Raw genomic sequence first — 182,123 nt, 5'->3', positions numbered from 1 at the left:
ATGTCAACAAACCCTAATAAATTTTAAAGAGAGGAGGTTTCTTCCGAGGTGTCTCCTGCATGAATCATACGTAATAATTCATTTTTTTGTTGTTCATTTAGATTTTGGATTTGTTGGTACAAACTATCGATTTGAGCTGTTGCCGGCTCGGTATCAAGCGGTAGGGGATCTATATGCGGCGTTAACGCTTCATCTCGCTGTAATAACGTATAAAGATGTTCGAGTTGCTGCTGAGTGGTATTTAAATCAAGTGGACTGATTTTTCCATGCTCTAATTTAAAACATTGATATGCGGCTGCATGTTCAAGCAATTCTTCACGGCTTCCGGTCACAATAATTTGTAAGCGTGGAAATGCGCGATGAAGTCGATTTAAAATTTCTGAGCAATGTGCTGCATCTAGTTGTGAATCGATCTGGTCAATTAACAAAACGCCTTCACCTTCAAGACAAGGGTCTAAGCTCAACGGATTGAGCAAACAAAGCCTGCGAACCACATCGCCTACGAGTGCAATCCATGTTTTAGTGGTGTTGGAAAGTTGTTGAAAGGCCAAGACTTCACCCTTGTAATGTGCCATATGTTGAAGTTTTGGGTGATATTGCAAATAAAAGTCTTCAAGCTCAGGAAAAATAGTCTTTAACGCCGATTTTAATGCGTACAAATTAGGTGAAGGAAGCTGTTTAGGATGTCCTGCCAATTCAAGTTGTAGTTGACGTAAAATTTCTTCCTGATCTTGTGAATTGGATTGTTTTGAAATAATTCGCTGCACAACATGAGCCGCTTGTGCATTTTCAATATCACTAATTTCACGTAACCACTCAAAAAAGCGGGCGAAGGTGGTAAACGGAATGAAGCTAATGTCATAAGCAGAAATAGACTGGGTAATACCCGGTAAATTTTTATTCAGTAAATTTATATCGTTAACAAATCGCTCTGACGGATAATAAGCGAGTAAGGGAAGACCTTGAAGTGGGTCTTTTCTTGTGACTTGATGATAAAGGGTAATGGTTTGATCGAGCTGCTGAGTTTCAACTTGACTAATCCCTACACCACTTGAATTTAAGGTCTTGAACAGTTTCCAGCTACAAAGAGATGTGTCGGTTTGCTGGGTTGATGTGGTTTCAGGGAGCTGTCCAAATTCCGGTGGAATCTGGATGCTGACTTCTATTTTAGATTGCAAACGAGAATGGCTAATGTCCTGATCTGGCATGACAATGCCTGGTGTACGTGCATCTTTAAGGCGCGCAGGAAACCATGTTAAAGCATGATAAATATGCTTGAGTAGCATACTTTTGCCAGTCGCCTGCTCGCCTAAAATTAAAGTAATCGGTTGTTTGTCATATTGAAACTGTATTTTTAGGTCATGAAACAGAGCAATATGTTTAAATTGGATAGATTCAAGTTTCATAGGCTCACCTAATTATGAGCGCTTCAACCAACCGACTGACGAAGACTTAAAGGCGCCCTTAGTTTTAATTGTTGTATCAGATCATAAAGATGATGGATATTTAGACTTACTTTAGCACGAGTACAGGCAACGTACAGTAATCTTAACTCTTCATCTGTAATCTTATGCTCTAATCCATTAATTTTAAATTGATAGTCGTCTTCAATATGGACACGGTTCCATTCCAGCCCTTTCGCTTTATGGGCAGTCGAGATGACATAGTCAGCTTGCTCAAGGGGAGTAATCTTTGCAAGTGCTTTTTTTAATGGGTCAGTGCCGTGATCATCTACCAGCTTAACCAATGGTTTTATATCGCTTCCTTCATTGGTTTCGCAGTACTCATGAACATCATGCCATGAGTTAAACCATGCCAACTCAGGAACGTCAGTAACTCGTTTCCCTTGCTTTAAGAGGCTTGCAGCATCTACAAAACGGTTTAGTTTTTGATGGTCAGCTTGCAAACTCACTTTATCGCCGTGAACTAAGCCTGCCAATAACAGCTCCATTGCGCGAGCATTGGTACGACACAAAATCGCATCACGCATTTTTGTATGCGGTTTATTGACTACACTTGATTTCTGGTTCGGATTACCAAGCAAAGGAATTGTCTCATTTAAGCCACCTAATAACGCATTGGCGACATCGGCAATTGCCTCCCCAAAACGAAAAGAGGTCGTTAGGCGAGACTCTGGCAAAGGCAGCTGTTGCATGGCATTTACTGCACCGCGCCACGCGTAGATTTGCTGATGTGCATCGCCTACATAAATAACCTGAGTACTTTTTTGACGAAGTAATATACCCAGCATTAAAGGGTCAGCATCTTGTGCTTCATCAAATAAGACATAATCGGCCGGAATATTAGGCTCAGACAATGCCCAAAGTTTGAGGTAAATATCGTGACCAATTCCCGCTTGATGACTTGGGTCGATGGACTCTAGCCAGCGGCGTTCTACAGCAGGGTAAAGGTGAGTTTGAAGTGCAGTAATATCGTCTGGATGTAACCAGTTTGGCGCCTGAATATGTCGAGGCGCTGGATATTGAGAACTGGTCGAACAGAAATAGCTCACCGCATTGGCGACAAGACTCGCTAGGCGACTTGGCATTAAGACGTATTTTTCATAACGTCCACCCATCATTCGACGTAAGGTAATCGGTTCTAGTCGATATTCTTTTGCAATAAAGCTTGGGCTTAAGCGAGGTAAACGTAATTTATCAGTTACGCCACGCGGCACACTGCGAAAGGCGAGTGAGTGAAAAGTACGGCAGTCTACATTGCGATGAAATTTGTTTTGTGCTTCACCAGCAATGGCTTTGTTAAAAGCCAAATACATACCACGCCGTTCAGGCATGGCATCACTAATCATTTGCAACGTAGTAGTTTTACCTGTGCCCGCATAGGCAATCACTTTAAATGATTGCCCAAGACGTGCGTTATCTATGGCAATTGCTTGCTCATAGGTGGCTTTAGGTTTTTCGATATTCGACACTGAGTGATTTTAAACCTTATTGCGGTTAGCTTTTTCAACTAAACCAGATAAACCCTGACGACGACCTAACTCGTCAATAATAAGTTGTGGATTAAGATCGAAATAACCCAACATGACAATACTATGGAACCACAAATCGGCAGTTTCATAAATCAAGTCATTTAAATTGCTTTCTGTATTTTGAGCAGCGTAGTCTTTCGCAGCAATAATGGTTTCTACGCCTTCTTCGCCGACTTTTTCTAAAATTTTATTGATGCCTTTTTTGTAGAGGCTTGCAACATATGAAGTGTCTGCTTCTGCTTGCTTACGCTCTTGCATCAATTGCCCTAAGTGAGCAAGTACATCCACTTGTTCAGTAGTATGAGCATGATCGTGACTTTCAGCTTTGGCTTTGTCGCCATAAATTGCAGTAGGGTCTTTTAACTGTGCATCGACAATTTCCCAGCCCTGTGGGGTGAGTTTACGGTAGAAACAAGACTCACGACCTGTATGACATGCGATACCGCCATGTTGCTCAACCTGTAATACAATCACGTCGCCATCGCAGTCTAAACGAATTTCATATACCGTTTGGAAATGACCTGATTCTTCACCCTTGTGCCAAAGTTTTTGGCGAGAACGGGAGAAATACACAGCCTGATTTTTTTCTGCTGTGAGTGCGAGTGATTCACGGTTCATCCACGCCACCATCAAAATACGTCCGGTTTGATGATGTTGAGCAATGGCAGGGATAAGACCATTGGAATCAAATTTAACTTCATCTAACCAGTTTGACATGAGCGGAAATCCATTCAGTGGAAATGAGCTAGTGTAGCGCTTGTGCTTAGGGTTGGCTATGCTTGTCGTATAAAAAATCGGTTATATGATTTGTCTATAAGATGGACACTAGTAAATTGTAGTTTAAGAGTTGTTTAAATTAATTTTGATTTGTGAAGCCATAGCTATTGTAAAATTAGCTAAGCATATTGTTATAACTTAGGAAAATAAGTCTTGGACAAAATAGAAAATTTTGCTTGTCGAGTATGTGGTCTTATACAAGATGAAGAGCCGTGGGGGGAAAGTGGCGAAGACCCAAACTTTAATATTTGTGATTGTTGTGGTGTTGAATTTGGATATGAGGATTATACTAAAGAATCTGTAAAAGCGTACCGCAATAAATGGTTAGAGGTAGGTACTAATTGGTGGAAATTAAAAGAGAAACCCAAAGATTGGGATATTAAAAAACAATTACAAAATATCCCTGTAAATTTTAAATAACTTATAACCTTATGTTGTTTGAAATCTCAATCAAATTTTGATCTGGATCGCGAATATAAACTGAAAGAATAGGATGCATTGCACCAGTACGCTCAATCGGACCTTCTTCAATTTGAATATTTAATTGATTAAGGTGTGCAACCACTTCTGAAATGGGAGTGTCTGAAATAAAACACAAGTCAGCAGATCCGGGAGTCGGCTGTAATGCCTTCGGTTCAAACCCGTTGCCTTGCTGGTGTAAATTTATCTTTTGATTTCCAAACTTTAGAGCCTTTCTATCACCTTTAAACGTGATGACTTCAAACCCCAATACGGTTTGATAGAAATGACAGGTAGATTCAATATTTGAGACAGTTAAAACAAGATGATCAAGATGGCTGATTTTCATGTGTTAATCACTATTATTTGGTGGGGTTAATAGTCAGACAAAGATTGGCTTTCTAAATGAAATGCACTGTTTTCTTTAGGCAATTGAGCTACCTGATCATAATCAAGTTGCTTGAATGGCCCTGTTTTTAAGCCTGAAATTGTAATTGCCATTTCTTTTCGAAAATAAGGGATTTGATACATCCACGGAAAAACTAAATCTCTTAAACCTCCAGCCCACCAATGATCAGATTGATAAAGTGGTGTTAGTAAGCGACTAAGAAATTGATAAAACTGGGTAGATGAACGGCGAAGCTGGTGATAATGCTGCCAGAGTAGGGACCAATCAATATTCTGGTTTTTTTGAGCTTGTCGCAATGATTGAGAAAAAGCCCAAGCATCCAATAATGCCATATTAGCTCCTTGTCCTAACTGTGGGCTCATCGCATGAGCTGCATCTCCAATTACTCCAATTCGACCTTGACCAAATTGGGTCATGACGACATCACGATAGTTTGCAGATAGCCATTTGGGCTGATTTTGACTGTTATACAAAATTTCTTTGAGCCACTCTGCAACTTTGGGCCAACGTTCTGAGACTTGCTTTAACCAAGCTTGTTTAGCCTGCTCATCTTGCAAAAAACTTTGTAATTGTGGCGTAGGTAAGCTCCAAAAAACACTTGAAAGGCGCTGTTGAGGTTCGGTTGGAATCGCTCCCGTAGGAAGAATTCCCATCATAATTCTCGAGCGATCATAAAATTGATGCAGAATTTCAGAATCGAGGACTTGGCACTCGGGCACGATACTCCACGCAGCCCCCCAAGGATAAGCTTTGTCAACTTTTACCCATGCTTTAGGGCGTAATTGACTACGAGCACCATTGGCAATGAGTAGGCCATCAAAGCAAGCATCAAACTTTTGATTTTGATGACTGCCGAATATCCGAACTTCATCGTTATGTTCTACAAAACTTTCAACGGAATGATTCATGCACCAAGTAATCTGGCTTGAATATTCGCTAAGTTTTTGAGTGAGAACGTGACATAAAGTGGCTCGGTGTATACCTAGACCATAAAGATTTGTTGATGCTTCGCGATAGTGACTGTTAACTAAAAGACGCTTGTCTGGAAGTTGTCCTTCTAAGCCTGTGACTTTCGCACCTAAGGTTAAGGCTTTGTCGAGCACACCTAAGTGCTCAAATACGGCTAAGCCCGCAGGTTGTAGCAGTAAACCTGCACCTACTGGAGATAACTCATCAACTTGTTCAAAAATAGTAACGTGGTTGCCTTCACGGGCGAGCAAAATCGCAGTGGCTAAACCTGCCGTGCCTGCACCAATAATGGCAAAATGAGGTGTTTTCATTGTTTGTTCTTTTCAAGCATTCATAAAGCTAAATTTAGCAATGAACGGATAATCGATCTATATTTTTTTAAATTATAAGTTTTACCCATAAAAAATCCCTTGCATGGGCAAGGGACTTGGAAGTTATTTCAATACACGCCAAAGCGCCAATAAGCTGCTCAACACAATCAAAATAATAGATACAAACCAAGGGCTAATAATCGCAATGGTTAGCAAAATCAGCATAGTACTGCCAAACATCCAGCTACGACGTTGTTGGTGTTCCATTTGCAAACGAAGTTGCTGAATTTCGCGTAACTGTCGATCTTGCCAAGCGGACTGATTTTTTAAACCATTTAAGCTATCAATAATTAAACTTGGGAAATCTTGAGCACCTAAAAGCAGGTCTGGTAATTGCTGACCAAGCTCTTTTACATTTTTGACTGGGTTCATATTAGATTTGACCCATTCTGTCAAAATTGGTTTTGCCAATTTCCAGATGTCGAGCTGCGGATAAAGGTCCGTACCTAGGCCTTCTACATGCACTAAAGTTTTGAGTAGTAGCATGAGCTGTGGCGGGATTTCTAAATGGAAGCGACGGGCAATATCCATCACTTGAATTAAGATACCTGCAAAATCAAGTTGATCCATTGGTTTAGACACCATTGGCCCAACAGTGCGGCGCATTTCACGTGCTAACGCGTCTTGATCTGTACCCGGTGGAATCCAGCCAGCTTGATGCACAATTTGAATAAGCTGCATAAAGTTGCTGTTCATGACAGCAAGCAACATACGGGCAACTGTCATTTGGTCGTGCTTAGAAAGCTCACCCATAATCGCACAGTCCAGTGCAATAAAGCGTGGATTGCTTGGGTTGATGGTTTCTACAAAGACATTGCCGGGGTGCATGTCGGCATGGAAAAAGTTATCGCGGAAGACTTGCGTAAAGAAAATGGTTAATCCTTTTTCTGCAAGTTGTGCGCGGTCCATGCCTAAACGGTCAAAGGTTGCCGTATCTGAAATAGGGACACCAGTAATACGCTCAGCCACCATCACATCTTTGGTGTCCATGTAGACTTCTGGCACATACATCATGGTTGAACCAGTGAAGTAATGGCGCATACGACGGGTGTTATCTGCCTCAATACTCAAGTCCAGCTCATTTAAAATGATTTGGCGGTAGTCTTGAATAATTTCAGATAAATGTAATGCACGGGCAGCTTCAAGACGACTTTCTAAGGTGTTACCTAGCCAAGCCAGAATTTCAAAGTCTTGTAAAATCTGGCTACGAATGTCTGGACGAGTAACTTTAACAACAACTTCACGTCCATCATGTAGCGCCGCTGTATGGACTTGTGCAATTGAGGCTGCTGCAAGTGGTTGATCATCAAAGCGGGCAAACAGTGTGTTTACGTCTGCCTTTAAAGAATCTTGAATACGTTGTTTGGCAACTTCTCCATCAAAAGGTTTGACCTGATCTTGAAGTAAAACCAGTTGGGCGAGTATTTCAGGTGGAATCAAATCACGGCGAGTTGACAGGAGTTGTCCAAGCTTAATTGCAAGCGGCCCCATATCTTCTAAAGCTTCTTTAAGCTTTAAAGGATTTTTGCGTTCACGACTAGACCATGCTGCCGGATGCATTTTTATAATGTTCAATGCATGCTTAGCTTTAACAGGTAATTCATCCGCAGGGAACAACGTATCGAGTCTATAGTGCGCTGCAATACGCCAAAGTTCGAGTAAACGTGAAACGTGCGGAATCATATAAAGTCTTACCTAGTCTTGAGTGGGTTGTAGTTGTGCATTGAGCTGCTGCAATTTAGCTTCTAGACGATCAATGTCTTGATTAAGCTTACGCGTAGCCTGATTTAAATCGTCCATTTCCCAACGTGGGGCAAATAAACCGCTGTCTTCTTTTAAGGCATCTTCAGCAAAAAATAGATGACTTTGAAGAGAGCGTTTTAAATGTTTTGGTGCAAGTTGAATCTTACCGATTTCGTGAGCGAGTTGAGGACCAACCCATTTTGACAAGTGCGCAGCTAAATCAGGTTCAGCTTGCTGCATAATTTTTTGAATATCCTGTAAGAGGTGATAATCACCTTGAAGCGGGATATTACCAATCTGGTCTGGATCGCTTAATAATAATTTGATCAGTTCAACGACATCTTTGACATGCAAAGTTGCAGTGGCTTCAGAAATTTTAAATTGTGGATCAAAATGGCGCTGCTCAAAAATTGATGGTTTTTCACTGTGCCCTGTAACGGTAGGTTCAAGACGTACTTTTTCTTGGTCAAAGAATACATCAACAGAAAGTTGCGGGCTATCGATGATAACACGCAACATTTTGCCCTGTAGCTGATTGAGCTGAATGCGGGTTAATGCATCCAGATCGATCAGATGATGAATGATACGTTCGACTGCACCGAGTGCCAGAATCGACCACATATCGTTATCCCTTACAGTTTAAAACCGCGGTGAACAGCAACAATACCGCCAGTCAGGTTGTGATAATCACAGTTCTGGAAGCCAGCATTTTCCATCATGCCTTTTAAGGTACGTTGGTCTGGGTGCATACGAATTGATTCAGCCAAGTACTTATAACTTTCTGAGTCATTGGCAACCAATTTACCCATAATCGGTAAAGCAGTGAATGAGTAGAGGTCATAAAGTTTTGAGAATGGCTCAAATACTGGTTTAGAAAACTCAAGAACAAGTAAGCGGCCACCTGGTTTTAACACACGGAACATAGAAGCAAGCGCTGCGTCTTTATCTGTCACGTTACGTAAACCAAAGCTAATGGTGACAAGGTCAAAGCTGTTGTCTGCAAAAGGTTCTAAAGTTTCTGCATTGGCAAGTACAAAATCGACATTGGTACAGCCTGCATCAATTAGACGATCACGGCCAACATTGAGCATAGATTCGTTAATGTCTGAAAGTACCACATGACCCTGCGGGCCAACTTCACGGCTAAATACTTTTGCTAAGTCGCCTGTACCACCAGCAATGTCTAACACATGTTGACCACGGCGAACACCAGACATGTTAATTGCAAAGCGTTTCCATAAACGGTGAATACCAAATGACATCAAGTCATTCATAAGGTCATATTTGCTTGCAACCGAGTGGAAAACTTCAGCAACTTTTTGTGCTTTATCTTCAGTTCGAACTGTTGAATAACCAAAGTGTGTTGTTTCACCAACGTTGCCAGTGTTGCCTGCACCACGTGGTAAATTGTATTTCGGCACAGAACCGCTAACAGGTGTATCTGTTAAGGTTTGCTGTAAAGATTGTTGTTGCCCTTGAGGGGTACCTTGCGGTAACGGTGAGCTTAGGAATGGGCTAACTTTGTCTGAACTTTGTGCCTGCTCAGTTGGAGATGTTGGCTTTTGGTTTTCGTTAGACATATTGTCTCTCCTAGACTCAAACTCAAGTGAAACGGAATAAGTTCTGCATGATGACAGATTTTGTCTATTTTTACAGGCATCATCATGCAAATATAATGAATAAAATCTCAACTTCGTGAGGTTGAGTTTTTTCTATGTGCCGACCTTATCACACTCTAAACGGATTCGGATGTCCTGAATGTACTTTTTCAACAATCTGGCGTTCTTTTTCCGTAAAAGTTTTAATAAAGGCCTCAGCCGATTTTAAAGGTTTCATTGCGCTAAAACCATCTTGAATAAAATCATACATCAATTCGAAGTGATATTTTTGTGCAATACCTTTACACATTTTAAAAGCAGTAAACATCATAAATGAACGCATGTATTTATCGAGTGCTGCTCCTAAATCGTCAAGAAGGGCAAGCTGCTGGTAACGGGCTTCGGCCTGATCAAGCTTGATTAAGGTTAAGCGCATGATCTCGTCGGTAAGTACGGTATCTGCCGGATAGTCTTCAAGAAGCTGCATTGCTACTTGTTCATCAAGTTGAGTGGCAAGTACAGCCAAACTTACCGACTTTGTACCTGTCTTAATTGCGTTTTCAGGTAAAACCTTTTCTGCTTTATGTGCATATTTCAATAAACGTTCAATTTGTGCTGCAAGTGCATCGAACTCTGGTCCACCATATAAACGGTTTAAAAAGTACTGAGCCATCAGTTTGTGTTCTGGCAAATTAAAAAAGTCGTGATGCGTTTCTTTCATCCGTTCTTTTAGCCATGTTTGTACATCTTGCAAACGTTGGGCAAGCACTGGATTGTCGTGATAATTAAATGTTTTATATTGTTGTAAAAGTTCATCAAAAGCAGCGAGTTTAGACATGTAAGGCTCTAATATTGGGCTATTTACAAAAAATCATAAGAGGCATTGTAACCTTCTACTATGGCGAGTAGATGTAAAAAAAATGATTTATGCGTCAATTTTCAGGTTAAATCGTGTTGCAATGACATAATTTGTATAGCAATTCATCACCCAAGCGCATAAGTTAAATAATGGTGAAATTAAATAAAAAGATTAGAGCAGTGGACCATGAGTGAACAACAACCAAAATTTGAAATACGAGACGAAGAACAGCTTTCAGTTGATTTAATTGAAGCACAATATGCTTTAAAAGAAAGCCGAGGGAAACCCAATGCCAAAAGCACACTCATTTTAATGAGTGGTATCGAGTTAGCTGGAAAAGGGGAAGCGGTTAAACAGCTTCGTGAGTGGCTAGATCCAAGATATCTGCGGGTAAAAGCAGATGCACCACGTGTGCTGACAGACTCTGAAGCATTCTGGCAGTCTTATTCAGCATTTATTCCGACTGAAGGCCAAATTGTGGTGATGTTTGGCAACTGGTATAGCGATTTGTTGGTTACGGCAACTCATGTGTCAGAACCTTTGGATGATGCGCGTTTTGATGCCTATGTTGAGAATATGCGAGCGTTTGAACAGGACCTAAAAAATAACTATGTCGATGTCATTAAGGTTTGGTTTGATCTTTCGTGGAAATCACTCCAAAAACGGTTAGATAAAATAGACCCATCTGAACAGCATTGGCATAAGCTTCACGGCCTAGACTGGCGTAATAAAAAACAATATGACACTTTGCAAAAGCTACGCCGTCGCTTTACCGACGATTGGTACATTATTGATGGGGAAGATGAAAAACAGCGCGATCAATTTTTTGCTCAGTATCTTTTACAACACATGCGTCAGCTGCCTGAACATGAAACTGAAGTCAAAGGTAAATGGCAACAGGCAAAAATTCCCGAGAGTTTATTAAAACCTGCTCAGGAAAAAATGGATAAAGCCGAATATAAAAAAGAGCTCGATAAACTCAGTAAAAAAATTGCCGATACCATGCGCTTTGATAAACGCAATGTGGTGATTGCATTTGAAGGGATGGATGCTGCTGGTAAAGGCGGGGCCATCAAGCGAATTGTTAAAAACTTAGACCCGCGTGAATATGATATTCACTGTATTGGGGCGCCTGAACGTTTCGAAGCAAGACACCCGTATTTGTGGCGTTTTTGGAATCGTATTAATGAAGCTGAAAAAATTACCATTTTTGACCGTACCTGGTATGGCCGTGTGCTGGTCGAGCGTGTTGAAGGATTTGCTTCGCCTATCGAATGGCAAAGAGCATATGATGAAATCAATCGCTTTGAAAAAGACTTATTTGATAGTCAAACGATTGTGGTAAAAATTTGGCTGGCAATTAGTAAAGATGAGCAAGAGCAGCGTTTTAAAGCCAGAGAAGAGACACCGCACAAACGCTTTAAAATTACTGCCGAAGATTGGCGTAACCGTGATAAGTGGGATGATTATTTAAAGGCGGCTGCAGATATGTTTGAGCGAACCAGTACCGAATATGCGCCTTGGTATATTGTCGCAACAGACGATAAATACACTGCACGCTTAGAAGTGTTAAGAGCTATTTTAAAACAGCTGAGAGCAGATTAAACTCTCAGCCGTAAGTTGGATTTTAGTTTACAACCGTGCCACGACTTTTTTGTTGAATACGTTTAGCAAGATTGTAGCTGTCATTTAGATGAGTTTGGGCTATTTTTTTCATCATAAAATAGCCTAAACTTGCTGCGACAAGTTGCCCACCTAGTGGAACGAATTTTGTCACTTGTTTGGTAACAATCTTTCCAAAGAAACCGTTAAAGGTTTTTTTAACAGTAGTGCGAGCGACCACAAAGCCTGAAAATTGAAAGCCGCGTTTTCGTAATTCATCCCAGTGAATTGTTTTTGTTTTTGGATCATAAACGCTGACATGTTCAGGTGCTAAACCAAAGCGGGAATTAATATCGGGAATAAGCTGTGACAAAATTCCCAAATCTACTACCACGTCAAAAAAAGGAATGGGTACAATTGCTGCACCAGCAGAGACGTAAGCTCTTTTCTGAATGAGTTCTTGGCACTCATCGCGAATTTGTTCCAGATTTAGGCTAGGATCAATATAGTCAGGAATGTTATCAATTTTCATAATGTTTTACCTGTAATGTGTTCCTTGAAGGTGCCTTACCAACACAAGGTAAGTGACACCTAAAATGAGATTATGCTGTGTTTAAACCAACGTGACATAGTCAGATTCAGTTGTATAGTAATGAATGTTTATGATTTTGTGCATAAATTATGCGAGTAGGATATGAAATAAATGGGTATCCATGTTATTCAAAGTCAACGTATTGATGTGTTGTTGCAGGGTGTACTGGCATCTACGTCCCAGCCGTCAACGCATCCATTACAGGTTTTGAAAGCCCAGCATTTCATTGTGCCAAGTCCTGCCATCGAGCAGTGGCTGATACAAAAACTTGCAGAACAGCAAGGAATGAGTGCCAATTACCAGTTTCACCAACGTGTGCGCGGGTTTCAGTGGTATGCCTATCAACAGGTCCTCACGGCACATAAGGAGCAGGTTCGTAAAGCCAATATTCCACGCTTGATTTTTAAATGGCGTGTACATCAAGCCTTACAGGAATTTATTCAGCCTGATGTCATGAGCATAGATAGCTCTCATCCACTGCATTCTATTGTTCAACGTATTTATGACAGCGCAGATCGGCTTGAACAAGGTATTGAGAAGCAGCTAAAAAAGCAAAAAATGTTGTATTGGGTTGCCGAGCAGGTTGCCGATTTATTTAGTAACTACATGGTCTATCGAGGACAGTGCCAGCGTGGTTGTGAAAATATGTGTACTTGTCCAAATAACTGGTTAGCAGCATGGGGACAAGGACGATCACTCGATATCGAAAAGTATATTGCCCATAAAGATAAAGAAGTTTCGGCATTTACTTTGCAGCAAACCCAAGAGTTAGAACGTTGGCAGCGCTGGTTATGGCAGCAGCATTTTCATGATGATTTTATGCAAATGCAGCAAATTGACGAATTATTCTGGCAGGAATTAGAACATCCTGAGCGCCAGAAGAAAGCACTGTCTCGTTTGCCACAGCAAATTGTCATTTTTACTTTACTGGATTTACCGCCCAGCCAGCTTCAGTTTTTACGTCGTTTAGGGCAATACATTGATGTTTTGATTTTGCACTATAACCCTTCGCAAGAATATTGGGCCGATAGTGTCGACCCACTCTGGAAACAGCGCTATGACTTAGGGGTAAAAGAGCGTTTTATAGCAAAGAACCCCCAAGCGACCGATGCGGAAATTGCCGAATTCTTTAATAAATTTACGCTTAATTTTAATGCTGAGGCGCGTGAGTCAAGACATCCACTTTTAACCAGATTGGGCAAACAAGCCCGTGATCACTTCTCATTACTCTCAAACTTGTCTACAGGTGAAGAGGGTAAGTGGGTGGATGCTTTTGTCGATGATTTTCCTGAAAGTTTACTTGGCAAAGTTCAGTCAGATATTTTGCACTTGGTGGAACCCCAAGCCAAGCAATATGAACTTGCCCCTAACGATGACTCAATTCAGATTCATGTCTGCCACTCGACATTACGGCAACTTGAAGTATTGAAAGAACAATTGATTGGCTGGTTGGCAAAACCGCACGAACAGCCGCGTCGTCCAAATGATATTTTGGTTTTAGTTCCTAATTTGGCAGAAGTAGAGCCTTTAATACGAAGTGTTTTTCCTGCTACAGCGACTGAGCAAGGCGTGCATTTGCCTGTCAAAATAGCAGGAATTGCCTCACTCGATGCACTTAATGCATGGCGTGCCGTGATTGGGCGTATTCACCTTATGCAAGGACGATTTAGCTTTGATGAGTTTGCTGACTGGCTTGGCTTACACGCGACTCAACAGCGTTATGCACTTGAATATGCTCAAGTAGAGCGAATTTTAACTTTACTTGCTGATGCAGGGTTTAAACGTGGACTTGATGCAGAGCATCTGAAACGTAGTTTATGTGACGGCGATGATGATTATCGATATAGCTTTAAGTTTGCTTTAGAGCGGTTAGCGCTCGGCATAGCAATTCCTGAACATGCTACATTTAATCAGGTGCTGAGTTACGCTAAGGTTCAACCAGGCGATTTTGAGCTTATTGGTACGCTCATTCAGATTTATCAAGATTTAAATGAACGCCGTGACTGGCTCATTATGCATGAGCAGAAAAAGAGTCATACGGTGGAATATTGGTTGCAAACACTCTCGCAAGATATTATCGAGTTTGAGCAGGCCGGTGTGGCTGCTTTAAAAACTGCGCGGGAAATTGTAAAAAAACAAGAGCGTATGTTAACGCTCGCAAGCTACTATGCCGAGACAGAAACAGGCACCTTACGTAAAATCACCTTGCCTTTGCCTTATATTCTGGATGAGATTCAGCGAACTTTAGAAAATCAAACGGCTCAAGCTGAACCGACTGGACAGATTACCTTTGCCCAGATTGGACAAATTCGTCCTTTGCCTTATCGTTTAATTGTGATGTTGAACCTTGATGCAGGGCAGTTTCCAAATCGAGACACCCATGTGCCATTTGATTTGATGGATGCCTTACGTCAACAATTAGGTGACCGTTCCCGTCTTGAGGATGACCAAGGCGCTTTCTTAGACGCCTTACTTTTAGCTCAAGAAAACTTATGGCTGTTTTATAACGGCTTTGATGTCAATGACGGTGAGGTGAGAGATCCTTCTAGTATTCTTCAAGAGTTCCGTGAGCATCTTGCACTTATTGTAAAGCCAGAACCAAATGCACCCGATCGAGAAGTGATTGAAGGTATTGAAATCCCGACTCAATTAAAACAGCTCTATCACTTACATTATTTACAGCCGTTTGACCCGAAAGGTTTTATGGCTGAGAACCGCTATATTCGTTATCAAGATCACTGGTTTAACGTGGCGATGCAAATTCAGCAAGCTTCCGGTGTTCTTAAGCCTTGGGCAAATATATCTTATCCTTTAGAAATACCTGACATGTTGGTTTTAGACAGCCATCAGTGGATACAGGATGTGACTTTCCCCGCACGTTTATATTTAAAAACTTTAGGCGTAGAAAACTTAGGAAATGTAAGCGTATTAGATCAGAATGAACCTTTGCTTTTAGATGGTTTGGGCCGTTATACCATTCGACATTTTTTACAGCAAAACGAACAGCAGGCACAGCCTGAAGTTCTACTTGATCAGTTGCCTGTAGGCAAAGTTCAATACAGTGCATGGCAACAGGGCATTTTTGAACAGGAATGTTTGCTTGAGCGCCTTCATCATTACGCGCCAGCCGTGACACAAACGACTCAGCGTGTGTGGCGAATTGCCAAACAGCTACATATGAATATTACTGTGCCAAAATCTGAAACTCAGGATTGGGTCAGTATGGAAGCATCAAGTGCTCGGGCAAAAAGACGTGCAAAAGTCTGGTTAGAGTACCTGCTTTGGTTGGCCTATTTAAATGAAGGAAGTGCAGGAACTGAAAGACGCCGCATTGTGGTTTTTAGTGACCAAACTGTCATCTGTAAAGGTATTAGTTCGGAGCAAGCTCGGCAGTATTTACAACCGTGGTTTAAAATCTGGCGTTATGCTCAACAGCAGCCACTCGTGTTACCAGCAGCTTTATTATTAAAGCCACTTGAAAAAGCTAAGGCATATCAGTGGGAAACAACAAATCCGACAGAAAAAATAAAACTGGATGAGAAGAGCTATGCAGAGCTGTTAAAATACTGGAATGAAACTGGGACATTTACCTCTATCGATATGACACAAAATGAAGCGTGCAAGTTACATCAAGACTGGCGTTTCATTTTGCAAGAACAAGATGCACAAGCATTACTTCAACATGCTTGTGATGAGTTTGCTTATGACCTGTATCATCCGGTTTTTCAATTTCAACATTCGGAGTAAGGCATGAACTCAAGAGTACAGGTGTCTTATCAACCTATTATTGATATTGAATTTAGTGGACTGCATTTAATTGAGGCTTCGGCGGGTACCGGGAAAACCTATACACTGTCGAGTTTAATGGTTCGTATTTTTCTTGAGAAATATTTACCGGGCCAAGTCATTGCGACCACCTTTACCCGTGCGGCTGCGGCTGAGTTAAAAAGCCGAATTCGTGCACGTTTGGTCGAAACCTACCGTTACTTAGATGCCAAGCGGAGCTTGACTGAAAAAGAGATCCTTTTGCAGGCCGAGCAAGAATCTGACTTATTACTGCAACATATTCTCAAGCATTTTGCGACACGTATTGCCTATGCCTGTGAGCGTTTAAAGCTCGTGATCGATCAGCTAGATGAGCTATTTGTCGGAACACTCGATAGCTTTAGCCAAAAGCTATTACGTGAGTTTGCTTTTGAGAGCGGAAAAATTGAACGTGCCCAAATTACCGATGATGCCAAAACCTATAGCCGACAACTGATTCATGATGTTTTACGTGAATGGATACAGTCTCAGCCTCAAACCGTGATTGATGCATTGTATCTGGCAGGTGAGTTAAAAAGTGTCGACAGTTTTGTCAAACTGGTCGAAGACTCACTGAATTTTAGTTCGGCTCACTTTAAGCTTCCCGAAAAGCCTACCATTCAGTTTGAACAGCTTGCTCAGCTCAAACAGTTGGCAGCAGAAATTGATATCAGTCTTCTAGAACCGTATTACTCGCTTGATGGCGACCACTATAAACATGTAAGCGGCACAATATTTCGTAATGGGGCATTTAATAAGTTATTTAGTGAATGTTTGCCACAGTTATTACAAGTTTTAAAGCAGAGCGACAGTATTTTAGTTTTTGATGGGTCTTTGGCAGTACATCGGGAACTCGTTTTTAAGTTTTTAGGTCAGCTTGCCGATCAGAAAGTTTTCAAGAAATGTCCTGCCGAAATTTCGGATGGATTTTATCAGCATCCTTGTATTCAGCAGATTCAGCAGTTGTTTGGTGTGCTGAAAAACTATGCTGAACAGTTCGATCAGCTTCATATTTATTTAAAAGCGTATTTATGTGTAGAGGTTAAAAAACGTTTACCACAGGTTTTACAAAACAAGGGCGAGACGACTTTTTCTCAGCAAATTCGCACTTTGTCAGAAGCTTTAAAGGGTGAGCAGGGGCAACGTTTCGCCGTATTTGTGCAGGCTCGATACCCCTTAATTTTGGTTGATGAGTTTCAAGACACCAACCAAGACCAAGATGACATGCTCGCCAGCATTTGGCGTCATCCAGAACGTTACCAGAAAGGTTGCATGATTATGGTGGGTGACCGTAAGCAGGCAATTTACGGTTTCCGTGGTGGGGATATGCTCACCTTCTTGAATGCCTACAAAGATATTCAGGCAAAGCATGGTCGCGAATATAAGTTAATTCATAACCACCGTTCAGTCGCTGACTTGGTTGAAGTGGTTGATGCCTTATTTCAAAGGCAAATCGACTTTGGTGAACAGGTTCAATATGACCCGATTCGGGCAGGGACTCGACCTCATCCGGTTTTAATTGATCAAAACCAGCCTAATCCGTACCCTTTACGTTGGCTCATGCTAAAAGACAAGGAAACGGAAGCACAGCAAGTCGCGTGGAAAATACGTGATTTACTTAATCAGTCACATGTAGGACAACTTTATTTTCAAAAAGATGCTCAGACTCAAACCTTAAATGAAGACGATATTGCGGTCTTGTCGCGTAATCATGATGGTCTTGATAAAGTTCAATTTGAATTAGAACGTTTAGGAATACGAGTTAATCGGCCATCAAAACGAAGTGTTTTTGATTGCACAATTGCTCAGGATGTTGGGGCCTTACTCACTGCGATTCTTCATCCTTACGATGAGGCCAAAGTGAAACGAGCTTTGATTAGCCGTTTATTTGCTATGGACCTTAAACAGCTGTTGCAACTCGAACAAACGGCCGAAGGTTTAAGCCAGTTTATGACGGGTTTTGATACTATTCGGGAATTGTGGTCAGCTCAGGGCTTTTTAGTGGCATGGCAGCAATGTTTAAACCAATTTGGCATTTGGAAAAATCTGGTTGCTGTCCAGAGTAAAGATAATGAGCGGGTTGTGGTGAACTTGCGTCATTTGACCGAAATTTTGAGCCAACATAGCGAGAAATATCAGGGCGCGCAAAATCTTTATCACTGGTATCTCAAGCAATTACAATCACCGCTTGATCGTGAATGGGAGTTAGAGCGTAGGTTGTCGAGTGAAGCTGGCGTACAGCTCATGACCATTCACCAGTCAAAAGGTCTTGAGTTTAAAATTGTCTTTTTGCTCGGGGCCGACAAGCCATTTCGGGAAAATAACAAAACACTTAACTTCTCGACCCAAGATATAACGGTTCCGGAGTCGGCTCAAACCCTAACACAACGTGTTGTTGCGATAGCCGATAAAACATATTTAAACGAAACCGAGCTGAAGCAGCATGAAGAACGGGCTTTGGCGGAACAAAACCGTCTATGGTACGTTGCTTTAACCCGGGCAAGTCATCGTGTTTATGCGCTTTTACAAGATACGGATGGCAAGTCTGTTTCAGGTTTGGCATTTTGGAAAAACAGAGCTGAACCATTCCAGCATCGTTGTTGTACCGATGAAATAATTTTGGAGCAGCCACCTGCTGCAAGACATTTAAATCAACACATCAATATTATTGAGATACAGGCGCAGCATTTTCCTGATCAGCGCTTTTATTCAAGAGGCAAAACCAGTTTTAGTTATCTAGCACAGCATTTAAGACATAAAGTAGGTACAGATTTACTCGCGAGTCAGAGCCATGAAGCTGTTTTAGCCGAAGATGAACTCGATCAGGTTATTTCTGTTGAGACGGCCACAGCACAGCCAATTAGCTGGATCAAAAGCAATTTTCCGAGAGGGACGCTCGCAGGTAATTTCTTACATGAAATTTTTGAGCATATTGATTTTCAATGTTCAGATGAGTGGGTAAGTGAAATACGTCGTCGTTTTAAAAATGACTACAGTAGTTTGTGGCAAGATTTATTAATCAAATACCAAGAAAGCTTTCCCGAAGAACAAGAAGCGGAATATTCGATTTATCACGCTTTAGCCGAATGGTTGCAAGAGATTTTAAGCACGCCGTTATATCAAGGCTTTCGCCTAAATCAGTTACAGCCAGAACACTATTTATCAGAGTGTCCTTTTTATTTGGCACTGTCAGATCGTGTACTAGCCATGAAACGTATTCAGCAGCTGTTTGCTGAATATGGTATGGAAATGCCAGAGTTATTAGAGGCTCGTTCTGCACGCTATTTAAATGGTTCGATAGACTTGGTTTATTTTGATGGACAGCGTTATCACATTGCTGACTATAAGAGTAACTACTTGGGTGAAAACCTTGCTGATTACAGTGTAGAAAGTATTGCACAAAGTATGTCTTTAGCCAGCTATTGGCTACAAGCGGGCCTGTATTTGGTTGCGTTACATCGTTATTTAAAAGTCAAAATGCAGAATTATGATATTGAACAACACTTAGGTGGGGCGACTTATCTTTACTTGCGCGGTATGAATGGCGAAGCTGAGCAGGGTTATTATTATTGGCAGCCAAGTACAGAATTTGTTCTACGACTCGATGCTATTTTAGGGTACTTTGCTGAGGATAAAATTGCATAAAAAATGCTGATAAAAGATCTAATTTTAGAATTAACAAACACTTGGGGTGTGGATAAGCCTGTCTATAACCATGTGGACAAGCGTGTGGAAAACTAGGTGGATAAGTGTGTGGACAATCTAAATAGCCCTGAACAAAGCGATTTAAGCTGGTTAACGACTTGGAGTACCTTTCTAAATCAAGCCCCGTTTACTGCACAGACACAAGCTCCAGAGGCAGCTTATTTTTTGCAGCAGCTAATTGAAGCGAGCTTGCAGGGTGACAGTTGTATTGAGATTAGCCCAGAGCAAATAGAAACACTTGGCCAACTGGTGATATCTGCTGAACAAGCAAAGTCTCAAGTTGCCCCTTGTGTCCACGACGGGCAGGGGTTGGCATTATACCGATATTGGAACCTAGAGCAACGTCTAGCTGAGCAAATTCGCCGATTAAAGCAACAACCAATTCAACATGTTTCATGTGAAGAGCATTTAGACTTATTAACTGATCCTCATCAGCAAGCTGCTTTGCAAATGGTGACTCGGCAGAGCTTAAGTATTATTACAGGAGGGCCGGGTACAGGTAAGACCTATACGCTCGCTCGTATTATTGCTGTGCTTAGTCAGGCAATTCCGCATATCCGTGTGGCGATGGCTGCTCCGACGGGTAAAGCTGCACAGCGTATGCAAGAAGCCTTACAAAACTCATTTAATGACCCAAAACTGCTTGAGTCGGGATTAATAAGTGATGAGCTAAGAAACCAAAGTACCCAAACTATCCATCGATTATTAGGTATGGGGCATAGCCAAACACCACGGTTTAATCAAAAACAGCCTTTGCCTTATGACGTTATTGTGGTGGATGAAGCCTCTATGCTGGATTTAAATCTGGCAACATTATTATTTGAAGCGGTCCCTGAGTCTTGTCGAATTATTTTATTAGGCGATGCCAACCAGCTTGCTTCTGTAGACGTCGGAGCGGTACTTGCAGATTTACAGCAAATCGAGGCTTTGTCTGAAAACCGTGTTCACCTTCAAACCAGCCGTCGTTTTGCGGAAGGGGCGTTGATTGGTCAGGTTGCCCGATTTATTCAAATGCAAACCAGTCAAATTGACCATGAGCAAGTTTTACAACAATTTGAAATCGATATTGTTCAAGTTTCAGAGTTACGTTCAATACCTTTAGAAGCTGATATGCCCGATGTGGTTCAGCTTGAATATTTACCCGAAGAGTCCCCTATAGCGCTAGAAACTTACTACCAAAAATTGATGGTGGGTTTTCAAGGCTATGTGCAAAGCTTAAAAGCTTATATACAAGATGATCATTCACTTGAACATATTGAAAATATCGTTAAGTCATTCGATGACTACCGTATTTTAACTGCCGTACGTCATGGGCCATTTGGTTTACAGCAACTTAATCAATATGCCGAACGCTGGTTACAACAACAGCTAGGTATTGTGACTTTAGGAGGATGGTATGTTGGCCGTCCGGTTATGATGACTTATAACGATTACCAACTCGGCATTTCAAATGGTGACATTGGTTTATGTTTTGAACATAGAACCCAGCCGCAACAGTTTGAAGTGTATTTCCCAAGTTTAAATAAGTGGGTTGCTGCAAATCGGCTACCTAAAAGTATTCAAAGTGCATTTGCCTTAACAATTCACAAATCACAAGGTTCTGAATTTACCCATACAGCTGTTGTTCTTGATCAGGCTGCCAAGAATTTGTTAAGCCAAGAGTTGATCTACACTGCGATTACACGAGCCAAAAAAGTAGTGAGTTTATTGGTCGATCCAGAGGCGTTACTTCAATCCTTTACAGTTCGCACGACAAGAAAAAGCGGTTTAGTTGAAAAAGTTAATCGGTTAGTTCGTTAAGCCAAACTTAATATTTTTACCCTTGTAAGAAAAAGCTTACATGGATTCGAGATATTTGCTGCTAGAGAACCCACCCTGTTTTTGAGATTATAAACGCACAACGAGCTTGGCAAGGAATGTCGGGCAAAATCGCACAATAATAATAACTTAAGTCGAGAGACTGCGAACTTACAATGATGTAGGTGAATAAAGAGGAAACTTACAGCCGCTAAGCCTTGTAGTTTTGGGAGAGACTACAGGGCTTTTTTATATTTAAGTCTTAACCCCACCAAAATATCTGAATAAATCTTTAGATGGCTTACCCTATTTCTTGCTTATATTATCAATTATTTAACTCAATAATTTTTAATATATTTATTTATAATATGATTCTTAAATAAGCATTTTTCGCGTGAATTGTTAAGTTAAATGTTATACAGAACCGTATGTTATTTAGCATTTACAGATAAACGATAAATATTAGACAGACCTGTACGTTTTTGCTTACATGATGATAAGAAAAATACTACTTTTCTTCATAATTGGATATGACAAAATACATCCCATAAGGAAATAGAACTAAAACAACGGAAGTGAGTAAAACGAGAAGAAGGATGTGGAAAGCATCTCACACATAACAATAAGAACAGCGATAAACACGATAAACAACAACTACAGCGCCAAAAACCCAAGCAGAAATGCTTGGGTTTTTTATTTTGTCGCTAGGTTGATTTTAGCTATACCAGATCGGTTTCATGCGAATCACTACCAAATAGTGAACGGCGTTGATCTCTAGGAATTCGTGGACATTGAGTCGAAATTTGATAAAGCAGATTGGCTAGGGCAGGAAGGTGGGTACCGACCACAGATTTGCCAGTGGTTAACAAAGAAACGCTGATATCACGCTCTGGGTCGGCCCAACACAAAATATTGGAAAAACCGAGGTGACCAAAAGCTTGTCCAGTCATTGGACCAAATAAGCCTACCGGATTACTGCCTAGCATTGGTCCTAAGGCATAGCGCATCGGTATTAATAAAGTTCGGTCAATGTTAACTCCTGTGGTAGGGAGTGTTGCTCTAAAAATTGTTTTCTCGCTTAAAATTTGTTTGCCTTGGTAGCTTCCCCCACTTAAAAGCATTTCAAAGAAGCGTCCAGCTTGCTCTGCACTGGTATAAATATTACCGGCGGGACAGATGGTATCCATAAAGCGGCTATCATTAGTGACATCTACAGCGAGTTGTAAGCCTCCACCTAGTACATGATTGAGATAATGATCTGTTCCTAAGCGAGGATGTAAACCTGTTGCACAATTAAGAGCAACTTCAGCACGATATTCTGGTTTTAAGCCATAGTTAAAATAGGGCATGTCCATCGGTTTCTCGATGGTCTCATGCACGAATTTGCGAAGGTCTTGCCCTGTAACCCGTTCAATAATTTCTCCTAAGATATAACCCGCTGTTACTGCATGATAGGCGAGGTGATTTCCCGCTGGAGAAACAGGTCTTGCTGCGTATAAGCGCCTTAAAATTTCATCTTTATCAAAAAGCAGTTCAGGTGTGACATCTCCATCAACATAAGGAATACCTCCACGATGAGATAACAAATGAAAGATTGTCGCGCGGCGCTTTCCGTTCACCCCATACTCGGGAATATAATAGCTCACGGGGTCAAGTAAGTTGATTTCGCCTTTTTCATCTAAAAGATGAATTAACATGGCAGTAATCATTTTGGATGCTGAAAATAGACAAACGGGAGTGTCTGGCGTTGCGATGAGGGCATCCTTTTGCAGACCAGCCGGCGAGTTTCCTTGAGCATAGCCAATGCTTCGATTTAATAAAATTTTCCCCTGTCGACGTAAGCAAAAAGTAATGAGCGGATAGTTTCCGGTTTTATAGAGTGACTCAATACTTTTCCAGATTTTTTGAACTTGCTGTTCACTCATTCCACCTAGTTCGGCAGGTACTTCATCTTTGTGATGAATGACCGATTCAAGGTCATTCGGTACCGGACAGGTATTGGTCGAAAATATTTTCACACGTCCCTCGCGTTTCTTTCTTTTTATTCAAGGCCAAGTGTGCAGGGTTAAGGGGCTGATGTCAGTGTCTAAAATGACAGGTAACAGAAAACTATTTTGCAATCCATATATAGATACCTTAAAATAGGCAACTTGCTGTAGTGATGCACGGCAGTCAGTTGCGCTCAACTGATTCATATCATTTTATTTTTTAAGCATCTCGGAGAAATCGAATGGCTTTAACTAATGCAGACCGCGCAGAGATCATTGCTAAATTTGCTCGCGCTGAAAACGACACTGGTTCACCAGAAGTACAAGTAGCTTTATTGACTGCTCAAATCAATGATTTACAAGGTCACTTCAAAGCTCACAAACACGACCACCACAGCCGTCGCGGTTTGATCCGTATGGTTAACCAACGTCGTAAATTGCTTGACTACTTAAATGGTAAAGACCACGAGCGTTACACTGCTTTGATCGGTGCTTTAGGTCTACGTCGTTAATTCGATTTTGCTTTGTTTTCGGTTTATCGCATGTTGCTATGCTTTGTTTCTGAAAAGAAAGTTTCGTCTAATAAACTGTTAGGCGATTTATAGAAGGGGCGCTTGTGCGCTCCTTCTTTGCGTTTAATATTATTTAAAATTTTTGGTCTAGTGTGATGGCTTCTAAGCTTTGTCATTTACCTACCGATAGTTGTAGCCTGAATGCCAAACCTTAGGGGTCTCACTAGAATAAAATTAGGAAAATACAATACATGTCAATGTTTAACATCGTTCGTAAAGAATTCCAATTCGGTCAACATCAAGTCGTTTTAGAAACGGGTCGCGTTGCACGTCAAGCAAATACAGTTTTAATCACAATGGGTGGTGTAACTGTATTGGTAGCAGTAGTTGCTGCTCCAACAGCAAAAGCTGGTCAGGATTTCTTCCCTTTAACAGTTAACTATCAAGAAAAACAATATGCAGCAGGTCGTATCCCTGGTGGATATGGTAAACGTGAAGGTCGTGCTTCAGAAGCTGAAACTTTAATTTCACGTCTTATTGACCGTCCAATTCGTCCATTGTTCCCAGAAGGTTACTACAACGAAATTCAGGTAACTGCAACTGTGGTTTCTTCTGACAAAACGATGGAAGCTGATATTGCAGCAATGTTAGGTACTTCTGCTGCGTTGGCAATTGCAGGTACTCCATTCCGTGGTCCAATCGGTGCAGCACGTGTTGGTTTAATCAACGGCGAATATGTTTTAAACCCGAATTTTGAGCAAATGGCTCAGTCTGACCTTGACCTTGTGGTTGCTGGTACAGAGTCTGCTGTATTAATGGTTGAATCTGAAGCGAAAGAACTTTCAGAAGACCAAATGTTAGGTGCGGTTCTTTTTGGTCACGACGAAATGCAAATTGCAATTCAAGCGATCAATGAATTTGCAGCTGCTGCTGGTGCGAAACCATCTGACTGGGTTGCTCCTGCACACAACGAAGAATTACGTGCAAAATTAAAAGAAGCATTTGAAGCAAAAATTTCAGAAGCTTATACCATTGCAGTGAAACAAGATCGTTATGCAGCATTAGATGCACTTCATGCTGAAGCTGTTGCTCAATTCGTTCCTGAAGAAGATGTAGACGGTATTGCTGACGAAGTAGACTACTTATTTGAAGATCTTAAATACCGTACAGTACGTGACAACATTTTATCTGGTAAACCACGTATTGATGGCCGTGACACCAAAACTGTTCGTGCGTTAGACGTACAAGTGGGCGTACTTGAGCGTGCACACGGTTCTGCATTATTTACACGTGGTGAAACTCAGGCGTTGGTAACAACGACTTTGGGTAATACTCGTGATGCATTAATGGTTGATACCCTTGCTGGTACTAAAACTGACAACTTCATGTTGCACTACAACTTCCCTGCTTACTCAGTAGGTGAAACAGGCCGTGAATCTGGTCCTAAGCGTCGTGAAATTGGTCATGGTCGTTTAGCGCGTCGTGGTGTTCAAGCAGTTCTTCCTGCAGCTGACCGCTTCCCGTACGTTATTCGTATTGTATCTGACATTACTGAATCTAACGGTTCATCTTCAATGGCTTCTGTATGTGGTGCGTCATTATCACTTATGGATGCAGGTGTTCCGCTTAAAGCACCAGTTGCTGGTATCGCAATGGGCTTAGTGAAGGAAGGCGAGCGTTTCGCAGTACTTTCTGACATTTTAGGTGACGAAGACCACCTTGGTGACATGGACTTTAAAGTAGCAGGTTCTGCAAACGGTATTACTGCACTTCAAATGGACATCAAGATTGAAGGTATTACTGAAGAAATTATGGAAGTTGCATTAAACCAAGCATTTGCTGGTCGTATGCATATCCTTAATGAAATGAACAAAGTAATTTCACGTGCTCGTCCTGAAATTTCAATGCATGCTCCAACATTCGAAGTGATTACAATTAATCCGGATAAAATCCGTGATGTTATTGGTAAAGGTGGCGCAACAATCCGTCAAATCACTGAAGAAACTAAAGCTGCTATTGATATTGAAGATAACGGTACAGTTCGCGTATTTGGTGAAACTAAAGCTGCTGCTAAAGCTGCAATTGCGAAAATTCAAGCAATTACTGCTGAAGTTGAACCAGGTAAGATCTACGACGGTAAAGTAATTCGTATTGTAGAATTCGGTGCGTTTGTAAACATCATGCCGGGTACTGATGGTCTTCTTCATATTTCGCAAATCTCTAATGAGCGTATTGCGAACGTAACTGATGTTCTTAAAGAAGGTCAGGAAGTAAAAGTACAGGTTCAAGACGTTGATAACCGTGGTCGTATCAAGTTGACTATGAAAGATATTGAGCAAGCATAATTGCTTAACTCACTAAAAAAGTCCGCTTGATGCGGGCTTTTTTTATGGCATGATGCAAGTAATACACCAATAGATCGACATGGTATGCAGGTTTATTATTTTTATCGTCATCAAAGCGACGGCTATGTTTTTTTAAGCCGTGAAAAGCACACTGAACATATTCTGGAGTTTTTCTGGATTGATAGTGTGAGATCGGATGTTGTGAGCCAGAATGAAGAATGGCAACAAAAAATTCAGCAACTTGCAGATGTATCCATTAATGAGTTTCATATGCGAGATATTGCGAATATCGAACATCCTTGTGCATTTGATACGCTTGAAGAATACGACCTGCTTATTTTTAGGAAGCTCGTAACGCCGGATGATGAAATTAAAAATGGCGAATCACATGAGAGTGTATTTGGTTTAGCCACCACACCAATCAGTTTTATTTTTACGCCTAAAGTACTTATTAGCGTACGTGAGCAGGGCAACAAGTCGATTGAAAACTATATTCAGCGTCTTGAAAATATTTTATGTAAAACTCTCGAAGAGCAAAATAAAACCCGTAAGCTGCCTAATTCACCTGTAGATCTGTGTTTACGTCTGCTTAATAGTATGGTGGATGGTTATCTTGATATTCGTTCACCTTTGACCAGAAGGGTCGAGCATTGGCAACAACAGCTATTACAAGGGAATCGGCGGTTTAAACAGTGGCATCAACTGTTTCATGAAAATATGGCCTTTCAGCAAGTCGAAAATCTATGCGAAGAACAAATTGAAACCTTACAAGAGTTTCGTGATGAAATTGTAGAAAACTATCATCATGTTATTGGAGAGAAGACGCATAGTTCTCAAGACCTTTTATTAGTGCGTTTAAACGATTTAATGAGTCATGTCGAACGTATTCAAAAACATACTTTACGTTTACGTAGTGCGATTCAATCGGCAATAGATTTGCATTTCTCGGCAATTGCTAACCAGACCAATGAGAACATGCGTATTCTTGCCATTATTACTGCTGTGTTTGCGCCGCTTACGCTTTTAACGGGGATTTATGGAATGAACTTTGAGTTTATTCCGGGGCTTAAATCACCAGTAGGTTTCTGGATTATGCTCGGGGTTATGCTGCTAAGTACCATTTTATTGCTCTACTATTTTTATAGACAGCATTTGGTAGGGCGTGGGGAAAAAAGTGTGATTGATTTACTGGCGCAGCAGCATCGCCAAGATCGTATGAACTTGTTTTGGTTTTTGGAATATGAACCGATTAAGCAGACTTTGAAGGAAGTGGAAAAAATTACTCGGTTAAAGTAATAAAGACTTCCAAAAATGACAAAATTGTTTGGTTAGTATTGCCTCGACTATAGGGTTTAATTAGATATTTTTTATATAGGCATTTTTACTTTTGACTGGGCAAAAGTAACAAAACCCCTTTATTGGACTGACGGTACATCCATGTTACCGCAGTCCAACAGGCGGCATCCATGCCGCCCATCACTTTAGCTCCTGACTATTAGAAAGGCTATTTAGAAAAAATCTTAATGAAAATGCTTCAACTGTTTTCTAAGTTGTTGCACTTCATCAATCAAATCTAACATCACCGCAACAGCTGCAAGGCTTGCATCAAAGTCACGTTGCAAACGATACGCTTTACGAGCGCGAATAACATCTTCACCCATGAATTGATGTTTTTCAGGTGGTGTATCAATCGCTAAAATATCGTATTCAATGAGCTGGAGAATCCAGTCCGGGCTTTGACCACAGGCTTGAGCAAACTGTTGCAAGTCAAATGTACATTGTTCATCAACGACTTCAGCACTAAAGGTGTGGCCGTCACATACAATTTCTCGATAATGGATGGTTGTCATGATCTTGCTCCCTAATGAGATGAACGTGGTTCGAATGAAGCAAAGGCTTCTGCCAATTGCTGATAGGCTTCTTTTTCTTTTTCAGAATGCGCCGGTGGGAATACAATATTTAAAATTAAATAAAGATGGCCTGGCGTTTTATTTGGTATCCCTTTGTCTTTTAAACGTAGCTGTTGTCCTTGTTTTGCATTTTTAGGTAAATTGACGTGTAAAGGTCCTGCAGGTGTTTTTACTTCAATGCCTTGCCCTAATGCGGCTTCCCATGGCGCTACATCTACAGTCAAATATACATCACTGCCTTCGACATGCACACGATCTGTATCTTTATATTGAATCTCGATATAAAGATCGCCGTTGGCACCACCATTAATACCACTTTGTCCTTGTCCACTTAGGCGAATTTGCTGTCCTTCTTTCATGCCTTTAGGTATTTTTACCTGTAAGGTTTTTCGTTGTACCTCTGGTTCACCATAAGCATTGATGGTTGGAATTTGCAGGGTGATGTGTTGTGTTGATCCATGGTAAGCAATATCAAGATCGACCTCTATGCTGGCATGCTGGTCTTCACCTCGATAACTACGTTGTTGTCTTTGATATTGCTGTTGTCCACCGCCAAAGCCTGCACCAAAGCGTCCAAATAAGTCTTCAAAGCCACTAAAGTCTGCTTGCTCACCGCCTGTAAAACCTTGACGATAAAATTTGGCACCATCGAAACCACCTTGAGCTGCCCCTTGACCAAAACCATTAAAACCTTGTGGGTGGTCTAACATTTGGTCATATTCAGCTTTTTTCTCTGGGTTGCTTAGGGTGTCGTAGGCAACATTAATTGCCTGCATCTTTTCTTCTGCATCTTTTTCTTTGCTGATGTCGGGATGATATTTACGAGCTAATTTCCGATACGCTTTTTTAATTTCATCAGCTGAGGCTTCTCGTTTAACCCCTAATTCTTCATAATAATTTTTAGCCATAATGTTTTATCACGATGGTGTTGTTTATTTCATTATGAAACGATTTTTAAAGCTTTCAATGAGCTAGATTGTATAAGAGTTGTTCTCGTGCGAAATAGGGCGAGCAAAATAAAAGAGACATCGAACGGTGAGAGCTATCCTCTCATTGTTTAAATGAATGTCTGATATAAACCGTAAACGGCAATAACTAACAGTAATAGACCACATAAACCGAGTATTTTCGGGTATAAATGGCTGTTCGAGAGGCGGCGGAAAAATATATAGACTAAAGATAGCGTTAAAAAGTCTAAAACTATCCATGTCAGCGTAAGAATAGTTAAACTTAAATCTAGATGAGGTGAAATAGAAACAAATTGCGGAAAGAAAGCTGAAAAGAAAATAATATCTTTAGGGTTTGAAATACCCACTAAAAAGCCTTTTTTAAAACCGCCATTTTGAGCAGAAACGGTTTGAATTGCTTCAGGATGAGGGGCTTGAATAACTTCTTTGAGAATACTAAAACCCAAATAACCAATATATAGGCAGCCTAAAATACGAATAATATTTAAATAGTTTTCATTAATACCCAATACGCCTTTAAGTACGAGTACTGAAATAAAAATTAAAACGAGAGAGGCAAGGTTTGTACCAAAAATGGTTTCCAGTGCTTTTTTATAACCACCTTTAAGTCCGGCACTTGCCACTAAAATCATGACAGGACCAGGGGTCGCAATCATAATAATGACACTAAAAATAAAGAGAAAATAATCAAAATAATTCATGAGATATAAGCATCTTATTTATTGGGTTATCAAGTAAGCTCATATTAACTGATTTAAAATAACATGCTGAAAATTATCATCAAAAAATTATAGATAAATAAAAAGGCGGATTGCCCGCCTTTTTATGAAGTAGGTGATTAACTCAAATGTTCACCAAACAGACCCAGTGCCTCTTCAGCAGTGAACTCATAACGGGTGTTACAGAACTGGCAATCCATTTGAATCGGGTTTTGTGCTTCCAATGTTTCATGAACAGCATCAACACCAATTTGAATGAGGGCTTTGGCACAGCGTTCTTTAGAACAAGTACAACCAAATTTTAAGTGTTCAACTTCTGGTAAACGTACTTCTTCTTCGTTATAAAGACGATACAAGATCTCATTTGCTGAAAGCTCTGTTAGTTCTTCTGACTTAAGCGTTTCAGTTAGCATGGTTAAACGTGGCCATAAATCTTCATCAACCAGTTTTTGCTCTTCCTCATCATGACGAGGTAATAACTGAATGAGCAAACCACCTGAGCGCTGTGCGGTGCTTGCCAGTACAATTCGAGTTGGAATTTGTGCAGACAAGTCATAGTACTGCATTAAACAGCCAGCTAAATTTGCTTGATCAAGAGGTACAATCCCTTGATAACGCTCACCATGCTCAGGTTCGATGTTAATAAATAAAACAGGGTTAACCAAAGCCGCTAAAACAGTGCTGCTATCTGTTGCTTCACCAAAACGTGGATCTGTTTCGTAGTCTGCTAAAGCACGAACTTCGCCTAAATGGTTACATTCTGCCATAGCCCATTTGAAAGAGCCGTTAGCCTGGATTTGCAAGCTGATACGACCTTTGATTTTTAAAGTACTCGCAAGTAATGCTGTAGCGCTCAACATCTCGCCTAATAGAATTTGAACCGCAGGCATGTAGTCGCGTTGAGCTAAAATAGTTTTTAATGCTTCTTCTAGATGAACCACTTCACCGCGAACAGGAAAGTCCTCTATATAAAAGCGTTGGCGTAAATCAGACATAATATTCTCCAGGGCCCTAAGCAGATTATAACAATTTCGGTTTAATCAGGCTTAGGGAATGCAGCGAAGCTGCAAGCAGGACAACGGCAACTCTTGTACCGATTGTCGCAATCATTTAGGCAATGTGAATAAGTCCTTAATATAGCCATTTTGCGAAATCTCAAGTTATTCTTCGTGATCTCGTGTAATGTCGATACGATTTGGTTGTAAATGACGCTTTAAGTTAACGTCGTGCTTCGATGTGGCTTGTTGTGCATCGCTTTCAAATAGGTGTTCAAGCTCTGCCAGAGCATTACGATGGGTTTCAAAAACCTTTTGTTCATCGGTATAAATGCTTTGCTGCTGTATGAGTAATTTCTCATCATAATCCCGAAAGATTTCGATATTGTTATAAGCTTGTTCATCGGAAATACCGAGTTCGCGTAAAGCACGATAAGCCATACCTAATGATGATAAATAGGTTTCACGCCAAATATGTTCAACACCTAAGTCTCTTAATAGGTGCACATGGTGGCGGTCACGGGCACGAGCCAGTAATTTTAGGTTTGGATAGTTCAATCTAAGATGACGTGCGACATTCATAGAATCTTCGACATCATCAATTGCTAAAATAAATACTTTCGCTTTTTCAATGCCTGCTGAGCGGAGTAAGTCAGGCTGAGTGACATCACCATAATAGAGCTTACCGCCGTAACGTCGAACAAAGTCCACTTGATGAAGATTGTTATCGATGGCAGTAAAGCCTAAATGCTGTAAGCGGGCAATACGCGCAATAATTTGTCCAAAGCGCCCAAAACCGGCAATGATAATTGGATTATCTTGCTGAGGAATCTCATCATATTCAGGTGGCAATTCTTTATGAAAAAGGGGAATGATCTTACAGGCCATGATCCAGTAAATCACTGGGGTAAGGACCATTGATAAGGTCACAATCAACGTGACAGGCTCTAATAAGGCATCCGTTAAAATCTTTTCACTTTTTGCTAGGCTCAAAATTACAAAAGCGAATTCACCGCCTTGAGCCAAGCAAGTTCCGAGTAACAAGCTATTGTTCCAACTGTACTTTTTATAGCGGGCAATGGCAGTTAAAACGAGGGTTTTGATGACGAGTAGGCCGATTGCTCCACCAATAATGAGCCAAGGCATTTCAATCAGTAACGACAATTGTGTCGTCATGCCTACGGTCATAAAGAATAAGCCAAGTAATAGCCCTTTAAACGGCGCAATACTCGCTTCAAGCTCATGACGGAATTCTGAGTCGGCTAAAAGGACCCCGGTAAGGAAAGCACCTAATGTTGTACTAATGCCTAAAGTGTCCATCAGTAACACAACGGCAAGAATAATAAATAACCCTACAGCCGTAATCAGTTCAGTCGCACCACTCTTGGCGACAAAACGGAAAAATGGGCGCATGACATAACGGCTAAATAGGAACAAACCAGTAAACGTCGCGATGATGGCTGCAAAATAAGCAATACCATGATGGGTAGATTCGGTTCCTGCCAGAAGAGGAATCACCGCAAGTAATGGAATTGCTGCAATGTCTTGGAAAAGCAAGATTGAAAAAGATTGCTGACCATAGGTGGTATTGAGCTGTTGTTTCTCAGTCAGAAGCTGTAATACAAAGGCCGTAGAAGACAGCGCAAGCGCAAAACCAATAACAAAGCTGGCAGCAAGGTGTTGTTGAAATAGCAGCAATACGGTGAGCATAAGAATTATGCCCGTAATCACGACCTGTAAACTTCCCATCACAAATATAGAGTCACGCATTTCCCACAAACGTTGTGGGCGGAGCTCTAGACCAATCAGGAACATAAGTAAAATGACCCCAAATTCAGCCAACTCCATAATGGCCTCAGGGTCATGGGCAATATTTAACACACTCGGGCCAAGAAGTATGCCCGTAAATAAATAACCTAAAACTGTTGCAATCCCTAGGCGTTTGCCCAAAGGGACTAAAATCAGAGATGCTCCAAGAAAAATAGTTGCTTGCAGTAGGAATGACATTCATTGCCCCGAATGTATTGATCTTTTTTAAGTGTAAAGGGAAAAAGTGTTCTTCACACCATGATATTCAAATCATCTAACTAAATTCTTGCGGGTCAACATCAATTGAGAGTCTAAGTTGATGCTGTCTTGGCGCATGGACCAACTGAGCCCACCATTGTCTTAAGTAAAAATGCAGACGAGCGCGGTCAGCAGACAAAATCACCATATGTGCGCGGTAACGTCCCGCTTTACGTTCCATTGGCGCTGGAATTGGCCCCCAGATATCAACAATGTCACCTGCAATTTGGCGAAGTTGCTCGGCAGCTTCATTTAAAAAATGCAAGGTATAGTCACGATCTTTCGATTCAGCGCGTATAAGTACGGCATAGCGATAAGGCGGCAGTAATGCAACTTTACGCTCAGCCAATGTTTGTTTCGCGACTGCCCGATAATCTTTTTCGATGAGTGTGGTGAGTAAAGAATGATCTGGCCTTAAAGTCTGTAAATAAACATGACCCTTATGTTCTCCGCGGCCTGCACGACCAGCCACTTGTACAATCAATTGAGCAGTACGCTCTGGCGCTCGAATATCGACACTCAATAAACCTGCATCGATGTCTAAAATAGCAACCAAGGTCACATGTGGAAAATGGTGACCTTTTGCCAACATTTGCGTACCAAGCAAAATCGAAGGTTTATTTTGCTGAATGCGATCATAAATTTTTTGCCAGCTACCGACTCGGCTGGTACTGTCACGATCGACCCGAATCACATCATGATCTGGGAATAATTCTTGTAAATGCTCTTCAACCTTGGCTGTGCCAGCACCTAAAGTTTTGAGGCTCTTTTGCTGACACTCAGGGCAGTGGTCTGGTAGGCGATGAACGGTGCCACAGTGGTGACAATGTAAGTAAGAGTAGGGCTGAGTGTGCAACGTAAAATGTGCATCACAATGAGGACAATTCGCTTGCCAACCACAACTTTCACAGACCAGAACAGGTGCATAACCACGTCGGTTTAAGAAAATTAAAACCTGTTCTTTTCTTGCTAGGGTATTTTTAATCTGTTCGATTAAAGGCTGACTAATACCATGCTGTTTTTTGACAATTTTAAGATCAATCAAATGCATTTTTGGTAAAAGCGCATGGCCTGCACGCTGGTTCAGCTGAAGTGCAGTTAACTTGCCAGTTTCGACTAAGTGATAACTGTCAATGCTTGGAGTTGCCGAACCTAAAAGAACAGGACAGCCTTGTAAATGTCCTCGATAAAGCGCGACATCACGCGCATGGTAACGGAAACCTTCTTGTTGTTTATAAGACAGGTCGTGTTCTTCATCTAAAATGATCATACCCAAACGTGGCAGCGGGGTATAAATAGCTGAACGTGTTCCTAAAATAATAGAGGCCTTTCCAGTCTGTGCTTGTTGCCAGGCTTGTAGGCGTTTAGAGTCATTTAACCCCGAATGTAATAAAGCAATGTCGCAGTTAAAACGAGACTTAAAGCGCGAAATAGTTTGAGGGGTTAAACCAATTTCAGGAACTAATACCAGTACTTGCTTACCTTGCTTTAGCACTTCATGCATGATGTGCAAATAAACTTCAGTTTTACCACTTCCGGTTAAACCATCCAACAAAAACGCTTGATATTGATGCTGTGCATTAAGGACGTGCTGAGTGGCCTTCTTTTGGTCTTCATTGAGCGTGAGTGGCATTTGCGCCAATTGCACAGGGGATGGACTAAAGTCATGAGGCTCAAGCGTACAGTCTACGAGACCTTTCTTTTGTAGTGCTTTAAGTGTTGCAGTTTCTACACCACTTAAATTGAGAATATTTTCAGTGGTTCCGGCAGGATGTAATTTTAAAATTTGATAAGCATCTTGCTGTTTGATTGAGCGTTTTAATAAAGCTTCGGCATTGTCACATGGAATGATTTTCCATAGATGAAATAAAACATCCATGGGTTTGCCCTGACGCAATAACGCAGGTAAAGCAGTCTGCATCACCTCGCCAATCGGAAATTGGTAATATTGTGCTGACCATGTCAATAAATTTAAAACTTGTTCATCTAAAATAGGCTCATCATCTAAAAGTTCAGAAATGGCCTTAAGCTGAAAGTTACCTGTAAATGTTTCTTGTGGGTCAACTTTTTCAGTAATGATACCAATCAGGTTTTGCCGTCCAAATGAAATTGCGACGCGTGAACCTACTTGAGCCCGTTCATATTGTGCTTTGGTGAGTGTATAGTCAAAAGTGTCGTACAGATGCACAGGTACGGCAACACGCACACGATAAACAACTGAATCAGGCTTTGGCGTTATGGTCATAGAGGCTCATTTCGTCAATTTTAAAAAACGGCATAGCGTCGTGAAGAGGACTTGGGTATTCTACACAGGCTATAGAATGAATATGAATGATTGCGTAGCATAGATGCAACAGCAGCGACTATTATTTTTGGAAAATTAGAACATTACCATGCCTGCATATCAATTTACTGCTATTGATGCTTCAGGGAAGCAGCAAAAGGGGGTGCTTGAAGGAGACTCGGCACGTCAGATTCGCCAACAATTACGCGATAAAGCATGGACTCCGATTAGCGTTGACCCGGTTGAACAAAAAGATAAGCATCAAAGCCACGGATTATTCCAAAAAAAGTTTAGTGCTTACGATTTGGCGCTCATGACCAGACAGCTTTCGGTTTTGGTTGCTGCTGCAATTCCTTTAGAAGAAGCTCTCCGCGCCGTGAGCAGACAAAGTGAAAAAGCACATGTGCAAAATCTTTTACTCTCAGTTCGTTCAAAAGTATTGGAAGGACATTCACTTGCACAAGGGATGCAACAGTCCGGGCGTTTTCCTGATCTTTATATTGCAACGGTTGCCGCAGGTGAGCGTTCAGGACACTTAGATCTCATTTTAGATCAGCTATCAGACTACACCGAGAACCGTTTTGCCATGCAAAAGAAAGTTCAAGGTGCCATGATTTACCCAATCATTTTAATGCTGATGTCTTTCGGTATTGTGATGGGATTAATGACTTATGTGGTCCCAGAGATTGTAAAAACCTTCGATCAAAGCAAAGATGCCTTACCATGGATTACAGTTGCTTTAATGAAAGCGAGTGATTTTATCCGTCATGCATGGGTATTTATTATTCTTTTTGCAATTGTAGGGGTGGTAGCTTTTGTCCGTTTTTTAAAAACTACTGCGGGACATTATGCTTTTGATCGATTAACACTCAAATTGCCATTATTCGGTAAACTATCCCGTGGTATTAATGCTGCGCGCTTTGCCAGTACTTTATCTATTTTAACTCGTTCAGGCGTGCCATTGGTAGATGCCTTAAAGATTGGTGCTGCTGTGACCAATAACTGGGTCATCCGTGATTCAATTTCCCAAGCGGCTGAACGTGTTACCGAAGGCGGTAACCTCGGTACGCAACTGGAGCGCAGTGGTTATTTCCCACCAATGATGGTACAAATGATTCGAAGTGGTGAGGCATCAGGTGAGCTTGACCGTATGCTTGAACGTGCGTCGACCATGCAAGACCGCGAGGTGACGACATTTATTTCAACCTTATTGGCATTACTTGAACCGCTTATGCTGGTGTTAATGGCAAGCATCGTACTGGTTATTGTAATTGCGGTTATGCTGCCAATCGTAAATATGAACAATATGATTTAATAACTTTGATATTAGAGATAATGATGAAAGTAAAAAATATTCAAAGCGAAACAGCGATGAAACAACATAGTGAATCTGTGGTTTCAAATCAGTTTGAACCAACGTGCCATTCCGAGCATAGCTCTGTATCAGATGTTTGCTCTTCAAGTGCCTTCGGACTTGCGACACGTTCGAGCCGTGCTCGAATGAAACGTGTCTCAGGCTTTACCCTTATTGAAGTTATGGTCGTGATTGTAATCTTAGGCGTGTTGGCTGCTTTAATCGTACCGAACGTCATGGGCCGTAGTGAAAAAGCTAAAATTGATACGACTCAAATTACCTTGAAAGGGGTTGCGGGTGCCTTAGATCAATACAAGCTCGATAATGGGCATTTCCCAACCATGCAAGAAGGTGGTTTAGATGCGCTTATTAATCAACCTGCTACAGCAAAAAACTGGATGCCGGGTGGTTATGTGAAAGGTGGTTATCCTAAAGACAGCTGGAAAAATGATATCCAATATGTCGTACCTGGAAAAGACGGCCATCCTTTTGATCTATATTCATTTGGCGCAGATGGTAAAGAAGGTGGTGAAGGTAACGATGCCGATATTTATTATCAGCCTTAATTAAAATGTAAGAGAGATTATCGATTCGGTTAATAAGATAAAACAATAATCCGAATTGATAATCTTTCTTAATCATAAAAATATAATAATGTATTGAAAATAAAGTAAAAAAGTTAATATCTAGATTTGAGATTTAAAATAAGAATTATTCCCATATTTAATAGTTACAAGAAAGTTAAAATATAAGAGAAAATAAGCTATATATTTAAATAAAAGCTTTGCATAATAAATAAAAAGCACTTTATTCAATGAATGGGAGAGATTAAATGAAAGCATTTCTCGTACTTGATGAGCTGAATCAGTTTCATTGGGCGATGCTTAAATCTGTCCTATTGATTTTAGCATTATTACCCATTGCTGAAGTTTCATTAAAGCTATGGTTGAGTACTGAGGGAAGTAGCCAAATCATGATTGGTTTCTTTGCCTTAAGTATTGTAAGCGCTTGGTTAATGGTGAGCTTCTTTACCGCACTAAAAACGAGTGTATGGCAAACTAAACAGATGGCTTCTAAATACGAACAATTGCTTTTTAAAGCTTATCGTTATGTGCCGATGGTTTTTTTATCGAGTTTAGTTGCTTATTTATCTTTGCAATTATCGATTGCTTTTTAATCTTATTTTAAAACCGAATTTTTAAATAAAACGTAGACTCAACGTCTACGTTTTATTTTTTAACTGGACTTAAAACAGGGTGTTTCTTCATTTGTACATATTATATGCTTCAAATCAGCAATTTAAGAAGATGAGAAATATGAAATGGAACAAATCGAGTGGAATGACTTTTTAAAAGTAGAACTGCGCGTTGGTAAAATTATTCAAGCTGAGGTTTTTGAAAAGGCGCGAAAACCTGCCTATATTTTGCATGTAGATTTTGGTGAAGAATTGGGTGTACGTAAATCGAGTGCACAGATTACAAAACTTTATCAACCGCAGGATTTGATTGGTAAATTAGTTGTTGCGGTAGTGAATTTCCCTAAGAAACAAATTGGTCCTATCCAATCGGAATGTTTGGTAACAGGGTTTCATAATGCAGATGGGGATGTAGCACTTTGTATCCCAGAGTTTGAAGTACCTCTGGGTACAAAGTTATTATAATTTAGCGACGTGATTTGTAAGACACGTCTACTTTACGTGGACGATAGATCCAACCTAAAACCAGCAGTAATACTGCAAATCCTAAAATTGGATAATCACCTAGACGGTTATAGAGAGTTTGACCTTGCATGGCTGGTAAATCGCCTCTCAGGACAAACTCTTTATCAATCGGTGCTTGTTCGGTGATATGACCATTTTGATCAATAAACGCTGTTACACCTGTGTTAGTTGCACGAATAAACCAGCGACCATTTTCTTTCGCACGCATCTGCACCATTTGTAAATGTTGCCATGGGCCAGCTGTTCCGGTAAACCAAGCATCGTTAGATACAGTCACCAAAAAGTCACTGTCTTCTGCATTACGGCGTGTCAGGTTCGGATATGCCACTTCATAACAAATTGCAGCCGCAAGTGCATGCCCTTTAATTAAAAGTGGTTTCTGATCACTCTCACCACGTGTAAAACCGCTCATGCTAATATCATTTTGCATGGCTGGTAACACCCAAGAAAGCAAACCTGACAGCGGAATATATTCACCAAAAGGAACAAGGCGCTGCTTTTTATACAGACCGCTTGAATCGCTGCCAGAGGCCATAATACTGTTGTAATACAGAGGACTGCCGACTTGATGCGATTTCGCTACATCCCAGTAAGGAATGCCGGTTACCCAAGCGGTATGGTTCTTTTTAGCTTGTGCATCCATTGCATCCAAAAACGGTTCAATGTCGGTTTGGAAGAGTGGAATTGAAGACTCAGGCCATACAATGAGGTCACGGCCCCATTCAGATTGAGTCAAACCAGCATAAATTTCTAATGTTCTAACTTGATATTCGGTTAGCCATTTTAAATCTTGTGGAATGTTACCTTGAATGAGCGAAACGCTAAGCGGTTTAGCCGCTTTAGGTTGTACAAACTGAATATATGATGCTCCCCATGCACCTAAAACTAACAGGGCAGCAGGGATAACCCAGAAAATACGCTTACGTAGAACTTCAACTAAAGCACATGCTAATACAATGACTACAAAGGAAATTGCATAAATACCAAATAGCGGCGCATAACCATCGAGTAAACGTTCAGTAAAAGCATAACCTACAAACAGCCAAGGGAAACCGGTAAATACCCAAGTTTTAGCCCACTCAAAAATAATCCAGAGAGGGGCGAAAGTCAGCGGTGTTTCAGGGAAGAAGCGTCGATAAACCCATGTCTGAAATGCTGTAAATAAGCCCATTACAAGGGCCATAACAGCAATCATACATACACTTAGAAAAGCATTGGTATCGCCATATACATGGATCGACGTATAGAGCCAGAAAGCCCCTACAAACCATAAACCAAAACCATAACTCCAGCCAATTGCAAATGCTTGTTTGGCTGAGCGGTTATGCAATGTCGCATAGAGTAGGGCAGGAGACAAAATTGCCAACCACCACCAATAATAAGGTGCCAGTGCAAAACTGAACACGGCACCTGAAAATAAAGCAATGAGCAATGGAAAAATTAAAGGAAGCTGTTTTTGTTGTTGCGAAGAATCTAACAGCTTTTCAAAGTATGCTCTCATTGACGTACAGCTCGAATCAGATGAATAGTGCGGGCATCTGCTTCAACAATCGTAAATAACCAATTTCCAAGCTCAACAGTCTGACCTTGTAAATCACTAACTAGACCAATTTCTTGAAGCAATAAACCGCCGACAGTTTCTACTTCATCGTCAGAAAAATCAGCATCTAAAACAGTGTTGAAGTGTTCAATTGGTGTAAGTGCCTGCACCATCCATGCATTCGCTATTGTATGGTCGTTATCTGGAACAATGTATTGTGCATCTTCATCTGCAGTATCATGTTCGTCTTCAATTTCACCAACGATCTCTTCAAGAATATCTTCAAGCGTAACCAGTCCCGCTGTTGATCCATATTCATCAATCACAATCGCGATATGGGTCTGGGTGTGCTTAAGCATACGAAGAACTTGATCTGAACGTGCACTTTCAGGCACAAATAATGGCTGACGCATAAGCGAGCCAATATCTAATTTAGTATTTGGTTCAGTCAAAAATGGTAGTAAATCTTTTGCCAGTAAAATACCAACAACATTATCAGGTTGGTCAGCTGAGAAAACTGGAAAACGTGAGTGAGCAGACTCAACCAATACGTGAAGAATATCAAGTAACTGATCATCTTCTTGCATACTGATCATTGCTGTTCGTGGCGTCATGACTTCACGAATTTTTGTAGCAGGAAGGTCAAGAACACCTTCAAGCATGGCAACAGTATCAGGTTCTAAAAAACGACGTGAATTTTGGACTAGTTTTAATAATTCATCTCGGGTTTCTGGCGCTGTACCTAACCACTTTCGTAAGCCTCGCATACCCCACGACGGACTCGGTTCCTCTTGCATGATCTTTCCTAAATACTCAATGTATCAAATGAATACACTGATCATACCGAAGAAAAAGCCCTTATGCATCTATAAAACAAAGTAAAAGACAAAACACATATTGTTATGTAAACACCAGTTACAGTTCATTAGACAGTGATGGGTTTATGCTAAAATGTGAAAATTCTATTTGTTCGAGTTTGTTATGTCAGAACAACCTATTTCACCTACTGTACAACTTAATACGCGTGGTTTACGTTGTCCGGAACCTGTCATGATGTTGCATCAGGCGATTCGCAAAGCAAAATCAGGAGATGTTGTTGAAGTGTTGGCGACTGACCCTTCGACTTCTTGGGATATCCCTAAGTTTTGTATGCATTTGGGACACGAACTCCTATTAAAAGAAGAAGTTCTAGATGAGCAGAACCATAAAGAATACCGTTATCTGGTACAGAAAGGGTAAGGTTGTTCGATATGTAAATGAATAAAAAGCCCCGAATAATCGGGGCTTTTTTTTATATCTTAGGATATGAGCCGCGGCTAAAGCGGTGCAAGGAATTACATGTTAGGGTAATTCGGACCACCGCCGCCCTCAGGCGTTACCCAAGTAATATTTTGAGATGGGTCTTTAATATCACAGGTCTTACAGTGAACACAGTTCGCTGCGTTAATCTGGAAGCGTTTAGAGCCGTCATCATTTTCCATGATTTCGTAAACACCAGCAGGGCAATAGCGCTGAGCAGGCTCATCCCATTTTGGTAAGTTCACATTCACTGGAATTGAAGGATCAGTAAGCTTCAAGTGAGCTGGCTGGTTTTCTTCGTGTACAGTATTTGAGATAAATACAGAAGATAAACGGTCAAATGTCAGTTTGCCATCTGGTTTTGGATAAGTTGGCTTGAAGCTCGTTGCATCAACAGTTTTCAATACAGCGAAGTCTTGTTTCAAGTCATGTAAAGTGAATGGCACTTTAAAGACGTTTTGGTCAATAAAGTTAAATGCACCACCAATCCATTGCCCAAATTTATGCATTGCAGGGCCAAAGTTACGAGCGTTATAAAGCTCTTCTTTTAACCAGCTGTTGTTAAATTTGTCTGTGTAAGAAGTTAATTCTTTAACGAATAAATCTTCGCCTTCGGTTACACGAGCAACCGCAAGATCACCACCTTTTTCAACTCCGGCAGCAATTGCTTCAAATACAGCTTCACCACATAACATGCCTGATTTCATGGCAGTGTGTGAGCCTTTGATTTTCGCAAAGTTTAAGAAACCTGCATCATCACCAATTAAGCAACCACCCGGGAAAGTCAATTTAGGTAAAGAGTTGAAACCGCCTTTCACTACAGCACGTGCGCCGTAAGAAATACGTTTACCACCTTCTAAATACTGTTTGATGAGTGGGTGAGTTTTCCAGCGCTGCATTTCCATGAATGGATACATGTGTGGATTTTCATAGGACAAGTCCACAATCATACCCAAAGTCACTTGGTTGTTTTCAGCGTGGTATAACCACCAACCACCAGAAGAACCAGTTTCAGACAATGGCCAACCAGCACCGTGCATCACTAGACCCGGTTTATGTTTTGCTGGGTCGATTTCCCAAAGTTCTTTAATCCCGATCCCGTAATGTTGTGGATCTGCATCTTTATCAAGATTATATTTTGCAATTAGGCGTTTACCTAAGTGGCCACGGCAGCCTTCAGCAAAGAGAGTGTATTTAGCGTGAAGTTCATAACCCGGAGTAAAGTTATGTGTAGGCTCGCCATCTTTACCAATACCCATGTCACCAGTTTGAATACCTTTTACAGTACCGTCTTCATGGTAAAGCACTTCAGATGCAGCAAAGCCAGGGAAGATAGAAACTTCTAATTCTTCAGCTTTTTGACCTAACCAGCGAACAACGTTACCTAGCGAGATAACATAGTTCCCGTCATTGTGCATGGTTTTAGGAACCATCCAGTGAGGTGCTTCTTTAGAAGTAGTTTCTGAAAGCAAGAAGAATGTTTTGTCTTCAGTTACAGGTACATTAAGAGGCGCGCCTTCTTCTTTCCAGTTCGGGAAAAGTTCATTAATAGCACGCGGTTCAAGTACAGCACCAGATAAGATATGCGCACCTACTTCAGAGCCTTTTTCAACTACACAAACTGAAAGATCGGGTAAGTTATTTTCAATCGCTAATTGACGGATCTTAATCGCAGCAGATAGACCTGCAGGTCCTGCACCTACGATGACAACGTCAAACTCCATCGATTCACGTTCGATGTGTTCCATGTAGGACTCCTCAATACTTAAAGGTGGCAACCGTAATGTCAGATCATCCGGTGCTGCCGTGAGTGTTTTAATCCATAGGCGCAAATATGCTATTGTGCCTTTTATCGTTTGGGCTAGTATAGTTTTAAACCATGATCTAGCCAATTGGCTGAGTCGTCATATTTTTTCGTCAGCAAGGCATAAACTATGGTAAATCAAAATAATTCCCCATCGGATATGGGAAAAATACCGTTATCTGATGATAAAAACTTAATGAACATTGCACAATACTTAAAAGGTGTACAGCAAAGTCACAAAAGGTCAATCCCACCTTTAGAGCAATGGCATCCAAAGCATTGCGGTAAAATGGATTTAACGGTGAAAGCCAATGGAGAATGGTGGCACGAAGGTCAATTAATCAAGCGCCAAGCCCTATTGGATTTGTTTACCAAAGTCCTATGGAAAGAAGAGGGTAAATTCTACCTGAAAACCCCTGTAGAACAAATTGAAATCGAAGTTGAAGATGAACCTTTATTAGTCAATCAGGTAGATCAGATTGAAATTTCAGGTGATGAGTTTCTACAACTGACGACGACCAATCAGGATGTGATTTTAGTTGATGCAGAACACCCGATTTTTATGCGGGAATATGCAGGGGAGTTGCGTCCTTATGTCCATGTTCGATTTGGTATTAATGCGCTGATTCAACGTCAGGCTTTCTATCATCTCGTGAACTATGGAACACTGGTCGAAAATGATAAAGGCGAAACCATTTTGCAGTTAAAAAGTGGTAATTTGCACTTGCAATTAGGCACTTGAGGTTTAAGCTTTATAGAGTGAAATTTTCCGACACTCTCTAGTACTGCCATGACAGCCATACAGCCTTTATTTACTGAATTAGAACCTATGCCTAAAGCATTAGCGGATGCCCCAATTGGTATTTTTGATTCAGGTATTGGAGGTATGTCGGTTGCAGCAGAAATTGCCAAATATTTGCCAAACGAACGTATTGTATATTATGCAGATACAGCCTATGTTCCGTATGGTCCTCGCTCTGATGAAGAAATCAGGGAGCTAACGGCTCGTGCCGTCGACTGGTTATATCGTCAGGGCTGTAAAATTGCAGTCGTAGCTTGTAATACGGCTTCCGCATTTAGCCTTGATCATTTACGAGAACATTATGGCGAACACTTCCCGATTGTTGGCTTGGTACCGGCACTAAAACCTGCAGTATTACAAACTCGTTCTAAAGTGGTTGCAGTATTGGCGACACCAGCTACTTTTCGTGGACAACTCATTAAGGATGTTGTCGAAAAGTTTGCTGTTCCGGCAGGTGTTAAAGTGATGACTCTAACGAGTTTAGAGCTTGTCCCATGTGTAGAAACAGGGCAGCAAATGAGCCCTGTTTGTTTAAATGCATTAAGAGAAGTTTTACAACCTGCAGTTGAGCAAGGCGCGGACTATTTGGTACTTGGTTGTACACACTATCCGTTCTTAAATGAAGCTATTCATCATCTTTTTGATAACCAATTCACACTGGTTGATTCGGGTTTGGCAGTTGCCCGACAAACAGCCCGTATTTTAATAAAAAATGAGTTATTATGTGACCAAATACGTCAGAATGTTGCACGTATTGAATGTTATGTAAGTGGTAATAATGCAGATGCATTACAACCTGTTTTACAAAATATGATTCCACAAGAATTGACATGGACGCTGCACAATCTGAGTTGAGCTCTGTTGTAGGCATTCAGAAAAAAGCGTTTTTTTATATTTATTTTTCTTATTTGGGGCGGTTCATAATCTTGGCTGATTCAGGCCATATCAAGATTATGGGGCGATAAGGGTATTGCTATGCTCGATACACGCTATCAGATTTTTATTTCAACCTCAGGTCGCGAGATGCAACCTGAGTTTATGGTTCTTTCCCAAACTTTAGTCAATATGGGGTTTTTTGCTTGGGGGTTAGAATATAGAAATCCTCTAACAACGACGCTTGCCCGTCGGCAAATTGATGAATCGGATTATGTTGTTTTGCTGCTGGGTAGTCAGTATGGGGAGCAATCAATTTCAGGGGCGAGTTATTTTTCTTTAGAGTACGAATATGCCTTAAGTCGCGCGAAGCCCATTGTCGTCTTTATGCATGAACAACCTGAAAGTCGTGATATGCATTTACAAGAGACTCATCCGCAGCTTAAAGAGAAATTTCTGGCATTTCGAAAAAAGTTATTACATGAAGCGAATCATATTTTTTATTTTAAAAGCCCACGTGATTTAGAACTTGCTGTTCGTTTAAATATGCCTTTAATGGTTGAACAATATATGGGACAAGGTTGGGTGCCTGCACGCCAAGCGCATCATTTGGAAGATGAAATTAATCGATTAAAAAGTAAAGTTTTACAACTAGAACAACAGCTAGCAGAATCATCAATTCAAGCAAATGAAGTGGCACCGCAAGATGTTTTTGCTTTTGAATATCAAATTCAGGCTTTTCAAGATGGCAACTTTAAAGAGCTTAAGCGCCAGAGACAAATGACTTGGTCTCAACTGTTAAGTATTTTGGCTAAACATTTTGAGACAGCCATGCCAGAAGAGAACTTTGGGACTTGCCTCAATGAGTATTTAAATCAGGACGGGTTAGAAGACGCTCGCCAAGAGTTGCCTAGAGCACATGCAGTGGCAGGTGCACAAATTAATCATAAGGCCCTGTTTCGTATTAAAAAGCAAATGCAATCACAAGGATGGATTGTTCCAACCAAGATTGATCAACAACATAGTTTATGGAAAGTAACGACCAAAGCCCAAAAGCTCTTGCTCAGTTATAAATGGAATCATCGGAGTACTCGATTAAAAGCTTAGAGCGATTCAATTTAGATATGACCATGAAAGCTGTTACATTAGTGTCATAAGATGAATTGAAAGGCATTTACACATGTCGTTTGAACAAAAACCGAAAGTTACTGTCATTTTAGCGAATTTAGGCACACCGGATGAGGCAACCGTCCCAGCGGTGCGCCGTTTTTTAAAGCAGTTTTTATCTGATCCACGTGTAATTGAAATTCCAAAATTCATTTGGTGGATTATTTTAAATCTGTTTGTTTTGCCTTTTCGCCCAAAAAGAGTAGCGCATGCCTATGCTTCGGTATGGTCTACCGACTCACCAATGCGTGAAATTGTATTTGAGCAAACTCAACGTGTGCAGGCTTATTTAGAGCGTGAAAATAAACAGTTTGATTTAACTGTGTTGCCCGCTATGACTTATGGTAATCCGGGTATTGATGCAGTTTTAGAAAAATTGTCGGCTCATCCACAAGAGCATGTCATTTTACTGCCTTTATTTCCCCAATATTCTGCGACATCGACTGCTCCATTATATGATGCTTTTGCTAAGTGGATTCCTACTCAGCGAAATTTGCCGGGTCTGACCATTATTAAAGATTATTATCAACATCCAATGTTTATTCAGGCGTTGGCAGAAAGTGTTCTAGCTTACCAAGAGCAACATGGCAAACCTGAAAAGCTGTTGATGTCATTTCATGGTATTCCACAGCCTTATGCAGATAAAGGCGACCCTTATGCGGACCGTTGTCGTATTACCGCAAAGTTAGTCGCTGAAGCTTTACATTTAAAAGATGATGAATGGGCAATTAGTTTCCAATCACGTTTTGGCAAACAAGAATGGGTGAAACCTTATACTGATCAACTTTTACAAGATTGGGCGAAGCAGGGCGTTAAGTCTGTTCAGGTCTTAAGCCCAGCTTTTTCTGCTGACTGCTTGGAAACGCTTGAAGAGCTCGCTATTCAAAATGCTGAGTTATTTCAGCAAGCTGGTGGCGGAAGCTATGCTTACATTCCTGCTTTAAACAGTGATCAAGCGCATATTGATTTGCTTGCAGGTTTAGTTCAGGCTAATCTTGATGCCCTTACCCATACCTTAGCCCACCGTTAATTGCGTTTTAGCCAGAGGTTCTTATGCTGCAAGTCAAAATTGTTCCAGTTACTGCTTTTGCTCAAAATTGTTCTTTAGTTTGGGACAGTGAAACAAAAGAAGCAGTTTTGATTGATGCAGGTGGTGATGCTGCTGTTTTGAAGAAAGAAGTAGAAGCCTTAGGTTTAAAAGTAAAAGCGTTATGGCTTACTCATGGGCATTTAGATCACGCTGGGGCTGTAGGTGAACTCGCAAAAGAGTGGAGTGTTCCTGTTGTTGGTCCGCATAAAGAAGATCAGTTCTGGCTAGATATGATTCAGGAAGTTTCGGCACGTTATGGTTTTCCAATCCCACAGCCTGTAAAAGTCGATCAATGGCTTGAAGGCGGTGAAGTGCTAAAACTGGGTGAAGATGAGTTTGAAGTGCGTTTTGCACCAGGACATACACCAGGTCACGTCATGTTCTATAACAAGAATCATGGTTTACTCTGGACTGGCGATGTCCTGTTTAAAGGCTCAATTGGAAGAACAGATTTTCCACGTGGTAATCATGATCAACTGATTGAATCAATTCAGCGTGAGTGTTTTAGCTTACCAGATGAAACCCAGTTTATTTCAGGGCATGGACCAATGAGTACCATTGGCTATGAAAAACAATTTAACCCGTTTGTCGCAGGTAAAGCGGGTTAATCCTCATAATCATCTTCATGCTGACTACCCTTGTCTTGCTGAGGAGCATCTTGGGTAGGCAGTCTATATTCATCGTTTGCCCAAGCGCCTAAATCAATAAGTTTGCAACGTTCAGAACAAAACGGGCGAAATTCATTACCTTCCCAAACACTTGGTTCACCACAGCGTGGGCAGGGAAATGTACGTGGCATAAAGCAGTAACCTCAAAGTGAAGAGAAATAGATTAGGCAAAAGTCAGGTGACTTGTTAGACTTGTGCCGATTTTTATTTAGTTTGATGTGATTATGCAGATTCGTCAATTTCAAGCACAACGTATGCAAGCGCCTCGCGATTTTACCCCAATTGAAAATACTCCGATTTGTGTGGAAATTGGGGCAGGCAAAGGTAAACATGCTTTGCTATTTAGTGGGCAAAATCCTCAGCACACGTTATATGCAATTGAACGAACTAGAGAAAAATTCTTGGCCATGCAAAAGCAGCATGGTTTGGAACCACGAGACAACTTGGTGCCTGTACATGCAGATGCTTTACCTTGGGTTGTACATGCTCTATATCCTGCTCAAGTAGAACATTTCTTTATTCTCTATCCGAATCCAGAACCACATAATCCGGCACAACGCTGGTTAAACATGCCATTTTTTGAGTTCCTGCTATCACGTCTGAAAACAGGTGGAACCATTACTTTGGCAAGTAATATCCCTGAATATATTGAAGAAGCTGAACAACAGTTATTAAATGTGTGGAAGCTGCCTTACCAAAAAGAAAAAATTGCTCAAACCTCTGCACGTACCCATTTTGAAATTAAATATTTAGAGCGTGGTGAGCTTTGTCAGCAGCTCATTATGACTAAGCCTGAAGGTTATAAAACTCGATTTGATGAGTTTGCACCGCTGCAAGGGCAAATATATGTCGAATAAGCGGATTGCCATTATTGGTGCGGGGCCGGCTGGTTTAATGGCCGCGGAGGTGCTGAGCCAGTATGCTTATGAAATTGATGTGTTTGAGCAAAAACCTTCGGCTGCGCGTAAGTTTCTGATGGCTGGTAAAACAGGGCTAAATATCTCGCATGCTGAACCATTACCCCAGTTCATTGAACGTTATGACCATGCAGAATGGCTCAAACCGTGGGTTGAAAAATGGGATGCAGCCTGGATTCAGAACTGGATGAAAGGATTGGGAATAGACTCGTATGTGGGTAGTTCCGGTCGTATTTTCCCTGTCGAAATGAAAGCTGCTCCTTTACTGCGTGCTTGGTTAAAACGTTTAGCAGAACAGCAGGTTAAATTCTTTTATCGTCATCGTTGTATTAATTTGCAAGGTACAACAGTGACTTTAGAAAACCAAAATAAACAGAACACTGCAACCTTTACCCAGCAATACGATGCAGTCGTGTTGGCTTGTGGAGCTGTCTCTTGGTCTCAATTGGGCAGTGATGGTGCTTGGCAACAATGGATGGATCAATCTAGTATTGAACCTTTTCAAGCAAGTAATGCAGGAGTATTGCATACTTGGTCAGCTTTTATGGAAAGCTGTTTTGGTGAGCCTTTAAAGCGTATAAATGCGTGGGTTGAACCCAGCCAAGTTACTCATGGTGATATTGTGATTACTCACTACGGTTTAGAAAGTGGGGTCATTTATAAACTCGGACGCGCCTTACGAGAACAACAAAAACAAGGAAATAGCTTAAATCTATTTTTAGATTTATTGCCTGATGTAGAGCTTACACAGTTAGTTAAAAAGTTACAGGCTAGCAAAAAACAATCTCTCACTAATATCTGGCGTAAAGCAGGCTTAGATACAGCTAAAATTAACTTAATTAGAGAAGTGGTTGATAAAGCACTATGGAGTCAACCAGAGACGATGGCGCAAAAAATGAAAGCACTTCAAATTAAGTTAGATGGCTTTAGGCCTATTGAAGAAGCGATTAGCTGTGCTGGTGGTGTTAAGCAAGATGCATTAACTGAAAGTTTAGAGTTGAAACAAACTTCAGGTGTTTTTTGCTGTGGCGAAATGCTGGATTGGGATGCTCCTACAGGGGGATATTTGCTGACAGCATGTTTTGCTACGGGACGAGCAGCTGGTGAAGGTGTGCATTCATTCTTAGAGAAATAACAACGAATTCGGTGCTATGTTTGATATGTGAAAAGTGTTATTTTTGAGCGATCAATAATAATAGGAGCCGGAATCGTATGTCTCAAGCATCGCCAGTCTATCAGGGAAGTTGTTTATGTGAGGGTATTCGCTATGAAATTAAAGGCGATATCGGAGATATTATCCAATGCCATTGTCAACGCTGCCGAAAATCCAATGGAACAGCATTTGCAACGAATGCTCCTATCAACAGTGCAGATTTTAAAATTACGCAAGGTGAAGACCTTGTCAAAAAATTTGCTGTGAATGGTGTGTACCGTTGGTTTTGTAGCGAATGTGGTTCACCGCTTATTAGCTCGCGTGATGCTCAGCCTGAACTGTATCGTTTAAGAATTGGGACACTAGATACACCATTAGACCAAAAGCCGACAATGCATATTTTTGCTGCTTCAAAAGCAGAGTGGGAAAGCATTTGTGACGATTTACCGCAATATGATGAACGTCCATGATTTAAAAAGTATGTTTTAATCAAATTGTAGATGATTTAATATACTTAAAACAGGGAGATGGCATTCCTCCCTTGAAAAACCGCCGTATTGGCTAATGATGCCTACGTTACCCTCATGTATTTATAACGCTGGGTACGTAGGTTATTGCGTACTCTGCTTATTTTTGGAGTGCGCCATGTCACATTTCCCATCATTTTTGTTTGCTCTTTTAGCATCTCACTAAAGGGGTGGTTCTATGTATTATCCTTTACTTTCAATTGCCTTAGGTTCAGTTCTTGGGGCGTGGTTGCGTTGGTTTTTAGGTTTAAAACTGAACCCGATTTATCCGCAAATTCCGTTGGGTACGGTTACTGTTAATTTGGTCGGTGGCTTTATTATTGGTTTTGCGATGGCTTATTTTGCTCATAGTGATTTGAGTCTGAACTATAAGCTTTTTGTGATTACCGGTTTTTGTGGTGCTTTAACTACATTCTCAACTTTCTCAATTGAGATCGTCACCTTATTGCAAAGTGGTAAGTGGGGAATGGCAATGTTGGCCATTTCTATTCATTTAATTGGGTCGTTAATTTTTACGTGTTTGGGGTTGGCGACTTATTATTGGGTAGCGGGGCATTGAGTTTTTATATTTAAGAATTGACCATGATTTCAAGTTGTGAGAGCTCATCGAAGTTGAGTGTTGGGTAGGATTTTCACGACGGAGTCTTATCGTTGAGTTATCTAATGGAAGCAGCTAATTAAGTTACTTTGGTTTTGCCCAAAGTAACCAAAGGCATCTGTCATTCGCAGAACCTGTTCACTGAATCCATTTATCTTATGCTTTGCAAAAACAATCTTTTATTGACACTACGCAGGCTGCGAATGACGTTATCGCGTATCAAATGTAAGAGGCTAATAAAATAATTAAGAAAAATAAGGCATTTACTATCGTGACAGACGGCATGGATGCCGTCGTTTCGCTGTGCTACATGGATGTAGCATCAGCGCAACAAAGGATTTTTGTTACTTTTCATCCTTGAAAAGTAAGCTTAGCCTATACAATCCATCATTTGGATATCACTTCCATTTAAGGCAGTGCTCATAATAAAAATTAAGTCGTTTCTATTATTTATTTAAATCTATTATTTTTCAGTTAAAGCCTGACCTTCAAACTTCACACCATCCCAACCATTTTGCATAAACTGACGTATATTTTGGTGGTCAGTTCCCTCTGGGGTAGCTAATACAGATGCGTAGTGCTCTGCAAATAAACTTAAAGTTTGTGCTTGGTCTAAACCTTGTAACTTGGCAAAAGAGAAAACTTTCGCACTGCCTTGATTTTCAGTTGCAGCGTTATGCTGTGCGCCATTTTGAAAAGCTGTTGGAGTATGTTGGTAGCGTGCTTCAATATAAGCTAAAACATCTGAAAATTTTGCTGTGCCTGCTTGTAATTGGGCAAGTAACTCTTGTGCCATAATCTTAAACTTCCTATCAAATGGGGCTTAAGCATAGCATTGAATACATGTTTTGAAAGCTTGAGAGCTATAAAAAATGATGAGTTGTTGAGAAAAATCAGAAGCGTTCTTGTGAAAATTGTGGATAAGTTTAACTTTATACACACCTTAGAAAATCATTGAAAAATGTACATAAAAAAAGAAGCCTAAGTGGAGGAGATGAGTCTTAGGCTTCCAATGGTTTAAGTGTATTGGTTAAAACTTAACGTAAGATTAACTCTTACGATTAAAGCGAGCGAAGCGTTTATTAAAGCTTGCAACACGCCCTTCATTACTTGCTTGACGTACTTCACCTGTATAGAAAGGATGTGAAGCACTTGAAATATCAAGAGTCACATAAGGATAGACTTGTCCTTGATATTCTTTGGTTTGTTTCGTCTGAATAGTACTACCAATTAAGAAGTATACGTCTGCATTGGTGTCATGAAATAACACTTGTTGGTAAGCAGGATGAATATCTTTACGCATGAGAGATTGTCCTAAATTATTTTTGATTAAAGAAATGTTATAACATAACACTAAATAAGTCAATGTAACCCTAAAAAGGCTACATTGATAAGTAAATTAAGTTAGTTAGAAAGTGGTACAAGCTCTTCAAATAGATCGTTAAGATTGTCATGCACTTTTAAGTGAATGAGGTTCCAGTAGTGTCCTGAAATGGTTCTATTGACCATTAATGTATCTGGTGAAGGCTTAAAGACATCCCAATATTTTAAAGATTTCTTCACGAGTAGCATGCCATCATGATGTGATGAGTTCTCTGCAAAATCATAGGTTGTGGTAAGCGGGCGCAATAACACTTCAATCCAGAGTTTATAAAGATCGCTCGGGAATTTACCTTTTTCTGCTAGTGAATGTAGTTCGAGTAATTCTGTTTCAATTAAATCGATATCTTCATGGCGAGCTGCATTCACCAGTCGTTTGAAACTATACACAATTTCATTGGAAAGTGTTTTAACACTGCCATAGTCATAAATAATCACACTGCCATCTTGGCGGAAGGCAAAGTTACCTGGGTGAGGGTCACAGTGGAAACGTTTTAAAAAGAACATTTCTTGACCTAAAGCGCGGATTAGACGACGGCCAATTGTGTTTCGAATTTCGATAGGCCAAGAACTAGCAGTTTCAATGCTGTCACCTTGTTCAAGGCTTAAGGTTAAAATACGTCTTGAAGAGTAATCTTTATAAACAGTCGGGATAATAATTTTGTCGTCTAATTTACTATGAAAAGTTTTAAAGACTTCAAGATTTTGAGCTTCGATTTCATAGTTAAGCTCTGCTGATAGACTATCTTGAATCTCTGCAAAAAGCTGATCTTGTAGCTTTTTATCAATTTTAAGAACACCCATTAAACGAAGTGCTAAACGTACTTGTTTTAAGTCACTTTCGCAGGCTTCATCAACACCAGGGTATTGAACCTTAACCACAACTTGTTCGCCACTTGGCAGAACAGCTTTGTGAACTTGCCCAATCGATGCAGCAGCAAAAGGTTCTTGTTCAAAAGATTTAAAGGCAACATTCAACGGCTTGCCAAGCTCACGTTCAACTTGTTGCTGAATCGCTGCAAAAGGCATAGCTGGAGCTTGGCGTTGTAGTTTTGATATCGCTTTGGCGACTTCGGGCGGGAAGATATCTTTATATTGCGATGCAATTTGCCCGACCTTCATGACCGCACCTTTCATTTCTCCCAAGGTGTCTGCAATTTGAAGCCCGATATCTTGAAATAATTTTGTTTTTGCAGCCAGTTTCTGTTCTTCATCCGCAGTCAGGTTTCGAATCGAGTTAGAAACGGTTTTTGTTGCAATGCTCGCGGTCATTCCTGCAAGTTTCATAAATCGTTTGCCAGGTGAACTTGCATTCTTTGCCATATCTTCGATACCTCATTGACTACAACATAATATTGCCTAGGTTTGATCATAGGTGACAAAACTTAAAAAGCCTATAAGAAATTGTTTATCTCCTGTAAGAAAATTTTCGAAAAACAAAATGTTATTTTTATAGTAAAAAATATGAAAAGCTATTGAAAATTCATTTCATAAACAAAGCTTTAATATCTATAAAGTCGCTGTTTTTTTAGTGCTAAGGTGAAGGGCATGTTAAATAAGAAATAGAGACAATAAAAGTTATGACCAGTCTAAATTCGTCCTATGGGCGCTCTCAAGCGGTTCCTTTATCTGTATTCGAGCAGTCGAAAGACGCACATATTATTCGTTCTGATGAAGAGGCAATAGTGGTTGCCAAGCAACTTGCTCAAGAGTTTGCCACAGAAGCATCAGATCGAGATAGAGAGCGCCGTTTACCCTTAAATGAAATTCAACAGTTCTCACAAAGTGGCTTGTGGGCCATTACAGTACCTAAGCAATTTGGTGGGGCGCAAGTCAAGTATCGAACTTTAGCGGAAGTGATCAAAACAATTGCGAGTGTTGACCCTTCTCTTGCTCAGTTGCCTCAAAACCACTTGGCTTTTATTGAACATTTAAGACTAGATGCGAAACCTGAACAGCAACAGTTCTTCTTTAACTTGGTGTTAAGAGGAATTCGTTTTGGCAATGCATTTTCCGAAAAACACAGTAAGACAGTCGCGGACCTCACTACCACATTACGAAAGACCGAGCACGGTTATGAAATTAACGGCAAGAAATTCTTTGCAACGGGTGCCTTGCTTGCACATTGGATTCCAATTGTTGCTATAAATGAACAAGGACAACCTTATGCTGCACTTGTGCCACGTGAAACATCTGGGGTCAATATTATTAATGATTGGTCTGGTTTTGGACAACGTACCACGGCTAGCGGCACGGTAGAGCTGAATCAGGTTCCAGTACGTGAAGAATATTTAGTCCCGATTTACCAAGCATTTGAGCGCCCAACACCAGCAGGTGCTATTTCTCAGTTTATTCAGGCTGCCGTCGATGCCGGTATTGCACGTGGTGCAATTGAAGAAACGATTCAATATGTCAAAAATCATAGCCGTGCATGGATTGATTCAGGTCTGGAAAAAGCCAGTGATGACCCTTACACCATTGCAAATATTGGTGACCTAAAAATCAAACTGCGTGCAGCAGAAGCGGTATTGGATTTGGCTGGAGATGCAATTGATCAGGCCATTGCCAACACCACCGAAGAACATGTAAACCAAGCCACTCTATTGGTTGCCGAGGCAAAAGTACTCACCACAGAAATTGCTATTTTGGCAGCCAATAAACTTTTTGAGTTATCGGGTACGCGTTCTACTTTATCTGAACTCAACCTTGACCGTCACTGGCGCAATGCCCGTACCCACACTTTGCATGACCCTGTGCGTTGGAAATATCACATTGTTGGTAACTATTATCTCAATGGGGTTCAGCCACCTCGTCATGCATGGAGCTAAATTGAAAGAAAAAACAAAATTAGGAGAATAACGATGACAACAGCTCAAATTGAATTAGAAGAACTGTCGGTCGGTGCTGATTACGAAAAGGTTGCAAACAGATTCCTTCCCATTTTCGAAAAAATTGCACAAGGTGCAATTCAACGGGAAAAAGAGCGAATCTTGCCTTTTGAGCCGATTCAGTGGTTAAAAGAAGCCAAATTGGGCGCTGTACGAATACCCCGTAAATATGGTGGAGATGGGGTTTCATTACCTCAACTGTTCCAGCTTTTGGCAGAGTTAGCAGAAGCTGACTCCAATATTGTGCAAGCTCTACGAGGTCATTTTGCATTTGTTGAAGATCGCTTGGTTGCTCATAAAGAACATTCTCAGGAAGTCTGGTTTCAGCGCTTTGTACAAGGTGATTTAGTCGGGAATGCATGGACAGAAGTTGGAAACGTACAGATCGGCGATGTCGTTACTCGTGTCACCAAAGACGCTTCGGGTAACTTGGTGGTAAATGGTGAAAAGTACTATTCAACCGGTAGTATCTTTGCAGACTGGATTGATTTATTTGCTTACGATGAAGTAAATGACCGTCATGTGATTGCTGCTATTTACCGCCATGAAACAGGGGTGAGCGTGATTGATGACTGGGATGGTTTTGGTCAAAAGACAACGGGCAGTGGTACTTTAAAAGTACATCAGGTTCATTTGCCAGCTTCACACCTTATTCCATTTGACCAACGTTTTAAATATCAGACCGCTTTTTATCAGGTGGTGCATCTTGCAACTTTAACGGGTATTGCGCGTGCCGCGGTTGAGACGTTTAGTCAGGAAATTCGTGAACGTAAACGTATTTTTAGTCATGGTAATGGTGACTTGGTTCGTCACGACCCACAAGTTTTACAAGTGGTCGGCAAAGCCTCAGCTCAAGCGTATGCAAGTGAAGCAATTACGTTAAAAACCGCTGAGGCACTGCAAAAAGCCTATGAAAGCCATTTTGCCGAATCCGAAGTGAAAGAGCATCAATTCAATGTAGATGCCGAGCTTGAGTCGGCACAAGGGCAGGTGGTGATTTCTAATCTAGTACTCGATTTAACAAGCCAGTTATTTAATGCTTTAGGGGCATCGGCGAGCAGCCAAGTGAAACAACTTGACCGTTTTTGGCGTAATGCTCGGACAGTGTCTTCACATAATCCGCTTATTTACAAAGAAAAAGTAATTGGAGATTGGGAAGTAAACCGTACGGATTTACCATTTGTCTGGCAAATTGGAGCAAGCCCACGGGCAAAGACTGCATAAAATAAAAAAAGCCGATGTTTCATCGGCTTTTTTATTAGGTTTGACTTAAACGTTTGGTATTCAAATAGAGTCGTGAGAGCAATAAAACACAGGCAATACTTAAACCAATAATTAAACCTAACCACACACCAGCTACGCCCCAATCGGTATAACGCGCTAAATAAAGACCAATTGGAAAAGCAATTACCCAATACGCCATTAAGGTGATCCACATCGGTGCCTGAGTATCTTGCATACCTCTTAAACAGCCGGCAGCGCTAACTTGTAGGGCATCCATTAATTGATATGCCATTGCAAACCAGAGCAAATACATGGCAACCGGCACAACATTTATATCTTGAGTATAAACCGAGACAATTTGTTCACGGCCTAGAGCAATAAAAGACATGGTCAATAGAGCAAAAAATACTGCTGTGCTTAGACCAATTTTTTGTACTTGGTACATGGAAGCCCAGTTCTTTTCGCCATAATACATCCCCACGCGAATGGTTAAAGCAATGGCAAGAGAAAGTGGAATCATAAACAGTACCGAAGTGACTGAAATTGCTACTTGGTGTGCGGCAATAAAGACTTCTCCTAGAGGGCTAAGGACCAATGCCCCTGTACTAAAAATACTCACTTCAAAAAACACAGCTAAACCAATTGGCAGACCAAGCTGTAAAATTCTTTTAACCCAAGTCAGGTTAATTTTATCGAATCTGCTAAAAATAGATGTGTTTCGATAAGCCGAAGCCTTATAAATATAGCCTGCTAACGTAATGAGCATCAGCCACTGTAAAATGGATGTTGCAAAACCACAGCCTGCGCTACCCAAAGCAGGTATTGGTCCTAAGCCATACATAAAAATCATGTTAAGCGGGATTAAAACCACTAAGGCCAACAAGCTAATGACCGTGACAGGGCGGGGATGGCCTAATGCTTCGGAATAGCCTCGTAACGCTGCATACATGGTTACAGCGGGCATACCCAAACCAATTGCATGTAAGAATAAACTGGCTTTAGGCTGTAAACTTTCTGGTACGCCAAACACATGTAAGAAAAATGGCATAAGCTGCAAAATGAGCATTGCCAATACTCCTAGAATTACTGCAACCCATAATGATTGGCGGACAATCACTGGAATTTGCTCTGTATTTCTAGCGCCTTTTGCTTCGGCAACTAATGGTGTGGTTGCAATCATGATGCCACTGAACAAGAGCATGACTGGAATCCATAAGCCTACACCTACCGCAATCGCGGCTAAGTCTGCGGCAGATAAATGCCCAGCCATAATGGTATCAATTAACCCGAACCCTGCTTGAGCAAACTGCGTAATTAAAATAGGTAACATTAAATGGAAGAGTTGTTTTAATTCAGACCGAAACGACGTGACATTCGACACAAAAGGTACTCTTTATAAATATAAAAAATGAAACTAGCGTTGCAAGGTAAGTAATACACCAACAAAGATGACCACTCCACCTAGAAACCGTTGCCATGTAACAGGTGTCTTTTCGGTACCTAACCAGCCAAAATGGTCAAGTAACATAGAAATGACCAATTGCCCAAAAACGACTAACCCTGTAAAGGTTAAAAAACCAAGCTTAGGTGCAGTATAAATGCTCATGCTAATTGCATAAACCCCAAGGAATCCTCCGGTCCAGAGAAGCCATGGAATATTGGATATTTCACTTAAACTCGGTTTCTCGGCACTTTGGAAGAACACCATAATGGCTAAGACGATAGTACCTATGAAAAATGATAACAATGCTGCTTGCAATGGTGAGTGTAATTGCTCACGAAGCTGAGCATTAATTGCAGTCTGAAAAGCCATGGCAACACCGATTCCCATAGCTAATGGTAAGATCAGGAAAAGTTGACTAGAGAATTTCATCATTTTTATCAATATTTAAGTATATTTAAAAACAGTCTAAAGCAATTAAGGTATGTTTTCATAAGCCCATTGATGCAGTCATGTTAAAATAGAAATATTGTGTAAATTGGACCCTGTTCCTTGGCCGTATTAAATCCTGCTTCTGTTCCTTTATCTTTATATATCCACATGCCTTGGTGCGTGCGTAAATGTCCCTATTGCGACTTTAACTCACATGCGGCGCCTGATGGTGCGCTTTCGGCAGAACTCGAGCAAACTTATTTAAAAGCATTGGTGGCCGACTTTGAAACTCAAGTCGAGATGGCACAAGGACGTTCAATTCACAGTGTATTTATTGGTGGTGGAACACCTTCACTCATTTCTGCTAAAGGTTATGCATGGCTATTTGAACAGCTTAAATCGCTGCTTAACTTTGAAGATGACTGTGAAATTACTTTAGAAGCTAATCCGGGAACACTAGAACATGACCCGTTTGCAGGCTATTTAGAAGCAGGAATTAATCGTTTATCGATTGGTGTACAGACTTTTAATACCGATCACTTGCAAAAGCTTGGGCGTATTCATTCAGCAAACAATGCTATGGATGCAATTGAGCAAGCAAGACAAGCAGGCTTTAAGCGAGTTAATGTCGATTTGATGCATGGCTTGCCAGAACAAACACTAGAGCAAGCACTTTATGATTTAAAGACGGCTGTAGAGCAGGGTGCGACACATATCAGTTGGTATCAACTGACCATTGAGCCAAATACTGTGTTTTTCCGAACACAGCCTGTTTTACCTCAAGATGAAGTGTTAGAAGATATTCAAGAGCAAGGTGAAGCCTATCTAAAAGCAAATGGCTTTATCAATTATGAAGTGTCAGCTTGGCGTAAAGAGCAGCCTTCAGCTCATAATTTAAATTATTGGCAGTTTGGTGATTACCTTGCAATTGGCGCAGGTGCACATGGCAAAGTAACCCGACCAGATGGAGTATATCGTTTCCAAAAGACTCGTTTACCGAAAGACTATTTGGCTAAGGTTCCAGCCGAACATTTGCAAATGAAAAAGATTGAAGCAGATGAACTACCTTTTGAGTTTATGATGAACGCTTTACGTTTAAATGATGGAGTAAAAGCTAAGCTATATGAGCAGCGTACAGGCTTAAGCTTAGATCATTTAAATAAGATACTCACTTCATTACGAGCTAGAAAGTTACTAGTAGAGGATAGCGGTCGTTTGGCTTGTACAGAGCAGGGGCATATTTTCTTAAACTCGGTACTCGAAGAGTTATTATAATCAAAGCATTATAAAGAAAAAGCCGCACGATGAGATGCGGCTTTTTTAATTTTAGCGGGTAGTATAACCACCATTTGCGAAAATCGTCTGACCTGTAATCCACCAACCGTCGGTGACTAAGAAACGGACTAATGGCTCAATATCTTCAATTTTAGTAAGTCCACCTAAAGCTGAAGCTGATTTATGGTAAGCGACTGCTTCGGCAGACTCTTGACCATAAAAGAATGGTGTGTCCATTGGTCCCGGTGCAACAGCAGTCACAGAAATTTGGCGATCTCCAAATTCTTTCGATGCAGCGCGGGTGTAATGCTCAACAGGTGCTTTTAAACCTTCATAGGTTGAATAGAACCCTGTGTAAGCAGCAAGAAGAGAAGTTACGATTGAACAGATTTTTCCGCCGTTATTTAAATGTCGACCTGCCGATTGAATAAAGAAATAGGCAATTTTTGAGTTGATATCACTCATGTTATCAAACTCTTGTTCGGTGGTTTCTAAAAACGGTTTTTTAAGGACTTTTCCGACGGTATTAATCGCAATATCGATACCACCAAAATGTTGTTTCGTATCTATAAACAGTTTTTCAATATTTTCAATATGAGTTAGATCTGCCTGAATTAGAATTGCATCTGCACCCAATGCTTTAACATCTGCTAAGGTCTGCTCTGCATCTGCCTGAGTTTCCGAACTATTATAATGAATTGCGAGTTTTGCACCCTGTTCTGCAAATTTACGACTAATAAGTCCGCCTAGGTTTTTAGCACCGCCAGTAATCAATACAACTTTATCTTTGAGGCTATGAGTTGTCATGATGATTGTTCCTATGATGAATTGTTTTAGCGTTTTTAAGTCTAGATTGGCAGTAATTTGTGATCAATTATGCTAGTTTGGTTTAACTATTCAGAAAATACGAACAATTAAAATGGATCGGTTGCAGCAATTTTATATTTTTACAGAAGTCGCTAAACGACAAAGCTTTAGTGAAGTAGCAAATCAGGTTGATCTACCTCGCTCGACAGTGACGAGTGCCATTCAACAGTTAGAAACTCACTATGGAGTACGCTTATTTCATCGTACTACCCGTAAAGTCAGTCTTACTCAAGATGGCCAACGAATATTGCCAGAATGCCAAAACCTGTTGTTTGATTATGAACAATTAGAACAGTTGATCCAGACACAAAAACAGCATTACCGTGGCACATTAAAAATTTCGATGCCTAGCCGGATTGTGCATCAAGTGATTATTCCTGAGCTGCCTGATTTTTATCATCGTTATCCGGATATTCATTTACAGCTCAATAGTTCTGATGACCTGACTGACTTAATTGAAAAGGGAATTGACTGTGTTGTTCGGGTAGGAGAGCTAGATAACAGTAGTTTAATTGCAAGATTTATTGGTCATTTGGTGATGGTGAATTGTGCCAGCACGCAATATTTACAAGATTATGGTGTTCCTGAGCAGTTAAATGATCTTGAACAGCATAAATTAATTAATTACGCAGGAGCTGTAGGAGAAAAGCAGGGAGAATTTATATATCAAGGTGGAACTGTGATGATGGATAGTGCTTTAAGTGTGAACAATACCGAGGCCTATATCGCCGCCGCTTGTGCAGGTTTGGGAATTATTCAACTTCCTTATTATGATGTTCAGGATAAAATTGAACAGGGGATTTTAGTTGAGGTACTGAGTGCTTACAGTGCACCATCGCTTCCACTTAATATTTTGTATCCCAACAGGAGTTATATTCCAAAGCGACTAGAAGTTTTTATGAATTGGGTGGGGGAAGTTTTAAATCGCAAATGTATCGTCATCTTTTAGTCATAAAAAGAAAATAGGATAACAATAAAAAAAGCCTCCCGAACTGAGAGGCTTTTTAGAATTTGGTGGGTCGTCCGCGACTCGAACGCGGGACCAACGGATTAAAAGTCCGCTGCTCTACCAACTGAGCTAACGACCCAAATAGGTTCAAAACTAATAAGTGGTGGGTCGTCCGCGACTCGAACGCGGGACCAACGGATTAAAAGTCCGCTGCTCTACCAACTGAGCTAACGACCCTGAGCGAGAATTAAGTAAAACCTTGTTTTACTTGGATGCAGGAGAAAATCTATAATTTTCTTTAGCATTCAAACTCGAACTGACTCAGAGAGAAGTAACACTTCTAAACACTGTATCGTTTTGATGTCGCGTATTTTAGCAAGTTATTCAACTAACACAAGAGGAAATTTAAAAACATTTGCATGATTGCTTATAAAAAGCACGATTTCCTCTTGTTTAGCTAAAAAATAAACTAAAAACGGTATTTATACGCCTGAATATTGTCAAAAATTTCAGTTGTGATATCACAATAACTGCTTGCACCAGGTAATAAAGCGAGTAAACGTTCAGAAGTTTTGCTTGGATTAAACGCTTCTTCCTTCAGTTTATTCTTCTGATATTTAAATGTACCTGTTGTTTCGACCTTTTTTTGTACACGTAAAAATACAGGTACTGCATAGGTAGGTAAACATTTCTTAAATACGGTCACCATTTCGGTTAAATCAGCATCATTTAGCTCTTCACCATCTGCGAGAGTGATCGCTGCCATACCGGCACGGCCATTAGTATTTGGAATTTCTACCCCATAAACGACAGCTTCGGCAATTTTGTCGTATTCGCATACCATGTTTTCAACTTCAGTCGTTGATACGTTTTCACCTTTCCATCGGAAAGTATCACCTAGACGGTCAACGAACTGTGCATGACGGAAGCCGATGTCACGGACCAAATCACCTGTGTTGAAATAAGAATCGCCTTTCTTGAAGACATCTTTCCAGATCACAGACTTGTTCTTTTCAGGGTCGGTGTAGCCATCAAATGGCGAGCGGCTGGTAATTTTCCCGATAAGTAGGCCAACTTCACCTGCTTTTACTTTCTGGCACCAGCCATTTTTATCGCGTATTGGTTCGTTTTTCTCTTTATCGAACTGGATAATGGCATATGGAGTAGGAGAGAAGCCTACCGTATTGTCAAAGTTGAAAATATTACTAAATCCAACATTGCCTTCACTCGATGCATAAAGCTCAAGTACTTCTTTAACACCAAAGCGTTGTTTGAACTTGTCCCAGATATTTGGGCGCATACCATTACCAATCATTTTGGTTACACGATGGTTGCGGTCAAGCTCGGTGACAGGAGCATCCATCAAGTAGCGGCAAAGTTCACCAACATACCCAATGGCAGATGCATTAAATTTTTGAACATCTTTCCAGAATGCGCTAGTTGAATATTTACGTCGAATCGCAAGTGTTGCACTGCCCGCGATAACACCACACCAGCAAACCACCACGCCTGTTGCATGGTAAAGCGGTAAGGTTACGTACATAACGTCATCTGGGCCTAAGTTTAAGATATGGCCATAAGTACCATACGCTAATGTCCAGCGACTGTGTTTGAAAATAACCGCCTTTGGTAAACCTGTTGTACCTGATGTGTAGATATAGAACAGACCATCGTTACCAGTGACAGAACGGGTAGTAGACGGATTGAATTTTGGAAATTGATCAATTTGGTCCGCAAGATTGACATAGCCTTCAGGCGCTGTACCCGAGTTTTGACGTGTTGCCTGATCTGCGAACCAGTGGAAGCGGTCTTTAGGTACATTTAAGTCTTGACGAATTTCATCAATAGCAACTCGGACTTCTTCACCAGCAATAACGGCAATAGGTTTTACAAGATTGATGCTATGAGCGAGAACCTTACCGACTTGAGATGTATTTACAAGTGCAATTGTCACACCAATTTTGGCTAAACCAACAATTGTTGCAATCAGCTCAGAGCGGTTTTCAATCATTACAGCAATGACGTCCCCTTTACGCGCTCCGAGAGAAAGGTAGTAATGGGAAATCTGGTTTGCCCATTCATTTAAAGCTTCATAAGAATAACTTTGATCTTCAAATAATAATGCCGTGCCTTTCGGATTTCTTTTAACAGCTTTTTCAAAAGCAATACCCAAACCTGTTGGAGTATTTGATGTTCTTAAATAAGCCTGTTTAAGACCATTTAGGATATGGGGTACTTTGGGAATGAAGCTAGGAAGTCTTGTGGCAACATCACCAAGCGTAATGATATCGGTCTGTGTTGTCTGGCTCATATCAATCCTATTTATTTTTCGATCAATCCAAAAAGGTTGTGTGGGCAAAAAGTCCAATAGTTTTCATGGTTCACCATGCTTTTAAAACTTTTCTTCTAGTGCAATCAACCTAATTGGCTAAAAATAACAAAAAAAACCTAGTCATCGAAATGACTAGGTTTGTTTAAATTAGCTGCAATTGAGCAAATGGCTTACTCAGCTACAGGATTAGCTTTTTTTGGCGGACGGCCACGAGGGCGACGAGGGCGGCTCGGTTTGTCCTTATCTGCCTTAACGTCTTCTGATTCGGCATCAGTTGTTGCTTCAGTCGGAGCTACTGTTTCTTCAGCCGCTGCTTTCGCTTTGCTTGCTGCTTTTGATGGCGCAGGTTCCTTTGCCGCAGGAGCTTCAGCTACTGTTTCTTCTGTAGCTTTTTCCTCTGCAGGAGCAGCTTCAGGTTGTACGACTTCAGTTGACTGATTAAGTTCAAGCGGTTGCTGTGCTGGTTCAACTGTTGCTTGTGTTTCAGCAGTTGGAGCAGCAACGGTTTCTTCTGCTAAAGGAGCAGGAGTAGCAACTTCTTCTTGAGCAGAATGTTGTTGTTTCACTTGCTCAAATGCTTGTTCCGCAGCAAGTTTTGCTAAACGACGGCGCTCACGCGGGTCATTTGCAACACGTGGAGCTGGTGCTTGCGGCGGAGTAAGCGGAAGTACTGGTGCAGGTTCTGCTTCTTCAGCCGGTTTGTGGCTTGGAAGTTCTGCATCACGAGTTACCGGCTTTTTCTCTTCTGTTTCAGCAGAAACTTCAACCACTAACGTACTTGCGTACTGTTCTGCAAATTTCTGCAAAGCACGATTAAACGTTGGGACTAGACCAAATTGTTCAATCAATACGGTGCAATCTTCACCATACACATGACGGATTAAACTACCGATTGTGTGTTGTGCCAAAGTTGGAATTTGCGATGGCGCAATAGATGGCGCAGCTGCCTTAGCGTGTTTAGCCTCACGTTGCTGACGACGACGCATACGAGGGTCATTGCTAGCACGTTTGATTTGTGGCTGAGCAGCTTCTTGGCTTGGCTGAGCTTCTTCTTTGGTTTCAACTACAACAGCTTTCTCGGCTACAACAGGAGCTGGAGTTGGCTCTTGAGCAACTTCAGTAGAAGTCGTTTCAACTCGCTCAACGTGACGACGCTCAGGTGTAAGTGCAACAATCTCACTTTGACCTTGATCAACATTGATGATTAAAGCAGTGTTCATGACATCATGCTTAGGTGCATCAATCACATCAACCTTAATTTGTTTTTCATCAACAACAACCGGTGTATTTTGATTTTCATTTAATACACTTGGATCGCGGTGGCGATTTGGACGGTTTGGACGTTGTTGATTATTACGGTCACGACGTGGCACAGCATTTTCAGTGTGTTGTACATCATTATTTTGATGTTGCTGATCTTGCTGCTGTTGACGTTTTTGCTGACGTTTTAACTCACGTTGTTCTTGGCGTGACAATTGAACCACTTCTTCATGAACTTGATGTTGCTGTTCATGTGATTGGTGATGTTGTTCACGTTGCTCTTTATGTTTACGCTTTTTGTTGTTCTGACGTTGTTGCTGAGATTTATCATCTTTTTCAACATGTTCACGAACGTCTTGTTTCACAGGTGACTGTGAAATATAAGCGTTATTTGATTGAACTGGCGCAACTTCTGCAACAGCAGGTACGGCTACTTGACCGAACTGTCCGCGGCTTACTGCGCCTGTATTCACCATTTGCTCAATCGCAGCAGCAGCATTTTGTGCTGAACGAGATTGATCAACTGTTTGCGCTTGTTTTTGAACAAACAGGTTTTCTAACCATGCACATGGGCTTGCTGCTTTTTGAGCAGAAGGTTGTGCTACAGGTTGAGTTGCATGATTTGCTTTTTTCTGAGCCGCAGCATGAGTTGAAGCTGTAGCAGTTACATGAGCATGGCCATGATCTGCTTCTTCTAAATGCCATTCAGAAGACTCATAACCTAACTCTTTCTCGCTAGAACGGGTTGCTTCTGTACGTTCATAGCTAGATGGAGCAAAGCCATCTGGGTTATATGCAATTTCGTAATGTGGAGTTTCTAAGTGCGGGTGTGGTAATACAGTTACACGTACACCAGAAGTTTGCTCTAAATACACCAGACTATGGCGTTTTTCATTAAGCAAGAAGGCTGCAATTTCAACTGGAACTTCAACCTGAACTTCACCATGACGTTCACGAAGTGCAATCTCTTCAACTTTACGCATAATTGAAAGGGAAAGCGAACGTAAGTCACGAACCATGCCTGTACCATGACAGCGAGGGCATACATAACCTGTTGCTTCTTCAAGCGATGGACGTAAGCGTTGGCGGCTCATTTCCATTAAGCCAAAACGAGACAATTGACCGAACTGGATACGGGCACGATCGCTTTGTGTTGCTTCACGAAGTTTTGCTTCAACCATACGTTGATTGCGTTCTTTAGTCATATCGATGAAGTCGATAACAACTAAACCGCCAATGTCACGTAAACGAAGCTGACGAGCAATTTCTTCTGCTGCTTCAAGGTTAGTATTCAGTGCAGTTTCTTCAACATCATGTCCACGAGTCGATTTCGCAGAGTTAATATCGATTGAAACTAAAGCTTCAGTCTGGTCAATCACAATTGAACCGCCAGAAGGAAGTTTTACTTCACGCTCGTAAGCAGTTTGAATTTGGCTTTCAATACCAAAATGAGCAAACAATGGCTCGTTTAAAGTATAAGTTTTTAATTTGTCTAATTGGCGAGGCATCACTGCTTTAACAAAGTTATATGCTTCGTTATAAGCCTGTTCGCTATCAATTAAGATTTCAGCAACGTCATCACGTAAGTAATCACGAATTGCACGTGTTACTACACCCGCTTCTTGATGAACAAGCATCGGAGAAGGGCCTGAGCTCGCTGTACCTTGAATTTGTGCCCATAGGTCAAGCAAGTGTTGTAAATCGAGCTGTAATTCTTCTTGAGTACGCCCAATACCAGCAGTACGAACAATAACGCTCATACCACGAGGTACATTTAAAGAAGCTAAAATTTCTTTTAATTCTTCACGTACTGAACCTGAAATTTGACGGCTAATACCACCACCTTTCGGGTTATTTGGCATAAGAACTAAATAACGGCCTGCAAGGGAAATAAACGTAGAAAGTGCTGCACCTTTATTACCACGTTCTTCTTTTTCAACCTGAACTAAAAGCTCTGTGCCTTCAGTAATAAGTTCACGAATGTTTGAAGTTTGACGTGGGTCTGCCTGAAAATAGCTGTTAGCAATTTCACGCATAGACAAGAAGCCTTGACGACCTGCGCCATATTCAACAAAAACAGCTTCTAAAGATGGTTCTACGCGGGTGACATGGCCTTTATAGATATTGGATTTTTTCTGTTCTCGGGTACGATTCTCTAAATCAAAATCGTAAAGACGATTACCAGTGATAAGTGCAACGCGAACTTCTTCGGCATGAGTTGCATTAATCAACATACGTTTCATGGGTGTGACACCTAATAGTGACTCACACAAACAAACCAAACAAACTTAAAGGTTCTGAACGAACATCGAACATGACGGATCATTTCCCAGATCTCAAAATACTTGTGGTCTGAGTCATCTGTTACCGGCTACATTTAGCCTTAGCTTCGATTCTCGTCTGTGATGTAGGCAATACTGCTTCAACCTTTAAATCGGAATTCCTTTTTGCTTCACTGGCGGGTGAGCGGTGCATTGGTTAATGACTTTCACTGTCATTGGGCGCGAAGTGACTTCTTTATTGGAAGTTTGATACGGAATGCTCATCGTATCGGTGCTTTCGGCAGTTCCAATGCATCAACGCTTTAGCCTGAAGGCAACATTAAGGAGCGATTTGTCTGATGTGTATCAGTTTACGTTCCATAACCAACTAGAGTTGGTAACATATTTTTTTGAACAAACTGAATTAAACGCAACAGTTTGTCATTTTGCCGATATAATAAGCCTTCGGCGTCGGCATAATTCTTTAGGACCTGTCCGAGCTGGTGATGAAAGCATCATTTTGATTGAGGTTTCAATCAGGGAAATTTCCCTTTAGATGTTCACTTACGGTGGTATCCGTGCGCTGACTATATCAAACCTTGCAGCATCTGCCTATGGGCTAAGCTTAGATTTCTTGTGAAAAAACTAAGCTAATCGGTCATTTATTAATCAAATTTCGTAAAATTTCAGGTTTAAATATTAGTATGAATTCTACACAGCAATGGCAAAGTGTCACTTGGTTTGAGGTGGATGAGCATCAAGCAGGACAACGAATCGATAATTTCCTGTTTTCACGTTTAAAGGGTGTGCCAAAGAGTCGAATTTATCGTTTGATTCGTGAAGGTCAGGTTCGCGTGAATAAAAAACGTATTAAAGCCGAGACCAAACTTGCAATTGGAGACCAGATTCGTGTTGCGCCTATTCGCTATGAACAAAAAGATGAAACTGCTGTTCCTGTAAGCGACAGTGTGGCTCAAGGTTTATTAAGCCGTGTGGTCTATGAAGATGAAGGACTATTAGTTGTAAATAAACCATCAGGTATTGCTGTACATGGCGGTAGTGGCGTAGCTTATGGTTTGATTGAGGCACTACGCGCGGCAACAGGTAAAAAGTATTTAGAACTGATTCACCGTATTGACCGCGATACTTCTGGCCTAGTTATGATTAGTAAGAAGCGTAGCACTTTAAAAATGCTACAAGATATGTTGCGTGAACACAAAATTCGTAAGACCTATGCAGCGATTGTAAAAGGTCAAGTGAGTCTTGATAAACAGCTCATTGATGCTCCTTTATTTCGTTATGAGTTAGCCAATGGCGAACGTCGTGTACGTGTATCTAAAGAAGGTAAGCCAAGTAAAACCGAATGGGTAGTTGCAGAGCGCTTTAAAAATGCCACTTTAGTTCATGCATCTCCTTTATCAGGGCGTACCCATCAAATTCGTGTACATGGTTTAAGTATTGGACATCCGTTGGTGGGCGATGATAAATATGGGCACAACACTGCATATACGGGGCCTGAAGCACGCCGTTTGTGTTTACATGCCATGCGTTTGGATATTCCGGGTTACCCAACGATTGAAGCACCGTTGCCAGAAGACATGACCCAGTTATTAGAGGCTTTGAGAGTAGCAAAATGAGTCTGAAAACCGAATTAGTGATTTTTGACTGGGATGGTACTTTATATAATTCTGTTGGTCAGATTGTGGCAAGTTTACAGCATGCGGCAGAAGAGCATAAGTTAACTCTGAGTGATGAAGCCGCAAAGAGTATTATCGGTTTAGGTTTGCCGGAAGTGATGCAGACCTTATTTCCAGAAGTACCTGATTTGCATGATTCGATTTTAAAAGCATATGGCGATCACTATATTGCCAACTCGACAAATGATGCATGGTTTGAAGGTATTTCTGAACTACTTCATGACTTAAAAGCTCAAGGTTTAAAACTTGCAGTTGCGACGGGTAAAAACCGTCGTGGATTAGACCGTGTGATTGCAAAAACACAGAGTACTCATCTGTTTGATGTTACTCGAGCAGCCAATGAAACCCGTTCAAAACCAGATCCGCTCATGTTACAAGAAATCTTGACTGTAACTGGAGTAAGTGTCGAACAGGCAGTTATGATTGGTGATAGTAGTTATGACCTTGAAATGGCTCAGCGTTTAGGTATGCCTCGTATTGGGGTGGGCTATGGAGTGCACTCGGTCGAAGTTCTACAACAGTTCCAACCTTTAACCATTGCTAAAGATGTACCTGAGCTGCACAACTTTTTAAGAGAGTATGCAAAGTTATCTACTGTAGACGTAGCATAATTTAAAATGATGTAAGAAGGAGGAATTTATTCCTCCTTATTTTTAAAACTAAAGAACAATAAGAAGAGAAAAAATGAGCCGCTCTATTCGTCTATTAAATCTTTTACAGCAACTCCGTGAATCTCGTTATCCCGTTACTGCTCAAGTCTTGGCTGAACGCTTGGGAATTAGTATTCGCAGCATTTACCGTGATATTGATAGTTTACGTGCTCAAGGTGTCAGAATAGATGCATCGGCAGGTTTGGGGTTTCAGCTTAAAGAAGACATTTTATTACCACCGGTTACTTTTAATGAGAATGAAGCCGAGGCTCTATTTTTAGCTTTAGAGTGGTTGAAAGACGTTCCAGATCAGGCAATGAAATCGGCAGCTGTTTCAATCTATTCTAAACTTTATGCGGTTTTACCAGAGCACCGGAAATATTTGATCGATGACATGACGCTAGGTGTTACACATTACTGGCACCCGGTTGATGAAGCTTTAGTAGAACAAGTACGTTTAGCGATTCGTAAACAAGTAAAGATCAAAGTCGATTATTGCGATGAACACAAGCGTATAAGTCAACGTTCTCTTTGGCCTTTTGCTTTAGGGTATTTACATGACAAAGTTGTACTTGCTGCTTGGTGTGAATTACGGCAGGCCTTTCGCCATTTTCGGATAGATCGTATTCATAACTTGCAAATAAGTGAGGAAATATATCCTGAATTTAAAAAACATCTGTTTCAAAGATGGTGGAAACAAGAAATGCAAAGGACTACTGACAAAAACTGACAAAAGGTATTTGTAGACTAGGAATCACGATAAACAAGGAGCAATAAGAATGAGTCTTAAACTTTATACTAACAATGAATCGCGTGGTGTCGTTATAGACTGGCTTTTGGATGAGCTTGGCGTGGAATGTGAACGTATTGAAGTAGCATATCGAACCGAGATGAAATCACCCGAATATTTAAAGCTTAATCCGTTTGGGAAAGTGCCTGTATTGGTAGATGGCGATGTCGTTATTTATGAATTAGGTGCAATTTGTGCATATCTGGCAGACAAATTTAGTGACAAAGGTTTGGCACCTGCTTTAGATGATCCGAAACGTGGTTTGTACTATCGTTGGCTTTTTATGATGGCGGGTCCTTGGGAAGCTGCTGGTGTCGATAAAGCTTTAGGAATAGAAATCGCACCTGAGCAAAAAATGTTTGTGGGTTATGGTGATTATAACGATGCTTATCAAGCTTTAGTTCAAGGAATGAGTGAAGCAAATCCGTATGTATGTGGTGAACAATTTACCGCCGCAGATGTAAGTGTTGGAGCCATGCTATTATGGCAATTAAAAATGAAAACGATTGAATCGCACCCAGCCATTACACGTTATGTTGAAACGATCAAACAGCGCGAAGGCTTAAAACAAAGCAGTATGGGCCAACTGTTGTAAGTATAATTATTCTTAAAAGCCCCCAAAATGGGGCTTTTTTGTTTTTAAATAAAGGTCTTAATTGGTAAGAAAGCCAGCAGCAACGTTAATACAAATCGCTAAAATGGTCGTGTTGAAGCCAAAAGATAATACAGCATGAAATAAGTTTAAAAGACGCATATGTTTGTTGGTAATTGAAACATCGGCGGTTTGTGCTGAGGTGCCAATGATATAGCTAAAATATAAGAAGTCAGGGTAGGTCGGATGTTCGGTACCCGGGAAGTCTAACCCACCGTTCTCTTCATTTCTGGATAGAGCCATATAAAAGTCATGGGCATAATGCAAAGCGAAAACAGTATGCATGAAAAGCCATGCTGAAATAATGGTGAGTAAAGCTAACGCTACATGTCCTAACTTTTCATAATGCCCAGAAGGGAGCTGGGAAAGTTGTACCAAAATCGCAACTAGACTCATTGTGATGGCCAATAAAACAATGAGCATAATGACCCATTTACTTTCGTCCTGTTTTTTGGCTTGCTGTTGCATTTGTGAATGGTCGGCACTTCTCATCAGTTTCCAGACATGGAGTAAATATAAACTGATTGAGCCATTCCAGCTTGCTAATAAAATGGTAGACCATTTCCATGAAGTGAGCCATGCCAATAAACTTGCAACAACCACTCCAAAAATTAAAGCAATAAAGAAGTGAGGGCGGTTTTGTACACTACGTCCTAAATGCTGAAATAGTCCAACCATCTTGTTAACTCTCCTTGCTGTTATCTTAAATATATTTTTTACTGTTTGGTTAATTTAACATTAAGTTTTATATAACCTTTATACTTTAGATCGTCATTTTTGTTTTTATTAAGTGTGACAATCTAAAATATAATAAAAATTATCTCAAATTAATTAATCGATAAAAGATATTAAATAAATTTTAATTTCATTTTTTTATACATGCATTTAAATTTTCTAACTCATTTATTATTTAATAATAAGCGTAAATATACCTAAAGTGCTTAATCTAGATTTTTATCAAGATGAAATACTTTGTTGAGTTGATCAATAAATCTTTTTACACCGACTGACTCTGTATTTTTACGATAACTAACAAATAAATCTAAAGAAGGTAATTCGACATCTAGAGGGCGAACTACAGTGTTAGAAACCCCTAAAGGCGCGACATAGGCAGGTAAAATAGTACAACCTAAGCCTGAACCAATAGAGTTTATATTAAGTAAAATGCTATCGGCCTTTTGTACAATATTGAGGTCAATACCATGAGTTTTAGTAAACTCTAAAATTGTATTGTGTAGTGTATTAGATTGTTCAGCTGCCGGAATAATAAAATCAATACCATGCAAAGCTTTGACCGGAATACGGTCATATTTCGCAAGTGGATGGTTTCTTGGTAATAAAAAAATTAAAGGTTCTGTTAAGACAAATTGGCTTTGGATTTCATCATTTTCAGTATTATCACGGGTAAACGTGATGTCGAGTTCACCTCTTTTTAAGGCTTTGAGTTGCTCAGCGTTATTTAAACTTGATAATTCAATGGTGAGGTCAGGGTGTTGTAAGCGCAGATTTGGAAGTACGTATGGAAAAATTTTCATTTCTGCGATGGGGACGAAACCGATACGTAATAATTGTTGTTTAGCCTTTGAGACTTGGCGGGCCATCGCTACTGCTTTATCAGCTTGAGCAAGCGTTAAACGGGCATGCTCTAAAAATACTTCACCTTCTTCTGTTAACTCAACTTTACGTTTTGTTCGGTTTAAAAGTCGTACCCCGACATCTTCTTCTAAATCTTTAATTTGTTGGCTAAGGGAGGGTTGAGCAGTATAGAGTTTGAGAGCGGCCTTACTAAAATTTAATTCTTCAGCAACTGTAATGAAATATCGAAGATGGCGTAATTCCATAAGACTAATCCAAAAAATGTCTTACTATGATTTAAGCAAAGTATAAAGCATAAAACTATATAGCGTGAAGGTGCTTTAGGTATTTATAAAATAAATGAAAATTTATAAATCATTATGAAATTAATATGAAATTTTATTTAATTATTAATTTGTAAAATATATTAATTCATATTCATAACCAAAGTGATTTTAAATTTAGAAAAGAAATTTAAATTACTTTTCAGGAATTCACTTAAAGTTTTCTCATATTATGAAAAAAAGTATTGTTAATTTAAGAATTGAGAATCTTAATTTCTAACAAAAAATGTGTAAGGAGTATTTTGTTAATAAATGTTTCGGTTCATCTTGCTATATTTTTTTAGTTTTTTCAATGCATGTGCTGCTTGGTTTAATAGTTTATATATGAAGCAAAATTGATAAAATTGAGCAGTTTTAAAAATAAGAGATTAACCACAAAGAAATTAGCTCACCTCTGTTGTAAGTCTTTGCTTATTATATTCTATTGTTATGTTATACAGTAGCTTTTAATAAGAATAGTAATTAACGAATCACAAACTCAACACATCTAAACATTTTTTTGTGGCACTTTAGATTGATCTATGTCGGCTGTGACAAAAATAAAAGGGATATTTATATGATAAATAAGTGTAAGTGTCATAGCTTAATTTATTTAAATCGCTAAGATAGAAAACTGAATGATTCATCCTCCTGATGCTACAACCATAGAATAAGCCCATGAAAGACAAGCCGACATTAACTTATCAATTGCCGACTCAGTCCTGTTGGACGCATACATGGATAAAACCGCCTTTTTGTCATCCTGAACTGGGCCATGAAAATGACACCCGTTTTTATAATCAGCAGCCTAGATCGCCTGCACGAGGATCGAAAGAGTTATTGCGTTGGTTAGTCACTCGTGAGTCTTATACTTGGAATGTTGATATTCAGAATGAATATGATGTTCGTATTAATACACCAATTGCTTTACCACAAAACCGTCCACATGCGGATTTAGATGATTGGCAAGTTTGGTTTGTAGGGCATGCTACGGTACTCATTCAAATTGGACCTTATAACTTTATTACCGATCCGGTATGGTGTGACTACGCAAGTCCTTTACATGGTCGTGGTCCACGTCGTGTATGCCCAGCGGGTTTTGCTTTAGAGCAGTTACCTACCATTCACGGGGTATTGTTGAGCCATAACCATTATGACCACATGGATTTAGCAACGCTTGAGTGGCTTCATAAGAAGTTTGCTATGCCGATTTATACAGGGCTTGGCAACGGATTTTACTTACCTAAAGAATTCCATGTAATTGAAATGGATTGGTGGCAGGAAATTCCTTATCACGAATTAAGAATTGTTTATACACCTGCTCAGCATGGCTCGGGGCGGGGTTTACGTGACCAAAATAAGGCACTTTGGGGCGGTTTTTCGGTTTTGGCGAAAACAGGACATTGTTTTTTTGCGGGTGATACCGGTTATGCGGGCCACTTCAAACAAATTCATACGCGCTATGGCGCGCCGCGTGTGGCCTTACTTCCAATCGGAGCTTATGAACCCCGTAAATTAATGAGCTATGTTCATATGAATCCGCAAGATGCAGTTCATGCACATTTAGATTTACAAGCACATCGGTCTGTGGCAATTCACTATCGAACTTTTCAGTTAACGGATGAAGGGCGTGAAGATCCTGAACATGCATTAGCTCAAGCCATTAAAGCTTCATCAAAGCTTGCTAATCCTTTTTATTGCATTCGAGAAGGGCATAAATTGACTGTCTAAAATTCATTGTTTTGTATTAAAAAAGCCAGTTCAATTTGAACTGGCTTTTTATTATTTTGGCTTAAATTAAGCTAAGTCAAAACGGTCAAGATTCATGACTTTAGTCCATGCAGCAACAAAGTCTTGAACAAATTTTTCTTTACCATCCGCCTGAGCATAAACTTCGGCTAATGCACGTAAGATAGAATTCGAACCAAAGACTAAATCATTACGTGTTGCGGTAAATTTCACTGTGCCTGATTTACGGTCTTTACCTTCAAATACTTCACTTGTTGAATCAACAGGTGCCCATACATTCGACATGTCGAGTAAGTTTGTGAAGAAGTCTGTGCTGAGTACACCAACTTGCTGAGTGAAGACACCATGTTGAGAACCATCCCAGTTAGTGCCTAGTACACGTAAACCACCAATCAATGCAGTTAACTCTGGTGCAGTCAAAGTCAGTTGTTGTGCTTTATCAATTAATAAGACTTCAGCTGGTGTGTTGACTCCCTGTTTTTTCCAATTTCTAAAACCGTCAGCAAGACCGAGCAGTAACTGGAATGATTCAACATCGGTTTGACTTTGTAATGCGTCAACACGACCAGGGGCAAACGGAACGGTAATATTGAAACCTGCTGCTTGAGCAGCTTGCTCTACACCAACATTACCAGCTAACACGATTAAATCCGCCAATGACAATTGGGTTGATGCCTTGAGCTCTTCAATTTTAGTTAAAGTCTCAACAGCTTTTTTGTTTACTTCCCACTCACGTTGTGGTGATAAAGCAATACGTGCACCGTTTGCACCACCACGTTTATCTCCACCACGGAATGTTGATGCAGATGCCCATGCAAGGGAAACCAACTCACCAGCAGGTAATCCTAGAGCAACGATTTTTGCTTTTGCATCAGCAATGCTTGCAGAAGATGGTGTAGCGCTAGCAGCAGGTAATGGATCTTGCCAAATTAAATCTTCAGTAGGAACTTCTGGTCCTAAATAACGTGCTTTTGGTCCCATATCACGGTGAGTTAATTTAAACCAAGCACGAGCAAAAGCATTGGCAAAGGCTTGTGGATCGTTAAGGAAACGACGAGAGATCTTTTCAAACTCAGGGTCAAAACGTAAGGTCAAATCTGTAGTAAGCATCGTTGGCTTACGTTTAATTGATGGGTCGAAAGGATCTGGAATAATGGCTTCAGCATCTGCTGCTACCCATTGAATTGCGCCAGCAGGTGAACGTTCTTGTACCCATTCGTATTTGAAGAGGTTTTCAAAGAAGTAATTGCTCCATTGTGTTGGCGTTTGTGACCAAATAACTTCTAAACCTGAAGTGATCGCATCTTTACCGACACCTGTACCATAGCTGTTTGCCCAACCAAAGCCCATTTGTTCAATTGGTGCACCTTCTGGGTCTGCTTGTACATGGTCAGCAGGGGCAGCGCCGTGAGTTTTACCTAAAGTATGACCGCCTGCAATCAAGGCAACAATTTCTTCATCATCCATTGCCATGTTGCCGAAAGTGGCACGAATAAACGGTGCTGCTGATCGTGGGTCACCACTCGCTTGTGGTCCTTCAGGGTTCACATAAATTAGGCCCATTTCGGTTGCAGCAAGATTACTGCCCGCCAATGCTTCAGAGTTACGATGAGCTAACCATTCTTTTTCATCGCCCCAGTTTACATCGTTGTCTGGTTCCCAAACATCTTCACGACCGGCACCAAAACCAAAGGTACGGAAACCAGAAGACTCAAGTGCGATGTTCCCGGCAAGAATAAATAAATCGGCCCAAGATATTTTTTGACCGTATTTTTGTTTAACTGGCCATAGTAAACGGCGTGCTTTATCTAAACTTGCATTGTCGGGCCAACTATTTAATGGAGCAAAACGTTGTTGACCACGACCGGCACCACCACGGCCATCGCCCATACGATATGTCCCGGCAGCATGCCACGCTAAACGGATAAATAAGCCCGTATAATTTCCCCAGTCGGCTGGCCACCAGTCTTGGGAATCGGTTAATACATTTTTGATATCGGCTTTAAGTGCGTAGTAGTCGAGTTTTTTAAATTCTTGACGGTAATTAAAATCTTTACCGAGCGGATTAGAGCGTTCTGAATGTTGATTAAGTAAGTCAACACGTAATTGATTTGGCCACCAGTGTAAATTAGCCGTGCCACCACCGACTGTTACTTGCGGTTTTGAGTTATGACCTGAAAAAGGACATTTTGATTCGTTTGACATGATTATATTCTCTCTGGGTAATATTTATTGAGCTCTTAATAAAACTGAAGGCTCATTTTCCTGGACTTCTGGGTTAAAAAAATGATGCGTATCGAATAAAGAAATGAGAGAACAAATGGTGAGAGAAACCGTTTTAAAAATTTTTCACTGTTATGTCAGCTCATCAGTTTTATTCAACAATACATGAGTTTCCTTTGTTTATTATTCCTTCAATTTACTGCATGAAGGCTAAAAAACAAGAGGGAAAATGGTTCAAATTTTGCAAATAATGACGCATGGCATGAGCTCCTTAATCATTGAAACATCGCAATATCTTTCAATTTCTTTCTTTAAATATACTAGAATCTGATTGTTTATTTTTCAAATGGATTAAATTGTCCATATTAATTGGTAAAACCGATTTTTAGAAAAAATAAAGATTAGGAGTGTGCTAAGTGGGAACTTAAAAATGAAGAGAAAATTTAAAAATAGATGAATTGAAAAAGGAGAGCTTTTTGACTCTCCTTTTTTAAGTATTTATACGCTTACAAGGCGGTTAGATTTAACCATATCGGCTAGACCGTGAGTTTTAAAGTAGTACTCAAGCCAGCTTTTTACAATAAGCGGATTATTCATTTTCATGACATCATCAAGCAGCTTTTGGGCATCTGACATTGGGACATGGCAAATTGCTTTTCGGACACGCAAGATGTTACTTGAACTCATCGAAAGGGTATTGAAGCCCATGGCCATCAGTAAGATTGCCGATAACGGATCACCCGCCATCTCACCACAAATACTTACCGGTTTTTGGTATTTATGACATTCCTTCACGAGTCGAGTTAAAGCCCGCAAAATAGACGGATGGAAGTGTGAATAGACGTTTGCGACATGCGGATTATTACGGTCCACAGCAAGTAAGTATTGAGTTAAGTCATTTGAACCAACCGAGAAGAAATCGACAAGTTCGGCGAACTCATCAATTTGTAGTAGTACACTCGGTACCTCAACCATAATCCCGATTTTTGGTTTAGTAATTTTAACTTGTTCTTCTTCTTGCACTGCAATCCAGTCACGCTCAAGTAAATAAAGTACTTCTTCGACTTCACTTACTGTCGTTACCATTGGCAATAGGATATGCAAATTATTTAAACCAATACTGGCTTTAAGCATTGCCCGGATTTGTGCTGAGAAAATTTCCGGATGGTCGAGCGTGAAACGAATACCGCGCCACCCTAATGCCGAGTTCTCTTCTTCAATACTGAAGTAAGGTAAGTCTTTATCGGCACCAATATCTAGGGTACGCATGACTACCGGCTTATTGGCAAAGTGACTCAACTGTTGGCGATAGATGGCACGTTGTTCTTCTTCACCTGGGAAACGTTCCCGTAACATGAATGGAATTTCACTACGGTACAAACCCACACCTTGAGCGCCACGTTGTACACCGCGGACTACATCGATCATGAGGCCCGTGTTCACAAACAGTTGAACAGAGACACCATCTGGTGTAATCGCTTCTTTGGTCTCATATTGTTTGAGATCTTTTGCGATTTGCTCGTCTTCTTTTTGAATTTCTTTATAACGTTGACGTAAACGACGTGGAGGGTTTACAAAAACACGGCCCTGATAGGCATCCACAATCATTTCTGCATCATCAAGCGTATTTACAGGCAGTTCGGTTACGCCGACCACCGTTGGAATCCCTAATGCACGGGCAACAATCACCATATGCGAATTGGCTGCGCCTTCTGACGTCACAATCGCTGCGATATTATCTACTGGTAATTCTACTAGCGCAGCGGTACTAATTTCTTCACCAATTAAAATACTGTCTGGGCTAAGTTCACGATGGCTTGAATCTTCTTCTTGTAAGCACGCTAGAATACGTCGCCCTAAGTCTTTAAGGTCAGAAACGCGTTCACGAAGATAATCGTCCTCCATTTGTGCAAATAGGGCAGTGTGTTTTTCAATTACACGGCGCACTGCACCTTGTGCCCAATGCCCATCACGGATCAGTTCTTTAATTTCTGCAGGTAAGGCATTTTCATCTAGCATTCTTAAGAATACGCTAAACAAAGCACGTTCTTCTGCCATGAGCGAGTCATGCATTTTTTCATCTAAAGAACGAATCTCTGAACGTACCGATGAAATAGCTTGATCTAAAATGCGGAGTTCATCGCTGATATCTTCTGCTTCGCGGTCAGGTACTGAACCTAAGTCGGCAGGCGGATATAAAATAATAGCGCGACCTAAAGCCACCCCACCTGCACCGGAAACGCCTTGAAAGGTCTTATAGGCAGGTCCATTGCTTGGCTTGCGAAATACATCAATATTTCCAACCGCATGCGCATGTGCAATAACACCTGAGAGCTGTGCACATAAGGTGACTAAAAATGATTCGGCTGCTTCACTAAAATCTTGAGGAAGTCGATTTTGGACAACTAAAACACCCATAACCTTACGGCGATACATGACGGGTACGCCAAGGAATGAGTTATAAATTTCTTCGCCCGTTTCAGGTAAATACAAAAAGCGTTCGTGCTTTGGCGCATTGTCAAGGTTAACAATTTCTTCACGTTGCCCAACCAGACCCACCAAGCCTTCACCTAACTGCAATGAAACATGCCCAACAGATTCTGGATTTAAGCCTTTTGAGGCCATCAATACATAACGTTGATTGCGTTCATCGAGTAAATAAATAGAGCAAACATCCACTTTCATGGCCTCAGCAACCTGATTGACCATAATGTCTAACGATTCATGCAAACTCACGGACGCATTAATCTCTTGGACAATGCGTCTTAGAGTGTCGAGTTGCATGTTTGACATGGATGTATACTCCAGTATTTTTTTAGACTATGAATGTATTTATAACAGCACTTTTAATAAAAATCATTTGCTAGATAAATGATTTTTAGGGTAATTGTTGCACTGGCAACTGTGTACACAACTCCACCATGGCTTTACGGTAAACATCACGTTTGAAGTTCACCACTTGACCAAGAGGATACCAATAGCTAACCCACTGCCATTCATCGAATTCAGGCGGGTCGGCGAGGTTTAACTGAATGTTTTTTGCAGGCGCAGTTAACTTCAGTAAAAACCATTTCTGTTTCTGTCCGATACATACGGGGTCAGAGTCTGACCGAATATACCGATGTGGCAAACGATAACGCAGCCATCCTTTGGTTTGCGCAATAATCTGGACATGCTCGGGCAATAAGCCGATTTCTTCTCTCAGTTCTCGAAAAAGTGCCTGTTCAGGGGTTTCTCCAAACTGGATGCCTCCTTGTGGAAATTGCCAAGCATTGTGACCAATGCGCTTTGCCCATAAAACCTGTCCATCATCGTTTGCCAAAATGATCCCGACATTGGGTCGGAAACCTTCTGAGTCGATCATTTGGCTACCTAAATATTGTCTATATCGTTGACTTCGATCACGGGGACAAACACTTTTTTATGTCCAGCTCGAAAAGATCAAAGTAAAATGTTTAAATTGTTACGATCTTAACGAATTTCTATCGACTAGCGGAGATAGATTTACATTTTTTTTCTTAAATTTCAGTTTAAACGAGAATTTTCATGAAACTGGCGTTGTTTGATTTAGACCATACCTTGTTAAATACCGATTCAGACCACTCGTGGGGTGAATTTTTAGTCAATGAAGGTTTGGTTGATCCGGTTCATCATCGTCAGATGAATGATAAATTTTATGAAGACTACAAAGCAGGGCAACTAGATCCATATGCTTATAATGAGTTTGTTTTCGGCTTTCTAACAAAGCATGACAATAACTACTTAACTGAGCTTCATCAGTTGTTTATGGAAAAAGTGATTCGTCCTCAAATGCGACCAAAAGGTTTTGATGCAATCAAAAAACATCAAGATTTAGGCCATACCATTGTAGGTATTACAGCAACAAGTGATTTTATTACTGCGCCGATTTTCCGTGAATTTGGAATTACTGAAATCTTAGCAACTAACGCCGAGGTTGCTGATGGTAAATATACAGGTAAAGTGGCGGGTTTAGCGTGTTATCAAAAGGGCAAACTTGCACGTCTTGAGGCATGGCTGGACGGTCGTAGCGTTTCTGAGTCTTGGGCTTATTCAGATTCAATTAATGACCGTTTTTTACTTGAATATGCAACGCATGCGATTGCAGTTAACCCTGATGATCGTCTTGAGAAACTGGCTCAAGAACACAACTGGGAAATTCAGGACTGGTCGATTTAATTTAAAGCAAGAGCTTCCTAGAAAAATGTAATATTCCGGAAGCTCTCTAATAAATTATTTAACTTTCTCTGTGGCATGCCAAATATTTGAATCAGGATTTTGTTGATGCCAAAGCTTGAATTGAGCTCGCCATTGTTGAAAAGGAACCGATAAAGTAGGTCGTGGGTCATCACTTAAGCTATAAGCCATGCCTTCTAGCAGCCATTTAGGTTTAGTTAGCATTGCTATATTTCCCCATTCTTCTGCTTGTCGATGATGAATAAGCTCATGAGTGATATAGAAATCTTTCCAGTCTCGCGGTGCAACCAATAACCCCAAATTACCAACCGCTTTAGCGGCTGCTTTTTCCATACCAAAGGTATTTGCACATTGTGGAGTTGAGCAAAAAACCATAATGGGTTGTTGATGAAAAGCACCTACTTTATTTTGGGTCTCTTTTAATGCCTGATTATAAAGTGTCTTTGCAAGAGGCTGTGTCTTTGGATCATCTACACAGACTTGACCATCACAATGTAACAATGAAAGGTGATGGGCGAAAATAACACGTATCGGTTTAAACCAAATAAATGTAACTAGAACTAAGATAGCTAAAGTTATAAATATATATAAACCGATTTTAATTATCTTTGAATATTGATTCTTCACGCTCATGAATCTTAAGTGAAAAGTATAATGATAGTAGAGTAAAGGGTATATATTTGTAGTATTATTTCTAATCAATATATAACTTTATTAATTAAAATAGCATGACTAAAAATAAGCGCACTAAAAGTAAAGGTAGCAATGGTTTCTTTCAAGAATTTATAGATCAGCTCATTACCGCTATTTTTGGTGAGTTACTTATTTATATCATTGCTTTACTGTTTATGAGTGCACTTGGCGGAATTATTTTCGCTGCTATATGTTTCAGTTGGGGCGTTCTATTTTTACTACTACCTTTCGCGGCTTTGATTTATATCCTTGTTAAAAAATATAGCCATTAATACCGTTATTCTTGCATCATTTTAATCAATTCCTGCATGGCTCTAGATTGAGTACGTGCAGGATGCCATACCATGCCTAACTGCCGGTTCATCTCGACATTTAAATCAAGCTGCTGCATATCTTGATTCAGCAGAGTTTTTGGTAAAACTGACCAACCTAAACCAATAGAGACCAACATACGAATTGACTCTAGTGGGTTATTGCTCATGGTAATTTTCGGTTTAAGGCCTTGTTTTTCAAACTCAGCCAAGGTGATTTGGGCTGTATAAGTCTGTGCGGCAGGCAGCAAACTTGGATATTCAATTAAATCTTGTAAGGTCAAATTCTTTTTTTGAGCCAATGGATGAAATGGAGCAGCTACAAAAACTAAAGGATCATTCCAGATCGTAATATAGTTAAGACGCTCATCACCTGAGGGTGGGAGTGTTAAAAAAGCTAACTCTAAATCGCCAGCAAGTACCTGTTCGTGTGCTTGTTCGGAATCAACAAAATGTACGTCTAGCGTGACTTGAGGAAACTGCTGAACAAAGTGTTTAAGCGGAGCAGGCAAGTGATGCAAACCGATGTGATGACTCGTCCCGATTTTTAAACGACCTTGTATTTGGGTTTGCTCATGACTTAGCGTGTGGTGAATATCTCGAAGTTCATTTAACCAGCTTTTAACTTTTGGTAATAATGAATGCGCAGCATGAGTTGCTTGAACCCCACGGCCTGCCGATTCAAATAACTTTACGCCAAAGTACTCTTCTAGGCTATGAATACGTTTGGTGACAGCAGGTTGGGTAATAAATAGTTGATCCGCAGCCACAGAGATCGAACCTGTTTCCATAACTTTTACAAAAGCTTCAAAGGCTGCAAGATTCATAATACAACTCTACTTGGAATAGAAAAATCGAGAGAGGCTAAAGTTGCCAAGCCAAAATCGTATCATGCTTGCAGCTCAACGTTCTATAAAGTTGTGATTTAGCGTATTAATCTTAATCTAAGCAGTCGTCTCGTTTTCGCTTAAAGCTGATATACGGCGGTCTTTTGCTGCCCATACTTTTTCATGAAAGAAAAATGCAAAAGCTTGTACTGTTGGTTCTAACATACTTAATGTTAAAGCCATCCAAATATTACCCGTTACAAAGTAGGCAACTAACATGGCTACCGTAATATGCATTATGTAGTAACTTAAGGTTTTCTTTAATGTACGTTGATTATTAACAACGAATTTTTGAATATTAGCCATAACCATTCTCTCTACCTGTATTTGATATTTTTAGTATAGAGATGAGAGTATAAGATTAAAAATGGATTATGCAAATGATAATCATTAACAAATCCGATTTATATATTTTGACCGATATTAAAACATTCAGGAATGATTCCTAAAAGTTTTCTAATTTATAAAAATGATAAATTAGATTTATGTAAAACTCTGGCTATAATCGAAGAAAGATTAGAATTACCCAGTCCAATGGAGCAAGACGACATGGCAGGCAAAACTTTATATGACAAATTGTGGGATGACCACGTAGTTACTCAGCGTGATGATGGTTCGTGCTTACTTTATATCGACCGTCATTTATTGCATGAAGTAACAAGTCCACAAGCATTTGAAGGTTTGCAACTTGCTGGTCGTCAACCATGGCGTTTAAGTGCAAACGTAGCTACCCCAGACCACAACGTTCCAACCTCTAAAAAAGAACGTGATCAGGGCATCGCTGGTATTGAAGATGATACATCTCGTATTCAGGTTCAGACCTTAGATGATAACTGTAAGGCATTTAATATCGTTGAATTCGGTATTAATGATATTCGCCAAGGAATTGTGCATGTTGTTGGACCTGAACAGGGCTTAACTTTGCCGGGTATGACGGTGGTGTGTGGTGACTCACATACAGCGACTCACGGTGCTTTTGGTTGCTTGGCACATGGTATTGGGACATCTGAGGTTGAACATGTGTTAGCGACACAATGTTTGGTTCAGAAAAAGTCTAAGAATATGTTGGTTCGCGTCGATGGCGTATTGGGTAAAGGTGTAACACCAAAAGATGTAGTGTTAGCCATTATCGGTAAAATTGGTACCGCTGGCGGTACGGGCTATGCAATCGAATTTGGTGGTCAGGTATTCCGTGATATGTCGATTGAAGGACGTATGACGGTATGTAACATGGCGATTGAAGCGGGTGCTCGTGTGGGTATGGTTGCTGTTGATGATAAAACCATTGAATACGTAAAAGGTCGTAGCTATGCACCAAAAGGTGAGCAATGGGATCAAGCAGTTGCTTACTGGAACACATTGCATTCAGACGATGATGCTGTGTTTGATGCAGTTGTTGAATTAAATGGTGCGGAGATTGAACCACAAGTGTCTTGGGGTACTTCACCTGAGATGGTTATTCCTGTCTCGAAAGCTGTACCAACTTTAGAACAAGCGAAAGATGACGTACAACGCAATGACTGGACACGTGCTTATCAGTATATGGGCTTAAATGCAGGTCAGGCATTAGCTGATATTCAACTTGATCGTGTCTTTATCGGTTCTTGTACGAATTCACGTATTGAAGATATTCGTGCTGCTGCTGAAGTAGTTAAAGGCCGTAAAGTGGCACCTAGCATTAAGCAAGCCATGATTGTTCCGGGTTCTGGTTTAGTCAAACAACAAGCTGAAAAAGAAGGTTTGGATAAAATCTTCTTGGAAGCTGGCTTTGAATGGCGTGAACCGGGTTGCTCAATGTGCTTGGCAATGAATGCAGACAAGTTACAACCGGGTGAGCATTGTGCATCAACCTCGAACCGTAACTTTGAAGGTCGTCAGGGTAATGGTGGTCGTACTCACTTGGTCAGTCCGGCAATGGCAGCAGCGGCTGCGATTGCAGGTCATTTTGTTGACGTTCGTTCATTTTAATTCGGTCTGGAGCAAACCATGAAAGCTTACACAGTTGAACAAGGTATCGTTGCACCATTAGATCGTGCCAATGTTGATACAGATTTAATTATTCCAAAACAGTTTTTAAAGTCGATTAAACGTACAGGTTTTGGCGACAACTTATTTGACGAACTTCGTTATTTAGATGAAGGCTATCCAGGGCAAGATAACTCGGTACGTCCAAAAAATCCGGATTTCGTTTTAAATCAGCCTCGCTATCAAGGAGCAACCGTGTTAATTGCACGTACCAACTTTGGTTGTGGTTCAAGCCGTGAGCATGCACCTTGGGCATTAAATGAATATGGTTTCCGTACCGTTATTGCGCCAAGCTTTGCTGATATTTTCTTTAATAACTGTTTTAAAAACGGTATGTTGCCAGTCATTTTGCCTGAAGACATTGTTGATCAGTTATTTAAGGAATGTGCTGCGCAAGAAGGATATCAATTAACAATTGATTTGGCTGCGCAAGAAGTTCGTACACCAACTGGCGAAGCATTTAAATTCGAAGTAGATCCATTTCGTAAGCATTGCTTGTTAAATGGTTTGGATGATATTGGCTTGACACTTCAAAATGCGGACGCAATCCGCGCTTATGAAGAAAAAACCAAACAGGTTCGTCCTTGGGTATTCCAAGAGATAAATTAACCTTTCGGTACATTTTAAACATAGTCATGGCGTCGTGTTCAAACTCTTGCTAACATGCTAAAGCATAACAACAGCTTAAAATTATGCACTAGATGAGGATTGGGCTTGAACAATGAAGAGGAACGTTACTCATAGCTTTTTGTTGAGCCTGTGCGCGATAACACTAAGTGCTTGTCAGAGCACTTACAATGTAGTGGATACTGTTCGTATTAAGCAGGCTGAACAAGAAAATTTGGGGCAGAATGCAGCAATATATTGTTCGGGCGCAAAAAGTTGCGAATTTGAACGGCTAAATGATATTACTGTTGTTGATGCACAGACACGTCGTATTAGTAATCAGGCAATTCATCAAGGAATTGTGAGATTAAATGGTTCGGTGTTAAGTCAAAGCAATAGTTTGTATCTATCTGTGCCTGCCAAACAATATGAAGTGGTGATTCGTTACTATCCGATTTCTCCAGATCGGGCTGAAACGATTCATGTTATTCACCAATTCAAAGCTAACCATCGCTATATGTTTAAAATGTACCGAGACAAATCTAACCGTTCGGGTAGTTTGCTAAATGTTTCTGTACCAGATCCATTATGTGTTGACTTAGAGCAGGATGGGCGGGTAATTCGCCGTTTTTGTCGACCATTTGATGTCACCACAGGACTAGGTGAATTTCTCGAACAGAAAAAACTAACACCACGGCAGTCGTAACGCTGTCTTGTCTTTGAAAATGGAAAACTTCATGTCTAAACAGATTTTAATTTTGGCTGGCGATGGGATTGGTCCTGAAATTGTTGGGGCAGCAGAAAAAGTATTAAATAAAGTAAATGAAAAATTTAATTTGTCGTTGACTTGGGAACATGGCTTGTTAGGTGGTGCAGCGATTGATGCTCATGGAGAGCCGTATCCAGCCGTAACTAGCGAGCAAGCAAAGAAGGCTGATGCCATTTTATTAGGTGCTGTTGGCGGACCAAAGTGGGACACTATTGAACGTTCTATCCGTCCTGAACGCGGTCTTTTAAAAATTCGTAGTGAACTTAACTTATTTGCTAATTTGCGCCCAGCAATCTTATATCCACAATTAGCCGATGCTTCTAGCTTAAAACCTGAGATAGTTGCTGGTTTAGATATTTTGATTGTTCGTGAATTGACTGGTGGTATCTATTTTGGTCAACCACGTGGTATTCGTGAACTCGAAAATGGTGAGAAACAGGGCTATAACACTGACGTTTATGCTGAAAGCGAAATTAAGCGTATTGCAAAAGTTGCTTTTGAACTTGCAGGATTACGTGGCGGTAAAGTGTGTTCTGTAGATAAAGCCAATGTTTTAGAAGTAACAGAGCTTTGGAAGCAAACGGTCACAGATTTACAGCAAGCCAATTATCCAAATATTCAGCTTTCACATATGTATGTGGACAATGCTGCCATGCAGCTTGTACGTGCGCCTAAACAGTTTGATGTAATCGTGACAGGTAACTTGTTTGGCGATATCTTGTCTGATGAAGCAGCAATGCTTACCGGCTCAATTGGTATGTTGCCATCGGCTTCTTTAGATGAAAATGGCAAAGGCATGTATGAACCTTGTCATGGTTCAGCGCCTGATATTGCAGGGCAAAACGTTGCAAACCCGTTGGCAACCATTCTTTCAGTTGCGATGATGCTTCGTTATACCTTCCGTGAAGAAGCTGCTGCTAAAGCAATTGAAGATGCAGTAGGGCAAGTACTTGATCAAGGTTTACGTACAGCCGATATTATGTCTGAAGGCATGACTAAAGTAGGTACAGCCGAGATGGGTGAAGCAGTCGTTGCTGCTCTTGCCTAATCGCTATTTTGCTAAAAAACGCAGCTTAAAGCTGCGTTTTTTTATGGTTGTGTTTAGCAAGCTTTACCTTCGTATTGAATAGACTCGGCAATGTCATTTTTGAGCTTAAAAATAACCTTGCAATTAAAGTTAATATCATAAGAGTTGCCGCTCAAATTACCTGATTGTATGGGAACAGAACCACCTCTCATATCTACATTACTCACCATTGGAATTGGGATGCTTAAGGGTCTTAAAATCGTATAAATAAGTTGATCAGAAGTTTTTTGTGGTGTGCGGGCGACTTGAAAGCCAAGACTCCGTAAGTTGAGATCTTGCTGAATCGTTGTAGATGATTTGCCTATAAAATTTTTTAAATATTCTTGCAAATCTACAGATTGGCGTGGATGACTAGCACAGCCGTTAATATTAAGCAGCATGAATGAAAGCAAACTCATTTGACATAAGGTAGATATATTCATTTTTTCTCTATATAGAATTATATTTATCATTAAAGAACAATAGGTTGGATTTGCTAACTTGTAAAGTAAAAAAGCAGGATTATGATAAATAGAAGGTAAGTTTGCCTTTAGACTTATTCTTATATTTACAGACTAATAATAATTGCCCAAAACTTAAGGAAGAAGAGTATGAAAAAAATAGTTTTTGCCTTTTTGTGTTTCGGAATAACCACGGCTTATGCTGATAACTGTGATAGTGCTCGTAATACTTATGATGATATTTACTGTACCAATAAAATCTATGCGAGTGCTGATGCAGACCTGAATAAGAATTATCAGGCATTAAGAGCGAAATTAAATACAGTACAAAGAAATACGCTTAAGAAGTCGCAGCTTGCTTGGATACGCCAACGTGATGCTGAATGTACAGATTCTAATAGAAATAGCGTAGACGTGCAGTGTCGTTTACAGACAACGCAAGAAAGAAACCATTGGCTGCAAGAAAGATTGCGTGAATGCCAAACGGTGGGATGTAAAACCAGTCGATTAAGTGAATAAAAAACGCAATAAAAAAGCCACATGATGAAGTGGCTTTTTTGCATTCACTAATTAGCGAGCACGGTACGTAATACGACCTTTGGTTAAGTCATATGGAGTCATTTCGACTTTCACACTGTCGCCAGTAAGAATACGAATATAGTGTTTACGCATTTTACCAGAAATGTGTGCAATAACTTCGTGACCGTTTTCAAGACGTACACGGAACATCGTATTAGGAAGCGTTTCGGTGACAACGCCTTCGAACTCAATGAGTTCCTCTTTATTGGCCATAGCCTACCTGATGATCAAATTGGAAAGGCGCAAATTATAGTCAATTTATTTAAAAAAAACAAGATAGACATCTTCTTGTGAAAGCATCTGGTTAAAGTATGACTAATAAAAAAAGATGTAATTTTTTTCACAAAAGAACTCTAATTCTGTTGTCAGTTTGGTCAATCAACGCTAATCTAAAATCATAGTTATTAGGGACTGTTCATGCATAAAGAGTCAACAGCTCCTAAGTATCAATGAAGTATCTACATGGAAGGGCACTGCGTGGGTCAGCTAACAGATGCATCAGTTGTATTACGTTTTGGCTATCAAGCAATTCGTCGTGCAGGATTGCCAACAGAAGAAATATTAACTAAAGCGGGAGTCGCTTTAAATCAGGTCGATACAAACGCACGTACTCCTTTAAGTGCGCAGTATGCCTTTTGGACTGCTGCTCAGGAAGTCAGTAAAGATCCAGACATCGGTTTGCATTTAGGTGAGCATTTACCTTTGTACCGTGGTCAGGTGATTGAACATTTATTTATTAGTAGTGAAACTTTTGGTGAAGGGCTTAAGCGAGCTTTGGCTTACCAGCGACTCATTAGTGATGCATTTGATGCAAAACTGGTGGTTGAAGATGGACGGTGCTATTTGACCAATGGTGAGCAGGTAGGGGCAGACAACCTTGTTAATCGTCATTTTTCAGAATGTGCGATTTCAGGTGTGCTCAGATTCTTCAAATTTATTACCGAAGGCCAGTTTCATCCAATCTTCATTGATTTTAATTTCAGTGAAGGTGCCTCTGAAGATGAATACTTCCGCGTCTATGGCTGTCCGGTAAGCTTAGGGCAGAAAGAAACACGGCTATATTTTGACCCTGCCATTTTAGATTTTCAGCTTTGGCAGGCAGAGCCTGAATTACTTCAATTGCATGAACAATTGGCAATTGAAAAGTTACAAGAACTTGCCCGTTATGATTTAGTGGGTGAGGTCCGTCGTGCGATTGGTTCGACACTTGAAAGTGGAGAAACGACGCTAGAAACCGTAGCGGCACAATTAAATATTACGCCGCGTCGTTTACGGACGCAGTTAAGTGAAGCAAATACCAGCTTCCAGCAAATACTTTCTGACTACCGTTGTCGTTTAGCTAAAAAACTTTTAGCAAATACTAATGAAAGTGTTGAGCGTATTGTGTATTTAACTGGTTTTTCTGAACCGAGTACATTCTACCGCGCGTTTAAGCGCTGGACCAATGAAACACCGGTTGAGTACCGTAAGCGTAAGCAACACCGTTAGAACTAAAAATTGGTTAAGCCTACTCAGGTAGGTTTAACCAATGTGGCCCGAGTGGTGGTTGTGGTAAGTCAAACTGCTCGGGATAATAACATTGAATAAAATAGAGACCATCAGGTGGGGCGGTAATTCCTGCTGCCTTTCGATCTTCGGCTGCGAACATTGCATCAATATGATCGATTTCATACATGCCTTGCCCAATTTCAAGTAAGCAACCCATAATATTTCGAACCATATGATGTAAAAAGCCATCAGCTTGAATATCTAAAACCAAATAACGTCCATGTTCAAACAAACGGCAATGCTTTACATGTCGTACAGGTTGATTTGACTGGCAGGCTGCTGCACGGAAGGTTTCAAAGTTATGCGTACCTTCAAATTTGCTGGCAGCTTTAATCATTTTTTGCACGTCTAATTTTTGATAAATATGCGTGACTTGTTTATGTAAAAGTGCAGGGCGATGTGGAGCGTTATATACAACATAGCGGTAGCGACGAGCAGTGGCTTTAAAACGTGCATGGAACTCTTCATCCATCTGTTTAATCCACTGAATTGAAATATCCTTAGGAAGTTGGCTATTTGCTCCCATGATCCATCCACGCTCTGGACGAATTGCATTGGTGTCAAAATGGGCCACCATATTTGTTGCGTGTACTCCTGCATCTGTTCGACCTGCACCGTGAAGTGTGATCGGTTCATCCGCGATTTTGCTGAGTACACGCTCTATAGTTTCCTGAACGCTGGCAACGCCTGGCTGTTGTGTTTGCCAACCTCGATATTGAATACCACTAAATTCAATACCGACCGCATAACGTTGCATGGCTTCACCTCTATTTAATACAGATTTTCATTCCAATGGTTCAACCATTGTTCTGGGGTTGGGTATTTTAAATAGATTTGAAGTGCTTTTGCATAGAGATCTGCATGGCTATGGGTATCATTAATGACAATTTTTGCAGTTTTGGCCCAAGCACTAATTGCATAACGTTGGTCAATACCCCCAAAAGTGACTTGTGTCGCTAAAATTGGTACACATCCACGAGTATAGAGTTCGTCTAATGTTGCCAAAAATTCATCGTTTACGGCGATATTACCTGTACCGAAACCTTGTAATACTAAAAAGTGTGGTGGGGCTGGAAGTAAGTGACGTAATTGCTGTACTAAGTGCTGTGTTGCAATGGGTTGCATCATCCAGTTTAAAATCTGGAAGGAAGCAGCTCGTTCAATTTGGGCGTCTTGTACGATCAATTCATTTTGCTGAGGCGTAAACTCAGCTTCACTACTTAACCCTGAAAATGCATCGAGTTCAGTCGTATGCGTTTTTAATGCAGTCTGCGCGTGGAATACTTGATGGTGGAATGCAAGATAAGCACCCACAGGTAAAGCAATCACTTGTTCTAGTGCAAGATATAAGTTCTCAATTGCATCAGTAAATTCACGGGTGTTATCGCCTTGAATATTGAGTAGCGGATATTGGCTACCGGTAATCACAATATGACAGCTTTGGCCTAAAAAGCGGGCTAGGGTTGCAGCCGCGTAACTAAGCGTGTCTGTACCATGAATAACAACGAAATGCTGATAACCTTCAAGTTGTAGTTGTTGTATGCGTTGAATCAGGCTTAACCAGTCAGGTGCCGTACATGCACTGCTATCAACAATATTGGGTGCGGCAAAGCAGTCAACTGTTAAGTGTGGGGGAATCACTTTTTCAAGTTGAGGCAAGAATTGCTCATAAGGCATAGGAGCTAGAGGTTCACCAATGCAACCAAAAGTACCACCCATATAAAATAAGGCTATTTTTTTCATATTTTTTGCAGGCATAAAAAAGCAGTCATCTCTGACTGCTTATGGTAAATCGAACAGTTCTAAGAAGCTATGCGATTAAGTAAGTTTTTCGCGCGTTGTCGTTGTTCTGTGTTGAATTTTTGCTCATTGCTTGCCAATAAGGCTTGAGCTGCTGGGTAAGCTCCTAACTTGATGTATTGCTCAGCTAGTTTTAGATCAAGTTCATTTTCATCTAACTGTTTTAATTCTGGAAAAGCTTCTACAAGGGGATCTTTAGTTTGATCTGGGGTAGTTTCTTCGCCTACTAGCTCTACAAGGTTTTGAGTTTCAATCTCTGGTGCTGTAACTAATGCAGGCTCGTCTAGCAGAAAATCAAGAGGTGCGATTGAATTCGAGTCTAATGGCGCTTGTTCTACGAGTTGAAGCTCATCTAATGATGAGATCTGTTCCTTAGATTTTACTTCTGGATTTTCATGGGTTAATTCAAGATTAAAATCTAAAGCATTGCTGTTCTCTTGAGCTTCTGGTACTGCTACCGTCTGGTTTTTTTCCTCAGATTCATGCAGAGGCGCTAAATCAAAAGAAAACTCTAAATCAGCTAGCTCATTTGTTTCTTGAGATGGCGATAACTCTGATTTCTGCGTTGGTTGGCTGGTACTTTCGGTAGTCGTGGTTTGCTCAAATGAAAAGTTAAACTCTAAAGGTTCAACTTCAACAGCAGGTTCTTGCTTTACAGGGGTATAGTCTTGCTGCAATTCATCAAAAGAAGTTTCAGAAGAACTTGTTGTTAATTGGTCAAACTGAGCTGTTGCATCAGATGTATTTTTTGGCTCTTGGTATGTTTGAGCTTGAGGAAAATCGATCGCATCTGGTTGTCTGGATGATTCATATTCTTTTTGTCGAGTTTCTGCTTGAGCTGCTATTTCATTTAAACCCAAGCTACGAATATGGCTAATCAACTGTTGAATTGCAAGTTCATCTTTCTGAGCAATATGAATTTCAAGAAGTAATAAATACAGTTCATGTTGAGTATTATCTTTTTTTAGCGCCTGATTGACTTGAGCTTCAGCTGCTGAAAACTGTTTTTCTTGAATGAGCTGTTGGATATTGTGCCGTAAAGCTTCCGGTACAGGATTACTTTGAGGGATAGCAGGAGTATTTTCCTCAATGACCTTGGTTTTGGTTTTTTCACGCGAACTTTTGCTTGATTTAGCACTCGTTTTTTTGCCGGATTTTCTATTTATATTTTTTGGGGAAGTGGCCTCTTGTTTTTGACTATTCTCGCGTTTTTTTAAAATAACGGCGACCACGAGTAATATGATAAACGGAATCACATATAACATTACTTTCCCCTTAAAAAATAAATATTTGCAATATAAAGCGTGCTAACTCTGGTTTTAACTTAATGTTTTTGCTTGTGAGTTTGTTGCTGTGCCTGTAATTGCTGTTGTAACTCTGCCAAACGCGCATTCAAGAGTTGAATACGTTGGTCTTTTAAACTTAAAGTTTGATTTAGTTTAGTTACATTCCTTTGTAATGTAACGGTTTTTTTGCGAGTTGTCATAACTTTTACTGCTAACTCAGTATTGTTTTGACTTTGTTGTGTGCTCTTTTTTGCACTTCCATGAGCAGAATTTGGGCTGTTCTCTGCCACAATGCTCATTTCAGCTTGTTGTAAACGATATTTAGCTCTGCCAGAAGAGGGTTTTGCCAAGTGAGCTTCACTCGATTTAGGTTTTAAATGGGAAGCTTTAGTTGTATTTGTTGTTAAGTTTAGCGAACTTCCCTGACGTAAACGGTTTACATCGCCTTGAATAAAAGCATGTCGATTTTGAGCTTGGATATCTCGCATGACTTTAGCTACAGGTTGTTTAGTTTGTGCTGCAATACGATTGGCAATACTCCATAAAGACTCGTTACGTTGTACGACATATTTACCTGTAGGTGCCGGGCCTTTATAAGCGCTAATTTTTTGCTTTTTCGGCGTATTTTTACTTAATACATTTTTTTGTTGGGCAGTTTTAGATTGCGCTGCTTTTTTGACGGTAGTTGTTTGATTGCCATCACTTGATTTGAGTGAAGTCGAAGGTTGTTTCTCTACAGCCGATGATTCGGTATTCATTGTAGCTATAGTTGGCTGAAGTCTTTGAGTCGAAGGTTTTTCGGTAAAAGGAGCCACAGGAGCAGGGCTAGAACTATTCAAAGCTGGAGCAGTACCAGTGCTAATATTTAGATTATGTTCATTACCTGTGGTTTCTGCCACGGTTGATGTAGTTTCAGTAGGTGTGTACTGAGTACTTTCAGGTAAATTTAATGCGATATCTTTTTCATTTACGATAAATTGCGGTGAAAGTGGACTTTCGTTAATGGCGGCTTTTTTTATAGGCGATGGCTTTAAAACGGTTTTAATATGTTGAAGACGGGTTGCGTTACCTTCACTGACTTTTACGACAATATTCAGTTCAGGATCGATAATAGGACGCGATGAGGTAATCACAATAACGCCAGAACCCTGACCATTTTGGCGTGTATAAAAGTTTAGGTTACCCAGAGGTTGATGAGTTACTCCCAAACCATTGAGATCATCTTGAGTGGCCAAACTGACTTGCAATGGGGTATTAGGATCTGCTTGCTGAAAATTCATTTCTGCATAAAGTAATTCCCCAGGTGCAGATTGAATTTGAATAGGATCTAATGTAATCGCATAAAGAGAAGGCGAAGACATAATGGTGAAAATGGCAATTTTTAATTTGTTATATGCAGTCATCTCAATCCATGACCTGATCAGTCGTAAAGTCGTTCAAAATTATACAATAATGGAATGTAAATAAATTGTTAATTTTTTACAAACCAGTTACGAAAAAGCCGATCAAATGTGATCGGCTTTTTATTTTGACTGAATAATTCAGATCAAATTATGAGCTTTTGTATTCTACTAAAATACGTAACATACGACGTAGAGGCTCAGCAGCACCCCAAAGTAACTGATCGCCTACTGTGAATGCGCCGAGGTACTCTTTACCCATATTGAGTTTACGTAAACGACCTACAGGTACAGTTAGGGTACCAGTTACAGCAACAGGTGTAAGATCAGTCATTGATGCTTCACGTGTATTTGGTACAACTTTAGCCCACTGGTTTGAGTTACGAATCATATCTTCGATCTCATCAAGCGGAACATCTTTTTTCAATTTGATGGTTAATGCTTGAGAGTGGCAACGCATTGCACCGATACGAACACAGTGACCATCGATAGGAACGATTTGAGAGTTACCTAAGATCTTGTTGGTCTCAACTTGTCCTTTCCACTCTTCTTTTGATTGACCGCTTTCAAGCTGTTTATCAATGTAAGGAATTAATGAACCAGCAAGTGGTACACCAAAGTTCGCAGAAGGGAAACCCTCACCGCGTTGTAACTCGGCAACTTGACGGTCAATATCAAGAATTGCAGATTTAGGATCATCTAACAAAGTCTTGGTATTGTTATATAAATAACCCATACCTGTTAACAACTCACGCATGTTTTGTGCGCCAGCGCCTGATGCCGCTTGATAAGTCATCGCAGTCATCCACTCAACCAAATTATTTTGGAAAAGTGCGCCAACACCCATCAACATGAGTGATACTGTACAGTTACCACCAACGAAAGTTTTAGTACCTTTCGCTAAGCCGTCTTTAATTACATTAAGGTTAACTGGATCAAGAACGATGATTGCATCATCAGTCATACGTAAAGTAGATGCCGCATCAATCCAGTAGCCATCCCAACCAGTTGCTTTTAACTTTGGGAAAACTTCAGACGTGTAGTCACCACCTTGACAGGTAATAATGACATCCATTTGCTTCAGACTGGTAATGTCTGTAGCTTCCATAAGTGCTGGGGCAGTCTTACCACCAAATGAAGGAGCTTCACCACCTGCATTACTGGTAGAGAAGTAGAATGGCTCAATATGAGCAAAATCATTCTCTTCAACCATACGTTGCATAAGGACGGAACCGACCATCCCGCGCCAACCGACCAGACCTACTTTCATGTCATTTTGCCTCGGTGCGTTAAAATTGTTAAAGGGGGAGTTGAGTGTATCAAAAGTGCTCACAACTGCAAGCGTTACAGAATCAAAACAGCAATTTTATTGAGTAGAATATCTTGTTTATGTTACATACAAAATTGATAAAGATGACAAAAACATTAAAAAACAAATCATCTTAAAAGAGTAATTTCAATGATTTATATCGAAGTACTGGCAGTAGTGGTGATTTGGTTAAGCTTCTGGTCACTTATTCCTCGTGATGAGTGGTGGTTTCGAGGTGCAGATTTTCCAAGATTACAAATTCTGTTTATTGGCTTAATTGCTTTAATTGGTATGTTGTTTTGGCCGACCGAATGGGACGTATGGCGTGAGCTTTTGCTTGCGGTACTCATCGCAGCGATTGCCTACCAACTTAAAATGGTTTTACCATATACGCTGTTTTGGAAAAAACAGGTTAAAAAGGTCAAACAGCATCAGCTAGATCCTAAAAAACAGATTTCACTGATAGTTTCTAATGTGCTCACCCCGAATGATAAATATCATTTATTACTTGAGCATGTACGGACGTTAAAACCTGATTTATTGCTTACTTTAGAGAGCGATACAACTTGGGAAAATGCTTTAAAAGAGATCGAGAAAGATTATCCATACCGTGTGCCCGTACCTTTAGATAATTTATACGGGATGCATTTATATAGCCGGTTACCGCTTAAAAATACTGAGGTTAAATTCATTTTAAGTAATGAAATACCTTCTATTCATACCACGGTAATTTTGCGATCTGGTATGCCTGTTCAGCTCTACTGTTTACATCCTAAGCCACCTAGCCCAACTGAAGCAAAAGATTCAACACTGCGTGACGCTGAGCTTTTAATTGTCGGAGATCAAATTAAAGATCTTGATGAAAGTTGTATTGTGATGGGGGATTTAAACGACGTAGCGTGGTCACGAACAACCCGTTTATTTCAACGTATTAGTGGGCTACTCGATCCACGAGTGGGGCGGCATTTTATTAATACTTTTCATGCGGACTATCCTTTATTGCGCTGGTCACTTGACCATATCTTTCATAGTACAGACTTCGGTTTAGTAAAAATGCAGCGTTTATCTCATATTGGATCAGACCATTTTCCTGTCTATGTCGTTTTACAAACAGGTCGAATATTTGAAGAAATTCACGAGGAACTAGAACAAACTCAAGCCGATGAAGAAGAAGCTCAAGCCGCGATACAAGAAGGTATTGCTAAAGCTGAAAAAGAAGAAAAAATCGTGACTGATGAAATTGCACAGCCTTATAAAGAGAAAAATATATAAAGTGAGTTGTAAGCAATAACGTACAAAGATTTGAGTCTAGGTCCAATAGGCAGGCAGAGTTAAAACCCGTATTCTACATTCATCGGCACACGGAAGCGGGAATGGATAATCCCAAGTAAGGATGCACTAAGCTGATATGGAACGACATCACGGATAAGATGTTAGAACGGAAGCGATAAAAAGAATTATATACCCTGAAAGCACAACCTCATTTACCCGAGTTTTGCAGGACGCAGAACTCGGGTTGATATTTTATAGATATATCATTTAATTCGTTGTAAATAAAACCAATATTTTTAAGGTATTCTTAATTTTAAAATCTACTTAATTATAAGTCATCGTCCATAAATTTTTTTATATATCTGAGCAATTTTTAATGAAAATGGATACAAAAAACTTTTTTGTTAAGTTTTTGTTTTTATAGATTATTGACGGATAAATCTAGGCTTTGACCTATTTAGATATAAATTGGACTTGTTTAATTGGCAAATCTCAATAGAATGTGCCGATCGTTGACATGTTGGATCGTCAACAGGCATTGTTGTTTACTTCGCCGGATCGGCGGGTTGTGATTTGCTTGTGCATTTAAATTTCTGTTTGGAAATTCGTGTACATATTGAGGTTTCACTCTAAAGTAGTGGTCTTCTCCCTCTCATATTTGATACTTTGCGGTGCATAAGGATTGTCTTATGAAGAATTTTAAATTTAGCCTTGCATGGCAAATTTTAATTGCTTTAATCCTAGGGATAGTTGTCGGGGCTGTTTTACATAACCAGCCTGAAATCAAAGATAGTATTGTAAATAATGTTCTTACTCCATTAGGTAAGATCTTTATTAGCCTGATTAAAATGATTGTAATCCCAATCGTTTTCTCTACATTGATTTTAGGTATTGCTGGTGTTGGCAGTACAAAAAGTCTAGGGCGTCTTGGTTTTAAAACCATTCTCTATTTCGAAATTATTACTACTATTGCTATTTTGGTTGGCTTGTTTGCAGCGAATATCTTCCATCCAGGTTCAGGCATTGATATGTCTCAACTGGTACAAACTGATATTTCTCAATATAAGCATACAACTGAAGAAGTACAGTCACAGTCTCATGGTATTATCCAGACGATATTATCGCTTATCCCAACGAACATTATTAGTTCAATGGCGCATGGCGAAATGTTGCCAGTGATTTTCTTTGCTGTGCTATTTGGTATTGGTTTATCTTCATTACCAGCAACAACAAAAGACCCATTATTAAATGTATTTCATGCTGTATCGGAAACAATGTTCCGTGTAACACACATCATCATGAAATATGCGCCAGTGGGTGTATTTGGCTTAATCGCTGTAACTGTTGCAAACTTCGGTTTTGCTTCGCTTATTCCATTGGGTAAATTGGTTGTATTGGTTTATGGTGCAATCTTATTCTTTGCTTTAGTGGTTTTAGGTATTACTGCAAAAATGTTCAGCATCAATATCTTTACTTTGTTTAAGATTTTGAAAGATGAATTAATTTTGGCGTATTCGACTGCAAGTTCGGAAACAGTTTTACCGCGTATTATGCAAAAAATGGAAGCTTATGGTGCGCCAAAAGCGATTTCTAGTTTTGTAATTCCAACTGGTTATTCATTTAACCTTGACGGTTCTACGCTTTACCAAAGTATCGCAGCAATCTTTATTGCACAGCTTTACGGCATTGAAATGTCAATCAGCCAACAAGTGATTTTAGTTGTAACGTTAATGATTACTTCTAAAGGTATTGCAGGTGTTCCTGGGGTATCATTTGTTGTGTTATTGGCGACATTAGGTAGTGTTGGTATTCCTGTAGAAGGCTTAGCATTTATTGCTGGTGTTGATCGTATCATGGATATGGCTCGTACTGCGTTGAACGTTGTAGGTAACGCGCTTGCTGTACTTGTAATCAGTAAATGGGAAAAACAATACGACTATGAAAAAGCTGCTGCTTATGAAGCATCTCTTAAGTAATAGAGAAGTTTTTTAGTCGAAAAAAAACCCGCGAACATCGTGGGTTTTTTATTGGGTTATTTCAATACACTTTGATATAGCTCAAGGGTTTGGTCACACATATCTTTTAAACTAAACATTGTCACAGGAGCGACTGTTTGCGGTTGTTCAATATGATGCTTTACTCTTTCTACTAAAGCTTTTTCATTTTCTGCTTCAACAAGACCTTGCGGGTACACATGAGATAAAATCTCGGCAACACCTCCACGGTTCCAGCCAATGACCGGCGTGCCTACCGAAAGGGCTTCTAATGCTGTTCTACCGAATGTTTCTGCTTGATTGGATAGAGAGAGCACTATATCGCTAAAAGCGAGCCATTCGCGTATATCTGAGCGATGTCCTACAAAGGTAATTTTATCTGCAAGTCCTTTGCTTTGAATGGTGTTTTGCAACTCACTTAAATAGGCTTGTTTTTTTACATCAGCCCCACCCACAACAACAGCATGCAGTTGAGGATATTGTTCACCTAGTTTTTGCATCAGTTCAATTAAACTTTCATGTCCTTTTAAACGAGTAATACGGCCAGGTAGGCAAAGTAAAAATTTATTTTCGAGTTCGGGAAAGTCGTTAAAGACTTGGTTAAACCACTGTGCTGAGGGTTGATAGTTATGCGGAAAAGCAGCAGGGTCAATTCCTCGATAAATCCGGACAATATCTTGTGGTGGACAGTTTTTATAATGGTCTGTGATGTATTTAACTACGCTGTCAGAAACAGCGATCACTTTTTCTGCCTGAGTCATGATCGCACTATAACGATTAACTGAATAGAAACCATGTACCGTGCTAATGAGGTGAGGGCGTTTATTCGCTGGTATTTTTCTTAAAGCGAAGTGGGTTAGCCACGCAGGTACGCGAGAGCGCACATGTACAATGTCTGGTTGGTGCTCTTCAATAAGCTGACGTAATGGACGGATTTGCCACAAGCTCGACAATGATTTTTTATGGATAGGTAACGTTAAGTGTGTGGAACCTTCAGCTTCAAGTTGTAAGACCAAACGCCCGCCATTAGACACAACTAGAGACTGATGACCTTGTGCAACCAGTGCACGTGCAATTTCCAGTGTGCCGCGTTCTACGCCACCGCTATTAAGTTCTGGGAGAAGTTGCATCACTTTCATTATTTTTTGCCTTATACGTTCATAAAAGATGGATCATCCATAGATATATCATCTCAAACTAAATCATTATCCAGAGTTTACTATCGTGATAGCGACATGGATGTCGCTGTTGCGTTGTGTTACAAGGATGTAACATCAGCGGAACAAAGGATTTTTGCTTACTTTTTATCCCTAAAAAGTAAGGTCTGCCTATCCGAAAGTATTTGAATATCACTTTAAATCGAGGCTGGGCCTATTACTAATCTAAAATTATTACAGCCTTATCTTAATAAATCTCTTCATATCCCTCTGGACGTGTTTTAAAGCGACGGTGAAACCACATATATTGAGTTGGTGCGATACGAAGCTGGTTCTCAATAATCTTATTCACACGCGTTGCATCATCGACTTCATCTTCACTTGGTAAATTGTCGACCGCAGGTTCAATCAAAATATGATATTTAGGGTTCTGTACATCGCCATGACGATAAAAATATAAAGGCACAGCAACCGCTTTCGAGATTTTTAATAAACGACGGTGAGCGGTTACAGTGGCAGCTGGCACTCCAAAAAATGGTGCCATAACACCTTGTTTAAGCCCAAAGTCTTGATCGGGACTATACCAAATTGCATCGCCCTCTTTAAGATGACGAATCAAACCACGCATGTCATCATGATCAATTTGTGCTTTATAAATTGTGCCGCGGCAACGATAAATTAGCATATCGAGGAGTGGGTTGTTTTGAGGGCGATACACAACATCCGGCTCGAAATATTGGGCGCATACATAACCACCTGCATCGAGTAAAGTACTATGTGTACCAAGCAATAAAACACCTTTGCCTTGAGCTTGAGCATTGGTAATGTGTTCTAAGCCTTCAATAGTGACACGGTTTTTAAACCAGTAAGGCTTATACCATGCGTTTAAAGTTTCAAATACCCCAAGCATCATATCCACAAAAACTTGTTTTGCTTGTTGCTGTACTTTTTCAGGTGTCCATTCTGGAAAGCAAACTTCTAAATTACGAATTGTGGTTTTACGACGAGATTTTAAATATTTCCAAGCGATATTTGCCAACCCGTGAGCCAAACGCCATTGAATTGCCCACGGTAAAATAGCCAAAAGCATCAGGAAAGTAATCGCAATCCACACACCCCAATATTTAGGCAACAAAAAGGACCATTGAAACTCACCGGGCGTATAAGGCTGCTTTTGGCTCATAATGATATAAAGAATTTAAAAAGTTAAAACTGCCAAAAGTGTATCACGAACTGAATTTATCGTCGTAATACACAGGAGTAAATTGAAGGTTTAGAGGGGATAAAAAATAAAGTGGGTTATCGGCGGTGTTCTAGGAGAATATGAACAGCAAGTCCGGCTAAGACTGTACCCATGACCCAGCGTTGAATGCTTGCCCAAAGTGGTTTTTTCTGTAGAAAAAGAGCAATGCTGCCGGCAGAAAATACAATCAGCGCATTTACTGAAACGCTTACAAAAATTTGTATAGTTCCGAGTTGGATAGACTGCGCTAAAATACTGCCTTGTTGTGGGTGAATAAACTGAGGTAATAAAGATAAATACATAATCGCAATTTTAGGATTAAGTAAATTTGTCAAAAAGCCCATTAAAAATAACTTTAATGGTGAGTCAACCGCCAAATGTTTAATATTAAAAATAGGTGCGGCATTGGGACGTAAAGCTTTCCATGCTAACCAAAGTAAGTACATTGCACCGGCAATACGAATAGTATCATATGCATATGGTACTGCAACAACAAGTGCCGTAATCCCGAAAGATGCGCAGAGCATGTAAAATACAAAACCAACGGCAACGCCACCGAGAGAAATAAATCCTGCGATTTTACCCTGACTAATGGAACGAGAAATAAGATAAATCATGTTAGGACCAGGGGTGAGTACCATCGCCACACAAATGAATCCAAATGCCAAAATTTGAGAGAGATCTAGCACGGAAATATCCTTAAATATTATTATACTGATAGGTATAACATAATTGTTTTGTATACAGCGAATCTTTATTCATTGTCTTTTTGAATCAAAAAATAAGAATAATTCAGTATGATATGAATATCTTGAATTTATAGAAATTTATGAGAAATCTCCATATTGATGCCACAAAAGGTGTCTTAATTTTTCTGGTTGTATTGGGTCATTACCTTGAAAGGTTAATTGGCTGGAACGAACCTCTAAATCAAGCGATTTTAGGGAGTATTTACTTTGTTCATATGCCCGCTTTTATTTTTATATCGGGAATATTTTTTAAAGAAGAGAAAATCCTAGAAAAGTTAATTTACTTTTTATCGTTATATTTGCCGTTTCAGCTTTTATTTCAATTGCTTGATGCTTTTTATAATGGAAGTCTTTGGAATGGTACATTTCAATTCTTATGGTTTGCTAAACCTTATTGGGTGCTTTGGTATTTATTTAGCATGGGAATTTGGACGCTTTTAGCTTTTTTTCCTAAAAAAGACAGCACATCCGGTTCTATTTTCTATTATTTTAGCTTTACTTATTGGATTTTCACCTATCAATAATTATAGTTATTCAATAGGTAGAATTTTCGTATTTTTACCTTTTTTTATGACTGGGGCGATCTATGGTAAAACTATTTTTCAGTATATTCCGCAGTTACCTTATGAAAAGTTATTTGCTGTTATCACATTATTAATAATTACTATTGTAGCCGCTATAAGCCATTATAGTTATTATTGGTTATTTGGGAGTCTATCTTATATTCAGTTACATGTAGATTTATGGCAAGGAGTGCTGATCCGCAGTGTAATTATGTTGCTATCGGCTATGGGTGTTTTGAGTTTATTTGTATTCACTCAAAATTTTAAACAACCTTGGATTGGTTTAGGTCAAAAAACACTGCCAGTTTATATATTGCATGCTTTTGTAATTATTGTTTTGACCCATCAGTTAAGCATTAAATATTCGGTAGAGATTAATATTTTCATTAGTCTTGTTTTGGCTGTCCTAACTTGCATGGTTTTACAGTTACAGATATTTGAACGTTTAATTCGCTTCATCTCTTTATTTGTATATAAGCCTTTTATGAAATTACTAGAAATTCTAAAACCAAAAAAAGGGCTTTAATTAAAGCCCTTTTTATTGATTAACTGCCTTTACTCATTTGCTCAAGTTCATCCCAGCGCTCTAACTTTTCAAGGAGTAATTCTTCAATTTCTGCTAGACGCTGGCTTGCTTTGGTTGCCGCATCGGCATCCGTTACGAACCATGACCCGTCAGCAAGTTTGTCAGAAAGTTCAGCTTGCTCATTTTCTAACTTTTCAATTTCTGCCGGTAATTGCTCAAGTTCACGTTGATCTTTGTAGCTTAATTTGACCTTTTTTACGTTCGTTTGAGCTGCATTTTTTTCAGCTTCTGCTTTAGCCTGAGCTTTTTTTACATCGCCTTTTTGGTCAACGACTCTCTCGTTTGGACGCTGAATCAAATAGTCCTGATAACCACCGATATATTCTGCAATACCGCCTTTGCCATCAAATACCCAAGTTGATGTCACAACGTTGTCCATAAAAGCACGGTCATGGCTAATTAGGAGCAAAGTACCTTTATATTCAGACAACATCTCCTCAAGTAGCTCAAGTGTGACCATATCTAAGTCATTCGTTGGCTCATCCATTACAATCAGGTTCGATGGCTTGAGCAATAGTTTTGCTAACAGGACACGATTACGCTCACCACCAGAAAGTGCTTTTACCGGTGTACGAGCTCGTTCCGGAGAGAATAGGAAGTCTTGTAAGTAACTGAGAATATGGCGACGTTGACCATTTACATCAACGAAATCTGAACCTTCAGAAACGTTTTCAGAAACCGACTTTTCAAGATCAAGCTGATTACGTAATTGGTCGAAGTAAGCAATTTCAAGCTGAGTTCCTGTTTTGACAACACCTTCGTGCTGAACTTCGCCTAAGATCGCTTTAATTAAAGTAGTCTTTCCTACGCCGTTATCACCGACCAAACCAATGCGGTCACCGCGCATAACAATGGCAGAGAAATCTCTAATGAGGGTTTGTCCATCGTAGCTTACGCTTAAATGTTCAATATCAAATACAAGTTTGCCTGAGCGCTGTGCTTCTTGAACGCCCATATTGACTTTGCCTTGTTGGAAACGGCGAGCTTTTGACTCTTCTCGTAATGCTTTAAGGGCACGGACACGACCTTCATTACGTGTACGACGTGCTTTAATACCTTGACGAATCCATGCTTCTTCTTCGGCAAGTTTCTTTTCAAACAAGGCATTTTGTTTTTCTTCAGCTTCAAGTTGCTGAGCTTTTAGGTCAAGGTAACGAGAATAGTTTCCTTCATAGCTGCGTAATATGCCGCGGTCCAATTCCACAATACGAGTTGCAAGGCGGTCTACAAAAGAACGGTCATGCGAAATAAAGAGTAAGGTTAAATTATTTTGATCAAGCAGGAATTTCTCAAGCCACTCAATACTTTCAACATCTAAGTGGTTAGTTGGCTCATCGAGTAATAACACATCTGGTTGGGTAAGTAGGGCGCGCGCAAGTAAAACACGACGTTTACGACCACCCGATAGGTCGGCTAGATCTGCATTCGGATCTAACTCCATTTTACCTAAAATCGTGTTGACCTTATTTTCTAATGCCCATCCATCAAGTTGGTCAAGTTTATGCTGTAAAGATCCCATACGATCGCAAGCTTCCATGTCACCCAGTACACAGGCATCACTTGCTTCATGATAGGCTTTAAGTACGGCAGCGGCTTCGCCTGCACCTTCTGCTACAATATCTGCAACTTTGCCCGATGACATCGGAACATCTTGGGCTAACATAGAAACAGTTAAACCATTTTGGACAGAAACTTCACCAGAATCTGGTAGTAGGCTTCCCTCAATGAGTTTAAGTAAAGTAGACTTACCTTCACCATTACGACCAATTAAACAGACTCGTTCGCCACGTTCTAGGTTGAAGTTTGCGCCATCGAGCAGGGCAGGTCCGCCAAAAGCAAGTTGGACATCCCTTAAAGTAATATAGGCCATAATGTTTTCCAAAATCTCAAATGAGGACTTAAATGACTAAACCACCATATCATGATGATCAAGCGTCATTTTCCGCACCCATTGAAGATTTGCAAGTGCGAATTGCATTTTTAGATGATTTAGTTGAGGAATTAAATCAGCAACTCGCGATTCAAACTTTAGAAATAGCTGATTTAAAAAAACAAATGCAATTACTTTATCAACGTGTGGAATCTGCAGATTTATCAGAAGGTGTTGCACCTTTTGATCCATTAACGAATAAACCACCGCATTACTAATTAAAATGGCAAGCGTTACGCTTGCCATTTATTTTCAAAAGTGCAACTTAAAATCCGTGTAAAACGATTTTTCCTTTGGTTGAACCACTTTCAATTTGCTCATGAACCCGTGTTAAGTTTTCAGCATTAATTGGGCTTAAAACCTGAGTCACAGTTGTTTTGATTTTACCTTCATCCACCAGTTTACTGACTTCATTTAGTAGCGCACTTTGTTTTTCCATATCTTCCGTTTGGAACATTGAGCGCGTAAACATAAACTCCCAGTGGACTGAGACAGACTTAGATTTAAACGGTTTAATATCTAACTGATCAGGGTCATCAATAAGTCCAAAATGACCTTGTGGAGCAATTAACTCTACAATATCTGATAAATGTTGATCTGTTTCAGTGGTTGAGAATACATATAAAGGTGCACTTAAACCTAATTGTTTAATTTGTGCAGCTAAAGACTGACGGTGGTCTAATACATAATCAGCACCTAGTTGTTCTACCCATTCTTTTGTTTCGGGGCGTGAAGCTGTAGCAATAATCGTGAGGTTAGTTAATTGCTTAAGAAGCTGAATGGTAATTGAACCTACCCCACCAGCTCCACCAATCACTAAAATAGTCGTATTAGCAGGCGCAGTCTTTGGAACTTGTAGACGATCAAATAACATTTCCCAAGCTGTGATTGCTGTTAAAGGAAGAGCCGCAGCTTCAGTCGCTTCTAAAGTTTTTGGTTTATAACCGACAATACGTTCATCAACTAATTGCAATTCACTATTACTGCCTTGGCGATTTAAAGCACCTGCATACCAAACCACATCACCAATTTTAAATTGAGTAACTTTATCGCCAATCGCTTCTACCGTGCCTACAGCATCCCATCCAAGAACTTTCCAGCCAGATTGTTCAGCACTTACATTTTTACGTATTTTGGTATCGACTGGATTTACTGATACAGCTTGAATACGAACAAGTAAATCATGTCCTTTAGCTACTGGAGTGTTGAGTTCAATATCTACGAGCGCCTCTGGCAATGTAATAGGCCCCGCTTTTTGATATGCCACAGCTTTCATAATCATCATTCCTCTTGTTGAGAGTTTGATCATAACGTAAGCTTAAAAATAGTGACTACAGACAAATAACGCTCATAGTGTCAAAAAGGATACTGTAAAATGGCAAAAGCTAGACATTCAAGTTTTGACTGCTCACCAGGTTGTTCAGTTGAGGCCGCAATCAGTTTGATTGATGGCAAATGGAAATGTGTCATTCTTTGGCATTTATTAAATGAAGGAACTTTACGATTTAATGAAATTCGTAAACGAGTTCCAAGTATCACACAAAGAATGCTGACCAATCAGCTTCGGGAATTAGAACAAGATGGCATTATTCACCGTGAGGTTTATCCTCAAGTGCCTCCTAAAGTGGAATATTGTCTAACTGATTTAGGACGCGGGCTTGAGCAGATACTTCTTGCTTTAAAAACGTGGGGAGATGCGCATCTGGATCAGTTTGGTAAGTTAACTACTCTTGAAACTGAAAAGAGCGCCTAAATATTCTGCCTAGATTGTTAAAAATATCTATGAGGAAATGTTGTAGTTTTTAGCCTTGTCGGTTAATTGGACATTATTTTTATGATGTAACTTGCGTTTTCTGGTCAGCTTATGCAACTCTAATAAAAGAGATTAATAGGTTTTGCTATGGACAATATCGGAATTTGGGTTACCGTTATCATTGTTCTTTTCGTGCTAGGCTCCATTTTTGGTTTAAGAGTGAGTCCACGTGAAAAGGCGCTGGGAATTATGCGAGACAAAGCCCGCAAAATGGGGCTACATCCACGTGTAATTGCTGCACCTGAATGGACACATGTCCCGATGGCAACTGAAAAGCGTGCCAGCATGGTTGCTTACTATAGTGTATTGATCCCCGATGCTCGTTTACCGCTCATGCGTGCTCGCGTTATAGACGGAAAATTAAAAGTTGTGCAAGGCGATGAGAAATTTAATGATTCTCCCATTGCATTAAAAGGGATTTATGCTATTGATATGCAGGCAAACTGTGTAGGCCTTTATTGGGATGAGGAATCGGACCTGAAAGCTACGCAATTAGATGAGATGAAGGCTTATCTGTTGGCCTTGGCTGAAGCCTGATTTTTAAATTTATTGGTATAGGAATAACATTTTATATGGCGAATACCTCGCGCTCTGCATCTCAAAGCACAGCATCTTCTGCCTCTGCTGCACATAAACGTGCCTTAGTGATTGTGGAGTCGCCTGCCAAAGCGAAAACCATCAACAAATATTTAGGTTCGCAGTACATTGTTAAGTCTTCTGTAGGTCACGTACGTGACTTGCCAACAGGCGGCAGTAAAGCAACAGAGAAAAAGCCGGCTGCCCGGACCAAACTCACTGAGGCTGAAAAAGAACAAAAAGCGAATCAGGCTTTAATCAATCGTATGGGCGTCGATCCGGAACATGGATGGCAAGCGCATTACGAAGTTCTGCCTGGCAAAGAAAATGTTGTTGCTGAACTCAAGAAACTTGCTAAAGATGCAGATGCAATCTATCTCGCAACGGACTTGGATAGAGAAGGGGAAGCAATCGCTTGGCACTTACGCGAAGTGATTGGTGGTGACGATAGCCGTTATCATCGTGTGGTATTTAACGAAATTACTAAAAATGCCATTCAAGAAGCATTTAAACAGCCAACACGTCTCGACTTAAACCGTGTTAATGCACAACAAGCACGTCGTTTCTTGGACCGTGTAGTAGGCTTCATGGTTTCGCCATTACTGTGGGAAAAGATTGCCCGTGGTTTATCGGCAGGTCGTGTACAGTCTGTAGCGGTAAAGCTTGTTGTTGAACGTGAACGTGAAATTCGTGCTTTTATTCCAGAAGAATATTGGCAAGTCTTTGCAGACACTAAAGCTAAAAAAGATGACATTCGTCTTGAGGCTGTAAAACAGGCGGGTAAAACGCTTAAATTAAAAAATAAAGCTGAAACAGATGCCCTGTTAGATGTATTAAAAGGCGCTGAATATAAAGTTGCCCAGCGTGAAGATAAACCAACTAAGGTGAATCCAAGCGCCCCATACATCACTTCGACTTTGCAACAGGCTGCAAGTACACGTTTAGGTTTCTCTGTAAAGAAAACCATGATGTTGGCGCAGCGCTTGTATGAAGCTGGTTTCATTACTTATATGCGTACTGACTCAACGTTTTTGAGTGATGATGCTGTAAGTATGGTACGTGCGCATATTGAAAGCCAATATGGCGAAAAATATTTACCAGCTAAGCCAAATCGCTATGGTAATAAAGCAGGTGCTCAAGAAGCCCACGAAGCTATTCGTCCATCAAATGTTGCGCTAACTGGTGATCAACTTGCTGGTGTAGAGCGTGATGCTCAGCGTTTGTATGATTTAATTTGGCGTCAGTTCGTAGCTTGCCAAATGACTCCGGCAGAATATTTATCTTCAACTTTAACAGTTGAAGCTGGCAATGTTGAGTTAAAGGCAAAAGGCCGTACGCTTGTATTTGATGGCTTTACTAAAGTTCGTGGTGCCAACAAATCTGATGACGATATCATTTTACCTGCAATTAAAGTGGGTGAAGTTTTAAAGCTAGAAAAGCTAGATCCAAGTCAGCATTTTACCAAACCACCAGCTCGTTTTACTGAAGCATCTTTAGTAAAAGAACTTGAAAAACGTGGTATTGGTCGTCCGTCGACTTATGCTGCCATTATTTCTACGATTCAAGAACGTGGTTACGTTAAGTTAGAAAATCGCCGTCTCTTTGCCGAGAAAATGGGTGAGATCGTAACGGATCGTCTTGATGAAAGTTTTAATAACCTAATGAACTATGCATTTACAGCAGACCTTGAAGGTCAGCTCGATAAAGTTGCAACAGGTGAGCGTAACTGGAAAGAATTGCTAGACACATTCTATGGTGATTTTAAAAAGCGTCTGACCAATGCTCAAGGTGAGCAGGGAATGCGTCGTAACCAGCCAGTTGAAGTACCAGCAGTACATTGCCCTGAATGTTCACGTCCAATGCAGATTCGTACGGGAACAACAGGTGTATTCTTAGGGTGTTCTGGTTATAACTTGCCGCCTAAAGAACGCTGTAAAGGGACCTTGAACTTAACGCCAGTTGAGTCTTTAGCAGCGTTATCTGATGACGATAGTGCTGAAACAGCAGACTTGATGTCAAAACATCGTTGTCCGAAATGTAGTACAGCAATGGACAGCTACGTCATTGATGGTGGCCGTAAGTTACATGTTTGTGGTAACAACCCGGATTGCGATGGCTATGAGCTTGAAGAAGGTGAGTTCAAGATCAAAGGTTATGATGGCCCAACCATTCCATGTGATAAATGTGATGGTGAAATGCAGCTTAAAACTGGCCGTTTTGGTCCGTATTTCGCTTGTACAAGCTGTGACAATACTCGTAAAGTCTTGAAAAATGGTCAACCTGCACCACCACGTGTAGAACCAATCAAGATGGAACATTTGCGTTCAACCAAGCATGATGATTATTTTGTGTTACGTGATGGCGCGGCTGGTCTGTTCTTGGCTGCAAGTAAGTTCCCGAAAATTCGTGAAACACGTGCACCAAAAGTTGCTGAGCTTCGTAGCGTAGCTGATCAACTTGATCCAAAATACCAGTTTATTTTACAAGCTCCAGATGTAGACCCTGAAGGTAACCCAACCATTGTGAAGTTTAGTCGTAAGAACCAATCACAATATGTGGGTTCTGAAACACCAGAAGGTAAACAAACCAAATGGAGCCTAATTTATCAAGACGGTAAATGGATTGAAGGCTAAATAAGACAGATAAAAAATGCTAGCTCAGCTAGCATTTTTTACATCTACAACAATAAAAGAAAATTTTAATTTTTATGGGGAAAAAGAATGTGGAAAAACATTCGGATTTTATGTCTATTAATTGTTTTATTAATCGTTGCAGTTCAAGCGTGGCGTGACCAAAACCAAGACTGGAATCAGCCTATTGTGGTGATATTACACCCAATAAATGCAGATGGCTTACAAACCACACAAACTTATATTCATCAGTTACAAAACACTGATTTCCAGGCGCTTAAAAGCTATTTAAGTGAATGGTCGCAACATTATCGGGGCCAATCAGCAAACTTTGAAATACGCTTGGGGCAACAGTTACAACAGCGTCCGCCTGAGGTGCCACAAAATGCCGGTATTTTTCATGTGGTTTGGTGGAGTTTAAAGTTTCGTTTTTATGCATGGCGACAACAACAGCCTGAAGATAATGGAGCATCGCTCAAACTTTATTTAAATTATTACGATCCCAATTATCAAAAAGTTTTGGTGCATTCGACTGCTTTAGAAAAGGGCCGTATTGGTAGTGTTAATTTGTTTGCTACACGTGGGCAAGCATCACAAAATCAGGTTGTAATCGTTCATGAGCTATTGCATGGCTTTGGGGCAAAAGATAAATATGATTTAAAAACAGGTCAGCCCATATATCCATTAGGATATGCACAACCTGAAAAAGTACCTCTTTATCCACAAAAGCGAGCAGAAATCATGGGTGGTCGAACACCATTATCTGAGCAGATCAGCAAAATGCCAAGTGATTTACAAGAAACCGTCATAGGTTTACCAACAGCTCAAGAAGTGGGGTGGCTGAAATAAAATTGTGGATAAATACTATTTTATCCACATCAATTGTTAATAAACGATGCACATCTTATACAGACAATAAATGTGAAGTGCATCACTATAATGACATTATATAAACTTCCTAATACCTGATAATAAGAGTCGCCGTCATGAAAACTGTAGGTAATGATTTGGTTCGTAATCAGCTACATGCTGATCGTAAATGGTATCTAATATTAGGCTTTGTGCTCATTATTTTCGGTTTGGTGTTATTTAGCTCACTGCCATTTGCTACATTTTCGGTTGTGTTTCTGTTTGGTATTTTAATGATGGTGGGCGGTGTATTGCATTTAATTGCTGCCTTAAGTGTATTTAAAGGCAGTAGCCGATGGCTGTGGGCACTTTTTGGAGTGCTGTATTTAATGGCAGGCTATTATGCATTTTCTACGCCTGTTACTACGGCTGTGGTTTTAACAAGCTTATTATCAATTGCTCTGATTATTGCGGGTGTAATCCGCACTATAAATGCATTTTTACTAAGACCAATTGCAGGGTGGGGCTGGACCTTATTTTCAGGATTATTAACCCTCGCTACAGGTATTTTAATTTTAGTTTCTAAAGATTCTCCGTTTTGGGTGTTGGGAATGTTTTTAGCAGTAGATATTTTATTTCAGGGCATTAACTTTTTAGGGCTCGCTTCTGCGATTAAGCATTTACCTTCTAGTTCAAAAACGGTTTCTTAATATAAATAACGAACAAAAGAGCACTTAGGGTGCTCTTTTTTGTTTTTAGTGAGCGAAGGTCCATCTCATGGCATGGGTCTGTTAAACTAAGCCTTGGTGTTTTAGCGATATGTGTTATGAGTCTTGCAAAGTTAATTAATGAATTAAATGCTCAGCAAAAAAAAGCAGCGACGACTACGGCTCAAAACTGTCTGGTTTTGGCTGGAGCGGGTTGCGGCAAGACAAAAACTATTGTTGCTCGCGCAGCTTATTTAATTGATCAAGGTTTGCCTGCAAATCAAATTCAGATTTTAACGTTCACCCGCCGAGCTGCGAGTGAAATTGTTGCAAGGGTTGAACAGCATGTTGGGGCACAAGCCAAAGGTCTTCGTGCATCCACTTTTCACACCTTTTGCATGTATTTATTGCGTCGTAATCCGCAAGCGTTTGGTTTAACCCAATTTAGTATTATTGATCGTGATGATCAGTTACTCATGTTTCGCTTATTGAGAGGCAAAGACAAAGATAATGTTTTGCCTAAAGCGGCAGAGCTGTGTGATTTATATTCTTATACCCGAAATACGCAATCTAAGCTTTCTGAAGCGTTACTCAAGCAATTACCTGAAGCATATGAATATAAATCACAAATTGCTGAGTTAATGAAAACCTATGAACAGCGTAAAAGAGAGCGTAATTTTTTAGACTATGATGACATTTTGTCGATCGTCGCTGTTCATTTACAAAACTCAGAAGTATTGACGAACTGGGTTGCTGGTTTCTGCCAAGCTTTGTTGGTTGATGAGATGCAAGATACCAACCCTTTACAGTGGGCACTTTTGCAGCCACTGATTGGTAAGGTGAAATTATTTTGTGTGGGAGATGACGCCCAATCGATTTACGGTTTCCGTGGGGCCGATTTTGAAAACATTCATTCTTTTAAAGAACGTATTCCAGATGCAGTGATTCATACCTTGGATCTGAATTATCGCTCGACTCAAGAAATATTAGATTTATCAAATTGGTTACTCGCTCACAGTCCAATCGATTACCAAAAACAGTTACAGGCACATCGTGGCAAAGGACAAAAGCCACAACTCCATTTGTTTGGTAATGAATTTGAAGAAGCCAACTGGATTGCACAAGACTTAATAGAGCGACACCAACAGGGTGCAAATTGGTACGACCATATGGTGTTAGTTCGCTCAGGCTATAGCGCACGCTATTTGGAAGGAGCATTTATTGCCGCTGAAATTCCGTATCGTTTTATTGGTGGCGTAAAGTTACTTGAATCAGCGCATGTAAAGGATGTGCTCAGTTTATTGCGTATTGTGAGTAACCCACAGGATGACTTGGCTTGGATGCGCTTTTTAACCTTATGGGATGGTATTGGAGATGTGGGTGCCAGCAAGTTAGCGCAAGAGTTAATGAGCATTAGTGAGGTCGAAGAGCGTTGTCATCGTTTGGAGCGTCATGGAAAAGTTCCTTTACAGGCTATTTTGATTTTGAAACAGCTTGATGTGTTACAGCAGCATGTTGAGGCAAGCATTGGTCTAGCACTTGATGCATTAAGTGAACAGTTAGAGCAAAACTATAAAACTAAAGACTGGTCACGTCGTGCTAGGGATTTTGATTTAGTCAAACAACTTGCGCGTAAACATGCATCTCTTGGTGAGTTTCTTGAAGAATATGTGCTTGAACCAATTTCAATTTCTGAAATTGAAAAAGCGGGTGATGATGATTTAGTGACCTTAATTACAATTCACTCCGCTAAAGGTGCAGAACAGAAAGTGTGTTATGTGCCACATGTCTCACCAAACCAATATCCCTATGCGCGTGCACAGGGCGATTTTGATGAAGTCGAAGAAGAGCGCAGAGTATTGTATGTTGCATTAACACGTGCGGAAAATGAATTGATTTTGACGAAGCAAAATCTCAATACATGGTCACAAGACACGTATGACGAACAAGGCCGCAAAATCGAAAGCTATTTTCTAAATGATTTACCTGCCCATTTGGTTCAGGCCAAAATTCATCGTCAGGTGCCACAGCCATTTGCCAAAAAGCAATGGAATACTTCACGAACAGTAAACTTAGGTTTTGGTATCGATCTTGACTAAATTACTGTATAAGACACTGTGAATACTCAAATGTATATTGGCCTTTCTTTTGATGGTCAATGAAGGTTGGAAAATGAAAATATTAGTTCGTAATTTAGATCGTTCAGTGACTGAAGCTGAAGTTTTAGAGCTGTTTAAAGCTTATGGTAAAGTTGAGTCTTGTGTCGTTGTAACCGATAAAGATACGGGTAAATCAAAGGGCTTTGGTTTTGTCGAAATGCCGAATCCGCGTGAAGCCATTAAAGCAATCAAAGGTCTAAATACACTTAAAGTAAAAGGTTACGGTATTCGGGTTAAGGCAGCTGAAGAGTAAGGCTTTTATGCAACAATTTTTAGCTCTTTCTGTGGTTGCTCCAAGTGGAACCCGTATAGCTCAGGGAATAAAAACACTTGAAGTTCGTTCCTGGGTCCCTGCACAGCTGCCTCTTAAAGATCTATTCATTGTTGAGAACCAAAATTTTTTAAAGAATGATGGTGATGAAGAAGGGGGAGTTGCCGTCGCTTTGGTCGATGTTGATTCTATTCACGTTTGGCAAAACGATGAGATTGAACCTGCCTGTGCCACCGGTTGGAGTGAAGGATATTTTGCTTGGGTTCTAAGTAATGTGCGTCCTATGAGGCGGCAGTTGAAAGTTCCGGCTAAACGTAAAATTTATCAAGTCTCTCTGGATTTACCATAAATAACGTTGATTTTATCAATGGAGTCGTTAAGCTAAGAATAGCCATATAGATGGCAATTTTAGAACAGGAAAGTTTAGTTATGTCACGTGTTGCTCGTTATCATGCCGATCGTACCAATCAAAAACTCTATTTTGCACGCCTAGCGTGTCAACAAGCAGAGCAAACTGATCATGTACAGCAGGTACAAGCGTATCGTGAAGCAGCTGTATTTCATTTACATGGTGCGATGTTGGCATTTTTGCAAGAATTGGTACGTTATTACCGTTTAAATGACTTGCAACCGACATTAAAATCTATTGAAGAGCATATGGCGGCAAAAGGACAAGTTTCTCCGGAAGTTTCTGTTTTGCAGCAATTGGCAAAAGATGGCTTCGTTGCAGAATTAAAACGTGCTTACCGTATGTGCCAATATGCACCGGAACCAACTGAACCGACACCGGAAGAAGAAACTTCTTCTAATTTGATCATTAAAGTGACTCAGGGACCACAATCATGGTTACCTGATGTGAAAATTTTGCGTGAATGGCATAGAGAGTTAAGTCATTTAATTGATGGTTTTCGTAACGAAATGGTCGAGTTCTAAAATTAAACTATCTGAGCGCTTGAAATTTAATCCCAGTGCGCCTATATAAATAAGACGAGAGATGCAAAGTGCAAGGGTGCTTTGCCACCATGTTGAAACATGGAGGAAGTATATGTCTATACAGCAATTGAAAGAGTTATTTGGAAATCAAGAAGCAGTGTTGGAATTGGTCCAACTAGAAGGTGGTGAGCTCGCCTTGCGTAATGCTGGTTCTGAAAAAGAGCCCTTGGTTAAAATTCAGTTTAGTGATGAACTAAAGGCAATATTAGGTGAACAGACGCCTATAGTTGCACAACATATGATTCAAGCTGCTTTGTTTGGGCTGTTAGAAAAGCAGGTCAATGAATGGCAGGCTGAAGTTGTGGATGAGCAGCCTAAATTCTTAAGTTAAAAAAAGCGTACTCTTGAGTACGCTTTTTTGTATGCATTAATGATGTGTGGACTGATGCGCAAGTTCGATTTGATTTAAAATATGATGGCTCATATTCTTAGCCATTTCTTCTTTCGCATAGAATACTTCACCAATGTGTTCGTCTCTAATCACTGCGGCTTCTTCTTTACTTTCTGCACAAATTAAAACCTGAATTTGAGGGTTCAATTGCTTCGCAATATCTACAATCCGATGAATATCTAAAATATCCATAGGTGAAATTACCAAGAGTCGTGCGTGCATGATATGTGCTTGAATTAAAACGCCAGGTTCGGTTGCTACACCACTTACAGCTGCAATATTTGCCTGACGTAGTTTTTCTACGATTTCACGATTCTCTTCTGCAATTACGACTTTAATATTTTGATTAATTAAATTTTCAGTAATACGTCGTCCAACGCCACCATACCCTACAATCACCACTTGATCGCGTAGATAAGATTGATCGACTTCATCGGGCAGCATGGCTAATGGGTCGCCACTACGTTCAAGAAGTCGTGCTAAATGAGAGCGTTCACGAATCCAACGTTGTACCGGCTCAATTGCCGAGAAGATGAAAGAGTTCAGTGTAATTGAGAATAATGCGCCTGCTAAAATTAGGTTTTGAGCTTCTAGAGTTAATAGACCTAAAGAGACACCAAGGGTAGCCAAAATAAATGAAAACTCACCAATTTGAGCAAGGCTGGCCCCGACTGTTAAAGCAGTATTGATTGGATAGCGGAAGAATAAAACCAAGGCCATTGCAGCAAGTGTTTTACCCACCATAATAATTGCGATAACAGCCAAGATATGTAGTGGACGTTCAATAAGAATATGTGGATCAAACAACATCCCTACTGAAACGAAAAATAAAATCGAGAAAATTTCACGTAGTGGTAGCGTTTCTTCTTCTGCGCGATGGCTAAAATCTGATTCTTTAACAACCATTCCGGCAAAGAATGCCCCTAATGCCATTGAAACTCCAAAGATGGCATAAGAACCATAGGCAATCGATACAGCAGCAGCGACTACAGTAAGCGTAAATAGCTCTCTTGAACCTAAGCGAGCAACAAACTGCATAATAATAGGCACAACGCGCTTACCGACAATCAGCATAAAGGCGATAAAGCCAATAACCTTTAATAGGGTGATTCCAAGAGTTAGCCAGATGTTACCTTCTGTGCCTGCTGGAGCTTTTCCGCCAAGTAAAACAGCTGTAGCTGGAAGAAGTACTAAAACAAGTACCATGACTAAATCTTCAACTAACAGCCAGCCCACAGCAATTTTGCCGTTTACAGAATCTAGCAGACCACGGTCTCCTAAAGCTTTTAATAATACAACTGTACTCGCACATGACAGGCTTAAGCCAAAAACGAGTGCGGAGCCAAAGCTCCAGCCCCATAACATTGAAACGCCAATACCCAGTAAAGTTGCAACAGCAATTTGTAAGATTGCACCTGGCAAGGCAATGCGGCGAACAAGTAAAAGATCATTTAAGGAAAAATGCATACCAACGCCAAACATGAGGAACATTACACCAAGTTCAGCAAGTTGGTTTGCAAGATGAATATCTGCTTCAACACCAGGAGTATTAGGACTAATAATAATTCCGGCAATGAGATAGCCAATAAGAGGGGGAAGTCGTAGTCGGGCGGCAATATAGCCAAAAAACAGGGCAACGCCGAAACCAACAGCAAGTAAAATAATTAAATCTACGTCATGCGGCACTAAAAACTCCTTTTACGTGAGTTAGGCTAAAGACAAGCATAAAAAATGCCAAGGCGGAATATGTGGAAAGTTTAACAAAAAGGCTGGTATAAAAAAAATGCAAAAAAAAACGACTTCATAAAGAAGTCGTTTTTTTCGAGGCTAAAATTATTTGATTTTAGCTTCTTTGAAAATCACGTGTTGACGGATTTTTGGATCAAATTTTTTGATTTCCATTTTTTCCGGCATAGTACGTTTGTTTTTAGTCGTGGTATAGAAGTAACCTGTACCAGCTGAAGAAACGAGGCGAATCTTATCACGCATTGCTCAGACTCCTTAGATCTTTTGACCTTGAGCACGAAGGTCTGCAACAACCTTTTCGATACCCAATTTGTCAATAATACGCATACCTTTAGTGGTTAAACGAAGACGTACAAAACGTTTTTCGCTTTCTAACCAGAAACGGTGGTGGTGCAGGTTCGGCTCGAACCGGCGCTTGGTTTTGTTGTTGGCGTGTGAGACGTTGTTACCAACGACTGGACGCTTGCCGGTAACTTGGCAAACCTTAGACATGGTGTAACTCCATTGATTTAGCCAACAGCAAATCTGTGGCCAGTCATACTAAATGTAAACGGATGAATTCATTCAAGGGGCGTTTTATACCAAAAATACGATTAAAAGACAAGCGAAATTGGTAAAAACGAGGCATGATCTAGTATAACAGATCATGCCTTGATCAGTTAACGCAACAAGGTTTTCGAAATGAAGCGATGAATCGGTTTATTGAACGGCGGAAGAATATATTTCAAGCTATAAAGTTTTGGATTTGACATGACCGAACGTTCATGTGAAAGCCCAAAAAAGCCCTCCGGTCCGTGATATTTACCCATACCTGATGCACCAATACCGCCAAAAGGTAAATCATCTTGTGCTACATGGGTAATCACCATGTTAATTCCGAAATGCCCTGAATGAGTATGCTGAGAGATATAATCGGCGCGTGCTTGATCATAGTCAAAATAATACATCGCCAAAGGACGTGGTCGACTATTAATAAATTCGATGACTTCTTCTATTTGGTCATATTCTAAAATTGGTAGAACAGGACCAAAAATTTCATTTTGCATAATATCCATTGCAGTCGTTACACCAGTAACCAGAGTCGGTGCAATTTTGCGGACATCATCTAAAATTTCATTTTGAGGATTAATTTCAATAATACGAGCACCCTGATCACGGGCATTTTCTAGATAGCCCTGAATACGGTTGTACTGCTTATCATTAATAATAGATGTGTAGTCTTGATTGTTACGGAAATGAGGATACATTCCAGCCACAATCAATTTAAAGTTTTCAATGAACTCGGCAGTTTTACCACGCGGCAAGAAAATATGGTCTGGCGCAACGCAAGTTTGGCCTGCATTCCATAATTTACCCACAGCAATACGCTGTGCGACATCTTTCATGTCTACGGAAGCATGTACAAGCGCAGGAGATTTACCACCCAACTCAAGAATAACTGGCACAAGGTTTTGAGCTGCGGCTGCCATGACGGTTTTACCAACAGAAGTCGAGCCTGTGAAAATCATTTTGTCAAAAGGCAGGTGACTAAACGCATCAGAGATCACACCACCGCCATTAACCACAGCAACCAATTCTTGTGGAAAAGCTTCAGAAAGAGCATTTTCAAGAACCTGTCCAAAATTTGGAGAAGCACTCGAAATTTTGATCATGGCATGGTTACCAGCCGCCAAAGCACAGATGAGTGGGCCAACGGAAAGTAGTAATGGATAGTTCCAAGGTGTAATAATGCCAATAACACCCATTGGTTGATATTGTACCCAACCTTTTGCTGGCTGATGTAATACACTGATATGGCGTTTTGATGGTTTCATCCATCCGGTCAGGTTCTTACTGTAATACTTGATTTGTTCAAGACAGGTAAGTAACTCACCAATTTTGGTTTCCATAATGGCACGATTGCCATAATCAAGGTTAATTGCTTCGGCAATCTGATCTTGATATTTTACCAAGACTCTTTTAAGACGAGCTAAACGATCAATACGCTCTTTAGCAGTGGGTACCGGATGACGTAAGTAGGCAATCTTTTGCTGCTCAAGCAAATCATGTAAATGCTTAACATCATAAGGAACCTGAGTCTCTGGATTTGTTTTTGTTTGACTGTTCATCGGTACTTACCAAATATACTGATATACTTATTTTTTAGAGTAAATACTCTAAATAGTCAAGTTGGTTTCTGTGTGCAAGTCTTAACCATATGAATTAACGAAGGTTATTAAAATGTCTCTACCTAAAGCTCTGAAGACAAAAGACCGGATTTTACAAATCAGTTTGCAGCTTTTTAATGAGCGTGGCGAACGGTCTGTCACTACCAATCATATTGCTGCAGAGTTGGGGATTAGTCCTGGAAACTTGTATTATCACTTTCGAAACAAGCATGAAATTATTAAGGAATTAATGCACCAATATCAGGTCGAGACTTTAGAAATGCTCTCTTTACCTGAGGACAGACCATTAACGACCAATGATAAAATTAATTATTTTCAGGTGCTCAGTGGTCAGCTATGGAACTATCGTTTTATTCACCGTGATGTTTATCATTTAGTTGAAAGTAACGAAGACTTTAAAAAGATCTATCCTCGGTTTGCAGGGCAGGTCATGCAGCAAGGGCAAAGAATTTATCAGGCCTTTGTTGATGCTGGGCTTATGAAAATGACGCCATCGGAAATTGAAGCGCTCATTATTAACCTCTGGATTGTCTTAACCAACTGGACCAACTTTCTATATATGTCCGGACACATTAGTGACAATAACCACCTTGAAGAAAAATGGGTTTGGCAAGCTTTACGGCAAATGGTTTTTTTAGAAGGCCCTTATTTAATGGGGGAAAGCCGCGCGACTTATGAGCAATTATTGGAGTCGCTTGGACCTTCGGATCTTTTTGCCAGCTTATCGTCCCTAAAAGATGAATAGTTGTGCTTGTTTATTTAGAGCGCTAGAATACTCGGCTTATCAAAATTTTGTCTCAATTAAGTGATATTAACCAAATGAATATGACCACTGCCAATACAGCCCGTTTACTGATTACTTGTGAAGACAAGCCTGGGATCGTACAGGCTGTATCGAGCTTTTTGTACCATCAGGGTGCAAACATTACCGCGCTTGATCAGTATGCGACGGAAGCTCAAGGCGGACGTTATTTCATGCGTGTTGAATTTGAACTTGATCATTTACAGTCTCGTAAAGATGCTTTAATTCAGACTTTCGCAGCAAATGTAGCGGAACGTTATGGCATGCAATGGCGTCTTGCTTTTGTTAATGATATTAAAAAGGTTGGTATTTTAGTTTCTAAAGTTGACCATGCTTTGCTTGAGCTATTGTGGCGTCATGCACGTGGTTCTTTACCGTGTGAAATTACCCACGTAATTTCTAACCACGAAGATTTACGTGAAGCGGTTGAAAACTTTGGTATTCCATTTACAGTCATTAAAGTAACCAAAGACAATAAAGCAGAAGCTTATGCTCAAATTCATGAAATGATGCAAGGCAATGACTTGTTAGTTCTTGCGCGTTACATGCAGATTTTAAGCGAAGATTTCGTTTCTAAATGGGAAATGAAAATTATCAATATTCACCACTCATTCTTACCTGCTTTTGTGGGCGCAAACCCATACAAGCAAGCATATGAAAAAGGTGTAAAGTTGATTGGTGCAACAGCTCACTATGTGACTGCTGACCTAGACCAAGGCCCAATTATTGAGCAAGACGTTGAACGTGTGAGCCATGATTATAATGTTGAGCAGTTGCGTGAGCTTGGCGAAGATGTTGAACGTAATGTATTAGCTCGTGCTGTTAAATGGCATTTAGAAGACCGAATTATTGTAGATGGCAATAAGACTGTTGTTTTCTAACAACTTATATTCCTTTAAAAGCATGCTTTTGAGCGTGCTTTTTTATGGCTAAAATAAATTTAAAATGTTATAACATAACTAGAGTCTGTTGCTCTATAGATTACTTTTAATATCTAGCTACTTAATTATTCTTTAAGCTGAGCGCGATCTGATAAGTGAAAATAGGGAACTTACAAATTTTAGTGCGTTGTCTAAGCATGAGAAAACTAAGGTGATATCACTTTATCAAGTTAGACCTCGCGATAATGAGGAATGTTTTCATAAAAAAGTAGTTGCAAATGAAAACACTTCTCATTTATTATTGTGGCACTTTATTGTTCTATCCGATGTTTGAAATCGTTTCTATAAATTGAAAACCGAAATCATCATCCATTAGGTAATTAGATTCTTATGAGTCAATCTTCCGCAGCCTTAAACTCTCCCAATCCGATGAAAAAGAAAGTCATCACGGCACTAATTGCGGTTGCAATTGGTCATATCGGGGTCTTATGGGCAGTCAGCCACATTAAGCCTGCTGAACTAAAGCCAATTGAAAAGAAACCTTTACAAGTCCGTTTTGTAAAAATTCAAGAGCAACCAAAACCTTTACCACCAAAACCAAAAGAACCGCCTAAAAAGCCGGAACCTAAAAAAGAAGTGAAAGAGGTTAAAGTTGTCGAGAAACCTGTAACTCCACCTAAGAAAGTGGAAAAAATTCAGCAGGTCAAAAAGGCTGAAACACCTAAAGAAACAGTAAAAACAGAACCTAAAGTTGAACCGAAAATAGTAACGCCAACGACTACTGTGACTGAAAAAGTCGTTGAAAAGCCAAAGCCAGTGGTTCAAGAAGCACCTAAAGCTCAACCTGCTCCAGATCCATCGCCAAAACGCGTTTCAATTGGTGGTTCGGGTGTACAGTGGAGCCGCTCACCACGTTTGACTGTTTCACCAAAAGATTTACAGGGCGAAGCACGCTCGGTTGTTGTACTTATTGAAGCCGATGAGAAAGGCAAGATTACTAACGTGCGCGTAACCCGTAGCAGCGGTATTCCAAGTCTAGATGACAAGGTAGTCCGTGCTGTACGTAGTGCAAAATTTAAACCTTATATGGAAAACGGTGTTGCTTATCCAATTAAAGCAGAGCAACCGTTTGACTTAACCCCTTAAATGAATTTGAGTCCCAACGGCTAACCTTAATCAGGAGTTCGAATATGAACTTTTCAATCTATTGGCAACATGCAGATGCAGTGAGTAAAACCCTGTATTTCATCTTATTGGCAATGTCGATTGCTACCTGGACAGTTTTCATCTTACGTTTGATGGGGACTCGCCAACTAAAACAACAAGCTTATGCTCAACTCTCTCAGGCTATTACTTCGCTCAAAGCAAAGTTACAACCTTTGAGTTTTGAACAACGTAAAGCAGTTGCAGAGCAAGCATTATTGCGTCAGATTTCTGCTGAGAAAGCCAATGCTGATAAAGGTATTTCAGTTTTAGGAACAATTGCTTCAATTGCACCATTCGTTGGTTTGTTTGGTACAGTATGGGGTATTTTCCACGCGTTAGTTGCTGTTGGTAAGAGCGGACAGGCAGGTTTAGCTCAAGTGGCTACACCGGTAGGTGAAGCACTTATTATGACTGGTCTTGGTCTAGCAGTTGCGATTCCAGCGGTATTGGCTTATAACATCTGTGTACGTGCGAATCGTGGCCTTGCTCATGATTTACAAGATCAAGCACACAGTTTGTTAATCGACACCATGTTGCAGCAAGACTCAACTGTAAAGTCTGATGTTAAAACTGCACAGCAAAGTTATGTTGGAGGTCAAGCTTAATGGCTTTTCAATTGGGTGAAGACCACGATAGTGGCATGAATGAGATGAATCTCATTCCGCTAATCGACATTATGTTGGTGTTAATGATCATCTTTTTGGTCACAGCAACAGTTGCCAACCCATCGATTCCATTAACGCTTCCTAAAACAACTGCTGAAATTATTGATCCACCACCAAAAGCAATTACGATTAGTATCAATGCAAATGGTGAAGTGGCTTGGGATACTCAAGTAATTAGCCTTGATGAGCTTCAAAAACGTTTCCAAGAAGCAGGTCAAGGTGCAGTTAAACCGACAGTTCAACTTCGCGCTGATAAAGAGTCGAAGTACGATACTGTTGCTCAGGTAATGTCTCGCGCCAGTGAAGCCGGACTGAGCGATATTGCCTTTGTAAGTGAAAACTAAAATCCAGTTTCACGTAATAAAAAAGCAACCAATTCGGTTGCTTTTTTATTTTCTCATTTATTAATTTTTCATGAGATGTTGGAATTTACTATGTAACTTTAACAGTTTAGGTGGAATTGCAAAGTTGCAGTAACCTTGTGAAGGGTTCTTTTCATAGTAATTTTGATGATAGTCTTCTGCCGGATAGAATGTAGGAGCAGAGGATAATTCAGTCACAATATCAAGATCGTCATCTTTTAATGTCTGAATGGTGTGTTCTGCTGCCTGCTTTTGCTCTTCATTAAAATAGTAAATAACAGAGCGGTATTGAGTACCAATATCATTACCTTGGCGGTTTAAAGTCGTTGGATCATGCGTTGCAAAGAACACATCAAGTAACTGAGAATATGTAACTTGTTGTTCATCAAAGTCGATAAGAACCACTTCAGCATGCTGAGTGTCACCTTGACATACTTGCTCATAAGTTGGGTGAGTTGTATGCCCACCAGCATAACCACTTGTTACTTTTTCTACACCACGTATTTGTAAAAATACGGCTTCGACGCACCAAAAACAGCCGCCGCCAAATAATGCCTGTTGCATTGTTTTTTCCTCTATTTCCTGCCTATTACAATAGGGTTTATCTAGTTAGATTACAAAGTAAAGCGTGTATAAAAAAGTAAAGAAAAGTGCATTACTTATTTCATTTTACTTTAGGTAAACCCTGTCGAACAATTTGAGAGAAATGCTCACTGCTTTGGTCTGCAAATTGTTCGAAATGTTCAGTACGTGGGTTAATGTGTGCAATTTGGTACCACTGTTTCAAGCTAATATTTTGATCGAGTGCTTTAAGATCATATAAATAATTAGGCAAGTAACCAGAGGCAATTAACCGATAATCTTTAGGAAGCTGATATGGGTTAATGGCTTGAACCATATCAAAAATTAAAGTTGTACAATTACTTGTGAGCGTATTGTACCACTTTGGTTCTGCACGTAGTTCATCTGCTTTTTTAAGATATTCTAAAAAGAGCGCTTTTTGCTCAGAGCGAGGCATATTGACCGGGAAATTATAAACTTGCTCTTTACGGATGTTGCTACGCGTGTAGACAATATCTTTTTCATCAGATGCAATTAAGCTCAGTTCATATTTTCTAAAGAAGCCGCCAATTGCTGAAAACTCTTCAGTCTTTTCTTTTCGAATTTCGATCGAAAAAACTAAAGGTTGTTGATTTTTAAATTCGAAACTTACTAGCGTATGGGCAATTTGTGGCCCCATCCAGTAAGAGGTAATGATATTTATGCCATTTAACTGGTTCAGGTCAAAAGTACGGGTTTCCCAGCGGACATCATAGGTTCCATCAGGATGCCAGTTGAAGTTACGGACATTATGCAAAGTAATAACATCGCCGTGTTTTTCGTAACTTAGCATATTGGCAACTTCAGGGTTCCAGTCACGGTCTTGACGTGCAGTAATCGAAAAGTACCAAACTAAAGAGCAGGCAAAAGCTAATAGGTAGATTAAAACGTCTGTACGACGGCTAATAATATGCCCATTAAAATATAAACCCGCCATACTTAAAGCAAAGGCAATCCATATGCCAATAATAATACGGCTGCCTAACCAGCCAAAAGGTTGTTGGACCCATAGGGCTAAGCATACCCAAATGCTGGAAAGCACAATAAACAACGTGAATAAACTATGTAAAGCGCCGAAGAGGAGGGCGATAATAAATTCACGTGTTCCGATATTGTGCATAGGCGACCAGAAAATTATTTTTTATAAGTGGCAAATTCGAATGAAGTTCCTGATTTTTCATCTACTTGCTGTTCGCTTGCAGTTTTGTGAAATTCACTCGGTATTGTTGGATAATGTGCATCACCTTGTACATCTAAGTCAACATGAGTGAGCTCAAGACGGTCTGCAATTGTCAAGGTTTGCTTAAAGATTTCACCACCACCAATAATGAATAAAGCTTGCTTTTCGGTGTTTTTGGCATCTTCTAAAGCAGCATTTAAAGCATCTTCAATTGAATACGCAATTTTTACGCCGTCAAAATGCCAGTTAATGTCACGGGTAATCACCCAGTTCACACGGTTCGGTAGAGCACGACCCATAGACTCAAGCGTTTTGCGGCCCATGATCACCACACCACCTTGTGTGATTTCTTTAAAATGTTTTAAATCGGCAGAGATATGCCATGGCAACGCATTGCCTTTACCAATACAGTGATTTTTGTCCATTGCGACAACGTGGACAACTTCTACATTTTGCCATGCCATAATCTTATTCTCTAAACCGTAATCTAATGAAATTTAAGCCGTCGTTATACTGCAACTGGTGCTTTAATTGCCGGATGTGACTCGTAACCTACAATCTCGATATCTTCAAATTTGAAGTCAAAAATATCTTTAACTTCTGGATTAAGTTTTAATTGGCAAAGTGGTAATGGCTCACGCGTCAATTGTAGTTTTGCCTGCTCAAAATGGTTGGCATAAAGATGCGTATCGCCACCTGTCCAAACAAAATCACCAACACCTAAGTCACACACTTGAGCAATCATATGGGTGAGTAGGGCATAGCTGGCAATATTAAATGGTACGCCTAAGAATACGTCAGCACTACGTTGATAAAGCTGGCATGACAACTTGTTGTCTTGTACGAAGAATTGGAAGAGCGTATGGCAAGGCGGTAAAGCAACTTGTCCAGCCTCATTTGGGTTCCAGCCAGAGACAATTAAACGGCGTGAATTTGGGTTGGTTTTAATTTCATTAATTAACCATTTAATTTGGTCAAAACCATCTTGGTTATAAGTACCATCGGCATTTTTGGTTGCGCCGAAATTACGCCATTGATGGCCATAAACTGGGCCAAGCTCATGTTCTGGGCGGCCGAAACGGGCAGTTTGTTCTGCTGTTGCCCATTCATCCCAAATGGTGACTTTATTGTCTTGTAAGTACTTAACGTTAGTATCGCCTTTTAAGAACCAAAGTAACTCAATCACGATAGAACGAAAGTGAACTTTTTTTGTGGTGAGTAAAGGAAAACCCTTAGAGAGATCAAAACGCATTTGATGACCAAATACAGAACGGGTTCCTGTGCCTGTACGGTCGCCTTTGTCACCGCCATTATCAAGGATATGTTGTAGAAGGTCTAAATATGCACGCATAACACTCTCGAGTTCGGATTAATTTCCATAAAATAAAAGGGGAGACGGTTCATGGATTAATAAACCGTGGAAGATAATAGCATGCTTTAACGATAGGTAGGAAAGAGAGCTACATTTACTGTTTAAAAACGTTTGGCCCGATTTTGATAAATCGAAACAAGAAAAAATCCAACCAGTACAAAGCCTAAAGCTTGTAGTGTTGCGATCCAATTGTGTTGAGGGGGCAGTAACCACATTATAATAGCTACAATAATGAGAGGGTAAATTCTAAGCAGAAACTGGAGCTTAAGTTTATATGAACTGTGCTCTGGAATTTTTGTTTGTAAATATTGCCCGAAGTGAAGCCCGGACCCTAACACGAGACTAAGAACAGTGTAAGTCGGCGATAAAGGTTGGACTTGATTGGCTGCATAAATTGCAGCACAAACGACAATAATGAAGATGAGTTTGATGTGACGCGGTGCGTTATACCAATAAGCCAACATAAAAATGAGCCTATTTGTTAAATAACGATTGTGGTGAAAAAATAAAAGCAGCAAGCGCCATAAATGCGATTCCTTGAACGCCCCAGATCAATAAGTTAGGCATGGTTTTTACAAAGATAAGTGCAAATAAAAGAGCGATAGGAACCCACGTAAATAGGCGGTAAAGTAAACCAGTCGGGTTACTTTGAGCAAAATGCAATTTAAAGTAACGGCAGATTAAAAAAATAACCCCAGTTCCTGTAAACATTAAAATGGTATCTAAAGGCAATGGTTGATATTGATATAACCCAATACAGATTAAGAGGGTAATAATTAAAATGATTAATTTTTTAAAAGTGGGGACTTGCGTATTAAACCAGAATTCCAGCATGGCGAATCTTCTTTCTTGGGAGATAAAAACTGTAGCATAAAAAAGAGGAGCCGAAACTCCTCTGATTTAGATGTTAACTGTTCTTTTGAGGGCCCCAGTCATAAATTTTCTTTTGGTAGGCATACCACATCATCCAAAGGCCTATCAGTAGCATTGGAACGGTGAGGATTTGTCCTTTCGTCATCCAGCCAAACAAGATGAAACCTTGGTCGGCATCCGGTTGACGGAAGAATTCCATCACAAAGCGTGCAACACCATAACCCATTAAAAATAGGGCAGATACAGCCATACGTGGGCGTGGTTTTGAACTAAACCACCACAAAATAATAAAGAGTAATAGCCCTTCGCAAAGTGCTTGATAGATTTGTGATGGGTGGCGAACCAAATGTAATGGATCGGTTGGGAAAATCATTCCGAATGGATAATTTGGATCTGTGACCGCACGGCCATATAACTCTCCGCCAATAAAGTTACCAATACGTCCGAACATTAAGCCTGTCGGTACACAAGGGGCAATAAAGTCGAGTGTCTGGAACCATGTTTTTTGATATTTTTTACACCAGAATAGCATTGCGATCATGACGCCTAAGAAGCCGCCGTGGAAGCTCATACCACCTGTCCAGACTTGGAATAACCAGATTGGGTTTTCAAGGAATTTATCAAACTCATAGAAAAGCACATAGCCGATACGTCCGCCGAGTACAACACCTAAGGCACCGTAAAACACCAGATCGGAAACCATGTCCGATGTCCAGCCATCACGCTGTTTGGCACGGTAGGAAGCAAGCCCCCAAGCACATAAAAATGCCAATAAATACATGAGTCCATACCAATGGACTTGAAGAGGTCCTAGATGTATTGCGACCGGATCGATATTAGGATAGGTCAGCATTGCTGCTCCTTGATCTTACGTTTTGACAGATTGTAGCGGAATGATGTGAAAAATGTTGTACATTCAATGTGTAAACATAGGGAACAAGAATCAATGTGTATTGTGGCTTTAGCATGGCATGTTCTGGATGATATGCCCTTGTGTCTGATTTCAAATCGTGATGAATTTTATCATCGACCAACCGCATTGTTGCATCAATGGGAACATACGCCAATCATTGCAGGGCAAGACTTACAGTCGGGTGGCACTTGGATGGGTGTTACGCCGCAGGGCCGATGGGCTGTGTTAACCAATTTCCGTGATGGACGTGATAAAAAACAATATGAGACCTCTCGTGGTCATTTGGTTCAGGCTTTTTTAGAGTCTGATTTGTTACCGATTCGCTTTGCTCAGCAATTAGAACAACAGCAACAGAACTTTGCTGGTTTTAACCTGTTTATAGGAACTGCTGATCAGGCGGTCTATATGAGTAACCGCGGTGAGGCTCCTCAAGTATTAGCCAACGGCGTATATGTGGTTTCGAATGGATTAATGTCCGATCACTGGGAAAAAACCAGACATTTACGCACACGTTTTACGCAAGAGTTTTTGCCTATGCATCAGCACAAAACAGAAGAGTTAAGCTTGCAGCATGCAGCGTGGAATATTTTAGAAGATGAGCGTAAGGTCACCACAGCATTGTTGCCAAACACGGGCATTCAGCCGGAAATGGAAGAATTATTGTCATCGACTTTTATTCAAAGCCCCGTATATGGAACACGGTGTTCGAATTTTTTAAGAATGACTAATAATGAATGGATATGGTTGGAAAAGACCCATCAAGGTGAACATAGTGGTCAAATTGTGCAGCAACAGGTGCTTTTAAACCGTTAGAAAAATGCCGATCAAGTGATCGGCATTTTTTTGGTAAATCAATTAACCGGCAATAATGCCGCCATCTTTACGAGTAATCACAACAGTTGCTGAGCGTGGGCGCGCAGTTTTATTGCTTGGGTCTTTTTGTGTGGCAGGCCAGTTACTTTCTGGTTTCGCGTAACTTGGTGAATCTTCACCAGGGTGCTGAACATTAATGAAAATTGCTTTGTAGTCAGGAGTCATGGCAATACCAGTAATTTCACATTGCTTTGGTCCGACTAAGAAACGACGTAATGTTGCGTCTGTAACTTTGGCACCTGTTATGGTCTGCTGACCATTTGAAGTTGTTGCTGTACTACCATCACCGATTTGACCCGGCAGAGCTGCAAGCATCATACAGTTAGTAACATCAGTGTAAGCGCCGTCATCGGTTTCAATCCAGAGAACGCCACGTGGGTCAAACCACATACCATCCGGAGATGAAAAATCATTGTTATCTGTTAAGCCGGATAAGTTGATGTTTGAAGCCATTGATGCTTCTGCGCCAAATAGGTAGATATCCCATTTGAAGGTTTCAGCAGTCGTTTTGTCATCCGTTTCTTTAAAACGGATAATATGACCGTTTACGTTTCCTTTTTGTTCTTTTGTGCCTGCATATAGGTCTGTATAGTTGCGTGGGTTAGCTGCATCAGTTGCATAGTCTTTACCACGATTTGAGTTATTGGTGAGTGTGACATAAATTTCACCATTTAATGGATTGATCGTACACCATTCTGGGCGGTCCATTTTTGTAGCGCCTACAGAATCTGCTGCTAAGCGTGCAAATGTAACAACGTCTGCCTGTGACTTAAACGGGTAGGTGGTGTTGCTTTCATTTAAGCCATTTTTGCCATAAGCAAGTTCAATCCATTGACCTGAACCATCGTTATTAAACTTAGCAACATACAATTTGCCTGCATTCATGTATTTGTCGCCAGCTGTATAACCACCGTTTATATCTTTGGTGTCCCACACAGCGGTTGAAACAAATTTATAAATGTACTCACCACGAGAGTCATCACCCATATAAAATGCTAATGGTTGACCTACTACGGCACGGCAAGCACTGTCTTCATGTGCGAAACGGCCTAATGAAGTACGTTTAACCGGATTTTGGCGTCCATCAAATGGATCAATCTCAACCATCCAGCCAAATGTATTTGGCCCATTTCGGTAATCTTGGGTAGCTTGAGCTGCTTTTACATCGGCATTCCAGCGATCATACAAGTCTTGTGACTCTACTTGACCAATTGCTGTTTCCCAGCCGTAACGCGAACTTGTGCCTAAATAAATTTGTCGCCCTTGTTCATCAACGTTAGGGATTAACTCACCATTTTTATCTTTTAAGTAAATGATCTTGCCATCTTTATCTTTTTTAGGTGCACCTTTTTCATCTTTCTCATACAGATAAGGTTCATCTTTTTTAACGCCTAAACCATAACGTTTTAATGCAATTTTTTCTGCATCTGTACGTGCATATTCATCGCTACCCGAACGTTGGAAATAACCAATAAAGTTTTCTTCAGTGGTTAAATAAGTGCCCCAAGGTGTATAACCGTTACCGCAGTTATTATGAGTGCCACGTGTTTGACGTCCAGCAGGTGAGAAGCGAGTTGCAAGCAGGCTTGAACCCGCTGCAGCACCTGCAAACTCCATAACTGTAGAAGCTGTAATACGACGATTAAAAATAGAGTTTTTAACAATCTCTACTTTTTGAGTGGTTGGATCTTTTTTAATATGAATTACAGAAACCCCATGTGCATTGGTTTCACGAATGACTTCATCTTCAGGGCGACGTCCATCCACTTTTGTAGGACCTTTGGGATGAAGGAAGGTCTGATTAATATATTCGTGATTCATCACCAACAAACCTTGTGCTGACACAGTCTCGTCAAAGCGGTTTGTTGATGTGTTTAAGCCAAAATAATGCATGCCGTCATGGCAGTCGCCAGAGCGAAACTGGAAGCTTGGGCCAGATGGAATATTATTGTCGTCCCAATCTCCAACTCTTGGATTGATTGAGTCACCTAAAGCGTAGATAACATTGGCTTCATAACCTTCCGGTACAGTCACAATATCATTTAAATTTTTAGCTACAGGCGTAAATGTGAGTTTTTCCGGTTTTTTATTTGGGTCTACAGGTGTGGTTCCACCATTATTAGAGCCAGAGTCATCATCGTTATCATTACAGCCTGTTAAAGTAGAAGCTAAAGTCAGTGCTACTGCACCGCTTGCTGCTTTGGTGATTAAACTACGACGACTGATGTGTTGTTCTAAAATGTCACGAAAGTGGATATTGTCAGAAGTATTATTATCCAATTCTTGGTCTTCATGATATGGCGTCAGCTCTGTCATGGGAAATTCCTAAGTAAATAAAGAGATTGTTCTAAAAGTCTTCATGAGCTTAGTTTGTGAATGTGACGAGGCCTTGACGTTTTGATGATAAGTTAATGAAATATTTGACCGTTTAGTGAAAGGTTGAAGGAATTTTATTTTTTAATGAAACTTTAAAAATAAAAGAAACCTGCATAAAGCAGGCCTCTTTTATAGTGTTGAAAGAAATTATTTCTTCACAACAGATGGTGCAATTGGGTCGGCAGTGATATAGCCAACTGCTGCTGCAAATTTATTACTGTAATTTGTATTAATTGCAGTATCAATTTGAGCAAGTAAATCTGCGCTAATACCAGTACGAACACCATCTTTTTCTTTATAGAAACGGTTCCATTCGTCTCCAGGATGCTGGAAGTTACTCATGATGTAAGTCCACCCGTTTACCTCGTCGACTGCATGTAGACCCGTCGATTCAGCACCTGCCGGTGTAGATAAAATACGGATGAGCTGTTTGGTATCAACGTTATAAGCCCATAAGAAGTTATTTAAGTGGTTACCAGAGTCTTCACCGATAAATAAAGTGCGAAGTTTTTCTGAGAACTTCAAGTTATCAGGGCTAGCAATTTGCTCTGGGTCAGCGGTGTTCCCTAAGCTGTCAAAGCTAATATCTTTACCTTTAATGAGAAGGTTAGATTGGCTAGGTACCCACTCACTATTGATTGCAACATTTGAGCTGTCTTTCTGGCTACCAGTTAATGTGTGCTCCAAAATACCACCAGCAGTGATTTTCGGGAATTTAACGTTGTGCTCAGCAAGATAACCGCTACCACCTTCAACCATTGAATCGACAATATTAGCTAAAGCTGAATAAGCTTTTTTATCTGCAATATTGACTGTTGTGCCTTCGTTTTTGGTCAATGCCATTGAAGCACCCATGTAAGCAGCATAACGGTGTGTTTCAAGGAAAGCCGCTGCAAGTTTAGTTCTGTCGCTATTATCTTTAAGCTTGAGATATACGCCAGTTTTACTTAAATAAGTAAATTTAAAACCTTGAGCTTCTAATTCTGCTTTTTGGGCAGCTTGTTGTAGTTTTAAACGCTCTTTTGCAGCTTTGGCTAAAGCTTGTTGCTCAGGAGTACCTTTGTCGCCTGCATCAATAGCCTCTTTCTCTGCTGTTGTTGCGTCGCTTGGATATTTAGCAATTTGTAGAACTGACTCAAAAATATCAGTTCCTTTAATGCCGCTCTTGATGAGGTTTTCAATCTCGGCACTTGTTGCATGACCAAGTCTGATCCAAGAAATCTGACCAGTCGTTGTATCACTAAGTATCGTTGTATATTTTGCAACGTAGAGTGTACCTGCAGATAAATCTTTCTCCTTATCTGCAACGAACATAAATAGTCCACCGTTGGTATAGTCATCACCCATTAACACAGTGCGGTTATCAGGGAAAACCTGTACAAGTTCGTGTGAAATACGGCCTAAACAATAGTGCTTTGTAACGCGACCAGTACCATCTGCATTTACGGTAATTTCTGGCAAGTGGCCATAGTTATATGGATTGGCAATGTTTTCATCGCCATATATATTTTTACTGAAGGCTTTAAGTGTTGAAAGTGATTGACCTAATTTTTGGTCAAAAGCATCTGGTTCGTATTCTTCACTAGAAAGATGAGTTCCCCATGGAGATAAACTTGCACCACAAGTAATCCATAGCCCATGTGCACTTGAAGTATCAACGTTATGGTATTTAATTAAAGTTAAGTGACCTGTCTTTGGATCTTGATCTAAAGTTAAGACAGCAATCGGAGATGATAATTTACCGTAAGTATCACCACCATTTTGGTCTTTTGATAGATATTCAAATTGAACCACATGGAACACTGGGTTACCGGTTACACCTAATGCTTTCTTGTCAGCATCTGTGAAATCTTTGCCTGTTGCTTGTTTGAAACTAATGAGAGAACTACCATCTGGGCAGTCAGAGAAGAATTGACGTTCTTTACCTGCAACTGATTTATCAATAATTGGCTTATTATTAATATCGTAATAACCACCCGCGATGACTTTTCCTCCTTTACCATCAGGCACTTCTGTACCTGTTAAGAAGAATGGTTTGTAAGCGAGTTGATATTCTGTTTTGCTGCCGTCTTCCCATGAAATAGCAAGTTTTGATGCACATGCTGTTGTGGCAATATCTGCTACCGTTGAAGGAGCTGGCATTGAAGTGAACGTTGCATTCTTAAAGTTAATTGGCTTTGACGGAGTGACAATAGATGAGTCGTTATCGCTATCGTTACAACCTGCTAACGTTGCTGCCGTAGCCATCGCACCTAATGGAAGAAAAGGGATCCCCGTAAACCATTTTAAAATATCGCGACGTGTTGGGTGGTTAGAAGCAGTGGTCATAATAAATCCGTAACTTTTGTGTGTATATTTGTTGAGTCGATTCTATGGATTGAAAATGACACTTTTCTTACATTTTTAAGTCACTTTGAAGACAGTTTATTGCTTTGTAGATTAAAAAGCGTTCTACATAAAAAAAGCCTGAACTTAGAAGTTCAGGCTTTTTTATATTATTTTTATTCAGCAGAATGGGTTTTTCTCTTTTCAAGAATTTTGCCGAAGAGTAAGCCTATTTCGAAAAGTAGCCACATTGGAATTGCTAGCATCACCATCGAAATCGCATCGGGTGGGGTAATGAACATCGCTACAAAGAAACATCCTACAATAATAAAACGTCTTTTTTCAGCAAGGCTTTGCGTATTTACCACACCAATCAAAATGAGTAGCAAGGTCGCGATAGGAATTTCAAAAGTGACACCAAACACTAAAAATAGCTTTAAGCAGAAGCTTAAATAACTATTAATGTCGGTCATTGGTGCTACTGTTTCAGGTGAAACGCTAATAAAGAAATGTAATATGGCAGGCAGGGTAATGTAATAAGCAAAAGCGACACCTGCATAAAATAAAATAATACTACCAATCAGTAACGGCAGCGCTAAATGACGCTCTTTTTGATAAAGCGCCGGGCGAACAAAAGACCATATTTCATAAAGAATAAATGGCATTGCCAACATGAGCGCAACAAATAAATTAAGTTTAAATGGCGCCATAAAGGTTGCTGTAACATCCGTTGCAATCATGGAAGATGAGGCAGGAAGTTGTAACCTTAGAGGCTCAGATAATAATTGATAAGTATGATTTCGAAAGGGCAATAAACAAAAAAATAAGAATAATGTTACCCCTACAATCCTAAATAAATGACGTCTTAAAACCACCAAATGATTCATGATTGGCATTTGGTCTAGGTTTTCTTGACTATTTACAGCGGTTGAAGGCAGTTGGTTCATACGGCAATCTTCAATTCAACAGGAGATGTTTCTGAAATATCAGTTTGAGGAGCCAAAGGCGTAACTTTAGTCAGATACGGCACTTTGTAATGGCCCGATATAGGAGTACATTTCCGAATAGGCTTTTGTGTTGTTTTAGCTGTTTCAGTTGCTTCTAAAGTTTCTGAAACCTGCTGTTTTTGTATTTCTTCAAGCTGTTGTTGTACTTTACGTTCTAATGCTTCAATGCGGTTAAGTTCCTCTTGCATTTCTTTGCGGAACTCAGACAGACGTAGCTCCTGATCAATCTCGTTTTGCAGATTCGTAATATAGCGTTTTAGTCGAACATACCAGCGACCTGCAAAGCGTGCAGCTTCCGGAAGCTTCTCTGGACCTAAAACTAAAATTGCAATAATTGCAAAACAGAGTAACTCTGTCATTCCTACATCAAGCATGGGTCAAACCTTTAGCTTTTCACTGATGTGCTTTCAGATGTTTTAACTTGTGCATCAATTGTACGAGGGCTATTTAAAGATGCAGCTTCGTCTTCTTCACGAACTGACTTTTTAAAATCTCTTACTGCACCGCCTACATCTTTACCGATATTTTTTAGCTTAGATGTACCGAACAATAAAATAACGACAATTGCGAAAATAACGACATGCCAAATAGATAAACCAGCCATGATTTTATACCTCTTTTTAGTTCGCTTTATATCAACAGGTTGCCATGACAGGAATGTGACACTTATATTTCATTTTTAAGACAATATTTATAAGTAGACACTTACGACTAGATTTTTAAAGATATTTTTTTGGGAGGATTTATAAATTTTATTGAGCTTCGTTCTTAGACGAATTTACTTGAAATAGATCATACATTTCAAAACCAAAAGGTGTAGCATAACAAGCTGATTTTGACGAGCGAGAGGAGAGAGCGTGGCATTATTACTGCCTGTATTGGCATTTATCACAGGACTTCTACTTGCTCAGACCTCCATTTCAGAAACCGTAAAACCTATTCTCTCAGCTTGGCTTGCACGACTCCTGATTCCGATTGTGATTATTTACAACATGGTCTTTTATCAATCGGGAAGCTTGAGCTTAATGCTTTTTAGTTTTGGTTCGGCGTTCATTATTTTCTTTGCTTATTTGGCTTTATTTAAAGACCGCTTATTGGCGCTTTGCGTAAGTTATACCAACATGGGGTGGCTTGGTTTTCCTTTCGCTATGGCTTTATTCGGTCCTGAAGCAACTGCTCCAATTGTTGCTTTATATATTGGAATGTCGCTTTTTGGCAATGCTTGGGCTGTGACTGCCGTTACTACGGCACCACAAAGTAAGCTCAATATATTAAAAAAGGTTTTAACTTCTCCGCCTTGTATATCGATATTTTGTGCTGTTGTGCTCAGACTTTTAGGGGCCCAACATATCGAAAGCCCTGCTATACATTGGGTTTATGAGGTTGCTAAATTTGCAATGACTTTTGCAGGTATGTGTGTGCTTGGAATGTGGCTGCGCCGTACCAGAGTTTATACAAAAGATTTAATTTACAGTACAAAAGCTCAAGCATTTAAAGTGGCCTGTGGATTTGTACTTTGTGGATTAAGTTATAGATTTTTACCGATTCCAAATATAAATCAGCAAATTGGAGTAATGTTTTTAATGTTCTGTCTGCCGCCAGCAGCCAATATTGTAGCTCTAGAAACTCATTATCAAGGGACGGGTAGATCTGCTGCTTATATCGCTTCAGGGACGATTGTGAGTTGTGTGTGTATTGCGATTTATGCAGTATTTTTACACTTGTTCGTCTAATTAATTATTTAATTATAAGTTTCCTGCACTTGCTGGTGCGAAGGCGGCATGGATGCCGCCAGTTAGACTGTGGCACAGGGAAGTGCCATCAGTCTAACAAAAGATTTTTGCTTACTTTTCATCTTTGAAAAGTAAGGTTCGCCTATACAAAGTTTAATCTGTTTTAACGCTGTATAGTTTGGCCGTGTGATCAGCCTACTTCTGCAAGCTCTCTCTAAATAACTGCATCGCTTGCCCACGATGACTAATCTTATTCTTATCTTCTTTAGACAACTCAGCACTAGAAACTTGAAGCTCTGGCAACCAGAACAGTGGGTCATAACCAAAACCATTTTCACCACGTGGCGCTTCTAAAATTTCACCATGCCAGATGCCTTGGAAAATTTGTGGCAATGGATCTTCCGCATGAGTCACTAAAGCAAGTACGCACACAAACATACCTTCAATCGCTTCACCATTTTTACGAAATGGCAAAAGGTCATTTAATAATTTGGCATTATTCGCTGCATCGTCACCATGTTCTCCAGCATAACGTGCTGAATAAATACCAGGTGCACCCCCTAAAACCGGAACACAAATACCGGAGTCATCAGCCATAGCAGGTTTCCCTGAAATCTTAGAAGCATGACGCGCTTTAATAATGGCATTTTCAATAAAGCTTAAGCCGTCTTCAATGGCATCGGGAATATTTAGGCGACCCTGAGGAATAATTTCTACAGGCAACTTAAGCTGTTCAAAAAGTTTTTCAAACTCTGCGACTTTACCTTTGTTGTTACTTGCAAGGACTAAAGAGCCCTGATCAAACCAATGTGGGGTAGACATAAGATAACCAAACTTTATAACCAATATTGAACGTGAGCTATGTTACGTGTTTTTTGAAAGGGGATATAGAGCAAAACAAATAGAATATAAAATTAGAAGCTTAAAAAACTAAAACCACCTTATAGGTGATATAAGGTGGTTTTAGTCGAGTAAGTATAAGCTGGATTATTATTGTGCTTGAATCCATTTATCCGCGCGGTCACGTGCCATACGGATTTGCTCTTGAGTTAAGTTTGCAGCAAGAGCCGTCTTTTTACCTTCAGATAAGCTAATCACTTTATTGTCGAGCATGCCATCACGAGTTGAAAGTTCATACCACTGGTAAGCACCTACGTAGTTTTTCTTTTGCTCTTCCATCATCGCAAGGTTGTAGCTTGCACGGTTATCGCCGTTACTTGCCGCTTTTTCGAAATATTTACGAGCCATAGCTTCGTCTTTCTTAACGCCAATACCATCTGCATACATACGGCCAACATTTAATTGCGCAGGTGAAAGACCTTGATCAGCAGCAGCTTTAAACCATGCAAATGCTTGTTTATCGTCTTTTGCTACATCTTTGCCGTATTGATAACGTGTACCAAGATAAAACTGTGCTCCAGCTTGACCAGCTTGAGCCGCTTTTTGAAGGTCATGAATCCCCATTGTGGAGAAGCGCGCAGCTTGGCTCGCAACCGATTGTGGCTGGGCGATATAATCTGCATGAGCCTGCATACTTAGCAGTCCTGCAATTAGTGTGCTAAATAATGTCTTTTTCATAGTGCACTCACTCGATAAATAGCGACTTCACCAAACAAATTCGGAACATGTTTGCTTAACAGGCTTCCCTGCTGGTTTCCATTGACGGCGAGTCGATTAATAATTTGTATTTGATTTTCTGCACATAGTGCTTCGAAATCTTTAAACGTACATAAATGAATGTTGGGGGTGTTATACCACATATATGGTAGAGCATCCGATACAGGCATCATCCCTTTTAATGCTAGAAAAGAGCGAGTCTTCCAGTGTGCAAAGTTTGGAAAAGTGATAATGGCCTGTTTACCCACACGCACCATGTCTCTTAATAAAACATCGGGTGCATCTACGGCTTGCAAAGCCTGTGCCATAACCACATAGTCAAAAGACTGGTCGGCAAAACGGCTTAAACCGAGATTCAAATCTTGTTGAATAATATTTAACCCGCGACTGACGGCAATTGCAATCTTTTCTTGATCAATTTCTAAACCATAAGCACGAATTTGATGCTTTTGGCTCATATGAGCGAGTAATTCACCGTCACCACACCCTAAATCGAGTACGCTAGAGCCGGGTTTAATCCACTTTTCTGCTAGTTGTTGATCAATACGCATTAGCTTGCCTCCAGTGAAGTCGATTTTAAATGTTCTTCACCGCCTAAGAAAGCGCGCAGTGTTTTGACATACAGTGGAATCGGGAATAAGAACGAGTCATGACCTTGTTCAGCATCAATATCAAGATAACTTACCGGTTTATGATTGGTAATGAGAGCATCTACAATTTCTTGTGAGCGGCTTGGTGCAAAACGCCAGTCAGTGGTGAATGAGACAATCAGGAACTGGCATTTGGTTTTACTCATCGCTTCTGTAAGCGAGTGTCCGTATTCACGCGATGGATCAAAATAATCCAAAGCTTTGGTCATAATGAGATAAGTATTGGCATCAAAGTTACGACTAAACTGTTCACCTTGATAACGGAGATAACTTTCGACCTGAAACTCGACATCAAAACCGTACATAAACTTGCCGGATTTTAAATCACGACCAAATTTTTGTTTCATGGCTTCTTCAGAAAGATAGGTAATATGACCAACCATACGAGCCAAAATTAGACCACGCTTCGGATAGCTATCATTTTCCAAATAACGGCCATGATGGAAGTCCGGGTCGGACAAGATGGACTGACGTGCCACTTCGTTAAACGCAATATTTTGTGCTGAAAGCTTTGGCGCACTGGCAATAACGACACATTTTTGTAAACGGTCAGGGTAGTCTACCGACCATTGTAATGCCTGCATGCCACCCAAAGAACCACCGACCACCGCATACCAGACACTTATTCCTAAGCGGTCAGAAAGCATGGCTTGAGTTTTGACCCAGTCACGGACCGTTACTAACGGGAAATCTGGACCATAGGGACGATTGTCATTTTCAGGATTTGGTGAAGTTGGACCGGTTGATCCACTACATCCGCCAATATTATTAAGCGCAACTACAAAAAATTTATTTGTGTCGATTGCCTTGCCCGGGCCAATACAGCTATCCCACCATCCAGCTTTTTTATCATCTTCATGGTGATAACCCGCTGCATGATGATGTCCGGAAAGGGCATGGCAGATTAAAATCGCATTTGATTTATCTGCATTTAAAGTGCCGTAAGTTTCAACCATTAACTCAAAGCGCGGTAAAACACGGCCACATTCAAGATGTAAGGGTTCTTCAAATTGGAACTTTTGCGGAGTGACTAACCCCACTGAGTCAGCTGGAAAAGACACGGGAACATTTCGCCTTTTAAATCTTTCAGGAATAAAAAGAAAGGATACCAAGCTAGGTATCCTTTCCAAAGTCTTTTTTTTAATTAAACAGCGGCGGCAACAACCTGATCTGTACTTAAAACACCTTGATCAATCAAACGGTTGGTACATGCAATAATAGCTTCAATAGATGAAGTGACTGTGTTGTCGTGAACACCTGCACCAAATGAGCCTCTGCCTGTACCTTTCACTTGAAGTTCAATTAAGGTTAATGCTTTGGCATTTGCACCTGAACTAATACTGCGTTCTTCGTAGTTCAATACATCAATTGGTAATTGAAGTGCATTTAAGAATGCAGAGATAGGACCATTACCTTCGCCACGTAATTGTTGAGTTTCACCTTCAACATCAATCTCAAGTTCAATAATTTGAGTACCATTAATGTCAGATAACTTATAGTTTTTGACCGTGTAATGATGGTTTTTCACTTCAACATACGTGTCTTTAAATAAAGTCCAGATTTGTTTAGCACTAATCTCTGTACCATTCTCATCAGTATATTGTTGAACAACCTGACTAAATTCGATTTGTAAACGACGAGGCAATACAACGTTATAGTTTGATTCTAATAAGTAAGCGATACCGCCTTTACCAGACTGACTATTTACACGAATGACAGCATCGTAGTCGCGGCCCAAATCTTTCGGGTCGATTGGTAAGTACGGCATATCCCAGATTTCTTCGTTTTTCTGGTATTCAAAGCCTTTTTTGATTGCGTCCTGATGCGAACCAGAGAATGCAGTAAATACCAAGTCACCTGCATATGGATGACGAGGGTGTACAGGTAAACCAGTACATTCTTCAACCGTTGCAATGACTTCATTAATATTAGAGAAATCTAATTCTGGTGCTACACCTTGGGTGTACATGTTCAATGCGATAGCAGCAACGTCAACGTTACCGGTACGTTCGCCGTTACCAAATACGCAGCCTTCCACACGGTCGGCACCTGCCATAATGGCAAGTTCTGATGCAGCAATACCACAGCCACGGTCATTGTGACAGTGAACGGAAATAATCACGCCATCACGACGTGCCAAATTACGATGCATCCATTCGATTTGGTCTGCATAAACATTTGGTGTTGAAACTTCGACAGTCGCTGGTAAGTTCAAAATAACTTTATGATCTGGACGTGCATCCCAAATTTCTGTAACCGCATCACAGACTTCTTTTGCTACTTCTAATTCAGTTGCAGAGAAGCATTCTGGACTGTACTGGAAAATCCAGTCAGTTTCAGGATATTGCGCAGCATATTCTTTCACTTTCTGAGCTGCATTCACCGCCAACTGTTTTGCGCCATTAACGTCTACATTCAACACTTTTTGACGGAAGGTTGGAGAGTTAGAGTTATAAATATGCACAATTGCGCGCTTAGCACCTGCTAAAGCTTCGAAAGTACGCTCAATTAAATGGTCACGTGCCTGAACCAATACTTCAATGTATACGTCATCAGGAATATGATTTTCTTCAATCAACATACGAGTAAAATCGAAGTCAATTTGAGACGCAGAAGGGAAGCCGATTTCAATATGTTTAAAACCGATTTTTACAAGCATTTTGAACATTTTGAACTTTTGTTCCATGTTCATCGGTTCAAAAATTGCTTGGTTACCATCACGTAAATCCGTGCTCATCCAGATTGGCGCTTTTGTAATTTCATTATTTGGCCATTGGCGATCTGGTAAATCGACTCGCTGGTACATACGGCGGTATTTTTTGCTAGGGTCAGCCAACATCATGAGAAAACTCCTTATCTCGTAGCACGGTTGCTCTAGGTGTCGTGAAAAAGGCAACGTTCTACAGTTATATATGGTATCTAATACAGAAAAATTAAAGGGAATTTGAAAAGGTCTGCTCTAAAATGCAGACAAAAATTTATACGCGCGCGAGGCGCAGCATCAGGAGTTCGAGATGATGTCTTGCTTGAGTAGGCTGGGCAAACAAGTGATTCGTTTTCATCTATAGACCATGTAATAGTAAGTTTGGTGGTTTGCTAATATGCTTATTGTTTAGATATATCACATCTAAACAATGATTACACGTTGTGCAAAAGTCTTATACACATTTTAATTTCAGTGTTCAGAAAATAATTTTCTAATTTTGCATTGTTCTATATTTTATCGAAAATAATTTTCATTATTTTGCCTTATTGAGATAAAAATAATTGATTAGACTAAATAAGGCAAAAATAAATAGAGTTATAGTTCAGCCCACTTACGCATCAAGTTATGGTAAAGGTTGGTCAGTTTAATGACTTCGCTATGATTGTCACCTAGCTGCATTCTTAGGTTTTGTACTGTTTGATCTAGGTTAAAAAGCATATGTCGTTCGGCATCATCACGCACCATACTTTGCACCCAGAAAAAAGAAGCAATACGACAGCCAGAAGTAATTGCTGTCACTTCATGCAAACTGGTAGATGGATATAAAATCATATCTCCTGCTGGAAGTTTCACTTCGTGATAACCATAAGTGTCTTCTACGACCAGATCACCACCTTCATATTCTTCAGGTTCGCTTAAAAATAAAGTACATGACAAATCGGTTCTAAGTCGTTCGTTTGTACCACGTATACGACGGATAGAGTTGTCTACATGAAAACCAAAAGACTCCTGATTTTCATAACGATTAAACAGGGGAGGGATAATATCAAGTGGTATTGCAGCAGATAAAAATAATGGGTGAGTGCCTAATGCCTCAAGAATAATATTACTCAGATGGTGAGTAAGCGGATGATCTTCAGGTAATTGCTGATTGCGTTTTACAGTTGCAGAGAGTGTACCAGCGGTTACTTTGCCATTGACCCATTCAATTTTGTCCATTTCATTACGAAAATATTGGACCTGCTCTTTACTCAAGACATTGGGAATATGATGGATCACGGTGATACCTGCGAGTAATAATAGTAGAAAATTAAAATAGCCTCTAACAAGAGAGGCTATTTTATATTATAAACCATAAAAATATTATGGGATTCTAGGTTAACTTAGTATTTAAAGTTAACTGCTAGAACTGCACTACGGCCTTCTGCTTCTGTTGCATAGTGAGAAGCGTAAGCTTTAGTGAAATAGCGCTTATCAGATAGGTTGTTGATATTTAATTGAAGATCAACATTTTTATTTACGTTGTAACGTGCCATCGCATCGTAACGTACGTAAGATGGAACCCATTTAGTATTTGCTACATCACCATATACTTTGTCAGAGTAAACAGCGCCAGCGCCTACCGTCAATTGTGGAAGTACTTTATAGGTAGTCCATAACGTAGCAGCTTGCTTAGGTACGTTTGGCATTTGGTTGCCATTATAAATGGATTGGTCAGTACATTTTCCGCTACGACAAGATTTACCATTTTTGGTTAGTTCACTGTCTAAATAAGTGTAGCCAGCTGAAATGTTCCATTTATCAGTAATTTCACCATTTAAGCCTAATTCAAAACCATCAACTTTACTTTCACCTACATTTGCATAAGTAGTTGGGTCGATTTGTACACGTGTATTTTGTTTTTCAGTACGGAAAATAGCAGCTGTTAAATTTAGGTGGTTATCTAGGAAATCCCATTTCGTACCGATTTCAAATGTTTGTGCCTCTTCGGGATCAATCATTTGATTATTGGCATTAATTGTTTCGCTATTATCCCCCCAACCTGCATTTAAGCCGACTGGACTAGCTGAGGTTGCATAGCTTGTATAAATTGAGCCATTCTCTGTTGGTTTAAATGTAATGCCCGCTTGATAGGTCACGAAATCTGAATCATTTTTTGCTGTATAGGCCGCTGCACTAGAAGTGGCTAAGAAGTTTTGTTCAGCTTCAAACTTATCCCAACGTAGGCCAAGATCTAATAACCATTTTGGTGTGATCTCAATATTGTCGAGTAAGTAGACAGAAGTACTTTCTACAGTTGCATCAAAGTCTGGGCGTGCTTGTAAACGGTCAACAAATGGCTTTTGAGTTGGACCATTGAGCGAAGTACACCAATTTGTTGATAAGTCTGAACAATCGCTATAGAAGCCAGTACTAGAAACATTACCTTTGGCATCAATAATGTTATAGCCGCCTTTATCAGTTTTTTGTTTGCTGTACTCTGCTCCTACATTAAATCTGTGCTTTAAGAAGCCAGTATCAAATTTACCTGTAAGTGCTAATTGATCGGTAAATGTCTCACTATCTGTAATAGCTGAGTTCAAACGATGCCAAACAAGACCTTTGCCAACATTACCTTTTGAGTCATCTGGGTTTGTCCAGACATAATCATTTTTTGATTTGGCATACATGGCCGTATTAGTAATAGTTATATTGTCGGTAAGGTCGTGTTCTAATTTAATTGTACCGATGTGATTTTCTTGCTTTTGAAAATCTCGATCTTTCCAGCCGTAATATGTACCTTGTTTGACTTCAGCCGGTTTACCTTGAGCTTTTCCAAGAGATGAATCCCAATAAGGAATACCTGAATCAGGTTTATCATCAGTTTGTAAATAATAGTAGCTCAAAGTTGCACGTGTCGGTGTATCTAAGCCAAAAGTAATACTTGGTGCAATACCAACACGTTTATATTCAGCCCCATTACTTTGGCCAGCCTTTTCATTTTGATGTCCCAAAACAGCTACACGTGCTGCAATGCCATTTCCAAAGTCTTTATTACCATCTAAAGTGATACGTTGGTAGTTATCAGTACCAGCGGCTACTGAGCCTTCTAGAAAATCACCCTTTTTAGCTACCTTGGAAATCATATTGATGCTGCCACCAACTGAACCTGCACCACCCATTGCTGATGCAGAACCTTTGGTTACCTCTACTTGCTCGACCGCAAACATTTCACGGTTTTGTGAGGTAGAGTTGCGGATACCATCAATATACATAGAGCTTTCTGAACTATAACCACGGATGAAAGGTCGATCACCATTCGGATTACCGCCTTCACCTGCACCTAAAGTAATGCCAGGAACAGTACGCAATGCATCTGCTAAAGTTGTTACTTTTGTATCTTCTATAAGTTGTTTTGAGATAACTGATACTGATTTAGGAGTATCTAGAAGGGGAGCAACGAATTTAGAGTTTGCTGATTGATCAACCTTTAAAGATTCTTCTTGAGTCGCTTTAGTATGGATAGTTGGTAATTGCGAAACTGCTTCTTGCGCCATCGCAGTTGTTGCAATCATCGAGAGCGATGAGGCGATTGCAGAGGAAACAATTTTTTTACGTGTTCTAATCAATGACATGACTTTCAGGACTTAAATATAAACGTTATGCGAATAATAATAATTCTTATTTATATGTACAGTTTGTGTTAATTGGATTTGCCGATAGAATTGTGAAGGAAATGTGAAAGTTTTAATCACTTTTAGTTGCAAAATGGTCCTAATTATTTGATTAAACTTAACTGTTTGGAAAATCGATAACTTTATTAAAATTAATTGTAATTTTAGATTTGTAAAGAATAGTTAAAAAATTACTTTTGCTTAACTTTGCATTAAAAAAAATTAAAAAATCATAAAATTACTGTGAAATTTCCTAAAAATACGTCCTTCAATTTTATGATCTGATCGGTTAATTTTGTATATCTTGAAAGTTGTCATATAATACAGCACTTTTTTAAAAACTGTTCCTACTAACTAATTTTTATCGAGGAAGCCATGCAAGTAACGACTGAAGCGGTTTCGGGCGTTGCCCGTCGTTTAAATGTTTCTGTACCGACGAGCCGTATTAACGAGCAATTTGAAGCTCGTTTGAAGCGCACTGCCAAAACTGTGAAGATCAACGGCTTCCGTCCGGGCAAAGTACCTGCAAACGTTGTTCGCCGCGAATACGGTGCAAGTATTTATCAAGAAGTTGTGAATGACATCATTCGTGACAGCGTATTTGAAGCAATTCAACAAGAAAAAATCAATGCGGTAGGTATGCCGAACATTGAGAAAGTTGAACATAAAGAAGATGCTTTAGTTTTTGAAGCAACTGTAGAAGTTTATCCTGAAGTTGAAGTAAAAGCATTTGACGGTTTGGAAGTTGAACGTAAAACAGCTGAAATTAAAGACGCTGACGTTGACACCATGATCGAAAACTTGCAAAAGCAACGTCAAACTTGGGCTGTAACCAAGGGTATGGCGAAAAAAGACATGCAAGTGACTTTTGACTTTGAAGGTTCTATCGACGGTGAGAAGTTCGAAGGTGGTTCTGCTGAAGACTTTAAACTTGTGTTAGGTTCAGGCCGTATGATTCCTGGCTTCGAAGACGGCATCATTGGCATGAAAGCTGGTGAAGAGAAAGTTATTGATGTAACTTTCCCTGAAGATTACCAAGCTGAAAACTTAGCGGGTAAAGCAGCTCAGTTCAAAATCACTGTGAAGCAAGTTGAAAAGCCTAAACTTCCAGAGATTGATGCTGAATTCTTAAAAATCTTCGGTGTTTCTGAAGAAGAAGGCATTGAAAAATTAAAAGCTGACGTTCGTAAAAACATGGAACGTGAAGTTCGCAATGGCTTACGTAACCAAGTTAAACAAGCTGCATTTGATGCTCTTGTTGCTGCTAACGAAATTGAAGTTCCAGCTGCAATGGTTGCTCAAGAAATTGACCGTCAACGTCAACAAATGGTTCAACAATTCACTCAACAATTTGGTGGTGCAGGCGCGCAATCTTTTGACAAGAGCATGCTTCCTGACGAATTGTTCAAAGAACAAGCAGAACGTTCTGTTAAGCTTGGCGTATTGGTAAGCAAAGTATTAGCTGATGCTAAACTTGAAGTTGACCAAGCACGTGTTGATGCTTACATCGACGACATGGCTTCTTCTTATGAAGATCCAACTGAAGTGATTGAATACTTCAAAAATGATGCTCAACAACGCGCTCAAATTGAAGCTGTTGTGTTAGAAGATCAAGTTGTTGATCACATCTTAGCTTCTGCTAAAGTGACTGACAAAGCAGTATCTTACGAAGATTTATTGAAAGAACAACAAGCTCGCCGTATGGGCTAATCTTTTGAGAAGTCAGGAAAAGGCGCTTTAGGCGCCTTTTTCATTTTTAGGTATATGGTTAATTTGAGTACGTCTTAAGTACTTAGGTATAAATAATATAATATTTCAGTGCGAACCTTTTGCAATTTGAGAAATTATCCCGCATATTGTTGCCATAGGTTAAGTCACAAAAAATTTAGGAATAAATAACGTATGTATGTTCCAACAATTGAAAATGCTTTAGTTCCTGTTGTGGTTGAACAATCTTCTCGCGGCGAACGTTCTTTTGATATTTATTCACGACTTTTACGTGAGCGCGTCATTTTTCTAACTGGTGAAGTTGAAGACAACATGGCAAATTTGATTGTTGCCCAAATGTTGTTCTTGGAAGCTGAAAACCCAGATAAAGATATCCATCTTTATATTAACTCGCCAGGTGGTTCGGTCACTGCTGGTATGGCGATTTATGACACGATGCAATTTATTAAACCTGATGTAGTGACATACTGTATGGGGCAGGCTGCATCTATGGGCGCATTCTTATTAAATGCTGGTGCTAAAGGTAAACGCTATTGCCTTGAAAATGCACGTGTAATGATTCACCAACCATTAGGTGGATTCCGTGGTCAAGCATCAGATATTGAAATTCATGCTCGTGAAATTCTATTTATTAAAGAGCGCTTGAACCGTTTGATGGCAGAACACAGTGGTCAAGACTATGACACGATTGCTCGTGATACCGATCGTGATAACTTTATGACTGCACAAGCAGCAAAAGAATATGGCTTGGTCGATCAGGTATTAAGTAAGCGTCCATAAGGGAAAATATTAAGTGGCTTGAGTTGTTGGAAAACGCCTCCATATAGTCATTTAACCCTATCGCTTGCCCTCATATTTAAGATTCTATTTGTGGAGAGAATATGTCCGAACATCCTCAAGGACAAAAACATTGTTCATTTTGCGGTAAAACGCAGTCTGAAGTCGGGAAACTGATTGCGGGCGAGGACGCATATATTTGTAATGAGTGTGTAGATGTCTGCTTAGACCTTGTACAAACCAGCCAACAGGTTGAAGCAGGTGACTGGGCGAGCAAGGCATTGCCAAAACCACATGAAATACGTGCTGCGCTTGATCAATATGTAATTGGTCAGGATCTCGCCAAAAAGACATTATCTGTTGCCGTTTATAACCATTATAAGCGTTTGAAAGTCGGGCAATCTGGTCATGTGTCTAAAGATGTGGAAATTGCTAAAAGTAACATTCTACTGATTGGGCCTACCGGTTCAGGTAAAACATTACTTGCTCAAACATTGGCTCGTTTGTTAGATGTGCCGTTTGCAATGGCAGATGCGACTACTTTGACGGAAGCGGGTTATGTTGGCGAAGACGTTGAAAATATCGTACAAAAACTTTTGCAAAAAGCAGATTACGATGTAGAAAAAGCTCAAAAGGGTATTATCTACATTGATGAAATCGACAAAATTACACGTAAATCTGAAAATCCGTCGATTACTCGTGACGTGTCTGGTGAAGGTGTACAACAAGCTTTGCTTAAGATGATTGAAGGTACTGTAGCTTCAATTCCACCACAAGGTGGACGTAAGCATCCACAGCAAGAGTTCATCCAAATTGATACCTCAAATATTCTATTTATTTGTGGTGGTGCGTTTGCTGGACTGGAAAAAATTGTACAACAGCGTCAAGAGAAAGGCGGAATTGGCTTTACGGCTGATGTTAAAAATAAAGATGAAACCAAAAAACTTGCTGAATTATTCCGTCAAGTTGAGCCAACTGATTTAGTTAAATTTGGTTTAATTCCAGAATTCATTGGCCGTTTACCAGTGATTGCAACGCTTGAAGAGCTTGATGAAGAAGCGTTAATGCAAATTTTGACTGAACCGAAAAATGCATTAACTCGTCAGTATCAATACCTGTTCAATATGGAAAATGTTGACCTCGTATTTGAAGATTCAGCTTTACGTGCAGTGGCTAAGCGAGCGCTTGAGCGTAATACCGGAGCTCGTGGCCTACGTTCGATTTTGGAAAATGTTCTACTTGAAACGATGTATGACTTGCCAAGCCGTACAGATGTAGGAACAGTTTTCATTAATGAAGCAGTTATTAATGGTGAAGCTGAGCCTGTCTACAAGTCAGAACGTCAGCCTAAAGAAGCAGTAACACATGAAAGTGTTGCCAAGGCAGATTTAAAAGTAATTGATTCGAAGTCTGCTTAGATTTCATTCATCTAAAAAGCATGAATTGCCTCGGTGATTCATGCTTTTTTTGTTTTCAATTTATGTAGGTGGTGTTAATCTAAAAAAACAAAATACGCATAGTTTTGCGATATAGAAAAATCAAAAGAAAACGCTTTGAGGGATGTCATGCGTTATTTAATTATTGCTTTAAGTTGTGCCGCATTACTTGCAGGTTGCCAAAGTTCATCACACTTAGAAAAGAATTCAGGTGAGCTGACCGCCACTTTACCTAAAGTTGATGTTGATAAAGAACCCGGTTTATTGGATCAATATCGTTTAGGGGGCTTCACTGTAGGGGGATGGGTAAATCAAAAGTTAGGTCAGACATTTGCGCCAGTTAAACCCCAAAATGAGCAGGCAGCAGTTGTCTATCTTTACCGTCCAGACACGAAATGGAATCGTCAAGAAATTGCAGCCATCAATTTATTTGTAAATGGAAAACGAATTCCAAGTTTATTGCATAACCATTATTACTGGATTGAACTGCCAGCAGGAACTTACCGTATTTCAGCGAGCCGCCCTTTGTTGGGGATTCATTTTCAAGAACCTAAATATATCGATATTACGGTAGATGCAGGCGCATCTTATTATTTGAAGTATGATGAAGAAAATAAAATGGACCGTAGTGAGCACACGGGTCCATTTATGTTAATGCAAGATAATATTGGCCGTAGAGAAATTGCATTTACCGAGCTTAAATCTTCTAGCTATAATTTTGTTGCTGAAGATGCTTCAGGAAAAATACGTCATAAACCCCAAGAATTAAAACCTGCTAAATATAATGAAAAGTCAGATGTACATCTGATAAAACCATTTAAATTGTGGAACCCTTTAACTTGGTAACAATTTGAGGTCGATAAAGAAAAGTTAAGACTTTTCTTTATCTTTCATTAAGGGTGCAATAATTTTTAGCATTTCTTCTTGCATATGATCTCGTGCTTTAGGGTCATTAAAAGTTTGCTGTCCCAATTCCATCATATATTCTGAAATTTGCCCCATAATCTGTACGTTTTTACGGGTAATTGATTGGCCTTCTGGGGTTTTCAAAAACTTTAAATTTGCTTGGATTTCTTCTTCGGTATAAGTTTTTAAATAAATATCTTGTAAGGCTTGAGTCGTTTTAGGGCTACTAATCAGCTGGTTACTCGAATCTTTTAAAAGTAAGCCTAACTTTTTCGCTGCCTCTTTTTCTTTCGGGCCTAAAGTTTTGATGCCCGTAATATTGCTAATGATCTGTTCAGCTTGTTGATCATAGTAAGGCGTTAACTCATTGATTGATTCTTTCAATAGATAATCAATTTGGCTCATTTGCATGAGTTCTTTCACTGAACTTAACTTGGCAGGAGAAGCAAATAAGCTTGTAGTAATACAGCTTAGACAGAGACTGATTGAAAGATTTTTAAGAATAGGGCGAATAGTCATGAAATGACCTATATGCAGTGTAGGGCGGGTGGGTGTATTCATTAATAGCACAGATTGGCGAACCAATTGTTACAATTCTTTTCAATTTCAAAAAAATATTAAAAGGCATAAAAAAAGCACCGAATCCGGTGCTTTTCTTGATTAGCCAGCTGCGGCATCGATTACTGGAATTTTACCAATTTTCGCTTGCCAGATTTTTGGAGCTACTGCGTGAATTGAAGTACCGTTTACATCAACTGCAACAGATACAGGCATATCTTCCACTACAAATTTGTAGATTGCTTCCATACCCAAGTCTGCAAATGCAACCACTTCAGCTTCGCGAACAGCTTTAGATACGAGGTAAGCTGCACCGCCCACTGCCATGAGGTAAGTTGCTTTGTTGTCCTTGATTGCTTCAATTGCTGTAGGACCACGATCAGCTTTACCAATCATACCGAATAGACCAGTATGCTCGAGTACTTTACGTGTGAATTTGTCCATACGTGTAGCCGTTGTAGGGCCAGCAGGACCAACCACTTCATCACGTACCGGATCAACAGGACCAACGTAGTAAATAAACTTACCTTTAAGATCAACCGGTAACTCTTCACCGTTATCGATCATTTCAACCATACGTTTATGTGCAGCATCACGACCTGTGTACATTGTACCGCTAAGAAGTAATGTGTCGCCCGGTTTCCAAGAATCCATTTCTTCTTGAGTAATGGTATCAAGGTTTACACGTTTAGATTGTGAAGCATCCCAAGTTACAGATGGGTAGTCTTCAAGTTTTGGTGCTTGAATATGAGCTACACCTGAACCATCAAGCTGGAAGTGAGCGTGACGAGTCGCAGCGCAGTTAGGAATCATACCTACTGGTTTGCCAGCAGCGTGACATGGGTAGTCTTTGATTTTAATGTCAAGAACAGTCGTTAAACCACCAAGACCTTGTGCACCAATACCAAGAGCGTTTACTTTTTCAAAGATTTCGATACGAAGTTCTTCGATTTTGTTCTCTGGTCCACGGCGAAGTAATTCGTCCATGTTGATTTCTTCCATGAGTGCTTCTTTCGCAAGCATCATGGCTTTTTCAGCAGTACCACCAATACCGATACCGAGCATACCAGGAGGGCACCAGCCTGCACCCATAGTTGGAACGGTTTTAAGAACCCAGTCAACAATCGAGTCAGATGGGTTAAGCATCGCAAGTTTAGATTTGTTTTCTGAACCGCCACCTTTAGCAGCAACAGTAATATCTACTTTGTTACCTGGTACGAGTTTGTAGTGAATAACGGCAGGGGTATTGTCTTTTGTATTTTTACGACCAAATGCAGGGTCAGCAAGTACAGATGCGCGAAGAACGTTGCTGTTTTCAAGGTAACCTTGGCGAACACCTTCATTTACTGCATCGTCTAAGCTCATTGTTAAATCAAATTTAACATCTAAGCCCACTTCAAGGAAAACGTTAACAATACCAGTATCTTGGCAAATTGGACGATGACCTTCCGCACACATGCGAGAGTTAATTAAAATCTGTGCAATTGCATCCTTTGCAGCTTTGTTTTCTTCGCGATCATAAGCACGGCTCATCGCTTGGATAAAGTCTTGCGGGTGATAGTACGAAATAAACTGTAGGGCGTCCTTGATTGATGTAATCAAGTCATCTTGTTTGATAATCGTTGTCATACCAAAAAATCTCTTGAGCGGGCTGTTAGCTAGCGGGCTAAATTATATGACAAAAAGACAATCTTGTGGGGGATTGGTTGATCTTTTGACCGAAAGTCGAATAACACAAAGGCTAAGTTATTTAAAATTAAGAACAACCTAGAATCAGGCTTATTTTTTAAAAAATAAAAAAAGCCATTTGAGCGGATATCAAATGGCGAGAGGTAGAAAAGATTAAATGATATTAATTATTTGGCAGCAGCTTGCTGCTCGGCCTGAATGGCTGTTAATGCAATAGTAAAGACGATGTCATCTACTAAAGCACCACGAGACAAGTCATTGACTGGCTTATTTAGGCCTTGCAGCATTGGGCCAACGCTAACTACATTTGCTGCACGTTGTACTGCTTTATAGGTTGTGTTGCCTGTATTTAAGTCGGGGAAAATAAATACATTGGCACGGCCAGCAACGCGTGAGTCTGGCGCCTTTTGGCGTCCTACACTTTCAACTGAAGCTGCATCGTATTGGAGTGGACCGTCAATCAGTAAATCAGGACGACGTTGCTGTGCAATTTGAGTCGCTTGCTGTACTTTCTCAACATCAGCACCCGTTCCAGATGTACCAGTTGAGTAGCTGATCATGGCAATACGTGGGTCAATTCCAAACGCTTTTGCAGAGTCAGCAGACTGAATCGCAATTTCGGCAAGCTGTTCGGCTGTAGGGTCTGGGTTAATTGCACAGTCACCGTAGACATAGACTTCATCTGGTAAAAGCATAAAGAAAATGGATGAAACCAGTGAGTATGCTGGTGCAGTTTTAATCAGCTGGAACGCTGGACGCACTGTATTGGCGGTTGTATGAACTGCCCCTGAAACTAATCCATCCACATGATCTAAAGCCAGCATCATGGTGCCGAGAACTACAGTATCTTGTAATTGCTCTTTAGCTTGTAAGTCGTTGAGTTTGCCTTTGCGGAGTTCGACCATTGGTGCAATATATTGGTCACGGATCTGATCTGGATCAATAATTTCTAACCCGGCTGGTAACTCGATACCACGTGCTTTTGCTACGTCATGTACAGCTTCTGGTTTTGCTAACAAAATACAATGCGCAATACCACGAGCCTGACATATAGCGGCAGCTTCAATAGTGCGTGGCTCATCACCTTCTGGAAGGACAATCCGTTTTTTAGCTGCAATCGATTTTTGTACCAGTTCATGACGGAATGCAGAAGGGGAAAGGCGTGGTGTAGCACCGTTATTACTATGCTGTTTAAGCCATTCGACATCTATGTGACTGGAAACAAATCGGGTCACTTGCTCGGCACGTTCAGTGTCATCGGTTGGAATTTCATTACCAAAATCGGATAGGCGCTGCGCAGTTTCTAGTGTATTTAAATGGGTGTGTAAAATTGGCAACCCTTGTTTGATAGCACTTTGGCAAAACTCTAAAAGCTTGGGAGCAGGAGCTTCACGCTCAGTCAACACCAAGCCTGCCAGTGGAATGCCATTACTGGTGGCGAGACTACTTGCCAGTAATACATCGGTACGTTCAGAAGCGCTAATGATCAGTTCGCCAGCAATGAATTTATTCAGTTCATATTCAATGCTTGAGGCAATTAAACTTGAGTGCAAAATACGACGTGTTTTTGCTTCACCTTGATTTACCCATTGGCCATCAATCACGCTCGCGATATCTAATGTTCTAGGTACACTTAAGGTATTACTAAACGGAACTAGACCAATAATTGGTAAATCGCTTGATCCAAAGTAGCGGTTATATTTTTGCAATTCTGCCGTAAATTTTGCGATGTCTTCGGTTGGACGTAACGACGGGTCAAATGCAACCGGTATTTGAGCTGTTTCTTCAGACAACCCGCGTGTACGCATAAAGAGTACGCCCGCTGTTCGGTTAGAGGTTGCACCACCAAACTGCCGTAAGTGAGCTTCAACTTTCTCTGCTGTTTTACGTGGGTTTTGTATATCTGCTGTACTGACTAAAACCACTTCAGCATCAAGCGCTTGTGCAAGGCTTGCATTAAGTTCACTGGCAAAATGGTCTTGTCCATTTGGTAATAAGCCTTCAACAATAATCACATTATTGTCTGCTGCGATACTGCGATGAAGACTTACTGCTTCTTCAAGTAACTCATCGACTTCACCAGCCGCAATGCGTTGGGTTAGCTTTTCATGAGAAATGGATTGAACTGTTTTGCTTTGAAATAAATGACCAAATAAAGAGGTAGTTCGGTCTAAATTTTCTTGATCTACCTGAGAGAACGGTTTTAAAAAGCCTGCTTTAATCCCATTACAATCAAGTGCATAAATCATACCTAAGCAGGCAGAGGTTAAACCAACCCCTTCACCTGTAGGAATTAATAAAATTGTATTCATATAAACCTATAAATAAATGAATAGCGTTTTTGACTTCTGTAATTAAGCAAGGCTAACTTCAGGAGATGTATTTTGTGAAACCTCTACAACCTGACGAGTTTCTTTGGCAATACGGCCTTCTTCATCGGTTGGAATCACCCAGATTTGTGGACCTGTGCCGCTATCAATACGGCCTTCTGTACCACGTTTTAAATTGTTGTTCTGGTCTTTATCGAGCTGTAAACCGAAATGAGGTAAATAAGCTAGAGTTTTTTCACGTATATAAGCTGAGTTCTCACCAATACCGCCTGTAAAGATCAAGCCATCAATACTTGGTAAACCACAACTTAGGGCAGCAAGTGATTTTGCAAGGCGATAGCTAAATACTTCAATCGCAAGGCAAGCATCTTCATTGCCATTTTCAGCAGCTTCAATCACTGTACGCATATCGTTAGAGAGTTGTGATAAGCCAAGTAATCCACTTTCGTTATTTAAAACTTTATCGATTTTTGCTAAGTCCCAGCCAAGATTTTTAGCAAGGAAGCTGTGTAAGCTTGGATCGACATCACCACTACGTGTTCCCATTACAACACCTTCAAGTGGAGTAAGGCCCATAGAAGTATCAACACTTTGTCCATTCCACACTGCACAAGTCGAGCTACCATTGCCCAAGTGTGCTGTTAACCAACCGCCTTTTTGGAATTTTCCTGCCAGTTCACTGCCGCGGTCAGACACATAAGCATGGCTTGTACCGTGGAAACCATAGCGACGAACATTATGTTCTGTATATAAAAACTTAGGGATTGCATAACGGTATGCATGTGCAGGCATAGTTTGATGAAATGCGGTGTCAAATACGGCAACTTGAGGTAATTCAGGGAAAAGGCGCATCGTTGCTTCAATCCCGATTAAGTGAGCAGGATTATGAAGCGGTGCAAGCGGAGTGGCTGCACGAATACGTTCTACAATTTCAGGGGTGAGTAATTCAGCTTTGGTAAGGCTTCCACCATGTACGACACGGTGACCGATTGCTTGAGGTTTATAGTTTGCAAGACGTGCAAGTAAAGTTTCTAAAGCTTTGGCGTGGTCAGCATAAGGAATTGAAAGCTCTAGCGGTTCTCCACCGACGGTAATCCCTTTAATACGAGCATCAGCTGCCCCTAAGTTTTCTGCTAAACCGTAAATACGATCTTCACGACGCTCTGAAACCAGTGCGTATTTAATAGATGAAGAACCGCAATTAATAACTAATACTGATGTAGCCACGTTGAAATACCCAAGTCCTGATATAAAAATAGTTTTCCTAACTTCCTGATCAAAAGGCATTAATTGTGTGATGCATTAAGAGCAGGTTGTGATGTTTTAACATGTGTTGTTTTTCTGTCCAAGATAGACTTTAGCCCATTAGACTTAAGCACTATCGACCATTAAATTTTTTATAACTAATATTCGCTCAGTATAAAGCTTAACCACTGTATTTATTGTTTTTTTGTAGAAGAATTAAACAGTTTTTTGTATATATTTATGAAAGGTAGATTTCTATTTAATGTATTTTTCAAATATTTGGTATAAATTTTTTAAGAAAAAAGAAGTGCTGTTATTTTAATCAAACTAGAGGGGAGTATTACAAATAATATACGTAAATGAAATTAAATTTTAATCGTTTATATATAGGTTAAAATGAATAAATCATAAACATTTTTAATATAAAACTTAGTATAAAAAAGTCGGTATTAATACATTTATAAGAATATTTTATTGCTTTGATATTATGAGAATTTTCTCATAGTTAATAGAGGCAGATGTACCAATAAATATAGTCAAAAATAAAACCAGCTTCTCGTTTAAAACTTAAACATAATTTGTATTTAATACCGATGCTCGAGTATTACCGTAAAGTTGACTAGGGCTTGCATGTCGCTTTTTGCCTTAATAATATTGTTCCTCCCCCTTATCAAATGATGATGAAATATATCATTTGGTCTATTTTTATGTTCCGGCTTATCCGGTTGTACAGGAGCGTCCAGCATGGACTTGCCGAATCCAGTATTGGCAAAAGTTACTGAACGTGTAATTGCGCGTAGCCAAAAAACTCGTTCTGCATATTTACAACGTATTGAACATGCCCAAGGCAAATTCCCAGCTCGTGGTGCACTCTCATGTGCCAACCTGGCTCATGGTTTTGCTGGCATGGAAGATAATGAAAAATTAATTATTAAAGTTGGCCGTGAACCAAATATTGGCATTGTGTCTTCATATAATGAAATGCTTTCAGCACATGCCCCATATAAAACATTCCCTGACATTATAAAAACAGCTGCACGTGAAAATGGTGGTGTTGCACAGTTTGCGGGCGGTGTACCGGCAATGTGTGATGGTATTACTCAAGGTAATGCCGGTATGGAATTATCACTATTTTCACGTGAAACCATTGCGATGGGGACTGCGATTGCACTTTCCCATAACATGTTCGATGCCGCATTGTGTCTCGGGGTATGCGATAAGATTGTTCCGGGCTTGCTGATTGGTGCTTTGCAGTTTGGTTATCTACCAACCATTTTTGTACCTGCGGGGCCAATGAGTAGCGGTTTGTCGAATGATGATAAAGCTAAAATCCGCCAGCAATTCGCGACAGGTCAAGTAGGACGCGATGCCCTACTTGAAGCTGAATCGGCTGCCTATCATGGTCAAGGAACATGTACATTCTATGGTACTGCGAACAGTAACCAAATGTTGATGGAAGTGATGGGCTTACATTTGCCAAGTGCGGCATTTGTTCATCCTCATACGCCATTACGTGATGCGCTCACTGCCGAAGCTGCTAAACGTGTACTTGACTTAACTGCCGAGCGAGGCAACTACACGCCGATTGGCCATGTTATTGATGAAAAAGCCATTATTAATGGTATTGTGGCCTTACTGGCTACAGGTGGTTCAACCAACCATACGTTGCATCTTATTGCGATTGCACGTGCGGCTGGCATCTTAATTGACTGGGATGACTTTGATGAGTTGTCTGCTGTTGTTCCATTGCTCGCAAAAATCTATCCAAATGGCAAGGCCGATGTAAACCATTTCCAAGCTGCGGGTGGGGTAGCCTTCCTTATTCGTAACTTACTTGAGGCTGGTTTGTTACATAACGATGTGACGACTGTCGCTGGTAAAGGTTTACAGCATTACACCAAAGAACCGAAATTGATTGACGGTAAGCTCACTTGGGTTGACGGGGTAGTTCAAAGCCTTGATGACAAAGTACTCCGTAGCATTGATGCGCCGTTTCAGCCAGATGGCGGCTTGCGCTTAATGCAAGGTCGCCTTGGCCGTGGTGTTATCAAGATTTCTGCGGTTGCTCCAGAGCACCGTAAAGTGAAAGCACCGGCAATTGTTTTTGATTCGCAAGAAGCGGTACAGGCAGCGTTTGATCGTGGTGAATTGCACCGAGACTTTATTGCGGTTGTCCGTTTCCAAGGTGCGCGTGCTAATGGTATGCCTGAGTTGCACCGCTTGACTCCTGTGTTGGGTGTTTTACAGGATCAAGGCTTCCATGTTGCATTAGTAACCGATGGCCGTATGTCTGGTGCTTCAGGCAAAGTACCGGCAGTCATTCATTTGTCTCCAGAAGCGTTATTGAACGGCCCGATTGGCAAAGTTCAAACTGGGGATATGTTAATTATTGATGCTGAAGCTGGTGTACTCGATATTGAGTTAGATGAGCAGACTTGGCAGTCACGTCCTGTTGCTCAACCAGAACATCAGGCAGAAAACGAAGTTGGTTTTGGCCGTGAATTATTTGGTGTGTTCCGTGCGGCAGCAGCGCCTGCTGAACATGGTGCATCAGTGTTTGGTGCACTTGTTGGCGAAGAGCCACAAGGGCAGATTTAAGACAAAGGAATTACAAAGTAATGAGCAAGATTGAAGATGTTGTCAAATTAGGTCCAGTAATTCCGGTGTTGGCTTTTGACTCTGCCGAACAAGGTGAACATGTATCACGTGCGTTGCATGCTGGTGGTGTAAAGGTACTGGAAATTACTTTACGTACAGCAGCTGGGCTTGCTGCCATTGAACGTGCATCTCAGTTAGCAGATGACATTGTGGTAGGTGTAGGAACGATTACTAAGCCTGAGCATTGTGCACAAGCTAAAAAAGCTGGTGCTAAATTTGGGGTATCACCTGGTTTGACCAAAGACTTGCATTTGGCTGCACAAGATGCAGGTTTACCTCTTTTACCAGGCGTAATGACACCGAGTGATCTCATTCAAGCGATTGAGTTGGGCTACGACATTGTGAAGTTTTTCCCTGCTCAACAGGCAGGTGGGGTTGAGATGCTAAAAGCATTTTATGGTCCATTTCCAAACTTACGTTTCTGCCCAACAGGTGGAATTACAGCAGAGACAGCTCCAGATTTTTTAAAGCAACCTAATGTGGTGTGTGTAGGTGGGTCATGGTTAACGCCTAAACCTGTTGTCGCTGCACAAGATTGGGCTGAAATTACCCGTTTAGCCCAAATTGCAAGTCAGTTGTGAGTTTTACGAAAGTAATTGTGGTTTAAAAATCTAAAGTGTCTTTTAGGTGCTTTAGATTTTTTGTGATGCTGTGACTGGCGGTTGCCAGTCATACTAAATATAAAAAATGAGTGCTTCAACAATGAGTATATCTCTGGTTGAAGACCTTTATTTAGGCAGTGCCTAGATAACATTATTCCAAGGAGAAAGTGTCACATGGAGACGGTTCAGGGTGGCATGTTGCTTGTCTATACTTTAATTGCGATCGTTGCTTTGATTGTCATGATCGCGAAGTTTAGAATTTACCCCTTTTTAGTTCTTATTATTGTTTCTCTTGGTTTAGCTCTTGCAGTTGGCATGCCAATGGACGGGATTGTTAAATCATATGAAGCAGGTACCGGTAAAACACTAGGTCACCTTGCGATTGTGATTGCGTTAGGAACCATGCTTGGCAAGATGATGGCTGAGTCAGGTGGTGCAGAACGAATAGCTATTACTTTAATTAAATGGTTTGGTGAAAAACATATTCACTGGGCCATGATGTTCATTGCGTTAATTGTAGGGCTTCCGGTATTTTTTGAAGTTGGTTTTGTACTTCTTATTCCAATTGCATTCAATATTGCCAAACGTACAGGTAAATCATTATTAATTGTTGGTTTACCTATGGTTGCGGGTTTATCGGTCGTACATGGGTTGATTCCACCGCATCCAGCCGCTTTGCTTGCGGTACAGGCTTACCATGCCGACATCGGTAAAACCATTATGTACAGTTTGTTGGTTGGCGTCCCGACGGCGGTTGTTGCAGGTCCATTGTATGCATTATGGATCAACAAATATGTCAAATTGCCTGAAAATAATCCTTTAGCAAAGCAGTTTGTTGAAGCAGATGCTAACAACACACGTGAATTGCCGAGCTTTGGGATTACCTTATTTACCATCATGCTACCGGTTGCATTGATGCTAGTTGGTAGTTGGGCAGATGTTTTCTTTGCACCAAAAACGTTCCCAAATGAGTTATTACGCTTTATTGGTACTTCTGATATTGCATTGCTTATTGCTGTTTTGGTCAGCTTTATTACTTTTGGCACCATGCAGGGTTTTAACCGTGAACAAATTGAAAAATTCTGTGGTGGATGTCTGGCTTCAATTGCGGGTATTTTGCTGATTGTTGGTGCTGGTGGCGGTTTCGGCGGTATTTTAAGAGACAGCGGAATTTCTAATGAAATCGTCTCTACTGCTTTAAAAGCAAACCTTTCACCATTGTTATTAGGATGGCTTGTTGCTGCTCTCATACGTCTGGCAACAGGTTCGGCTACTGTTGCGATGGCCACGGCTTGTAGCATTGTCGCACCTATTGCGGCAGCAGCAGGTGTAGTCGTTAGACCTGAACTTTTAGTATTAGCGACAGGTTCTGGATCATTAATTTTCTCGCATGTAAACGATGCTGGTTTCTGGCTAATCAAAGAATATTTTGGAATGACAGTTGGGCAGACACTGAAGACTTGGTCTGTACTGGAAACAATTATTTCGGTACTTGGTTTGTCTTTCACATTGTTGCTTAGTGCTGTTTTGTAATTAGAGGTAGGTAATCCATGATAGTGATAGCAATGGGTGTTTGCGGCACAGGGAAAACCCTTATTGGTGAGTTGTTATCAGAGCGTTTGGCTTGTGAGTTTCTTGATGGCGATACGCTTCATTCAGCTGCAAATAAAAGTAAGATGAGCCAAGGTATTCCTTTAACCGATGAAGACCGCTTGCCGTGGTTGCAAGCTATTCGTCAGGCAATTGAAGCCAAACAAAGAGATGGTGAAACGGCTGTGTTTACATGCTCATCTTTAAAGCGGATGTATCGCGATATTTTAAGAGGGCAGGACCAGAACGTTAAGTTTGTATATCTAAAAGGTTCTTATGAACTATTACAGCAAAGACTTGCAGAAAGATCTGGTCATTTTTTTGATCCGGCATTGTTACAAACCCAGCTAGATACATTAGAGGAACCTGATGTGAATGAAGCAATTGCTATCGATATTGCTCTCACACCAGAACAGATCATTGAACAAGTTATCCAGAAGCTAGGGGTAACTGATAGTGTGTGTCGGGGGTAAATTCAACTAGAAAATATCGAAACTATCCATGCTTTAAGAATTCACCTTGTGGTCTACGGTTCAAGCAAGGTGAGTACTGATAATAATAGTGGTATTGATCCGAAGAAGAACTGATTACAGTGTACGGTTCGGGGATATATAAAGACATACAAATAATAAGGTATTAAGAAGAATGAATCAGTTAAATAATTTACAGCATAAATTTCCAGTAGTGGACGGTATTCCTGAAAGTGTACGTTTGCCATCTCAAATTCATCAGCGTGTTTCACTCGTGGATGGTGAGTTGAAGTTATGGGCTGGTGCAACCAAGAAAACATTATCTCCAATCTGGATTCAGCAGCCTGACGGTAGCCTAGAGCAAGTTGAACTTGGTAGTTATCCAGTCATGGGCGAAAAAGAAAGCGATGAAGCATTAGAAGCAGCGGTACGAGCTTATAACAATGGTCGTGGCGAATGGCCAATGATGAAGGTTAGTGAGCGTATTGCATGTATGCAAAATTTCATTCAGCGCATGGTAGAGCAACGAGATCTGATTATTAAGCTGATCATGTGGGAAATTGGCAAGAGCTTGGCTGATTCAGAGAAAGAGTTTGATCGTACTATCACTTACATGCGTCAAACCATTGATGCCCTGAAAGATCTGGATAATGCCAACTCCCGCTTTGTAATTGCTGAAGGCACCATTGGTCAAATTCGTCGTACTCCATTAGGTGTTGTGTTGTGTATGGGACCATACAACTACCCGCTAAACGAAACCTTTGCAACCCTGATCCCGGCTATGCTGATGGGTAATACTATTATTTTTAAACCACCTCAATTTGGAACCTTACTATTTGAACCACTGCTAGAGGCATTTCGTGATTCATTTCCAAAAGGGGTGATCAATACCATTTATGCACCAGGTTCTCTAGTGGTGCCGCATTTGCTGGCATCTGGGCAAATTAATGTACTGGCACTGATTGGTTCTAGTAAAGTGGCCGACCACTTGAAAAAACAACATCCAAAATCTCACCGTCTGCGTGCGATTTTGGGATTGGATGCGAAGAATGCAGCCATCATTTTGCCGGATGCTGATTTGGACCTGACAGTGAAAGAGTGTCTGTTGGGCGCATTGTCATTCAATGGTCAGCGTTGTACAGCTTTAAAAATGCTAATGGTGCACCGCTCGATAGCCGATGAGTTTGTTAACCGTTTAACGACGGAGCTGGCTAAACTGAAAGTAGGTATGCCGTGGGAAAAAGGTGTATCTATTACGCCGCTACCGGGCATGCACCGTACAGCCTACATGACTGAAGTGATTGAAGATGCGGTGGCAAAAGGAGCAAAAGTGGTTAATCCGGAAGGTGGTGAATTCTGCAAAACCATGTTCTATCCGGCCGTAGTTTATCCAGTGACTGAGGGGATGAGACTGTATCGCGAAGAACAGTTTGGTCCAGTGGTACCAGTTGCTGTTTATGATGATATTGAAACTGTATTGGATTATGTCACTACTTCTGATCATGGTCAGCAGGTGAGTATTTTTGGTAGTGACCCAGCGCAAATTGGCCATTTAGTAGACACACTCGTACATCAAGTTTGTCGTGTAAACATCAACTGTCAGTGTCAACGTGGTCCTGATGTATTTCCATTTGGTGGTCGTAAAGATTCTGCAGAAGGTACACTTTCTGTGCATGATGCGCTTCGTGCATTCTCGATCCGCTCTATGATTGCGGCTAAACAGACGGATGACAGTAAAGGTATGCTGGCTTCTATGGTGTCTGAGCACTATTCTAAATTTGTGAATACCGACTTTATTTTCTAATTGATCTATGGTTAAAAAACCAGCCTTCGGGCTGGCTTTTTTATGGGAAATAACAAAATAAAAACGCCTGATATAGATCAGGCGTTTTTATTTAAGTAGGAGACTTATTGACGAATTTGACCGTCACCTAACACAATCCATTTTTGAGAAGTTAAACCTTCTAAGCCAACAGGGCCGCGTGCATGAATTTTATCTGTTGAGATACCAATTTCAGCACCTAAACCATATTCAAAGCCATCGGCAAAACGAGTTGATGCATTAACTACGACGGAGCTTGAATCTACACGAGCCAAGAACTGACGAGCTAAAGTGTAGTTTTCTGTCACAATTGCATCGGTATGATGCGAACCATATTTGTTGATATGGTCAATTGCTTCATCAATACCGCTCACCACTTTAACTGCAAGAATCGGCCCTAGATATTCGGTATACCAATCTTCTTCTGTCGCAGGTTTTACAGAGCTTCCTAAAATACGACGTGTTTCTGGGCAACCACGTAACTCAACTTGTTTTTCAGCATAAAGCTCAGCAATGTGTGGTAAGAAAACTTCTGCAATTTTTTCATCAACGAGCAGAGTTTCCATTGCATTACAAACGCCGTAACGATGTGTTTTAGCATTCAAGGTAATTGGTAACGCTTTTTGTAAGTCCGCTTGTGCTTCTACAAACACATGACAGTTACCATCAAGATGCTTAATCACAGGAATGCGAGCTTCGTTGGTTACACGCTCAATTAAGCTTTTACCACCACGTGGAACAATGACATCTACATACTCAGCCATGGTAATGAGGTGACCAACCGCTGCGCGGTCAGAAGTTTCAATCACTTGTACTGAGTGCTCAGGTAAACCAGCAACTTTTAAGCCATGCTTCACCGCTTCTGCGATTGCTTTATTTGACTCAAGTGCTTCTGAGCCACCACGTAAAATAATGGCATTGCCCGATTTAATTGCTAAAGATGCAGCTTCAAGTGTGACATTTGGACGTGATTCGTAAATCATACCAACGACACCTAGAGGTACACGCATTTTCCCAATTTGAATGCCTGTGGGGCGATATGCAAGATCCGTAATTTCCCCAATTGGATCAACAAGCGCGATCACATCTTTTAAACCTTGCAACATCCCTTTAAAACGTGCGGGCGTAAGCTCAAGACGATCAAGTAAGGCGCTGTCGAGCTGGTTGCTACGGCCTTTTTCCATGTCGATTTGATTCGCCGCCAAGATAGCTGCTTGGTTGTTTTCCAAAGCAGTATAAATAGCAGAGAGTGCATGATTTTTAAGTGAGGTAGAAGCACTTGTTAAGACGCGTGAAGCATCACGTGCTTGTTGCCCAACTTTTTGCATATATTGTTCAATTGAATCTTGCATAGCATTTTTTAATCATTTACCAATGACTACGATAGTAGCAGTCAAATGCGGAACAATGAATGGCTTTTTTTCAAAAATGTGACCGCTATAAAAAAACATTTAAATATTTTGCAAACTATTCGCGGCTTAAACAGGATGAGCGGTCAATTCAGCGATTGCGTATATTTCAGACAATTGTTTAGAATGGACTTGTGCAATACAAACTAATACAAATTTTAAAGATTTGTGCATAAAAGATTACATGTTCAAGAAGGAACTCTTGCAGCATAAAAAAATTACAGCAAGGAGGAAGCAAGGATATGAATTCCATTATTCAAATGGATTCGGAGATAAACCAAGCTTATGCCGGTTTTGGGTTTTTCGATATCTACCATAGAGATAGTTTTAAACAGCCAGCTCGTACCACATGGATTGACGGTTGGAAAATTGAATACATGGCGATTGCAGACCCACAAACGATTCACAAAACACCGATTGTGATTGTTGGCGGTGCTTTTCAAAATTTTAACTCGTATAAATATTGTGTTGAACAACTATTTGAAAGTGGCCCAGTGATTTTAATCGACTTGCCATCTATGGGCGCAAATCAACAAATTACCAATCGAGATACCGGAATTTCTGCTGGAACATTAGAGCTTCCCGATTTGTCGGAAATGTTAGGACGTTGGCTAGATATCGTCGGAATTCAAAAAGTTTCTGTAATGGGAATGTCGTTGGGTTCAGTTGTTGCTTCATGTTTTGCTTATCATCGTCCAGATTTGATGGACCGTATGATTTTAATGGGTGTTATGCAAAAGACCCGTAAAAGCTGGCGGATGATTCTGGAAGAGTCGCTCAAACTCATGCAAGAAAATCGTATGGAAGAGTTTGGGCAAGCGGTAATTTTATATTTGGTGAATCATGCCAAATTAGATAAAACACGTATGTCGCCTACAGCTAAAAAATTATTTTTTAGGCAAATGGCAGAATTTACGGGTACTGAACGAGAGCGTTATGAAATTAACTGTAATCGCCTTTTGCGTTTAACAGATGTACCTATTCCAGAATGTAAGACACTGGTCGCAGCAGGGCAGTACGATAGTTTTACTTTGCCTCATGAAAATGCCAATTTTGCTTTGCAATGTCCGGATATGGAATTTGCTCTGATTGCTAACGCTGACCATGTGCCGCAGCTCCAGCGCCGTAAAGAAACTATGAGTTTGTTCACTTCATTTTTGAAGGGTGAATCTATCCAAAATCTGGATGGCATTATTCCAATGACGCGTGAGCAAATACAAAACATGGAACGCCGAGGTGAAGAGCGTATACCAGTTCTCCAGCCTAAAACGAAACTGAGCCACCGTGAATGTGAAACAGAGGTGCCAGTGACGATTGTTGACGTGACTTTCTTTGGGATGTATTTGAAGTTAGATGATGTAGCACAGCTTGAGTTTGTAAATGAACACCCACGTGATTTGGCTTTACATTTAGAAGATGAAGAGGGTGCTTTTTCGATTGAGTGTTTAATTTTTGAAGCTACTGAACAAGGAGTCCGTGCCTTATTTAAACATGGTAGCTTTGAGCTTGCTGACCGTTTAAGCCGCTTTATTGCTCGCCAGAAACAAGCAGCTTAACGTTTAATTCTTTATGATTTGGAAGCCTCAAAACTCACGAGGCTTCCATTTTTTTACTTTAATTGAGCATGGATAGTCCAGACTAAGTCACCTAAATGCTCTTCATCGCTGTCTTTAGAAACTTGTCCAAAGAATATTTGAGGTTGTTCAACGTTAACTTGACTAAAGCCTGCATCTTTAAAAAAGTCTTTCACTTCTAGTGGAGTCTTAAAATGAAAACTAAATGAGCTTCGAGACATAAGTTTAAGTAATTTACTGCTGTTCCAGATAATACTAGCAAGTTTGTTTTTAACGGGTTCAGGATACAGGTCAGTTAAATAATGAAGCTTTTTAAAGGAAGCGCCATAGTGGGCAATGGATTGGATCAGTTGCTTTAATAAGTCTTTATCAAAATAGTTAATTAAACCTTCACTGATTACAACTAGTGGGCGATTAGAGTCAAACACTTCGAATGCTTGAGCAAAGGCTTCGGTAAATAAATCGACTGATAAAACTTCAGGTGCATTTTTTTCAATTTGTTGTAATGCATTTTGCTTTGTCTGAGCCATATCGGGCAAATCAAGCTCTCGATAGCTAATGGAAGGATAATGCTGCCTAAACCACCAGCCACGTGGTGATAAACCACAGGCAATTTCAAGCACCTGTAAATCAGGGTTTTCTTGAATTAACTTCTCTAAATCATGATCAAGCATGGTATGGCGCTGTTTTAGCGTCGTGCGCATACTGCCACCCACATATTTCTCTGCCCAAGATTCTAATGGGTGAACTAAATATGCCAGTGATTTGCCTTTACTGGTGGCAAGTGCTTCATGTGAGATCCCCATTTGATACCAGATATAGCCTGTATAGTGAGCTGTAAAAGAAATGTGGCGGTGTTTTGAAAGGTGTTGTGTCATTCGTCCTGAACTCGATTTATTGTTTTTGTGTGATCTTCATTATTAATAACAATGAAGAGGTTCTAATGCATTGATGGTGAATGAACCTGCATGACGGAGTCCTGTCAATTAGGTTGGCATTCTGGGATGAACTTTCAGTTGGAGTTACTTTTCTTTCGGGAAAAGTAACCAAAACCATTGTCATACGCAAAACCTGTTCACTTTCTGCTTCTATCAAATATATTGAAGCAATCAATATCCTTCAGCAGATGAGCAGGTTGCGTATGACTTAACCGCGTATCAGATAGTGAATAGGTTTTTGTAGCCAATTAAAATTTTTACTAACTTAAATCGAATTTTTAAATTCTTCAATGGCTGTTTTGACAGCTTGCCATTCATTTCCAAGCGATAAAGTTTCACCAACTTGGATTCGTGGAATTCGACCACGCATACGTTCTAAACGCTCTTGGTTTGGTAGTTCTAAGTTTGCAATACCTTCAAGTGCTGTACATGCTGCACTACGGTCATTACACACTAACCCCATATCACAGCCTGCTGCCAGAGCCGCTTGAATACGCGCATCTGCACCCCCAGCGACACAAGCAGCTTGCATGCTTAAGTCATCGGAGAAAAGTACGCCATTAAATTTCAAGCGATTACGAAGGACTTCTTGAATCCAGAAAGGTGAGAAACCTGCCGGATTTGGGTCAACCTGATCGTAAATTACATGTGCCGGCATGAGCGCATCTAGCTCAGGCATAAGCTTGATAAAGCTTTGCATGTCATGGTTATAAATTTCGTCATAGCTACGGCTATCGATTGCGGCTGCGACATGTGAATCGGCTTTTACCGAACCGTGACCAGGGAAGTGCTTACCGGTATTTGCCATGCCGGCTTTTTTCATACCGCGCATAAATGCACCAGCAAGTGGAGCGATATCTTCGATATTTTTAGAGAAGCCACGGTCACCAATTACATCGCTAATTGCATTCAGATCTAAAACTGGCGCAAAACTAAAATCGATCCCCACAGCCAAAACTTCAGTTGCCATTAACCAGCCGCACTGTTCAGCTAATTCAAGTGCTTTTTGAGGTTGAGTGATATAGAGCTCGCCAAAACGGCCCATGGCTGGCAATAATGTAAAGCCAGATTTTAGACGTTGAACACGGCCACCTTCTTGGTCGACAGCAATCAAAATATCTGGGCGAACTTGGCGCATATGGTCGGTTAAAGCACGGACTTGTTGTGGTGATTCAATATTTCGTGCAAATAAAATCATGCCACCGACTTGCGGAGCTTGTAATAGTTCAATATCTTCTTGAGTAAGTTCTGTGCCGGCTATGTCCAGCATCAACGCGCCAATCATATTGGTTCCATTTGAATTTTGATTGAAAAACAATAAGCGAATTTTGCAATGATTTGCTACATTTTGTCAGTACAGAATATGATAAAACTACACGGTATAAACAATTCAGTTGGTTAAGATGTTGAATCTGCTTAGTTCATATCGAAAACAGAGCGTGTAAGATACGAACACCCAAGGAAGTATTAAGAATTTATGAAACTTCAAACTATAGCTTGTGCAGTAGCAATCGCGACTGGCGGTTTATTCTTCTCTCATACGATGAACGAAGCAAGAGCAGCAACCAATACTGCTGCTGTTTCTCAATCGATCCAGCCAACGCAAGAGCAAGCCTTGGTGGCTCGTCAACTGGCAACTTTAGTAGACCGCCAACATTATTTAAATATGCGTCTGGATGCGAACACATCTAACCGTATTCTTGATATGTACTTAGACAGTCTTGATCCGGACCACTCATTATTTTTAGACGCTGAAGTTCAAAACTATAAAAAGCTCTATGGTTCAAATTTTGGTGCTTCATTAAAAGCGGGGAATTTAACTGGGCCATTTGCTATTCACCAGCAATATCGTGAGCGCTTAAAGCAGTTTTATGAGTTCATGCTTGCTGAGTTGAAGAAACCACAAAACTTAAAACAGCCAAATACTTTTATTGAAGTAGATCGTGAAAAAGCACCGTATTTTAAAACGTCAGCTGAACAGCAAAATCACTGGCGTAAAATGCTGGTTTCTCAGTTAATTAATTTAACGATTAGCCGTGAAGAAGAGCAGGCGAAACAAAAGGCGTTAAAAGAAAACCCTTCACTTGCTGATGGTCAAGACTTAACAGGCCCAGAAGATTTAACGCCAGCTCAGACTTTGACTAAGCGTTATACGCGTCAGCTTGAAAGAATTAGTCGTGTGAAAAGCGATGATGTGTTGGATAAAACATTAAATGCAATGTTGGCAACTTATGATCCGCACAGTAACTATTATCCGCCAATTGATGCGATAGAGCTGAACCGCCAAACAACCTTACAACTTGAAGGTATTGGGGTATCGATTCGCCCAGAACGTGGTAATGAAGATTACACCAAGATTGAAACCATTGTAGAAGGTGGTCCTGCAAGTAAGTCTGGTCAAGTGAAATCAGGAGACCGAATCGTTGGTGTCGCTCAAGAGGGCGGCAAAATGATCGATGTGGTCGGCTGGTCGAGTTCGGAAATTGTTGGGTTGATTCGTGGTAAGCGTGGCACAAAAGTAACGTTGAAGCTTCTTGGTGCTGGTGCATCAATGAGTCAAGCACGCAATGTGACTTTGGTACGTGATGTTATTCAAGAAGAAGATGCCGGTGTTCGTTCACGTACAGTTGAAGTGACACGTGATGGTAAAAAGCATCTATTAGGTGTGATTGAAATTCCATCGTTCTATTTTGACTATCGTTCACGTCGTGCTGGTCAGCAATATCGCTCAGTTTCTGAAGATACTGCAAATGCGTTTGAGGCATTAAAAGCCAAGAAAGTTGAAGGTATTATTATTGACTTGCGTAATGACCCAGGTGGTTCATTAGAAGAAGTTGCACGTATGCTTGGACAAGTGATTAAATCAGGTCCAGTTGTGCAAATTCGTGATGGTAATGGCAACGTAAGTGTATTTGAAGACAACGATGGTGGTCAGCAAATCTATACAGGTCCACTCGCTGTATTGGTGAACTTAGCATCAGCATCTGCAAGTGAAATTTACTCTGCTGCAATTCAAGATTATGAGCGTGGCATTATCATTGGTAGTACAACCACAGGTAAAGGTACAGCTCAGGTCCAACTCGATACTTTGGCATATGGTCAAGCAACCTTAACTCAGCGTAAATTCTACCGTGTAACTGGTGGTAGTACGCAAAACAAAGGTGTAGTGCCAGATATTAAGCTTGTTGATATCTATAACGAAGAGTTTGGTGAGCGTAAATCGAAAAATGCGTTGAAGTGGGATACGATTCCGACTGCACCATTTAAGCGTGAAGGTTCAGTGCAGCCATATGTAGCGAAGCTGTCTCAACTTTCGGAACAACGCGTTGCTGTTGATCCACAGTTTAAGTATTTAAATAAACGTACAGCAATTGCGAAGGTTACGAGTGACCAGAAACAAGTTGTGCTTGATATTGATAAGCGCCGTGCAGAGCTTTTGAGTTTAGAAAAGCAAACTTTAGATGCTGAAAATGAACGTCGTATAGCAACAGGTCAAAAACCTTTCCCTAACTGGGAAAGCTATCAGGCTTCTTTAGATGCTCTAGCTGAATCTCGTGCCAAAATGAAAGCTAATCAACGTCCTGCGTTGCCAGAAGAAGAAACGTTCGTAAATGAAGCTGCGAATGTATTGATGGATTATGCGAAATTGCAGAACCGTTAAGTTCTCTTGTCTGTTTTATAAAAAAGCACGCTGTTCTCAGCGTGCTTTTTGAATTTTTATGTCAGTAAACTGTCATGCATTTATCATCAAAGTGTCAAGAAAGCTGCTTAATCTTTAAGCATGAAAATAAATATACTGATGGATGGCGCTATGCAAGGCTCATACGCGACAGCACTATTAAAACAACAGCAACTTCCTGAAAGCTTCCAATTCTATTTTAAACAAAAACAGCATTTGTCTAATACTCAGGAATTGCACCAACTTCACGAGTTGGTTCGTCCTCGTTTAAAAATTGCGATTGTGACAGAAACATGGCCGCCTGAAATTAATGGTGTAGCACTCTCTTTGTTGCAGTTATGCCAAGGTTTACAGAAACAAGGGCATAAAATTCTACTTGTTCGACCTGAGCAAAAAGCCAAATGTCATGATTTTTTGCCAGAACAAGAATGTCTGGTCATGTCACAAGCGATTCCAAAATATCCAACTTTGCAATTTGGCTGGCCCCAATATTTAAAAGTTTCAAAAGCTTTTGAAAAATTTGTGCCAGATGTCGTACATATTGTGACTGAAGGACCGTTAGGTTTAACAGCCATGCAAGCCGCAAAAGCCAAAGATATTCCGGTCTCTAGTGGTTTTCATTCGCCGTTTCAAGATTTTAGCAGGTTCTTCGATTTGGCCTTTTTGGTGAAGCCGATTCAAAAATACCTTTGCTGGTTCCATAACAATACTCAAGTGACCTGTGTTCCAAGTAAAGATACGGAAGAGGCTTTACGCGGTTTTGGCATTACATGTCCTCTAGTCGTTGTTGGGCGAGGAGTGGATACTACTCGTTTTTCACCAAAACATCGCTCAGAAAGCTTACGCCAGCAATGGGGCATTGATTCCGATACGCGTGTCATGTTGTATGTAGGTCGTTTATCACCGGAAAAAGAAGTCCAGCTGATCGTTGAGAGTTATGCAGCTATGCAAAACATTCAGCAACAGAAAACTAAACTGGTTGTGGTGGGAGATGGCCCGGATCTTGCTCGATTAAAAGCACTACCTGAAGCGAAAAATGTTATTTTTACGGGTAGTTTGCGCGGGCACGATTTGGCAGTCGCATATGCAAGTGCCGATGTCTTTGTATTTGCAAGCCAAGTTGAAACGTTTGGTAACGTAGTTTTGGAAGCAATGGCGAGCGGTTTGCCAGTTATCGCGTATGATTATGCATGTGCACACCAGTATTTAATACATGGCGTAAACGGTTGGTTAAGCCCACTTGGGCATAAGAACCATTTTATACAACAAATTTATCAGCTTCCTTCAATACAACAACTTAGAGAAATGGGCATACAAGCCTGTCATAAAGTACAGCAAAGCGGTTGGCAACTTCCGGTACAGCAATTAGAACAGGCATTTTATCAGGTAGTGAAGGAACCCTCGGCGGACTTCACCTAAGTATCCTAAAATAGGAGAACAACCATGAAATTAAAGAATGCAAAAATAAAAATACTCGATCTCGATTTACGAGGCTGCTTATATCTCAATAATTTCTCTCATTCACAGCGTGTGGCATTATTCTTTAAAATTATTAGCCGTGCTGGTGACGGACCTTTTTGGTACCTTATGTTGGCGATTGTATGGGGAATGCAGGGCATTACCTATAGCTTGCAAATTATCTATTTGCTACTTGGTGGTTCGGTTGGGACAGCAATTTATAAATTCTTAAAACATAAAACCACGCGTCCACGTCCTTACCAAGTACATCAGGTGATTGTTCTCGGTGAAAGACCACTCGATCACTTTAGTTTTCCATCAGGTCATACGTTACATGCTGTCATGGTGACAATTGTGTTGGGGTATATCCAACCTGTGTTGCTTGCAGCAATGTTGCCGTTCATGGTGCTTGTGGCATTGTCTCGTATGGTACTTGGACTTCACTATCCGAGTGATGTGATTGTGGGCGCACTTATTGGTGCAGCAGTAGCAAGTCTGATTATTTTTGTCGCGCCATTATTGGGCATTGCTTTATAACGAACAGTAATTTTTATCAGCTTAAGCTATCGATTAGGTTTGTGGATTTGCTAAAGTACACAGTTCTTGATTTAGCAGATTAAACAGATAGGAGCCGCTATGGGCTTACGTTGGACAGATACGATTGATATTGCCATTGAATTGTCAGAAGCACATCCAGAAGTTGATCCGCAATGGATTCGTTTTACCGATTTACATGCATGGGTTTGTGCGTTACCAGACTTCAGTGATGACCCAAATAAATCAACCGAAGGATTGCTAGAAGCCATCCAGATGGCTTGGTTGGATGAAGTTCGCTAAAAACAGTAGAAAAAATCGCAACTTTTACACATTCAAAGCTGATTATTGCCTATGACATCGGTATAATGCGGCAAATTTTTTAAAGTTTAAATCTTAAAATAAAGGAGCCACTCATGGCAATTGAACGTACTTTGTCTATCGTAAAGCCAGATGCTGTGTCTAAAAACCACATCGGTGAAATTTTTGCTCGTTTCGAAAAAGCGGGTTTAAAAATTGTTGCGACTAAAATGAAACACCTTTCTCAAGCTGATGCTGAAGGTTTCTATGCAGAGCACAAAGAACGCGGTTTCTTTGGTGACTTAGTTGCATTCATGACTTCTGGTCCAGTTGTAGTATCTGTTCTTGAAGGTGAAAACGCAGTTCTTGCTCACCGTGAAATCTTAGGTGCTACAAACCCTAAAGAAGCGGCTCCTGGTACTATCCGTGCTGATTTCGCTGTAAGCATCGACGAAAATGCTGCTCACGGTTCTGACTCAGTTGCTTCTGCAGAGCGTGAAATTGCTTACTTCTTTGCTGACAACGAGATCTGCCCACGCACTCGTTAATCGAAAGCATTCAAACCAGATAAGTGGTATACTACTTATCTGGTTTTTTTATTCTCTCAAGAGCATATTGTTTGATTCTTGAACAATATATTCTTTTTTTGACATGGTTTAGGTAAATACACATGAGTTCTGCAGTGGTCGTTTCATCTGAAAATCTTGATGGACAGCAGCAATCTTCGTCCACGCCAGCATCGCCTGCTGCCGAAAAAGTGAATTTACTCGGCATGTCACGTGCTGAATTAGAAAAATTCTTTGAAGATATTGGTGAGAAAAAGTTTCGTGCCGGTCAGGTTATGAAATGGATTCATCAATACTTTGTTACTGATTTTGCTGAAATGACTAATATTTCAGGCAAATTGCGTGCAAAGCTTGAACAAATTTGTGAAATTAAAGCTCCTGAAGTGGTTCACCGTCACTATTCAAAAGACGGAACACGTAAATGGGTGTTTCGCGTTGGTGAAGGTTCTGGCTCTTTAGTAGAAACTGTATTAATTCCTGCCGAAGATAAAACAGGTTCACGCAAAACTTTGTGTATTTCTTCACAAGTGGGCTGTGCATTGGACTGCTCATTTTGTTCAACAGGTAAGCAAGGTTTCCAGCGCGATTTAACGCCAGATGAAATTATTGGGCAACTTTGGATGGCAAACTATTCCTATATGGAAGAAGTGCCTGTTGCTGAGCGCGAGCGTTCAGTGACCAATGTCGTGATGATGGGTATGGGTGAGCCGTTGCTCAACTACGATGCCGTATTAAGCTCAATGCACATTATGCTCGATGACTTTGCTTATGGTATGTCAAAACGTCGTGTGACTTTGTCAACGTCAGGTGTTGTGCCAAAAATTGATCAACTTGCAAAAGATATTGATGTTGCTTTAGCAATTTCCCTACATGCGCCAAATGATGAATTGCGCAATGAACTTGTGCCTATTAATAAAAAATATCCATTGGCTCAGTTGATTGCGGCATGTCAGCGTTATATTGCCAAAGATGGTAATGAAAGCGCACGTAAACATGTGACCATTGAATATGTCATGTTAGAAGGTGTGAACGACCAACCTGAACATGCACAGCAGTTGCTTAAATTACTTAAAAACTTACCAAGTAAAATTAACTTGATTCCATTTAATCCGTTCCCTCATGCGCCATATGGACGCTCAAGTCGAAATCGTATCATCTCTTTCCAAAAAACTTTGTCTGATGCAGGATTTGTGTGTACGATTCGTCAAACACGTGGCGATGATATTGATGCCGCATGTGGACAATTGGTCGGCCAAGTTGCTGACCGTACGCGTCGTGCTGAGCAGTGGCAAAAGAAAGTGGCTCAACGACAAGAGATTTTACGTACACAAGGATAATATTGAGGGCAGACTTTGAGTACTCCGAAGTTGAAGATCATGTTATGTATGGGGGTTGCTGTTGCACTTTTGGCAAGTGGTTGCCAGACTTCGCAAACGGTTAAAAAGGACCCGGAAAAAGCAGTAAAAGTGCGTACGCAGCTTGCTGCCGAATACATTCGTTCTGGTGACTTGGATTCTGCAAAGCGTTCTCTTGACCAAGCGTTAAGTGTCGATAGTCGTGATGCAACGGCAAATATGATGATGGGTATTTTATTGCAACAAGAAGGCAGTAAATCCAATTTAGAAAAAGCAGAACATTACTTTAAGCGTGCAATTTCTTCTGAACCAGACAATGCTCAGGCACGTAATAATTATGGTACTTATTTGTACCAAATGGAGCGTTATAATGATGCTATTGAGCAATTTCGTATTGCTGGTGCAACATTAGGCTATGATCAACGTTACCAGGCTTTAGAAAATCTGGGGCGAATTTATTTAAAACTAGGCGATATTGCGAGTGCTGAAAAAACATTCAAACAAGCACTTCTTGCTAACCGCGACTCTTACATTTCAATGTTAGAGTTAGCAGAAATTTTTTATTTGCAGCAGCAGATTCCGGCTGCTACACAAATGTATGAACAATATGTTCGTACAGTGGGGCAGAAAAATCAGGGTGCACGCGCACTTTGGATTGGTTTAAGAGTGGCTCGAGCCAATGCGGATAAAATGGGAATGCAAGTTTTAGTAAACCAGTTACGTGCTTTATTCCCGGAAAGTCCAGAATATCAACGTTATTTGCAATTACAGTATAGTACTGAGGCCGTATGGAAATAAATCCTAATTCACAGCAGCCAACTGGCTCAAGCTTACCGACTTCTGCTTTAGGAAATATTCAACGTCCTGGTGAGTATTTACGTCAAATTCGTGTTTCTCAGAAAAAAGAATTAGAGCAAGTATCTTCAGATTTAAATATGCCGCTGAAAACGCTCAATGCGTTAGAGCAAGACGACTATAAATCTTTGCCAGAAGCGACTTTTATCAAAGGCTATTATCGTTCTTATGCGAAGTATTTAAATACTGATGCAACTGCAATTATCCAGCGTTTTGATGAGATTTATGCAAACGATACTGGGCTTTTGCCAAATCATGCTTTAAACAACTCACCAATTAAAATCATGGGTAAATTACCGGGTTCTAATAGTGATCGTAACAAAAAATGGTTAAAGCGCGCACTGCTTGCAATTTTGATTATTGCTGTCGTGTCATTAATTGTGATGGGTGTCCAAAAATGGACCTCAAACAAAGAAGATGCTGAGCTGCCAAAAGCAAATCAGTCTAATGTTGAAGTTTTACCTATGAAAGGGAATGCCTCTGCAACAGTGGGTGACCAATTGGTGTTAAACTTTAACCGTCCAACTTCTGTTCATATTGTAGATGCAACAGGGAAGGTTTTAGCGACGGGTCGTCAGGCATCGACTTTAACCTTAAATGGTGAGTCTCCATTCCAGATTCGTCTTGATGATGCAACGGCTGTGTCATTAAGTCTAAACCAAGAACAGATTTCATTGTCTCCATATACGGTAAACGGTAAAGCTGAATTCCGTTTATCCCGCTAATACCATGAGTTGAGCGATACAATGATAGAGAACCCAATTAAACGTCGACCAACACGTAAAATCCGTGTTGGTTCGGTCTATGTCGGTGGCGATGCACCTATTAGTGTGCAAAGTATGACAAATACCGAAACTTGCGATGTTGACGCAACTGTGGCTCAGATTGAGCGTTGTGTTGATGCAGGTGCAGATATTATGCGTGTTTCAGTGCCTTCTATGGAAGCTGCTGAAGCCTTTGGTGCAATCCGTAAGCGTGTTTCAGTTCCATTAGTAGCTGATATCCATTTTGACCATAGAATTGCTTTGGCAGTTGCAGATTATGGCGCGGACTGCTTGCGTATTAACCCGGGCAATATCGGTTCAGACCAGAAAGTTCGTGAAGTTGTGGCTGCGGCACGTCATCACGGTATTTCTATGCGTATTGGCGTGAACGCGGGTTCTCTAGAAAAAGATTTACAGAAAAAATATGGCGAGCCTACAGGGCAGGCACTTCTTGAGTCAGCTTTACGTCATATTGATATTTTAGACCGTCTTGACTTCCATGAGTTTAAAGTCAGTGTAAAAGCATCAAATGTGTTTTTAACTATGGATGCTTATCGTTTACTTTCTCAACAAATTGATAATCCATTACACCTTGGAGTGACTGAAGCTGGTATTTACCGTACAGGTACTGTGAAATCAGCAATTGCTCTTGGTGGGTTATTAATGGAAGGCATTGGCGATACCATGCGTATTTCGCTTGCTGCTGAACCTGAAGATGAAATCAAGATCGGTTTTGATATCTTAAAATCGCTTGGCCTACGTTCTAATGGTATTAACTTTATTGCTTGTCCAAGTTGTTCTCGCCAAGAATTTAACGTGATTCAGGTGATGCAGGCTTTAGAAGAGCGTTTAGAAGATATCCGTACACCAATGGATGTTTCGGTTATTGGCTGTAAGGTAAATGGCCCAGGTGAAGCAAAAGAAGCAGATATCGGGGTTGTTGGGGCTGCGCCTCGTTCATTGGTTTATCGTAATGGTGAAAAAAGCCATTTAATTGATACCAATCAATTGGTTGATGAAATCGAAACTATGGTTCGTCAACGTGTTCAAGAGCTTGAAGAAGCTAAATCTAAAGAAATTATTCGTAGTTCATCATGAGTTCAATTGTCGCAATCAAAGGTTTTAATGACGTTTTACCAACGCAAACAGCAGCGTGGAGACGTCTCGAGCAGCATTTAGCATCTTTAATGGATGCTTATGGTTACCAACAAATTCGTTTGCCGATCGTTGAACAAACGGGACTGTTTAAACGTGCTATTGGTGATGCAACCGATATCGTAGAAAAAGAAATGTACACATTCTTCGATAAAGGAAACCCACCTGAGTCACTGACTTTACGTCCGGAAGGAACAGCGGGTTGTGTTCGTGCCTTGGTTGAACATAACTTGTTGCGTGGTGCTACGCCACGTGTGTGGTATATGGGACCTATGTTCCGTTATGAAAAACCCCAAAAAGGCCGTTACCGCCAGTTCCACCAGTTTGGTGTGGAAACTTTTGGTGTAGCGACTCCTGATATCGACGCTGAATTGATTATGTTGACTGCCCGTTTGTGGAAGCGTATGGGTGTTGATCACATGGTTCAACTTGAGTTGAATACTTTGGGTGAAACAGATGAGCGTACGGAATATCGTAATGCTTTGGTTGCGTTCTTAAATGAACATAAAGATGCTTTGGATGAAGATTCACAGCGCCGTTTAACAACAAATCCATTACGTATTTTAGATTCTAAAATTGAGTCGACTCAGAAAATTCTGGAAAATGCGCCGAAATTACATGACTTCTTAAAAGAAGATAGTTTAAGCCACTTCCAACAATTACAAGATTATTTGACTGCCGCAGGCATTAAATTTGTAATTAACCAAAAATTGGTACGTGGTCTAGATTATTACAATAAAACTGTTTTTGAATGGACAACAACAGCATTGGGTTCGCAAGGTACGGTATGTGCAGGTGGACGCTATGATGGTTTGGTTGGCCAGTTAAAAGGTAAGGCTGATCAGTCTGTTCCAGCGGTCGGTTTTGCAATGGGGATGGAGCGTTTATTGCTTCTACTTGAGCAAGTCGAACAAGCTGAAATTGTACGTGACTGTGAAGCGTTCTTGGTTGCAGAGCCTGCTTATCAATCTAAAGCATTAGTTTTGGCAGAACAATTACGTGACCAATTAGAAGCTGCGAATAGTAACATTCGCATTAAAACTGGTTCACAAGGCAGCATGAAGAGTCAGATGAAAAAAGCTGATCAGGCTGGGGCTGTTTACGCCATAATTTTGGGTGAACGTGAGTGGGAAGCACAGCAGCTTGCTGTAAAAGAGTTGGCAACAGCTGAGCAATCACAAGTTGCGTTGGCTGAACTCGTACCATTCTTAATTGAAAAATTTACAAAATAAACTGAAACATCTGGAAAAGGACAATCACATGAGCTTAAGTGATGAAGAACAATTCGACAGCTTAAAGTCGTTCGCCAAAAAATATGGTTCTGCCATGATTAGCGGGATTCTCATTGCATTGATTGCCTTTTTCGGGTGGGAATATTGGCAAAAAAGAAACCTTGCAACGAGTCAGACAGAAACTGCAAAGGTACAGCAGTTAATGGATGAAGCAAATGCAACAGCCGATAATCCAAATGCTTTAGCTTCAATAACAGCTTCGGCAGATAAGATTGTAAAAGACGATATTGATTCAGTTCAGGCGATACAAACTCAATTTGTATTGGCAAAACTTGCATATGAAAAACAAGATTATGCTGCTGCTGAAAAAGCTTTGAAAAAAGTTGAGAATTCAAAAGTAAAAGATGAAGGACTGATTCAGGTTGTAAAATTGCGTTTAGCAGATGCACAATTGGCGCAAAACAAATATGATGAAGCTCTAAAAACCTTGTCTGGTGATGTCGATCCGGCATTTAAAGCAACAGTAGAAGAGTTACGCGGTGATATCTTTGTTGCTAAGAAAGATATTGATTCTGCTAAAAAAGCATATCAAGCTGCATGGGATTCGTTACTGGAACGTAAACAAGAGCGACAAATTTTACAAATTAAACTCGAAAGTGTTGGCGTTTTAGTTGAAGATCCACAGATTGAGCGCCCAATTTTGGAAACACAGGTGGAAGAGTCTTAATGAATCAGAAATTCAAACTGCCTTTGGCAATTGCAATCGCATCGGCTGTATTGGTCGGATGTTCTAGCAACAAAGTAAAAGAAGCAAAACCAAATCCACTACCGAAATTGACTGAGTCAAATAAGAGTTTGGTGCCCGTGTTTTCACGCAGTGTTTCTTCTACGAATAAGGCAGATCCATTACGTTTACAACTTGACGCTAGCGAAGGTGTTGTTTTTACCCTTGATCCTAAAGGTGAAGTTGCTGCATACCGTGGTAAACAACGTCTTTGGGAGAAAAAAGTTAGTAAATTGGGCTTAAGCTCTGGTGTTGAAGCAGCTGAAGGTATTGTTGTTGTTGGTAACAGTAAAGGTCAGTTATTTGCTTTAGATCAGGCAACGGGTGAACAAAAATGGACTGCACAATTATCTGGTGCTTTATTAAGTCCTTCTTTAGTTCAGTCTGGCCGCGTGATTACAATTGCAAATGACGGTACTGTATTTGCACATGATGTATCATCAGGACAACAAGTTTGGGCATATAAATTGCCAAATGTTCAGTTCAGTTTACGTGGTCAACCATCGCCAGTGAGTCTTGACCCTCGTACTGTTTTAATTGCTTCTGCAAATGCATATGTTTATGCAATTGATACGATTAGTGGTATTCCGCGCTTCCAACGTCGTGTTGCAGTAAGTGAAGGGCGTTCTGATATTCAGCGTTTAATTGACATTGATGGTGATCCGGTTGTTGCGGGTCAACTCATGGTAACAACTAGTTTCCAAGGCCAAGTAACTGTTACTGATCTTGCTTCTCAACGTGTGGTTTGGAGTGAAGATTCAAGTAGCACCAAGCGTCCAGAAGTTTATGATAATAAAGTGTTTGTTTCGTCAACTGATGGCAAGCTTACTGCTTATGACTTAACAACAGGCGAACAGCTTTGGCAAAATGATAGTCTCTTAAACCGTCATTTAAGTAATCCTGTCGTCTTGGGATCGGACCTTATTGTTGGTGATTTGGATGGTGTTTTACACCTAATCGACCCGACAACAGGTAAGTTGATTGGTCGTTCTAAAACAAGTGGTGAGGTCAATACATTACGTGTGATTGAGAATCAGCTCTATGTTTCGACTCGAAAAGGCGATTTAAGTATTTGGCAGAATCGTTAATTTTGTTCGCTTGTGCTAAAATAGCCGCTTAACAAATTACGCTGTTAAAAATATCGGGGTGTTTGAATTAAATCAGTTCAAAGCCCCGTCTTTTATTATGGTCATATCTGACCTTAAAATATATCTCCTGTACTGTTTCTAATGCTCATGCCATGAGATATGGCTGGTCTTGAATTAAGGTTATTGTATGAAACCCGTTATTGCGCTCATTGGTCGTCCGAATGTCGGAAAATCAACGTTATTTAACCAGATTACCAAGAGTCGTGATGCACTTGTAGCCGACTTCGCGGGTTTGACTCGTGACCGTAAATATGGTGATGCGACTTATCAAAATAAGTCTTTCATTGTTGTTGATACTGGTGGTATTGGTGAAAGTGAAGGCGGTATCGATAACTACATGGCCGAGCAGTCGAAAACAGCCATCAATGAAGCAGATATTATTATTTTTGTAGTTGATGCGCGTGCCGGATTGTTAGCTTCCGATGAGCAAATTGCCCGTGAATTACGTACTTTAGGCAAGAAAATTTATCTTGTTGCCAATAAGGTTGATGGTGTTCATGCTGAAGCTGCTTTGGTTGAGTTCTACAAGCTTGGTATGGGTGAACCATTACAAGTTGCAGCGAGCCATGGCCGTGGCGTACAACAAATGCTTGAGGATGTACTTCAAGATATTCCAGAAGATGAAAATCCTGAAGAGCATGATAAAGATACCGGATTGCGTCTAGCAATTATTGGTCGTCCGAACGTAGGTAAATCAACGTTAGTAAATCGCTTACTTGGTGAAGACCGTGTGGTAGCGTTTGACCAACCGGGTACAACTCGTGACTCTATTTATATTCCGTTCGAGCGTGAAGGCCGTAAATACACTTTAATTGATACAGCAGGTGTACGCCGTAAAGGTAAAGTTGATGAAATGATTGAGAAATTCTCAATTGTGAAGACTTTACAAGCGATGAAAGACGCACATGTGGTGGTGGTTGTAGTTGACGCCCGTGAAGGTATTGTTGAGCAAGACTTACATTTAATTGGCTATGCGCTGGAAGCTGGGCGTGCCATGGTCATTGCGATCAATAAATGGGACAACATGAGTGAATACGACCGCAAGCAGTGTAAGCTTGATGTTGAGCGC

General features: G+C 40.4%; 161 protein-coding genes, 2 tRNA genes, 1 pseudogene and 1 riboswitch (1 of these 165 only partly in view). Of the genes and pseudogenes, 83 read left to right on the top strand and 81 right to left on the bottom strand.

Annotated features, from left to right (window positions below):
• Positions 1 to 23 precede the first annotated feature (23 nt).
• From RFX69_RS05080 to hisIE, 3 genes are read right to left on the bottom strand one after another with little or no spacing between them, the layout of a single operon-like run.
• Positions 24 to 1,406: an AAA family ATPase gene (locus tag RFX69_RS05080; RefSeq protein WP_289332638.1), complete on the bottom strand. Its 1,383-nt coding sequence runs from the start codon at positions 1,404 to 1,406 to the stop codon at positions 24 to 26.
• A 23-nt stretch (positions 1,407 to 1,429) separates the two neighbouring features.
• A complete protein-coding gene (locus RFX69_RS05075) occupies positions 1,430 to 2,932 on the bottom strand; it encodes a UvrD-helicase domain-containing protein (protein WP_289332637.1) in 1,503 nt (500 codons plus the stop codon).
• Between the two features lie 9 nt (positions 2,933 to 2,941).
• Positions 2,942 to 3,709: a bifunctional phosphoribosyl-AMP cyclohydrolase/phosphoribosyl-ATP diphosphatase HisIE gene (hisIE, locus tag RFX69_RS05070; protein ID WP_000073504.1), complete on the bottom strand. Its 768-nt coding sequence runs from the start codon at positions 3,707 to 3,709 to the stop codon at positions 2,942 to 2,944.
• Between the two features lie 213 nt (positions 3,710 to 3,922).
• On the opposite strand from hisIE, the gene RFX69_RS05065 reads away from it, so the two are divergent.
• Positions 3,923 to 4,189 (top strand): hypothetical protein, encoded by a 267-nt coding sequence (locus RFX69_RS05065; protein WP_289332636.1) that lies wholly within the window; start codon positions 3,923 to 3,925, stop codon positions 4,187 to 4,189.
• A 1-nt stretch (position 4,190) separates the two neighbouring features.
• Here RFX69_RS05065 and RFX69_RS05060 read toward each other — a convergent pair whose 3' ends face one another.
• The 6 genes from RFX69_RS05060 to RFX69_RS05035 form a co-directional block, all read right to left on the bottom strand.
• A complete protein-coding gene (locus RFX69_RS05060; protein ID WP_000703170.1) occupies positions 4,191 to 4,577 on the bottom strand; it encodes a VOC family protein in 387 nt (128 codons plus the stop codon).
• A 26-nt stretch (positions 4,578 to 4,603) separates the two neighbouring features.
• Complete coding sequence (locus RFX69_RS05055) at positions 4,604 to 5,917, bottom strand: NAD(P)/FAD-dependent oxidoreductase (RefSeq protein ID WP_005133280.1); 1,314 nt, start codon at positions 5,915 to 5,917, stop codon at positions 4,604 to 4,606.
• Positions 5,918 to 6,040: 123 nt separating this feature from the next.
• Complete coding sequence (locus tag RFX69_RS05050) at positions 6,041 to 7,660, bottom strand: AarF/ABC1/UbiB kinase family protein (protein ID WP_000612218.1); 1,620 nt, start codon at positions 7,658 to 7,660, stop codon at positions 6,041 to 6,043.
• Between the two features lie 12 nt (positions 7,661 to 7,672).
• On the bottom strand, positions 7,673 to 8,341 hold the full coding sequence (locus RFX69_RS05045; protein ID WP_289332635.1) for an SCP2 domain-containing protein: 669 nt from the start codon (positions 8,339 to 8,341) through the stop codon (positions 7,673 to 7,675).
• Between the two features lie 11 nt (positions 8,342 to 8,352).
• Positions 8,353 to 9,300, bottom strand: a complete 948-nt coding sequence (gene ubiE / locus RFX69_RS05040; protein WP_000064213.1) for a bifunctional demethylmenaquinone methyltransferase/2-methoxy-6-polyprenyl-1,4-benzoquinol methylase UbiE — start codon at positions 9,298 to 9,300, stop codon at positions 8,353 to 8,355.
• Positions 9,301 to 9,448: 148 nt separating this feature from the next.
• The gene (locus RFX69_RS05035; protein WP_000039800.1) at positions 9,449 to 10,156 is read right to left on the bottom strand and encodes a hypothetical protein; all 708 of its coding nucleotides are present in this window, start codon (positions 10,154 to 10,156) and stop codon (positions 9,449 to 9,451) included.
• 207 nt (positions 10,157 to 10,363) lie between these two features.
• Between RFX69_RS05035 and RFX69_RS05030 the strand changes: the two genes are divergently transcribed.
• Complete coding sequence (locus RFX69_RS05030) at positions 10,364 to 11,782, top strand: polyphosphate--AMP phosphotransferase (protein ID WP_000003544.1); 1,419 nt, start codon at positions 10,364 to 10,366, stop codon at positions 11,780 to 11,782.
• A gap of 22 nt (positions 11,783 to 11,804) precedes the next feature.
• On the opposite strand, the gene RFX69_RS05025 is transcribed toward RFX69_RS05030, so the two are convergent.
• The gene (locus RFX69_RS05025; RefSeq protein ID WP_000687236.1) at positions 11,805 to 12,311 is read right to left on the bottom strand and encodes a hypothetical protein; all 507 of its coding nucleotides are present in this window, start codon (positions 12,309 to 12,311) and stop codon (positions 11,805 to 11,807) included.
• Positions 12,312 to 12,482: 171 nt separating this feature from the next.
• Here RFX69_RS05025 and RFX69_RS05020 point away from each other — a divergent pair, with 171 nt between their 5' ends.
• From RFX69_RS05020 to recD, 3 genes are all read left to right on the top strand, one after another.
• Positions 12,483 to 16,118, top strand: a complete 3,636-nt coding sequence (locus tag RFX69_RS05020; RefSeq protein WP_289332634.1) for an exodeoxyribonuclease V subunit gamma — start codon at positions 12,483 to 12,485, stop codon at positions 16,116 to 16,118.
• Between the two features lie 3 nt (positions 16,119 to 16,121).
• Positions 16,122 to 19,820 carry a UvrD-helicase domain-containing protein gene (locus RFX69_RS05015; RefSeq protein WP_289332633.1) on the top strand — a complete coding sequence of 1,233 codons (3,699 nt, stop codon included), beginning with the start codon at positions 16,122 to 16,124 and terminating at the stop codon, positions 19,818 to 19,820.
• A gap of 108 nt (positions 19,821 to 19,928) precedes the next feature.
• Positions 19,929 to 21,680: an exodeoxyribonuclease V subunit alpha gene (gene recD / locus RFX69_RS05010; protein ID WP_289332632.1), complete on the top strand. Its 1,752-nt coding sequence runs from the start codon at positions 19,929 to 19,931 to the stop codon at positions 21,678 to 21,680.
• Positions 21,681 to 22,396: 716 nt separating this feature from the next.
• Here the strand turns inward: recD and RFX69_RS05005 are convergent.
• The gene (locus RFX69_RS05005) at positions 22,397 to 23,695 is read right to left on the bottom strand and encodes a serine hydrolase (protein WP_289332631.1); all 1,299 of its coding nucleotides are present in this window, start codon (positions 23,693 to 23,695) and stop codon (positions 22,397 to 22,399) included.
• A gap of 212 nt (positions 23,696 to 23,907) precedes the next feature.
• Between RFX69_RS05005 and rpsO the strand changes: the two genes are divergently transcribed.
• The 3 genes from rpsO to RFX69_RS04990 all read left to right on the top strand — a co-directional run bounded on the left by rpsO (position 23,908) and on the right by RFX69_RS04990 (position 27,818).
• Positions 23,908 to 24,177 carry a 30S ribosomal protein S15 gene (rpsO, locus tag RFX69_RS05000; protein ID WP_001229357.1) on the top strand — a complete coding sequence of 90 codons (270 nt, stop codon included), beginning with the start codon at positions 23,908 to 23,910 and terminating at the stop codon, positions 24,175 to 24,177.
• Between the two features lie 257 nt (positions 24,178 to 24,434).
• Positions 24,435 to 26,522 carry a polyribonucleotide nucleotidyltransferase gene (gene pnp / locus RFX69_RS04995; RefSeq protein ID WP_001985790.1) on the top strand — a complete coding sequence of 696 codons (2,088 nt, stop codon included), beginning with the start codon at positions 24,435 to 24,437 and terminating at the stop codon, positions 26,520 to 26,522.
• Between the two features lie 84 nt (positions 26,523 to 26,606).
• Positions 26,607 to 27,818: a magnesium transporter CorA family protein gene (locus RFX69_RS04990; protein ID WP_001198553.1), complete on the top strand. Its 1,212-nt coding sequence runs from the start codon at positions 26,607 to 26,609 to the stop codon at positions 27,816 to 27,818.
• Positions 27,819 to 28,042: 224 nt separating this feature from the next.
• Here RFX69_RS04990 and RFX69_RS04985 read toward each other — a convergent pair whose 3' ends face one another.
• The 6 genes from RFX69_RS04985 to RFX69_RS04960 form a co-directional block, all read right to left on the bottom strand.
• A complete protein-coding gene (locus tag RFX69_RS04985; RefSeq protein WP_000207459.1) occupies positions 28,043 to 28,372 on the bottom strand; it encodes a chaperone modulator CbpM in 330 nt (109 codons plus the stop codon).
• An 11-nt stretch (positions 28,373 to 28,383) separates the two neighbouring features.
• Positions 28,384 to 29,340 carry a DnaJ C-terminal domain-containing protein gene (locus tag RFX69_RS04980; RefSeq protein WP_289332630.1) on the bottom strand — a complete coding sequence of 319 codons (957 nt, stop codon included), beginning with the start codon at positions 29,338 to 29,340 and terminating at the stop codon, positions 28,384 to 28,386.
• Between the two features lie 149 nt (positions 29,341 to 29,489).
• Positions 29,490 to 30,101 carry a LysE family translocator gene (locus tag RFX69_RS04975; RefSeq protein WP_001105722.1) on the bottom strand — a complete coding sequence of 204 codons (612 nt, stop codon included), beginning with the start codon at positions 30,099 to 30,101 and terminating at the stop codon, positions 29,490 to 29,492.
• A gap of 137 nt (positions 30,102 to 30,238) precedes the next feature.
• Positions 30,239 to 31,114: an Hsp33 family molecular chaperone HslO gene (locus tag RFX69_RS04970; protein ID WP_001281765.1), complete on the bottom strand. Its 876-nt coding sequence runs from the start codon at positions 31,112 to 31,114 to the stop codon at positions 30,239 to 30,241.
• Between the two features lie 165 nt (positions 31,115 to 31,279).
• Positions 31,280 to 33,121: a monovalent cation:proton antiporter-2 (CPA2) family protein gene (locus RFX69_RS04965; RefSeq protein WP_000008979.1), complete on the bottom strand. Its 1,842-nt coding sequence runs from the start codon at positions 33,119 to 33,121 to the stop codon at positions 31,280 to 31,282.
• Positions 33,122 to 33,197: 76 nt separating this feature from the next.
• Complete coding sequence (locus RFX69_RS04960; RefSeq protein ID WP_269521999.1) at positions 33,198 to 35,426, bottom strand: primosomal protein N'; 2,229 nt, start codon at positions 35,424 to 35,426, stop codon at positions 33,198 to 33,200.
• A 148-nt stretch (positions 35,427 to 35,574) separates the two neighbouring features.
• On the opposite strand from RFX69_RS04960, the gene gspF reads away from it, so the two are divergent.
• The 4 genes from gspF to RFX69_RS04940 all read left to right on the top strand — a co-directional run bounded on the left by gspF (position 35,575) and on the right by RFX69_RS04940 (position 38,479).
• Positions 35,575 to 36,780 carry a type II secretion system inner membrane protein GspF gene (gene gspF, locus RFX69_RS04955; RefSeq protein WP_001112089.1) on the top strand — a complete coding sequence of 402 codons (1,206 nt, stop codon included), beginning with the start codon at positions 35,575 to 35,577 and terminating at the stop codon, positions 36,778 to 36,780.
• 23 nt (positions 36,781 to 36,803) lie between these two features.
• The gene (gene gspG / locus RFX69_RS04950; RefSeq protein ID WP_000865312.1) at positions 36,804 to 37,385 is read left to right on the top strand and encodes a type II secretion system major pseudopilin GspG; all 582 of its coding nucleotides are present in this window, start codon (positions 36,804 to 36,806) and stop codon (positions 37,383 to 37,385) included.
• A 266-nt stretch (positions 37,386 to 37,651) separates the two neighbouring features.
• A complete protein-coding gene (locus RFX69_RS04945) occupies positions 37,652 to 37,996 on the top strand; it encodes a hypothetical protein (RefSeq protein WP_000643174.1) in 345 nt (114 codons plus the stop codon).
• Between the two features lie 144 nt (positions 37,997 to 38,140).
• Complete coding sequence (locus RFX69_RS04940) at positions 38,141 to 38,479, top strand: tRNA-binding protein (RefSeq protein ID WP_000434938.1); 339 nt, start codon at positions 38,141 to 38,143, stop codon at positions 38,477 to 38,479.
• A 1-nt stretch (position 38,480) separates the two neighbouring features.
• Here RFX69_RS04940 and lnt read toward each other — a convergent pair whose 3' ends face one another.
• The gene (lnt, locus tag RFX69_RS04935; protein ID WP_001203096.1) at positions 38,481 to 40,040 is read right to left on the bottom strand and encodes an apolipoprotein N-acyltransferase; all 1,560 of its coding nucleotides are present in this window, start codon (positions 40,038 to 40,040) and stop codon (positions 38,481 to 38,483) included.
• The gene (locus tag RFX69_RS04930; protein WP_001154809.1) at positions 40,037 to 40,876 is read right to left on the bottom strand and encodes an HlyC/CorC family transporter; all 840 of its coding nucleotides are present in this window, start codon (positions 40,874 to 40,876) and stop codon (positions 40,037 to 40,039) included. The genes lnt and RFX69_RS04930 overlap by 4 nt, the downstream gene beginning before the upstream one ends.
• Before the next feature lie 184 nt (positions 40,877 to 41,060).
• Between RFX69_RS04930 and tusA the strand changes: the two genes are divergently transcribed.
• Complete coding sequence (gene tusA / locus RFX69_RS04925) at positions 41,061 to 41,318, top strand: sulfurtransferase TusA (RefSeq protein WP_000003406.1); 258 nt, start codon at positions 41,061 to 41,063, stop codon at positions 41,316 to 41,318.
• A gap of 95 nt (positions 41,319 to 41,413) precedes the next feature.
• On the opposite strand, the gene RFX69_RS04920 is transcribed toward tusA, so the two are convergent.
• The gene (locus RFX69_RS04920) at positions 41,414 to 43,126 is read right to left on the bottom strand and encodes an electron transfer flavoprotein-ubiquinone oxidoreductase (RefSeq protein ID WP_000400008.1); all 1,713 of its coding nucleotides are present in this window, start codon (positions 43,124 to 43,126) and stop codon (positions 41,414 to 41,416) included.
• A gap of 186 nt (positions 43,127 to 43,312) precedes the next feature.
• Here RFX69_RS04920 and RFX69_RS04915 point away from each other — a divergent pair, with 186 nt between their 5' ends.
• The 5 genes from RFX69_RS04915 to RFX69_RS04895 all read left to right on the top strand — a co-directional run bounded on the left by RFX69_RS04915 (position 43,313) and on the right by RFX69_RS04895 (position 47,722).
• On the top strand, positions 43,313 to 43,924 hold the full coding sequence (locus tag RFX69_RS04915) for a DUF1285 domain-containing protein (RefSeq protein ID WP_000248028.1): 612 nt from the start codon (positions 43,313 to 43,315) through the stop codon (positions 43,922 to 43,924).
• Between the two features lie 48 nt (positions 43,925 to 43,972).
• Positions 43,973 to 44,839, top strand: coding sequence for a glutamate racemase (gene murI, locus RFX69_RS04910; RefSeq protein ID WP_261503233.1), 867 nt, complete (start codon positions 43,973 to 43,975; stop codon positions 44,837 to 44,839).
• A 120-nt stretch (positions 44,840 to 44,959) separates the two neighbouring features.
• Positions 44,960 to 45,964: a DUF4062 domain-containing protein gene (locus RFX69_RS04905; protein ID WP_133237740.1), complete on the top strand. Its 1,005-nt coding sequence runs from the start codon at positions 44,960 to 44,962 to the stop codon at positions 45,962 to 45,964.
• 73 nt (positions 45,965 to 46,037) lie between these two features.
• The gene (gene hemH / locus RFX69_RS04900) at positions 46,038 to 47,054 is read left to right on the top strand and encodes a ferrochelatase (RefSeq protein WP_000007335.1); all 1,017 of its coding nucleotides are present in this window, start codon (positions 46,038 to 46,040) and stop codon (positions 47,052 to 47,054) included.
• A 23-nt stretch (positions 47,055 to 47,077) separates the two neighbouring features.
• A complete protein-coding gene (locus RFX69_RS04895) occupies positions 47,078 to 47,722 on the top strand; it encodes an MBL fold metallo-hydrolase (RefSeq protein ID WP_000942273.1) in 645 nt (214 codons plus the stop codon).
• On the opposite strand, the gene RFX69_RS04890 is transcribed toward RFX69_RS04895, so the two are convergent.
• Positions 47,719 to 47,913 (bottom strand): DNA gyrase inhibitor YacG, encoded by a 195-nt coding sequence (locus RFX69_RS04890; protein WP_001138289.1) that lies wholly within the window; start codon positions 47,911 to 47,913, stop codon positions 47,719 to 47,721. The two genes, RFX69_RS04895 and RFX69_RS04890, sit on opposite strands and share 4 nt — an antisense overlap.
• An 87-nt stretch (positions 47,914 to 48,000) precedes the next feature.
• Between RFX69_RS04890 and RFX69_RS04885 the strand changes: the two genes are divergently transcribed.
• The 4 genes from RFX69_RS04885 to crcB all read left to right on the top strand — a co-directional run bounded on the left by RFX69_RS04885 (position 48,001) and on the right by crcB (position 50,938).
• The gene (locus tag RFX69_RS04885; protein WP_161631880.1) at positions 48,001 to 48,639 is read left to right on the top strand and encodes an SAM-dependent methyltransferase; all 639 of its coding nucleotides are present in this window, start codon (positions 48,001 to 48,003) and stop codon (positions 48,637 to 48,639) included.
• On the top strand, positions 48,629 to 49,834 hold the full coding sequence (locus tag RFX69_RS04880; protein ID WP_111848219.1) for a TIGR03862 family flavoprotein: 1,206 nt from the start codon (positions 48,629 to 48,631) through the stop codon (positions 49,832 to 49,834). The genes RFX69_RS04885 and RFX69_RS04880 overlap by 11 nt, the downstream gene beginning before the upstream one ends.
• Positions 49,835 to 49,911: 77 nt before the next feature.
• Positions 49,912 to 50,322 (top strand): GFA family protein, encoded by a 411-nt coding sequence (locus RFX69_RS04875; RefSeq protein ID WP_289332629.1) that lies wholly within the window; start codon positions 49,912 to 49,914, stop codon positions 50,320 to 50,322.
• 44 nt (positions 50,323 to 50,366) lie between these two features.
• Positions 50,367 to 50,433, top strand: a riboswitch (Fluoride riboswitch).
• Positions 50,434 to 50,557: 124 nt separating this feature from the next.
• A complete protein-coding gene (gene crcB, locus RFX69_RS04870) occupies positions 50,558 to 50,938 on the top strand; it encodes a fluoride efflux transporter CrcB (protein WP_289332628.1) in 381 nt (126 codons plus the stop codon).
• 502 nt (positions 50,939 to 51,440) lie between these two features.
• On the opposite strand, the gene RFX69_RS04865 is transcribed toward crcB, so the two are convergent.
• The 3 genes from RFX69_RS04865 to RFX69_RS04855 form a co-directional block, all read right to left on the bottom strand.
• Positions 51,441 to 51,773 (bottom strand): HopJ type III effector protein, encoded by a 333-nt coding sequence (locus RFX69_RS04865; protein WP_000046495.1) that lies wholly within the window; start codon positions 51,771 to 51,773, stop codon positions 51,441 to 51,443.
• A gap of 252 nt (positions 51,774 to 52,025) precedes the next feature.
• Positions 52,026 to 52,280 (bottom strand): type B 50S ribosomal protein L31, encoded by a 255-nt coding sequence (locus RFX69_RS04860; protein ID WP_001224256.1) that lies wholly within the window; start codon positions 52,278 to 52,280, stop codon positions 52,026 to 52,028.
• A gap of 101 nt (positions 52,281 to 52,381) precedes the next feature.
• Positions 52,382 to 53,680 carry an AarF/ABC1/UbiB kinase family protein gene (locus RFX69_RS04855; RefSeq protein WP_001096917.1) on the bottom strand — a complete coding sequence of 433 codons (1,299 nt, stop codon included), beginning with the start codon at positions 53,678 to 53,680 and terminating at the stop codon, positions 52,382 to 52,384.
• Between the two features lie 257 nt (positions 53,681 to 53,937).
• Between RFX69_RS04855 and RFX69_RS04850 the strand changes: the two genes are divergently transcribed.
• Both RFX69_RS04850 and RFX69_RS04845 read left to right on the top strand, forming a co-directional pair.
• Positions 53,938 to 55,185, top strand: a complete 1,248-nt coding sequence (locus tag RFX69_RS04850) for an SfnB family sulfur acquisition oxidoreductase (protein WP_002058692.1) — start codon at positions 53,938 to 53,940, stop codon at positions 55,183 to 55,185.
• Between the two features lie 33 nt (positions 55,186 to 55,218).
• On the top strand, positions 55,219 to 56,469 hold the full coding sequence (locus RFX69_RS04845) for an acyl-CoA dehydrogenase family protein (RefSeq protein ID WP_289332627.1): 1,251 nt from the start codon (positions 55,219 to 55,221) through the stop codon (positions 56,467 to 56,469).
• A 34-nt stretch (positions 56,470 to 56,503) separates the two neighbouring features.
• On the opposite strand, the gene abeM is transcribed toward RFX69_RS04845, so the two are convergent.
• The gene (gene abeM, locus RFX69_RS04840; RefSeq protein ID WP_289332626.1) at positions 56,504 to 57,850 is read right to left on the bottom strand and encodes a multidrug efflux MATE transporter AbeM; all 1,347 of its coding nucleotides are present in this window, start codon (positions 57,848 to 57,850) and stop codon (positions 56,504 to 56,506) included.
• A 33-nt stretch (positions 57,851 to 57,883) separates the two neighbouring features.
• Entirely contained in the window at positions 57,884 to 58,345 is a 462-nt protein-coding gene (locus tag RFX69_RS04835; RefSeq protein WP_001984522.1) for a DMT family transporter, read from the bottom strand.
• A 117-nt stretch (positions 58,346 to 58,462) separates the two neighbouring features.
• Here RFX69_RS04835 and hemW point away from each other — a divergent pair, with 117 nt between their 5' ends.
• Positions 58,463 to 59,617 carry a radical SAM family heme chaperone HemW gene (gene hemW, locus RFX69_RS04830; RefSeq protein ID WP_289332625.1) on the top strand — a complete coding sequence of 385 codons (1,155 nt, stop codon included), beginning with the start codon at positions 58,463 to 58,465 and terminating at the stop codon, positions 59,615 to 59,617.
• Between the two features lie 51 nt (positions 59,618 to 59,668).
• Here the strand turns inward: hemW and RFX69_RS04825 are convergent, their stop codons facing one another.
• Complete coding sequence (locus tag RFX69_RS04825) at positions 59,669 to 60,424, bottom strand: SDR family oxidoreductase (RefSeq protein ID WP_004748401.1); 756 nt, start codon at positions 60,422 to 60,424, stop codon at positions 59,669 to 59,671.
• A 112-nt stretch (positions 60,425 to 60,536) separates the two neighbouring features.
• On the opposite strand from RFX69_RS04825, the gene RFX69_RS04820 reads away from it, so the two are divergent.
• Complete coding sequence (locus tag RFX69_RS04820; protein WP_289332624.1) at positions 60,537 to 61,433, top strand: LysR family transcriptional regulator; 897 nt, start codon at positions 60,537 to 60,539, stop codon at positions 61,431 to 61,433.
• Positions 61,434 to 61,496: 63 nt separating this feature from the next.
• Here the strand turns inward: RFX69_RS04820 and RFX69_RS04815 are convergent.
• From RFX69_RS04815 to RFX69_RS04800, 4 genes are all read right to left on the bottom strand, one after another.
• A tRNA-Lys gene (locus RFX69_RS04815) sits at positions 61,497 to 61,572 on the bottom strand.
• A 22-nt stretch (positions 61,573 to 61,594) separates the two neighbouring features.
• Positions 61,595 to 61,670, bottom strand: a tRNA-Lys gene (locus RFX69_RS04810).
• Between the two features lie 232 nt (positions 61,671 to 61,902).
• Complete coding sequence (locus RFX69_RS04805; protein ID WP_271056052.1) at positions 61,903 to 63,744, bottom strand: long-chain-acyl-CoA synthetase; 1,842 nt, start codon at positions 63,742 to 63,744, stop codon at positions 61,903 to 61,905.
• Positions 63,745 to 63,935: 191 nt separating this feature from the next.
• Positions 63,936 to 67,268, bottom strand: coding sequence for an Rne/Rng family ribonuclease (locus RFX69_RS04800; protein ID WP_289332623.1), 3,333 nt, complete (start codon positions 67,266 to 67,268; stop codon positions 63,936 to 63,938).
• Between the two features lie 722 nt (positions 67,269 to 67,990).
• On the opposite strand from RFX69_RS04800, the gene RFX69_RS04795 reads away from it, so the two are divergent.
• The 4 genes from RFX69_RS04795 to RFX69_RS04780 all read left to right on the top strand — a co-directional run bounded on the left by RFX69_RS04795 (position 67,991) and on the right by RFX69_RS04780 (position 71,018).
• The gene (locus RFX69_RS04795) at positions 67,991 to 68,923 is read left to right on the top strand and encodes an RluA family pseudouridine synthase (RefSeq protein WP_001089414.1); all 933 of its coding nucleotides are present in this window, start codon (positions 67,991 to 67,993) and stop codon (positions 68,921 to 68,923) included.
• A complete protein-coding gene (locus tag RFX69_RS04790; RefSeq protein ID WP_000054121.1) occupies positions 68,920 to 69,594 on the top strand; it encodes an HAD-IA family hydrolase in 675 nt (224 codons plus the stop codon). Before RFX69_RS04795 ends, RFX69_RS04790 begins: the two co-directional genes overlap by 4 nt.
• A 73-nt stretch (positions 69,595 to 69,667) precedes the next feature.
• The gene (locus tag RFX69_RS04785) at positions 69,668 to 70,363 is read left to right on the top strand and encodes a YafY family protein (RefSeq protein ID WP_272334260.1); all 696 of its coding nucleotides are present in this window, start codon (positions 69,668 to 69,670) and stop codon (positions 70,361 to 70,363) included.
• 49 nt (positions 70,364 to 70,412) lie between these two features.
• The gene (locus RFX69_RS04780) at positions 70,413 to 71,018 is read left to right on the top strand and encodes a glutathione S-transferase family protein (protein WP_289332622.1); all 606 of its coding nucleotides are present in this window, start codon (positions 70,413 to 70,415) and stop codon (positions 71,016 to 71,018) included.
• Positions 71,019 to 71,075: 57 nt separating this feature from the next.
• On the opposite strand, the gene RFX69_RS04775 is transcribed toward RFX69_RS04780, so the two are convergent.
• Together RFX69_RS04775 and hcaR are read right to left on the bottom strand one after the other, a co-directional pair.
• Complete coding sequence (locus RFX69_RS04775) at positions 71,076 to 71,753, bottom strand: DUF1345 domain-containing protein (protein WP_000232918.1); 678 nt, start codon at positions 71,751 to 71,753, stop codon at positions 71,076 to 71,078.
• A 263-nt stretch (positions 71,754 to 72,016) separates the two neighbouring features.
• Positions 72,017 to 72,916, bottom strand: a complete 900-nt coding sequence (gene hcaR / locus RFX69_RS04770; protein WP_000423241.1) for a DNA-binding transcriptional regulator HcaR — start codon at positions 72,914 to 72,916, stop codon at positions 72,017 to 72,019.
• A 735-nt stretch (positions 72,917 to 73,651) separates the two neighbouring features.
• On the opposite strand from hcaR, the gene RFX69_RS04765 reads away from it, so the two are divergent.
• Positions 73,652 to 74,704 carry an MBL fold metallo-hydrolase gene (locus tag RFX69_RS04765; RefSeq protein ID WP_000653388.1) on the top strand — a complete coding sequence of 351 codons (1,053 nt, stop codon included), beginning with the start codon at positions 73,652 to 73,654 and terminating at the stop codon, positions 74,702 to 74,704.
• A 66-nt stretch (positions 74,705 to 74,770) separates the two neighbouring features.
• Here the strand turns inward: RFX69_RS04765 and katG are convergent, their stop codons facing one another.
• The 3 genes from katG to RFX69_RS04750 all read right to left on the bottom strand — a co-directional run bounded on the left by katG (position 74,771) and on the right by RFX69_RS04750 (position 80,309).
• Positions 74,771 to 76,927, bottom strand: coding sequence for a catalase/peroxidase HPI (gene katG, locus RFX69_RS04760; protein ID WP_000064284.1), 2,157 nt, complete (start codon positions 76,925 to 76,927; stop codon positions 74,771 to 74,773).
• Positions 76,928 to 77,443: 516 nt separating this feature from the next.
• Complete coding sequence (gene ptsP, locus RFX69_RS04755) at positions 77,444 to 79,738, bottom strand: phosphoenolpyruvate--protein phosphotransferase (RefSeq protein WP_000069121.1); 2,295 nt, start codon at positions 79,736 to 79,738, stop codon at positions 77,444 to 77,446.
• An 85-nt stretch (positions 79,739 to 79,823) separates the two neighbouring features.
• A complete protein-coding gene (locus RFX69_RS04750; protein WP_000567254.1) occupies positions 79,824 to 80,309 on the bottom strand; it encodes an RNA pyrophosphohydrolase in 486 nt (161 codons plus the stop codon).
• 182 nt (positions 80,310 to 80,491) lie between these two features.
• Here RFX69_RS04750 and RFX69_RS04745 point away from each other — a divergent pair, with 182 nt between their 5' ends.
• Positions 80,492 to 81,142 (top strand): HAD family phosphatase, encoded by a 651-nt coding sequence (locus RFX69_RS04745; RefSeq protein WP_000761586.1) that lies wholly within the window; start codon positions 80,492 to 80,494, stop codon positions 81,140 to 81,142.
• Between the two features lie 54 nt (positions 81,143 to 81,196).
• On the opposite strand, the gene RFX69_RS04740 is transcribed toward RFX69_RS04745, so the two are convergent.
• On the bottom strand, positions 81,197 to 81,793 hold the full coding sequence (locus RFX69_RS04740) for a hypothetical protein (protein ID WP_289332621.1): 597 nt from the start codon (positions 81,791 to 81,793) through the stop codon (positions 81,197 to 81,199).
• A gap of 95 nt (positions 81,794 to 81,888) precedes the next feature.
• Between RFX69_RS04740 and RFX69_RS04735 the strand changes: the two genes are divergently transcribed.
• Positions 81,889 to 82,125 carry a hypothetical protein gene (locus tag RFX69_RS04735; RefSeq protein WP_000164722.1) on the top strand — a complete coding sequence of 79 codons (237 nt, stop codon included), beginning with the start codon at positions 81,889 to 81,891 and terminating at the stop codon, positions 82,123 to 82,125.
• A gap of 5 nt (positions 82,126 to 82,130) precedes the next feature.
• On the opposite strand, the gene RFX69_RS04730 is transcribed toward RFX69_RS04735, so the two are convergent.
• Together RFX69_RS04730 and RFX69_RS04725 are read right to left on the bottom strand one after the other, a co-directional pair.
• Positions 82,131 to 82,991 carry a LysR family transcriptional regulator gene (locus RFX69_RS04730; RefSeq protein WP_001046500.1) on the bottom strand — a complete coding sequence of 287 codons (861 nt, stop codon included), beginning with the start codon at positions 82,989 to 82,991 and terminating at the stop codon, positions 82,131 to 82,133.
• 117 nt (positions 82,992 to 83,108) lie between these two features.
• Complete coding sequence (locus RFX69_RS04725) at positions 83,109 to 83,363, bottom strand: DUF2061 domain-containing protein (protein WP_000244900.1); 255 nt, start codon at positions 83,361 to 83,363, stop codon at positions 83,109 to 83,111.
• A gap of 237 nt (positions 83,364 to 83,600) precedes the next feature.
• On the opposite strand from RFX69_RS04725, the gene leuC reads away from it, so the two are divergent.
• From leuC to leuB, 4 genes are all read left to right on the top strand, one after another.
• Positions 83,601 to 85,019 (top strand): 3-isopropylmalate dehydratase large subunit, encoded by a 1,419-nt coding sequence (gene leuC / locus RFX69_RS04720; protein WP_000907601.1) that lies wholly within the window; start codon positions 83,601 to 83,603, stop codon positions 85,017 to 85,019.
• A gap of 18 nt (positions 85,020 to 85,037) precedes the next feature.
• A complete protein-coding gene (leuD, locus tag RFX69_RS04715) occupies positions 85,038 to 85,685 on the top strand; it encodes a 3-isopropylmalate dehydratase small subunit (protein ID WP_000649450.1) in 648 nt (215 codons plus the stop codon).
• Between the two features lie 112 nt (positions 85,686 to 85,797).
• Positions 85,798 to 86,388 carry a hypothetical protein gene (locus RFX69_RS04710; RefSeq protein ID WP_001984507.1) on the top strand — a complete coding sequence of 197 codons (591 nt, stop codon included), beginning with the start codon at positions 85,798 to 85,800 and terminating at the stop codon, positions 86,386 to 86,388.
• Positions 86,389 to 86,419: 31 nt separating this feature from the next.
• Positions 86,420 to 87,499 (top strand): 3-isopropylmalate dehydrogenase, encoded by a 1,080-nt coding sequence (gene leuB, locus RFX69_RS04705; protein WP_272289566.1) that lies wholly within the window; start codon positions 86,420 to 86,422, stop codon positions 87,497 to 87,499.
• A 53-nt stretch (positions 87,500 to 87,552) separates the two neighbouring features.
• Here leuB and RFX69_RS04700 read toward each other — a convergent pair whose 3' ends face one another.
• Entirely contained in the window at positions 87,553 to 87,960 is a 408-nt protein-coding gene (locus tag RFX69_RS04700) for a hypothetical protein (RefSeq protein WP_002056803.1), read from the bottom strand.
• A gap of 168 nt (positions 87,961 to 88,128) precedes the next feature.
• Between RFX69_RS04700 and RFX69_RS04695 the strand changes: the two genes are divergently transcribed.
• Positions 88,129 to 88,497: a lysozyme inhibitor LprI family protein gene (locus RFX69_RS04695; protein ID WP_032030362.1), complete on the top strand. Its 369-nt coding sequence runs from the start codon at positions 88,129 to 88,131 to the stop codon at positions 88,495 to 88,497.
• Between the two features lie 51 nt (positions 88,498 to 88,548).
• On the opposite strand, the gene infA is transcribed toward RFX69_RS04695, so the two are convergent.
• On the bottom strand, positions 88,549 to 88,770 hold the full coding sequence (gene infA, locus RFX69_RS04690) for a translation initiation factor IF-1 (protein WP_001284370.1): 222 nt from the start codon (positions 88,768 to 88,770) through the stop codon (positions 88,549 to 88,551).
• Positions 88,771 to 89,034: 264 nt separating this feature from the next.
• Between infA and RFX69_RS04685 the strand changes: the two genes are divergently transcribed.
• Entirely contained in the window at positions 89,035 to 90,045 is a 1,011-nt protein-coding gene (locus RFX69_RS04685; RefSeq protein WP_002009591.1) for an AraC family transcriptional regulator, read from the top strand.
• A 19-nt stretch (positions 90,046 to 90,064) separates the two neighbouring features.
• Here the strand turns inward: RFX69_RS04685 and truA are convergent, their stop codons facing one another.
• From truA to asd, 5 genes are all read right to left on the bottom strand, one after another.
• Entirely contained in the window at positions 90,065 to 90,862 is a 798-nt protein-coding gene (truA, locus tag RFX69_RS04680) for a tRNA pseudouridine(38-40) synthase TruA (protein WP_001190101.1), read from the bottom strand.
• Positions 90,863 to 90,876: 14 nt separating this feature from the next.
• Entirely contained in the window at positions 90,877 to 91,848 is a 972-nt protein-coding gene (locus RFX69_RS04675; protein WP_289332620.1) for an asparaginase, read from the bottom strand.
• Between the two features lie 59 nt (positions 91,849 to 91,907).
• Positions 91,908 to 93,170, bottom strand: coding sequence for a hypothetical protein (locus RFX69_RS04670; protein WP_289333123.1), 1,263 nt, complete (start codon positions 93,168 to 93,170; stop codon positions 91,908 to 91,910).
• Positions 93,171 to 93,229: 59 nt separating this feature from the next.
• Positions 93,230 to 94,594, bottom strand: coding sequence for a FimV family protein (locus tag RFX69_RS04665; protein ID WP_289332618.1), 1,365 nt, complete (start codon positions 94,592 to 94,594; stop codon positions 93,230 to 93,232).
• Positions 94,595 to 94,742: 148 nt separating this feature from the next.
• Positions 94,743 to 95,861 carry an aspartate-semialdehyde dehydrogenase gene (gene asd / locus RFX69_RS04660; protein ID WP_000862762.1) on the bottom strand — a complete coding sequence of 373 codons (1,119 nt, stop codon included), beginning with the start codon at positions 95,859 to 95,861 and terminating at the stop codon, positions 94,743 to 94,745.
• A gap of 189 nt (positions 95,862 to 96,050) precedes the next feature.
• Here asd and RFX69_RS04655 point away from each other — a divergent pair, with 189 nt between their 5' ends.
• Positions 96,051 to 97,172: an endonuclease/exonuclease/phosphatase family protein gene (locus RFX69_RS04655; protein WP_000639214.1), complete on the top strand. Its 1,122-nt coding sequence runs from the start codon at positions 96,051 to 96,053 to the stop codon at positions 97,170 to 97,172.
• Positions 97,173 to 97,861: 689 nt separating this feature from the next.
• Positions 97,862 to 99,148: a glutamate/aspartate:proton symporter GltP gene (gene gltP, locus RFX69_RS04650; protein ID WP_000787677.1), complete on the top strand. Its 1,287-nt coding sequence runs from the start codon at positions 97,862 to 97,864 to the stop codon at positions 99,146 to 99,148.
• A 56-nt stretch (positions 99,149 to 99,204) separates the two neighbouring features.
• On the opposite strand, the gene RFX69_RS04645 is transcribed toward gltP, so the two are convergent.
• The 3 genes from RFX69_RS04645 to RFX69_RS04635 all read right to left on the bottom strand — a co-directional run bounded on the left by RFX69_RS04645 (position 99,205) and on the right by RFX69_RS04635 (position 102,255).
• Entirely contained in the window at positions 99,205 to 100,305 is a 1,101-nt protein-coding gene (locus RFX69_RS04645) for a glycosyltransferase family 4 protein (RefSeq protein WP_289332617.1), read from the bottom strand.
• A gap of 265 nt (positions 100,306 to 100,570) precedes the next feature.
• Entirely contained in the window at positions 100,571 to 101,506 is a 936-nt protein-coding gene (locus RFX69_RS04640) for a lauroyl acyltransferase (protein ID WP_000078867.1), read from the bottom strand.
• Positions 101,507 to 101,622: 116 nt separating this feature from the next.
• Positions 101,623 to 102,255 (bottom strand): LysE family translocator, encoded by a 633-nt coding sequence (locus RFX69_RS04635; protein WP_005129768.1) that lies wholly within the window; start codon positions 102,253 to 102,255, stop codon positions 101,623 to 101,625.
• Between the two features lie 140 nt (positions 102,256 to 102,395).
• On the opposite strand from RFX69_RS04635, the pseudogene RFX69_RS04630 reads away from it, so the two are divergent.
• Positions 102,396 to 103,404, top strand: a pseudogene (locus RFX69_RS04630) (acyltransferase family protein).
• A gap of 19 nt (positions 103,405 to 103,423) precedes the next feature.
• Here RFX69_RS04630 and RFX69_RS04625 read toward each other — a convergent pair.
• The gene (locus RFX69_RS04625) at positions 103,424 to 105,334 is read right to left on the bottom strand and encodes an ATP-binding cassette domain-containing protein (protein WP_000323469.1); all 1,911 of its coding nucleotides are present in this window, start codon (positions 105,332 to 105,334) and stop codon (positions 103,424 to 103,426) included.
• A gap of 32 nt (positions 105,335 to 105,366) precedes the next feature.
• On the opposite strand from RFX69_RS04625, the gene RFX69_RS04620 reads away from it, so the two are divergent.
• Positions 105,367 to 105,612: a SlyX family protein gene (locus tag RFX69_RS04620; protein WP_000165735.1), complete on the top strand. Its 246-nt coding sequence runs from the start codon at positions 105,367 to 105,369 to the stop codon at positions 105,610 to 105,612.
• A 47-nt stretch (positions 105,613 to 105,659) separates the two neighbouring features.
• On the opposite strand, the gene RFX69_RS04615 is transcribed toward RFX69_RS04620, so the two are convergent.
• Complete coding sequence (locus RFX69_RS04615) at positions 105,660 to 106,670, bottom strand: zinc-binding alcohol dehydrogenase family protein (protein ID WP_289332616.1); 1,011 nt, start codon at positions 106,668 to 106,670, stop codon at positions 105,660 to 105,662.
• Positions 106,671 to 106,769: 99 nt separating this feature from the next.
• Here RFX69_RS04615 and RFX69_RS04610 point away from each other — a divergent pair, with 99 nt between their 5' ends.
• From RFX69_RS04610 to RFX69_RS04565, 10 genes are all read left to right on the top strand, one after another.
• Positions 106,770 to 107,147: a helix-turn-helix domain-containing protein gene (locus tag RFX69_RS04610; protein ID WP_001029768.1), complete on the top strand. Its 378-nt coding sequence runs from the start codon at positions 106,770 to 106,772 to the stop codon at positions 107,145 to 107,147.
• Positions 107,148 to 107,294: 147 nt separating this feature from the next.
• Positions 107,295 to 107,744 carry a hypothetical protein gene (locus tag RFX69_RS04605; protein ID WP_000368721.1) on the top strand — a complete coding sequence of 150 codons (450 nt, stop codon included), beginning with the start codon at positions 107,295 to 107,297 and terminating at the stop codon, positions 107,742 to 107,744.
• Positions 107,745 to 107,779: 35 nt separating this feature from the next.
• Positions 107,780 to 110,416: a type I DNA topoisomerase gene (gene topA, locus RFX69_RS04600; protein WP_289332615.1), complete on the top strand. Its 2,637-nt coding sequence runs from the start codon at positions 107,780 to 107,782 to the stop codon at positions 110,414 to 110,416.
• An 87-nt stretch (positions 110,417 to 110,503) separates the two neighbouring features.
• Positions 110,504 to 111,262, top strand: coding sequence for a hypothetical protein (locus RFX69_RS04595; protein ID WP_289332614.1), 759 nt, complete (start codon positions 110,504 to 110,506; stop codon positions 111,260 to 111,262).
• A gap of 137 nt (positions 111,263 to 111,399) precedes the next feature.
• A complete protein-coding gene (locus tag RFX69_RS04590; protein ID WP_289332613.1) occupies positions 111,400 to 111,972 on the top strand; it encodes an HdeD family acid-resistance protein in 573 nt (190 codons plus the stop codon).
• 116 nt (positions 111,973 to 112,088) lie between these two features.
• Positions 112,089 to 114,068, top strand: coding sequence for an ATP-dependent helicase (locus RFX69_RS04585; protein ID WP_289332612.1), 1,980 nt, complete (start codon positions 112,089 to 112,091; stop codon positions 114,066 to 114,068).
• 73 nt (positions 114,069 to 114,141) lie between these two features.
• Positions 114,142 to 114,381: an RNA-binding protein gene (locus RFX69_RS04580; RefSeq protein WP_000699342.1), complete on the top strand. Its 240-nt coding sequence runs from the start codon at positions 114,142 to 114,144 to the stop codon at positions 114,379 to 114,381.
• 7 nt (positions 114,382 to 114,388) lie between these two features.
• On the top strand, positions 114,389 to 114,748 hold the full coding sequence (locus tag RFX69_RS04575) for an ASCH domain-containing protein (RefSeq protein ID WP_289332611.1): 360 nt from the start codon (positions 114,389 to 114,391) through the stop codon (positions 114,746 to 114,748).
• An 80-nt stretch (positions 114,749 to 114,828) separates the two neighbouring features.
• Entirely contained in the window at positions 114,829 to 115,332 is a 504-nt protein-coding gene (locus RFX69_RS04570; RefSeq protein WP_002027464.1) for a DUF6586 family protein, read from the top strand.
• Positions 115,333 to 115,444: 112 nt separating this feature from the next.
• A complete protein-coding gene (locus tag RFX69_RS04565; RefSeq protein WP_000027403.1) occupies positions 115,445 to 115,723 on the top strand; it encodes a hypothetical protein in 279 nt (92 codons plus the stop codon).
• A gap of 36 nt (positions 115,724 to 115,759) precedes the next feature.
• Here RFX69_RS04565 and RFX69_RS04560 read toward each other — a convergent pair whose 3' ends face one another.
• The 4 genes from RFX69_RS04560 to RFX69_RS04545 all read right to left on the bottom strand — a co-directional run bounded on the left by RFX69_RS04560 (position 115,760) and on the right by RFX69_RS04545 (position 119,637).
• Positions 115,760 to 117,469, bottom strand: coding sequence for a cation:proton antiporter (locus RFX69_RS04560; RefSeq protein ID WP_001119811.1), 1,710 nt, complete (start codon positions 117,467 to 117,469; stop codon positions 115,760 to 115,762).
• 147 nt (positions 117,470 to 117,616) lie between these two features.
• Complete coding sequence (rpmG, locus tag RFX69_RS04555) at positions 117,617 to 117,772, bottom strand: 50S ribosomal protein L33 (RefSeq protein ID WP_001205031.1); 156 nt, start codon at positions 117,770 to 117,772, stop codon at positions 117,617 to 117,619.
• Positions 117,773 to 117,784: 12 nt separating this feature from the next.
• Positions 117,785 to 118,021 (bottom strand): 50S ribosomal protein L28, encoded by a 237-nt coding sequence (gene rpmB, locus RFX69_RS04550; RefSeq protein WP_000048256.1) that lies wholly within the window; start codon positions 118,019 to 118,021, stop codon positions 117,785 to 117,787.
• A gap of 167 nt (positions 118,022 to 118,188) precedes the next feature.
• Positions 118,189 to 119,637: a coniferyl aldehyde dehydrogenase gene (locus RFX69_RS04545; RefSeq protein ID WP_001088254.1), complete on the bottom strand. Its 1,449-nt coding sequence runs from the start codon at positions 119,635 to 119,637 to the stop codon at positions 118,189 to 118,191.
• Between the two features lie 112 nt (positions 119,638 to 119,749).
• On the opposite strand from RFX69_RS04545, the gene RFX69_RS04540 reads away from it, so the two are divergent.
• From RFX69_RS04540 to RFX69_RS04520, 5 genes are all read left to right on the top strand, one after another.
• Positions 119,750 to 120,442, top strand: a complete 693-nt coding sequence (locus RFX69_RS04540) for a TetR/AcrR family transcriptional regulator (protein ID WP_000056618.1) — start codon at positions 119,750 to 119,752, stop codon at positions 120,440 to 120,442.
• A 74-nt stretch (positions 120,443 to 120,516) separates the two neighbouring features.
• Complete coding sequence (purU, locus tag RFX69_RS04535; RefSeq protein ID WP_001057506.1) at positions 120,517 to 121,380, top strand: formyltetrahydrofolate deformylase; 864 nt, start codon at positions 120,517 to 120,519, stop codon at positions 121,378 to 121,380.
• A gap of 390 nt (positions 121,381 to 121,770) precedes the next feature.
• On the top strand, positions 121,771 to 122,526 hold the full coding sequence (locus tag RFX69_RS04530; RefSeq protein WP_000083586.1) for an energy transducer TonB: 756 nt from the start codon (positions 121,771 to 121,773) through the stop codon (positions 122,524 to 122,526).
• A gap of 44 nt (positions 122,527 to 122,570) precedes the next feature.
• Positions 122,571 to 123,191: a MotA/TolQ/ExbB proton channel family protein gene (locus RFX69_RS04525; RefSeq protein ID WP_001011664.1), complete on the top strand. Its 621-nt coding sequence runs from the start codon at positions 122,571 to 122,573 to the stop codon at positions 123,189 to 123,191.
• Entirely contained in the window at positions 123,191 to 123,595 is a 405-nt protein-coding gene (locus RFX69_RS04520) for a biopolymer transporter ExbD (RefSeq protein WP_000885431.1), read from the top strand. The genes RFX69_RS04525 and RFX69_RS04520 overlap by 1 nt, the downstream gene beginning before the upstream one ends.
• A gap of 60 nt (positions 123,596 to 123,655) precedes the next feature.
• Here the strand turns inward: RFX69_RS04520 and msrA are convergent, their stop codons facing one another.
• The 7 genes from msrA to lgt all read right to left on the bottom strand — a co-directional run bounded on the left by msrA (position 123,656) and on the right by lgt (position 128,491).
• Complete coding sequence (gene msrA, locus RFX69_RS04515; RefSeq protein WP_168726887.1) at positions 123,656 to 124,177, bottom strand: peptide-methionine (S)-S-oxide reductase MsrA; 522 nt, start codon at positions 124,175 to 124,177, stop codon at positions 123,656 to 123,658.
• A gap of 100 nt (positions 124,178 to 124,277) precedes the next feature.
• The gene (locus tag RFX69_RS04510) at positions 124,278 to 125,333 is read right to left on the bottom strand and encodes a DUF4105 domain-containing protein (RefSeq protein WP_000551512.1); all 1,056 of its coding nucleotides are present in this window, start codon (positions 125,331 to 125,333) and stop codon (positions 124,278 to 124,280) included.
• A 14-nt stretch (positions 125,334 to 125,347) separates the two neighbouring features.
• Entirely contained in the window at positions 125,348 to 125,857 is a 510-nt protein-coding gene (locus RFX69_RS04505) for a dihydrofolate reductase (protein WP_000312550.1), read from the bottom strand.
• A gap of 44 nt (positions 125,858 to 125,901) precedes the next feature.
• Positions 125,902 to 126,744: a thymidylate synthase gene (gene thyA / locus RFX69_RS04500; protein ID WP_002053494.1), complete on the bottom strand. Its 843-nt coding sequence runs from the start codon at positions 126,742 to 126,744 to the stop codon at positions 125,902 to 125,904.
• A gap of 122 nt (positions 126,745 to 126,866) precedes the next feature.
• Positions 126,867 to 127,229 (bottom strand): hypothetical protein, encoded by a 363-nt coding sequence (locus tag RFX69_RS04495; RefSeq protein ID WP_238970759.1) that lies wholly within the window; start codon positions 127,227 to 127,229, stop codon positions 126,867 to 126,869.
• Positions 127,230 to 127,239: 10 nt separating this feature from the next.
• Entirely contained in the window at positions 127,240 to 127,599 is a 360-nt protein-coding gene (locus RFX69_RS04490) for a hypothetical protein (RefSeq protein ID WP_000889270.1), read from the bottom strand.
• Positions 127,600 to 127,672: 73 nt separating this feature from the next.
• A complete protein-coding gene (gene lgt, locus RFX69_RS04485; protein ID WP_000959084.1) occupies positions 127,673 to 128,491 on the bottom strand; it encodes a prolipoprotein diacylglyceryl transferase in 819 nt (272 codons plus the stop codon).
• A gap of 93 nt (positions 128,492 to 128,584) precedes the next feature.
• Here lgt and RFX69_RS04480 point away from each other — a divergent pair, with 93 nt between their 5' ends.
• Positions 128,585 to 129,364, top strand: a complete 780-nt coding sequence (locus RFX69_RS04480) for an NRDE family protein (protein ID WP_289332649.1) — start codon at positions 128,585 to 128,587, stop codon at positions 129,362 to 129,364.
• A gap of 42 nt (positions 129,365 to 129,406) precedes the next feature.
• Here the strand turns inward: RFX69_RS04480 and RFX69_RS04475 are convergent, their stop codons facing one another.
• From RFX69_RS04475 to RFX69_RS04455, 5 genes are all read right to left on the bottom strand, one after another.
• Positions 129,407 to 131,740, bottom strand: coding sequence for a PhoX family phosphatase (locus RFX69_RS04475; protein WP_289332610.1), 2,334 nt, complete (start codon positions 131,738 to 131,740; stop codon positions 129,407 to 129,409).
• 207 nt (positions 131,741 to 131,947) lie between these two features.
• Positions 131,948 to 134,128 carry a PhoX family phosphatase gene (locus RFX69_RS04470; protein WP_272344423.1) on the bottom strand — a complete coding sequence of 727 codons (2,181 nt, stop codon included), beginning with the start codon at positions 134,126 to 134,128 and terminating at the stop codon, positions 131,948 to 131,950.
• Between the two features lie 173 nt (positions 134,129 to 134,301).
• Positions 134,302 to 135,072 carry a twin-arginine translocase subunit TatC gene (gene tatC / locus RFX69_RS04465; protein WP_001072722.1) on the bottom strand — a complete coding sequence of 257 codons (771 nt, stop codon included), beginning with the start codon at positions 135,070 to 135,072 and terminating at the stop codon, positions 134,302 to 134,304.
• A complete protein-coding gene (gene tatB / locus RFX69_RS04460) occupies positions 135,069 to 135,506 on the bottom strand; it encodes a Sec-independent protein translocase protein TatB (protein ID WP_057066284.1) in 438 nt (145 codons plus the stop codon). The genes tatC and tatB overlap by 4 nt, the downstream gene beginning before the upstream one ends.
• Positions 135,507 to 135,517: 11 nt before the next feature.
• Entirely contained in the window at positions 135,518 to 135,736 is a 219-nt protein-coding gene (locus RFX69_RS04455) for a Sec-independent protein translocase subunit TatA (protein ID WP_000908081.1), read from the bottom strand.
• Positions 135,737 to 135,989: 253 nt separating this feature from the next.
• Here RFX69_RS04455 and RFX69_RS04450 point away from each other — a divergent pair, with 253 nt between their 5' ends.
• Entirely contained in the window at positions 135,990 to 136,865 is an 876-nt protein-coding gene (locus tag RFX69_RS04450) for an AEC family transporter (protein ID WP_001196405.1), read from the top strand.
• Positions 136,866 to 137,060: 195 nt separating this feature from the next.
• Here RFX69_RS04450 and rdgB read toward each other — a convergent pair whose 3' ends face one another.
• From rdgB to RFX69_RS04415, 7 genes are all read right to left on the bottom strand, one after another.
• Positions 137,061 to 137,687, bottom strand: coding sequence for an RdgB/HAM1 family non-canonical purine NTP pyrophosphatase (rdgB, locus tag RFX69_RS04445; RefSeq protein ID WP_000106715.1), 627 nt, complete (start codon positions 137,685 to 137,687; stop codon positions 137,061 to 137,063).
• A 168-nt stretch (positions 137,688 to 137,855) separates the two neighbouring features.
• Entirely contained in the window at positions 137,856 to 138,443 is a 588-nt protein-coding gene (locus RFX69_RS04440; RefSeq protein WP_000751692.1) for a tetratricopeptide repeat protein, read from the bottom strand.
• Positions 138,440 to 139,033, bottom strand: coding sequence for a methionine biosynthesis protein MetW (gene metW / locus RFX69_RS04435; RefSeq protein ID WP_001217230.1), 594 nt, complete (start codon positions 139,031 to 139,033; stop codon positions 138,440 to 138,442). Before metW ends, RFX69_RS04440 begins: the two co-directional genes overlap by 4 nt.
• Positions 139,033 to 140,193: a homoserine O-acetyltransferase gene (locus RFX69_RS04430; RefSeq protein ID WP_000009640.1), complete on the bottom strand. Its 1,161-nt coding sequence runs from the start codon at positions 140,191 to 140,193 to the stop codon at positions 139,033 to 139,035. The genes metW and RFX69_RS04430 overlap by 1 nt, the downstream gene beginning before the upstream one ends.
• Positions 140,194 to 140,276: 83 nt before the next feature.
• Positions 140,277 to 141,974: a 2-isopropylmalate synthase gene (leuA, locus tag RFX69_RS04425; RefSeq protein WP_000978841.1), complete on the bottom strand. Its 1,698-nt coding sequence runs from the start codon at positions 141,972 to 141,974 to the stop codon at positions 140,277 to 140,279.
• 459 nt (positions 141,975 to 142,433) lie between these two features.
• Positions 142,434 to 143,117 carry a Fe2+-dependent dioxygenase gene (locus RFX69_RS04420; protein ID WP_001984475.1) on the bottom strand — a complete coding sequence of 228 codons (684 nt, stop codon included), beginning with the start codon at positions 143,115 to 143,117 and terminating at the stop codon, positions 142,434 to 142,436.
• A 104-nt stretch (positions 143,118 to 143,221) separates the two neighbouring features.
• Positions 143,222 to 145,453 carry a TonB-dependent siderophore receptor gene (locus RFX69_RS04415; RefSeq protein WP_002072256.1) on the bottom strand — a complete coding sequence of 744 codons (2,232 nt, stop codon included), beginning with the start codon at positions 145,451 to 145,453 and terminating at the stop codon, positions 143,222 to 143,224.
• Positions 145,454 to 145,867: 414 nt separating this feature from the next.
• Here RFX69_RS04415 and tig point away from each other — a divergent pair, with 414 nt between their 5' ends.
• From tig to RFX69_RS04395, 4 genes are all read left to right on the top strand, one after another.
• Positions 145,868 to 147,202 carry a trigger factor gene (gene tig, locus RFX69_RS04410; RefSeq protein ID WP_001198432.1) on the top strand — a complete coding sequence of 445 codons (1,335 nt, stop codon included), beginning with the start codon at positions 145,868 to 145,870 and terminating at the stop codon, positions 147,200 to 147,202.
• 192 nt (positions 147,203 to 147,394) lie between these two features.
• Positions 147,395 to 148,000, top strand: a complete 606-nt coding sequence (gene clpP, locus RFX69_RS04405) for an ATP-dependent Clp endopeptidase proteolytic subunit ClpP (RefSeq protein ID WP_000289452.1) — start codon at positions 147,395 to 147,397, stop codon at positions 147,998 to 148,000.
• A gap of 101 nt (positions 148,001 to 148,101) precedes the next feature.
• Positions 148,102 to 149,415 carry an ATP-dependent Clp protease ATP-binding subunit ClpX gene (clpX, locus tag RFX69_RS04400; RefSeq protein WP_001289250.1) on the top strand — a complete coding sequence of 438 codons (1,314 nt, stop codon included), beginning with the start codon at positions 148,102 to 148,104 and terminating at the stop codon, positions 149,413 to 149,415.
• A gap of 147 nt (positions 149,416 to 149,562) precedes the next feature.
• Entirely contained in the window at positions 149,563 to 150,279 is a 717-nt protein-coding gene (locus RFX69_RS04395) for a DUF2846 domain-containing protein (RefSeq protein WP_001269736.1), read from the top strand.
• Between the two features lie 24 nt (positions 150,280 to 150,303).
• Here the strand turns inward: RFX69_RS04395 and RFX69_RS04390 are convergent, their stop codons facing one another.
• The 4 genes from RFX69_RS04390 to RFX69_RS04375 all read right to left on the bottom strand — a co-directional run bounded on the left by RFX69_RS04390 (position 150,304) and on the right by RFX69_RS04375 (position 156,143).
• Complete coding sequence (locus RFX69_RS04390; protein ID WP_000155519.1) at positions 150,304 to 150,858, bottom strand: DUF2059 domain-containing protein; 555 nt, start codon at positions 150,856 to 150,858, stop codon at positions 150,304 to 150,306.
• Between the two features lie 141 nt (positions 150,859 to 150,999).
• The gene (locus RFX69_RS04385; RefSeq protein WP_000207467.1) at positions 151,000 to 152,526 is read right to left on the bottom strand and encodes a fumarate hydratase; all 1,527 of its coding nucleotides are present in this window, start codon (positions 152,524 to 152,526) and stop codon (positions 151,000 to 151,002) included.
• 227 nt (positions 152,527 to 152,753) lie between these two features.
• The gene (gene pta, locus RFX69_RS04380; RefSeq protein WP_001092293.1) at positions 152,754 to 154,898 is read right to left on the bottom strand and encodes a phosphate acetyltransferase; all 2,145 of its coding nucleotides are present in this window, start codon (positions 154,896 to 154,898) and stop codon (positions 152,754 to 152,756) included.
• 42 nt (positions 154,899 to 154,940) lie between these two features.
• Positions 154,941 to 156,143, bottom strand: coding sequence for an acetate/propionate family kinase (locus RFX69_RS04375; protein ID WP_000236000.1), 1,203 nt, complete (start codon positions 156,141 to 156,143; stop codon positions 154,941 to 154,943).
• A gap of 762 nt (positions 156,144 to 156,905) precedes the next feature.
• Between RFX69_RS04375 and edd the strand changes: the two genes are divergently transcribed.
• The 5 genes from edd to RFX69_RS04350 all read left to right on the top strand — a co-directional run bounded on the left by edd (position 156,906) and on the right by RFX69_RS04350 (position 163,285).
• Positions 156,906 to 158,759 (top strand): phosphogluconate dehydratase, encoded by a 1,854-nt coding sequence (edd, locus tag RFX69_RS04370; RefSeq protein WP_000365488.1) that lies wholly within the window; start codon positions 156,906 to 156,908, stop codon positions 158,757 to 158,759.
• A 20-nt stretch (positions 158,760 to 158,779) separates the two neighbouring features.
• A complete protein-coding gene (gene eda, locus RFX69_RS04365; RefSeq protein WP_000034283.1) occupies positions 158,780 to 159,400 on the top strand; it encodes a bifunctional 4-hydroxy-2-oxoglutarate aldolase/2-dehydro-3-deoxy-phosphogluconate aldolase in 621 nt (206 codons plus the stop codon).
• Between the two features lie 195 nt (positions 159,401 to 159,595).
• Positions 159,596 to 160,954: a gluconate:H+ symporter gene (locus tag RFX69_RS04360; RefSeq protein WP_000450961.1), complete on the top strand. Its 1,359-nt coding sequence runs from the start codon at positions 159,596 to 159,598 to the stop codon at positions 160,952 to 160,954.
• A 17-nt stretch (positions 160,955 to 160,971) separates the two neighbouring features.
• Entirely contained in the window at positions 160,972 to 161,484 is a 513-nt protein-coding gene (locus RFX69_RS04355) for a gluconokinase (RefSeq protein WP_001978744.1), read from the top strand.
• Between the two features lie 172 nt (positions 161,485 to 161,656).
• On the top strand, positions 161,657 to 163,285 hold the full coding sequence (locus tag RFX69_RS04350; protein ID WP_001072699.1) for an NADP-dependent glyceraldehyde-3-phosphate dehydrogenase: 1,629 nt from the start codon (positions 161,657 to 161,659) through the stop codon (positions 163,283 to 163,285).
• A 104-nt stretch (positions 163,286 to 163,389) separates the two neighbouring features.
• Here the strand turns inward: RFX69_RS04350 and RFX69_RS04345 are convergent, their stop codons facing one another.
• On the bottom strand, positions 163,390 to 164,655 hold the full coding sequence (locus RFX69_RS04345; protein ID WP_001154158.1) for a glutamate-5-semialdehyde dehydrogenase: 1,266 nt from the start codon (positions 164,653 to 164,655) through the stop codon (positions 163,390 to 163,392).
• Between the two features lie 299 nt (positions 164,656 to 164,954).
• Here RFX69_RS04345 and RFX69_RS04340 point away from each other — a divergent pair, with 299 nt between their 5' ends.
• Entirely contained in the window at positions 164,955 to 166,268 is a 1,314-nt protein-coding gene (locus tag RFX69_RS04340; RefSeq protein WP_001084482.1) for an alpha/beta fold hydrolase, read from the top strand.
• 53 nt (positions 166,269 to 166,321) lie between these two features.
• On the opposite strand, the gene RFX69_RS04335 is transcribed toward RFX69_RS04340, so the two are convergent.
• Both RFX69_RS04335 and nagZ read right to left on the bottom strand, forming a co-directional pair.
• Positions 166,322 to 167,164: a class I SAM-dependent methyltransferase gene (locus RFX69_RS04335; RefSeq protein WP_000191936.1), complete on the bottom strand. Its 843-nt coding sequence runs from the start codon at positions 167,162 to 167,164 to the stop codon at positions 166,322 to 166,324.
• Positions 167,165 to 167,489: 325 nt separating this feature from the next.
• Positions 167,490 to 168,509 (bottom strand): beta-N-acetylhexosaminidase, encoded by a 1,020-nt coding sequence (nagZ, locus tag RFX69_RS04330; protein ID WP_223082314.1) that lies wholly within the window; start codon positions 168,507 to 168,509, stop codon positions 167,490 to 167,492.
• Positions 168,510 to 168,701: 192 nt separating this feature from the next.
• Here nagZ and RFX69_RS04325 point away from each other — a divergent pair, with 192 nt between their 5' ends.
• The 13 genes from RFX69_RS04325 to der form a co-directional block, all read left to right on the top strand.
• Entirely contained in the window at positions 168,702 to 170,885 is a 2,184-nt protein-coding gene (locus RFX69_RS04325) for a carboxy terminal-processing peptidase (RefSeq protein ID WP_000776302.1), read from the top strand.
• 138 nt (positions 170,886 to 171,023) lie between these two features.
• The gene (locus tag RFX69_RS04320) at positions 171,024 to 172,322 is read left to right on the top strand and encodes a glycosyltransferase family 1 protein (RefSeq protein ID WP_104133500.1); all 1,299 of its coding nucleotides are present in this window, start codon (positions 171,024 to 171,026) and stop codon (positions 172,320 to 172,322) included.
• Positions 172,323 to 172,346: 24 nt separating this feature from the next.
• Positions 172,347 to 172,898, top strand: coding sequence for a phosphatase PAP2 family protein (locus RFX69_RS04315; protein ID WP_000769125.1), 552 nt, complete (start codon positions 172,347 to 172,349; stop codon positions 172,896 to 172,898).
• Positions 172,899 to 172,997: 99 nt separating this feature from the next.
• On the top strand, positions 172,998 to 173,198 hold the full coding sequence (gene iscX, locus RFX69_RS04310) for a Fe-S cluster assembly protein IscX (protein WP_000524329.1): 201 nt from the start codon (positions 172,998 to 173,000) through the stop codon (positions 173,196 to 173,198).
• A gap of 113 nt (positions 173,199 to 173,311) precedes the next feature.
• Positions 173,312 to 173,743, top strand: coding sequence for a nucleoside-diphosphate kinase (gene ndk / locus RFX69_RS04305; RefSeq protein ID WP_000963851.1), 432 nt, complete (start codon positions 173,312 to 173,314; stop codon positions 173,741 to 173,743).
• A 122-nt stretch (positions 173,744 to 173,865) separates the two neighbouring features.
• The gene (gene rlmN, locus RFX69_RS04300) at positions 173,866 to 175,098 is read left to right on the top strand and encodes a 23S rRNA (adenine(2503)-C(2))-methyltransferase RlmN (protein WP_000093084.1); all 1,233 of its coding nucleotides are present in this window, start codon (positions 173,866 to 173,868) and stop codon (positions 175,096 to 175,098) included.
• A 15-nt stretch (positions 175,099 to 175,113) separates the two neighbouring features.
• Positions 175,114 to 175,914: a type IV pilus biogenesis/stability protein PilW gene (gene pilW, locus RFX69_RS04295; protein ID WP_001984465.1), complete on the top strand. Its 801-nt coding sequence runs from the start codon at positions 175,114 to 175,116 to the stop codon at positions 175,912 to 175,914.
• Positions 175,905 to 176,696: a RodZ domain-containing protein gene (locus RFX69_RS04290; protein ID WP_000405161.1), complete on the top strand. Its 792-nt coding sequence runs from the start codon at positions 175,905 to 175,907 to the stop codon at positions 176,694 to 176,696. Before pilW ends, RFX69_RS04290 begins: the two co-directional genes overlap by 10 nt.
• Positions 176,697 to 176,717: 21 nt before the next feature.
• Positions 176,718 to 177,833, top strand: coding sequence for a flavodoxin-dependent (E)-4-hydroxy-3-methylbut-2-enyl-diphosphate synthase (gene ispG / locus RFX69_RS04285; RefSeq protein ID WP_000572095.1), 1,116 nt, complete (start codon positions 176,718 to 176,720; stop codon positions 177,831 to 177,833).
• Entirely contained in the window at positions 177,830 to 179,122 is a 1,293-nt protein-coding gene (hisS, locus tag RFX69_RS04280; protein ID WP_000095254.1) for a histidine--tRNA ligase, read from the top strand. Before ispG ends, hisS begins: the two co-directional genes overlap by 4 nt.
• 28 nt (positions 179,123 to 179,150) lie before the next feature.
• Positions 179,151 to 179,849, top strand: coding sequence for a tetratricopeptide repeat protein (locus RFX69_RS04275; protein ID WP_000058788.1), 699 nt, complete (start codon positions 179,151 to 179,153; stop codon positions 179,847 to 179,849).
• Positions 179,849 to 180,994: an outer membrane protein assembly factor BamB gene (gene bamB, locus RFX69_RS04270; RefSeq protein WP_001072119.1), complete on the top strand. Its 1,146-nt coding sequence runs from the start codon at positions 179,849 to 179,851 to the stop codon at positions 180,992 to 180,994. Before RFX69_RS04275 ends, bamB begins: the two co-directional genes overlap by 1 nt.
• A gap of 187 nt (positions 180,995 to 181,181) precedes the next feature.
• Positions 181,182 to 182,123: the 5' portion of a ribosome biogenesis GTPase Der gene (gene der / locus RFX69_RS04265; protein WP_000805592.1), read on the top strand. The gene runs 468 nt beyond the window's last position; only the first 942 of its 1,410 coding nucleotides appear in the window; the start codon lies at positions 181,182 to 181,184; the stop codon falls past the right edge of the window.

Source organism: Acinetobacter sp. 148 (genome assembly GCF_031196675.1).
GTDB classification, from domain to species: Bacteria; Pseudomonadota; Gammaproteobacteria; order Pseudomonadales; family Moraxellaceae; genus Acinetobacter; species Acinetobacter baumannii.
Note: the sequence above shows the minus strand (reverse complement) of the source record. Positions and strands in the feature narration are given on the sequence as shown.

Coding starts and splice junctions, on each gene's coding strand:
- RFX69_RS05080 (WP_289332638.1), bottom strand. CDS start 1,406: ATGAAACTTGAATCTATCCAATTTAAACATATTGCTCTGTTTCATGAC.
- hisIE (WP_000073504.1), bottom strand. CDS start 3,709: ATGTCAAACTGGTTAGATGAAGTTAAATTTGATTCCAATGGTCTTATC.
- RFX69_RS05060 (WP_000703170.1), bottom strand. CDS start 4,577: ATGAAAATCAGCCATCTTGATCATCTTGTTTTAACTGTCTCAAATATT.
- RFX69_RS05055 (WP_005133280.1), bottom strand. CDS start 5,917: ATGAAAACACCTCATTTTGCCATTATTGGTGCAGGCACGGCAGGTTTA.
- RFX69_RS05050 (WP_000612218.1), bottom strand. CDS start 7,660: ATGATTCCGCACGTTTCACGTTTACTCGAACTTTGGCGTATTGCAGCG.
- RFX69_RS05045 (WP_289332635.1), bottom strand. CDS start 8,341: ATGTGGTCGATTCTGGCACTCGGTGCAGTCGAACGTATCATTCATCAT.
- ubiE (WP_000064213.1), bottom strand. CDS start 9,300: ATGTCTAACGAAAACCAAAAGCCAACATCTCCAACTGAGCAGGCACAA.
- RFX69_RS05035 (WP_000039800.1), bottom strand. CDS start 10,156: ATGTCTAAACTCGCTGCTTTTGATGAACTTTTACAACAATATAAAACA.
- RFX69_RS05030 (WP_000003544.1), top strand. CDS start 10,364: ATGAGTGAACAACAACCAAAATTTGAAATACGAGACGAAGAACAGCTT.
- RFX69_RS05025 (WP_000687236.1), bottom strand. CDS start 12,311: ATGAAAATTGATAACATTCCTGACTATATTGATCCTAGCCTAAATCTG.
- RFX69_RS05020 (WP_289332634.1), top strand. CDS start 12,483: ATGGGTATCCATGTTATTCAAAGTCAACGTATTGATGTGTTGTTGCAG.
- RFX69_RS05015 (WP_289332633.1), top strand. CDS start 16,122: ATGAACTCAAGAGTACAGGTGTCTTATCAACCTATTATTGATATTGAA.
- rpsO (WP_001229357.1), top strand. CDS start 23,908: ATGGCTTTAACTAATGCAGACCGCGCAGAGATCATTGCTAAATTTGCT.
- pnp (WP_001985790.1), top strand. CDS start 24,435: ATGTTTAACATCGTTCGTAAAGAATTCCAATTCGGTCAACATCAAGTC.
- RFX69_RS04990 (WP_001198553.1), top strand. CDS start 26,607: ATGCAGGTTTATTATTTTTATCGTCATCAAAGCGACGGCTATGTTTTT.
- RFX69_RS04985 (WP_000207459.1), bottom strand. CDS start 28,372: ATGACAACCATCCATTATCGAGAAATTGTATGTGACGGCCACACCTTT.
- RFX69_RS04980 (WP_289332630.1), bottom strand. CDS start 29,340: ATGGCTAAAAATTATTATGAAGAATTAGGGGTTAAACGAGAAGCCTCA.
- RFX69_RS04975 (WP_001105722.1), bottom strand. CDS start 30,101: ATGAATTATTTTGATTATTTTCTCTTTATTTTTAGTGTCATTATTATG.
- RFX69_RS04970 (WP_001281765.1), bottom strand. CDS start 31,114: ATGTCTGATTTACGCCAACGCTTTTATATAGAGGACTTTCCTGTTCGC.
- RFX69_RS04965 (WP_000008979.1), bottom strand. CDS start 33,121: ATGTCATTCCTACTGCAAGCAACTATTTTTCTTGGAGCATCTCTGATT.
- RFX69_RS04960 (WP_269521999.1), bottom strand. CDS start 35,426: ATGACCATAACGCCAAAGCCTGATTCAGTTGTTTATCGTGTGCGTGTT.
- gspF (WP_001112089.1), top strand. CDS start 35,575: ATGCCTGCATATCAATTTACTGCTATTGATGCTTCAGGGAAGCAGCAA.
- gspG (WP_000865312.1), top strand. CDS start 36,804: ATGAAAGTAAAAAATATTCAAAGCGAAACAGCGATGAAACAACATAGT.
- RFX69_RS04945 (WP_000643174.1), top strand. CDS start 37,652: ATGAAAGCATTTCTCGTACTTGATGAGCTGAATCAGTTTCATTGGGCG.
- RFX69_RS04940 (WP_000434938.1), top strand. CDS start 38,141: ATGGAACAAATCGAGTGGAATGACTTTTTAAAAGTAGAACTGCGCGTT.
- lnt (WP_001203096.1), bottom strand. CDS start 40,040: ATGAGAGCATACTTTGAAAAGCTGTTAGATTCTTCGCAACAACAAAAA.
- RFX69_RS04930 (WP_001154809.1), bottom strand. CDS start 40,876: ATGCAAGAGGAACCGAGTCCGTCGTGGGGTATGCGAGGCTTACGAAAG.
- tusA (WP_000003406.1), top strand. CDS start 41,061: ATGTCAGAACAACCTATTTCACCTACTGTACAACTTAATACGCGTGGT.
- RFX69_RS04920 (WP_000400008.1), bottom strand. CDS start 43,126: ATGGAACACATCGAACGTGAATCGATGGAGTTTGACGTTGTCATCGTA.
- RFX69_RS04915 (WP_000248028.1), top strand. CDS start 43,313: ATGGTAAATCAAAATAATTCCCCATCGGATATGGGAAAAATACCGTTA.
- murI (WP_261503233.1), top strand. CDS start 43,973: ATGACAGCCATACAGCCTTTATTTACTGAATTAGAACCTATGCCTAAA.
- RFX69_RS04905 (WP_133237740.1), top strand. CDS start 44,960: ATGCTCGATACACGCTATCAGATTTTTATTTCAACCTCAGGTCGCGAG.
- hemH (WP_000007335.1), top strand. CDS start 46,038: ATGTCGTTTGAACAAAAACCGAAAGTTACTGTCATTTTAGCGAATTTA.
- RFX69_RS04895 (WP_000942273.1), top strand. CDS start 47,078: ATGCTGCAAGTCAAAATTGTTCCAGTTACTGCTTTTGCTCAAAATTGT.
- RFX69_RS04890 (WP_001138289.1), bottom strand. CDS start 47,913: ATGCCACGTACATTTCCCTGCCCACGCTGTGGTGAACCAAGTGTTTGG.
- RFX69_RS04880 (WP_111848219.1), top strand. CDS start 48,629: ATGTCGAATAAGCGGATTGCCATTATTGGTGCGGGGCCGGCTGGTTTA.
- RFX69_RS04875 (WP_289332629.1), top strand. CDS start 49,912: ATGTCTCAAGCATCGCCAGTCTATCAGGGAAGTTGTTTATGTGAGGGT.
- crcB (WP_289332628.1), top strand. CDS start 50,558: ATGTATTATCCTTTACTTTCAATTGCCTTAGGTTCAGTTCTTGGGGCG.
- RFX69_RS04865 (WP_000046495.1), bottom strand. CDS start 51,773: ATGGCACAAGAGTTACTTGCCCAATTACAAGCAGGCACAGCAAAATTT.
- RFX69_RS04860 (WP_001224256.1), bottom strand. CDS start 52,280: ATGCGTAAAGATATTCATCCTGCTTACCAACAAGTGTTATTTCATGAC.
- RFX69_RS04855 (WP_001096917.1), bottom strand. CDS start 53,680: ATGGCAAAGAATGCAAGTTCACCTGGCAAACGATTTATGAAACTTGCA.
- RFX69_RS04850 (WP_002058692.1), top strand. CDS start 53,938: ATGACCAGTCTAAATTCGTCCTATGGGCGCTCTCAAGCGGTTCCTTTA.
- RFX69_RS04845 (WP_289332627.1), top strand. CDS start 55,219: ATGACAACAGCTCAAATTGAATTAGAAGAACTGTCGGTCGGTGCTGAT.
- RFX69_RS04835 (WP_001984522.1), bottom strand. CDS start 58,345: ATGATGAAATTCTCTAGTCAACTTTTCCTGATCTTACCATTAGCTATG.
- RFX69_RS04825 (WP_004748401.1), bottom strand. CDS start 60,424: ATGACAACTCATAGCCTCAAAGATAAAGTTGTATTGATTACTGGCGGT.
- RFX69_RS04820 (WP_289332624.1), top strand. CDS start 60,537: ATGGATCGGTTGCAGCAATTTTATATTTTTACAGAAGTCGCTAAACGA.
- RFX69_RS04805 (WP_271056052.1), bottom strand. CDS start 63,744: ATGAGCCAGACAACACAGACCGATATCATTACGCTTGGTGATGTTGCC.
- RFX69_RS04800 (WP_289332623.1), bottom strand. CDS start 67,268: ATGAAACGTATGTTGATTAATGCAACTCATGCCGAAGAAGTTCGCGTT.
- RFX69_RS04795 (WP_001089414.1), top strand. CDS start 67,991: ATGAATTCTACACAGCAATGGCAAAGTGTCACTTGGTTTGAGGTGGAT.
- RFX69_RS04790 (WP_000054121.1), top strand. CDS start 68,920: ATGAGTCTGAAAACCGAATTAGTGATTTTTGACTGGGATGGTACTTTA.
- RFX69_RS04785 (WP_272334260.1), top strand. CDS start 69,668: ATGAGCCGCTCTATTCGTCTATTAAATCTTTTACAGCAACTCCGTGAA.
- RFX69_RS04780 (WP_289332622.1), top strand. CDS start 70,413: ATGAGTCTTAAACTTTATACTAACAATGAATCGCGTGGTGTCGTTATA.
- RFX69_RS04775 (WP_000232918.1), bottom strand. CDS start 71,753: ATGGTTGGACTATTTCAGCATTTAGGACGTAGTGTACAAAACCGCCCT.
- hcaR (WP_000423241.1), bottom strand. CDS start 72,916: ATGGAATTACGCCATCTTCGATATTTCATTACAGTTGCTGAAGAATTA.
- RFX69_RS04765 (WP_000653388.1), top strand. CDS start 73,652: ATGAAAGACAAGCCGACATTAACTTATCAATTGCCGACTCAGTCCTGT.
- katG (WP_000064284.1), bottom strand. CDS start 76,927: ATGTCAAACGAATCAAAATGTCCTTTTTCAGGTCATAACTCAAAACCG.
- ptsP (WP_000069121.1), bottom strand. CDS start 79,738: ATGTCAAACATGCAACTCGACACTCTAAGACGCATTGTCCAAGAGATT.
- RFX69_RS04750 (WP_000567254.1), bottom strand. CDS start 80,309: ATGATCGACTCAGAAGGTTTCCGACCCAATGTCGGGATCATTTTGGCA.
- RFX69_RS04745 (WP_000761586.1), top strand. CDS start 80,492: ATGAAACTGGCGTTGTTTGATTTAGACCATACCTTGTTAAATACCGAT.
- RFX69_RS04740 (WP_289332621.1), bottom strand. CDS start 81,793: ATGAGCGTGAAGAATCAATATTCAAAGATAATTAAAATCGGTTTATAT.
- RFX69_RS04735 (WP_000164722.1), top strand. CDS start 81,889: ATGACTAAAAATAAGCGCACTAAAAGTAAAGGTAGCAATGGTTTCTTT.
- RFX69_RS04730 (WP_001046500.1), bottom strand. CDS start 82,991: ATGAATCTTGCAGCCTTTGAAGCTTTTGTAAAAGTTATGGAAACAGGT.
- RFX69_RS04725 (WP_000244900.1), bottom strand. CDS start 83,363: ATGGTTATGGCTAATATTCAAAAATTCGTTGTTAATAATCAACGTACA.
- leuC (WP_000907601.1), top strand. CDS start 83,601: ATGGCAGGCAAAACTTTATATGACAAATTGTGGGATGACCACGTAGTT.
- leuD (WP_000649450.1), top strand. CDS start 85,038: ATGAAAGCTTACACAGTTGAACAAGGTATCGTTGCACCATTAGATCGT.
- RFX69_RS04710 (WP_001984507.1), top strand. CDS start 85,798: ATGAAGAGGAACGTTACTCATAGCTTTTTGTTGAGCCTGTGCGCGATA.
- leuB (WP_272289566.1), top strand. CDS start 86,420: ATGTCTAAACAGATTTTAATTTTGGCTGGCGATGGGATTGGTCCTGAA.
- RFX69_RS04700 (WP_002056803.1), bottom strand. CDS start 87,960: ATGAATATATCTACCTTATGTCAAATGAGTTTGCTTTCATTCATGCTG.
- RFX69_RS04695 (WP_032030362.1), top strand. CDS start 88,129: ATGAAAAAAATAGTTTTTGCCTTTTTGTGTTTCGGAATAACCACGGCT.
- infA (WP_001284370.1), bottom strand. CDS start 88,770: ATGGCCAATAAAGAGGAACTCATTGAGTTCGAAGGCGTTGTCACCGAA.
- truA (WP_001190101.1), bottom strand. CDS start 90,862: ATGCAACGTTATGCGGTCGGTATTGAATTTAGTGGTATTCAATATCGA.
- RFX69_RS04675 (WP_289332620.1), bottom strand. CDS start 91,848: ATGAAAAAAATAGCCTTATTTTATATGGGTGGTACTTTTGGTTGCATT.
- RFX69_RS04670 (WP_289333123.1), bottom strand. CDS start 93,170: ATGTTATATGTGATTCCGTTTATCATATTACTCGTGGTCGCCGTTATT.
- RFX69_RS04665 (WP_289332618.1), bottom strand. CDS start 94,594: ATGACTGCATATAACAAATTAAAAATTGCCATTTTCACCATTATGTCT.
- asd (WP_000862762.1), bottom strand. CDS start 95,861: ATGAAAGTAGGTCTGGTCGGTTGGCGCGGGATGGTCGGTTCCGTCCTT.
- RFX69_RS04655 (WP_000639214.1), top strand. CDS start 96,051: ATGATTTATATCGAAGTACTGGCAGTAGTGGTGATTTGGTTAAGCTTC.
- gltP (WP_000787677.1), top strand. CDS start 97,862: ATGAAGAATTTTAAATTTAGCCTTGCATGGCAAATTTTAATTGCTTTA.
- RFX69_RS04645 (WP_289332617.1), bottom strand. CDS start 100,305: ATGAAAGTGATGCAACTTCTCCCAGAACTTAATAGCGGTGGCGTAGAA.
- RFX69_RS04640 (WP_000078867.1), bottom strand. CDS start 101,506: ATGAGCCAAAAGCAGCCTTATACGCCCGGTGAGTTTCAATGGTCCTTT.
- RFX69_RS04625 (WP_000323469.1), bottom strand. CDS start 105,334: ATGGCCTATATTACTTTAAGGGATGTCCAACTTGCTTTTGGCGGACCT.
- RFX69_RS04620 (WP_000165735.1), top strand. CDS start 105,367: ATGACTAAACCACCATATCATGATGATCAAGCGTCATTTTCCGCACCC.
- RFX69_RS04615 (WP_289332616.1), bottom strand. CDS start 106,670: ATGAAAGCTGTGGCATATCAAAAAGCGGGGCCTATTACATTGCCAGAG.
- RFX69_RS04610 (WP_001029768.1), top strand. CDS start 106,770: ATGGCAAAAGCTAGACATTCAAGTTTTGACTGCTCACCAGGTTGTTCA.
- RFX69_RS04605 (WP_000368721.1), top strand. CDS start 107,295: ATGGACAATATCGGAATTTGGGTTACCGTTATCATTGTTCTTTTCGTG.
- topA (WP_289332615.1), top strand. CDS start 107,780: ATGGCGAATACCTCGCGCTCTGCATCTCAAAGCACAGCATCTTCTGCC.
- RFX69_RS04595 (WP_289332614.1), top strand. CDS start 110,504: ATGTGGAAAAACATTCGGATTTTATGTCTATTAATTGTTTTATTAATC.
- RFX69_RS04590 (WP_289332613.1), top strand. CDS start 111,400: ATGAAAACTGTAGGTAATGATTTGGTTCGTAATCAGCTACATGCTGAT.
- RFX69_RS04585 (WP_289332612.1), top strand. CDS start 112,089: ATGAGTCTTGCAAAGTTAATTAATGAATTAAATGCTCAGCAAAAAAAA.
- RFX69_RS04580 (WP_000699342.1), top strand. CDS start 114,142: ATGAAAATATTAGTTCGTAATTTAGATCGTTCAGTGACTGAAGCTGAA.
- RFX69_RS04575 (WP_289332611.1), top strand. CDS start 114,389: ATGCAACAATTTTTAGCTCTTTCTGTGGTTGCTCCAAGTGGAACCCGT.
- RFX69_RS04570 (WP_002027464.1), top strand. CDS start 114,829: ATGTCACGTGTTGCTCGTTATCATGCCGATCGTACCAATCAAAAACTC.
- RFX69_RS04565 (WP_000027403.1), top strand. CDS start 115,445: ATGTCTATACAGCAATTGAAAGAGTTATTTGGAAATCAAGAAGCAGTG.
- rpmG (WP_001205031.1), bottom strand. CDS start 117,772: ATGCGTGATAAGATTCGCCTCGTTTCTTCAGCTGGTACAGGTTACTTC.
- rpmB (WP_000048256.1), bottom strand. CDS start 118,021: ATGTCTAAGGTTTGCCAAGTTACCGGCAAGCGTCCAGTCGTTGGTAAC.
- RFX69_RS04545 (WP_001088254.1), bottom strand. CDS start 119,637: ATGAACAGTCAAACAAAAACAAATCCAGAGACTCAGGTTCCTTATGAT.
- RFX69_RS04540 (WP_000056618.1), top strand. CDS start 119,750: ATGTCTCTACCTAAAGCTCTGAAGACAAAAGACCGGATTTTACAAATC.
- purU (WP_001057506.1), top strand. CDS start 120,517: ATGAATATGACCACTGCCAATACAGCCCGTTTACTGATTACTTGTGAA.
- RFX69_RS04530 (WP_000083586.1), top strand. CDS start 121,771: ATGAGTCAATCTTCCGCAGCCTTAAACTCTCCCAATCCGATGAAAAAG.
- RFX69_RS04525 (WP_001011664.1), top strand. CDS start 122,571: ATGAACTTTTCAATCTATTGGCAACATGCAGATGCAGTGAGTAAAACC.
- RFX69_RS04520 (WP_000885431.1), top strand. CDS start 123,191: ATGGCTTTTCAATTGGGTGAAGACCACGATAGTGGCATGAATGAGATG.
- msrA (WP_168726887.1), bottom strand. CDS start 124,177: ATGCAACAGGCATTATTTGGCGGCGGCTGTTTTTGGTGCGTCGAAGCC.
- RFX69_RS04510 (WP_000551512.1), bottom strand. CDS start 125,333: ATGCACAATATCGGAACACGTGAATTTATTATCGCCCTCCTCTTCGGC.
- RFX69_RS04505 (WP_000312550.1), bottom strand. CDS start 125,857: ATGGCATGGCAAAATGTAGAAGTTGTCCACGTTGTCGCAATGGACAAA.
- thyA (WP_002053494.1), bottom strand. CDS start 126,744: ATGCGTGCATATTTAGACCTTCTACAACATATCCTTGATAATGGCGGT.
- RFX69_RS04495 (WP_238970759.1), bottom strand. CDS start 127,229: ATGTTGGCTTATTGGTATAACGCACCGCGTCACATCAAACTCATCTTC.
- RFX69_RS04490 (WP_000889270.1), bottom strand. CDS start 127,599: ATGCTGGAATTCTGGTTTAATACGCAAGTCCCCACTTTTAAAAAATTA.
- lgt (WP_000959084.1), bottom strand. CDS start 128,491: ATGCTGACCTATCCTAATATCGATCCGGTCGCAATACATCTAGGACCT.
- RFX69_RS04480 (WP_289332649.1), top strand. CDS start 128,585: ATGTGTATTGTGGCTTTAGCATGGCATGTTCTGGATGATATGCCCTTG.
- RFX69_RS04475 (WP_289332610.1), bottom strand. CDS start 131,740: ATGACAGAGCTGACGCCATATCATGAAGACCAAGAATTGGATAATAAT.
- RFX69_RS04470 (WP_272344423.1), bottom strand. CDS start 134,128: ATGACCACTGCTTCTAACCACCCAACACGTCGCGATATTTTAAAATGG.
- tatC (WP_001072722.1), bottom strand. CDS start 135,072: ATGAACCAACTGCCTTCAACCGCTGTAAATAGTCAAGAAAACCTAGAC.
- tatB (WP_057066284.1), bottom strand. CDS start 135,506: ATGCTTGATGTAGGAATGACAGAGTTACTCTGTTTTGCAATTATTGCA.
- RFX69_RS04455 (WP_000908081.1), bottom strand. CDS start 135,736: ATGGCTGGTTTATCTATTTGGCATGTCGTTATTTTCGCAATTGTCGTT.
- rdgB (WP_000106715.1), bottom strand. CDS start 137,687: ATGTCTACCCCACATTGGTTTGATCAGGGCTCTTTAGTCCTTGCAAGT.
- RFX69_RS04440 (WP_000751692.1), bottom strand. CDS start 138,443: ATGAAAAAGACATTATTTAGCACACTAATTGCAGGACTGCTAAGTATG.
- metW (WP_001217230.1), bottom strand. CDS start 139,033: ATGCGTATTGATCAACAACTAGCAGAAAAGTGGATTAAACCCGGCTCT.
- leuA (WP_000978841.1), bottom strand. CDS start 141,974: ATGATGTTGGCTGACCCTAGCAAAAAATACCGCCGTATGTACCAGCGA.
- RFX69_RS04415 (WP_002072256.1), bottom strand. CDS start 145,453: ATGTCATTGATTAGAACACGTAAAAAAATTGTTTCCTCTGCAATCGCC.
- tig (WP_001198432.1), top strand. CDS start 145,868: ATGCAAGTAACGACTGAAGCGGTTTCGGGCGTTGCCCGTCGTTTAAAT.
- clpP (WP_000289452.1), top strand. CDS start 147,395: ATGTATGTTCCAACAATTGAAAATGCTTTAGTTCCTGTTGTGGTTGAA.
- clpX (WP_001289250.1), top strand. CDS start 148,102: ATGTCCGAACATCCTCAAGGACAAAAACATTGTTCATTTTGCGGTAAA.
- RFX69_RS04395 (WP_001269736.1), top strand. CDS start 149,563: ATGCGTTATTTAATTATTGCTTTAAGTTGTGCCGCATTACTTGCAGGT.
- RFX69_RS04390 (WP_000155519.1), bottom strand. CDS start 150,858: ATGACTATTCGCCCTATTCTTAAAAATCTTTCAATCAGTCTCTGTCTA.
- RFX69_RS04385 (WP_000207467.1), bottom strand. CDS start 152,526: ATGACAACGATTATCAAACAAGATGACTTGATTACATCAATCAAGGAC.
- pta (WP_001092293.1), bottom strand. CDS start 154,898: ATGAATACAATTTTATTAATTCCTACAGGTGAAGGGGTTGGTTTAACC.
- edd (WP_000365488.1), top strand. CDS start 156,906: ATGGACTTGCCGAATCCAGTATTGGCAAAAGTTACTGAACGTGTAATT.
- eda (WP_000034283.1), top strand. CDS start 158,780: ATGAGCAAGATTGAAGATGTTGTCAAATTAGGTCCAGTAATTCCGGTG.
- RFX69_RS04360 (WP_000450961.1), top strand. CDS start 159,596: ATGGAGACGGTTCAGGGTGGCATGTTGCTTGTCTATACTTTAATTGCG.
- RFX69_RS04355 (WP_001978744.1), top strand. CDS start 160,972: ATGATAGTGATAGCAATGGGTGTTTGCGGCACAGGGAAAACCCTTATT.
- RFX69_RS04350 (WP_001072699.1), top strand. CDS start 161,657: ATGAATCAGTTAAATAATTTACAGCATAAATTTCCAGTAGTGGACGGT.
- RFX69_RS04345 (WP_001154158.1), bottom strand. CDS start 164,655: ATGCAAGATTCAATTGAACAATATATGCAAAAAGTTGGGCAACAAGCA.
- RFX69_RS04340 (WP_001084482.1), top strand. CDS start 164,955: ATGAATTCCATTATTCAAATGGATTCGGAGATAAACCAAGCTTATGCC.
- RFX69_RS04335 (WP_000191936.1), bottom strand. CDS start 167,164: ATGACACAACACCTTTCAAAACACCGCCACATTTCTTTTACAGCTCAC.
- nagZ (WP_223082314.1), bottom strand. CDS start 168,509: ATGATTGGCGCGTTGATGCTGGACATAGCCGGCACAGAACTTACTCAA.
- RFX69_RS04325 (WP_000776302.1), top strand. CDS start 168,702: ATGAAACTTCAAACTATAGCTTGTGCAGTAGCAATCGCGACTGGCGGT.
- RFX69_RS04320 (WP_104133500.1), top strand. CDS start 171,024: ATGGATGGCGCTATGCAAGGCTCATACGCGACAGCACTATTAAAACAA.
- RFX69_RS04315 (WP_000769125.1), top strand. CDS start 172,347: ATGAAATTAAAGAATGCAAAAATAAAAATACTCGATCTCGATTTACGA.
- iscX (WP_000524329.1), top strand. CDS start 172,998: ATGGGCTTACGTTGGACAGATACGATTGATATTGCCATTGAATTGTCA.
- ndk (WP_000963851.1), top strand. CDS start 173,312: ATGGCAATTGAACGTACTTTGTCTATCGTAAAGCCAGATGCTGTGTCT.
- rlmN (WP_000093084.1), top strand. CDS start 173,866: ATGAGTTCTGCAGTGGTCGTTTCATCTGAAAATCTTGATGGACAGCAG.
- RFX69_RS04290 (WP_000405161.1), top strand. CDS start 175,905: ATGGAAATAAATCCTAATTCACAGCAGCCAACTGGCTCAAGCTTACCG.
- ispG (WP_000572095.1), top strand. CDS start 176,718: ATGATAGAGAACCCAATTAAACGTCGACCAACACGTAAAATCCGTGTT.
- hisS (WP_000095254.1), top strand. CDS start 177,830: ATGAGTTCAATTGTCGCAATCAAAGGTTTTAATGACGTTTTACCAACG.
- RFX69_RS04275 (WP_000058788.1), top strand. CDS start 179,151: ATGAGCTTAAGTGATGAAGAACAATTCGACAGCTTAAAGTCGTTCGCC.
- bamB (WP_001072119.1), top strand. CDS start 179,849: ATGAATCAGAAATTCAAACTGCCTTTGGCAATTGCAATCGCATCGGCT.